This window comes from Bartonella sp. MM73XJBT.G (assembly GCF_028618435.1).
Classification (GTDB): domain Bacteria; phylum Pseudomonadota; class Alphaproteobacteria; order Rhizobiales; family Rhizobiaceae; genus Bartonella.
The window spans coordinates 1-161,817 of record NZ_JAQISW010000005.1; the positions used below are offsets into that span (position 1 = coordinate 1).

122 protein-coding genes, 3 tRNA genes and 7 pseudogenes are annotated in these 161,817 nt (G+C 37.0%); 43 read left to right on the top strand and 89 right to left on the bottom strand.

What is annotated here, in order from left to right:
• The 3 genes from PVV59_RS03990 to PVV59_RS04000 form a co-directional block, all read left to right on the top strand.
• Positions 1 to 329: YqaJ viral recombinase family protein (locus PVV59_RS03990; protein WP_273754725.1), on the top strand; the 329-nt coding region annotated here is incomplete at its 5' end.
• Between the two features lie 109 nt (positions 330 to 438).
• Positions 439 to 690, top strand: a complete 252-nt coding sequence (locus PVV59_RS03995) for a hypothetical protein (protein ID WP_273754726.1) — start codon at positions 439 to 441, stop codon at positions 688 to 690.
• 2 nt (positions 691 to 692) lie between these two features.
• Positions 693 to 1,739, top strand: a complete 1,047-nt coding sequence (locus PVV59_RS04000) for a tyrosine-type recombinase/integrase (RefSeq protein ID WP_273754728.1) — start codon at positions 693 to 695, stop codon at positions 1,737 to 1,739.
• 76 nt (positions 1,740 to 1,815) lie between these two features.
• On the opposite strand, the gene PVV59_RS04005 is transcribed toward PVV59_RS04000, so the two are convergent.
• Positions 1,816 to 1,890, bottom strand: a tRNA-Gln gene (locus PVV59_RS04005).
• A gap of 871 nt (positions 1,891 to 2,761) precedes the next feature.
• On the opposite strand from PVV59_RS04005, the gene PVV59_RS04010 reads away from it, so the two are divergent.
• A complete protein-coding gene (locus PVV59_RS04010) occupies positions 2,762 to 3,364 on the top strand; it encodes a superoxide dismutase (RefSeq protein WP_273754729.1) in 603 nt (200 codons plus the stop codon).
• Between the two features lie 80 nt (positions 3,365 to 3,444).
• Here PVV59_RS04010 and PVV59_RS04015 read toward each other — a convergent pair whose 3' ends face one another.
• Positions 3,445 to 5,538: a S9 family peptidase gene (locus PVV59_RS04015; RefSeq protein WP_273754731.1), complete on the bottom strand. Its 2,094-nt coding sequence runs from the start codon at positions 5,536 to 5,538 to the stop codon at positions 3,445 to 3,447.
• Positions 5,539 to 6,401: 863 nt separating this feature from the next.
• Here PVV59_RS04015 and PVV59_RS04020 point away from each other — a divergent pair.
• Positions 6,402 to 6,839, top strand: coding sequence for a MucR family transcriptional regulator (locus PVV59_RS04020; protein WP_273754732.1), 438 nt, complete (start codon positions 6,402 to 6,404; stop codon positions 6,837 to 6,839).
• Positions 6,840 to 6,947: 108 nt separating this feature from the next.
• Here the strand turns inward: PVV59_RS04020 and PVV59_RS04025 are convergent, their stop codons facing one another.
• Both PVV59_RS04025 and PVV59_RS04030 read right to left on the bottom strand, forming a co-directional pair.
• Positions 6,948 to 7,358 carry a SufE family protein gene (locus PVV59_RS04025; RefSeq protein ID WP_273754733.1) on the bottom strand — a complete coding sequence of 137 codons (411 nt, stop codon included), beginning with the start codon at positions 7,356 to 7,358 and terminating at the stop codon, positions 6,948 to 6,950.
• Between the two features lie 107 nt (positions 7,359 to 7,465).
• Positions 7,466 to 7,840, bottom strand: coding sequence for a DUF5330 domain-containing protein (locus tag PVV59_RS04030; RefSeq protein WP_273754734.1), 375 nt, complete (start codon positions 7,838 to 7,840; stop codon positions 7,466 to 7,468).
• Between the two features lie 1,173 nt (positions 7,841 to 9,013).
• Between PVV59_RS04030 and PVV59_RS04035 the strand changes: the two genes are divergently transcribed.
• Positions 9,014 to 9,856: a peptidoglycan-binding domain-containing protein gene (locus PVV59_RS04035; RefSeq protein ID WP_273754735.1), complete on the top strand. Its 843-nt coding sequence runs from the start codon at positions 9,014 to 9,016 to the stop codon at positions 9,854 to 9,856.
• Between the two features lie 1,752 nt (positions 9,857 to 11,608).
• On the opposite strand, the gene ppdK is transcribed toward PVV59_RS04035, so the two are convergent.
• From ppdK to PVV59_RS04050, 3 genes are all read right to left on the bottom strand, one after another.
• Entirely contained in the window at positions 11,609 to 14,275 is a 2,667-nt protein-coding gene (gene ppdK, locus PVV59_RS04040) for a pyruvate, phosphate dikinase (RefSeq protein ID WP_273754736.1), read from the bottom strand.
• Positions 14,276 to 14,465: 190 nt separating this feature from the next.
• Positions 14,466 to 15,122: a DsbA family protein gene (locus PVV59_RS04045; protein WP_273754737.1), complete on the bottom strand. Its 657-nt coding sequence runs from the start codon at positions 15,120 to 15,122 to the stop codon at positions 14,466 to 14,468.
• Positions 15,123 to 15,205: 83 nt separating this feature from the next.
• The gene (locus tag PVV59_RS04050) at positions 15,206 to 15,706 is read right to left on the bottom strand and encodes a DUF721 domain-containing protein (protein WP_273754738.1); all 501 of its coding nucleotides are present in this window, start codon (positions 15,704 to 15,706) and stop codon (positions 15,206 to 15,208) included.
• A 163-nt stretch (positions 15,707 to 15,869) separates the two neighbouring features.
• On the opposite strand from PVV59_RS04050, the gene mutY reads away from it, so the two are divergent.
• Positions 15,870 to 16,976 carry an A/G-specific adenine glycosylase gene (gene mutY / locus PVV59_RS04055; RefSeq protein ID WP_273754739.1) on the top strand — a complete coding sequence of 369 codons (1,107 nt, stop codon included), beginning with the start codon at positions 15,870 to 15,872 and terminating at the stop codon, positions 16,974 to 16,976.
• Positions 16,977 to 17,764: 788 nt separating this feature from the next.
• Here the strand turns inward: mutY and PVV59_RS04060 are convergent.
• Positions 17,765 to 18,853, bottom strand: coding sequence for a site-specific DNA-methyltransferase (locus PVV59_RS04060; RefSeq protein ID WP_404978353.1), 1,089 nt, complete (start codon positions 18,851 to 18,853; stop codon positions 17,765 to 17,767).
• A gap of 367 nt (positions 18,854 to 19,220) precedes the next feature.
• Between PVV59_RS04060 and PVV59_RS04065 the strand changes: the two genes are divergently transcribed.
• The 7 genes from PVV59_RS04065 to PVV59_RS04095 all read left to right on the top strand — a co-directional run bounded on the left by PVV59_RS04065 (position 19,221) and on the right by PVV59_RS04095 (position 30,035).
• On the top strand, positions 19,221 to 19,916 hold the full coding sequence (locus PVV59_RS04065) for an HAD family phosphatase (RefSeq protein ID WP_273754741.1): 696 nt from the start codon (positions 19,221 to 19,223) through the stop codon (positions 19,914 to 19,916).
• A gap of 1,944 nt (positions 19,917 to 21,860) precedes the next feature.
• A complete protein-coding gene (locus PVV59_RS04070) occupies positions 21,861 to 22,217 on the top strand; it encodes a hypothetical protein (protein WP_273754742.1) in 357 nt (118 codons plus the stop codon).
• 210 nt (positions 22,218 to 22,427) lie between these two features.
• Complete coding sequence (locus PVV59_RS04075; protein WP_342753239.1) at positions 22,428 to 22,757, top strand: hypothetical protein; 330 nt, start codon at positions 22,428 to 22,430, stop codon at positions 22,755 to 22,757.
• A 205-nt stretch (positions 22,758 to 22,962) separates the two neighbouring features.
• Positions 22,963 to 23,325 (top strand): hypothetical protein, encoded by a 363-nt coding sequence (locus PVV59_RS04080; RefSeq protein ID WP_273754880.1) that lies wholly within the window; start codon positions 22,963 to 22,965, stop codon positions 23,323 to 23,325.
• Between the two features lie 662 nt (positions 23,326 to 23,987).
• Positions 23,988 to 25,385: a threonine synthase gene (gene thrC / locus PVV59_RS04085; protein ID WP_273754745.1), complete on the top strand. Its 1,398-nt coding sequence runs from the start codon at positions 23,988 to 23,990 to the stop codon at positions 25,383 to 25,385.
• 84 nt (positions 25,386 to 25,469) lie between these two features.
• Positions 25,470 to 26,744 (top strand): pitrilysin family protein, encoded by a 1,275-nt coding sequence (locus tag PVV59_RS04090; RefSeq protein ID WP_273754747.1) that lies wholly within the window; start codon positions 25,470 to 25,472, stop codon positions 26,742 to 26,744.
• A gap of 405 nt (positions 26,745 to 27,149) precedes the next feature.
• Complete coding sequence (locus PVV59_RS04095) at positions 27,150 to 30,035, top strand: EAL domain-containing protein (protein ID WP_273754749.1); 2,886 nt, start codon at positions 27,150 to 27,152, stop codon at positions 30,033 to 30,035.
• A gap of 408 nt (positions 30,036 to 30,443) precedes the next feature.
• Here the strand turns inward: PVV59_RS04095 and PVV59_RS04100 are convergent, their stop codons facing one another.
• The gene (locus tag PVV59_RS04100) at positions 30,444 to 31,028 is read right to left on the bottom strand and encodes a YqgE/AlgH family protein (RefSeq protein ID WP_273754750.1); all 585 of its coding nucleotides are present in this window, start codon (positions 31,026 to 31,028) and stop codon (positions 30,444 to 30,446) included.
• A gap of 71 nt (positions 31,029 to 31,099) precedes the next feature.
• Between PVV59_RS04100 and PVV59_RS04105 the strand changes: the two genes are divergently transcribed.
• Positions 31,100 to 31,978 (top strand): protein-disulfide reductase DsbD domain-containing protein, encoded by an 879-nt coding sequence (locus PVV59_RS04105; protein WP_273754751.1) that lies wholly within the window; start codon positions 31,100 to 31,102, stop codon positions 31,976 to 31,978.
• Positions 31,979 to 32,007: 29 nt separating this feature from the next.
• Here the strand turns inward: PVV59_RS04105 and rnhA are convergent, their stop codons facing one another.
• The 4 genes from rnhA to cyoE all read right to left on the bottom strand — a co-directional run bounded on the left by rnhA (position 32,008) and on the right by cyoE (position 35,614).
• Positions 32,008 to 32,475 carry a ribonuclease HI gene (rnhA, locus tag PVV59_RS04110; protein ID WP_273754753.1) on the bottom strand — a complete coding sequence of 156 codons (468 nt, stop codon included), beginning with the start codon at positions 32,473 to 32,475 and terminating at the stop codon, positions 32,008 to 32,010.
• Between the two features lie 5 nt (positions 32,476 to 32,480).
• Positions 32,481 to 33,440 (bottom strand): homoserine kinase, encoded by a 960-nt coding sequence (locus tag PVV59_RS04115; protein WP_273754754.1) that lies wholly within the window; start codon positions 33,438 to 33,440, stop codon positions 32,481 to 32,483.
• Positions 33,440 to 34,495 carry a 4-hydroxy-3-methylbut-2-enyl diphosphate reductase gene (gene ispH / locus PVV59_RS04120; protein WP_273754756.1) on the bottom strand — a complete coding sequence of 352 codons (1,056 nt, stop codon included), beginning with the start codon at positions 34,493 to 34,495 and terminating at the stop codon, positions 33,440 to 33,442. Before ispH ends, PVV59_RS04115 begins: the two co-directional genes overlap by 1 nt.
• Positions 34,496 to 34,696: 201 nt before the next feature.
• On the bottom strand, positions 34,697 to 35,614 hold the full coding sequence (gene cyoE, locus PVV59_RS04125) for a heme o synthase (RefSeq protein ID WP_273754882.1): 918 nt from the start codon (positions 35,612 to 35,614) through the stop codon (positions 34,697 to 34,699).
• A gap of 396 nt (positions 35,615 to 36,010) precedes the next feature.
• Here cyoE and PVV59_RS04130 point away from each other — a divergent pair, with 396 nt between their 5' ends.
• Positions 36,011 to 36,592 carry an invasion associated locus B family protein gene (locus PVV59_RS04130; RefSeq protein ID WP_273754757.1) on the top strand — a complete coding sequence of 194 codons (582 nt, stop codon included), beginning with the start codon at positions 36,011 to 36,013 and terminating at the stop codon, positions 36,590 to 36,592.
• Between the two features lie 127 nt (positions 36,593 to 36,719).
• Complete coding sequence (tldD, locus tag PVV59_RS04135; RefSeq protein ID WP_273754758.1) at positions 36,720 to 38,144, top strand: metalloprotease TldD; 1,425 nt, start codon at positions 36,720 to 36,722, stop codon at positions 38,142 to 38,144.
• A 480-nt stretch (positions 38,145 to 38,624) separates the two neighbouring features.
• Here tldD and PVV59_RS04140 read toward each other — a convergent pair whose 3' ends face one another.
• The 8 genes from PVV59_RS04140 to PVV59_RS04175 all read right to left on the bottom strand — a co-directional run bounded on the left by PVV59_RS04140 (position 38,625) and on the right by PVV59_RS04175 (position 47,245).
• Positions 38,625 to 39,878 (bottom strand): class I SAM-dependent RNA methyltransferase, encoded by a 1,254-nt coding sequence (locus PVV59_RS04140; RefSeq protein ID WP_273754759.1) that lies wholly within the window; start codon positions 39,876 to 39,878, stop codon positions 38,625 to 38,627.
• Positions 39,875 to 40,618, bottom strand: a complete 744-nt coding sequence (locus PVV59_RS04145; RefSeq protein ID WP_273754761.1) for a TlyA family RNA methyltransferase — start codon at positions 40,616 to 40,618, stop codon at positions 39,875 to 39,877. The genes PVV59_RS04140 and PVV59_RS04145 overlap by 4 nt, the downstream gene beginning before the upstream one ends.
• Before the next feature lie 15 nt (positions 40,619 to 40,633).
• Entirely contained in the window at positions 40,634 to 42,541 is a 1,908-nt protein-coding gene (gene dxs / locus PVV59_RS04150) for a 1-deoxy-D-xylulose-5-phosphate synthase (protein WP_273754762.1), read from the bottom strand.
• A gap of 244 nt (positions 42,542 to 42,785) precedes the next feature.
• Complete coding sequence (locus tag PVV59_RS04155) at positions 42,786 to 43,040, bottom strand: exodeoxyribonuclease VII small subunit (protein WP_120121844.1); 255 nt, start codon at positions 43,038 to 43,040, stop codon at positions 42,786 to 42,788.
• 7 nt (positions 43,041 to 43,047) lie between these two features.
• On the bottom strand, positions 43,048 to 44,151 hold the full coding sequence (gene ribB, locus PVV59_RS04160; protein WP_273754765.1) for a 3,4-dihydroxy-2-butanone-4-phosphate synthase: 1,104 nt from the start codon (positions 44,149 to 44,151) through the stop codon (positions 43,048 to 43,050).
• Between the two features lie 15 nt (positions 44,152 to 44,166).
• On the bottom strand, positions 44,167 to 45,255 hold the full coding sequence (gene aroC / locus PVV59_RS04165) for a chorismate synthase (RefSeq protein ID WP_273754767.1): 1,089 nt from the start codon (positions 45,253 to 45,255) through the stop codon (positions 44,167 to 44,169).
• A gap of 134 nt (positions 45,256 to 45,389) precedes the next feature.
• Entirely contained in the window at positions 45,390 to 46,208 is an 819-nt protein-coding gene (fabI, locus tag PVV59_RS04170) for an enoyl-ACP reductase FabI (RefSeq protein ID WP_273754768.1), read from the bottom strand.
• 128 nt (positions 46,209 to 46,336) lie between these two features.
• Positions 46,337 to 47,245: a J domain-containing protein gene (locus PVV59_RS04175; RefSeq protein WP_273754770.1), complete on the bottom strand. Its 909-nt coding sequence runs from the start codon at positions 47,243 to 47,245 to the stop codon at positions 46,337 to 46,339.
• Positions 47,246 to 47,576: 331 nt separating this feature from the next.
• On the opposite strand from PVV59_RS04175, the gene pdxH reads away from it, so the two are divergent.
• Positions 47,577 to 48,200 (top strand): pyridoxamine 5'-phosphate oxidase, encoded by a 624-nt coding sequence (gene pdxH, locus PVV59_RS04180; RefSeq protein WP_120121839.1) that lies wholly within the window; start codon positions 47,577 to 47,579, stop codon positions 48,198 to 48,200.
• 532 nt (positions 48,201 to 48,732) lie between these two features.
• Here pdxH and ubiA read toward each other — a convergent pair.
• Entirely contained in the window at positions 48,733 to 49,737 is a 1,005-nt protein-coding gene (gene ubiA / locus PVV59_RS04185) for a 4-hydroxybenzoate octaprenyltransferase (protein WP_273754772.1), read from the bottom strand.
• Between the two features lie 90 nt (positions 49,738 to 49,827).
• Between ubiA and purD the strand changes: the two genes are divergently transcribed.
• Positions 49,828 to 51,102 (top strand): phosphoribosylamine--glycine ligase, encoded by a 1,275-nt coding sequence (purD, locus tag PVV59_RS04190; RefSeq protein WP_273754774.1) that lies wholly within the window; start codon positions 49,828 to 49,830, stop codon positions 51,100 to 51,102.
• A gap of 933 nt (positions 51,103 to 52,035) precedes the next feature.
• Here purD and PVV59_RS04195 read toward each other — a convergent pair.
• The 7 genes from PVV59_RS04195 to PVV59_RS04225 all read right to left on the bottom strand — a co-directional run bounded on the left by PVV59_RS04195 (position 52,036) and on the right by PVV59_RS04225 (position 58,978).
• Positions 52,036 to 52,560 (bottom strand): DUF6101 family protein, encoded by a 525-nt coding sequence (locus tag PVV59_RS04195; RefSeq protein WP_273754776.1) that lies wholly within the window; start codon positions 52,558 to 52,560, stop codon positions 52,036 to 52,038.
• A 143-nt stretch (positions 52,561 to 52,703) separates the two neighbouring features.
• Entirely contained in the window at positions 52,704 to 54,113 is a 1,410-nt protein-coding gene (locus tag PVV59_RS04200; protein WP_273754777.1) for an FAD-binding oxidoreductase, read from the bottom strand.
• Positions 54,114 to 54,115: 2 nt separating this feature from the next.
• The gene (locus PVV59_RS04205) at positions 54,116 to 55,078 is read right to left on the bottom strand and encodes an L-threonylcarbamoyladenylate synthase (RefSeq protein ID WP_273754779.1); all 963 of its coding nucleotides are present in this window, start codon (positions 55,076 to 55,078) and stop codon (positions 54,116 to 54,118) included.
• Positions 55,075 to 55,749, bottom strand: a complete 675-nt coding sequence (locus PVV59_RS04210; RefSeq protein ID WP_273754781.1) for a ribonuclease HII — start codon at positions 55,747 to 55,749, stop codon at positions 55,075 to 55,077. Before PVV59_RS04210 ends, PVV59_RS04205 begins: the two co-directional genes overlap by 4 nt.
• A gap of 247 nt (positions 55,750 to 55,996) precedes the next feature.
• Positions 55,997 to 56,905 carry a 4-(cytidine 5'-diphospho)-2-C-methyl-D-erythritol kinase gene (locus tag PVV59_RS04215; protein ID WP_273754782.1) on the bottom strand — a complete coding sequence of 303 codons (909 nt, stop codon included), beginning with the start codon at positions 56,903 to 56,905 and terminating at the stop codon, positions 55,997 to 55,999.
• A 244-nt stretch (positions 56,906 to 57,149) separates the two neighbouring features.
• Positions 57,150 to 57,995: a S49 family peptidase gene (locus tag PVV59_RS04220; protein WP_273754784.1), complete on the bottom strand. Its 846-nt coding sequence runs from the start codon at positions 57,993 to 57,995 to the stop codon at positions 57,150 to 57,152.
• A 191-nt stretch (positions 57,996 to 58,186) separates the two neighbouring features.
• Positions 58,187 to 58,978, bottom strand: a complete 792-nt coding sequence (locus PVV59_RS04225) for a tRNA1(Val) (adenine(37)-N6)-methyltransferase (RefSeq protein WP_273754785.1) — start codon at positions 58,976 to 58,978, stop codon at positions 58,187 to 58,189.
• A gap of 255 nt (positions 58,979 to 59,233) precedes the next feature.
• On the opposite strand from PVV59_RS04225, the gene PVV59_RS04230 reads away from it, so the two are divergent.
• The 4 genes from PVV59_RS04230 (at position 59,234) to glyS (ending at position 65,323) form a co-directional block, all read left to right on the top strand.
• Positions 59,234 to 60,250 carry a polyprenyl synthetase family protein gene (locus PVV59_RS04230; protein WP_273754786.1) on the top strand — a complete coding sequence of 339 codons (1,017 nt, stop codon included), beginning with the start codon at positions 59,234 to 59,236 and terminating at the stop codon, positions 60,248 to 60,250.
• 94 nt (positions 60,251 to 60,344) lie between these two features.
• On the top strand, positions 60,345 to 62,039 hold the full coding sequence (locus PVV59_RS04235; protein WP_273754787.1) for a tetratricopeptide repeat protein: 1,695 nt from the start codon (positions 60,345 to 60,347) through the stop codon (positions 62,037 to 62,039).
• Positions 62,040 to 62,159: 120 nt separating this feature from the next.
• Positions 62,160 to 63,101 carry a glycine--tRNA ligase subunit alpha gene (locus PVV59_RS04240; protein ID WP_273754789.1) on the top strand — a complete coding sequence of 314 codons (942 nt, stop codon included), beginning with the start codon at positions 62,160 to 62,162 and terminating at the stop codon, positions 63,099 to 63,101.
• Positions 63,101 to 65,323, top strand: coding sequence for a glycine--tRNA ligase subunit beta (gene glyS, locus PVV59_RS04245; protein WP_273754790.1), 2,223 nt, complete (start codon positions 63,101 to 63,103; stop codon positions 65,321 to 65,323). Before PVV59_RS04240 ends, glyS begins: the two co-directional genes overlap by 1 nt.
• Before the next feature lie 473 nt (positions 65,324 to 65,796).
• Here the strand turns inward: glyS and PVV59_RS04250 are convergent.
• From PVV59_RS04250 to PVV59_RS04265, 4 genes and pseudogenes are all read right to left on the bottom strand, one after another.
• Positions 65,797 to 66,212, bottom strand: a pseudogene (locus tag PVV59_RS04250) (helix-turn-helix domain-containing protein).
• A gap of 70 nt (positions 66,213 to 66,282) precedes the next feature.
• Positions 66,283 to 66,474 carry a hypothetical protein gene (locus PVV59_RS04255; protein WP_273754792.1) on the bottom strand — a complete coding sequence of 64 codons (192 nt, stop codon included), beginning with the start codon at positions 66,472 to 66,474 and terminating at the stop codon, positions 66,283 to 66,285.
• Positions 66,475 to 66,602: 128 nt separating this feature from the next.
• A complete protein-coding gene (locus PVV59_RS04260; RefSeq protein ID WP_004856846.1) occupies positions 66,603 to 66,803 on the bottom strand; it encodes an AlpA family transcriptional regulator in 201 nt (66 codons plus the stop codon).
• 209 nt (positions 66,804 to 67,012) lie between these two features.
• Positions 67,013 to 68,105 (bottom strand): annotated as a pseudogene (locus PVV59_RS04265) (tyrosine-type recombinase/integrase).
• 261 nt (positions 68,106 to 68,366) lie between these two features.
• On the opposite strand from PVV59_RS04265, the pseudogene PVV59_RS04270 reads away from it, so the two are divergent.
• Positions 68,367 to 68,670 (top strand): annotated as a pseudogene (locus PVV59_RS04270) (homoserine dehydrogenase); the annotation flags it as partial.
• A gap of 212 nt (positions 68,671 to 68,882) precedes the next feature.
• On the opposite strand, the gene PVV59_RS04275 reads toward PVV59_RS04270, so the two are convergent.
• The gene (locus PVV59_RS04275; protein ID WP_273754793.1) at positions 68,883 to 69,380 is read right to left on the bottom strand and encodes a hypothetical protein; all 498 of its coding nucleotides are present in this window, start codon (positions 69,378 to 69,380) and stop codon (positions 68,883 to 68,885) included.
• 1,442 nt (positions 69,381 to 70,822) lie between these two features.
• On the opposite strand from PVV59_RS04275, the gene PVV59_RS04280 reads away from it, so the two are divergent.
• Entirely contained in the window at positions 70,823 to 71,371 is a 549-nt protein-coding gene (locus PVV59_RS04280) for a creatininase family protein (RefSeq protein ID WP_273754795.1), read from the top strand.
• A gap of 213 nt (positions 71,372 to 71,584) precedes the next feature.
• On the opposite strand, the gene PVV59_RS04285 is transcribed toward PVV59_RS04280, so the two are convergent.
• The 3 genes from PVV59_RS04285 to PVV59_RS04295 are packed head-to-tail and all read right to left on the bottom strand — an operon-like array spanning position 71,585 to position 75,649.
• On the bottom strand, positions 71,585 to 73,420 hold the full coding sequence (locus tag PVV59_RS04285) for an FAD/NAD(P)-binding protein (protein ID WP_273754797.1): 1,836 nt from the start codon (positions 73,418 to 73,420) through the stop codon (positions 71,585 to 71,587).
• Entirely contained in the window at positions 73,392 to 74,555 is a 1,164-nt protein-coding gene (locus PVV59_RS04290; protein WP_273754798.1) for a YbfB/YjiJ family MFS transporter, read from the bottom strand. Before PVV59_RS04290 ends, PVV59_RS04285 begins: the two co-directional genes overlap by 29 nt.
• 29 nt (positions 74,556 to 74,584) lie before the next feature.
• On the bottom strand, positions 74,585 to 75,649 hold the full coding sequence (locus PVV59_RS04295; protein ID WP_273754800.1) for a nitronate monooxygenase: 1,065 nt from the start codon (positions 75,647 to 75,649) through the stop codon (positions 74,585 to 74,587).
• Between the two features lie 609 nt (positions 75,650 to 76,258).
• Between PVV59_RS04295 and PVV59_RS04300 the strand changes: the two are divergent.
• Positions 76,259 to 77,864: pseudogene (locus tag PVV59_RS04300) on the top strand (DEAD/DEAH box helicase family protein); the annotation flags it as partial.
• Between the two features lie 346 nt (positions 77,865 to 78,210).
• Here PVV59_RS04300 and PVV59_RS04305 read toward each other — a convergent pair.
• Positions 78,211 to 78,761: pseudogene (locus PVV59_RS04305) on the bottom strand (SMI1/KNR4 family protein).
• Here PVV59_RS04305 and PVV59_RS04310 point away from each other — a divergent pair.
• The 4 genes and pseudogenes from PVV59_RS04310 to PVV59_RS04325 form a co-directional block, all read left to right on the top strand.
• Positions 78,743 to 79,135 (top strand): annotated as a pseudogene (locus tag PVV59_RS04310) (recombinase); the annotation flags it as partial. The pseudogenes PVV59_RS04305 and PVV59_RS04310 overlap by 19 nt on opposite strands.
• A gap of 1 nt (position 79,136) precedes the next feature.
• On the top strand, positions 79,137 to 79,718 hold the full coding sequence (locus PVV59_RS04315; RefSeq protein ID WP_273754802.1) for a lambda exonuclease family protein: 582 nt from the start codon (positions 79,137 to 79,139) through the stop codon (positions 79,716 to 79,718).
• Positions 79,719 to 79,836: 118 nt separating this feature from the next.
• Positions 79,837 to 80,043 (top strand): hypothetical protein, encoded by a 207-nt coding sequence (locus PVV59_RS04320; protein ID WP_273754803.1) that lies wholly within the window; start codon positions 79,837 to 79,839, stop codon positions 80,041 to 80,043.
• 9 nt (positions 80,044 to 80,052) lie between these two features.
• Positions 80,053 to 81,089 (top strand): annotated as a pseudogene (locus PVV59_RS04325) (tyrosine-type recombinase/integrase).
• Positions 81,090 to 81,269: 180 nt separating this feature from the next.
• Here the strand turns inward: PVV59_RS04325 and PVV59_RS04330 are convergent.
• The 8 genes from PVV59_RS04330 to PVV59_RS04365 all read right to left on the bottom strand — a co-directional run bounded on the left by PVV59_RS04330 (position 81,270) and on the right by PVV59_RS04365 (position 90,070).
• Complete coding sequence (locus PVV59_RS04330) at positions 81,270 to 81,764, bottom strand: F0F1 ATP synthase subunit B (RefSeq protein ID WP_273754804.1); 495 nt, start codon at positions 81,762 to 81,764, stop codon at positions 81,270 to 81,272.
• Positions 81,765 to 81,775: 11 nt separating this feature from the next.
• Positions 81,776 to 82,342, bottom strand: a complete 567-nt coding sequence (locus PVV59_RS04335; protein ID WP_273754805.1) for a F0F1 ATP synthase subunit B — start codon at positions 82,340 to 82,342, stop codon at positions 81,776 to 81,778.
• 128 nt (positions 82,343 to 82,470) lie between these two features.
• Positions 82,471 to 82,701, bottom strand: a complete 231-nt coding sequence (locus tag PVV59_RS04340) for a F0F1 ATP synthase subunit C (protein WP_005773968.1) — start codon at positions 82,699 to 82,701, stop codon at positions 82,471 to 82,473.
• A 53-nt stretch (positions 82,702 to 82,754) separates the two neighbouring features.
• Entirely contained in the window at positions 82,755 to 83,513 is a 759-nt protein-coding gene (locus PVV59_RS04345; protein WP_254493181.1) for a F0F1 ATP synthase subunit A, read from the bottom strand.
• A 7-nt stretch (positions 83,514 to 83,520) separates the two neighbouring features.
• A complete protein-coding gene (locus tag PVV59_RS04350) occupies positions 83,521 to 83,955 on the bottom strand; it encodes an AtpZ/AtpI family protein (RefSeq protein WP_273754806.1) in 435 nt (144 codons plus the stop codon).
• Positions 83,956 to 85,626: 1,671 nt separating this feature from the next.
• A complete protein-coding gene (der, locus tag PVV59_RS04355; protein ID WP_273754807.1) occupies positions 85,627 to 87,051 on the bottom strand; it encodes a ribosome biogenesis GTPase Der in 1,425 nt (474 codons plus the stop codon).
• A gap of 4 nt (positions 87,052 to 87,055) precedes the next feature.
• Entirely contained in the window at positions 87,056 to 87,727 is a 672-nt protein-coding gene (locus PVV59_RS04360; protein ID WP_273754809.1) for a tetratricopeptide repeat protein, read from the bottom strand.
• 570 nt (positions 87,728 to 88,297) lie between these two features.
• Positions 88,298 to 90,070, bottom strand: a complete 1,773-nt coding sequence (locus PVV59_RS04365) for an SLC13 family permease (RefSeq protein WP_273754810.1) — start codon at positions 90,068 to 90,070, stop codon at positions 88,298 to 88,300.
• Positions 90,071 to 90,426: 356 nt separating this feature from the next.
• On the opposite strand from PVV59_RS04365, the gene PVV59_RS04370 reads away from it, so the two are divergent.
• Positions 90,427 to 92,133: a hypothetical protein gene (locus tag PVV59_RS04370; protein ID WP_273754811.1), complete on the top strand. Its 1,707-nt coding sequence runs from the start codon at positions 90,427 to 90,429 to the stop codon at positions 92,131 to 92,133.
• 149 nt (positions 92,134 to 92,282) lie between these two features.
• Positions 92,283 to 93,644: a Na+/H+ antiporter NhaA gene (gene nhaA, locus PVV59_RS04375; protein ID WP_273754812.1), complete on the top strand. Its 1,362-nt coding sequence runs from the start codon at positions 92,283 to 92,285 to the stop codon at positions 93,642 to 93,644.
• A gap of 565 nt (positions 93,645 to 94,209) precedes the next feature.
• Here the strand turns inward: nhaA and tmk are convergent.
• Both tmk and PVV59_RS04385 read right to left on the bottom strand, forming a co-directional pair.
• Positions 94,210 to 94,869 carry a dTMP kinase gene (tmk, locus tag PVV59_RS04380; protein ID WP_273754813.1) on the bottom strand — a complete coding sequence of 220 codons (660 nt, stop codon included), beginning with the start codon at positions 94,867 to 94,869 and terminating at the stop codon, positions 94,210 to 94,212.
• 549 nt (positions 94,870 to 95,418) lie between these two features.
• Positions 95,419 to 96,675 carry an aspartate kinase gene (locus PVV59_RS04385; protein ID WP_273754814.1) on the bottom strand — a complete coding sequence of 419 codons (1,257 nt, stop codon included), beginning with the start codon at positions 96,673 to 96,675 and terminating at the stop codon, positions 95,419 to 95,421.
• 189 nt (positions 96,676 to 96,864) lie between these two features.
• On the opposite strand from PVV59_RS04385, the gene ubiG reads away from it, so the two are divergent.
• On the top strand, positions 96,865 to 97,608 hold the full coding sequence (gene ubiG, locus PVV59_RS04390) for a bifunctional 2-polyprenyl-6-hydroxyphenol methylase/3-demethylubiquinol 3-O-methyltransferase UbiG (protein WP_273754815.1): 744 nt from the start codon (positions 96,865 to 96,867) through the stop codon (positions 97,606 to 97,608).
• A 38-nt stretch (positions 97,609 to 97,646) separates the two neighbouring features.
• On the opposite strand, the gene grxC is transcribed toward ubiG, so the two are convergent.
• Both grxC and PVV59_RS04400 read right to left on the bottom strand, forming a co-directional pair.
• Entirely contained in the window at positions 97,647 to 97,901 is a 255-nt protein-coding gene (gene grxC / locus PVV59_RS04395; protein ID WP_273754816.1) for a glutaredoxin 3, read from the bottom strand.
• A 45-nt stretch (positions 97,902 to 97,946) separates the two neighbouring features.
• Entirely contained in the window at positions 97,947 to 98,735 is a 789-nt protein-coding gene (locus tag PVV59_RS04400; RefSeq protein WP_273754817.1) for a ComF family protein, read from the bottom strand.
• Positions 98,736 to 98,932: 197 nt separating this feature from the next.
• On the opposite strand from PVV59_RS04400, the gene PVV59_RS04405 reads away from it, so the two are divergent.
• Positions 98,933 to 99,811, top strand: a complete 879-nt coding sequence (locus PVV59_RS04405) for a methyltransferase domain-containing protein (RefSeq protein ID WP_273754818.1) — start codon at positions 98,933 to 98,935, stop codon at positions 99,809 to 99,811.
• A 7-nt stretch (positions 99,812 to 99,818) separates the two neighbouring features.
• Here the strand turns inward: PVV59_RS04405 and PVV59_RS04410 are convergent, their stop codons facing one another.
• From PVV59_RS04410 to PVV59_RS04420, 3 genes are all read right to left on the bottom strand, one after another.
• Positions 99,819 to 101,174 carry an L-cystine transporter gene (locus PVV59_RS04410; RefSeq protein WP_273754819.1) on the bottom strand — a complete coding sequence of 452 codons (1,356 nt, stop codon included), beginning with the start codon at positions 101,172 to 101,174 and terminating at the stop codon, positions 99,819 to 99,821.
• A 1,874-nt stretch (positions 101,175 to 103,048) separates the two neighbouring features.
• On the bottom strand, positions 103,049 to 104,422 hold the full coding sequence (locus tag PVV59_RS04415) for a glutamate--cysteine ligase (protein ID WP_273754820.1): 1,374 nt from the start codon (positions 104,420 to 104,422) through the stop codon (positions 103,049 to 103,051).
• Between the two features lie 68 nt (positions 104,423 to 104,490).
• Entirely contained in the window at positions 104,491 to 105,234 is a 744-nt protein-coding gene (locus PVV59_RS04420) for a 16S rRNA (uracil(1498)-N(3))-methyltransferase (protein WP_273754821.1), read from the bottom strand.
• Positions 105,235 to 105,467: 233 nt separating this feature from the next.
• On the opposite strand from PVV59_RS04420, the gene PVV59_RS04425 reads away from it, so the two are divergent.
• Entirely contained in the window at positions 105,468 to 105,611 is a 144-nt protein-coding gene (locus tag PVV59_RS04425; RefSeq protein ID WP_273754822.1) for a hypothetical protein, read from the top strand.
• Between the two features lie 321 nt (positions 105,612 to 105,932).
• Here the strand turns inward: PVV59_RS04425 and PVV59_RS04430 are convergent, their stop codons facing one another.
• Positions 105,933 to 107,816: an AsmA family protein gene (locus PVV59_RS04430; protein ID WP_273754823.1), complete on the bottom strand. Its 1,884-nt coding sequence runs from the start codon at positions 107,814 to 107,816 to the stop codon at positions 105,933 to 105,935.
• Between the two features lie 319 nt (positions 107,817 to 108,135).
• On the opposite strand from PVV59_RS04430, the gene folD reads away from it, so the two are divergent.
• A complete protein-coding gene (gene folD / locus PVV59_RS04435) occupies positions 108,136 to 109,035 on the top strand; it encodes a bifunctional methylenetetrahydrofolate dehydrogenase/methenyltetrahydrofolate cyclohydrolase FolD (protein WP_273754824.1) in 900 nt (299 codons plus the stop codon).
• Between the two features lie 64 nt (positions 109,036 to 109,099).
• Here folD and edd read toward each other — a convergent pair whose 3' ends face one another.
• The 18 genes from edd to PVV59_RS09910 form a co-directional block, all read right to left on the bottom strand.
• Positions 109,100 to 110,923, bottom strand: coding sequence for a phosphogluconate dehydratase (edd, locus tag PVV59_RS04440; RefSeq protein ID WP_273754826.1), 1,824 nt, complete (start codon positions 110,921 to 110,923; stop codon positions 109,100 to 109,102).
• A 58-nt stretch (positions 110,924 to 110,981) separates the two neighbouring features.
• On the bottom strand, positions 110,982 to 111,734 hold the full coding sequence (gene pgl / locus PVV59_RS04445) for a 6-phosphogluconolactonase (RefSeq protein ID WP_273754827.1): 753 nt from the start codon (positions 111,732 to 111,734) through the stop codon (positions 110,982 to 110,984).
• A 17-nt stretch (positions 111,735 to 111,751) separates the two neighbouring features.
• Complete coding sequence (gene zwf, locus PVV59_RS04450) at positions 111,752 to 113,224, bottom strand: glucose-6-phosphate dehydrogenase (protein WP_273754828.1); 1,473 nt, start codon at positions 113,222 to 113,224, stop codon at positions 111,752 to 111,754.
• A 136-nt stretch (positions 113,225 to 113,360) separates the two neighbouring features.
• Positions 113,361 to 114,644 carry an FAD-binding oxidoreductase gene (locus PVV59_RS04455; RefSeq protein WP_273754829.1) on the bottom strand — a complete coding sequence of 428 codons (1,284 nt, stop codon included), beginning with the start codon at positions 114,642 to 114,644 and terminating at the stop codon, positions 113,361 to 113,363.
• A gap of 11 nt (positions 114,645 to 114,655) precedes the next feature.
• Positions 114,656 to 116,083, bottom strand: coding sequence for a glutamine synthetase family protein (locus PVV59_RS04460; protein WP_273754830.1), 1,428 nt, complete (start codon positions 116,081 to 116,083; stop codon positions 114,656 to 114,658).
• 657 nt (positions 116,084 to 116,740) lie between these two features.
• The gene (rimL, locus tag PVV59_RS04465; protein ID WP_273754831.1) at positions 116,741 to 118,510 is read right to left on the bottom strand and encodes a 50S ribosomal protein L7/L12-serine acetyltransferase; all 1,770 of its coding nucleotides are present in this window, start codon (positions 118,508 to 118,510) and stop codon (positions 116,741 to 116,743) included.
• Positions 118,495 to 118,806 carry a hypothetical protein gene (locus tag PVV59_RS04470; RefSeq protein WP_273754833.1) on the bottom strand — a complete coding sequence of 104 codons (312 nt, stop codon included), beginning with the start codon at positions 118,804 to 118,806 and terminating at the stop codon, positions 118,495 to 118,497. The genes rimL and PVV59_RS04470 overlap by 16 nt, the downstream gene beginning before the upstream one ends.
• 59 nt (positions 118,807 to 118,865) lie before the next feature.
• A complete protein-coding gene (locus PVV59_RS04475) occupies positions 118,866 to 119,255 on the bottom strand; it encodes a class I SAM-dependent methyltransferase (RefSeq protein ID WP_273754834.1) in 390 nt (129 codons plus the stop codon).
• A gap of 115 nt (positions 119,256 to 119,370) precedes the next feature.
• Positions 119,371 to 119,436: a hypothetical protein gene (locus PVV59_RS09905; RefSeq protein WP_273721516.1), complete on the bottom strand. Its 66-nt coding sequence runs from the start codon at positions 119,434 to 119,436 to the stop codon at positions 119,371 to 119,373.
• A 523-nt stretch (positions 119,437 to 119,959) separates the two neighbouring features.
• On the bottom strand, positions 119,960 to 120,316 hold the full coding sequence (locus tag PVV59_RS04485) for a hypothetical protein (protein ID WP_273754835.1): 357 nt from the start codon (positions 120,314 to 120,316) through the stop codon (positions 119,960 to 119,962).
• Between the two features lie 151 nt (positions 120,317 to 120,467).
• Positions 120,468 to 121,124 (bottom strand): hypothetical protein, encoded by a 657-nt coding sequence (locus tag PVV59_RS04490; protein WP_273754836.1) that lies wholly within the window; start codon positions 121,122 to 121,124, stop codon positions 120,468 to 120,470.
• Between the two features lie 409 nt (positions 121,125 to 121,533).
• Complete coding sequence (locus PVV59_RS04495; RefSeq protein ID WP_273754837.1) at positions 121,534 to 124,731, bottom strand: DEAD/DEAH box helicase family protein; 3,198 nt, start codon at positions 124,729 to 124,731, stop codon at positions 121,534 to 121,536.
• 28 nt (positions 124,732 to 124,759) lie between these two features.
• Positions 124,760 to 126,676, bottom strand: coding sequence for a site-specific DNA-methyltransferase (locus PVV59_RS04500; protein WP_273754838.1), 1,917 nt, complete (start codon positions 126,674 to 126,676; stop codon positions 124,760 to 124,762).
• A 639-nt stretch (positions 126,677 to 127,315) separates the two neighbouring features.
• The gene (locus PVV59_RS04505; protein ID WP_273754839.1) at positions 127,316 to 128,659 is read right to left on the bottom strand and encodes an MATE family efflux transporter; all 1,344 of its coding nucleotides are present in this window, start codon (positions 128,657 to 128,659) and stop codon (positions 127,316 to 127,318) included.
• Positions 128,660 to 129,796: 1,137 nt separating this feature from the next.
• Positions 129,797 to 130,933 (bottom strand): MFS transporter, encoded by a 1,137-nt coding sequence (locus PVV59_RS04510; protein WP_273754840.1) that lies wholly within the window; start codon positions 130,931 to 130,933, stop codon positions 129,797 to 129,799.
• Between the two features lie 14 nt (positions 130,934 to 130,947).
• The gene (locus PVV59_RS04515) at positions 130,948 to 131,121 is read right to left on the bottom strand and encodes a hypothetical protein (protein WP_273754841.1); all 174 of its coding nucleotides are present in this window, start codon (positions 131,119 to 131,121) and stop codon (positions 130,948 to 130,950) included.
• A gap of 985 nt (positions 131,122 to 132,106) precedes the next feature.
• Positions 132,107 to 132,553 carry a hypothetical protein gene (locus PVV59_RS04520; RefSeq protein WP_273754842.1) on the bottom strand — a complete coding sequence of 149 codons (447 nt, stop codon included), beginning with the start codon at positions 132,551 to 132,553 and terminating at the stop codon, positions 132,107 to 132,109.
• Positions 132,554 to 132,643: 90 nt separating this feature from the next.
• Positions 132,644 to 132,961, bottom strand: a complete 318-nt coding sequence (locus PVV59_RS09910; RefSeq protein WP_404978354.1) for a hypothetical protein — start codon at positions 132,959 to 132,961, stop codon at positions 132,644 to 132,646.
• 414 nt (positions 132,962 to 133,375) lie between these two features.
• Here PVV59_RS09910 and PVV59_RS04525 point away from each other — a divergent pair, with 414 nt between their 5' ends.
• Together PVV59_RS04525 and PVV59_RS04530 are read left to right on the top strand one after the other, a co-directional pair.
• Complete coding sequence (locus tag PVV59_RS04525) at positions 133,376 to 134,830, top strand: coproporphyrinogen-III oxidase family protein (RefSeq protein ID WP_273754843.1); 1,455 nt, start codon at positions 133,376 to 133,378, stop codon at positions 134,828 to 134,830.
• A complete protein-coding gene (locus PVV59_RS04530) occupies positions 134,808 to 136,028 on the top strand; it encodes an MFS transporter (RefSeq protein ID WP_273754844.1) in 1,221 nt (406 codons plus the stop codon). Before PVV59_RS04525 ends, PVV59_RS04530 begins: the two co-directional genes overlap by 23 nt.
• A 329-nt stretch (positions 136,029 to 136,357) precedes the next feature.
• Here the strand turns inward: PVV59_RS04530 and PVV59_RS04535 are convergent, their stop codons facing one another.
• From PVV59_RS04535 to PVV59_RS04590, 12 genes are all read right to left on the bottom strand, one after another.
• Positions 136,358 to 136,552, bottom strand: a complete 195-nt coding sequence (locus tag PVV59_RS04535) for a hypothetical protein (protein WP_273754845.1) — start codon at positions 136,550 to 136,552, stop codon at positions 136,358 to 136,360.
• Positions 136,553 to 137,453: 901 nt separating this feature from the next.
• Positions 137,454 to 137,693, bottom strand: a complete 240-nt coding sequence (locus PVV59_RS04540) for a hypothetical protein (protein WP_273754846.1) — start codon at positions 137,691 to 137,693, stop codon at positions 137,454 to 137,456.
• Between the two features lie 196 nt (positions 137,694 to 137,889).
• Positions 137,890 to 138,393, bottom strand: a complete 504-nt coding sequence (locus PVV59_RS04545; RefSeq protein ID WP_273754847.1) for a DUF6622 family protein — start codon at positions 138,391 to 138,393, stop codon at positions 137,890 to 137,892.
• A 17-nt stretch (positions 138,394 to 138,410) separates the two neighbouring features.
• The gene (locus tag PVV59_RS04550; protein WP_273754848.1) at positions 138,411 to 138,806 is read right to left on the bottom strand and encodes a hypothetical protein; all 396 of its coding nucleotides are present in this window, start codon (positions 138,804 to 138,806) and stop codon (positions 138,411 to 138,413) included.
• A gap of 455 nt (positions 138,807 to 139,261) precedes the next feature.
• Positions 139,262 to 140,176 carry a hypothetical protein gene (locus PVV59_RS04555; protein WP_273754849.1) on the bottom strand — a complete coding sequence of 305 codons (915 nt, stop codon included), beginning with the start codon at positions 140,174 to 140,176 and terminating at the stop codon, positions 139,262 to 139,264.
• A gap of 2 nt (positions 140,177 to 140,178) precedes the next feature.
• The gene (locus PVV59_RS04560; protein WP_273754851.1) at positions 140,179 to 141,066 is read right to left on the bottom strand and encodes a hypothetical protein; all 888 of its coding nucleotides are present in this window, start codon (positions 141,064 to 141,066) and stop codon (positions 140,179 to 140,181) included.
• Positions 141,059 to 141,892, bottom strand: coding sequence for a hypothetical protein (locus PVV59_RS04565; RefSeq protein WP_273754853.1), 834 nt, complete (start codon positions 141,890 to 141,892; stop codon positions 141,059 to 141,061). The genes PVV59_RS04560 and PVV59_RS04565 overlap by 8 nt, the downstream gene beginning before the upstream one ends.
• Before the next feature lie 138 nt (positions 141,893 to 142,030).
• Positions 142,031 to 142,186: a hypothetical protein gene (locus PVV59_RS04570; RefSeq protein WP_273754855.1), complete on the bottom strand. Its 156-nt coding sequence runs from the start codon at positions 142,184 to 142,186 to the stop codon at positions 142,031 to 142,033.
• The gene (locus PVV59_RS04575; RefSeq protein WP_273754857.1) at positions 142,183 to 143,079 is read right to left on the bottom strand and encodes a hypothetical protein; all 897 of its coding nucleotides are present in this window, start codon (positions 143,077 to 143,079) and stop codon (positions 142,183 to 142,185) included. Before PVV59_RS04575 ends, PVV59_RS04570 begins: the two co-directional genes overlap by 4 nt.
• 99 nt (positions 143,080 to 143,178) lie before the next feature.
• Positions 143,179 to 143,481 (bottom strand): hypothetical protein, encoded by a 303-nt coding sequence (locus PVV59_RS04580; protein ID WP_273754859.1) that lies wholly within the window; start codon positions 143,479 to 143,481, stop codon positions 143,179 to 143,181.
• A gap of 544 nt (positions 143,482 to 144,025) precedes the next feature.
• Positions 144,026 to 144,102 (bottom strand) — tRNA-His (locus PVV59_RS04585).
• Between the two features lie 152 nt (positions 144,103 to 144,254).
• On the bottom strand, positions 144,255 to 145,337 hold the full coding sequence (locus PVV59_RS04590) for a quinone-dependent dihydroorotate dehydrogenase (protein WP_273754861.1): 1,083 nt from the start codon (positions 145,335 to 145,337) through the stop codon (positions 144,255 to 144,257).
• A gap of 1,593 nt (positions 145,338 to 146,930) precedes the next feature.
• Between PVV59_RS04590 and mscL the strand changes: the two genes are divergently transcribed.
• A complete protein-coding gene (gene mscL / locus PVV59_RS04595) occupies positions 146,931 to 147,341 on the top strand; it encodes a large conductance mechanosensitive channel protein MscL (RefSeq protein WP_273754863.1) in 411 nt (136 codons plus the stop codon).
• An 18-nt stretch (positions 147,342 to 147,359) separates the two neighbouring features.
• Here mscL and PVV59_RS04600 read toward each other — a convergent pair whose 3' ends face one another.
• Both PVV59_RS04600 and PVV59_RS04605 read right to left on the bottom strand, forming a co-directional pair.
• Positions 147,360 to 149,060, bottom strand: a complete 1,701-nt coding sequence (locus tag PVV59_RS04600; RefSeq protein WP_273754865.1) for a PAS domain-containing sensor histidine kinase — start codon at positions 149,058 to 149,060, stop codon at positions 147,360 to 147,362.
• A 909-nt stretch (positions 149,061 to 149,969) separates the two neighbouring features.
• A complete protein-coding gene (locus tag PVV59_RS04605; protein WP_273754867.1) occupies positions 149,970 to 152,555 on the bottom strand; it encodes a DNA translocase FtsK in 2,586 nt (861 codons plus the stop codon).
• 464 nt (positions 152,556 to 153,019) lie between these two features.
• On the opposite strand from PVV59_RS04605, the gene PVV59_RS04610 reads away from it, so the two are divergent.
• The 3 genes from PVV59_RS04610 to rpoH all read left to right on the top strand — a co-directional run bounded on the left by PVV59_RS04610 (position 153,020) and on the right by rpoH (position 156,517).
• Positions 153,020 to 154,450: an aldehyde dehydrogenase family protein gene (locus PVV59_RS04610; RefSeq protein WP_273754869.1), complete on the top strand. Its 1,431-nt coding sequence runs from the start codon at positions 153,020 to 153,022 to the stop codon at positions 154,448 to 154,450.
• A 29-nt stretch (positions 154,451 to 154,479) separates the two neighbouring features.
• A complete protein-coding gene (locus tag PVV59_RS04615; protein ID WP_273754871.1) occupies positions 154,480 to 155,484 on the top strand; it encodes an RluA family pseudouridine synthase in 1,005 nt (334 codons plus the stop codon).
• Between the two features lie 148 nt (positions 155,485 to 155,632).
• Positions 155,633 to 156,517, top strand: coding sequence for an RNA polymerase sigma factor RpoH (gene rpoH, locus PVV59_RS04620; protein WP_273754873.1), 885 nt, complete (start codon positions 155,633 to 155,635; stop codon positions 156,515 to 156,517).
• A gap of 191 nt (positions 156,518 to 156,708) precedes the next feature.
• Here the strand turns inward: rpoH and PVV59_RS04625 are convergent, their stop codons facing one another.
• The 3 genes from PVV59_RS04625 to PVV59_RS04635 all read right to left on the bottom strand — a co-directional run bounded on the left by PVV59_RS04625 (position 156,709) and on the right by PVV59_RS04635 (position 161,200).
• On the bottom strand, positions 156,709 to 158,130 hold the full coding sequence (locus PVV59_RS04625; protein ID WP_273754874.1) for a hypothetical protein: 1,422 nt from the start codon (positions 158,128 to 158,130) through the stop codon (positions 156,709 to 156,711).
• A 237-nt stretch (positions 158,131 to 158,367) separates the two neighbouring features.
• Entirely contained in the window at positions 158,368 to 159,657 is a 1,290-nt protein-coding gene (locus tag PVV59_RS04630) for an adenylosuccinate synthase (RefSeq protein ID WP_273754876.1), read from the bottom strand.
• Positions 159,658 to 160,036: 379 nt separating this feature from the next.
• A complete protein-coding gene (locus tag PVV59_RS04635) occupies positions 160,037 to 161,200 on the bottom strand; it encodes a phosphoserine transaminase (RefSeq protein ID WP_273754878.1) in 1,164 nt (387 codons plus the stop codon).
• A gap of 402 nt (positions 161,201 to 161,602) precedes the next feature.
• Here PVV59_RS04635 and PVV59_RS04640 point away from each other — a divergent pair.
• Positions 161,603 to 161,678 (top strand) — tRNA-Phe (locus PVV59_RS04640).
• The last annotated feature ends 139 nt before the right edge of the window (positions 161,679 to 161,817 follow it).

Genomic DNA, 161,817 nt, shown 5'->3' on the forward strand with positions numbered 1-161,817 from the left:
GTGCTAGTCCTGATGGGCTTATTGGTGAGGACGGTTTAATTGAGATTAAATGCCTACAATCATTAAACCATTTACGCTTTTTTATAGATGACACTATCAAGCCTGAATATATCGCACAAATGCAATTTCAAATGGCTTGCACGGGACGTAAATGGTGTCATTTCATGAGCTATAATCCAAACTTTGTAGGCAAATCTACTAGTTTGAGAATGAAGATCAAACGCATCAATCGTGATGAAGAACAAATCGAACAAATCAATCAAGCGGTTGAAATCTTTTTAGCAGAAATAGAGCAAGAGATGCAAAAGATTTTGGCAAAAGCTGCTTAAACCTATGGGGGTGCTCTCTCCTCCCAGCACCCCCACCCTTTCATAATAATTTTAATCAATACGTGATTCACAACACGGGTGAATTGCACCTAAATCAAGGGGAATAGACATGGCACACCGCCCACCTACCATAACACAACCAGCCATTGCACGCGCTTTAAGAGAAGCAAAAAAACAAGGCGCAGAGGTTGTAGAAATAAAACCTACTGGAGAGTTATTCATTCATATCAATAAAACTATAACATCACCAACAACAAGGAATAATGCTTATAGTATTGAAGATTTTCCACCTCTTGAAAACGAACAAGAAGAATGTAGTACAAATCCATTCTGCCCCTCTGTTGACGGCATAGAATTCTAACCATGCCAAAGCGTCGTCCACCCTATCTTGTTCGTGAACGTACACGCCATGGTAAAGTCATATGGTATGTCCGTATTGGTCATGGACCACGGTTTCGCATTGAAGGAACTTACGGAACACAAGAATTTGTTGACAATTATACACTTGCCCTTAAGCACGTGCAAAATGGCTCTTCTAAGATAATGAAACGCACTAAGCTTACAGAAGGGTCTTTTGACTGGTTATTGCATCAGTATTTACAAAGCATGCAATGGCATAATCAATCAGAGTCAACGAAAAAAGTTAAATATCGAATTCTGAATAATGTTTCTAAACATATTGGTAATCGCGCCTATAAAAGTATAGAAAAACAACATATTCTTGATGCTGTAGACAGAAGGCGTGATACTCCCGCAGCAGCAAAACACTTTTTAACGGCTTTAAATGGTCTTTTTAATTGGGCGGTTGATAATGCTCTTTTAAACAGAAATCCTGCTTTTAACATAAAACCACCAAAATCTTTTAACGTAGAAGGTTTCACCCCATGGTTAGAAGAAGACATAGATAAATATTATCATCATTGGTCTGTTGGTACACATGAACGCGTATGGATCGATGTTCTTCTTTATACCGGCTTGCGTCGTGGTGATGCCGTTCGTATCGGCTGGAAAGATGTCACAACAGATAATATTATCCACCTCAAAACAGAAAAGAGCCAATTTAAAACAGATGTTTTTCTTCCTATTTTACCGGAACTTGCAGAAACCCTTAAAATTGGTCCCGTAGGTGATGAAACATTTATTTGTGGAAAAGAAGGTAAAAAACTGACTAAAGAAAGTTTTGGCAATCTATTTCGTAAAGCTTGTAATGCAGCAGGTATTAAAAAATCAGCGCATGGATTGCGAAAATTAGCGGCCACCCGCGCAGCTAATGCCGGTGCTACGGTTTCACAAATGAAAGCGCTTTTTGGCTGGACAGAAGATAACATGGCATCTCTTTACACAAAAAGCGCAGATCGCAAACGTCTCGCAATAGAAGCAATTAAAAAACTTCAAAAAGGTTCGGGATAGACAGAAAATAAGTTAAAGGAATCAACGGAAATAAAATTCCCGTACTTTCTGATAAATCATTGATTTCATTAAAGTATGGCTGGGGTACCTGGATTCGAACCAGGGAATGCCGGTACCAAAAACCGGTGCCTTACCGCTTGGCTATACCCCAAAAAAATATGCTTTACAGCCGTTTTTTGCACCTTATAGCGATTCCTATGAAGAGACGCAATATCTGAAAATAAAAGATCTTACTTTTTTATTATTAAAGTCTCTACACCTTGTACGATACGCAACGATACAAATTCCCAATAGAAACGAATAGACAGTTATTCTTTTAGCACAAGTCACAACCATTTATCCATCAATTATTTTGTCTTATTTTGCTCTTTTATTAATTTCTTAAAAATAGAAAATGAAAATCTTATCATTTATGTCTCTAATAAATTAACATATGCTTTGCTTTTTTTGATATATTCAAATCTCATCTTTCTCAATTAAAAAATTTTTGCTACATTGGAAGTTAGCAAAGTGTATGATATCCTGCTATACTCTTTCATTAAACGTAAAGATGATAATATCCAATGATTTTATATGCTAGATTTATGAATAGCGCTATGAAATGAAATTAAGCGCATTGAAAAATCTTTTTTAAAAATATGACTTAATATGCTATTGTAAACACCATAACACACTAATAAGCTGAGAGTTTTTACAAAAATTAAAAGTATTTTATATCGTATTTGGAAAAATAGAGAGAAAAAACAAGGGTTGATAGCTATCTCCCTTTACTTTTTATTCAAAAAATCATGCTATTTTTATCCATTCATAATTGTAAAAAATCTTTAGAAGCACTATTTATTATAGACTCGTGTCCCTTTTGATTGGTTTAAATACATTTCCTAAGAGCTCTTTTTACAAAAAGAGAGACATTAAAATTAATTAACATATATAAAAGCATCCAACATTTGCTTTTAGATGCTGCAAATGGCAAATTAGATTTTTGGAGTGAGCTTAACAATTAGAATCGAGGAGATTTTTAAATGGCTTTTGAATTGGCTGCATTGCCTTATGATTACGATGCTCTTTCGCCTTATATGTCACGCGAGACGCTTGAATATCATCATGATAAGCATCACCTCGCTTATCTTACCAATACCAACAACCTTATAAAAGACTCAGGCTTGGAAAATGAAAGCCTTGAAGAGATTGTAAAAAAAAGTTTTGGAAAAAATACTGGTTTGTTTAATAATGCAGCGCAATATTACAATCATAACCATTTTTGGCATTGGATGAAAAAAGATGGTGGTGGTCAAAAACTACCTGAAAAACTAGCAAAAGCTATTGAATCTGATCTAGGTGGCTATGACAAGTTCCGTGCTGATTTTATTGCTACTGCTGGTGCCCAATTTGGCTCTGGATGGGCATGGGTTGCTGTTAAAGATGGTAAGCTTGAAATTATGAAAATGTCTAATGCTGAGAATCCTTTGATTCATGATGCTCAACCTATTCTAGGTGTGGATGTGTGGGAACATTCCTATTACATTGACTACCGCAATGCTCGTCCGAAATATCTCGAATCTTTTGTGGATCATTTGATCAATTGGGATTATGTTTTAAAACTTTATGAAGATTGCGGATTGTAAACTGTTTCGATAATTTCTAGTGTCTATAAGTCCCTATAATCTTATAAATTATAGGGACTGACAAACAAAGATATTATAGATTAGCAACGATCTTTTCCTGCTATCTTTAGAATATATGCGTAGATATAAGCAACTTCTTCTAACTTTGAAAAACGTCCAGCCGCCCCAGCATGGCCTGAATCCATGTTAATACGCAATAAAATTGCATTATCATCTGTTTTTAACTCACGCAATTTTGCTACCCATTTTGCAGGTTCCCAGTAAGTTACACGAGGATCTGTTAATCCTGCGATTACAAGCATAGGAGGATATTTTTGCGCTTTGACGTTATCATAGGGAGAATAAGAAGCGATAAGATTATAATCTTCTTGTGATTCAAGAGGATTTCCCCATTCGGGCCATTCAGGGGGCGTTAGGGGTAAGGAAGCATCAAGCATCGTTGTTAAAACATCAACAAAAGGTACATTGGCTATAATCCCAGCAAAATCCTGTGGTGCTATATTGGCAATCGCTCCCATCAACATGCCTCCTGCCGAACCACCATGTGCAATAAGCCGATCATGGGCTGTGAATTTATTGTTTACAAGATAGCGCCCACAAGCAATAAAATCAGTAAATGTGTTATATTTAAAAAGATGTTTTCCTTTCTCATACCATTCAACCCCTTTTTCTTTTCCTCCGCGAATATGGGCAATAGCATAAATAAAACCTCTGTTTACGAGAGAGAGGGCATTACTATTGAAACTGGCTGGTATAGAGATCCCATAAGCACCATAACCGTAAAGCAAACAAGGTGCACAACCGTTAAGGGATGTATTTTTATGATAAAGAAGTGAGATGGGAATTTTTTCACCATCCTCTGCGATGGCCATAACACGTCGCGTTATATATTCATCTTTATTATGGCCAGAGGGGATTATTTGCGTCTTTAGCAATATCCGTTTGCGACTTTTTACCTCATAATCAAATACTTGATCAGGCGTTGTCATCGATGAGTAAGAAAAGCGAATGGACTGACTATTATATTCCGCTGCGCCTTGCAGACCTAAAGAATAAGCCTCTTCATCAAAAGAAATGGAATGGATTTGTTTCGTTGTACGCTCCATAATTTTTATACGAGGAAGCCCTTCAAAGCGTTCAAGCCAAATAAGAAAGTCTTGATACGCATCATAGGATAGGATTAAACGTCCAAGCTGATGGGACACAAGCTCTGACCAATTTTCTGATTGCGGAGCCGAATACGGTGCGACCATAATTTTAAAGTCTTTTGCATTATCTAAATTCGTAAGAATATAAAATACATCACCACCTTCTGTAAGTGAATATTCAATACCTTTTTGCCGTTTTCGTACACATTGAGGAACGCTAAGAGGCGCTTTAGCAGGAATTAACCAGATCTCTGAGGTTTCATGATCATGAATATTAATATAAATAACATCATGAAGCTTAGAACCGCTTACATTTAAGAAAAAACCTGGATTATCTTCACGAAAAATAAGATTATCTTGTGATTGATCCGTGTTTAGGCGATGATAATAGAGCTCTGAGGGACGGTGATTTTCATCCACCTTTGTATAGAAAAAGCCTTCAGATTGAGCATCCCACACAATTTGTCCGGATGTGTCAATTATGGTGTCCGTAAAATCAGATAATGTCTCTAAATTACGAATTTTAGCTGTATAAAATTCTGATCCTTTATCATCATAGGTCCATACAACATACCTATGATCAGGAGATTCTCGGACTGAACCAAAATTGAAATATTCTTTATCTTCAGCCAAAATATCACCATTAAGATAAACATGTCTTTCTTCACCATTTCTTGATGTTCGAAAATAATGTGGTTGTTGCCCTCCGGTAACATAAGAAAATCCGTAAGCAAAAGGTCCATTTTTTATAGGAATGGAACTATCATTCTCTTGGATCCTGCTTTTCATTTCGGTAAAAAGCAAATCTCTTAATGGCTTTGTATCAGCCATTTGAGCCGCTTGATAAGCATTTTCTTTTTCGAGATGATCTCGAATATTGGGATCAAGACAGTTAGGATTTTTAAAAACATCTTGCCAATTAGATGCACGTAACCAATGATAGGAATCATCACGAAAAATACCATGATGTATTTCCTTATGAGTGATTCTAGATGCTTTGGGAGGAATTGTAAAAGTGCGGGTCATACACAATCCTATATTTAAATATGTTAATAGCTTCGTTTATATGTTAGAATCACAATTATTGGTGCAAGTATAAAAATATAATTTCTACACACTTGCAAAAATAGCATCGCGATCATTTATACAATTAATATCCTTCTATTCATTAGCTATCATATATTCATTAGCTATCATAGCTATTGTTTTTGAGGGAGAAAACACCACTTTTATAATGGAAGTGACGGTAAGACAATTAAGTCAAGAAAGAATTGATTTTTTTGATACAGTATAAATGTATAATTTTACATAATATAATAAATATATCTAAATTATTATCATTTTATTATAAAAAATAAAAAAATATTATTTACATTTTAAGGAATATATGTATATTATAAGTAGTGATATTTTTTTATATTTATGATATGTATTTTTTATATTATTAACTTTATAAATATAAATCATAAAAAGAAAATTAGATTTTACAAAAAAACATATTTAATAAATTATAAATATTTAAAATAAAATTAATATTTTATACCTTATATTTTTATAATTCTTAATTTTATTTTTACCTTTTCAAAAAAAATAAATAAATTTTATCTTATATTTTTTTATATTTGTGATATATCATATATTACGTATGATATGTTATAGAATAAAACTATCTTTAATATGTAAGAATTTTGTTTTTCTTATTGTATATTATGACAAAAAAGAGGTATTTATTTGATTTTTTTGTGTTTTGGCAATTTTATAGAATAATTGAATTGACAAAAAAGATTTTTGTACAATATGAAACTTATGTGCATCGGATCTTTATATTATGAGTATATGCACTATATCTCGACTTTGAATTACTCGATTTTGAATTAAAGGAAACAAGAATGGAACATCGTGCAGTCTTAGAGACTGAAAGCAATTTAGTTATTACATTGGTTGCTGATATTGTTGCTGCCTACGTGAGTAATAATTCTATTCGACCGACTGAAGTGCCAAGTTTGATTGCTGATGTCCATGCTGCTTTTCGTAAAGCAGGGAATCTAGAGTTAGCTGAAGTTGAAGCTGAAAAACAAAGGCCTGCCGTTAATCCAAAACGTTCAGTATTTCCTGATTATCTCATTTGCCTTGAAGATGGAAAGAAATTTAAATCTCTCAAGCGTCATCTCATGACACATTATGGAATGTTACCAGAGGAATACCGTGAAAAATGGCAGTTAGATAGTTCCTATCCTATGGTGGCGCCTAATTATGCGAAAACACGATCAGCTTTAGCCAAAGAGATGGGACTTGGACGCAAAAGCAAACGGAAAAAAGCTAAATAGTTATATTTTTCGAAAAAATAATTCCTATATAGATTTATATAAAGTTGCTTTTTAGAGTGCACGTTTTCTGTAAAGCTTTTGTGTGTATAGCAATTTGTAGAAAGGGAACTATATAGAGCTTTCGTTATGGATTCGTTTGATCATTGATTTCAGACCATTGGATCGTTGTGGTGTAAGATTTTCGTTTAAACCAAGTTTCTCAAAGAGATTTTGAGCATCAGAGTTGCGAATTTCAGAAGCTTTTTTTCCTGAATAATAAGCCAAAAGAATATAAATGAGTCCACGCACAATATGGGCATCGGAATCACCTTGAAACGTTACTATTGGATCTTCTGAATTATTACGTGATGATAAAAGCCACACTTGGCTAACACAACCAGGAACTTTGTGGGCATCGTTTCGAGCACTTTCTGGAAAAGGTGGCAATTCATGGCCAAGCTCAATGACATAACGATAACGATCTTCCCAATTATCTAAAAGCGAAAAGTTTTCTATAATATTGTCGATTGTTTCCGCCATTATCTTAGTCCTGTTTCCTTTTAATAATCATGTTGAATATATTTATTGGTAGATAAATATTTATTTTCCTAATATAATGAATATGAAAGACGTTAAAGATTCTTATTTTAAGATAACATTGTATGATTTTGTAAGAGTTCTTTTATTTCCATTTTGTGAGAAACATTAGGAGAAATCTCTATATTATTTTTGTTCCCTAATATATGCCCTAAATATTCATAAACAGCTTTTGCACCGTAATATGCGCGTTCGCCAAGTAAACTTAAAAAGGACTTTCCTACTTTACAAGTTTCTTTATTACGATCACAAAATGTTCCTAAGTCATTTAAAGCTTCCTTAAACGCAATAATTACATCACTTGTTGTTGTCTCATTATTTTTTGAATTAGAAGAATGGTTACTGCTTGGATTTGCTACAAAAAATGAAATAATGACAAAAACAAAAAACAAAAAAAATGATAATTTGATTAAAAAACGTATCATGAGCAATTAATGTACCGCAGTGGTAAAGGCAATAAAAGAGGTATTTTACACACTGTACCTTTATAAAAAATTTATAAAACGAGTTTTTTATAAAGTTGAGTATTCATTTATTGGACCTATATCGTTAGCTTTTTTATAAATATGATACAATGTCGCTGTATAAAAATGGGATATATTGTCTATTCGGCAAAAAATAACACCAAAGTTATACGAAATATCATACAGTTAGAGGATTCTTATATATAATATTAATATAAGAATCTATGATAAAAAATAAGAGACATAATCATGATCGTATATAAGGGATAAGAAGTGTACACCCCATAATTGTCACTTTTTATTCCACAAGAAAGTGTAGAGATAAGACAAGGATTAAATACAGAATCCAATTTCTTTTCCCTATTGTGTATATACTTATTTTTAATAATAACTCATCATTTTAAGTTTAGTTGAAAGGGCTAGGCTAAAGAGAGAGAAACTCTGTTATTTTGACTCTCTTATCGATAAAATATTTATATTGTCTATAAAAATTTTACTGACACACCATAAATATGATCAACATGTCGATGAAATATAAAAAACAGAGGCATCTCTTATGATTTCATCTCAAGCTAAGATTTCTTATAATACTGTAAACATCAATTTAATTGATACTTATGAAAATAAGTGAATATGAATAGGAGGAGTTTATGCCAAAATATAATATCACCAAGAGGAAATTGCTCTTACCAAATCGTTTACGGATAAGTAACTCTCTATATGTAAGTTATAAAGAATGATAATGACTATCACCATTCTAGCATTATAGGAAAATATTCCCAACTTGATTTTAAAGAATAGGCAAACATATGTGCCAAAAATGAAGAATAACGTAGCATTATTGTTTAGATGCTTAAATGTGATAACGCTCGTTTGAAAACACTATAGAGTCTTGAGTGTTAATCATTTGATGCTCTCTTATACAGATTAAAAATTTGTAAAATATGAAATTAATAAATGTTGATAAGAACTCTTGTTGATTTATCAACTTATAAATGGATATAATGAACCTGCTTATTCTAGGAATCTAAAAGGAAAAAACACTAATATCACTGCACTTCTTCCTAGCTTGAAATAAGAAATCATTTACATTCGTTTTTTGTGAAAAATAAACGCAACTGAAAATCAAAACTAATGACAACAAAGCGAAAGACATCCCGAAAAAAAGCTATAAAACATCGTAAATACCATAGTAGTTTTATTATTACTCTTCTTCTTATAATTTTTCAGTTTATTTTTTGGATAACAAAAACTCTTTATTTCTATACACGAAAAAATACTTTATTTTTTGTTGGCTCTATTATTTTTAGCATTAGTTTTTTATTTGTTTCAGTTAATGCTTTATTTTTGCAAATGACACCACATAAAAATATTTTCAATCAAATAAAGTTTTCTTCTACTCACAATATAGGAAAAAGCTCTAATCTATCTGAAAAAGAATCAAAATCACAAGAATCCTCTCGTGTAACTTCATTAAATTCTTCGAGTCATCACAACACAAATCCACCTTTCCTCCCTCAATCAGCAAGCATGCTGGAAAAGCAAAAAGAACTTGCAGAATTAGGACTTTATGATGGACCTTTAGATGGACTAGAAGGACCTAAAACGCGTCGTGCCATCGCTTTATGGAAACAACAAGCGACTCAAAAAAAGAAAATTGACGTTTTACCCAACGCCAAAACAGATGAAATTGCAGTATTAATTAAGCAGAGCGAAATAGAAATGGCAAATGATACAACAACAAGAAATATAACAAATTCAGAAGAAGCTATTTTAGATCCTTCTGTTGAAGATATTTTACAGGTGCAAAAAGCTTTACGTAATTTTGGTCATGAGGAAATTCTTGTCACAGGAATAGAAGATCAAAAAACCATAGAAGCCTTAAAACAGTTTCAAAAAATGTTTGACCTTCCTATCACGGGAAAAATTAATTCCACAATTTTAATGAAAATGCGTGAAATTGGTTTATTAAATTAAAGCTAATCGTCTATATCATAAAAACAATCTCTTAATTTATAATGATAATTGATCATTTTCTTGTTTAATGTATTCGAATACAAAAATATTTCTTTACCGTAAACCCTTCTATATTAAATAATCAGAATAGTTTTCTTACATATTCCATATTGAGCCATACAATTGGCTAGCAAGGGGATCACAACCGATTGCAGAAAAAAGAAATCATTGTAAAGAAAGCAAAGGCACTTACTCTAAAATTTTTATTGCTTCTGATGGTCACGGGACACGAAATTCTGTTGTCGTATCACACCTTCCCTTCATATTTTCGAGCCAGAAATGATCCATAATTACTGTCAATTTGATTTTGTGAATATAACGCAAAAATATGTCCGAACACCTGTAAGAATAATGAGATGAAAAGCCGGTTGTGTTATGGCTGTTCTTTTGCAAAGTATTTTAAAAAGGCCGGCACATTTCTCTAATTCATAATTGGAAAGTTTTGTATTTTATAACGTTGTTTTCTAAAAAAGCCTGTGCTTTTGTTGTTGCTTGTCAATCAACATTTAAGTCCTCATTCAATCGCATATTTGAGATAAAGACTAAGGCGCTTTCTCTACTGTTGTCGCTTTTGTATACCAAAGGGGTGCACGCGCGTATATCTGCTGTTTGTGTAATCTTTCGAAAACAGGAAGACAGCTTAATGTGGGCCGAACATAAAAGTTTTAAGAGTAGAAAACATTTGCCATTTTGGTCATTTTCTTTTCATTTAACTTTACGGCTTTCAAAGACATATAAAGCCGTATCTTCTTTTAAATAATGGAGAGTATTGCCTCACGCTTTTATTTATCACGTGTCTTTTTGGAATATTTCCTAACGTAAAATAAAACATCCCAAATGGAATATACTTTGCCATTCACGGGGCTTTCTTTGAAATAAACACTCTCAAAGTACCCAAACCCATTTTGCAATAATGCCCGCGAATAATATAATAGCAATTCCGCTGTGCACTATCATCTTTATGCTTGTAAAGAAGAAAGCTGGCATCATTACACACTGTCCCTACTTTCAATATTGTAACAACTCTTGAAACTTGAGACGATTTATAAAAAAGCATATCTTCGCTTTAATTTTTTATCTACATAGTTCTCTCCACCTATAAAAGCAAAAAATATAGTTTTCATTGATTCAATTATAAAAGAAGCTGAAATGAGAAAATGTTATGATATTCGGGAGAATATTCAATATGATAAATATATAAATTATATTTATAATCAATGCCTTATATAACTTTTATATTTCTTCATAAACATAAAGTTGGTAGCGCACAGGGAGTTTTATAAACTCTGAGGAAATTTTATAATTACAAGAAGTTTTACATAATCCCATTCTACGAATAATAATTTGAAATGGATTAGGAGGCATTTCTTCAAAACAGCCTATCAATGTACAAAATAAATGCGTTTGTTTGAAGCATTCTGTTTTGTGTGAGGCGTTCATCCTGTTAAAAGGCAAACGCATGAATTAATTGCACAATAGCATCCCACTCTCTATCAAGTAACCCGTCCATACGTGAAAGCCTATTAATAATAACCCTTTGTTTTATCTTGCCTCATACTTTCTTTCATGCCCCTCTCAAAAATACACTTTCTCACATGCTATAAATTATAGAGGATTCTAGAAATGCTTTGTATTTTCTTTAAGGAATAAAATAAAAGAACGTACATAAAAATTTATTTCACTGGTAACGATACAATAAAAAATATTAACCCGTTATATTTTTTTTGCTATCGCAGCTTGCGCTGCCGCTAAACGGGCAATTGGAACTCTAAAAGGAGAACATGAAACATAATCTAGGTTATTTTCTTCACATAAAGCAATAGAAGCAGGATCACCTCCATGTTCACCACAAATTCCCAATTTTATTTTTGCACGCTTTGAGCGTCCACGCTGTGCAGCAATAGCAATCAGTTCTCCTACACCATCACGATCAATAGATACGAAAGGATCTTGTTCTAAAAGACCTTTTTGAAAATAAGTTGCCAAAAAAGGAGCAGCATCATCACGGGAAATTCCAAAAGTGGTTTGTGTCAAATCGTTTGTTCCAAATGAAAAAAATTCTGCTGTTTCAGCAATTTCATCGGCTCGAAGCGCTGCTCTTGGAAGCTCAATCATCGTCCCAACCATATACTGAATAGAACTTCCCTTTTCTTTCATCACTTCCTCAGCAACCTGATCAATACGCGCTTTGACAAAATCAAGTTCAGATTTAAGCGCAATAAGTGGCACCATAATTTCAAGCATAACAGGAGATCCAGATTTTTGGGCGGCTTCTGCTGCCGCTTCAAAAATCGCCCGCGCTTGCATTTCAGCGATTTCAGGATAAGTAATGGCTAAACGACATCCTCGTAATCCAAGCATAGGGTTAAATTCGTGCAACTGCTGTGCGCGTTCAGCAAGCGCTTCCACAGAAACCCCCATAGCTTTTGCAACTTCAAGAATTTCTGCATCGGTTTTTGGTAGAAATTCATGGAGTGGCGGATCGAGCAAGCGAATGGTCACAGGCAAACCACACATAATTTCAAATAATTCACTAAAATCTGAACGCTGCATTGGCAAAAGCTTATCTAACGCTTTGCGACGTCCACTTTCATCATGACTTAAAATCATTTCACGCATGGCAACAATACGTTCACCAGAAAAAAACATATGCTCCGTACGGCAAAGACCAATACCTTCAGCCCCAAAAGAACGCCCCATACGGGCATCAGATGGTGTCTCAGCATTGGCGCGAACTCTTATACGTCGCATCCCATCAGCCCATTCCATCAACTTTGCAAAGTCTCCGCAAAGTTCGGGCTGCAACATCGCAACCTTCCCTTTGAAAATTTCCCCACTTCCACCATCAATTGTGATAATATCACCCTTTTTAAAGCTTTCTCCTGAAGCAAGCAGCGTATTTGTGTTATAATCAATCCGTACACTACCAGCACCGGAAATACATGGCTTTCCCATCCCCCGCGCTACAACAGCAGCATGGCTTGTCATGCCACCACGCGTTGTTAAAATTCCTTCAGCTGCATGCATCCCATGAATATCTTCTGGGCTTGTTTCTACACGGACTAAAATAACTTTGCGCCCTTCTGCCGATGCTGTTTCCGCCTCTTCTGACGTAAAAACAATTTCACCCGTTGCGGCTCCAGGAGACGCCGGTAAACCACGTCCTATAACAAAACGTTCTGCTTTGGGATCTAGTGTTGGGTGTAAAAGTTGGTCAAGTGACTTTGCATCAATACGCATGACAGCCTCTTCACGACTTATTAAACCCTCTTCAACCATTTCAATTGCCATCTTGAGAGCTGCACGAGCCGTGCGCTTTCCTGAACGAGTCTGCAACATCCATAATTTACCCTTTTCAATGGTAAATTCGAGATCCTGCATATCTCGATAATGCTGCTCAAGCTTCTGCGCGATCTGACATAACTTAAAAAAAGCTTCAGGCATGATTTTTTCTAAAGACGGATTATTTGAACCAGCAACAATACGTGCATTTTCTGTAATATTTTGAGGCGTTCGAATCCCCGCCACAACATCCTCCCCCTGCGCATTAACTAAAAATTCACCATAAAGTTCTTTTTGTCCTGTCGATGGATTGCGTGTAAAAGCCACACCTGTTGCCGAATCTTCCCCCATGTTACCAAAAACCATAGCTTGCACATTCACGGCCGTTCCCCAGCTTTCAGGAATGCCATGTAAACGGCGATAAGTAACTGCACGTGCTGTCATCCAACTTGAAAAAACAGCTCCAATCGCCCCCCATAACTGTTGTTCATGATCTTGTGGAAAAGGCTTTCCTAATTGTTTTTCAACATAGGCTTTATAAGAAATAATGACATTTTTCCAATCATCTGCTGTCATTTCTGTATCAACAGTGTAACCATTGTGTGCTTTTACTTCATCAAGAATCTCTTCAAAATACGAATGGTCTAACCCCAAAACAACGTTAGAATACATTTGGATAAAACGCCGATAACTATCATAAGCAAAACGTTCATTATTGGCTTGTAAAGCAATCGCTTTGACAGTTTCATCATTCATGCCAAGATTTAGCACTGTATCCATCATCCCTGGCATAGAAGCTCGCGCCCCTGAACGAACAGAAAGCAAAAGGGGTCTTTGTTCATTCCCAAATTCACGTCCGGTTTGTTCAGCAACGCGTCTTAGCGCTTTCTTAACAGATTCCTGTAGCTCTTCTGGATATGATTTGTCATGGGCATAATAAAAATTACAAACTTCTGTTGTCAGAGTAAAGCCGGGCGGTACCGGCAAACCCAGATTACTCATTTCTGCCAAATTAGCGCCTTTACCTCCCAGAAGATTACGCTCGCTTGCGCTTCCTTCTGCGCTACCATCTCCAAAACTATAAACCCATTTTTTCATTATACAAATCCTCCCATATCAGCATCAAAATATCATTCAACCTAAGCTCATTTAAATGCAATGATTTGATTTTAAAACCGGCAAAACAAAAAATATCGTTTCATAATCACTTCATAAATGCATAATAACAATCATTCCAAAAGAGAAATGACCACATATCTCACTTATCCACCTTTTGGAGGATTAAAACTCAGTTTTTAAGATAACTATCAATCACCGAAAAAAAGTCTTCTACTTTCATGGCACCTTCATATTTATCACCATTGATAAAGAAAGTAGGCGTTGCTGTGACACCAAGTTCTTTACCACGCTCAAAAGATGCATTCACTTCATCTAAAATGGCCTGATTTTTCAAACACGCAGTAAAACTCTCATCTGTAAAACCCGCCATTAAGCTAATTTTTTTCAACGGCGTTAGAGCATCTTTTACCCAAACCCACTCATTTTGTTTTTGAAATAAAACTTCTATCAAAGGAAAATAGCGATCTTCTGGTGCACATCGTGCTAACATAAAACCTGCTGTTGCCCGAGGATCAAAAGCATAATCGCGAAAAATCATTTTTACTTTACCTGTTTTGATATATTTTTTACGAATTTGAGGAAGGATATCATTATAAAAATGCGCACAATGCGTACATGTCAACGAAGCATACTCAACAATGATGACTGGAGCATCTGCCTCTCCTTCAAAGCGATCCTTTACTCTACCCGATTGAAGAAGCTCAGCCATATCTACCGTTGCAACAGGTTTGGGGCCATGCGCTAAAGCAACTGTTACACTGTTTTGTACAATCGTTATGAAGAGAAAAATTATTCCGAGAGATAAAAAAGAACGATATTTTACCATAAATAATACTTTTCTGTTGTTATTAAACTAATAGGAATCCAATGCTTTTGCATATATTAAAGAAAAATATCTAAAATATCTTGCTATTTATTATTTTTTTCCGAGAAAATGCAACTGCCAAGTTTATAAAGTGATTGGCGTAAGCTTTTATCTTCAATCCCTTCGAGCATTTTTTCCAAGCATTTTTTATCTATTTCACTCAAAGTTGGCTTTAGAGGCACATGATTCATAAAAATCGACAGACTTCTTTGCTCAATCTTGATACGATCAATAGCAATATAACCAAAAAATCCATTAATTCTATGAAGCAATTCTTCTGTTTCATGCATCAATTTTAACGCAGCAAATCCTTCACATGCAATAACAAGTGTTGCGGGCTTAAAAACTTCATCTTGATCTGCCCGACGTTTCCAAATAATTTTAAGGGGTATTGTATGTTTACTGATATCATAGCCCGCAATTTGTGGCCAATGCTCTATAAGCGCAACATTAAGCCCTGTCCGTTTACGTAAAACTGGATCAAGTATTTTCAAAACCGTCCTCGAAAGAGAATAAAAAGCATGCTTTTTTAGTTGTTTTCTCATTTTTAGATCATTGTTCAATCATTTACTCAATTACAATCATTTGTTTCATCTAAAAATTATTACCTTTCCAATTTATATAATATCAACAAAATAGACATTCTCTCTTCAGCAAAAATCTCGAAAATAAAAATACAAGAGCAAAAAAACATAGATGAACCAATAAATGCTTTTTTCTTTTGCATTTTACATCTCCCTATGCTTGAAAACAATCATGTATGAAATTTCTTCGCACCTCCTTTCTTGGTACGATCAAAATCACCGACATCTCCCATGGCGGATTACTCCTGAAGAACAAAAACAAGGTATCCGTCCTGATCCTTATCACGTTTGGCTTTCTGAAATCATGCTTCAACAAACGACCGTTGAAACGGTTAAGCCTTATTTTAAAAAATTTCTGAAACTTTGGCCTGATCTTTCTTCTTTAGCAAAAGCCTCACAAGATGACATTATGAAAGCATGGGCTGGACTTGGTTATTATTCACGCGCACGTAATCTTAAAAAATGTTCAAGACAGCTTGTTGAAAACTACGCAGGACAATTTCCACAATCTGTAAAAACCTTACGAACTCTTGCGGGGATTGGAGATTATACAGCCTCAGCCATTGCCGCAATCGCTTTTAACCACCCTGTAGCAGTGGTTGATGGTAATGTCGAACGTGTGGTAGCTCGCCTTTTTGCTATCACTTCAATATTACCAAAAGCAAAAACTGAAATTAAAGAACAAACACAAAAAATTATTGCTTTAAATCGTCCTGGCGACTTTGCTCAAGCAATGATGGATTTGGGAGCAACAATTTGTACTCCACGCAAACCATCTTGTTCTATCTGCCCTCTTCAAAGTTTATGCAAAGCGGAAAAGATACAACAAACAGAAGCTTTTCCAGTCAAAACTCCTAAAAAAGAACGCCCTTTAAAAACAGGTGTTGCTTTTGTGATCCTTAATAAAAAGAGACAAATTTATTTAGAAAAAAGACAGACACAAAAACTCCTTGGCGGAATGACCCAAATTCCTAATAATATTGGCATAAACAACGAAAATGGACTTCAAAATGCACCCTTTACTGCTAATTGGAAATTCAAAGGACAAATTACCCATGTTTTCACTCACTTTTCTCTAAAACTCGATGTTTACTATACTGACGATCTTCATGAAACGAATTGTGAAAATGGTTGGTGGTGCAATATTCAACACCTTGCCGAAGAAGCGCTCCCTACTGTTATGAAAAAAGCTATCTCCATAGCACTTCCCAATTCGTTCAGATTTAAATGACCGTCCCTATTGATAAAAATGTTTGTTAACGGAGACTTTGATATCCCTAGTGACCATTTCTTCCTCTGTAAAAGAAAATTTAAGAACGTGAAATAACCAATTTTTCTTACAAATAAAAATTAAGCAAAAATAAAAAAAGCTTAGAAAGCTTATAGTTAAATTTCAGGATTTATCTTTTTTCACTTACGCAAAAGCAAGCCGATACAATCACACACTTTATCAACTTCCAATGTTGTCTACAGCCCACAACTCTTGAGAGGGTTCATAAGAAGTACTTTTAGTCCTTTCTTTAGAAATTTTAGCCCTATATTAGCTCCGCTTATGAGGTGCAAAAAAGTGATTTTTATTGACTCAATATAAAACAGCTTTGAAATAAAAAAATATGACGATATTTGAGACGCTAATTCAAAAGATGAATAATGCTGAATTATCGTTATAAGTTAATATATTGCTATACTGCACGCACATCCATAAATGTACATACTCCCTCCTTAAAAGAACTTAATTTTTTTGAACTTCTAAATGAATCTTTTTAATTCTGTTATTTGATTTTCATAAAATTATATCGATTGATAATTTGACTATTTTTATACTTAAATAAAAGTATAGAATGAAGATTCTTCACCTTAATTTTTTCTACAAGAAATATAAGAAAACACTCACTTTCCACTTTGCAAGCAAAACGAGCATATAAATAACGCTTTTAAAAGCATAAAATGCCCTTATGTCTCTCTTAATTAAGGGCACCTACACATTGGTGGTCAATAGAATGAAGTGATCTTCTTCGTTTATAAAACACCTGTTTTTAACATTTGTGAGCGTATGATCATTCTTAAATGATCTATGGATTTCAATCGTCCATTTTCCTCATAATACCAAAAGGTCCAACCGTTACAACTCTGCGAATCTTGAGCCTTTCTCCCCATTGCATGAATTGAGCCGGCTTCACCACCATGCATAATCGTACCATCAGCTCTTACAATAGCAGATACTTGCTTCTTGCGATCATAAAGAACTTCCCCAGGATAGAGTAAACCTGCTTCAAGCAAACTATTGAATGCTACACGTGGTTCTGCTTTTTTTCTATCCAAAATTGCTAGTTCTGGTTGCGCTAAAGGTTTAATCGCCGCAATTCTCTCACATGCTGCGTCAATGTAATCTTGCTCGCGTTCAATCCCAACAAAATCACGCCCTAAAAGCTTGGCAACAGCACCTGTTGTTCCCGAACCAAAAAACGGATCAAGAATAACATCACCAGGCTTACTAGAAGCCATAATAATACGTGCTAATAACGCTTGTGGTTTTTGTGTTGGATGTAATTTACGCCCTGAATCATCCTTTAAACGTTCAGCTCCAGTACAAAGAGGAAAAAGCCAATCTGAACGCATTTGTAAATCTTCATTTGCTGCTTTTAAAGCATCATAATTAAATGTGTACTTTTTGTCTTTTTGATCTCGCACAGCCCAAATCAGCGTCTCATGGGCATTTTGAAAGCGGCGCCCTCGGAAATTAGGCATCGGATTATTTTTACGCCAAATAATATCATTAAGCATCCAAAAACCTAAATCTTGTAATGCCGTACCAACTCGAAAAATATTATGGTAAGATCCGATAACCCAAAGCGTTCCGTTGGGTTTTAACACACGACGACACGCAAGCAACCATGCTCGAGTAAAAGCATCATAAGCAGCAAAACTCTCAAACTGGTCCCATGCATCATCAACCGCATCAACAAGCGAATGATCTGGGCGGTATAAAGCACCATCCAATTGCAAATTATAAGGAGGATCCGCAAAAATCATATCAACGGAATGTTTTGGCAATTTTTCTAAAACGGCAACACAATCTCCTTTAAAAATTTTATTGCGCCATGGCATCTGTGAGGAAGTACGAATGAAATCTTTTTGAAGCTGAATAACTGTCATGAAAAACCCAACGAAATGAAATGAATTTGCCCTATAATCAATCAAAATAGTTTATAGGCCCGCATTACCCATCCATATTTACAAAATAGAGTAAACGTATCGTTAAAGTTCTACAAAATTGATATTCGTTTTTATTTTTTTTAAGTCAAAAAACTTTCATAAGAATGAAGCCTTATTTTTCTTTTTTTATGTACTATTCTTATAGCTTTTATTTTGTAAAAGAATTAAAAATCGTTTTCAAAGCATATTTTTATAAAATAAGGTCATCTTAATATTGTTTTCATGAAAATTGTCCATCTCGTATGTAAAGGAATATCTTATGCCTCAGATAGATCTTATTATTTTTGATTGTGACGGAGTTCTCGTCGACTCTGAATATCTTGCAGCAAAAATTGGATCTCAATTGCTCAAACAAACAGGATATGAAATATCAGCGGAAGAATTGAGTGAGCGTTTTGCAGGGCTTATCTTTCGCGATATTCTTAAACACGTTGAACAGGAAACAGAAAAACCAGTTTCTGCTCATCTCATAGATCAGATGACCAATATTTTTCGTACACAAATAAAAACTGAATTACGAGCTATTGATGATGTAAGAGAAACTGTAGAAATGATTCAAACGCGCTATCCCTACTGTATCTGCTCTAATGCAAAAAGCGTAGATATAAAAGAAATGCTCACCACTGTTGATCTCTATGACCTTTTTGAAGGTAAAATATTTTCAGCCCCTGAAGTTGGAACAAAAAAAACGAAACCAGCCCCTGATGTTTTCCTTTTTGCCGCACAACAATTACAGGTAGAGCCTCAAAACACAATCGTTATAGAAGATTCACTTCATGGTGTTCATGCCGCTATAGCAGCAGGCATGCGTGTCATCGGCTTTACGGGAGGTTCCCATAGCTATCTTGGCCACTCTAATGCACTTGCAGAAGCTGGTGCGGAAACGGTTATCGCAAAACATGCTCATTTAGGAGAAGTTTTAGAAGCAATGGCTGTATGGCGCGATTTATTATAAAAAAATTCTTGAAGACATCAGTTTGTAAATTCTTGTAAGAGGATATTTTATCCAAATATCCTCCCCTTCTTGCTTCTCTTCTTTTCTAATAACTTTAATCAATACGTGATTTTCAACATAGGGCGATTACATCTTAATAATGTGAAGAAGAAGAAAAAATATGGGACTTGCCCAGAAACCATAAGTCTAACCATTACATGCTGGAGCCCAAAAGTAAGGATACAAACGCATAGGAATCCACTCTTCTGGGAAAGCAATCCTACCGGTAAACTGCCTATTTTTCTCAAATCCAATATCCTCGTTCCAACATCAGCAGCCCATCCTGATAAATGACTAGATTTGTCAAAGAAAAGAATATTATAACTCCTTGCTCAATAAGATGTGAAAATTGCTATGTCAAAATCATCACCCTCCGCTTATTAAATCATTACCCAACATGGTAAAATTGTATGCTCTGTTCGTATTGACCACAGGCGAATACTTTAAAATTCGCGGAATCTGTAAAACACAAAAGTTTATTGAAAATGACAAAAGCATCCTTTCCAAGTTATAAGGGCTTATATTTTCTCAATCCAAATCTCATAAACTTGTTGAAGGTTTATTGATATTGCTGCGTAAAAAATCTTTTGACAACATCAATTGCCATAACCTCTCTAAAGTTATATAAAGACTAAGAAAATATGTCTTTATAAAGATATGCGGTTTTATAGGAAATATTTTTATCAAGAAAATGATGAGCAATACATTGATTTATAATGATAACCTAACGTTATTCAGATTAAACAAAAATGAATATCGTAAAAATCTTTCATTTCAAATCTGGATATATTAAGTTAATTAAAAAAATAAATAAAAACACCCCTTCATGAAGCACCTCAAGAGCCGAGGGTTATAGGAACATTAGGAACGAGCCTAGCGTATGATCCATACCGTCTTAATCCTTTATAAAAATAAAGATGGCGGTGACTTATGAACTTAGAGTTTTATCATTATACTACTCACACGTATCCTTGTAAAATAAGCTAAACGTTTTTTTAAACAAATATTTCAATATGAAACATATAATAGCCGAGGTTGAATACCGTCAAGAGATACTAGTAGCAGCTTAAAATTTTCTCAAAGCACTTAATAAACTTTTTTAAATAAGTAATGAAATTTGATTTTTTCAAAAATAATCCAACTTTAATAAAAACGCCCTTTCTAAAAAAAGTAGTTTTTCAGTTTGGGCAGAAGAAAATTTTTTAAATATTATCCAATGTTAATTTTTGGGGTACACGCACAAATATATCTCTATCGATGTTCTTCTGAACACTGTCTGCGGTCGTGCTATTCATATTGATGAAAAGATCATAGTATTCATCTTTATTCAATCCGTACTCTACTTCACTATCAAAAACTGTATATTTTTTATTATCTATAAATTAAAATGAAATATAAACTTTTAAGAAGATATTTATAGTATCTAAATAGTATATATTTTTAATAACAGATATCCATAAAAACAAATATATTTGATAAAATTCTAGCGATGTCCTTTATATTCACTGTTGAGAGTTTTTTCGTATAAATTATAATTTTCATATTTTTTATTATATATTCTATAATAAAGATCATTTTTATATATTTAATACGTAAAAAATTAAAATCAATGTTATTATATCTAAGTGTATTAAAAAATATGATATAAAATATATCTTGATAGGATCATCATAATTATAAAAATATATTAACGTATAAATAAACGATTTAAAAATATTTTTTGTAATTATTACTGTCACTTTTTTACAATAATGTTTATAAAAATTATAACTATATTTTAAATTATGTATTTCAAATATTGACTAAAAATACATAATGAAATATGTGTTTTTATATAAAGTAAGTTTTGCATACATATTGTATATTTACTTACACATATAATTTAAAATTATTTGAGGTAAAGTTATGGTAAAATTATTTAAAAATTATGTCTTAAGTGTTTTTATAGCGAGCACTTTTTTTCTTTCACAAACCATAAATGTTAATGCAAACTATTTAGAAAACACTCCCCCAAAAGAGGAATTGTCTATTCCTCTAATAGCACAAGTAAAGAACGCAAAATCTGATGCGGTTTCTACAACTGCTTTCTATGCTCCATCTGTAAGTTATCAAACACAAAATGGAACAGTCGGTGAAGGAAAAGTTGAAAAAGTCCTTGAACCCATGACTGTAGGAATGGGACTATTATTTGCTGGATATGCTATGAGTTTTATAGGTTCGATCATAAGTTGGATAAAAGATATCGTATTGATGTTCAAATAATTCAACACATTGTATAACGCTAGAATAATTGCTTCATTATGTATTATTATTTTATTATAATTCATTACATAATGAAGCTCCTCTTACTAAAATATAAATGACGTAGATTAAATCCAAATATCCAAAATATAAATTTACGCATATATATTGAATAGTATAAAGTATTTGAGGTAAATTATGATTAAATTGTTTAAAAGTGATATATTAATTATGTTCATGATGTTTGCCTTTTCTCTTTCACAGGTTGTAAGCGTAAATGCAAAGTATTTGCAAAAGAGTACTCATCGTGAGAATAGTTTTGTTTCAGCAATAGAACAGAAAAGAAAAGATGTCATCCATTCTGTTTCTCTCTATACACAAAATCTAAATCATGGTGTGGGGGATGAAACGACCATTGAGGGAAAATTTGAAAAGGTCTTTGAGCCTCTTACACTGGGGACTTTTGGTATTGGGGTGGCAATTGGATATGCTGCAAGTACAGCAGGCATGTTTTTAGGATGGATAATAAGCAAAATAATATCGTATTTTAAATCTCGTTAAAATTGAAATTTCAGAAGAATAAAATCTTCTCGTATGAAACATAAACTATAGATGCATTCTGTTTTTATTCATTGTTGATGATAAAGAAACAAAGAATTATCCCATTAAGTATGAAAAGTAAATACTTATATTTCTCTTAATGTACACTTATTCTATCAATGCATCTATTCAATTTTGATTAAAATAAAAGTATTGGTGATAAATGATGCTTCAAGTATTGAAAACTTATGTATTAAATATTTTAATAGTGATTGCTTTTTTATTTTCACAAGTTATAAATGTTCATGCCAATTATTTGAAAAATGATGCTCAATGGGAAACTATTTCTCTCATGGAACAAGGAAAGAAAAAAGCTATCAGTCTCGCTACTTTTTATGTTCCAAATTTTACTCATGGCGCAAAAAGTGAATCCGCCATTGAAGGAAAATTTGAGAAAGTGTTTGAACCCATTACTATAGGTATTTTTTCTACAGTAGGTTCTTTGGGTTTTGGATTCTTTACAGGGTCTATCATGGCTATATTTAGCGGAATAATCGGATGGGCAATCGGAAAAATTAAAGGCAAATAATTCAAAGATATTCAATTATTTTCTCTCTTTAAAATAGGAACATTTTACAGCCTGCTTTCCATTATTTGGCAGGCTGTTTTTATGCTTTCTATGGATAAGCTTTAGGTTATCATACTGTATGACACAAATATAATACTTATTTATAATACCTATTCGTACATAAGCTGATAAATTAAGCTAAACGAAGATTATTCAAAATATAGATTTTCGCACGAAATGCCATAAAATTACCTTATAGGTTTTCCAGTGTTAATTCTAAGGTTTATCATTTCAAGATTCATTTTAGCGAATTTAATTGTTACAAAATAGAAGAGCATAAAATAGCTCTGGATAATTGAGCTTTATAAAAAGGTTCTTCAATAAATACCATTCTATCTATTTGATTTTATTATTCAGGAAGATACGATAAGTGAAGATACGCTTGTAAATTTAACTGAATAAATAATAGAGAGAAAATTTCTAACTGTAACAGGTTTTTTTGTGAACATTTGAGCTTTATATCTCAAAAATAAAAATGTTTAAAATCATTTCTTTCATTTTTCTTTTATTATTGAGTTAAAAGGAAAAAAATAAGCTTCTATCCATTTAATAATTTAAATATTATGAAAAACATGAAATAAATAACTCTATCAATTTGCCAGAAATAAAAAAGGATAAAACTTATGAAATATATCAGCACGAGAGGGCAATCTCCTGCTTTAAGCTTTACGGAAACGATCATGACAGGACTGGCAAGTGATGGTGGACTTTATCTTCCTGATAAATTTCCGCAAATATCATTTGATGCGTTACGCGCACTTCGTGGACAGTCTTATACAACGATTGCTAAAACAGTTCTGTGGCCCTTTGTAAATAATGAGATCGAGTATACAGCTTTTGAGAATATGATTACTGAATCTTATGCAACCTTCCATCATCCAGCAATCTGTCCGTTACAACAAACTGGAACAGATGAGTTTATTCTTGAACTCTTTCATGGGCCTACTTTAGCTTTTAAAGATGTGGCAATGCAGTTTCTTTCTCGACTGATGGATTATATTTTGACTAAAAAAAATAGATGTGCAACAATTATTGCTGCAACATCAGGTGATACAGGGGGAGCTGCGATACAAGCTTTTGCGGAAAAGGAACACTCAGATATTTTTATTTTATTTCCTAAAGGGCGTGTGTCACCTGTTCAACAACGACAAATGACAACCAATCAAAGTACAAATGTTCATGCCATTGCCATTGAAGGAAGTTTTGATGATTGCCAAGCTCTTGTCAAAGCAATGTTTAATGATCATCATTTTCGTAAAAAAAGAGCCCTTTCAGGTGTTAATTCTATAAATTGGGCGCGTATCATGGCGCAAATTGTTTACTATTTTTCATCTGCACTTTCTTTAGGTGCTCCTGATAGAGCTGTTTCATTTACTGTTCCTACTGGAAACTTCGGTGATATTTTTGCAGGTTATGTCGCTGCGCGTATGGGTTTACCCATTGCTCAACTGGTTATTGCAACAAATGAGAATGATATCCTTACACGTACATTGATCAGCGGTACTTACGAAACACAACCAATCGTCTATACCACTTCACCTTCTATGGATATTCAAGTCTCTTCTAATTTTGAACGTTTACTCTTTGAAAGCAGTAATCGTGACCCAATGGGAATTTGCAATGCAATGGAAAACTTGAAAAAAATGGGATCTTTCACCCTTGATGAAAAGCAACTCAAAAATATTCGTTCTCTCTTTTCCGCTGGAAAAAGTAACATGACTGAAACAGCACAAACAATTGATCGTGTCTATAAAGAAAGTGGCTATCTTATCGATCCACATACAGCCATTGCCCTCAAAGTAGCGCGCGAAAATAAAAAACCGCATATTCCAATGATTGTTCTTGGCACGGCTCATCCTGCTAAATTTCCTGATACGATTAAAAATGCTTGCGGACTTCATGCCTCATGGCCATCTCATCTTAGTGATGTCATGGAAGCTGAAGAACACTTCATAAGTCTTGCTAATGATGAAAAAATAGTAAAAGATTATATTTCTTTAAAATCGCGTGCATCTTATTAAAGTTAGCTGCATTAATTTAAATCAAGAATATTCTAATATCCTTAATAATTAGATCTTTAGCTTGTTTAATGGAGTCGTAAATACATGGATGTAGAAGTTTGTCGCCTTAGTAATGGTTTGACGATCGCCACACATACAATGCAACAGATTGATAGTGTCGCACTCGGAATATGGGTTAAAGTGGGCTCACGCAATGAAACCTTCACACAGCATGGTATTGCCCATCTGCTTGAACATATGGCTTTTAAAGGAACTGAAAACCGTACCGCTTTTCAAATTGCAACTGATATTGAAGATGTTGGCGGTGAAATCAATGCCATAACCAGTATTGAAACGACAGCTTACTTTGCACGTGTCCTTAAAAACGATATCCCACTCGCTATCGACATTTTAGCCGATATTTTGATGCATTCAAAATTTGACGAAGACGAACTAGAACGAGAAAAACAAGTTATTTTTCAGGAAATTGGTGCCGCCCATGACACACCTGATGATATTGTTTTTGATCACTTTACAGAAACAGCCTTTCGTCATCAATCCCTTGGTCGTTCTATTTTAGGAACAGCTAAAACTATTCAATCATTCACATCTGCTGATCTTCATGATTTCATCAATCAACAATATAGTGCAGATCGTATGATTGTCGTTGCGGCAGGCGCTGTAAAACATGAAAGCTTTTTAAAAGAAGTTGAAAGTCGTCTTGGCACTTTTCGCCCCCATTCAACCGCCTCGCTTCCTAATCTTGCAAATTATGTTGGTGGCGACTTTCGTGAATATCGGGATTTAATGGACACGCAAGTTGTCCTAGGATTTGAAGGACGTGCTTATCACGCACGTGATTTTTATGCAACCCAAATTCTTTCAATCATTCTTGGTGGAGGAATGTCCTCACGTCTTTTTCAAGAAGTAAGAGAAAAACGTGGATTATGTTATTCTATTTATGCTTTTCATTGGGGATTTTCAGATATTGGACTTTTTGGTGTTCATGCAGCGACTGGACAAGAAGGGCTCAAAAAACTTCTACCTGTGATTCTTGATGAACTTTCCAAAGCAAGCAAAAACATTCACACTAATGAACTCCAACGAGCACAAACGCAATATCGTGCTAATCTAACAATGTCACAGGAAAATCCTTCTAGTCAAGCACATCTCATTGCTCGCCAAATACTTCTTTACGGTCGTCCCATTTCAATATCGGAAACAATTGAACGCCTCAATCTCATCACACCTACAAGATTAACTGATTTAGCGCATCGCCTTTTTACAAATTCCACGCCAACACTTACTGCTGTCGGACCTGTAGGCCCTCTTATGAATTTTGATGACTTAACATCAGCTCTTTCATATAAGCTAAAGTAAAAAACTGTTTTTTTTTAAGAACCATCACAATGAGTATGAATATATTCTATCATAAAATTTACCACTAAAACTCTTTTCATTAAATAAGTTTTGGAAATATTGGGCAAAGAGGCGTACAAAACTATCCAATTCCTCCTTCATGTGATAGAGATTCTAGTAAGTAAAGTTTATATCCATGAAATTTAGAAAATCATGGTATAATTTTATACTTCTAAAATATGAAATCTCATTCACTTCAAATTTCATGGAAGCAAATGGGTATGTGGTCTATTTGTATATAAAATCATATAACTTTAAGAGGAAGTGATCACAATTTATTCTATAAATAAATGATAAAAGGTGGACGTTTTTTCTCAAAAATCTAAATGAAAATTAAACATCCTAAAATATTGAGAGTGGGACATTGTGAAGAGTTTGCGTAAAATAATTGACATCATTTTCATTATCGTCGTTAGTTCTTTTGTCCATCTTACATCAGCACACGCTATTGAACCTGTTAAGATTTCTTCTCAAGATGCTGCTCTTGATCTCTCAAAAGCAATTGAGATTCATCATACAAACAATTCTATTTTTCAAACAAGCACAGCACCAGGACCAGATGGTATTGTATGGCGTATTGAAGTGCAGGCAAAAAGCGAAAAATTTTCCGGAAACTGGGCAGTTTTTTCTCTTGCAAATCCAACAGATGAACAAGTCGATCGTCTCATCGTTGCACCTCATTACCGCATGGCTCGCTCCGGATTTTTTTGGCCAGATCTTGGATCAGAACGGATTCAATCTATAACACCAAGTGAAGGTTTTTCTCTCGATCGTCAGCCGAGTATGAACTCTGATATCTTTCATATTACTCTCAATCCGGGTGCTGTTATTACATTTGTAACCGAACTTAACTCTGAAAATCTACCACAAATCTATTTATGGCAACCTGAAGCTTATAAGGACGCCATTAATTCTTATACACTTTATCACGGTATTCTTCTTGGGATATCAGGTCTCTTAGCGCTTTTGTTAACCGTTCTCTTCGTTGTCCGTGGAACAGGGCTGTTTCCTGCAACAGCTGCTGTCGCTTGGGCTGTGCTTTTTTACATTGGTATTGACTTCAACTTTTTAAATAAATTCTTTGCAGTTACACTCACAACACAACCAATCTGGCGTGCAGGTACAGAAGTAGCACTAGCTGCGACACTCTTCATTTTTCTTTTTACCTATCTCAATCTTAATCGCTGGCATTATCATTTTAGTTATGGTGCTATCGCCTGGATTATTGCCTTTTGCAGTTTAGGAGCCTTTGCTATTTATGATCCAGTCAGAGCAGCAGGAATTGCCCGTCTATCATTTGGCCTTACCACTGTACTGGGTATACTGTTAATCATCTATTTTTCAATCCGAAGTTATGACCGCGCCATTATGCTTATCCCAACATGGTTGCTTATTAGCTTTTGGTGTGTGGGAGCCTATGCCTGCATAGCAGGACATTTAAACAATGATATTATCCAACCAGCATTAGCAGGAGGATTAGTGCTCATTGTTCTTCTCATTAGCTTTACTGTTCTACAACAAACTTTTTCTAATGACGCTTTCCATGAAGGAATATTTTCCGACCTTGAACAGCAAGTTCTCGCAGCAAAAGGAGCTGGAAATATTATTTGGGATTGGAATATTGAGCGTGATCGTATTGTTGTTCATCCAAATATGAAAACCCTTTTTGGTACTGAAATTCAAAACCTTAATGGAACTATGCGCAACTGGATTTCAGCATTGCATTATGATGACCGTGAACGCTTTCAAGCCGTATTGGATATCATTCTTAAAAATAAAAAAGGGCGAATTGATCAAATTTTTCGGCTCTCTTCTGGTGGTGGTTATTATCATTGGTTTTCTCTTCGCGCACGGCCAGCAATGCAAAAAGACGGGAAAATCACACGTGTCATTGGAACCATTGTCAATATTACAAACCATAAAAAATCTGAAGAACGCTTATTGCATGATGCGATCCACGACAGCTTAACTGGTCTTCCTAACCAACAAATTTTCTTTGATAGGCTACAAAATTATACCTCTTTAGCGAAAGCAAATATTAAAATTAGACCGACCGTCTTTATGATTGATTTTGATAATTTTCGCCAAATTAATCGTAAATTAGGCATAGCCGTTGGGGATACTGTACTTCTTATAATCGCCCGTCGTTTAAATCGTCTTATTAACTTTCAAGATACCTTATCGCGCCTTTCAGCAGACCGTTTTGCAATTATTTTACTCAGTGAGACTGAACCACAAAAAATTGCAACGTTTGCGGATAATTTGCACAAAACAATTTCAGCACCTATTTCACTTTCAGAAAACAAAATAATTCTTTCAACGTCTATCGGATTGGTTACATGGAGTGAAAGCCGATCAACGGCTAAAGATATTTTTAATGATAGTGAATTAGCAATGATTCGTGCAAAACAAATGGGGGGAAATCATATTGAACCTTTTCGTCCTAATTTTCGCACTTTGGGTCTCGTGCAGAATATCCTGGAAAAAGATATTCATTATGCCATAAAGCGTCATGAGATGAAAATTCTCTACCATCCTATTCTTAATTTATCAGACGGACATATTATTGGTTTTGAAACAATTGTGGAATGGCATCATCCAACTTATGGAAAATTAAATGTCTCTGATTTCATAAAGATCGTAGAAAACGAACAAATCGTTATGGATTTGTCACAATTTATCATTGATAATGCTATTATCGATCTTATAAATGTAGAAGAAAAATTTTCTCAACAATCTTTCTTTATTTCAATTAATTTGCCAAGCGCAGAGATGATTCATCCTCGCTTTATCAGTCAATTGCGTGCCGCTCTGCTTCGCCATCCGCTCCACAAAGGGCGTTTGATGATTGAAATATCTGAATTTGTCTTAAGAAACAATCCTGAACAATCAGCGCACTTTCTCGAACAAATTAAAACACTTGGAATGAACCTCGCACTCGATAATTTTGGAACAGGTTATTCATCACTGACCTATCTTGTGCGTTATCCATTTGATATGGTTAAACTTGATCGTTCACTTATTTCAATCGACTCTCTCAAGAAGAAGCTCGTTCTCAAATCTATCATTAATATGGCGATAGATCTTAACTTACAAATTATCGCAGAAGGTGTTGAAAATGAAAAAGAAGCAATCTTCCTCCGTCAAGAAGGCTGTAAATATGTTCAAAGCACACTTGTGACGAAACCAATTGCTATAGAAGAATTAATTACTCTCGTTCAAAGCCATTTCCCTTATAAGCCAACATATTGATTTATAATAATAAGTTAGCCTTATTCAACTTGAATTAAAACTCTGAATACCATAAAATTCTCTTATTTCAAAATTGCTCTCATGTTGAATCAATCAAAACTACTCGCTTGACTTATCACAAGTAAGGAGAGCCTAGGTGAAGAAATAACTCTTTAAAAGGGAGAAAATGCCTTTTTATGAATCGTCTTAACTGCCAAGCGCTGTTGCAACATTAAGGACTACAAATATAACGATAGTACCCAGCTTATTGCCTTACAAGCTTAAAGATGGGAGTCTTAGTGGATTTACTGTAAAACCACTCATAAATGCCATCGCGAAATGAGTTTGGGCGTACTGAGGAATATTTCCTTAAAATAAAAACATAAGGGATAGAATAACGTGTAAAGTTAAAAAGCTCAGAAAAAAACTCTACGCGTGTCCCATTTCAGAAGCAAGATAGATTGGATCAATCCCCATGCGTGTTAAACTTTTATCATACTTGCAACTTAAATCACTTTCAAAAAGAAAACTAGGTGATGTCGAACTGATTAACCAACCGTTTGTAGAAATTTCTGCCTCAAGTTGCCCCGCTTTCCATCCAGCATAACCTAATGCTACCAGTGCATGTTGTGGACCTTGTTCACAACTGATCGCTTTTAGTATATCAATTGTCGCCGTAAAACAGACCTTATCTGCAATAAAAACAGTTTCTTCACAAGCATAATCATCTGAATGAAGGACAAAACCACGCGAAGGATCAACAGGACCACCATAGCGAACTGGAAATTGTTTTATTGGTTCAGAAAGCTGTTTTTTTTGCCCACTGTCTATCACACCAAGGTGAAGCAAAAGCTCTGGAAAATCAATATGATGTAATTGATTGAGTATAATGCCCATCGCCCCAGAATCAGAATGCGCACAGATATAAACAACAGAACGAATAAAGCGTTTGTCATTCATCCCAGGCATTGCTATGAGTAATTGTCCACCCAAAAAGCCATTACACTGCTTCATTAATCTGTTATTCTCCATAATTTACATGATAAAAGTTCGTCCATTTAGTACACTAGGAAAATAAAACTCCAATGAAAAAAAGTCACATATTTACAAATTTAAAAAATATCGCAACTTTCTTTTATAAAAAGCTTTTCGTTACTTTAAGTTTAACATTCATAGTTTTAGAATTACTTAACATTTCTGTAAATGCTCAAACAGAAGAAAAACTCAAGCTTTTCTCAACCTCTTGGTATGAAACAGAGGGGGGGCGTATTCGATTAGCAATCACTGAACCTTCTCTTTCTGAAGTGAGAGAAGGCTTTATTGAAATTGTGCTCAAACCAGGATGGAAAACGTACTGGCGTAATCCAGGTAATTCAGGAATGGCACCTTTTTTTAATTTCAACCAACAAGTTTCTTATGAAATTTTTTACCCTACTCCACAGCTTTTTGAAACAGAAAATGATTGGTCATTAGGCTATAAAGATAAAGTGGTATTATCCTTTAATCTATCTTCTTCAAGCAAAAATTTAAGCGGTACTTTCACTCTTGGATTATGCCATAAAATCTGTCTTCCTTTGACTGTTAACTTTGATTTTTTGTCATCTGCTCTTAAAAACAAACCTCTGCCCATCTCCTTGTTAAAAAAAGCTCAAGATTCTTTGCCGCACATGACGCAAAATGCCCTAAAAATAAGTGCCGAAAAAAACAATAATACCCTTCTGATAAAAATACAAAATAACAATAAAACCATGCCTCGCTCTTTCTTTTTAGATGGAGGAGAAATGCAAATTGGAGTAGCAAAAAAAATCAGTGAGAATGCAAAATATACACTCTTTAGCGCTCCACTCTATTTCGTACCAGAAAAAAACAACCATAAAATTTTTTATACAATTTCTTTTAAAGATCACGCCTTAAGTGGAACATTTATATTCCATACGCAATCAAAGCCTCTTGCTATCCCATGATAAAAGAGGAAAGTTCCTTAAACAACTAATTATTCTGGAAAACGCCCATTTTCGCGATATTGCGCAATTGCTTTGCGAGCAAGAGCATCAGCACGTTCATTCTCTGGATGTCCCGCATGACCTTTTACCCAGTGCCATCTGACTGTATGACAAGAACAAGCACCCTCAAGAGCTTGCCATAGCTCCATATTTTTTACAGGACTTTTTGATGCGGTACGCCAATTATTCGTTTTCCAATCTTCAATCCATTTAGATATACCGTTACGCACATAAACTGAGTCTGTATAAAGATCGACCAAACAGGGCTCTTTAAGCGCCTTTAATGCACAAATTGCGGCCATGAGTTCCATTTGATTGTTTGTTGTATGAGCCTTACCGCCATAAAGCTCACGTTCATGACCATTCCAACGTAAAATTGCTCCCCAGCCTCCAACTCCAGGGTTTCCTGAGCAAGCACCATCTGTATAAATTTCAACGATTTTTTGTTGACGAGCCATGAAATTTAAAAGCCTAATTTACTTAGCGAATTTACGTTACTGAAAAAACACAGTTTGTGCCAATACTCCCATGGGTCTTTCTTAATAACCAAGCTACCAAGCGGTGTATTAAACCAATCATAAAGACGTGTGAGTAAAAAACGTAAAGACGCACCGCGAGTCAATAAAATAATCTTGTCCAATTCTAAAGGGATCAAGGGTCTTATTTTTTGATAATTTTCCACTAATTTACGTGCTTTTTTAAGATTATAGGAATGATCAAGTTCAAAGCACCAAGCATTTAAACAAATCGCTAAATCATAAGAAAGAAAGTCATTACAAGCAAAATAGAAGTCTATTATACCAGAAAGACGATGATTCACAAAAAAGACGTTATCATTAAATAAATCTGCATGAATAATGCCTGTTGGTAAATTGAATGGCCAATTTTCTTGTAAAAAAGCCAATTCCGACTCAATTTTTTGTCCAAACTCTTTTAACAATGCATCTTCTGTGATTTGACAACGTTGCCATAAGTCCTGCCAGTCCATAATAGAAAGCGTATTTTTACGACTGAGTGTAAAATCCTGCCCTGCTAAATGCAATTGCGCTAACCCCATACCTACTTCGCCACAATGACCTATATCAGGCTGTCGGACCCACTTTCCTTCCAGAAAAGTAATAATAGCAGCAGGACGTCCTGCTAGTTCACCGATCATCGTTCCATCATTTTGAATAACGGGTTGCGGACAAGAAATTCCACGTTGCCCCAAATGCTGCATCAAGCGACAAAAAAAAGGTAAATCATCTTTTGAAATACGCTTTTCATAAAGTGTTAAAATAAACCGCCCTTGTGTTGTCTCCAGCATAAAATTAGAATTTTCAATCCCTTCCTCTATCCCTTGATAAGACAAAAGTGATCCTATTGCGTAACGTGTTAAAAATGTTTTTAAATCACTTGGATGAATTTCTGTATAAACGGCCATTATTCTGCTTTCGTTGTAGACAGGTCTGTATTTTTATTTTCATTTTTTTCATTATTTGTTTGACCATTCACAAATGCCATATCTTGAGGTGTTAAAATGACGTCACGTAATTCACGACTCACTAAAAATCTTTCCGTTTCTACCACTGTTTCAGCTAATTCTATGGTCACATCATAACGCGCACGAAACGCTGAAATAATTTCATCAATAATAATTTCAGGTGCTGAAGCCCCTGCTGAAAGACTAACAACAGAAAGAGCTTTTAGGTTTTCAAAATTAATTTCATCAGCACGCTGAACTAAAATGGCTTGCCGTGCACCAGACTTTTTGGCAACCTCTACCAAACGTCGTGAATTAGAAGAATTTGGCGCTCCAACAATCAAAAACAAATCACTCCCCTTTGCTGCTGCCTTAACCGCATCTTGTCGATTCGTTGTAGCATAGCAAATTGACTCAGCCGCTGGGGCTACTAATGTAGGAAAACGTTGTTGTAATACATTGAGAATTCCTGCTGTATCTTCAACAGAAAGCGTTGTTTGTGTAACAAATCCTAATTTATCTGGATCACTTGGTTGATAATATAAAGCATCTTCTATCGTTTCAATAAGCGTTACAGCCCCCTCTTCAAGCTGTCCCATTGTCCCTATAACCTCAGGATGACCAGCATGACCAATCAATATTACATGACGACCATGACGTTGATGCCGTATTGCTTGTTTATGAACTTTCGAAACTAATGGACACGTTGCATCGAGATAAAACAAATTATAACGTCGTGCCTCTTCTGAGACAGATTTTGGTACACCATGGGCAGAAAAAACAACCGGTTGACCACGATGTTCCTCTGGAATCTCATCAAGCTCTTCAACAAAAACAGCTCCCCTTTGCTGTAATCCCTCAACCACATAGCGGTTGTGTACAATTTCATGACGAACATATACGGGAGCACTATACTTTTTTAATGCAAGGAGAACTATCTGGATAGCACGATCAACCCCTGCACAAAATCCACGTGGACCACAAAGACGTATCGTTAAAGGGGGAAGTCCAGACATAAATCATCCTTCATCAGCTTTAGTCTCATATTTAAACAAGCTATCATTGTATATGAATAAGCAATATTTAAAAAAACGTGCAATATCATCTTTTGCATAAGAACGCACTCTATAGTGAGTGTGTTCTTACAACATTTTCTTGTAGAAAAGCTTTTTTAAAATTTACTTTTTCACTTTATTTTCCTAAAGGTCAATAAAATGCTAAATAAGAGATTCAATTAAAAGAGCTCCAAAGATCGCAGCCAAATAAAGTAACGAAAAGAAAAACGTCTTTTTGGCCATCAAAATAGTTTCGTCATGGGTATCAGCTTTCCACAAACGATAGGCATAATAAATAAAAATAATGCCTAAAATTGTCGAGAAGATACCATAAAAAACTCCGCTAAGACCGGTAAAATAGGGGAAAGCGGCACATAGTACCATCAAAATAGTATAAAATAAGATTTGTTTTTTTGTTGAGTATTCGCCTCGTACATTAGGCATCATCGGAATACCTGCAGCCTCATAATCAAGAGATGAAAAGAGAGAGAGAGCCCAAAAATGAGGAGGGGTCCACATAAAAATAATTAAAAATAATAAAAAACTATCAAAACTTACTGTCCCTGTTGTTACAGCCCATCCAATCATTGGTGGAAAAGCTCCAGAAGCACCACCAATAACAATATTTTGTGGTGTGATACGCTTTAACCAGATTGTATAGATAACGACATAAAAGAAAATTGTAAACGCAAGAAAAAATGCCGCAAACCAATTAATGAAGCTTCCCATAACCAAAACTGAAAGCAGAGACAAAATCATGCCAAAAATAAATGCCTTTTGGGAGCTGATTTTACCCATAGGGATAGGGCGCTTTTTGGTCCGTTCCATCACGGCATCAATGTCAGCATCATACCACATATTCAGTGCTCCCGCACCGCCGCCGCCAGCAGCAATACATAAAATTGCTAAAAAACCATACCACGGATTAATGGGAAGGGGAGACACCATTAAACCAACCAGCGCCGTAAAGACCACAAGTGACATAACGCGTGGCTTTAATAATGTGATATAATCACCAATACTGGACTTTGGTGGCATTGATTTACCATTCGCAACCGATAACTCTCCTGAAACAAACATTCCACTCAAAACCCTTTTCCATTTTCATCATTCACAAACAAATATTATTTGGCAAATACTATCTTACTATCTAGCGTATGAGAATGACCCCTTAAGACCAATCGTATTTTTGAGAAAAGAAAATATAGCATACCCCTTCTTGTACGCATCCCCTAAAAATAGATAGGATATTTGCAACAAAAATATATTTTTTCAATCAACATTTTCTCTTACATTACAAATTTATCATAAAAATGTATTCTACCAAACATCATAAAACCATGCTAAAATTTATCTCCTATAAAATGCTCTTTCTTCTCATTTTCCTTTATTTCTTGCATAGAGGTGACTATATTTGGTAAATACTAGTTTTGTGTTATAGGTTTTATGTGGGGGATTCATTTTTTATGTAAATCTATGCATGATTGTGTATATGTTGAATCGAATAGGATTTTTTTTGTGATACTTTATAAATTACTCAAAAAAGTTTTTTTTATTGGTGCTGTTCTTCACACACTTTTTAGCAGTTTGATCAATCATGCTTTTGCACAAACGCCCTATGCGCAAAATGTTCCCGCTCCACAAACCTATGGTGCATGGACAAAGGTTTGTGCTCTCCCACCAGGGACACCTAATATGCAGTGTGAAGTTGTACAAAACATCCATACACAGGGGCGTCATGATATTACCTTGCGCGTTACATTTTATAAACTTCCTCAAAAGCAAGGGGCTTTAATGCGTGTTTTTGTTCCGATTCGCGTTGAGTTACGTCCTGGCGTTGGAATTAAAATTGACGGTAAAAATATGGGACGAATGGAATATCGTCGTTGTCTTGGTGATAATTGTGTTGCTGAAGCTTTTCTTAAAGACGATATATTACAACTCTTTTTAAAAGGAAAAATGGCAACCTATTTTGTCTTTACGACCCCTGAACAAGGAATTGGAGGCCTCGTTGACCTACATGGTCTTGGCGATGCCTATGCAACTTTACCCACATGAATGAAATCAATGTATATGGAAAATCAACGCACATGGGATGATTAAAGTTTCCTCATATATTTTGAGAACTTCTTGAATTAGATCAATAAAAATCTTTTAAGCCCCCAATAAAAATAGGATAACTCTTATGAAATCGCTGATTGATCATTTTGATATTGCTGCATCTCAAGTGCAATCGCTTGTACAGGAAGCACTTCATTATGCGGATGATGGCGAACTTTACCTCGAGTATAAAGAAAGCGAAACCCTTTTATTTGATAATGGACAACTTAAAAACGGCTCTTTTCATCAAGATATGGGATTTGGTCTGCGTGTCGTTGCTGGAGAAGCGACTGGATATGCACATTCTAGCGAATTATCAGCTGCTGCACTCAACCGCGCTTGTGAAGCAGCTAAAGCTGTTACCTATAATAATCACGCTGGACCTTATAGCATAGCTCCTCAACAAACAAATAAGAGACTTTATCAACCGCATAATCCCCTTGATGCTCCATCCTTCGAAGAAAAAAGTGCTCTTTTGCAAAAAATTGATGCTTATTTAAGGGCAAAAAGCGATAAATTGCATCAAGTGACTGTTTCTCTTTCTGGCTCACTACAACATGTCGAAATTTTACGTGCAGATGGATACTTGGTTCGCGATATTCGTCCTCTTGTACGGCTTTCTATATCTGTGGTTGCAGCTGAAGGCAATAAACGTGAAAATGGTTTTTATGGATGTGGGGGGCGACAAGCATTTAACCAATTTATTTGTGAAGATAATTGGAAGCAAGCTGCAGATGAAGCCTTACGTATGGCTTTAACAAATTTAGAAGCAGAAGCAGCACCTGCAGGAACATTTGATGTTGTCTTAGCCAATGGATGGCCTGGTGTTATGCTTCATGAAGCCGTAGGTCACGGTTTAGAAGGCGACTTTAACCGCAAAAAAACATCTGCTTTTGCTGGACTTTTAGGACAACAAGTTGCCGCAAAAGGTGTGACAGTTGTTGATGATGGAACAATTCCTCATTGCCGAGGCTCTCTAACTATTGATGATGAGGGGACCCCTTCAGGATATAACGTTCTTATTGAAGATGGAAAACTCGTTGGTTTTATGCAAGATAGGCTTAATGCACGACTTATGGGAAGTAAATCAACTGGAAATGGACGGCGTGAATCCTATGCTTATGCCCCAATGCCACGAATGACCAATACAATCATGCTAGGAGGCGATAAAACACCTGAAGAAATCATTTCTTCCCTTAAAAGTGGTATCTATGCTGTTTCATTTGGGGGAGGACAAGTGGATATTACTTCTGGAAAATTCGTCTTTGAATGTACTGAAGCATACCGAGTAGAAAATGGTAAAATTGGAGCACCAATCAAAGGTGCAACTCTTATTGGAAATGGACCGGATGCTATGAAACGTATTACTATGATTGGAAATGATAGTAAACTGGATAATGGTATTGGTATGTGCGGAAAAGCAGGGCAAAATGTTCCTGTTGGTGTTGGGCAACCTCATCTGCGAATCAATAATATGACAATCGGTGGAACTGCGCTTATAAAAGAATAAGTTTGCTCATTTCTGCATAATATTGTCCTCTTCCCATCTATTCAAACGATTTATGAGAGAGAATACTTTTTGTATGCAATGCGTTGATTTTAAAGATAATCCAAGGTTCTTCAACTTGAATGAGAACCTTTATACTTTAGGATTCTCTTATTTTAGGTCTGTATATCTTGAATCAATCAAAACCATCTCAAATGCTAAAGCCTGTCACAATATTGGGGGATGGCAAATATAATGGTGGTGCCGGCTTGTTTGGATATCCCCTCAAATATACCTTTTTTGTAATATGTTCATCTTTTATGTGGAGTAACACTATCTTTTATAGTTTCATAATAAAAAAAGTCTCAAATAAGCAAGATTCCTATTCAGTGCTCTTAACTCAATGAAAAAAATTATTATTGTAGATAAATTTTGAGGAGATTTTTATAATAATATGAAAATAAGCTTTTTTAGAATCTTCATAGCGTTAAAAAAATTTTTAGGCTAAAGCTTCCAGCCTTTCTTCTTTTTCTTTTTGCTCAAAATAGCAATAATTTCAATATGGGATGACCATAAAAATTGATCAATGGGTGTGATTTTTTCTATTGTATATCCCCCTGAAATAAGAAGAGATAAATCACGCGCAAATGTAGCAGCATTACACGAAATTGCCACGATAAGAGGTATTGTTGCCTTCGCCAGTTCACGGACTTGTTCTTCTGCTCCTGCACGAGGAGGGTCAAAAACGACACTCTCGAAACACTCAAGTTCCTTTACAGAAAGTGGATAGCGAAAAAGATCGCGTTTTTCACAAGTGACTGTTTTTAAACCAGTTGAAAAACGGGCTGCTGAAGCTAAATTTTCTAATGCACTCTCATTATTTTCTACTGCATGAACATTCATCTTTTTTGCCATACGCAAGGTAAATGTTCCTACCCCCGAAAACAAATCAAGAGCATTCTTTGCTTTTTTTAAATGAGTCAAAATAATATTACCCATTATATTTTCGGCTTCGCAGGTTGCTTGAAGAAAACCACCAGAAGGAAATTCAACACGGACATCTCCAAAGTAAATAACTGGTTTTTCTCGTTCAATCAAAATTTCATCGTCAACAGATAAGCGTGTAATCCCATAAGAAAGAGCTGCATTGATCATTTTCTGACGAAGTGATTCATGGTTTACAACGCAACCACTTAAAGCAACATCTACGCCATTTTCAACACATGTTATCGTAACATGAAACCGTTTGACAGAACGGCTTAGAAAAGCACAGAGCTCTCTGATATTATACAACTGAGCAATAAGCTCTGGAAGACTTACTGGACATTTCTCAAGAGCTACAATCTCATGAGAAAGATAACGGTTAAAACCGACTTTTTGACCTTGTGGGGTCATGGATGCCGTTAGGGTTATCCGTCGTCGGCTATAGGGTTTACATTCTATTAAAGGTGCAACAATGCTATTAATTCCATAGCTTTTAAGCGCGTCAACAACCAATTGTCGTTTCCATACGCGATAAGCATCCGCACGCCAATGCTGAAGGGTACAGCCTCCACATTCTCCAAAATGCTGACAAAGAGCATCAATGCGTTCTGGTGATTTTTGTTTTAATGCTATATATGTTGCATATTTTCCATGAACAATAATTTCTGCACACTCTCCTGGCAAAGTAAAAGGAACATCAACTAAGCCGTACGGCGTCTTAGCAGCACCATAACCATTTGCTCCTATATGGTCGATTATGACATTGTCACTCACTGTTGTTTTTCTCCGAATAGTAAATATTCTACATTGCCATCACCACCTGTAATGGGGGAAGGAAGTAAATCTTTTGCACGCCACCCTGCTTGAGTATTTAACCAGACAAAAAGCTCTTCAGCGGTTTCTTTAGCTCTTGATGGATCTAATATTCCTCCCTTACCAAGGTGTTTACGACCAACCTCAAACTGAGGCTTTACCAATAAAACAGCTTGTGTTCCCTTTTTGGCTAAAGACAAAACGGGAGGCAATGCAAGTCTGAGAGAAATAAAGCTAACATCTGAAACAATAAGATCAATTTCCCGCCCGCCTAAATGTTGCTGTTGAAGATCTCTAACATTCAGGCCTTCTAATAAGGTTATAGCGCTATTGCCCAATAAACGTTTATCAAATTGATGATGCCCAACCTCAACAGCAATGACATGTGCTGCTCCACGTTCTAAGAGAACTTGTGTAAAACCACCTGTTGATGCACCAACATCAATGGCCGTCACTTTATCTGTTACGATCGGAAATGCATCAAGTGCTGCAATCAATTTTAATGCTGCCCGTGAAACATAATTCTGTGCTGGATCATAAACGACAATCTCTGCATTATCAAAAAAGGTTTGCCCTGCTTTAAAAATGACTTCACCATTAACTTTAACAGTTTGACGCATGATAGCATCACGTGCGCGGGAACGTGTCGTAAAAAAGTTTTTTTCAACTAAAAGAATATCGAGCCTTTTTTTGAAAGCCATCTCATACTCGAGTTTTTATCTTGTTAAAATCTCGCGCCCCAAAGCTGTCAATACCGTATTGACAATACCTATAGCATCAAGCCCAATCGTTGAGAGAACTTTTTCTCGTGAACCATGATTCAAATATTCATCAGGAAGTTTTAGTGTACGAATTTTTAAACCATGCTCTAAAAGCTCTTCTTGTGCTAAAAATTGTAATAAATGCGCTCCAAATCCACCGATTGCCCCTTCTTCAATGGTCACCAATACTTCATGCTCACGGGCTAAACGACGTATCAAATCCTTATCCAAAGGTTTTGCAAACCGTGCATCTGCAACCGTTGTCGATAACCCTTTAGCTCCCAACATATCAGCAGCTCTCAACACTTCTGACATCCGTGTTCCAAAACACACCAAGGCGATCCTATTTCCTTCACACAGAATACGTCCTTTTCCAATCTCTAATAGCGCACCACGTTGCGGTAAATCTACACCAATACCTTCACCACGTGGATAACGAAAAGAAATGGGCCCCTGATCATAAGCTGCAGCTGTACGCACCATATGCATCAGTTCAAGTTCATCTGAAGGCGCCATAACAACAAACTCAGGAAGTGTCGCTAAAAAAACAATATCAAAACTGCCAGCATGCGTTGCACCATCAGCACCCACAAAACCTGCTCTATCAATGGCAAAACGTACCGGTAACTTTTGAATTGATACATCATGAATAATTTGATCATAAGCACGCTGTAAAAAAGTAGAATAAATTGCAACAAAAGGCTTATACCCTTCACAAGCAAGTCCGGCCGCAAAAGTTACAGCATGTTGCTCAGCAATCCCAACATCAAACATCTTTTTAGGAAATTTTTCGGCAAAAGCATCAAGTCCTGTCCCTGTTGGCATCGCTGCCGTTATGCCAACAATCTTATCATCATGGCAGGCTTCTTCTATTAAAGCTTTAGAAAATACCTTGGTATAGGGTAAAATATTACTTGATGCTTTAACCTGTCTTCCTGTCGTGACATCAAAACGGTTAACACCATGATATTTATCAGACGAGGCTTCTGCAGGTAGATACCCCTTTCCTTTATGGGTTACAACATGCACCAAAACAGGACCATTAGGATATTCACGGACATTTTTTAAAACAGGCAATAAATGCCCAAAATTGTGCCCATCTATGGGGCCTACATAATAAAAGCCAAGCTCATCAAATAACGTTCCTCCAACCAAAAGACCACGCGCAAATTCCTCTGAACGACGCGCTTTATCCAAAAAAAACTTTGGCAATTTTTCACTCAACATCTTTACGCGTTCACGCAGATGACGATAAGAGGGACGAGAGACTAATCGTGCAAGATGCGCACTCATAGCACCTGTAGGCGGTGCTATAGACATATCATTATCATTTAAAACAACAATCAAGCGTGCATCCAAAGCACCAGCGTTATTCATTGCTTCATAAGCCATACCCGCGGACATTGCACCATCCCCAATAACAGCAATGATATTGCGTTTTATCTCTTCTTTCAAAGCACTTGCCACCGCCATGCCAAGCCCCGCCGAAATAGAAGTCGATGAATGCCCTGCTCCAAATGGATCATACACACTTTCTGAACGTTTTGTGAAACCTGATAGTCCCCCCTCTTGACGTAATGTGCGAATTTTTTCTCTACGCCCTGTTAAAATTTTGTGCGGATAGGTTTGATGACTAACATCCCAAATAATCCTATCCTCTGGTGTATTAAAAATATAATGTAAGGCAACCGTAAGCTCAACAACACCAAGTCCCGCTCCAAGATGACCACCTGTTACAGAAACCGCATCAATTGTTTCCCTCCGCAACTCATCAGCCAATTCGACCAGATCAGACTCAGGTAATGCCCGCAAATCTTTCGGAAAACAAACACGGTCAAGCAATGGTGTTAAAACCTGAGACAAAAAAAATCCTTTCTATTATTTTAACTCAAGAGATAAGCAACAATAAAAATATATCTTTTCTACTCTTTTATTGAGCGTTTTACATCTTTTTTACTAAAAAATACTCTTCTCTCTTTGAGATGATTGATGATCTTTCCTATTTTTAACTTATTTTATAAAAAAGAAATCAATAAAATTTGCTCTCTATAAACAAAGATTATTGCATCTTTTAAGCCCCATAATAAATATCCAAAAATATTTAATATTATTGCGCATCAAGCGGCTCTACTCCTTCTGGGGAACCTTCCTGTGAAAGCTGAATTTTTTCAACTTTGGCTTCAGCGACTTTCAAGAGTTTCTCACAATGTTTTTTAAGCGCTTCACCACGTTCATAAATATCAATGGATTGTTCCAAAGGCACATCGCCACGTTCTAAGTTTTCAACGATAACTTCAAGTTGTTTAAGCGCTTGCTCAAAGCTTAAGGCTGTAATATCCCCCTCTTGTATCTCTTTTTTCATATGAACCTCAAAAAATATCTGTTCTAGATATACGAATTCCAAAACCTTCTAAACCTACATAATGATTCTCTTTAGAAGCATAAACAATAACAGAGCCTATTCCTAAATATTTCAAAATTTGTGATCCTAAACCAATTTTGCGCCATTCTTCTTCGCGTTCAATCGCCTGCACATGCTTTTCTAAACTGTCTCTTGCCATGTTTTGGATATCAATCATTGATTGTATAACAGATCCTTCACGCAAATAAACAAATACACCACGTTTTTCTTTTTCCATCATACGCTGCATCATCACCATGATATCTGAGGATTGACAAAAAACGTCATTTATAATGTTTTCATGATGTAAATACACAGGAATACCCTCACCCTCACGGATATCACCAAAAATAATCGCAATATGCTGAACAGCTTCCCAAGGGAGTTGATAACTTTGAATAATAGCGGGACCTACAGGTGTTTCAATCGGCATTTCTCCAACATGCTTGATCAATATTTCTTTACGCTGTCGGTAAGCAATTAAATCTGCAACCGTTATGATGTGCAACCGATGTTCCTGTGCAAATTTTGTAATCTGATCGCCATGTTTAACGCTTCCATCATCATTGACTAACTCACCAATAACACCAACCGGCGGTAAACCAGTCAATTTACATAAATCAACAGCAGCTTCCGTGTGACCTGAACGCATGAGAACTCCCCCTTCATGCGCAATCAAAGGAAAAACGTGCCCTGGACGAACAAAATCATCCGCACTTGCATTCGAATTTGCAAGATTACGCACCGCTAATGTACGGTCATGTGCTGAAATCCCTGTTGTTATGCCGTGTTTAAAATCAATAGTAACAGTAAATTGCGTCCCATGTGCAGAGTTATTATCTTGTACCATAGGCGCAAGATTAAACCGTTGCGCTTCTTCTTTTGGCATGGGAGCACAAACAATACCCGTTGTATGACGAAGAATAAATGTCATCTTTTCTTCTGTACAATGGGCCGCAGCAACCGTTAAATCACCTTCATTTTCACGATCATTATCATCTGTCACCACAACAATTTCACCGCGCTCAAAAGCTTTAAGCGCAGAAACAATTTTTTCTTCATTATACGCCATTATTCACCTTCTCAATCACCCAATTTGACCGCGATGTCTTAAATAATGGTCAGCAAGTGCACAAGCAACCATCGCTTCACCAACAGGAACGGCACGAATCCCAACACATGGATCATGACGTCCCTTCGTTATAACATCTACATCATGACCATCAACATCAATGGAGTGACGAGACTTTAAAATTGATGAAGTAGGCTTTACAGCAAAACGTGCAACAATCGGCTGTCCACTCGATATTCCCCCTAAAATACCACCAGCATGATTGGATAAAAAAAGTGGTTTTCCATCATTTCCCATTCGCATTTCATCGGCATTTTCTTCTCCTCTCAAGCGGGCTGCCGCAAAACCATCACCAATTTCAACCCCTTTGACCGCATTAATTGACATAAGGTATGATGCAATATCTTGATCAAGTTTTGCGTAAATAGGAGCTCCTAAACCTGCTGGAACATTTTCTGCAACAATCTCAATAACAGCACCAACAGATGTACCATCTTTACGGATTTTACGGATATAATCACTAAAAATTTGAACCATCTCTGCATCAGCTGTAAAAAAAGGATTATTCTCAACCTCTGACCAATCCCAACGATCACGATTAATATTATGGGGACCAATTGCGACCACGGCTCCTCGCACAACCAAACGAGGGACAATTTTACGAGCAAATGCACCAGCTGCAACACGCGCTGCTGTCTCGCGTGCTGAAGAACGCCCTCCCCCTCGAAAATCACGAATGCCATATTTAAGATCATAAGTATAATCGGCGTGACCAGGACGATATTGATGAGCAATTTCTCCATAATCTTGAGAGCGTTGATCTGTATTTCGAATCAACAGAGAAATTGGTGTGCCTGTTGTAACTAATGTTATTCCGTCTTCCTGAGCAATCACTCCTGAAAGGATTTCTATTTGATCTTGTTCTCGGCGCTGTGTTGTATATAAGGATTGCCCAGGTCTACGCTTATCAAGATAAGCTTGAATTTCTTCACGCGTAAAAATAATTCCGGGTGGACAACCATCGATGACACAACCAAGAGCAGCACCATGACTTTCACCCCATGTTGTTACACGAAATAAATGACCAAATGTATTATGCGACATGAAAAAAGATCCGTTTCTCTGTCAAATATACGCAATGACAACACCTATTGAGCTCTACACAAAACAGCTCTTTATTCCCAAATATTCTTGGCTACTTTAACACCGCTGTCCAATACAAATCCTATAAACCAAACTTATTCTTTAACAACGGAAATATCTGGTGCATCAACGGCTTTCATACCGATGATATTATAACCTGAATCGACATGATGAACTTCACCGGTAACAGAACGAGACAAATCCGAAAGAAAATAAAGGGCAGAATCACCTACCTCTTCAATTGATACTGTACGACGTAAGGGAGCATTATACTCATTCCATTTTAAAATATAACGGAAATCACCAATACCTGAAGCCGCTAACGTTTTAATTGGTCCAGCAGATATCGCATTAACACGAATATTTTGGGGACCTAAATCTACTGCTAAATATTTCACGCTGGCCTCAAGAGCTGCTTTGGCAACCCCCATGACATTATAATTGGGAACAACTTTTTCCGCACCATAATAGGTTAGTGTTAAGATAGACCCACCATCTACCATTAACTTTTCTGCACGCTTTGTTAGAGCTGTTAGAGAATAAACAGAAATATTCATGGTCATCATAAAATTTGATTCGCTGATATCAATATAACGACCACTTAATTCATCTTTATCAGAAAAACCAATAGCATGAACTAAAAAATCAAGTCTGCCCCATTTCTTCTCTATAGCTTTAAAGACCTCATCAATAGAATTCCTGTCAGAAACATCACAATGTCCACAAACAACCCCCTTTAATTCTTCAGCCAAAGGCTCAACCCGCTTTTTCATTGCTTCACCTTGATAGGTAAAAGCAAGCTCTGCTCCTGCAGCACTTGCTGCTTTAGCGATTCCCCAAGCGATGGAGCGATTATTGGCCAACCCTAAAATTAAACCACGCTTACCATACAATAAACCATTACCCTTAGCCATCAGTACTGCCCCATTGTTACTTAAAATTAATATTATTCATCTGCCTATGACACAGGTCAACTTTTTCTTCAAGTAATTGGTTTAAAATCAAACAAAAACTACGCTTTTATATATAAAAATTTTAAAAATTAATCCCTTTTCGTTTGCAAAAACTGTTCTAACGCAGCATTTCCACCTTCCGGCAACATAACACGAACATGTACATAAAGATCATCTCTTGTACCATTTTTTAAACGAAGCCCTTTTCCTTTCAACCGCAAAACGCGATCAGAACTTGACCAAGCAGGTACCGTTAAGACCACACGTCCTTCCAATGTTTCAACTTCTTCTTTTGCTCCCAAAACAGCATGTTTAAGAGAAACTGGTAAATCAAGATGGAGCGCCCTTCCTTCAACCCGAAAACGGGGATGTTTTTGAATCTGAATGGTTATCAACGCATCTCCTGCTTGCCCATGAGGAACCTCTTCTCCCTGACCTTTTAAGCGAATAGTTTGCCCATCTTCAATATAATCTGGAAGTTTAATTTTTAACTTTTTTCCATGAGGAAAGACAGCTTCCACTTTTTCTGCACCAACCATCTGCTCTAATGTTATGGTAAGATTAGCGCGAATATGAGCCCCTTGTTGAGGGCGATTATGATTATAGTGTGTGGAATTCGAAAAGCTACCGCTTCCTCCAAACAGATCGCGAAAAATATCACTCGCATCAAAACCTGCTCCCCCTGAAGAAGAAAAGTCAAATCCTTTTGCTCTTCTTGAAAAGGGATTTTGTTTATTGTTAAAATTTTCACCAGCACCATAGGCTTGATAAAGCGGTTTGCCTTCCATATCAATTTCACCGCGGTCAAATTGTGCTTTTTTATCTTTATCACCTATAATTTCATAAGCTTGATTAATTTCAGCAAATTTCTCTTTAGCCTTTGCATCATCTTTATTGTGGTCTGGGTGATATTTCTTTGCTAATCTTCTAAATGCCGATTTAATCTCTTGCGGTTTTGCGGTACGTGCCACACCCAAAATTGTGTAGGGATCACGCATATTGCCCTCTTTCTATTTTTTTCGTTTTCAAAATATCAACGGATATATTTCTTAATACTCCTCATAACTTCATCAGTCTATTCTAGAAAATAGTTCCTTCTTTTCTTTATATGTCTATCAAAAAACTAAAATACCAGATAAAATGAGATATTTATTTAATATAGCTCATTGTTGTCTATGCTAAAGATAAAAAGAATGAGACCATCATAAAAATACTCCTTAAAAATATATGAAAGCATTGTCTTTTTGAAAATAAGAAAAAATGCTACTGTTCTTCTTGATGAAAAAACAAATGAGAAAATGCCCATGCTCACTGACATTTGGAGACACTATGAGCGATAAAATACCAACAGACGATCATTTTATGAAAATGCAAAAACCTTTTGAGCTTTTTGCAAAGTGGCTTGAAGAGGCAACGATAAGCGAAATAAATGATCCGAATGCTATGGCACTCGCAACAGTTGACGAAACAGGGCTCCCTAATGTTCGAATGGTTCTCCTTAAAGACTATAATCCTCAAGGATTCGTTTTCTATACCAATTATGAAAGCCAAAAAGGAAAAGAAATTTTAAAATCAATGAAAGCATCCTTAGGGTTTCATTGGAAATCGCTTCGTCGTCAGGTCAGAATAAGAGGAATTGTTGAAAAAGTCAGTCAGCAGGAAGCCGATGCTTATTTCCAATCACGCCCCCGTGGGAGTCGAATTGGTGCATGGGCATCAAAACAATCTCAACCTTTAGAAAATCGTTTTGTACTCGAAAAAGCCATTGCCCAATATACTGCGCGTTATCCTCTAGGCAAAATTCCACGACCACCTTACTGGTCTGGGTTTCGTGTTAAGCCCCTTTCTATAGAGTTCTGGTGTGATCGCCCATTTCGTTTACATGATCGCTTACTTTTTACCCGCGATTGTGTTGAACACAACAATTGGAAAAGACAAAAACTCTACCCTTAATCGTTCAAGTTTTATCGTTATAAGGTTTTTCCTCACGGTTAAACGATTATTTTCTATGTGCAAAATTCTAATAAAGAGATAATTTGTTTCATTTAAAGAAGAATTTTATTTTTACAATAAACGTTGGTTGATAATGTTCTCTCCCACTCGAAGAATGGTTAGCGATAAACTTCTTGAAGAGAAAATACTGTCTTCAGAAAAACGATGACTTTACTTTTGAACTTTTGGTAAAAGAAAAAATAATATTCAAAGAAAACCTAGAATAATAAAATCATCATATATATTTTGATTCTGATGAATAAATAGAAAGTGCACTTTCAATTAAAAAAGTTGCTCATTCCTCTTACAAGTCTATTTTTATTTCAATAAAATTTGACGAACTCGTTATTTCAAACCAGAAAAATCTGGAATAAAATATAAACAAACTTTGAAAATTCAAAAGAATCATAAACTTAAAAATCAGTAAAAGTATTTTTGAATTTTCATACCTCTCCCCATTATCACAGAACATATGATTTTATCTAATGTGTTTTTAAACTGCAGGATAAAATATCATCCATAGACCGCCACAGACTAAACCAGCAAAAATCACAAAACCAATAAGCGAATTGGATTTGAAAAGCTTAAGACATTGTGCACTGTCATCTATATCAATGACTTTAATTTGAATAAACATATGGATGCTCGCTAAAAAAATTCCCAAAAAACTCAATAGAGGAACTTTAGCTAAATAAAATGCTAAACTAACGAATACGACAAAACCACCATACAAAAAGACTAAAGCACGCTTGGTTCCTTTGCCAAAGAGTAGTGCCGTAGAACCGATACCAACAGTAGCGTCGTCCTCTTTATCTTGATGTGCGTAGATGGTATCGTATCCTATGGTCCACAAGATTGATCCAACATAAAGTAAAATTGGTGGCCAGCTTAAACTTCCAAATATAACGGCCCACCCCATTAATGCTCCCCAATTAAATGCAATACCTAAAAAAAACTGTGGCCAATAGGTTACGCGTTTCATAAAAGGATAAAATGCAACAGCTATTAAAGACGAAATGCCTAGAAAAAAACTAAACCTATTAAATTGTGATAAAACGCCTAAACCAACCAAACATTGCACAAGTATAAAAGCTTTTGCTTGAAACCGACTCACATGACCTGTCGGTAATGGGCGAGAACGTGTTCTCTCTACCTGAGAATCAATTTTATGGTCTATAAGATCATTCCAAGTACATCCTGCCCCTCGCATAGCGATGGATCCTAGAAAAAAAAGAAAAAGATACCAACCCCAATGAAGAAGAATTGGTAAAAGAGGCTCATAATGCATGTCATAAGAGAGAAAAGCCATTGTTGTTGACCAAAAACAAGGCCACATTAACAATTGCCATCCGATAGGCCGATCCCAACGCGCCAATTGCGCATAAAACCATAAAGAACAGGGAAGAAAATTATAGACCCATTGTTTGGAAGAGGCATCCATAACCCGTCCTTGGCTATCATAGGACTGAACATGAGGAATATTTTTATTTTTTTTCATCAAATGATTTACCTTTAGTCTTGCGATAGAGACATTTCATTCTTATGAGAAGGAGATGAGATTAATCATCTTTTATGAGAGGAGCAAGCAATGAATATTCTTCTTATTGGCTCAGGTGGGCGAGAACATGCTTTAGCATGGAAAATAGCAGCATCACCACTACTCAAAAAGTTATATTGTGCTCCTGGAAACCCTGCAACAACAGAATTTGGTGAAAATATTAATTTAGACATTGATAACCACCCCCTTGTTATTGATTTTTGTAAAGCACATTCTATTGATCTTGTGATTGTAGGACCAGAAGCACCATTGGTTGCAGGTATAACAGACTCTCTTAATAGCGCCAACATCTGTGTATTTGGTCCGACTCAAAAAGCTGCTCGTCTGGAAGGTTCAAAAGCTTTTACAAAAGATTTATGTCGTAAGAATAATATTCCTACAGGAAGTTACCAATGCTTTAATGATGCGGCTAAAGCCAAAGCTTACATTCATCAACAAGGTGTTCCCATTGTCATTAAAACAGATGGCTTAGCAGCTGGAAAAGGTGTCGTGGTTGCCACAACGATAGAAGAGGCATTGAACGCTGTTGATGCCTGCTTCAAAAGTGCCTCCTGCGATGCAGAAAACAAAATTGTTGTAGAATCTTTTCTTGAAGGCGAAGAAGCAAGCTTCTTTTGTCTTTGTGATGGCAAAATTGCTCTTCCCTTTGGATTTGCTCAAGATCATAAACGTGTGGGTGATGGAGATACTGGAGCAAACACCGGTGGTATGGGGGCTTATTCACCAGCGCCCATCATGACCGAAGAAATGGTGAAGCGTACCCTCAAAGAAATTGTTGAACCCACTTTAAAAAGTATGAATGAAATGGGCACACCCTTTAAAGGCATTCTCTTCGTTGGACTGATGATAACGCAAAAAGGCCCCGAACTCATTGAATTTAACGTACGATTTGGTGATCCTGAATGTCAAGTTTTAATGATGCGCCTCAAAGAGGATATTCTGCCGATTTTTCTTGCTGCTGCTCGAGGAAATCTTGAAAATAAACCTCTTCAGTGGTCTGAAAAAGCTGCTCTCACCGTTGTTATGGCTGCGAATGGTTATCCAGGCTCTCCCCAAAAAGGAACTATTATCCGTAACGTTGATAAAGTAAACACGCTTCCCGATGTGAAAGTTTTTCATGCTGGTACCGCATTGTGCAATGGAGAACTTATTGCAAATGGTGGACGTGTCCTCAATATAACAGCAACAGGAAAAACAATTGCGAACGCACAAAAACGTGCTTATGAAGCTGTTGATTCTATTGATTGGCCAGAAGGCTTTGTTCGTCGTGATATCGGATGGCGCGCTATTGCACGAGAAAACTAAATCTTTTGGTATTCTTTTTTTACGATTTGATTCTTTTTTCACTTAACAGCATGATACACAAATTTTCTTATTTGTTTTGTGTTCGCCATAACTTTGGAAAAAAAACGCGTATATTTTCCTTAAAAAAATGAAATACCTAAAAAGAACGCACTTCATGTTATTTGCGCACAAAACAATACCCCTCATGCTCTTTTTCCTATTTCACGATATTAACTGTGGAGAGTATAAATCAATTTCGCCATCTTTATTGAATAAAGACAAAAACCGATACCATCGTTGTGTCCAACACCCAGTGTTACTATAATTCTTGTTGTCTAGAAAATTTATCAGAGAGTTTTTGCTCTTTTTTAATGGTCTTCATCCACATGGGCATCCCCTCCTGGTAACGTGCAAGAAAATAATTTTAACTAGAAGAGAAAAATGAAATGAGCATATTATATGAATCGCTCTCATTCATTATATAAGAATAATGCATTATTTTTTATATAATGAATAACTTAATTTATATAAAAGAAAGTAAAAAAACATTCTCAGCAATCTGTGCATGCTTTAACGATGTAGCAAAAACAAAAATCACATCATCAACAAAAAGCATTGAATATAATTCGATTCCTGCTACTAACATGTGCTGTCAAAAAACTTTTATTTCCAATCCTTGAATTCATCTTTGCCTTAAAAAACGAAGACTCCTGCCAAAATTGATCTCTAAACAGTCAGATTTTTTATCGATTTGATTCCCCTTGTCTTCCCACTCATATGCTTTACTGGTGTAAGGATATATAAACAAACTTAAGAATATTTACCTCATCCGCTAAAAACACCTTATGTGTGCAGCTCGCATGCCTTATATTACCCGCGCTAAAGAATCGCATTTTACGGACCAACAAGATCAATGCTTATTGGTCGCATAAAAATGAATGTATATGAATGTTACTAAAGCGCAATTTTATTCGCAATCACCAAACGCAAACCTAACGGATTGCTATAACGAAGTAAAAAACGCTTTTGTTTAGAATGCGGCGTTGTACAAAAAAATCGATGTAAATCAGAGCGATCTTTTACAACTACAATACGATTATCTTCATTAATCATAAGCATGGGAAGTCCATAAGTATCCGCCCATAATCGCCAATCCAGAAGAACATTATTTAAATCTCTGGAAACCAAAAGTGGAATACAAGATTCTTCATCTGCATGAAGTAACTCTAATGCAACAGCTCTTTCTCCTGAACGTGTTTTTACAGTACGTGCCGCAATTCCTTTGAAATGATAAGGGGGTACTAACTGCGATAAGCTTGAAGGTTTATCTGTTTTAAAAAAAACACCGCGCTCATTTAATGAACAAATGACCTTATTACCTGTTTTGGATGAAAAATATGTCGTCGTTTGTGGCAAATGGCACGGATCCAACCGAAATTCAAGCACCGCTTTTGCCTGATTAAAGCATTGATTAGCCATATACAGTGTCCCAATTTATCTTAAATAACATACACCTTTTAGCAACTTTTCCTCATTGGATTATTAAAAGTTTTAATAAAAAACAACTTGTTTCTTTTTTGGTTATTAAAACCTAAACAAAAATATAGATCAGTATTCTTAAATTATAATACTTTTCCTGGATTCATTATTCCTAAAGGATCGAGTGTTTTTTTTATCCCTCGCATAATATCCAATGCGACAGGCGATTTAAAAGAACGAAGTTCTTCGCGCTTAAGCTGACCAATTCCATGCTCAGCAGAAAATGTACCTTGATAGTCCATCACTAACCTATGAATGCGATGGTTCATTTTTGACCATAATTGCAAGAACGCTGTTGTATCAGCGCCTATAGGTTGTGTAACATTATAATGCAAATTTCCATCTCCCATATGTCCAAAACAAACCACCCTTGCCCCTGGAACGATATCTTCAACAATAAGTGCGGCCTTAGCAATAAAATCAGGAATTGAAGCAAGTGGTACTGCAATATCGTGCTTAATCGATCCTCCCGCTAACTTCTGTGCTGGTGATATAGCTTCGCGCAATTGCCAGAAAAAATCTTGCTGTTTTAAAGATTGTGCAACAATTGCATCTTCTATCACCGCTCTCTTTAAGGCTTTTTCTAAAATAATATTCAACACGGATAATGCTTCATCATTCTCTTGCAACGATGAAATATTCATTAATACATACCATTCATGTTTCTGTTCAAAAGGAGACTTTTCACACATCTTATACTCTAAAGCCATTTGAAAACTGAGATTTCCCATGAGCTCAAAACCTGTCACCATCCCTCCCCCATATTCTTGAGCCAGCGATAAAAACTCTAGAGCCTTTTCTGGACTATGTAATCCTACCAAAGCAATTGCTTTTGCTTTTATTTTTGGAAAAATCTTCAAAACAGCTGCGGTTATAACGCCTAATGTACCTTCTGCACCAATAAAAAGATTTTTCAAATCATAACCGCTATTATCTTTTTTAACAAAGCGCAAATCATCCAAAAGGCGACCATCTGGTAAAACAACTTCTAAACCAAGACAAAGATCACGCATATTGCCATAGGCCAAAACAGCAGTCCCTCCAGCATTCGATGAAAGATTTCCCCCTATTTGGCAAGAGCCTTCAGATGCCAAAGAAAGAGGAAAAAAACGACCTGATTCATCTACTTTTTTTTGTAAATCTTGTAAAATAACACCAGCTTCTACAACAACAAAATTACCCTCAAGATTTAGCGCTCTCATCTTATTTAATCTCTCTACGGATAAAAGAATGCTCTCTCCTCTTTCATCTGGCTGCTGCCCTCCTACAAGCCCTGTGTTTCCACCCTGAGGTACAATTGGTGTGCGTGTTTCGCTTGCTAATCGCATGATCAATGAGATTTCTTGCGGTGAAGATGGACGTAAAAGTAAAGGTGTTCTGCCATGAAAAATCCCTCGCTCTTCAAGCAAATACGGTGCAATCAATGCCTGATCTGTTATAGCATACTTAGCCCCAACAATCTCTCTAAACTTCTCAATTAATTCCTGCTCCATGTTCATTTCTCCCTTGGAGCTGCAGCCCGTATAAGACGATCATTGATAGCCTCCCCTAATCCATATGATGGAATAGGTTCTACGGCAATCCATCTAACTTTCAATGAATCCAATTCCTTCATGTATTGAAATAAATGAGAGGCTGCCTCTTCCAACTTTCCTTCCTCGCTAAGGTTTAAAATAAAAACGGCATTTTCAGCCCCCATAACGCGCTTTGGACCAAATGCTAAAAGCGCTTCGCTATTTTCCACCTTTTCTACATTTAAACGAATCGCGGCATTGGGAGCATAATGTGACTTTAACATCCCTGGAGCTTCAATCACCGCCCTTTGATCTATCCGTTTTAGCGACTTTCCTACAACTTCTTCAATTTTATCAGACGCAAGCCCCCCTGGACGCAAAAGATAAATATCCTCACCACAAATTTTAACAATCGTTGATTCAAGCCCTATTCTAGTTGGTCCACCATCCAATATCAAAGGAACAGATTCCCCCAAAGATGCAAAAACAGCCTCAGCTGAAGTAGGACTAAGACGCCCCGATTGATTTGCACTAGGAGCCGCAAGTGGACGGCCAAAATATTGTACAATTTCCGAAAAACGACTGTCTGGAAAACGAATAGCTAATGTATTTAAACCGGCAGTCGTTAAAGGATGGATATCATGTTGTGCTTTTAAGGGTAAAACCAATGTCAAAGGTCCGGGCCAAAATGCTTCCATGAGTTGGCGTGAAAGAAAATCAATTTCAACATAGCGTTCCGCCATTTCGATACTGTTGACATGCGCAATAAGAGGGTTAAATTGTGGACGCTTTTTTGTAGAAAAAATAGAAGAGAGTGCCCTTCCATTGGTTGCATCGCCCGCCAATCCATAAACAGTTTCCGTTGGTAACGCTACTAACTTTCCTTGTTCAAGAAGCACTATTGCTTCTTTTATCGAAACACTATTGAGTGGTTGAATCGTCATGACACATCATTCCTATAACGCTCTTTGAGTGGCGCAAAACTATAACGATGTAATCCTACAATTGGCCCCTTTTTATCAAGAGCTGTACGATGAGCTAATGTTGCATACCCTACATGCTTCTCTAAACCATACCCTTTATAAACTTGTCCAGCACATTCCATCATCCGATCACGCGTTACTTTCGCAATAATAGATGCCGCTGCAATTGAAACTGAACGTTGATCACCCTTAATCAATGCCGTTGCGGGACAAGGCAGCTGAGAGGGAATATCACGTCCATCAACAAGGATATAATGAACTGGAACAGCTAGCCCTATAATACAGCGACGCATCGCTTCCAAAGTTGCTTTTCTAATATTATATTGATCAACTGTACGAGCGCAAAGACTAGAGACTGAAACCGCTAATGCATTTTGCAAGATTTCATGATAAAGTTTACTGCGTTGAAGGAAAGAAAGCTTTTTTGAATCATTTAACCCATCAGGAATATGATCTTTATCCAAAATAACTGCCGCCGTCACCACAGGTCCAGCAAGAGGTCCTCGTCCGACTTCATCAACCCCCGCTATATGCAAAAAACCCTGGTTTTGCAAACCCAATTCACATAAAAAGTTTGGCTGAAGCGGCAAATTAAACATCTTTGATAAATCACAAATACAACAAACATCCATCTATTTCTGCAATTTGCTTATTTTTTGCAAGCATTACAGTTTGAAATAGCTCTTAAAATATTGCATGAATTCTTGCACAAAAGATAGAAATAAAATGTGAAATTAAAGGGAATCTAATGTCAATTTTTTCTTCTAAAAGATTATTCTAGTATATATTCATTTTATCTAAAAAACAAAAAAATAGATTTCTTTAGTTCCCTCTTCATTATGCATAATAGAATCAGGATAAAATAGAAGTTTTTATTTCTCAAATCCTTCCCAAAGTCATGATCGGTTTTACAAACCAATTTGGGTGCATTGATTTGATCAAAAGAGCTGCCTGTTGTGCTGCTTGTTGATTTTTGAAAATGCCAAAACAAGTTGCCCCCGTTCCAGACATACGAGAAAAAAGAGAGCCACATTCATCTAATATAGATAACACTTTAGCTAACTGAGGAGCTATTTTTAAAGCAGGAGCAAAAAGATCATTACGCGTTTTTTGTAAAGCTTCAATCAATGAATCAACGCTCTTTAAAGCGACTGGATCAATTTTTAAAGAAGGATGATGGCGCTTGTCTAATGCTTTAAAAACAGCTTGTGTTGAAATACCTTGGCCATGATTAACCAATACTATTGCAAGAGAACAAGCTTCTTTTAGTCGTATCATCTCTTGGCCAATCCCCTTAACAAAAAGTGGCTGCTTATATTCCAATGCAAAAAGACACATAGGAATATCAGCACCAAGGACTAAACTCATTTTAGCTAATTTTTCGCAAGAACAATTAAGATTCCACTGTTGACGCAATATGCTGATAACCCCTGCAGCATCACCTGAGCCACCACCAATACCTGAAGCAATAGGGAGTTTTTTTACAAGTTGAAAAAAAGTAGGGCGAGCACTTTCGGGAAAAGTTTTATGCATAAAGTCCCGTGCGCGAACAACAAAATTGTCTGAATGAGATACGAGTTCTTTTGCAAATGGTCCCGTTAAAACAAACTGGTCACTTTCACAAGGTGCATAATGTAGACAATCACCGCTAAGACTAAAATAAACTAAACTTTCTATTAAATGATAACCATCAGCACGTTGTCCTACAACATGCAGAGCTAAATTCAATTTAATGGGTGTAAACACATAAAAATGCCTTTGGAACGAAACTTGTACATCCGATATCATATGACGTAATATTCACTCTTATAGGGCTCTTTTATAATGATCCCCTTTTATTCATACTTTTTTAAAACCGGTCCTATAAACAGTTCGAGATATTCTTTATTTTTCTCTAAACAAACAATAAATCTTTAAGAAGAATTCTCATATACAATTGACAACACGTTCTCATTCATATCATTTCAAGCTTTTTTTCTTCTAACATCTGTTTTTTAGATAAACTCCCCTCTTGCTTGAATGATCCTATCTATCACAAACCGTAACGCTGCCAAAGTGCTCGCTCTTCTGCTGCCATCAATGCACTATCAACGGCTGTATAAACTGTATGAGCACTCACCCCTGAAGGCGTTTTAAACCCTAAAAAACTTTTAGGAGGTGTAATAAGTCGAAGTTTTGCATCACTGCCAAAGCGCTCCTTAATAACAGAACGGATATCATTCAGCCCGTCAATCAGACCAAGTTCAACGCTTTTTTTTCCACTCCAAAACATTCCTGTAAAGAGATTTGAATCATCTGATAATTTTGTAGCACGCCGTTCTTTCACTAAATCAATAAAAGTTTGATGAACTTCAAGTTGGAGAGATTTCAAATGCTCAATATCCGCTTTTTTTTCAGGCTGAAATGGATCTAGTGTAACCTTGTTTTTTCCTGCTGTGTAAACACGCCGTTCTACACCAATTTTTTTCAAAAGTTCCGGAAAGCCGAAGGAAGCTGAAACCACCCCAATGGAACCAACAATCGAAGAAGGATCTGCAAAAATTTCATCCCCCGCACAAGCAATCATATAACCACCAGATGCTGCGACATCTTCAATAAACACAAGAACTTTTTTATTGTTTTCTTCTGCTAAATCGCGAATACGCTTAAAAATAAAACGTGATTGCACTGGAGAACCACCAGGAGAGTTAATAACAATTGCAACAGCCGGTGCTTTTTTGTACGCAAAAGCCTTTTCTAAAAGATTGGCACATCTACCGAGGGAAAGCGTACGAGATATAGACGATGAATCCATAATTGCTCCTTTAAGGCGAACAACAGGAATCTCAAATTTATTGGAAGAAAAACGGTGTGGAATAAGATTTTTTAAAATATCCATCAAAATACAACTTCCTTATAAGCTAGGAGAAAAGACTGGCTAACAAAAAGGGAATAACATAACTGAACACAAAAGTGCCTAAACAAGTCCAAAATATAGTATCACATCCCACTTCAGCCAAAATATAAATCTCCTTTAAAGGGTTAAAGGTTAAGTCTGAATTTAAATAATAACTTGAAAAATACAAGACATCATTTTAGAAGTTCCCAGAAACTTATACATCCATTATTGATTGCATCAATCCGCGGTGAAAAAGCGTGACGACTACCTTCATGCATAACCAATGCTGGCAATATAGACAGGGCTGCTCTGCTCCCCCGTTTTGCGTAAAACAAAAGACGAACTGCCGGTGTTGTTGCGCGTGCATGAATGGGAATGATACAGATACCACCAAAGCGGCCTTCTAAGGCATGTAAGATATCCGCTAGTGACTGTGGACGCGCAATGAGCCCTAAATATCCACCCGGCTTAACGATAGCTGCTGCACTTCGTAACCAATGATCAAACATCGCTTCCGACATAACATGTGCATCAGATTTTTGTTTATCCGGTGTTTTGCGATCAACAGGATTGTTAAAAGGTGGATTCATAATCGCAAAATCAAAAAAATTGTCCACCAATCCTGCTTCTAAACGATTTTTCCCTTTCAAAGTAACATCTGCTTCTAACAAACAAATTCGCTCAGCTAATTTTTCATTCTGTTTGAGCAGAAGCGTTTTTTGTGCGTAAGATACCATAAAAGATGAACGCTCAACCAATGTAACGTGAACTTGCAAACAACGCGAAGCAACGGCTAACCCTGCTGCTCCAGCTCCCGCCCCTAAATCAACAACCTTTCCCTTTAAATTAGTGGGGACCAAGCTGGCTAATAACATAGCATCCATTCCAGAACGATGACCGTGTTTATAGGGTTGAACCAAATAAAATTTCCCGCGATGAAAACTGTCAATTGTTTCACTAATCTGATTCGTTGTTTTATCCATTTAAAAGCCTAATGTTCATTATAAACTGAACTTTTCTTATCAATGACGCCTTAAATAAGGCTGTTGCAATTTTTTTCCTACCTCTCATAGAAACAATATTATACAAGCTTTTAAAATATACTCTTGCACAGATCATCCAAAATCTGCACTTCAAAGCAACATCAAAAGCTTGAGTCAAAACAAAACCCCCTTTATGCTATTTAAGAAAATAGAATTCATAGATGTCCATTGCAATACTCTAGGAGTCAACATATTGTGAGTGTAGCCACAAAATTAGATCAAACACAAAATAACCAAACAGCCCTCCAATCTCTCATTCGTCTTACAAAAGATGATATGAAGCGCGTCAATCAATTTACCCTCTCTATGGCAAAATCAGAGGTTGAGATGATCCCTGAGATTTCCAATTACCTTATTTCATCAGGAGGAAAACGGTTGCGCCCAATGATCACATTAGCTTCTGCTCATATGTTCGGCTATCAATATGACGGGCATATAAGGCTTGCAACAGCCGTTGAGTTTATGCACACAGCAACCTTGTTACATGATGATGTGATTGATGAAAGTGATTTACGGCGTGGAAAATCTACAGCGCGAATGATTTGGGGAAATCAAGCCAGTGTTCTTGTTGGAGACTTCCTTTTAGGACAAGCTTTTAAAATGATGGTCGATGTTGGCTCCATAGAGGCGCTCTCTGTCTTAGCCAATGCTGCTGCAATTATTGCTGAAGGAGAAGTTATGCAACTTTCCGCCGCAAAAAATATCAAAACCAGCCCTTCAGACTATCTAAAAATCATCAATGCAAAAACAGCAGCACTTTTTTCAGCGGCTGCTGAAGTAGGCCCCATTATTGCTGGCTATGGAAATGAAGAACGTTCTGCATTACGTGATTATGGAACATCTTTAGGACTAGCTTTCCAATTGATTGATGATGCTCTTGACTATAGTGGTAGTGCTCAAAACTTGGGAAAAAATATAGGGGACGATTTTAGGGAAGGAAAGATCACAATGCCTGTAATTCTTGCATATGAACGTGGAAATATGGGTGAAAAGGCTTTCTGGAAAGAAGCACTTGAGGATGGCAACAACAATAATGAAGCCTTCGTACACGCGCAACACTTAATGGAGAAATATAATAGTGTCACAGATACCATAGAAAAAGCACGCATCTATGGAAAAAATGCAATTGATTCTCTTATTCCCATGAATGAAAATCCTGCTTATAATGCTCTCGTTGAAGCCGTTGAATTTTGCATTGCACGCGTAAACTGATTCTTTGCAAGAATCACAATATTTTTCAAAAAAGTAATGAGATATGATTTATAAACGATACAATCGATTGATTATCTTGAAAAGGATTAGCTCCATGTGCTCTTCAGTGCTATCCCGATTTTTTACCCTCTTTATCGTGGGTATCATGCTGATGCCATCCGCCACTTACAGTAAAATAAACACTGCGACTCACACAAGCTCATTTGCAGGTGCTTATTTAGCGGGAAGGGTTGCAAATCACGAAAATAAAACAGATCTTGCGATCAATTATTTTAAACAGGCACTCGTTTATCAACCTGATAATATTGAAACACAAAAAGAACTCCTTGAAGCTATGCTCTCTGTGGGAGCCTTTAAAGAGGCTGTGCAACAAGCCAAAAAACTCAAAGAACAAGGTGTTATAACTCCCTTTGTTTCCTTAACATTGTCAATAGAAAGTCTCATTAAAAAAGACTATAAGGATGCCAAGCTTCTTCTACAATTAAAAGAACCTCCCATAGCCAATAACCCAATACCTGAACTCATCGGTGCTTGGGTTACTTTTGGATCTGGACAAAAATCTCAAGCAATTGCTGATCTTAAGAAGCTCAAAGGTCCTGTCTGGTATGAGCTTTTTATATCTTATCATCTAGCACTTATGAGCGATCTTGCAGAACAACCACAGGATGCAAAAAAATATTTTATTAAAGCACTGAATAACAAACAAGGGACTCTTATCGCTCCTAATACCTATGAACGTATTGTAATAGCCTATGCCTCATTCCAACTGCGCCATAATATGCGTAAACAAGCTCTTCAGACAATCCAGCATGGCGAACAAATGTTGTCAGCTCGAGAAGTTTTCAAAAAGTTTCGAGAAAAAATTGAAAAAAATGCTTTCTTAGAAAGGTTGATTAACACACCTCAACAAGGAGCGGCCGAGGTGTTGTATAATTTTGGAACAGCTCTCAACCATAAAAACTCAGGGTCCATAGCACGTATTTTTAAACAATTATCTTTCGCTTTATATCCCCAGAATGACGCAACACTGTTTCAGCTCGCACATATTTCTGCTAAATTGGATGATCCTCATCAAGCCATTAAACTTTATCGCGCATTATCCCCTAAATCTCCTTATTATAAAGATGGACAAATTCATCTTGCATTCCTTCTTGCCAATAACAACAATTACAAAGAAGCAATAAAACTATTAACGTTATTAAATAAAAAATTTCCCAATGATCGTAATATTTTGATAACGCTTGTTGCTTTTTACATGCAGGATCATAAATTTCTCGAAGCTGCTAAAACTCTAGACTATACTATTGCCCAGATAAAGAACTTTCAGCAAGACGATTGGAAACTTTTTTATCAGCGTGGTATTGCTTTTGAGCGTTTAAAACAATGGCCAAAAGCGGAAATTGATTTGCGAAAAGCCCTTGATTTTTTTCCAAACCAACCGCAGGTTCTGAACTATTTAGCCTATTCGCTTGTAGAGCGAGGTGAGAAGCTTAAAGAATCGCTCCATATGTTGCAAAAAGCTTCTGCTTTGCAAGCTCACAACAGTCATATTCTTGATTCTTTAGGGTGGGCTTATTATAAATTAAAAGAATACGACAAAGCCGTCCAAATATTGGAAAATGCTGTCAGATTACAACCTGAAGACCCAACATTGAATGATCATTTAGGCGATGCCTATTGGAAAGTTGGACGTAAACGTGAAGCAATATTTCAATGGAATCACGCAATTGACGGAAAACCAGAAAATTCTAAACAAATTCAAGAAAAATTGAAATTTGGCTTGCAATAAACAACGATGCTTGACCACAAGCACATGAAATAATAGACAATGATAGAGGCAGAAACTCCTTTGGTTGCTGTCTGTTAGTTAAATATTAAAAAGAGTATAACGTATTAAAGAGTATAAAGTGTGAAACTGCCTGAACATCTTAATCCCAAACGTTCTTTTCAGGGACTTATCTTAACTTTGCAAAATTATTGGGCTCATTATGGGTGTGCAATTTTGCAACCTTATGATATGGAGGTTGGAGCTGGAACTTTTCATCCCTCCACCACACTGCGCTCTCTGGGACCACGCCCTTGGAAAGTGGCTTACGTCCAACCTTCTCGACGCCCAACAGATGGGCGATATGGTAAAAATCCAAATCGCTTACAGCACTATTATCAATTTCAAGTCCTTCTCAAACCCTCGCCCTCCAATTTACAAGAGCTTTATATTAAATCGCTACAAGCGATTGGTCTTGATACAAAACTTCATGATATCCGTTTTGTTGAAGACGATTGGGAAAGTCCAACGCTTGGAGCTTGGGGACTGGGATGGGAGTGTTGGTGTGATGGAATGGAAATTTCTCAATTTACTTATTTTCAACAGGTTTGTGGCATTGAATGTGCTCCAGTTTCAGGAGAACTCACCTATGGGCTTGAACGTCTAGCAATGTATATCCAAGGGATTGATAATGTCTATGATCTTAACTTTAATGGTTTAGAGAGAGAAAATAAAATAAGTTATAAAGATATTTTTCTACAGGCAGAACAAGAATATTCATATTATAACTTCGAATTTGCTGATACAAAACTGCTCCATCAGCATTTTATCGATGCCGAACACGAATGCAATGCGCTTCTTGATGCAGGAAAACCTAATAAAGAAAATGCATTCCATCGCTGTGTTTTTCCTGCCTATGATCAATGTATTAAAGCGAGCCATATCTTTAATCTTTTACAAGCACGTGGCGTTATCTCTGTAACTGAACGACAAAATTATATTCTTCGCGTTCGTGATCTCGCACGCCGTTGTGGGGAAGCCTTCTTACTCACAGAAGCTGGACAAATATATACTGGAGAAGCCTAATGTCTGATCTTCTTCTTGAGCTTTTCAGTGAAGAAATCCCTGCACGTATGCAACGAAAAGCTGCTGCTGATCTTAAAAAAGCTGTTACAGATCAACTTGAGAATGCTGGATTGACCTATAAAGCTGCTCGTGAATACTGGACCCCTCGTCGGCTAACATTGGACATACGCGGACTTTCTATACGCTCAAAAGATATCCATGAGGAACGCAAAGGTCCCAGTACAAAATCACCACAGAATGCAATTGATGGTTTTCTCCGTGCAACGGGGCTTAACGATATTTCTGAAGCGCAGATTGGACATGATGATAAAAAAGGTGATTTTTATATTGCTAAAATTGTAAAAAAAGGCAGGGCAGCAGAAGAAATTATTGCCGATATTTTACCAGATATTATCCGCAACTTTCCGTGGCCAAAATCTATGCGTTGGGGAAAAGATTCCACAAAAAGTGGTGCTCTAAGGTGGATTCGGCCTTTACAAAATATTCTTTGCGTCTTCGGACCAGAAATTGGTGAAACGCATGTTATCCCGTTTACTATTGGTTCTCTTGAAAGTAACAATCTCACTTATGGTCATCGTTTTTTAAGTGACGGAAAACCAATCCAAGTTCGCCGCTTTGATGATTATGTGATGCAACTTGAAACCCATAAAGTCATTCTGGATGCCGAAAGACGAAAGAATATTATTTTAGCGGATGCCCAAAATCTTTGTTTTGCAAACGGTTTAGAACTGGTTCAAGATAATCTCCTCTTAGAAGAAGTTACGGGTCTTGTTGAATGGCCTGTTATTCTTATGGGTGATTTTGACAAATCATTCCTTGATATTCCTCCAGAAATTATTCGCTTGACCATTCGAGCCAATCAAAAATGTTTTGTTACCCGCAAACAAGGAGAAAAGGTAAAACTTTCTCATCACTTTATTCTCGTTTCTAATATTCTTGCCAATGATGAAGGTAAAGCAATTTCGAAAGGAAATAGTAAGGTTGTCCGTGCCCGTCTTTCGGATGCCCTCTATTTTTGGCAAACAGATCAGCGTGATTTGCCTGATATTCAATACTTGGAATCTTCTGTAAAAAAATTTGATCTTGATATAAAGAAACCTCTTGATCAAAGAATGGCGCGACTTGATCATTTAAATGTAACTTTCCATGCAAAATTAGGTACGCAAGGTGCAAGAATAGAACGCATCGCTGCACTCGCACAAAAAATTGCTCCTTTGGTGCAAGCTGATCCTTTGTTAGCAAAACGCGCTGCAATCCTTGCAAAAGCTGATTTGCAAACGGAAATTGTCGGAGAATTTCCTGAACTGCAAGGGGTTATGGGGCAAAAATATGCTCTTCTTCAAGGGGAAAATCCTCGCGTAGCTGTCGCAATTGAAGAGCATTATAAACCTCAAGGACCAACAGATCGTCTTCCGCAAGAACCACTTGCTATAACCGTTATGCTCGCTGACAAAATTGACATGCTTGTCGGTTTTTGGCTGATTAATGAAAAACCAACCGGCTCGAAAGATCCCTATGCATTAAGACGAGCAGCTCTAGGAATTATTAGGCTTGTTCTTTCGCGGGACTGGAAAATCAATCTTATGCCACTGTTTCAGTTGGCAACGAATCTTTTCTTACAACAAAACAATAAATACGAGAGCCCTCAAAAAGGAAAACTACAATTGCAGGGTTTTCTTCCAGAAAAAACAGAGTATATTTTATCAGATCTGTTATTCTTTTTTCATGATCGTTTAAAAATCCATCTAAAAGAGGAAGGGGTTCGCTATGATGCCCTTGAAGCTGTCTTAAATAAAGATTCTGATGATTTTTTATTGGTTGCACGTCATGTCGAGTCTCTTATCGCTTTTATCAATACCCATGATGGAATGCAGTTTATAGCCTCTGTAAAACGTACTGCCAATATTATTGAAAATGAACTTCAAAAAAGCATAACAATAGCCAATGAAATTAATCCTGAACTCTTTATTGAGAAAGAAGAAAAGCAACTCTATCATACAATCTGTGAAGTAGAAAGAAAAATTCTTATACCCATCAATACAACAAATTTACCATTTGCACTCGGTATTCTAACACCACTTGGAAAATTGATTGATCTATTTTTTGAAAAGGTATTGGTGAACGATAAAAAAACTGATGTTCGTGCGAACCGTCTTGCTCTTCTCAAACGTACTCACACAATTACACAAGCGGTTGCAGACTTCTCAAAGCTTGTCCTTTAAAACTAAAATATCCTATGAACTGATAAAAATAATAAAGATAAATTTTTTCTTTTTTTATTAATAACTATTTCAAAACACTATAATGATTGATTAAAAAATTGAATAAATCATCAAGAAAAAATATTGATTTATAACCATTAACTTATCGCTTTTCCACATTCAATGAGGATGTAGGATAAAAATCTTTTACTTTACACTCCCCCATCATGAGTCATAACCGTCTTTATAAGAGGGGTTAACATATAGATAAAAAAGATTCTTAAAAAATGAGAAATGCTTTTTTCATAAAACTTCTAAACATAAAAGCAGTTACTCAATACAAAAAGCACCACAATATCTTAACGGATAACACAATAACAGTCTCATCTAGAAAGTACGGCCCTCTAAGCTTAATGCATAACAAAGTTAAGATTAAAATTTAATAAACCTTTTTTAAAGTTATAATTTACTGTATTTACATATATTTTTTACTATTAGGGATTCTCGAATAAAAGTTGAGGAATAGGATTTTGCAATATACCTTTATAGAACGCCTCTTTTTTCACCGAATTTCTCCAAATTTTTTTTAATCTTGCTACATCCTGTTGTAAAAAATTGTCTAAGTTTCTAACAAACATGCCAACAGCTTCACGTCTAAATGAATCAGAAGGTTTGATTGTAAAACTCTTTCGACAAGCATAGCTTCTTTTCTTAACAGTGAAGCAGTAGCTTTATCTAAGCAATAAAGCTCTACGATCTTGTCTTCCATACCAACCAGTACAGATTTCTTGCCAATCTCAATTGAAGACAAAAACGCTACAGATATCCCTAATTTCTTAGCTATATCTAAGAGACGTTCTGAGTGATCAATCCGAAGTTTACGTAAGATTTTACCAAAAGATGTAACCATATAAAAAGTCCTGTTAGAGAAGAAATATTTCTTCTGATTCTAACAAATCTTTTCGAAACTTTCCTTATTACTAAGGCTTGTTTCCCCAGCAAGCCAATTCTTCTAAGCGCTTGTATGATCTCTCTAAAAGAGCAGCCAGCATAACAATAGAGTAAAAGACGCCCATCATGTCCATTGGCAAGAGATAAGCTAGGCAATTGATCATCATGGGCTGGATAACGGGCACTTCCATAACGCCCATACCAAACCCCACGCAAGGCATTTGTGATGCCCCGAGAATTCATAAAACATATTATTTTCCTGTTACTTGCGTCACAGGACGGATTTTGCTATTCATTCTTTGAGTGAAAGTGGAAAGCCTTGTCCGTTCTTACGTGACAAGGTTTTCATTTATGCGACATCGTTATAACGTTGCTGTTTCGCTTGCTCTATGACATTAATCAGATCTGATTGTAACCAACGCGATAAGAAACCAAATTTTAAAGGCTTTGGTAAAGAGCCATTGGTCACATGACGGCGGAATGTTGAAACACTCATATGAAGCAATTTTGCACTTTCACGGTCTGTTAAAAGAATATCGTTTTCTGTCATTATAATTTCCTTTCAGAGTAAAAAATGGGAATAAATCATAAGTATTTATTAACCATATTTTTGAATCATTGGAAAGGTATTTAGTCTATAAAAAACAGTATTTTATAATAGTTTTTCTGATGTGATAATTTATGAATCTAATTGAGAAAGAATGAGAGAAGAGAGAGAGAAAGTTATCCACAGATCATGGGGTATTACACCCCATATCCTTAAGCTTGACCTGTAACATAAGCCGCCCATTTATCCATATAGACACGGCGCTGTTCTAAATAATCAGTACGACGATAGGCACGTTCTACTTTACCCCCCACTGTATGACTTAGAATAGTTTCAGCGACCTCATAGGGGGCATCGGTTGTTTCAGCAAGCCAATCGCGTAAACTAGAGCGAAAACCATGGGGGCAGGCATCAAGTTTATTATCTCTCATATATTGAGCCATACACTTAGCAGCAAGGGGACCCCGACCGGTTGCAGAAAAGAAAAAATCATTACGAGAAAGCAATCGTGCTTGTTTTAAAATTTCTAATGCCTCTGTTGATAAGGGCACGCGAAATTCTTTTGTTGTATCACGCTTTCCTTTCATATTCTCAGCAGGAATTGTCCATATATCCCCCCTCAACTTGATCTTTATGCATATGACACAAGGAATTGGTACGAACGCCTGTAAGGATAAGCAAACGCAAAGCTAGTCGTGTTATGTTTTGTGTTTTACAGAGTGACTGATAAAAAGCCGGCACTTCTTTCCAATCCATGGCTGGTCTATTAGTGACCTTATGACGTTGTTTACCTAAGAGAGCGCGTGCTTTTGTTACTGCTTGTAAATCAACATCCAAACCTAAGGCAGCCGCATGTTTAAGACATATATTAAGACGATTCAGTGTTTTTTTTGCTGTTGCAGCTTTTGTATGCCAAATAGGGGCAAGCGTGTTGCGTATCTCTGTTTGTGTAATCTCTGAAACGGGGAGGCAACCTAATTTAGGGAGAATATGAAGTTGTAAAGGTGAAAACCAATCCCCATTTTTACCCTCTCCTTTTAATTCAGCTTTACGACTTTCAAAAGCATCTAGAGCAATATCTTTTAAATAATGGAGATTGCTTATTGCTTCACGCTTTTGTTTATCGCGTTCTTTAATGGGGTCACGCCCTTCACGTAAAACAGAGCGCCACCCCGTTGCCAATTCACGGGCTTGTTTTAAAGAGATATCTCTTAAAGCACCCAAGCCCATTTCACTGCGGCGCCCGTAAATGGTATAACGATAAAGCCATTGAGCACCGCCATCTTTACGCTTATGAAGTAACAAGCCAGCACCATCACACTATTTACCAGCCCCCAATGTTGCAAAAGCCCTTGCATTAAGACGGTTCATAAGGACCATTTTTACTTCTTTCTTATACAAATTTGATCCACACACTCATCCCGCTTGTTATATGCAAATGAGTGATTTTGATTGATTCAAGATAGACAAGTTTGAAATGAGAGAATCTTACGTTATTCGGGTCTTTAATTCCATATGAATAACGCTAGATTATCATTATAAATCAATATGTTGACTATTTAACACCCCGTAGTAGAAGTCTGTGCTGTTGCTAAAAAAGATTTATATCCAAGCGATCAGTTAGATTTTATCGGTCTTTATAAGTATTGTGCTTGGATCATGAATATTGCAGAAGCACACGCTCGCCAAGCCGTTCCTTATGGTCTTTTAGAAAACGCGATCGTAACAGCTGAAATTAAAAAACGAACTCATTACAGTGCATAATACGAGTATTCATGAAGATCAATGGATTGCTCGTCTTCGTGCCAAACAAGACCTTTACTTCAAAAACTTCCCAGTCATGTATAAATTCCCCCCGCTATTGCTTTAAAATTCATCTTATTGTTATCATTTCTCTTACTGCATGAGAGCCCTGAGTACAGGGATATTTTTTATTTTATCCCTTGTTATGCAATATTTCTGAATAACCTTCATATCAGAGCACGCAAATAATCTTAAAAAAACTAATAAAGCGAGGTAAAAATGCTCGTCTTATAACGATGAAATAACCATAAGCTATTAAAAAAACAGCCCTCAGGTGCATCAACCTAAATAGTTTACAATTGAGCCTACAATTCCCATAAAAGATGCAGCAGCACCTATTACATCGCCGACACATAAAGAAACAACTAATGCAAAAGAACATGCCCCAGCCCACAGGACATTAAAGCCCTTCATCATGTCAAAATTAAACCCAGAAAAGAAATTACATTTGCGTTTGCTTTGGTCTTTACATGGATCTTTATCTTGGTCTTTATCTTGGTCTTTATCTTGGTCTTTATCTTGGTCTTTACCCATTATACCTTTCACAAAAGACAATCCATTTTGTCCTTCAACTTCATGGATAACAGCCTTATTTACTGCTTCAGTAACGACTTTTTTTTCCAGTGTTGTAACAATTTTTTCTAGTGTTGCATTAATTCCCACCTCTTGAAATTGATTTTGCACAAAATTTGTACTCCCCTCCACAGTTTGTACAAAAAAAAGAATAAATACTGTAAAAATAAATGAATACACACGATTTTCAAATATTTTAAACATGGCTTTCTTTGCTCCTATTTTTATTTACTAAAAAGTAAATTAATAAAAGTAAAATAATATTTCAAAACATAATAAAAATAAAAATTATATATATTTTTTAAAATTTAATAATAATGAAATATTATATATCATGTATTATCATATTATATATTATATGTAAATAAATAAAAAATTATTAAATTTAACTATAAAATATTATATATATAATTTTTATAGATAATTAATTAAAATTATAATATTTATTACTTTATATTTTATAATATAACTTATTAATAATATTAATAAAGTTTATTGTAAATAAAAATATAAATAAATATATAATTATTAAATGAGAATTTAAACAAGATAATATTTTGAAAAAATCATTATAAATTGCAAAAAGAAGCCATAAAGATCCTTATCTTTATTTTCAAATAAAAAACATTAACGAAATAATTCTTAAGTTTTACCGATATATAAAAACATTTCGCAGTATTTTAAAAAAGGAAAAAACCCATTAAAAAGTTTTTAACCTTAATAATGCGAACAAAAATACATTTATTATTAAAAAAATAATTTATATCTCCAATACAGAATAAACTATTTGAAACTGAGTGTAAAAAATAATCTAAAAATAGCTAGAACTGTACCAATGAAATCCCCAACGGATAAAGAAGCAAGAACTGATACAACACCTATCCCCTCAAAAGCTACCCTTGAAAATACAGCAGCTTTTTCAACTTTCCCAAAAGCAAATCCATTCTGTTCTTCAATACCATGAATAACAGCCTTATCTACCGCTTTAGTAATGACTCTTTTTTCCAGTGTTGCACCAATTCTTACTTCTTGAAATCGATTTTGTACAAAAGTCGCATTCCCTTTTACAGTTTTTACAGCAAAAAGAATAAATTAAAACATATGATTTTTAAATATTTTAAACACAGCTTTTTTCTCCTCTTTTTTTCACTGAAAAAAATAAAAGAATATTCATATATATATATAAAGCAAAAATTATATTTAATAAATTATACACAAAACTATCTATTATAGAGATAAAACATTATATATTATATGTAAATATATAATTTTAAATTATACAATATATTAACAATATAAAATAACATTTATAATATATTTACTTAAGAAAATTTATTAAAAACGAATATAAATATAATTGATTATTGTCTCACATGACGCCAAAATCTATCAAATTAAACTTTGTCTCTATCCCCTATTACACAACAACGAACCTCTATTCCATTAAAAGCGACGTTGACTTTTTTCAATTAAAGCTTCACTTTTTAAACTAAAGTCCTCATTGTTATAGAATCCTATTTATAGCTTCATATATATGATATAAAAATAAGTCTGTTTGCGTTTCTCGTATAGATAGATTAAATAGTGGCTCTAACGCCTTTCTTTATCACTTTGTCTCTGTTAACTTCTTTTTTTGGCAATAATTTATGGTATCTAACACGCTTTTTCTCACTCTTTTACCTTTAGATGCTTACGAATATCATGGAGATCACCTTCCCTTTGAAACCGACTGGATTATTGCTGAAGCCTTTGCAAAAGCGCTCATTTTACAAACAAAAGAACAATTTTGTATCGTACTTTTACCAGTTGAAAAAAATTGGTTATTCTGTAAAACACATGGATGTTACAGAAACACAAGTCTCACTTTTTCTGAGGCTATTAAGCGATGGATAAATATTGGTAAAAATTCCTATCATAAAGGGATCAACAGTTTTCTTCTTCTCAATGCTCATGGAGGCAATTCACCTTTAATGAGTATTGTCATCACCAAGTTACAGAGGCGCTTTTCAATACTCGCTATTGCAACCAGCTGGAGTCGTTTTGATCTACCACAAGGTCTCGCAGAGCCTTCTCAACAGCATTTTGATACCTATGGAGGTTTTATTAAAACCTCTCTTGAGCTGTGTTCGTTTAACCAACGTTCAGTGCGCCTCTCACATGTGCTTTTACTTCAAGAATCGCTCCCATATCCATAAAGATAAATACAGTAGCAAAACTTCTATCCTTTTCGCAACAATCCGATATCCCCAAACTATTACCCGTTCTTGTAAAGGTTTCTTAAATTTATCGAAAATTTACTTCTTTTCACCAATCATCAACATGAGAGTTACCCAAAACACACTACCGAATATCCCTACCACGCTTAACTGTTTACTTAGCGCCTCCAAACACTTTTTAAGGAATTTAATTTACCTAGATGTGACATAATTCACTTCTATTTCATTAAACATCTGCTGGATACATTTATCCGAATCCAATAGAAAGCGAGAATTCACACCTGGTCGTGGTAGAACAAAGGTAAAAAAACAAGGACCTTCAACCGGATTCCCTAAAGACCACACATTTTTTCTCACACCTCCATTGAGATCAATAATGTTATAATTTCTATCAATATTCAAACCACCAGTATGATAGTCTCCATTTACATATTCTGTGAGAACCCCCTTATTAAAGAGGTTTCTGATTAATGGTGAGCACTCAAGATTTATGTCAAATGGATCTATCCTTGCTTGGATAACAACATCTGCAACCTGAGTTGTTATTTCTTCTGAGAAAGTACTAACAATACGGAAAACAGAATTTTTCTCGTCAATTTCTAAAATAGGTGAAGGACCAAGATCTATGCGAAGTAAACCACTATCAATTAAAGCGAGTAACTGCCTGTTCCGCACTAAAGGCGGACCGACAGCTATACGATTCATAATAGGAACAAAGTCGCTTACAAAACGAGCATGCGATTCTGGTGTCAAACCACCCCATTCAACGCAATAGCGCATGGTATCACGCACATCTCTCAAGACATCGGCTGCTGCTTTGACACTTCCAGAAACATTCCCTGCGTAAGCATTTTTGAGATCGTCTTCCAAAAATTCATAGATATAGCGTTTGTAATCAACAGCATTTTTGAATACAACACCTTGTAAGGGATATAATATTTCGTCAATTTTCCTAAAATCTTCATAATCAATGCATGCAGTCTTACCTACAGCATGATAGTATGCCCTCAACATTTCCTTTTTCAAGACTGGAAGAACATCTTCAAAAAAATCAAATTTCTTTTTTTCCTGTCGCAGAGATTTGAAATAATCTAATGTAAAGAATTCAGCTGTATAGGCCTCAGAGGTGCCTTTCTCATTTATGGCTCTAGAAGAAAATGGAAGTCCTTGTCTTGAGAAGAGACTGATGACAGGCTCTCTCCCTGATGGTATATATTCCAAGCGGCCTCTGTTCTCTTTATATCGGCCTCCTCTTCCAACAGTTAGCTCAGCGATAACATCATGCGCCGTTAGTCCCATACCCTGCACCAGCACTCGAGCATCAGGGCTAACACTTTCTATCATGGATAAAGGATAGGGAGATCTTATAAATCCTAAGTTGGGATTTATATGCTTATTTGAAGAAACAAAATCTGTTTTTTGTTGCTCATTTTCTGTAAGTATATTAGTACCATGCCCCGTAGTCATAAATATAAAGTCAAAGGACTGCTTGTAATCCCCATCTACCACAACAATAAATTCACGCTCTGATAATGGCTTAATATCAATCACATGAGATCTGATAATGGACACATCTACATTACGCGGTCTATTTGCTGTCAATAGATCTACGACAAATTGTAAATAATTCCCTAATTCAGCACGTGATAGATAGTCATTATCGTCTATAGGTGCTCCAACATATGAGTCTTCAGCCATATGATAGAAGTTAGAACCTATTTTACGGATACCTGTATCTTTAGCCCATTGAGCAAATGATGGTCCGTTGGTATATGGGCCAGAAACTTCACAAGTTTTATCTAAGAACATAGTCATTTGCGATGCAACTGTATTGACTAATAGATAATCTGCTTGTCTTGGCGAATGAGATCCACAACCATGTTCATTGGGATCAAATATTGTCAGGTTTATATGCACACTACTTATATAACGACGAGCATAGGCATTTATCCTCTCATAAAAACTAATGCCACGAGCCCCAAAACCGATAATAGCACAATTAATGGTTTTTTTTCTGTTTATAGCCATAGTATCTTTCCTGTATAAACCCCACGCATAGAATAAAAAGAAGAAATGACGAAATAGAGAATATTAGGATATGATTCTCTATTATATAGAAAAGCCAAGTAAACATATACGCAGCTATTGCTTGTGATAAGGCGAATGCTGACACTGCTCTGCTCCAGATAATCTGCTGAATTTGTGGATCAGATGAAGACAATTCTCCTATTAAACCAAGATATAAAGGCACAATGCCAGGGGTAGCGGCACCCATAATAAGAGCTGGTAGTAACAACGCGATCTTCAAATCAGGGAACAATAGCAATAGAAACGAGGCAAATAATTGCACAAAATTCATCAAAAAGATCACCGAGCGATACGATGTTTTCTTGGCTGCTATGCTCAATATTATGGCCCCTAAAAAGGCACCAAAGGCATAAACTAGCCAAATGATAGAAGCAAAATAGGTTGATGATATTGTGCGAAGCAAAACAAAATTCACAAGAAACAATATATATGGCATAAACGCTGCAGCGTTTATGCTATATGTTAGATATATGAAATAATCTATTCGCTTAGACTTATACGACTTTTTAATATGCTCAAAATTTGTGTTGGGTATAAACTGATAAGTTATTATAAAAAATATAAGAGTGATTAAAAAAAGTGCCCCCCAATAATAATATATTTTAATACTTGCTATCATAGATGTAAACAAAGCAGACAATAGCAGGCCTAACCCCACTCCTGAGAACATTATGCCACCAGAGCGAGCACGATCCTTTGGATCTATAGCCGATAACAAAGTTGGAGCAGCCACCGCTGTTAAGACCCCTCCCGACAAGCCTACAATAAAACGCCATATCATGAACCATAAGCTTCCATATGGATAACAACAGCATAAAAAAGACAGCCCACTCATGAAGAATGCTAATCTCAATGCATATCTTGGAGAAGTGAGGCATAAAATATAAGGGGATGAAAAAGCACCGATGAAGTAACCTAAAAAGTTTGCAGAACCTACCCCAAAAATATGATTTTCATCAAACCAACCTTGGCTTATAAGATAAGGTGTTGCAGGCGCATAAGCAAAGCGTGATAAACCTATGCCAACCAAGGATGCCGCAAATCCACTCAATACGTACTTGACCGTTTTATTCATTGTCACATCAGCTTCAGATTCACTTTTTCTTAGCCCTGTATAGAGTGAGCATACTCGTTTTCTAACTCTGCGATAATTTGTGCTGCCGGAATAAAACGCGCCAAGAAAGCACTTTGCCCCGCCCAAAAAGGACCTATATCAAGATCTCCTTGTAAGAGCATACTTTTTTGCAGCTGCTTGAAGGCATCATAACCGTAAGGATACTCCGGAATGTCCTTATCAGTAATACTCATCGCCCATTGGACAAACGACGTCATTATTGACCGCGCAGGACGCCCAGAAATGGCTCGCGTCAAAACGGTTGGTATGGATTTATCAGACTTCAAAAGATTTTTATGACAATGACTCGCACCGCTTTCGCTACAACCTATAAAAACACTCCCTAATTGCACTCCCTGAGCACCCATGAGCATAACGCTCGCTATATCAGCCCCAGTCATTATACCGCCCGCAGCAATTATAGGAAGTGGCAAATGCTGGGCCAAAAGCCGAGTCAAGACGTGCGTTGATAACTTCTCATCGAATTGTGAAAGATCAAATTGTCCTCGGTGTCCTCCTGCTTCAAAGCCTTGAGCAATTATTGCATCCAACCCCTTGACTGCAATTTCTTTCCCCTCCTCAAGACAAGTTGCAGTCGCCATAAGTTTAGCACCGGTCTGTCGAAAGATGTCAATGATATCATCATCAGGAACACCAAAATGAAAGCTAATAATCTCAGGGGATTGTGCAGCTACAGCGATAGCTAAAGCCTTATTATTTTTAATAGAGGCGTATATATTCTTAAGAGGATTATTTAGAATCGTTTCCCCACCTAAAAAATGATCGTTTAGCTTAGTTCGCCAATGAGAATCTTTTGCTGTATCCACACGCAAAAAAGGATCATGACAGAAAAAATTAATATTAAACGGCCGATCAGTTAGTGCTTTCGTTTTTTGAATTAACAAAACTGCTTCATCCGGCCCCAATCCGCCAATAGCTATCGAACCAACCGCACCAGAATTAGATACGGCAGCCGCCATCTCAGGCGTCGATACACCAGCCATAGGCGCTTGTATTATTAAAGAACGTATATCTTTAGGTAATGTAGCTAACACAGTAGCCCTCAAAATTGATGGTTTGGAAATTTATCACCTATAATGCTTTTGAAACTATAGATGGGAAGTACGAATAACGACACCGCTTACTCTTGCTCCACTTAGAATTAAGTTAGTAGCAAGAAAATTAAAGCCTCGTTCATTTTCATATCCAGCGGCGATATATATAAAAAAATGTACGATTGCAACAATCCATTATCCTGATAAATTGTGATATATACAGTTTTTCTATAACCTTAAATCTAGTTCATTAGGCTTGTCGTTATATATCTTATTCGTTCAGTACAGTAGGTGGGAAAACTATGAGCTGTTTTTTTGATGAAAGTATTATAATTTCAGTAAAAACAAAGAGAGACAAGAAATCAAAGAGATACTTGAAACTTTAGACAAGTCAGAAAAGAAAAAACAAACTCATAAAGCGCTCAAAAAAGGAAATCTTGAAACATCCCGTACTCCTTTGTTTGAAACTCTCTCTAATGACAATATCCATGATGATAGCTCTCGTTTTATTATCAATGATGTCACGGTCGAAAAGCTTATGAAATTGTTAAAAGAAGACCCCATGATCTCTTAATGATTCGTAATGAGTTATCTAGTCTTTTATCCAATTTGCAATGGGCTAAGGAGCATGATGAAGATGGACGTGATATCGGTATTGATCTCGTTGCTACAATCCGTGATGAAGGAGGTTACGCGGCTATTCAATGTAAATGCTATGATGCTTCTCACATCATTAAAAAGAAGATATTGATAGCTTTATCGCTGCCTCTGGTAAGAAAATATTCACCCGTCGTATTTTGGTTGATAGTACCGAAAGCAATTGGAGTGATAATGCTCACAACACTTGTGATGGTCAAGAGGTTCGTATTCAACAGATTAATCTGTTTGATTTTGATTTAGAAAACAGTCAAATTGATTGGGGCGCTTATAAAGAACAAGGGCAAGCCGTCCTTAAAGAACAACCGAAAAAAAAGCTTTTAGATCATCAGATAGAAGCCATCAAGAAGTCTGTGAAGGCTTAAAAGAAGCAGACCGTGGCAAGCTGATTATGGCATGTGGAACGGGTAAAAAAATCACCAGTCTTAAGAGTGCAGAAACCATAGCAGGAAAAGGCAAGCGTGTTTTGTTTTTAGTCCCTTCTCTTGCTTTAGTCTCACAAACAATCCGTGAATGGACAGCCGATGCACAATTCCCCTTGCGTTCCTTTGCCGTGTGTTCTGATACAAAAGTTGGCAAGCGTCGTAAAAACCAAGATGATATTGTTGGCTTGGAAACATCAGATCTTGTGCTCCCTGCTACAACGGATGCCAAAGCACTTGCCAAAGAAGCTTGTGAAAACTTCACAGATGCAATGACAGTCATCTTTTCAACTTACCATTCCATTCAAGTGATTTCGGATGCACAAAAAGACTATGGTTTATCCGAATTTGATATGATTATTTGTGATGAAGCCCATAGAACCACTGGAGCTTCATTGGGAAGTGAAGACAATGAATCTGAATTTATCAAGGTTCATGATAACAGCATCATTCGCGGTAAAAAACGTCTGTACATGACAGCAACGCCTCGTATCTTTAGTGAGACTGCCAAAAGACGGGCTGATGAGATCAATGCTGTTTTGGCATCTATGGATTATGAAGCGCTTTTTGGAAAACAGCTCCACCATTATACCTTCGCAGAAGCTGTCGATAATGAGCTTTTAACCCCTTACAAGATTGTGGTCTTAGGCATTGATGAAACCTATATCACACCAGCCATACAGAAGATTCTTGCCAATGAAAACCGTGAAATTGATTTAGATGATGCGGCAAAAATTATTGGCTGTTATAGAGCTTTGACTAAAATAGATAAGGAAGCAGCTGTTGATGATGATGATGATACAGAGCCCATGCGTAAAGCTTTAGCTTTTTGCAAAGATATCAACACCTCTCAATATGTTACAAAGCTCTTCAATAAAATTATCAAATCTCATATCAATGATTTTCTTCAAACGGTTCCCTTTTTGAACTGTGAAGTAATACATATTGACGGAAAACAAAGTGTCAAAAAACGCAATGAAGAATTGGATTGGCTTAAACAAGATGCGGGTCACAATGCTTGTCGGATCTTAAGCAATGTAAGGTGTCTTTCAGAAGGGATTGATGTCCCTGCTCTTGATGCGATCATGTTTTTACACCCGTGCAATAGCCAAGTGGATGTGATACAGGCCGGTGGGGCGTTTGACGCTTGTGCCAATAGCAGCTTTGATCAGGTTCTTTTCTGCTTCACGCGTGATACGATCGACAAAAGCAGCCGTTTTTGGCAAAGATTGACCAACTCCAGCCATCTCTGTGAATTGGCTGGTTTAGTAAATTTAGTGGGTTTGCCTTTTAACCAATTCTTTTTTCTTTAGCAGCAAGTTTGGTTAGTTCTTTCTTCGCTTCAAGCTTGGTCAGATCTCCCTGAGCGGCAAGTTCTGCTAAATTTTTCTTAGAAGCGAATTAAGAGATCGCAAATAATACCACTACTAGGAATATCTGCTGTATATCCCTTATAAACGTTACGTATTTCCTCCCCCCATATCATCTCCTCCGTAATTTTTTCCAAAAACGCTTGTAAAAAAGGATAGGTTGTGGAGTGGGAAGGATCTCAGGCTTTTCAATTGGTTGATCACCTTCAGGTATCTCAGCTCCCACGCTTTCTTTAATTCTTTTACAAAGGAATTCATAAAAATTGCTCGCGTAATATTCACAATCTTCAGATGGAAGCATGACATAGAGTGGACATTCACCATCCCGAAACTGCGTATAATCAAAATAAAATGTCTCACCAAAATCTGTTCTGCTCACGAAAAGCTGTTCTGGTGTCACAAAACCTTTTTTTCTATTGAGTAAGTTTCGCTAAACAATATCACCAGCAGGAATACCTTCCCCACAATCTCCATAAATGCTAAAAATTTCATCACCACCAATTTCTCTCCTCCATATTTTTTTTAAAAAACTTTGTAAGACGATGTGAATTTCAAACCCAAAGCTTTCTCCGCCTTTTCAATCTGTAAATCATCTGTTTCATTCTCTTCATCATCTTAACTACCAAAAGTGATAATATCATCATCATAAAGCAACGATACAATGCGCTCGTTATGCTTTCGGGTTTTCTGGCATTTATGAAGAAGATGAAGCGACTCGTATTAATGAAGCAAACCGTAATACACAAGTAAATTTGGTTTCTCATGCCATGCTTGAACAAATCAAACAGTTAATTAAAGAAACTGAAACAAATGAAGATAATCTTCTCTCTTACGCAAAGGTAGAAAATCTAACAGATCTATCTTATGAAAAAGCACAAGAGGTTTTAGAGCTGTTGGAAAAAAAGCAAAATATTCAAAAAGAAAGAGCTCTACAATCTCTCCCACAACAAGAGCAAACAGACACACCTACACAAGATGCAGAATATATTCATATCCAAGATATTGAATATGCTCCAACTCAACAAACGGCGGTGTGAAATGGAACAAAGAACAGCAGAATGGTTTCAAGCACGGTTAGGGAAAGTCACCGCTTCAAATATTTACAACGTTATTAGTAAAACAGCAAAGGGAACCCCTACAAGCAAATATGAAGACTACAAAATCAAACTCATTACAGAACGTCTAACGGGTCAAACAAGCCCCTATTATGAAACAGAAGATATGAGATGGGGCATTGAAAATGAAGAAGATGCCTTGAGAGAATATGCATTCATTTATGATACACAAATCACTCAATGCGGCTTCATACAACACCCTACAATTCAAATGGCGGGGGCTAGCCCTGATAGTCTGATTGATGAAGATGGGTTAATCGAAATCAAATGCCCTAGATCTACTAATCATATGCGTTTCATTATCGATAATGAGATCAAACCGGAATATCTTGCACAAATGCAATTCCAAATGGCTTGTACGAGGCGCAAATGGTGTGATTTTATCAGTTATGACCCACGTTTTACGAGAGATGCATCTCATTTACGTATGAAAATCAAACGTATCCACCGTAATGACAAACAAATAGAACAAGAGATCCAAAGAATCTCAACAAAAGCCGCCTAATCGCTTATGGGGGTGCTTTTCTTATGCCTCCTAGCACCCCCACCCTTGCCTAACAATTTTCAATCAATTCGTTATTCACGACACGGGTGAATTGCATCTTAAATGTAAGGAGAAATATATGGCGCCTCGTCCAGCTACCATAACACAACCAGCCATTGCACGCGCTTTAAGAGAAGCTAAAAAGCAAGGGTGCGAACTCATAGAAATCAAACCTACTGGGGAATTACTTATCTATCTTAAATCCGATATCCCATTGCCAAATGCAACTAATCATTCTGACAAATCATGGAATTTGTCACCTGATGATTATGATATCGTCTTATAGGCGGTCACCATGCCAAAACCACGCCCCCCTCATCTTGTTAAACAAATTACACAACATGGTAAAATTGTATGGTATGTCCGTATTGGTCATGGAAAACGTATTAGAATACGCGGAACCTATGGAACACAAGAATTTGTTGACAATTACAAAAATGCGCTTGCCGAATTACAAGGGCTTATACTTCCTAAATCCAAAACCGGTAAACTTGTTGAAGGTTCATTCGCATGGCTGCTTAAACAGTATCTAAACAGCTCTAATTGGCATAGCCTTGCTAAAGTTACCAAAAAAATAGAGAACGCATCCTTATGAAGGTATGCGATACAATAGGAAACATTCCATACCAAGTAATTGAAAAAAAACATATTATAGCTGGTGTTGAACGGCGTAAAGAAACGCCAGGAATGGCTAGAGAATTTCTGAAAATACTTAATGGGCTTTTTAATTGGGCGGTTGAACAAGGTCTTTTGGAAACTAATCCAACTTTAGGCGTCAAAAGACCAGCTCTTAGCAATAAAGATGGATTTGCTGCTTGGACAAAAGAAGATGTTGAGAAATATTATCAAAAATGGCATCATGGTACCCATGAACGTGTCTGGATTGATGTCCTCTTATATACGGGTTTGCGTCGTGGTGATGCCCTTCGCATTGGCTGGAAAGATGTAAAAAATAATATTATTCATCTCAAAACAGAGAAAAGTAAATTCCAAACAGATGTTTTTCTGCCTATTTTACCAGAATTAGCCAAAACACTTGAAGCTGGTCCTATTGGAGAAGAAACATTTATTTGTGGTAAACATGGAAGAAAAATAGCTAAAACTAGTTTTGGAGGTGTATTTTATAAAGCATGTACACAAGCTGGTATTAACAAATCAGCATACGGTTTGCGAAAATTAGCAGCAACACGCGCCGCTAATTCGGGGGCAACAGTACCACAATTGAAAGCACTGTTTGGCTGGACAGAAGACCAAATGGCATCTCTTTACACAAAGAGCGCAAATCGCAAAAGACTAGCAATAGAAGCGATAAAAAAGCTCCAAAAAAGTTAGGGATAGAAGCAAAAAAACATAATAAAATCAAGACACAACTATTCCCTTATTTATATAATAACTCATTGATTTTTATGTTTTTTATTCAGTAAAACTAGCATCACCATATAATAGATAAAGGATTTGATATAGAAAAAATCATGCACCTAAAAAAGCAGTTTTTTATCTCTAAAATTGCCATTAATTAAGATATGTCTTCATTTTGTTCAATGATTCCTTAGAAAGAGCTTCTTTAAGGAGTTCATTTGCCCTATTAGAATCTAATTCCTTTGCAATAAGAATACGTGCTGTAGAAATTGCCAAATCGATAGCCGATGAAGAAACCATGCGGACTGCATCCGCTTCTGCCTGAGCAATTTTTTGCTCAGCCAATTTATTGCGGTTTTTTACATATTCTTCCGCTTTTGCACGAGCCTCAGCAATAACGGATTCAACTTCATGCTTTGCTGCTGCAATAATTTCCTGCGCATCTTTTTCTGCTTCCGCGTGCTTGCGTTGATATTCAGCTAATATTTCCTGTGCCTCTTCACGAAGACGCAGAGCCTCATCTAGCTCATCTTTGATACGCTTCGCGCGTGCATCGAGATGATGTAAAACTTTCTGTGGAATCTCGAAATAAACTAAAAGAGCTAAAAAAAGAACTAACCCAACTAAAGCCCAAAAAGTATCATTCATCTTTGTCTTCCTCAATAATCCGCAGTTTTAACAACTGAACGAACAGCCTCTTTGCTGATATCAACATCAATTAATTTTTTTACAATTTCAAGGCCGACTTCTTCAGCGATAGAACCAACATTTTGCATCGCTTTATCACGAATTTTTGCTATCTGTTTTTCAGCATCTGCAAGCTTTTTCTCTAAACGCTCTTCAACTTCTTTCCGTTCAAGCTCCGCCTTTTGTTTTAATTCTTCACCAGCAGCTTGTGCTATGGTATGAGCTTTCAAACGCGCTTCTGCTAATTCACGCTCATAAGTTTCAACAACAGTATCTGCTTCCTGCTTCATGCGCATTGCCTGATCTAAATCAGATGCAATTCGATCTCGACGTGTTTCAATAACACCGCCAATACGCGGCGCAATCACACGAGAGATAAACAGATAAAAAAGTCCGAAAGAAATTGCCAACCAGAAAAAATGCGAACTAAAATGAACAAAATCAAAAGGTGGAAACACACGATTTGCATGCTCTGCCACTTTCTTGATATGTTCTATCGACGTTTCAGTGTTCTGTGCATAAGCGCTGGCAACAAACATCTTCTTTCATCCTCTAAACAGCTTAAACCCTCTCCAACCAATGATAATTGACAAAAAATTCTCTGATTGAGAGCTAAAAGGGTAAATCTTTTCTCATAGTGAGAACAAATATACCCTTTTGATAATGATTAAACCCCAAAAAGAAGTAATAAAGCAATGAGCAATGAAAAAATACCCAAAGCTTCTGTCACAGCAAAACCAAAGACGAGACGTCCAAACTGACTATCCGCGGCTGATGGATTACGTAATGCACCAGAAAGATAGCTTCCAAAAATATTACCAAGCCCTAAAGCTGTTCCAGCCATACCAAAGCAAGCAAGACCAGCGCCAATATATTTTGCTGCAAGCACCATTTCCATATTATTCTCCTTTAAAGCGAAATTGCACTATTCGACGGAAAACCGCCAGTTTACTAATGTCCTGGATGAATTGCATCATTAAGATACATACATGTTAAAACTGTAAAGACGTAAGCTTGAAGAAATGCAACCAAAAACTCAAGAGCCGTAATCGCTACAGTCATAATAAGGGGCAAAACTGAACCACCAACGCCTACAATCCCTACCCCAATCATTGAAACAACAAACCCTGAAAACACTTTGAGCGTAATATGACCAGCAAGCATATTCGCAAAAAGACGAAGCGAAAGGCTGATGGGGCGGGAGAGAAAAGAAATAATCTCAATCATTGTCACGAGCGGCAAAACGACGACAGGAACCCCACTGGGAACAAATAGTTTCAAAAAACTAACTCCATGCTTATAAAAACCATAACCAATCACCGTCAAAATAACCACCATTGCCAACGAAAACGTGATCATGATCTGTGAAGTCACCGTATAAAAATAGGGGAAAAGACCAATAAAGTTAGCAACCAAAATAAAAGTAAACAGAGAAAAAACTAAAGGGAAAAATTGCATTCCCTGCACACCAGATGATTCTCGCAGAGTCGACGCTACAAACTCATAGGCCATTTCTGAAAGAGATTGCATCCGCGTTGGAACCAATCCACGGCTTGATGATGAAATAAAGAGAAAAACAGAGGTTATAACAACCGTAATGACAGTAAACAATGATACATTTGTAAATGATAAATCCATATTTCCTATGGAAATCTTAATCAGTCGTGAAATCTCAAACTGATGAATAGGATCTGGAGCGTGTGCTGTCACTTCAACCTCATTTATCGGACCTCTCACTGGCCTCTTTATTGTGTTCATCTTGGCGCAATACGCCTTTTTGTTCCAATCGACTGGAGGAAACATACCCCACAGAACGAAGAATACTCAATACACCAGCAGCAAATCCAAGAAAGAGAAAAAACACCAATCCCCACGGCCATGAACCTGCTAACTTATCAAACCCTACCCCCAAAACAATACCGACAACAACACTTGCCAGAAATTCACTGGAAAGCTTAATTGCATCCGCCATCCGTCCTTGTGATTTGTCCCGTCTATCCTTATGCTCACGCGTCCTTAATGCTTGCTTGCGCACTAAAGCTACGCCTAAGTTCTTACTACGACATTCCAAGTCCTCTGAATGAAAACACTCTCTTTGCTTTTTCTCTTCAGCCTCCTTGCGACTTATAACGGGTTTCTCGCCCATCGCCATCATTGGCTCCTTCATCAAAAAGCAAAGTAAAAATGCATCTCATAAAACCGTGTGCATCATATTGTTCCCGAATTTATTCGTCAAGACACTAAAAGAAATCTATCACCAATTATCGTATAAATTTTATCGCCTAAATAACATATTTTTCAATTCACATGCTTTTTTTAAGACATTTCTTAAAATCCCCAAACCAATTTCATAATATCTCCTAAGAATACATACAAGCTTCTGTAAATAATATAATAAAACTCATAAGTCCACTATCTTTATGCTGAAGCGACAAAACAGCACCATTATACACTTTTATGTTGCAACAGCCCGAATCTTTTAAAAAGCATAAAAGACATTTGTTTTTTTAAAATCATTTTTATTCACACATCAAATCTGCTTATGATGGTAAGAACATTATTTTAATTAATTCAATATGAACATGTTTGAAATTTAAAGAATCTTATAATTTTTGCCGTTCTTAAATAAATATAAAAAGTGATGAATTGTTATGATAAATCAACAGATTATAAAATCTTATAACACTCAACATTAACACACTAGTGTATCATTATTCTAGCTTGCAAACAAATGAAATGCTGTCTTGTTTTCTACCAAAATCATATTTTTTCCTCATATCCTGTAACTAATAGCAAAAACATAACTGATCTCTTATTTGTGGTAAAATAATAGATTAAATACATATTTATTTTTATTGAATGTGAATCAATTGCGTAGACTTTATCCATCATATGTTGAGGAAAATCGACGCTAATGGAACTCTTGCATCTTTTAAGCAAAACATATTGATTTATAGGGATGTTTATAATTTTTGACTTGAATAAGACCCCTGATAAGATACTTCATGTATTCATGTTGAAATAATCAAAACTGTTTTTGTATATCACAAGAAGGATTGATGTGTACTTAAAAAATTACCTTTTATGCTCTCTTTCAAAGCGATGATTGGTAAAAATAAAATTGATATACCATTGAAAGCTGAACATAATATGAAAGCATTCGCTTATGCTTTTTTCAAGTAAACTTGCATTTTTGTTTAAATAAAAATGTTCAACGGATTGTGTATGACTCCATTCTATAGATATGTTATACCTAATTTACAGGCACTCTTATGAAATGATATTAGAAGCATAAAGAGATTTTTCTTTAAGTCCACGATATAATGAATTACAAATTTCAATAGGATACAATAAAACTTGAATACGATTGCTATACCGTTTTATACAATCTTAATCCACTTTTTGAATTCCATACTTTAAAAGTCAATATTGTTAGATTTAGCAGATATTTTTACTTTTTATTAAAAAATCTCTAGAAAAAGTGCTTGTGAATATCCTTTAGTTTTATAAAAAGATAACTTAATGCTTCTTTACAAATAAGCATAACTACTATTATTTCCTTCTGATTGCCTCTATTTTTACATAAATATACTAGAGTCTTTATCAAGAGATAATTAAAACGAGAAAGCTCTATAGCACGCAATGATAAATGACCATTGATTTATCAATACATTAAAATAAAGATTTTTTTCTTTTATGAAAAGAAGATATTTGTCTGTTGAAATTATTATTTCACTTTCGATATTTAGAACACTATAAATTATGAAAAGGCTTATTTTTAAGGTTGTATAGACTTCATTCACTTTAAAAAAATAAAGAGCTATCATTTCTTTTTAGAACGTGTCGCAAAAGGATTATCAGAGGCTCTTAATGATAGGCGCATTGGTATACCAGGCATATCAAATGCTTCACGTAATCCATTGACAAGATAACGCAAATACGACTGGGGTATGACTTGAGGCCGTGAGCAAGAAATCATAAATCCGGGAGGACGTGTTTTCACCTGTGTGATATATTTAATCTTAAGCCGACGTCCTGAAACCGCCGGTGGTGGATGATGTGCTACGACAGTTTCAAGCCATTGATTCAATTTAGCTGTAGAAATGCGACGATTCCATACACAGTGCATCATCATGACATTTTCCATGAGTTTATCAATTCCTTGACTATATTGTCCTGATAAAGGAACAGCTCTCAAACCGCGAACTTGAGGAAGAAATCGCGCACATTTTTCATGCAAATCAATCAATGTAGCCTGACTATCTTCAATAAGGTCCCACTTATTGAAAGCAATAACTGGAACACGCCCTTCACGAATCACAAGATCAGCAATTTGTAAATCCTGCTTCTCAAAAGGTATCGTTGCATCAAAAACAATGACCACCACTTCTGCAAAACGAATAGCACGTAAAGTATCAGCGACCGATAGTTTTTCTAATTTTTCTTGAATTTTCGATTTTCGACGTAAACCTGCAGTATCAAAAAGTTTAATATGACGACCACCCCATTCCCAATCGACAGAAATAGAATCGCGGGTCAACCCTGCTTCTGGTCCTGTTAACAACCGATCTTGCTTCAACATACTATTGATAAGGGTGGATTTTCCTGTATTAGGACGCCCCGCAATGGCAATCCGAATAGGCTTGCTTTCATCGTAAATAAGCCCCTCTTCTTCCGAATTGTTTATATCATCACCAGCAGAGGCTGGCTGTATCCTCATATCTTCTTCTTTGTTGTTGCTAAAAGCGCGCTCTGCCCCAACAGCGTCTATAATGGCATCACGAAGATCGCTAAGTCCTAAACCATGTTCAGCTGATATGAGACACGGCTCTCCCAAACCTAATGACCACGCCTCATACTCTCCCCCTGTTGCCGCTTTTGACTCAGACTTATTGGCAACGAGCACAATCGGTTTTCCTGACTTGCGAACCAGTGAAGCAAAATTTAAATCACTCGGTGTTATTCCGCTCTTTGCATCAAATACGAATAAAATAAGATTTGCTTCATCAATCGCAGCTTTTGTATGAGAACGCATACGCCCCTCAAGGGTATGATCCCCTGCTTCTTCCAGCCCAGCCGTATCAATTACATCAAAATGTAGATCTTGAAGTTTTGCCGCATGAATACGCCGATCACGTGTTACACCCGGCTTATCATCAACCAAAGCCAATTTTTGCCCAACCAAACGATTAAAAAGTGTTGATTTCCCAACATTGGGGCGACCAACGATAGCAATGGTAAGGCTCATCGATTTATTCCTTATTTGCCTTGCCCTTAGCTTGCATAAGCTCAAGCATCATTCGAGCCCGATCTGTTATTTTTGATCTCAGCATACCTTCCGCAGAAATTTTCTGAAAATAGTCAACGGCCTCATCAATCTTCCCTGCTTTATAAGCAGCTAAGCCTAAAGCCTCTCGTGCGGACATACGCATAGGATCAATATCACTTGTCATATCTTTAACGCGCTTTTCGACATCCTCCAAGGTCCCTGTATCAACTAAAACATAGGCCGCTCGAATTTTTGCAACTTTCCGTAAAATCTGCGGTGCTTTCTCATCCGCTGCAACAGAATCAAAAATCTCCACCGACTTGATAAGATCACCTTGCTCCATGCGTAAAGAAGCCTCCCGCAAACGGGCAAGAAAAGGATACCCTCCAAAATTAGAGTCTTTAATATCCTTCAATTGCTTTATCGCCTTATCAAAATGACGTGTATCCGCAAAATTAAGGCTTCTTACAAATGCATCACCAATATGGCTGGCTTTCTTTATTTGCGCATGATGATAAATTTGATAAACAATTATCATGAGGATGAAAAGAAGAGCGGCCCCAATAATTAAAAAACCATACCGTCTCCAAAAAGCAAGCGCCTTTTCCTGACGAAACTCTGCATTAACTTCAGCAATAAAACTATCATACGACATATAACATACCTTGTAAAACAATTTACTTTCTACACTTTTACGCATAAATAAACAAAGATGGTAGCCCTCATTCACGAAAAACCTTTAAATTGCCCCGTTTATTCATTTCAAAGCAATATGTATTCCAATCAATTAGCTTTTTTCAACTGTATCAATTAAAAATGTTGTAAATATCCTTTTGTTTCATATGACAATTTTTATATAACTTGAATTTATAAAAAAGATCATAACCGTAATGTCATGCATGCTTGTCGATAATGTTAACCATTCTTTTTTAATTCAATGTATACCAAATACAATCTTTTAAAGTTCTTTAAAACAACCAATTCCTTGTCTTCGGTTATAGAATGGCATTAAACATGCAAACTCTTTACAAAAAACTACAGCTAAATCTCCCTCTCTAAATCAAGTAAACAAATTTTGACTCAGGAGAAAAAATACTGGAGCATTATTAAAAGTACGCTCCCCAAGCTTCAAGTAAAAATTTTTATACAAAATATATCCCTTCAACTTATCTTCATACGATTAATAATCCTTTGGAATCGATCCTTAAAGCTTTCAAAAAATATCCTATTGTAATGGCCAAACCCACATAAGCATGGGAACGGCAACAATAATGATCAACACCGCTAAGGGAGCCCCCAAACGTGGATAATCACTAAAACGATATCCTCCTGGCGCCATAACGAGCATATTGCTTTGATGTCCAATAGGAGTAAGAAATTCACACCCCGCACCAATGGCAACAGCCATCAAAAAAGCTTCAGGTTTATAATGAAGAGAATGAGCAAAACTTGACGCGATGGGTGCAACCATCATAACCGTTGCGGCATTATTCAAAAATGGCGTGACCAACATGGCTGTCACCAACATCAGTGCTAAAGCACCAGATGGCGGAAAAAATATTGCTAGTTGACTCAACCATTGACCAATGAGATCTGTACATCCCGTTCTCTCTAACGCTTCACTCACTGGAATAAGAGCCGCTAATAGGACTAATATTGGACCATCTAATGCCTGATAGAGATCACGCGCGGGTAAAATGCGAAAAATAATCATTGCAGCAGCAGCAGAAAAAAACGAAAAAGCAACTGGAACAATATGAAAAGCTGTAAAAATAATGGCTATAAATAAAATGGCTAAAGATATAAAACCATGCCGTAAATTTCCAAACACAATATTTCGTTTTGCTAAGGGCAAGCATTTCAATCCCCTTAATAAATTTGGAATAACCGCATCTTGTCCTTGTAAAACAATCACATCTCCAAGATGAAAGATAATATCATCAAGTCTTGCCCGCACCCTTTCATGTTGACGACTTAAAGCAAGCAAATTGACATTATAGTGATCAAAGAGTGAAAACTCTTTCGCACTAATGCCAATAAGAGGCGAGTTATGCGTGATGACCGCTTCAATAATATCAATGTCACTATCCTTATCTCCTGTAGAAAGAGTTCGCTCCTTAGAAAACTCTAAACGCGCAGAGTTCATCACACTATCTATTCCTGTATGCGATCCTTCCAACAAAACAATATCGTTTTCAGACAAAACAAAATCTGGTAGTGGTGAAATAGATATTTTATTTCTGATGATTTGAATCACCATAACATCACCACTTGATGGCTTAACCAAATCGACAATACTTTTTCCCACAATGGGTGAATTTATTGGAATATGCACTTCTACAACATAATTACGAATATCAATGGCATCATCAAACGATCCACCTGAACGCACACGCACTGGCAAAAGCCAATAAAAACAGACCAAGTATAAGACACCAACCGTCGCAATAACCGCACCAACTGGTGTAAAATCAAACATCGTAAAAGGTGTTCCTGTTAAACGTTCTTGCATCGCTGAAATAACAACATTGGGAGATGTTCCTATCTGTGTCATAAGCCCCCCCAATAAAGAACCAAATGCCATGGGCATCAAAAAGACAGAAGGAGAAACTTGAGAACGACGAGCAAACTGAAAAGCGATCGGAAGCATGATAGCTAAAGCACCAATGTTTTTTACAAACATTGATAAAACGACAACAGAAAAAACCAAAAAAGCTAATTGAAAGCGCACCGATTTCACATCTGGCCATATCCGTTGAATAATAAATTCCATTATACCAGATCGTGATACAGCCGTACTGACAACAAACACACTTCCCACAATAATAACAATATCATTACTAAAACCGCTAAAAGCTTCCTTTGGACTGACAAGACCAAGAGCACACGCTATTAATAATGTACAAATAGCGACAAGATCATAACGAAATCGATCCCAAATAAAAACAACCATCATCAAACCAATAATTGAAAAGGCCATTATTTGATTTTCTGTCATAACACTCACCTCTCCCCATTAAATTATAATGAACAAAAACATAACATTATATGTTTTAAATATTCCTATAAACAGCCGTAAGATAAAAACAGACATAGGAATATTTTATGATAATTTAAAGTGATTAAAAATATGATGCGCATAAACTTACCTCTCCTTGCATTATGCGTGCTTTTCTATAACGTACTCAATACAAAGAAAATCGATAAAAATTGATAAAGCGATATTGCAAAAAAGATGAGAATAACTCTAATATAGAGGGTAGATGACTGTTGAAACTGGTACACGCTATATTTTAACCTTTGTCATTGCTTAAAAGAGTTTATCTTCACTCTCAATTCTAAAGAGTGATAAAAATGAAAGAAAAAAGAATGGTCAAGCTTAATAGTGGGTACCAAAGTAACCTGAGATATTGGCTCACTTGCATTATTGGATTTGTTGCTATCTTGGTAATTATAGTTGTTGGTGGATTTTATATCGCAAAACCCTATCTTGATAGTTTTGTAAAACAAGAGATAGCCCGTCGTTCCATAAAAGCAGAAACATCTGAAGTCAGCATTCTAGGTAAAGTTAATTTGAAAAATGTTACACTTCCCGTTCCAGCCGGTACATCACTGAAAATTGGTGCCATTTCTGCCCGCCCTCCTCTTTCCTTTATTCCTGGAACTTTTACATTTTATAATGTTGATTTAAAGCATAATAATATTCATGTAAAAATACCCCAAATTTCTCTTAAAAATGTCTCCTTAAAAGATAAAGACAGAACAATCACATCACATCTTTTACAATCAATGATGCGTATTGATCTTGCCTCCATAAGTGCCCCGAATATACAGCTTTCTATAGAAAATGAAAATAAACGCACAGAAATAGTTGAAGTTAAGAATTTCCAGCTTTCTGACTTTAAAAACGGCCATATCCGTTCCGTTAGTATTAAAAATATGGATCTTAAAACGGTCGCAGTCAATGGCGATAAACAGATGCAACTGATGGCTAAAAGTGATACAATAAAGGCTGATGATATCGACATCAATTACGCCTATTCTATAATTTTCGGAAAAAATAACGCTCTCAATCAAGGAAAAACCGTTACTGGCCCTATTTCTCTGAACAATATAAGTGTCGATATTTTTGGAGAAGCAGAAAAAAATAGCTCTTTCTTCCTCGGCCAATTTAAAACATCTGGTCTAAAGATGAAATCGCTTGAACAAACGCCTGAAAAACTGATCAAAGCTTATTTTAATGCAAGAAAAAAGAATGATAAAGTCGCAGAAAAAAGAGCACAAAATGGTCTCCTTCTAAACATACTGCTCGCCATTACCTCAGCAGATGCCAAAGTTTATAATGTCACCGTTGATATCCCACCATTGAAAGCAACGCTTGAATCATTTCAACTTAAACCAAGCTTGTGGAAACATCCTATCCCCAAAAAGCTTTTTCTTTCTCTCAATAACTTTTCCGTTTTACCTAAAAAAATGAATGAAAAAGATTTAGAACTTTTGAAAAAGATGGGATTTGAACAAATTGATTTTTCAGGAAAACTTGATATTTCTTACGATGAAAAAAAACATATACTCTTTCTTGATACGATGTCTTTCAATATGAAAAACGTTGGATCTGGGAACATATCGGCTAAGATTATTGATGTTGATGAAAAGCTTTTTTCTGGTCAACAAAATGTCATGATTGCTACCTCTCAAAACCTTGGTATCAATGAAATTGATATACAATATCGGGATGCTGGTTTCATTGATAAGCTTTTTTCTTATCTTGCAAAAAACCTTGATGATGGCCAACATGATCTTAAAAATGAACTCTATGACGACTTCTATTTAATGATGACGCAAACCCCAAAAATGTTGCTAAAAAATCAAAACGAAGCAGAAAAAATTTCAAAATCCTTAGGTGAATTTGCTAAAAATCCACAAACATTGATCGTTAAGATAAAAGCAAAAGATAATAAAGGACTCACAATGGTTGATCTCGAATCCGCTCTACAAAATGATCTATCCAAGGTTTTAAGCAAAGTAGATCTCACTATTAAAAATGAAGCATCGCCTTAAACATATCGGCTTTAGAGATAAGGGGCTTGTTTATAAATCGAGAACTTTATTCCTCTTTTTGCTTTTATATGATACAGAAAGCATCATTATAGATTCACTATACATAGAGAATATAGAAATATAAAATTGTCGATAGTTTGGAGCTGTTCATGTCTGATTTATCTTCAAATCGTTTGCCTAATCGCGCTTCTCGTGTAACCAATCAAGCGCTTTCTGCTATCGAGCGTTTTCTTCATATTGAAGCTCTTAGTGGTATTGTTCTTTTACTCGCTGCTGCTTCTGCACTGATTTTTGCTAATTCTCAATATGCTGCTTTCTATGAATCTTTTTGGCATACACCTCTTGGCTTTAATTTAGGGCATTTCACTCTTTCATGGGATTTACATTTCTGGGTTAATGATGCCCTTATGACTATTTTTTTTCTTGTAGCAGGAATGGAAATTCGACGCGAAATTCATGAAGGTGCCCTTGCCGATTTTAAACAAGCGATTTTACCAATTGTTGCTGCAATAGGCGGCGTTTGTGTCCCTGCAATCATTTATTTCATCTTCAACTCTAACGGTGGACATATCTACGGTTGGGCTGTGCCAACAGCAACAGATATCGCTTTTGCTTTAGGTATTCTGGCTCTTCTTGGAAAAAAAATTCCTTCTAATCTTCATATCATTCTTCTATCATTAGCGATTATTGATGATATTATCGCTGTTCTTATTATTGCTTTTTTCTACTCAACAAATATTGATCCGAGCGGTTTAATAATTGCAGGAGCAGGTATTGCTCTGGTACTCTTTTTTCAATGGATCGGGCTTGCATCAGCATGGCTGTACATTTTACCTGGTGCAATTATCTGGTGGGGTTTATTGGTAACAGGCGTTCATCCATCACTTGCTGGTGTAATCTTGGGTATGATGACTCCCGTTTTTCCTACCCGTACTCTTGTAGCACCACACACCATGCTCAGCAACGCTATGCAAATTCTCCAAGAAAAAAACGTAAAAACAGATTTCCATCATATTTCAACTGCATTGAAAAAAATGCGCAAAGGACAACGGGCCATGATTGCCCCAGTAACACGTGTTCAAAAAGCACTGCATCCATGGGTTGCATACGGTATCATGCCAATTTTCGCCTTTGCAAATGCAGGCGTAAGTTTTGCAAACTTTGACCTTTCTTCTGACAAATCATTCTTAATTGTTCTTGGTATTGTCATTGGTCTTTTCGTTGGGAAGCCCCTTGGTATTATCACGGCTAGTTATCTAGCCGTAAAATCAGGATTATGTCGTCTTCCTCCTCAAATGACATGGTCTGGTATTTTACTTATTGGTTTTTTAGCAGGAATTGGCTTTACAATGTCTATCTTTGTTTCAATGCTTGCCTTTAAAGATATTATCCTGCTTGATGCTGCAAAAATTGGTGTCCTTTGTGGCTCTGGTTTATCTGCTCTTATTGGTCTGGGATATGGCTTTATTTATATTAAGCGCAATAAAGACATCTCTCATAGTTTCGAATAAAACCAAAAAATCATCTGCTTTGTTGAAATGATTTTTTAGCATAACCAAGATTTTTCCTACAGTCCTTAAAATGGATGTATCTTCTTGCTAAGATACTTTTATCTTACGTTCTTGCTGGTTAAATAAGCAATTTTAAAAACTCCATAAAAACGTTAAAATTGCTTTTTGTTGTTTCATTTATAAGAGATAAGAATATTAAAGTCTAAAAAAGTTGCTGTTATTATTCCTCTGCCCTTAGCTTATTCGCTGCCCTCAAACATGCTTGGAATATATCTCTACAGGTTGTTCTTATATCGCTATATTCGTCTCTAAGAGAATAAAAATATCATGATCACAACAGAGATTAATAATCTTTTGGGAAGAGCTTTCCTCTTTCAAACTTTTAAAAAAAAGTGGGTTACAATTTAATGATTACCAATCGTCTCAATTAAAATATTAAGATATATAATATTTTTTTCAGTACTCTTAAATTATCGTGAGAAACCCTTTAAAACTCTAGATCCCACATAGAAACTAGATCATAAAGAAGAATAGATTACAGATAAATTTTTAAAATGGATATATTTTATTTATTGTCAAAACAAGTCTTGTCTATGTGATGTCGTATTTGATTATGGATTAAAGAAATAGAGGCAGTGCCATCAATGACGATAAATCGTTCGTCTATTTTTGATAAAAGTTGATATCCTTCATAAACTTTTTCAATAAATGAGCGTTTTTCTTCATATTTTAAAGCTAAACCATCTCTTTTTTGCAATCGTTCGATAAGAGCAGCAGGAGGCAAATGAAGGTAAAATGTGATCTGAGGTCTTGGAATAGCTTGATTTAATTGAATCACACCGTCAAGAGAAAGACCTCGAGCGTAGAAATAAACAAGACTAGAATAAACATATCGATCACTGATTAATAAATTTTGCGATGAAGTTAAAGAAGGTTCGATAATTTCAAGCGTATGTTTGCGTCTATCTGTTGCGGCTAAAAGAGCTAAAAGCAATGGATCAATCTGTTTTCCACTCTCTAAATAATCTCTAACCTCTGGTTTATTTCTATACCAATTACTAGGCTGAAAAGTTTGTATGATATGTTTTTCTTGTGAGTAATGATGAGAAATTTCTTTTGTTTGAGTTGTCTTTCCACTCCCATCGAATCCACATAAAGCAATAAAAGAGCCAGAATATTTTTTTAGAGACCACATGGAATTATAAATATCTTTATTAAGATACATTTTCTCTCCATCCATATAATTTACATCATTTTACATCCAAAATCTTTTTATTTAGAAATAAGGATTTTATCTCTTAATATCAGCAGTATAATATTAAGAGCATCCTCCCCTTCAATGGAAGAGCTTGAAATTTTTATAAATTATTGACTTCTAGGATAATATTTTTAATTTTGAACCAACTAAAAAGAAAATTCTGTAAGTTCTATACTATTAATTATGAAATAAAATCTCCTTTCATAACACACAGGTGCATTCTTCTTCTCTTCAAAACACTTACTTGTAAACAGTTCTCCTTTTTCCTTTATCTTATATCTAGATAATTTATAAGAAGTATTTTATGGTGTCTCTTAAATTATTTTTATTCCTATGTTAATCTTGTTTATAATATGCACAAAAACAGTTTTTTCTTCATCATAAGAAAGTTCTCAATGAAAGAATTTCACTGTATTCATTATTCTTATTAAATTAAAAATATAAATTATGCTTATAAAGCAAATCATTAATACATATGAAAACTTTATGTTCTTGAAACTGAGCGTTTAAAAATACTTAACTCTTATCCAGTCCATAAACAGCATGTAATGTTCTCACCGCAAGTTCAGTATAAGCGCTATCAATCAAAACAGAAATCTTAATCTCAGAAGTCGTGATTGCTTGAATATTAATGCCCTTTTCAGCTAAAGCCTTGAAAGCTGTCGCCGCAACACCTGCATGGCTGCGCATTCCAATACCAATCACAGATATTTTGGCAAGATCACTTTCAAATTGTAGAACATCAAATCCAATTTCTTTCTGATTTTTCTCAAGAAGTGCAACAGCTTTTTCTACATCAGCTGATGGGACTGTAAAAGTCATATCGGTTTTTGAGCCATCTTCAGAAGTATTTTGCACAATCATATCAACATTAATGCACTCTTCAGCCAAGGGACCAAAAATTGCTGCCGAAATCCCTGGACGATCGGCAAGCCGACGCAGCGAAATTTGTGCTTCATCTTTAGCAAAAGCAATACCAGTAACATTTTGTTGTTCCACGATTTCATCCTCATCGCAAATAAGTGTTCCAGAAGAACTCATTGGATCCCCCATGCCTAATGCATCAGGATCCTCAAAACTTGAACGTACAAAAGTACGAACCTTATGAACCATGGCCAATTCAACAGAACGAACCTGTAAAACTTTTGCCCCAAGAGAAGCCATTTCCAGCATTTCTTCAAAAGCTACTTTTGGTAAACAGCGCGCCTTTGGTTCTATACGTGGATCTGTTGTATAAACACCATCCACATCTGTATAAATATCACAGCGATCAGCTTGTACAGCTGCTGCTATAGCAACAGCACTTGTATCTGATCCCCCACGCCCTAAGGTAGAAATTCGATTATCCGGCGCCATCCCCTGAAAACCAGCAATAACAGCAACCTGCCCCTCTTGAAAACGTTCTATTAAAAAAGAGCCATCAATATCAGTAATACGCGCACGACCATGTGCATTGTCTGTATGAATAGGGATCTGCCAACCAAGCCAGGACCGTGCATTGATCCCCATCGCTTGAAGTGTTAAAGCCAGCAAGCCTGAAGTGACCTGTTCTCCAGAAGCAACCACAACATCATATTCACGAGCATCTCTATGGACGGGCGCAGCATCACACGTCCACTGCACAAGCTCATTGGTTTTACCCGCCATCGCAGAGACTACAACAGCAACTTCATTGCCTGCATCAACCTCTCTTTTAACATGCCGTGCAACATTATGAATACGTTCAATGTTTGCGACAGACGTTCCACCAAATTTCATGACAATGCGCGCCATTAATAACACTCTTACCTTTACATCTTTTATCTCAAGCAATAATGAGAATAAGACACTGTATCAACTATCCATTTTCTCGACATAACGAATATCTATCATTTGTGCAAGTTTCATTATGATTATATTAATTTTTCTTGACTTTTTATAAAATCTTCTGGACTTGATCATTAAAAATAAAAGGAAGGCTCTATGATAGAGGAAAGACAAACAACTGTTGATCAAAGTGAAATTGATCACTTCTCACGGATTGCTAAAGAATGGTGGAATCCACAAGGAAAATTTCGACCTCTTCATCAATTTAATCCAACACGTCTTGCTTACATCAGAGAAAAAATCTGTTTAGAGTTTAATCGTGACCCTGTTTCACTGACGCCTTTTGATAATTTGAAAATTCTTGATATTGGCTGTGGAGGAGGATTGTTATGTGAACCCATGGCACGTCTTGGCGCTATCGTTTTAGGCGTTGACGCCGCACAAACGAATATTGAAGTTGCAAAAATCCATGCAGCACAAAATAACCTTTCAATTGATTATCGTACGACAACAGCAGAAGCACTCGCCAATGAAGGAGAGAAATTTGACATTATCCTTAATATGGAAGTTGTTGAACATGTCGCTGATGTTAATCTCTTCATAAAAGCGACAGCAAAAATGCTAAAACCACAAGGCTTGATGTTTGTTGCAACACTCAACCGCACGTGGAAAGCATGGGGGCTTGCTATTGTAGGCGCTGAATATATCCTCCGTTGGCTCCCTAAAGGAACCCATGATTATAAAAAATTCCTAAAACCTCGAGAGCTTAAAAATTTTTTATCAAAAAACGCTCTGTCTGTCATTGATGAGATAGGTATCACTTATAATCCATTAAACGACAGCTGGAATCGCTCAAAAGACATGGATGTTAACTATCTCCTTCTCGCAAAACGGTCTTAAAGAATGTAATCGTCTTAAAGGTATGTTATTTATAGTGATTATACATCTTGCAATAAAGAATTGAGTTTTCCCTCAGCTTCTAAAGCATAAAGGTCATCACAACCACCAACGTGATAATCACCTATAAAAATTTGTGGAAATGTATTACGTCCATTTGCGCGCTGTACCATTTCTTGACGAAGGGATGTGGAGGCATCAATATCTGTATATTTTATGCCTTTTTTATCAAGCAAATCACGTGCTTTTGTGCAATAAGGACAATTAGGACGTGTATAAATGATTATCTCTTTCATAAGTATTAATCTCCTAGTGTTTTTTATAATATCCACTTTAAGTTCCTATTGAAAAGAAGGAAAAATAGAATCTTCTTTAAGAACACGTGAAAATGTTAGCACGTCAACCCGTCGTGCACCTGCATATTTTAGTGCAGCAGCTGCTGCTGTAACTGTTGCACCCGTTGTAAATACATCATCAATCAGTAAAATAGAACATCCTTTGAGGTATTTTTTTACTTTATGCGAAACCTTAAAAGCATTTTTTACGTTACGTTTTCTTTCTCTTGAAGAAAGACTAACCTGCGGGCGCGTATGTCGAGAACGAACAAGCCAACCGGGTTTTAAAAGCTTTTTTTGTGATGCTGCAATATAACGGGCAAGCTCAGCAGATTGATTATAACGCCTCTTCCAAAAACGACGAAAATGCAATGGAATGGGAATAATAACATCACATTCATCAATAACCTCACGTCCAGCAGACATCATCCAATTGGCCATAAATGGTGCCAATTCTATATGATCACCGTATTTTAAGCGCGTTACCAAAGTGCGTGCAAGTCCTTTATGAACAATGACTGAGCGAACACGTGAAAAAGGGTAAGAATTACGGAGTGCTTCACCACTAAGAAAACCATCCCCCATATCACAAACAAAAGGCGTCCCCATAACAGGACAATAAGGTTTCGTAATAAATTGGAGGTCTTTCCAACATTTAGAGCAAATCGTGCCGTAAGTAGAAACATTTTGCTTACATCCAGGACAAATTGGTGGATAAAGCATCGTTTTAAAACGCTCAATGAATTGACTGAGTATATCCCCGCTATTTAAAGCCGCTTCTCGAAAGTAAAACATTATAAATTTAGGCTTTTACAAGTTCCCCGTAGAACAAAAGTTCCTTTGTATTTCCTCAATTTATAAATTTAATTTCTTTAAAAACTCTTAAGCTCCTATAAACTTATTTTTATTTCACATTATAAACTTGACAGAGCGTGCACAAACATGAACCTTTTCAAAATATATTCTTTCATAAATCAAAAGTGTTCCACAATATGTCCCATCCTTTAATTTTTGATCATAATCTTATTGAACAATTCCGCAAACGCGCCTTCCAAAAAGCAAAAAAAGGATATGATTTTTTACTCTCTCTCATGGCAGAAGATCTCTATCAACGTCTTAGCACTGTTGATCGCCTCTTTACATTAGCGCTTGATTTACACAGCCATACAGATCTTGCCGCGCAAGCTCTCATAAAATCTGGAAAGGTTTGTTCTATAGAACGTATTGAAACCGATACGCTTTATAAAAGCTATGATAAAAAATTTCATTTACGTCATCGAGAGTTTCTTGATTTACCTCAAAATTACTGCGATCTTATTGTTTCACTTCTTTCATTACAATTGACGAATGATACCCCTGGTGTTCTAAGCCAGATAAAAAACACTCTTAAACCAGATGGCTTATTGCTGGCTGTTATGACAGGAGCTGGTACTCTCAAAGAATTACGTGAATGTCTCTTACAGGCTGAAATTGAAATTTACGGTGGAGCAAGCCCTAGAATCTACCCTTTTGTCGACATTCGTGATGCAGGCGCTCTTTTACAGCGTGTTGGTTTTGCTCTCCCTGTAACCGATGTTGAAGAGATTACAATACGTTATAATACAATGTTTGACCTTATGCACGATCTTAAAGCGATGGGAATGCAAAATGCCCTCATCAATCGCTCACGGCGCCCTGTCTCTAAACGCTTTTTTCTCCGCGCTGCTGAAATCTATGCACAAAAATTTAGCGATCCTGATGGACGTATTCGTGCCCATTTTTCTTTCATCTGGCTCTCTGGTTGGGCTCCTCATCCCAATCAACAAAAACCTCTACACCCTGGTTCTGGGCAAATATCTCTTACAGATGTTTTAAAACCCAAAAAAATATAACCCAAAATCATTTTTCAAAAATACTTTTATCCGTTGTTCGTAATATTTGACTGGTGATCGTTCCTGCTATCATTGAATCACTCACGTTTAGAGCGGTACGTCCCATATCGATCAGCGGCTCAATAGAGATAAGGACAGCGACCAAAGTAACAGGAAGCCCCATGATTGGTAACACAATCAATGCTGCAAAAATAGCCCCTCCCCCCACACCAGCAACACCAATGGAACTCAATGTTACAATCCCAACAAGCGTCGCAATCCAAGTAGGATCAAGAGGATTAATCCCCGCGGTCGGTGCAATCATGGTCGCGAGCATTGCTGGATAAAGACCTGCACACCCATTTTGTCCAATTGTTGCCCCAAAAGAAGCTGCAAAACTCGCAATGGATTGTGGTACACCTATCCACTGTGTTTGCGCTTCAATATTCAAAGGAATACTTGCAGCACTTGAACGACTACTAAAAGCAAATGTCAAAACCGGCAAAACCTTTTTAAAAAAACGGAAGGGATTAATACCAAAAATGCCGAGCAACACACCGTGAAAGCCAAAAATTAAAATAATACCAACATAAGAAGCAATGATAAAAACGAGTAAATTTAAAATATCTGAAACATGAGAAGATGCTCCTACTTTCGTCATAAGTGCAAAAATACCATAAGGCGTCAAAGCAATCACAAGACGAACTAACCGCATAATCCAAGCTTGTGCCACTTGAATAAATAAAAGTGCTTTTTCCCCTTTTTCTGGCTCATCTTTCTTTAAGAGAAGAACTGCAGCCCCTAAAAATGACGCAAAAATAACAACACCGATAATTGATGTACGCTTGGAACCACTTAACTCAGCAAAGGGATTTTTAGGAATCAAGGATAAAATCATCTTTGGAATATTCATATCTCCAAGTTGAGAAATACGATCCCCAAGAACAGTAGAAACATTTTGCCCTTCATGTACCAAACCATTTGCGGTTAAACCAAAGGCATTCACGACTAAAACGCCAACCAACGCTGAAAGAGCCGTTGTAAAGAGCAATATTGAAATGGTCATTATACTCATTTTTCCAACAGCATAAACAGAATGCAAATGAGCAACCGCTGAGACGATAGAGATAAAAACCAATGGCATAACAATCATTTGGAGCAATAAGATATAACCACTCCCAACAATGTTAAACCATTCAACGGATTTCAGCAAAATGACTTCACCTTCTCCATAAATAACCTGCAAAACACCACCAAAAATCAAGCCAAGGATAAGCCCCAGCATGACACGGCGTGAAAGGCTCCATTGCATTCTCTTACTTTGGGCAATCCACAATAAAAAAATAATAAATAGAAATAAATTGATGAAAAAATTAAACGTCATTGTCTATGCCCAGTCTCTATCCACTATTGTTATAATTTATGGTGAATAATATGCATAATTCAAAATCAATGCATAATATTTAAAATTAATGTATAAAGCTTACAAGGTTTTTAAAAAGTCATTATTTTTTTAATTTATAGATTAAAAGAGAATTTTTTATCTATGAATAACTGTTTAAAGAAAATAAATAAATTTATTTCTCTACTCTAAAATTAAAGAGCTTATAAAATAGTTTAAAAAGAGAAATATAAACACCCTTCATTGCATTTTTATACTGAATAATCCCAACCGTTCTTATTCTATCAAAGTCCTTATCACTCTCTTTTGCCTTTTGAATTAAGGAAAGCTTTCTTTAAAAATGATTCATTAACAAACAGACATTCATGAGTTTTCTGAACAATAAACCATCAAGCTCCTCTTACCAACTTTATGGACTGCTCTCCCAAAAGCTTTTAGAGAAGAAACTTTTTTGTTTTTCGAAATTCTCTTATAGGCATAAAAATATGCCCTCTTAATAACGAAAAATCGCAAATATGAAGGATTTAAAAATCATAATGCCTATTGAAAAGGTAATGCAATTATTAATGCATATTACTATTTAATACAACCTAAAACATAATACCAACAAAAATACCCTATATCTTATCGATATAACTAAACTAAGTGATATCAACCGTTATAATAGCCGTATTCAATATCAGTCTATTTATCAAAGATAAGGAGTTAAATCACTCATGAAACGTACCGTAACATTTATTGTTTTATCTTCTCTATTGATACTTTTGTTCGCTGTATTAATATCACTTGGATATACGAAAGTGAACAATCTGAATCTGTACGATGAACTTTATCAGTCATATCTCAATAAAAACTGTAAAAGCTCGGGATATCGCGAAAAAGAAGAAATAGCAAAAGAATATATAAAAATATTTAAGAGTAAGGTAGAACCCGTCACATCTACAGAATAAAATAAGGAATTATTTTAAAAATATTGAATAAAACAACAAGTTAATTTTCATAATTAGATATTTTAAAATATTACCCAAAGCTACTCTTTTTTTGTGGATGCTTTACTATTTTAGGTAAGGAATCCTAATATGAAAGTCTGCTAAATAATAAGAGAAGATGCTTTTTATTTTTTTATTTATTGAAAAAAGACGTTTTTCTCGCAAAACTTGAAGTAGACTTTTAGTAATCCGATGTTTGAATACGTAAAAAAATTCTAGATTCTCCAACGGATATTAACAAAAAAAATAAATTATCCCTATAGAGAAAATGGTTCCCTGTAATTTTTCCATCCATTAAAAAATCCAGCTATTGCATTTATAATGGCTGTATAACAATATCGTATAATGTCACTAAAGGCATACAAATCCCCATGCAATCTTGCTATTAAAAAGCAGAAGCAATAGGCAGTTAGAAGCGTACCATACGTTTTTAAATAGTAAAAGAAGTGTTTGTGGCTTAACAACATAAAAAAACTAAGGTTTTGTATTTTTACTCTACAAAATAAACACTTTGTATTTTTTTAAGTATAACGTTGAACCTATTGAATACAAATAATATTTTTTATTCCTATTTAAAAGTAATAAATTTATTTTCTACTCTCCTTCATAATATGAACGAGTCAAGCAGATCAAAAATGTTTGATAAAGAGTTAAATAGAACAAATCATCACGAGCACAACGATATAACATAGAGGTTACGGAAATATCATAATCATAGTAATCTTCAGTATGCTCGAGATCTTTGTATTGTATCCCTTATGAGCAAGGTTGAAAGAAAGAGGGATATTCTCTCTAAAACAAATGAATAAATGAACTACTATGATAATATACAGTTTTAAAAAAGTACAAAGTTTCTTTGCCTTCAATTTAATAGGCACATTCTAAAAATATAGGTTCGACAGACTCATTCCAAATAGAAGAGTAATGAAACAAAAGTTTTTCAGCATCTGTTTGTCCTGTTGCTACAACCTCTTCTAAAGGATTAAGAAAATTTGTTTCATCAAAACCATTTGCATCATACTGTTTACGATTTTTTAAGCCCTTGCGTGCAATCGCAATAGCTTGACGAGCTAATTCTAAAAGAATAGTTTGACGAAAAGGGGTTTTTAATCCTTCTTTGGGAACGCGCTGGCGCATCTCCAAAACTTCTTCAAAACACCAATCTTTGGTCAAAGCCTCTGCCTCGTTAAGCGCTTCTCTATCATAAAGAAGCCCAACCCAAAAAGCCGACAATGCACAGATGCGCTTCCAAGAACCGCAATCAGCGCCTCTCATTTCTAAAAATCTTTTTAATCGAACTTCAGGAAATAACGTTGATAAGTGATTAATCCAATCACCCATGTTCGGAATTGAATTTGCAACCTGTCCTCTTAATGCCCCATTCATAAACTGACGAAACGTTATATGTGTACAATCATAATAACGGCCATCACGTACAACAAAGTACATAGGAACATCAAGAGCCCATTCAACGTAATCTGCAAAACCAAAATGCTCAGAAAATATAAAGGGAAGAACACCTGTCCTGTGATTATCCGTATCACGCCAAATTTCAGAACGCCATGACAAAAAGCCATTTGGGCGTCCTTCTGTAAAAGGTGAACTTGCAAATAAGGCGGTCGCAATGGACTGTAATTTCATGGATACTTGCATTTTTCGCCGCATATCACTTTCAGATGAAAAATCAAGATTCACCTGAACCGTTGATGTACGATACATCATATTAAGACCATTATGCCCAACTTTCGGCATATAATCAGACATAATCTGATAACGTGATTTAGGCATTTTCGGCGTTTCAGCTAACGTCCACTTTGGGCTCGCTCCCATCCCCAAAAAGCCAATACCCAATGGTTTTGCAATTTTTTTGAGAAGAGTTAAATGTTCCATCAACTCATGATACGTCTGACCTATTGTTTTTAGTGGTGCCCCAGATAATTCAAACTGTCCTCCAGGTTCCAAAGAAATAGCCCCCTGATCAACTGATCCTACAAGCCCAATAATATTCCCTTCATCTAAAATAGGTTTCCATCCTAAAGCGCTTTGCATCCTCTCTAACAGCGCTCGAATCCCCCTCTCTCCGTCATAAGGAACAGGACGAAAACCATCTCTATAAAACGGAAACTTTTCATGTTCTGTGCCAATACGCCAATCTTCTTCTTCTTTATACCCCCCTTGGAAATAGCTAACCAAGGAATCTAAGTTATAAACTTCACTTTCATCCATTACATCAAGCGCCATAACTTATCGTATCCTATCATTGGTATTATCATCTTAAATGAATTGTTTAGAATGATTTTACAGACATCTCAATCCATTGACCAATCCCCCACGGTAGCATTCAGAAGAGCCAAAGCCGCAACAGCGGCAGTATCAGCGCGTAAAATGCGTGGACCTAATGATATTGAAACCACAAAAGGATGCTTTTTTAAAAAGCTCCGCTCTTCTCGACTAAATCCACCTTCTGGTCCAATGAGAATACCAGGTGCTGTAACGTCACACTTTTTAAAAGAAGATAATGGATTATACGATTGATACTCTTCATCACAAAAGAATAAAGGCTGTGTCTCATCCCAACGTGCTAAAAGCTCTGCTAATGATAGAGCTGATACACATTTAGGGAGAGACAAAATACCACATTGTTCAGAAGCTTCAATGACATTGGCTTCCATACGCGCCATATTGATACGCGTAACCTGTGTATGATGCGTTATAACAGGCTGCAAAATTGATACCCCCATTTCAACAGCTTTCTGCACCATATAATCCAACCGCGCGTTTTTGAGTGGAGCAAAGCAGTAAATAAGACTGGAATGCGTCGTTTGTAATCTTTCTTGATGAATAAGCTGAACCAAAACAAATTTTTTCTTAATAATAATAAGTTTAGCAAGCCACTCACCATCCTGTCCATTAAAAAGTAGAATTTCTGCTCCTTCTTTCATCCGCAAAACATGCACAAGATAAAAAGCTTGTGCTCCTTCTATCTTTATTTCTTCATTCAAAGCCAATGTCTGTCGGATAAATAATCTTTTAAGTTTATAGTTTATGCGCATAAAATCTTGCCAATGCTCACTATCGTCATCAAGAAATGAAGAAAAATATATAACAAAAAGAAAAAATTATATCTATAGAGCTATAATATATTAAAGAATTATAGAGTTTTTTTAACTTTATGAGATAATGATAGGAACTAATAGATCGTTAAGTGATTCTGCTTTCATATAAGTTTAAATAATACACCATTCATCTTTGCACTCAATCATTGATGGATCAGTGGAGGAAAGATATGTCTGCTAAAAAAGCTACCATTATTACCATTACAACCCTCTTAGCCTTTATTTTGATTACAGTGGGTATTGGTTCTGTTGGAGCAGATGGAAAGCATACAGTTATCAAAGATGGTTACGGTATTTCTTCTCAGATTCAATAAGTGCTGACTAGATATGCCCTTAACGTTTTAAGACAACAAAATATTTTTTAGCAATTTTCTAAGATTTGCACTCGTATTGTGCCCCTCCTATATTTTAAAGATTCCAGAGAGAGGCGTTTTTATTCCTCTCTTAAATTGTTTATTTACATAACACCTGCATTTATGTGACAAAGAGAAAGGTTTTTGGTTTATCACGAATAGATTAAAATGAGAGAATCTTATGATCGTGAAATCTCTTATTTAAATTTAAAAACGACTCTAAATTACAGATGGACGAATTATTATTATAGAGTAGACTGTTATACAGATGAAAAACAATGCTCAATCTGTATCAATGTCTTTTGTAACCCAAAAATTACCATGATCTTGTCCTTTAGATCTCAGAGAAAATGTAAAAGGCCATACAAGGCTTTTAGCAAGGCATTGGACATCTTTACATAAAGTTTCTGATCTATGATTTTTACGTAATTGTGCCTGTAGTATCAATTCATTCTGCTGTCCTTGAGCAAAAGCAATCGTAACAGCCCCCTGTATGGATAAACTAAAGTCTGCTGTACACATCAATGACTCTGTCACCTTCATCATGCCCTCTAAAAAGTTTGTCTGAATATCCCAGTGATCAAAACTTGTGGAGATAGAATCATTATTTTTTAAAAGAAATTGTTGTTTGCTTGAAAGTTTTGTTTGTAATTCATTCAAATCATACCCTAAGAGCCGACCAGAAGACATTTTTAGTGTTAATCCACCCTGCATTTTTGTAAAAACTTCCATCCAAGAACCCGCAAGTGTTTGTATTGTTGCGGTAAAATTTGTTTTGCTCTGTACAAATGGCATAAGTCCTAAAGCTTCTAAAGCCTCCCGTGTATCAATAGAAGATCCTGAAATATTTCCTCCAATACGTATTTTCTCTCCAGCTGGCGTAACTTCAATATTACTTTGAACGGATCCACCCCAAATATTTGCATGTCCAAGATCAAAAATCCCATACCCATTTTTTATTTGTATCGTAGCAGCTAAATCTGTGAGTAAAATATTTTCTATTTTGGCTTGAGACGCAGAAAGTCGTATATCCACTCCAATACGATCAAAAATTTCCCTATTAAGAAGTAGATTGTTCTTGTTAACAGGCGAAAATACTGATCCCAAGAGGTTAAAATCGAGGTTATCAAATGCTAAAGATCCCATTATAATTGGTACATAGTCCTGAAACTCAACTTCTAAAGCTCCACGCGCATTTGCTGTTCCTATGCTAAATGTAACATTATTCATTTGGATGTTCTTTGGCTGTGCTAAAAAATGAGATTCCCACACAATGGGTATTTTTAATTTATGTCCCCAAATTTGATTCCTTCCAAACCAAGACACAGTCTGATTCCATCCAGGAGAACGCATCGACACTTTTCCGTCAAAAATATAATATTCAGATAACTGCGCCTGTCCTGTAAAAGTTATTCCCCCACGTACAGAATTGAGACTTGCTTTAATCTGGCTTTTTCCTCCTGCCAGAAGCGACAATGCTTGAGCAGCATCAATTGATAATTTTGTAAATTCTCCGCGCCAACGAGCATCTGCACGCAACCGTATTTCTTGAGTCGATTCTGACCAATCTAAAGTCGCATTTAATCCTGTGATTTTTTCCGCTACTTCTGAAAGACTATCTTGATACACAAGAGCACCATTTTCAATGACAACCCGCCCAAAAGGTTGTTTTAAAAGGTGTTCTATCTCTTCTGGATGATCAGGTTTTTGTTTTAATATTTCACGCGCCTTGCGTATGGCTAATCCTAAGGCTCCTTGTGAGCGTGAAAATCGATCAAAAAAATCTGCTATTGTTTTAACGGGCTTTTCCATAACAAATTGAGGACGAACAATTCGCGTCTCCGAAAAAGAAATATGCCCCCGCAGCAAATCTATTAAAGAAAGATCAACTTCTATGGATTCAGCTTCCATCAACGGTACAACATGATCCATTTTTGCTGTTAAAGTAACACCGGAAAGCAACGCTTTAGGGTAAGGAAAAAGATTTAAACGCGGTGGATCACGCAATTGCACATTATAACCTGTCCATGTACTCAACTCTTGCGCTAAACGAACACGAATCGCATCTGTAGAGACAAGATAAGGTAAAACGAGAATCCCCACCCCAAATAAAAAGATAATTATAATAAAAATTCCGCTCAAAAATTTTATTATTCTGATGCGCACAATATCCCTCTATACGTATTCTCCTAATAACAGATTAAACACAAACTCAAATAATCGTTAAAAGACTTTTTATAACCCTGTAATTCACCATATCTGCTTTGTATTTTCATTATTTTTGTTCTTTATCCAAAGTTTATTCAAACAGCAATATTGCTACTTCTTTATAAAGCAATTATCTAAAAGTCTTCTAAAAATACAAATCCACAACGTTATTAAACCATTCTTACTATTTCCCTATGAATATTGCTATAAAACTCTATCGTATTATTAGAAAATGCTTTACAAAAAAACAAACAGCCTTACCGAAAGGATCTTTCTCATGAATAATATTATTGACGGAAAAAAACTTGCTGAAGAGATTATTGAGAAAGTTAAGGCTGAAACAACAAAACTCCGTAATAACTATAATATACAACCTAGCATCGCTGTCATTATCGTTGGAGACGATCCTGCAAGTCAAGTTTATGTCTCCTCAAAAAATAAAAAAGCTGAAGAATGTGGATTTCTTTCAATCAAACATGCCATTTCTAAAGAAACCCAAGAAAAAGAGCTCCTTCAACTTATTGCAACGTTAAATTCTGATCCAAAAATTCATGGTATTTTGGTACAGCTGCCTCTGCCTGCCCATGTCAATACAAACCACATAACACAAGCCGTTGCTTTCCAAAAAGATGTTGATGGTTTCCATTATGTCAATGTAGGAAAACTCGCAGCAAATGCACTTGACGATGCTATTATTCCCTGCACACCAGCTGGTGCTATGATGATGATTGAACAACACTGTGGGCGAGATTTATCTGGACTGGATGCTGTTGTTGTTGGACGTTCTAATATTGTTGGAAAACCTATGGCTGCCCTTTTAACAGCAGCTAATGCTACTGTGACAATTGCCCATAGTCGTACCCGTGACCTTGATGATGTATGTCGGAGCGCCGATATTCTCGTAGCGGCTATAGGCCGTCCTCAAATGATTAAAAAAGACTGGGTGAAAAATGGTGCAATTGTTATTGATGTTGGTATTAACCGCATTGCCACACCAGAAAAAGGTGTAGGAAAAACGCGTCTTGTTGGGGATGTCGATTTTGAAAATGTAAAAGAAAAAGCCGCCGCAATTACCCCTGTTCCAGGAGGTGTTGGACCAATGACAATTGCTATGCTTATGGTTAATACACTTAAAGCTGCTGCCCGATTACACAATCTTCCTATACCAAAATTCTAAAAATTTTAACAATCATTGTACATGATTTCATTGCATATGGTTCACCTTGTTTTTTTTGCATTTCTCACGTCATAAAAACAGATGCTCCTTGATCTGCACGATTAACCGATTGACGGAACACACGAAAGAGTTCGCGTCCAACACCTTGTTCATTTTTTGAAAGATCAGGAGGTATGATTGTTCGCGCATTAAATTTTGCTAAATCCTCTAAAAGAGTTAATTTACCCCTATGAACATCGAGGAAAACAATGTCACCATCTTGCAACCGCGCAATGGGGCCATTATCCAAAGCTTCTGGTGTCACATGTATGGCAGCGGGAATTTTTCCTGATGCTCCGGACATACGGCCATCCGTTATCAATGCTATCCTTTGACCACGATCTTGTAAAACACTTAAAATTGTTGTTAATTTATGAAGCTCTGGCATCCCATTGGCTTTTGGTCCTTGGTAGCGAATAACAGCGATGAAATCTTTATCATGCAATGCTCCAGATTGAAAAGATTTTTGGAGCTCCTCTTGATCATTAAAGACAAGGGCTGGTGCTTTAATCTGCCAATATTCTGGTTTAACGGATGAAACTTTTATAATAGCTGTTCCCAAATCTCCCGATAAAACACGAAGACCACCGTCAGGCTGAAATGGTTTTTTCCACCCTGCTAATATTTTATGATGAGCACTTTCATTCACAGCGGGTTCACGCACCACACAACCATCAGCAGAAAGCTTTGCTTCAATTGCATAAGCATTGAGATCTTTACCACAAACTGTAGAAACATCTTCATGCACTAAACCGGCCTCTATAAGCTCGCGAATGACAAATCCCATACCACCAGCTGCGTGAAAATGATTGATATCAGCTAAACCATTGGGGTAAATCCGTGCTAAAAGAGGAACAACTGACGAAATTTCTGCAATATCATGCCATGTCAATCGAATACCGCAAGCAGCAGCCATGGCAATTAAATGAATCGCATGATTGGTAGATCCTCCCGTCGCATTTAAACCTACAATAGCATTCACGAAAGAGCGCTCATCTACTATCATACCAAGTGGACTATAATCATTGCTAAGGGCTGTCATTTCAAGTACACGCTTTGTTGCTTCCTTTGTTAAAGCATCACGCAACGGTGTATTCGCATTGATAAAAGCGCTACCTGGCATCTGTAGCCCCATCATCTCCAATATCATCTGATTTGAATTAGCAGTCCCATAAAATGTACAGGTTCCTGGCCCGTGGTAAGAGCGTGCTTCTGATTCCAATAATGTTTGACGATCCACCTTATTTTCTGCGTAAAGCTGGCGTATTCTCGCTTTTTCATTATTGCCTTGACCACTTGTCATGGGACCAGCAGACACAAAAATTCCTGGTAGATGACCAAATGTTAGTGCACCAATCATTAAACCAGGTATAATTTTATCACAAACTCCAAGATACAGTGCAGCATCAAACATATTGTGTGATAAGCCTATAGCGGTAGCCATTGCAATCACTTCACGCGAAAAAAGGGAAAGCTCCATCCCCGCATTCCCTTGTGTTACACCGTCACACATCGCGGGAACACCACCTGCGACTTGTGCGACACCACCCACTCTGCGGGCAGCCTCTTTAATTAAGCGAGGAAAAGACTCAAAAGGTTGATGTGCTGAAAGTATATCATTATAGGCCGTGATAATGCCAATATTTCCAACGATATTTCCCTTCAAATGCTCTTTGTCTATTGCTCCACAAGCAGCAAAACCATGAGCCTGATTGGCGCAGCCTAAAAAACTTCGCTTGGGACGGTGGTTTTGTGCGTTCGCGATGCGCTCTAAATAAATTTCTCGTGTAGGTAGAGAGCGTTCATAAATCCTTCGTGTAACTGTGGCAATTATCTTGGAAAGTGTCATATTTACTTCCCCCCTTTCATTGTTTCTCTCCCTTATTCATTAAAGAGAGATTGCATTTCTATTCCCCTTGTCTCTCACATTCTGATTCACTTATTTCATTTTCTGCAGGTGACCAATAAACCTGCACAAGATGAGGGGAATTACGCAAAATTGCCCGAATCGGCATTTCTATTTCAGATCCATCTTGACAAGCCTCTTCAAAGCAATCGCGTTTCTGAAAACCTTCAAAATGGAGAATAATACAACGAGATTGCATAATAACTGGCAAAGTTAGTGAGAGTCTTGGCTCAAAAGCACTCTTGGCATGAAGTGGTAAAACAAGTGCTTGTGTTCGAAGATCAAGTGCTTGCTTTAAACGATCAGCATCAGGAAAAAAAGAAGCCGTATGTCCATCATTCCCCATTCCTAAAACAACAACATCAAAGGGTTTAGGTAAAGTATTAACACGACTTGCTGCTGAAAAAGCCGCAAGCTCAACGGTGCGGGCCTTATGATAAAGCCCTACAAAATGCGCTTTAGCTGCAAAATTTTGTAATAAATGATGCCGTACCATATGTTCATTGGAACGCTCATGGTGAGCAGGTACAAAGCGCTCATCGACCAAAGTAATGATAATATTTTGCCAGTCAATGTCAGCCTTTGATAAATAATGGAAAAACAATTCTGGTGTTTTTCCACCAGAAACCGCCAAAATTGCACGTTTTCTCTCAAGTACAGCTATACTAAGCTCTGCTGCAACACGGTCAGCCAACGCTAAAGCAAGAGTCGTGGGTGTTTCAAAATTTAAACGGTCAATATTCATTCCATGCATACTTATTGTTTATCGCTCTAAACTAAATTGTTCCACATACGTCCATCACGTTCCATTAAAATTATCGAAGCAGGCGGTCCCCATGAACCAGCGCTATAACCATGAACAGGCTGTTTTATTGCTTGCCATCCCTCAATAATAGGATCAATCCAATGCCAAGCCGCTTCAACTTCGTCACGACGCATAAAGAGTGTTTGATCTCCGCGAATAACATCCATCAATAAGCGTTCATAAGCATCAGGATTACGTTGAGAAAATGCAGAAGCAAAACTCATATCCAGGGGGATATGACGAAATCGCATACCACCAGAACCTGGATCCTTAATCATCAACCATTGTTTGACGCCTTCATCAGGCTGGAGGCGAATAACAAGCCGATTAGAAAAAATCTCATTCGAATCCACATTAAAAATATTATGTGGAATGGATTTGAAAACAACCACAATTTCAGACATTCGCGTAGGCATACGCTTACCAGTTCGTAAATAAAAAGGTGTATCTGCCCAACGCCAATTATTAACCTTAACCTTCAACGCTACAAATGTTTCGCTCTTACTTTCTCTTCCCAAGTCTTCAAGATAAGATCCCACAGGATCACCCTTCAAGACACCAGAAAGATACTGCCCACGTACAGTATGGTGCTCTACATTATGAACATCAAGAGGTGTTAAAGAATGTAAAACTTTCAGTTTTTCATCACGTACAGCATTTGCTCTATTCGTAAATGGTATTTCCATCGCCACCAAACAGAGCAATTGCAGCATATGATTTTGCACCATATCGCGTAGTGCACCTGCACTTTCATAATATTCTGCACGCCCTTCCAAACCTAAAGATTCAGCAACCGTTATTTGAACATGATCAATATAATTGGAATTCCATAACGGCTCATAAAGTGTATTAACAAATCGCAATGCCATCAGATTTTGAACAGTTTCCTTGCCAAGATAATGATCAATGCGAAAGATTTGATCTTCATTACAAACACTTGCAAATGCATCGTTAAGCGAAACAGCTGTTTTTACATCACGACCAATAGGTTTTTCAATGATAATTCGTGTTTGTGGCGTCACCAAATTGCTTTTCCCCAACTTCATCGCAATATCAGAAAAAAGTGACGAACCAACAGCCAAATAAAAAGCCCGAATATCTGTTGAAACTTGTGACAATACCAGCGCAAGATCTTGCCACCCTTGGTTTGAGGAAACATCAACAGAAACGTAAGTCAAACGTGCAAGAAAGCGATGAAGTTCAGTTGAATTGAGATCTTTTGGATGAATATGTGCTTCTAAAGAAGCCCGAACAAAATTTTGATATTCTTCATTACTCCATGCAGAACGAGCAACCCCAATAATACGCGTGGGCTCATTAAATTGCCCAACACACTGACAATGATAGAGAGCAGGCATAAGTTTGCGCGCTGCTAAGTCACCATTACCACCAAAAACAATACAATCAAAGGGAGAAACTGGAATAATTTTACTTACCATGAACTTATTTATTTTTCTATTCGATTATTCAATCCTATATTACTTATAACCTATATTACTTATAACAGCTTTCATCATTAAAGCAGGCAGAACCTAAACAAGCCATTAATTTTCTAAATTTCAATCAATGTTTCTGTTAAAAATGATCCATTAAAGAAAACCAACGCATTGCTAAAAATATAAGCGGATAACGCAAAATTCTTCCTCCCGGAAAAGATGAAATCTTTAAGTCTTGAAAAGAGGCAAAACGTTCATGATTCCCAGTTAACCATTCTGCGTATAATTTTCCCATAAAAGGAGCAAGTATAACGCCATGCCCTGAATAACCACCACAATAAGTAATTCTTGAGAAAAGTTGTCGAACATAAGGCATTCGTTCAACCGTGATGGCGACCGTTGCACCCCAATGATGGGTTAGATTAACAGAGTGTAGCTGAGGATAAATTTCAGTAATCTGGCGTTTTATACGTTTTTCTAAATTTGCAGGATATTGATTATCGTAGCTTTCTACTCCACCAAATAATAAGTGATTATCCACGCTTTTGCGAAAATAGCGAACCATAAAACGAGAATCATCAACCGATTCGCCCCCTTGAAGAATCGGGCTGTCTTTCTCTAACGGTTTTGTTGCTCCAATATAAGAGCGAAGAGAAAAAATCTTTTTCTCAACAAATCCTTGAAGTCCAAGTTTATACGCATTGGTCGCAAGTAAAACATGCTCCGCTCTTATATTTCCCCGTTTTGTTATCACCCTCCAATGGTTACCATTGCGTTCCACTCCTGTTGCTTGGGTTTTCTCATAAAGCTTAGCACCAACATTTTTCGCATTTTTTGCTAACCCAACAATAAGCTTTAAGGGATTAATATGACCCGTATCGGCATCATAAATACCACCATGATAAAAAGAGGAACCAAGCCGTTTTACTGTTTCATCCCTATCCATAAAAGTAAGACCGTAATAACCATAACGCTGCATCGTTTCTATATGCCGTTGATAAGATGCTCGTTCACGTTTTTTATGGGTAACAGAAAGCTGTCCTCGCATAAAATCGCATTGACAATTGGGCATTGCACACCAAGATAAGATATCTCTTTTGGCTTCTTCAGCTAAATCAAACAAAGCCTTGCTTCGCTCAAAACCATATTTTTTCTCTAGTGTTTCTACCCATTGCCGTTGCCCCGTTCCTAATTGCCCACCATTGCGCCCTGAAGCACCATCACCAAAACGCGAAGCTTCACACAAAACAACATGCACTCCAGACTTCGCTAAATGGTAAGCAGCCGAAAGTCCGGTAAATCCACCTCCAATAATAATCACATCACACTGTATATTTTCATTTAAAAACGGATAAGAGGGGCGTTCTTCTAAAGTGTCCTCATACCAAGAAATTCCTGGAGAAATCGGATTATAATCAATCATCGTGATAAACCTCAAACATTAAGCAAGAGATATTCGCGCTCCCACGGGCTAATCACTTCCATAAAAGTTTCAAATTCCTGTCGTTTGATTGCAGCATAAGTACTGACAAACACATCCCCTAAAATAGCACGTATCGCTCTATCTTGTTCAAATAAATTGACCGCTTCAATGAGACCACGCGGTAATTCAATGCTATCAGCATTCACATTACTTGTTGTTGGCTCATCGGGTTCAAGCTTTTGCTGTAGCCCAATGAGACCGCAAGCCAAAGAAGCCGCAAGCGCTAAATAAGGATTAGAATCTGACGAGGGAAGCCTATTTTCAACACGCCGTGCTTGAGGAGCAGAACGAGGTACACGAAATGCTGTGGTACGGTTATCATATCCCCATCGTAAATTAACCGGTGCTGAAATATCAGGCATAAGACGTCGATAGGAATTTACATAAGGAGCAAGCATTACAAGTGATCCTGCCATATGTCTTTGTAATCCACCAATAAAATGACGAAAACAAACACTTTCTTCACCATCCTTTTGTGTAAAAATGTTCATACCTGTCTTCTTATCAACAACGGATTGATGAATATGCATCGCAGAACCTGGCTGCCCTTGAATAGGCTTGGCCATAAAAGTAGCATACATATTATGCTTTAGTGCTGCTTCACGAATTGTTCGTTTAAACATAAAAACTTGATCGGCTAATTCGATGGGATCACCATGGCGTAAATTGATTTCAAATTGCCCTGCCCCTTCCTCATGAATGAGGGTATCAATCTCCAACCCTTGCGCTTCCGAAAAATGATAAATATCATCAATGAACTCATCAAATTCATTCACACCGGCAATCGAATACCCTTGTCCCCCACCAATTGAACGTCCAGAACGCCCAACTGGAGGAACTAAAGGATAATCAGGATCAGGATTTTTCTGTACTAAATAAAACTCAATTTCTGGTGAAACAACCGGCATTAGATCCATTTGTGTATAAAAATCAACGACTTTTCGCAAAACATTTCGTGGTGTGTAATCGACAACATGTCCATTTTGATACACAAGATCACAAATCACTTGTGCTGTGGGAGCATCTTCCCATGGTACAATGCTTAATGTAGACAAATCAGGCTCAAGGCGTAGATCACCATCAGTTTTGGGATATTCAAAACCATGACCATCTTCAGGATAATCTCCTGAGATTGTTGCGACAAAAACCGCTGAAGGTAATGCCAATGATGTTTCCGAGGTAAATTTTTTAGAAAGCATCATTTTGCCACGGGGTACCCCCGCTTGATCAGGAGTAATACATTCAATATCTTCTACATTACGGAAAGCTAGCCACTGCGAAACTTGCTGCCAATTGCTTACACCTCGTAATTTTTTAAGAAAACCAGAAACAGGCTTAGAGCCTTTTTTTTTCATTTGTTTACCATTTTTCACAACCATAACACACCAATTTTAAAAACAATCAAAGCCCGCTATTATGGTATCATTTCATGTTTAAGCGTTACTAAAAATCCTTATCAACTTAATTTTTAGAGAATATGCAACTCCCATCAAGGCAAAAGAGTCCTTGTTATTATTATAAGCTGCTTATCATATTAAACATAGTGAAAAATGACACTGCATGTGATACATCTGTGCTAACGTTCTGTTTATAAAAAACAAAAGTCCTAAAGCTATTCTGGCAAGCAATAACCATATAAAATCTTATAGTGGAAGATCAACGTAATTATGATAGCTCTACTTTTAATGTCCACAAAGAAGCGATACGCATCGCCACTTCTGCTTCCTAAATCTATACAACAAAATACCCAATCATAGCTTCTCATTAACTGCGCCTTACCGCAACTGCGATAAATGCTTGAGACAACGAGAAGCGCTCAGCATTCGTGGACAGCTGAACGAAAGGCGAATTTCCTATTCTGCTAACAAATCTAGCTTGATTGAGAACACCACCCTCCTCAATGATTTTCTTGCCCCTCTCCAAACGCTATACATATGACTTCTGACTTCTTATTTGCCCAGCTGAATCTTATTCAGCATTGACAATTTACCTCATCGGTACAAACTGACACAGTATATCAAGAAATACTTTTTTAGCTAATCATACATTATAAAGCTATAAATATTCTGATCATGAAAAACTCCGTTTAACAATTCAGCTTTTTTCAATCTTCCCTCAAGCTCAAAGCCACAGCGCTGTGCTACTGCGTTGCTTTTTTGGTTGTCTACTGAGCATGTTATGACAAATCTTTTTATTTCGCCAGATTTCAAATAAGACTGTATCAAGGCCTCCACAGACTTAGTGATAATCCCTTTTCCTTGAAGTTTTAAATCAAGCCAATAGCCGATATAAGCGGTCTTATTACCACTATCAATCCTATTGAAAGAAAGTAATCCCACTGGAACTTCATCAAACAAAATAGCATATGTTTTTCCATCATTCTTCTGATGTTGTAAAAAGCAAACGTCAAGAAAAATAGCTTCATCATATTCATTCGTAACATAACGTGGCCAAGCCATATATTGACTGAATTCCTTTCTATTACGATCTATAATATTAAAAAGTTCGGAAGCATATCTCGAGGACGCGGGTGCGAGTTGAATATTTTTATCCACACTAATAGCTTCCTCTCTATACAATAAATCTACTCGCCCAGCTGGTAAGGCATTTTCTGCAAGCCTAGCTGTTACGATTTCTTTTTTGTATAAAGCGTATACGGGAGGTTTAAAACGCGTCCATTCATGAGCAGTTTGTAAATCATAAGAACCGCAACCGCGAATAATAAACAACTGATCTTTGCCCAAACCATAATCTGCCTTGGGAAAAAGGCAGTCATTTTCAAAACAGTTAAAACCTACTAATATCTGACCATGTTTACCACAAGCGTTTTTTTTCTCTTCTAACGGCACAAGCGAATGATGCCAAACACGGACAGAAGGTATCCAGTTAATGCCAAGATTTGTCTGTATGATATCGACCTGATCGCGCTTTTTAATACTCACAGTTCTTCCTACAGCATAACCATGATCTTCGCTGATATACCTACCAAGCTCAAAAATCAATTTCCATCTAGCAGGTAAAGTGAGATCTTGTTCAGATAAAACATTAAAAATTTCTTGGAAAAACTCCCGTGGTTTTGTAGCCGTAACTCCAGCATCTGCTGAAAAGGAGTCTGCTGGAAATCCGCCCCCCATATCAAGATACCCTCCCTTAGGCATATTTTTTAAAAGGAAGGGAAGCCAATCACGCAAGTTCTCAATAATTCGTGCCGAACTTTCCAGATTCGCATCTATATGAAGATGAAAGCCCTTAAGATAAACATTCTTGCAAGATTGCAGCAAGGGAACGATTTCTTCCTCAAACTCTTCCACTGTCACTCCAAAACGAGAACGCTGGCTATCTTTGTAAAAATGCGCCAATCTTAAGCCCAGACCCACTACGCGGTCAGTATCAGAAACCAGATCAATTATGGCCTTGAGTTCGTGCGGGCTGTCGACATGAATGAGTGCCTTTTCAGCAATCCCTTGAGAAAGATCTTTGAGAGATTTATAAGGTCCATCCAATACAATCCTATCGCCAGTAAAACCCGCCTTTAAAGCTAGCTGAAGCTCATCTGCCGTGCATACTTCTGCACTGAGTCCGTGCTCAGCGATTAGTCGCAACAACAAACCTAACGAGCATGACTTAACCGAAACAGCAATAACTGCGTCCAGAAAATATTGCTGACAGACCGCTTGCAGATGCAGAACCCGTTCCAGCGCAGAATCAACATCGAATATAAAAAATGGCTCGTCGCTATAAGGCTGGCGTTCACGTAGTCGTTTAGCTGCCATGATGATATTTTGAGCTACTATTTTTTGCGCCATAACTGTATGGTAACTCCCTGATAATCTCGTTGAGCATTAAGAGGAGCACGGATAGCAAGATATCGCTCATAAAATGCATCCTGTATATTTTCCTCAAGCGAACAAATGAACTTATTTTCAATTCTAATATATCTACGAAGATTGTCTTTAAGCTCATCATAGGATCGAGACGATAATTCATAATCTTTTTCTTGATCCAGTTCCAATCCTGCTTTGCCCAAAAAGTCATGCCAATAATGCAGCGTCGAAGCAGGATCAGGTTTGAACCCTATAGCGCTATAAACGTCAGTAATCATTTTATCGCTAAGCGCCCTTCTATAGTAAAAATTTGAAGTACAAAGAATACCCTCTACTTTCAAAACACGACTGACCTCAGACAGCGGTTGTTCTCTTGCTTGAAAAAATGCAAAATCACATCCACCAAGTACATGAACGTTTCTGCATAAAAAGGAAGGCTGCAGGCGTCAGAAGCTTGATAGCGTAAACGACTATCCGCAGCAAGCTTAGCGGCCAACTCACGAGCAATAATGATTGCTACTTCAGATATATCAATGCCCTCTGCAGAAGATCCAGTTTTTTCAAAACAATAACGCGAACTGTAACCGGTAGAGCCAGCAAGATCTAACAACACAGAATCGCGATGAATGCCTGCATGCTCGATCTCATAATCAACAGTATAATTACCACTGAGCAGCGTATTATCCTGTTTCATCAGCGCTACAAAATCAAGATACTCATCGAACAAATGTCTTCAAACTTCGCAAATGTATCACTAAGCTCCATCATATAATTTTCTCCTTATAGGCTTTCTTTAAAACAGCTCTCCAGCGCAAAGTAAAGCCTTTGTTCTCCCTCTCGCTTTAAAAATACCGCAAATCCGGCGTGTAAGAGCCTAAGAGCGTCACGATTTTAAACCTCCTTGGCAATTTAGAAAATAATTTTACTTCGGAGCATTATCATTGATGTTACGCAAATTCTTTCTCAATATTACTCTTATAAACCACATGATCATACACGCTTTTCTCACTCGTCCCAGCGGTCCGTTCTAAATTCGCCAAAAATCTCTCCTTGCAAAACATTCTTGCAACGCTATAGTCTTGGTCAGTTCGTTTTAAATATCTAATACCATCAATAGTAAGATTGACATGCGCTTTATTAAGGGTTTCCTCTGCGCACTCTAAAAAGCTTGTGATTTCTTTGCAAAATCTAATATATACCCACTCTTTAGAAAAACATCAATATTATAAGCTTCTTGATCTGTTCGCTCCGATACTTCTGGCTCATAGCAGCACAATCATTTGGCGTATTCAAATCGGTCAGCATCTCTACTAAAAACGATGTACAGCTATTCATTTCGATGAAATCCATATAAGATGACCCACACACTATTTTTTTTCTATGTCTTTATGTAAGTAATAGGCAAAATCCTATTCAACTGTATCTTCACCCTCAAAACTGCCCATCTTTTATTAACTTTTTATCAGTATAAAACCAAGCCAAATTAAGCGGGATAATTAAACATATACAAAGCAAGGCGAAACAAAAAGCTGCTTCTATACAAACATTATTCGCCAACCAACCTATCAGCACAAGCGCTAAAATACCCAAAATACGTGCAAGGAAACTAACAATGGATAAAACCGTATTCGCATTCTTTTGTTGAATATGTTTTAAAAATTCTGCTTCAAACTGCGTTAGGGGGACAGAAAAAAACTGTGAAATACGGTGAATAAAATAAGGGGAGCCCAACTGTTTGCAACGAGAAGCAAAGCAAGCATAACAATAGCACTCAAGACCAGTGAACATAAAGTTATCGCCATAGGAGCATATTTTTTTATAAGATATTTAATGACAAAGCAATTAAATAAGTATTCCATGAGAGTATAAGACACAAAGCACAAACCAAGAATAAGAATTCTAGTCTTTTCTGTTGCATTGTCTAATGCTCCTGCTTGTCCTAAAATAAAAGGTTGCCAAAATGAAATATTGGCTGCAATGCAGCAACAATAAAACCACATATCAATATATAATATAACCTGATTTTTGAGGTAACTAAATAAATAAAAGCTTCTGCTGCATGCAACAAAGAACCCGAGTCCCTTGGCTGACGTCCCGAAACGGATGCAATACCTATCCCCCTCACCCGACTAAACCAGAATACAAGCACGAGAAACCCGAAAGAACAAAAATAATATGCCGACTGATAATTATCCATACACAAAACAATAAGAACACCTAGCGCACCAGCAACCGTATTCATGAATGCTGTCAGTTCCCGCTTATAGGCATTTACTTGGTGGTAGATCAAACTACCCTTGTCACCACCACCATCGATTAAGCCTTTAATCCATGCGCTATCCGTGCCAGAACATAAAGCAAAGCCTAAAGCATAAATAATTTCTGCCAGAATTAAGACAGAAAGATTAGCCCCGTGAGTACATAAAAAGAAGAAGAGCGCAAAAAAAAAACATGATAGGATAACATTTTGTTTAACGCCGAGTTTATCTCCTAAAATCCCACAAGGCACTTCAAAAATACAAATAGCCACGCTAAACACAATTTGCAATAAAGCTAACTGTGTTATACTAATGCCCATAGACAATAAAAAAAGCATGGAAGGAACCGGTAATCAAACGAACACCACTCATTGCCGCACAGCCATAGAGCAATTTTTAAACTTCATAATCTATCGTCATGAATATATCCAAAAGCCATAAAGCTAGCAGCTTTTTTTGCCGCCAACTTTATAGTTTCTAACACCTCAATTCGTGAGAGCACCTCGAGCAGCTATTTTCTGCTCACTTGCTTGGGCTTTAAGTGCAGCAACATCAACCCGCTTCATTTAAATTTTTTTCAGTGGTTTATACATATCTTTAGTTTTCATAACTTTACCTCCTGTATTAAATGAAAACAATCCAATTTAACATGAAGTATGCAGTATAGCTATCTTTTGTCACTTTATTATCTTGATATAAAAAGCTTTTCTCTTCTCCCGTGCCCACGTTAAGTATTTCATACACCAATCATTCTGCAACAACTACCGCAGCACTTGGAAACTCATGCTCTCCTTCGAGCAAAGTACGCTTATATTCACGCCAATCTGTCACCGGCTGATCGTTAAACGCAACGCTCGTTTGCAGTGCAGCAAAATGCGCTTTGCCGCATTTAATCTTCAGCATTTCTTTAAGACGCAAATCAAACTCGCTGTTTGCCCCTTTTGTCTCCAGCACAAAGTAAAGCTTTTGTTCGCCATCCCGCTCTAAAAAGACCGCCCAATCAGGCGTATAAGAACCAATGGGAGTGGCTATTTTAAAACTTCTTGGCAATTTAAAAAACAATCTGACTTCAGGATCATTTTCAAGACTTTGTGCAAACTCTTTCTCCACACTGCTTTCATAAACTACATGATCATACACACTTTTCTCACTCACAACAGCTGTGCGCTCTAAATTTGCCACAAGCTCTTCGCTGGTAAAAAACTCTTGCACACTATATTCTTGCCCTACCAGCTTTAAATATTTAATGCCATCAATTGTCAAATTAACATGGGTTTTATTGAGTATTTCTTCTATACGCTCTAAAAAAGCTTGTGGATTTTTCACAAACTCATGCTCACGACCACTCTTTATCAAAATACTAATAATCGTCTTTGCAGTTAATTTCAGCTTTAAGGTCAAATAATTTACAATGTTCGGCAGTGCACACGAACTATAATCAAGTGTACTCTGCTTTAATAACTTCTCTTCATAGGTCACACCAGTACTATCCAGTTCTATCTCTGCTGTCTGATAAACCAAATGCGCAGGCGCAACTGGCGGCATTTTTTCCACTGCATCCACTGCTTTGACGACAAACTCTGTGCAATCAAGCTTTGCACGATAAGTGGTCTTTTTATTGATCTTCTCCCATAATGCCAGAAACTCAGGCGAAGCGACTGTTTGTTTTTTAAGCTTAACCCGCACCTCGCGCGTAGCATTACGAATAATCGGCATGGCTTGGCTCGCTTCTAGCGCCTGCAGCACAGCTTGCTTTTGCCCTTTACTAAAACGTTCACTTAAATCCAACGTCCCAGCTGCCCATTGCATTTTTAATGTATCTGTGATTTTCCCTGCTGATGTAAGCAAGGCTTTTTCACGCAACTCAACCAATATATCAGCAGCCTCTTGCGAAGACAGACTCTTTGTTTCCGTTACCACTGTCGTATAAGTCAGATCTTGCAGCGTCTCAACATTAATAAGTGTGCCCGCATCAATTTTTTTCATAATTTCTTGACGTAACTCGCGTGGTATTTCCGACGTTCCTATAACTTCAAATTCATTCGCCACTAAATCTTGGTCTACTTTAACGACACCCGCCTCATCAATCAAATCTTTTGCAACAAGCATTTTAACAATTTTTTGTGCTTGAGGCACTTCCACTTTAGCGACCACATATTTCACATCTTCATAAATACAGCCAACCAACTGCTCCATCTGCAATGTACCAAGTTTATAACCAATATCCGCCTCTAATTCTTTTTGCAATGTACTCACAAACTCAGAAAAGCTTTCATTCACCATAACATGCAGCACATTTATATCTTTATCTTCCACCTGCTCACCTTGTTGGTTTACGCACAAGCGCAAACCGCGACCAATCTTTTGCCGTGCGGTAAAATTCGATTTTTGCTCAATTAACATGCAAACTTGAAACACATTCGGATTATCCCAGCCTTCTCTCAATGCCGAATGCGAAAAGATAAAACGTAAGGGACATGCAAAAGATAATAACCACTCCTTATCACGCATAATCGTGTTATAAGTGTCATCATCGACTTGGCTGTCGCCTTTTGTATCCTTATACACACCCTTCTTGTCTTGCGAGAAATAACCGCCGTGCACGTTTCGAACATTTTGCGCAAACTTAGTTCGCAATGGTGCATACTTCTCTTTCGCCAACAGCTCTTCATAACATTCTTCAAACATACACTCATAAAGCGCTGGCTCTTCATCATTGCTACGATATTTAGCTACCTCATCAATAAAAAACAACGATAAAACTTTGATCCCTAAAGGCACAAGCCGCAATTCCTTATCTAAATGTGTTTCTATAGTGCGATAAATTTGCGCGCGTCTAAGCTCTATTGTATTCACATCACCAAGCGCATGACCAAATTTGACGATTTCAGTATTAGAAAATTCAACGGCTTCATCCTCCGCCATGCAATTGATACCCGAAACAATATAGCCTTTATAAAGCTCACGCCCGCCCGTAATGAGATACAGATCATCGCCTTGCCTCACTGTAACCATTTTGCGGCTAACAGTGCCATTCTTTCCCACAACATCCAACTCTAAGCGCGCCTTAAAGCCATGTTCGTGTGATACGCCTTTTAAGGCAACATAGGGACGATTAAAATCTTTCTCTATCTGATTAGAAGAGACACAAATTTGCTTTACCAATCCTTTTTTATAAGCATCAACAGGTGTTAGACGATATAAAAGATTAATCTCCTCTTTATGCGTGGCACTATAGCGGAAAACACAAAGCGGGTTAAGGCTCGCAATAGCCTCCTTCGCTTTTGCTGTATTATCCACCGATTGCGGTTCATCTATGATCACAATCGGATTTGTGTCTTGGATATAGCGCATAGCACTTTCGCCATTCAGTTTATCCTGCGGAAGATTGATAATATTTTCTGCTTTTTTAAATGCATCAATATTGATAATCATAATTTCAATATTGGTCGAGTTTGCAAATTGGCGAATTTGCGAAAGATCTTTTGAATTATAAATAAAATAACGATAGGGCAGATTATCAAACTCTGCTTGAAAATGCTCCCTCGTTACCTGCAGTGATTTATATACCCCTTCGCGAATAGCAACACTTGGTACGACAATAATAAATTTGGTAAAGCCATAGCGTTGATTTAACTCAAAAATCGTTTTGGTATAGACATAGGTTTTGCCTGTCCCCGTTTCCATCTCAATAGAAAATTGCTTTTGCTCTAGCGTCTTACTCGCCAAGAGTTTATTGTTCTGTTGCACCTCTCGTAAATTTGCTAATATGTTTTCATCACTAATCAATAATTGATTACCATAACCAAATTCATTTAACGCTAATTGTCCTTGTTCTAAACGCAAGGAAAAAGAAGAAGCTCTTTGCGGTTGTCCTTTAAATAAATCAGTGACGCTTTTAACCACATAATTTTGAAATTCTTGTTGTTTAAATTTAAGTTTCATATAGACGCCCCAATCGTCTTTCTATAATTTAAATTTTATCAAAACTTACTTCATTGTCTTTAAAGATAAAGTCGCAATTAATAAGCGCCTCATCACCTTCAAAAGCCGCATTAAGCGCTACGATTTTTACGGGCAAGTACTTTATCATCTCCTCCGCATCTTCAGGTTCAAAAGGCGGATCTATGGCTATAATCACCAAGACATCGCCTTCGCTCTCGCCTATATAATAGAATTTTTTTCCATTGATTGGTAAAGGATAAATTTTTAAATCCAGTGGCCAACCATATTTAAGCATGATCTCGAAAATAACATCTTGATGAGAGCGTTCGGGATTTACCCCTCGCAGAATATGATCAAAGCGCATTTTCAATTGTTCCTTAACATTAAGTGCATTCGGATCAATCGGGCTATCGTCCCATATGGGAAAGTTAGAACTATCCAGCTCTAGCAGACGAAATCCAATGTCTAGAGGCTGCTCACGTATAAGTTCTGCTTCATGCTTTTGCTTGATTTGTGCACCAGCGCGTCGAATACGTTCAATTCCTATGTCGCATATATTCTTATAACCTGCCTTGTAAGCTTCGCTCTTCTCATCACACAATTCAGGCAATTGCACCATAATGAATTTGCGATTACCACCATCTTCGGCATTCAAAGCCATCACTGCATGCGCCGTTGTACTAGAGCCCGCAAAAAAATCGAGGATGATGTCGTCTTTGTTCGTGCCGATTTGCATGAGCAATTTTATAAGTTTGGTAGGTTTAATATACTCAAACAGTCCTTGAACATTCATTAATTGATCAATTTCACGTTTGGAAAAAGCGGTATCACCTGAAAACTCTCGTTTAAAAATTCCTGCAAATTCCTCATCAAAATTAGCACCGATTTCCTTGCCGAAAAAAGTCGTAGGAACCAACCCATCTTGAGTCTCACTTAAAAACCTTTTAATCATAGGGTAGGATTCCCCTTCACCCCATATGATCTCATTATTAGCAATTTTCTCTTTCAAAACTTTTTCGCTAAAAGCCCAGTAACGGCCTTGCGGCCTTTTCAGAACCACCCCATTAGGCTTCGTAATTGTATAATTTGCCGCATAAGGCTTATGCGCAGTAATAGGGTCTGCTTTCCAAGGACCCTTTGGGTGATTATCTGGATTCTTATATGCAGAGCTATCCTGCCGCGGTAGTAAATTTCTCTTGAAATTTTCCTTATACTTTGCGTAGCATATAATATATTCATGGCTGACAGAAAAATATTTCGCTGAATTCTTGCGCGTGTGAACCTTCTCCCACACCAATTGAGCAACAAAATTCTCTTCGCCAAACACCTCATCGCACACTTTGCGCAAATTATGCACTTCATGATCATCTATTGAGATAAAGATCACCCCATCATCACGCAATAAAGTTTGCGCCAAGCGTAACCGCGGATAAATCATATTGAGCCACGCCGTGTGAAACCGCCCCATTGTCTCAGGATTTGATTTTGTCGTTTGGCTTGTTACTTCCTTATAGCGCGCTAACGGGTCTTTAAAATCATCACCATAGATAAAATCATTCCCCGTATTATAAGGTGGGTCTATATAGATCATCTTCACTTGGCCAAAATAAGCCCGCTGGATAAGTTTTAACACTTCAAGATTATCGCCCTTAATATAAAGATTATGCGTATTATCAAAGTTTACGCTCTCCTCGCGCTTCGGACGCAATGTCCCAAGTGAAGGCTTTTGCGCAAGCTTTAAACTCGCTCCTTTACCCTTCCATTCAAATTTGAATTTCTCAAAATCATTATCGATATATTCGCCGCATAGATTAAGAAGCTGATCTATATCTAGCTTTCCCTCAGCAAAACATTGCGGAAAGGCTGCTTTTAACTTTTCTATGTCTGGATTAACTGGGCTTTGACTCATGCCCTCTATTTTATCTTCACCCGCTATTATACTCATCTTTGCGCTTCTCCGTTACGCTTAGTATAAAATATGTCTATGAATATTTCTTTTGTACGTCGCAATTCCTTTTATCCTATTTATTTCTGTATCCTCTGCAAATTTACTTTCATGCAAAGTGTCGTATAAGCTGTTCTCTTTATCTTTCAAAGTTTCTTGTGCTTGTTTTATCTTTTTTCGCTTACGCAAATCAGCTAGATCAATTCGCATTACCACATTTTGACATTTTGCTTTTTTTGCCTTACTTTGCAAGAGCAATAATTTCGCACTCTAAGTTGGCGCGCTGTTTCGCATAATAAAGACAGCGATTTTCTCTTTCTTCTTGTGCGTTATTATGGCACTTACAAACATTATCAATAAGCTTATCAATTGGTACAAGCCCATCCCAAATATGGCTATATTCTAGTGCCCGCTACATTTCTGACAAATAAAAACACTGAATCGCCAATTTGACGATGTCACCATAACGCATATTATTTTCAAAACTCAACAGATCATATTGAGGCTCAATCAAAGGTACTTCTTTTCAAGATTAAGCAAGTTTTATAACCTCTCTTGTTATCTCCACAGAAGGAAATAGCCTCTATGGACGGTGAGTGGTTAGCCTTCACCTCTAGTGCTTACAGCACTTTATAACACTCACCCCGTACCAAACAGAGGATTGCGTTTTATTAAATAACCCACGCGCATATAATTAAAGACAGAAACGATTAAGCTTGCGCCAATCATGCCAAACCAATAACCCATAAAGCCATATTCAAAAAAATGTGCCATGAGCGCGCCCCCAAATAAGCCTAGCCCCCAATAGCTTATTGTGACAACAATGGTTGACCAAAACGTATCAAGCAAACCCACAAGTATGCCATTGAGCATAGCCCCTAAAATGCCAAAAGCAAAAGACAATAAGACAAACGGAAGCAACTCCCAAGAGAGAATAACAACGTGGAGTGAAGAAATATCAAAAATGGTTGTAAGAATGAATTCATAAGAGAAATAAACAAACCCTGATAAAAACAAAACATAAGAGACAGCAAAAACTGTGATACTCATACGCAACTGTTTTAGAGCCATATGATTCCGATCAGCTTGATACCACGCTGCTATGGTCGTAGCTGCACTGGAAATCCCCAAAGCGACCACAGAAATCAGCATATCGATACGCATTCCAATCGTATGCGCAGCCAAAGATTCGACCCCAAAAGCTGTAATCATGAAGGCAATGACAGAAGGAAAGCCTTCCGCAATAAGAATACGGATACCAATGGGAAGTCCTATGAACAGTAATTGTATTATTCGTGCAATTTCTAACTTTGGTCTTAAATAATTAAAGTGAAAGGAACTAAAAGTAGAATTGCGGGACAGAATTATTGCTACTGCCATAACAATCAAAATACGGATCAAACTACTTGCAATTCCAGCACCAAAGACACCAAATCCGCTTGCAGGACCTATACCAAAAATAAGCAGCCAAGAGATGAGAAAATTTATAGGGATAGCTGCAAGCATAATCCAAGTTAAGGGCTTGGGATTACCAATTGCTGACAGTAATCCACGGCTATTGACATAAAGATAAAAAAACACCACCCCTATAGCAGCGCCACTATTATATTCCTGCGCTATATTGGCAATTGCCTCATCTTGGCCAAGAAGACATAAAATATTCCTCGTATTGAATAAAATGATTACACTCATCATTCCAATCAAAAGGGAAAGCCATATTCCTTGATCAAACCATGCCTTCAGTGCATATCTATCTTGTCTGCGAAAACTTTCCGCAAGTTTTGGTGCAACCGCGGTAATAATTCCCAGCCCCAACAACATAACAAAACTAAACATACTCAGAGCCAACATTGTACCACTCAAGGCTTGAACGCCTAAATGCGCCACAAGTGCTGCATCTGTGAAAGAAATCATCATTTGAGAGATAAACCCTATAGCCATTGGCATACCAAGAGAGAGCAATTTCTTCATCACAACAAACATTGTGAAACACCCCTCCATATTGAAGGGCATATTAAGCTCAGATATTTTAAACAAAACACATTGATTTTTTTCGTAAAGTCTTTCCATCGCAAGTTTTGCCTAAAGGATGCATAATGAGAACTCATTAAGCTAAGAGGAGATGCCCAGTTCTTAAAGGAGAAACGCAATGCGCCTTTATTGATTTTTTGGACTTCATGCCATGCGTTTTTTTGTACAACATTACGCGCCAAAACAGCTACAATCGTTGATAAAATATCCTCAGCAAGTATTTGTTCATCTTGCACATCCATTTGCAGTATTTTCAATAAAATTTGGGGGAAAATTTCTTGGTACAAGACTTGATATGCTCCCCCCTAAAAACGAATTCTTGGCAATAAAGAACTGTTGAAAAACATAAAAAATAAACGAGAAACTCGTCATCCTGTTTGGAGATTTTGTACAACGCAATCACTTCAAAATCAAGATGCAGTTCGAAATGATCTGAATATCAAACGCCGTCTTTTAACTGGAGAGAGCATATACCCCTCCTTCAACGAATAGCCCAAAGAGATCTGTGGCGGTGGACATGAAATTTTTCCATAAAGCTTATGATTTTAGCTGACGAGCATTATGAGTTACTAAAGCATCGTCATTTAATGATAAATTAGAATCAATGTCTACAGAAATGCCATTGGACAGCATAATATGCTACCCATAGAATGTGTTTAGTAACGCAAAACTGGACAATTTTATCCCATTGAAAATAAATAATAAATCGAGAAAAGACCTTTTTAGATAAGAACTCTGCTCATTGAGACAATTCGACTCTTTTGAGCAAAAAATCACGAAAGAAAGGTCTTTGCTCTATTATCATTCATATGCAAAAAAAGTCCGAGAAGCACAGGTTCCTTAAGGAAAAAACAAGAGAAATGAGAATAGTTGCACAAAGCTAAATGGTACTGCATGCGTTACATCGGTTCGAACGTTCTCATTTTTTCAGAAGTAAAATGCGCGCAAACCAACAGGAAATATTAATGTTCTCAGAAAGTGCTGCAAACCGCCCTGAGATCACTGCTAACTTTGAAGGCCCGCCAAGCGCCGCTTAAATTGGTCAGCCATTACAGCTAAACAGCGAGACACGCTTAGCATCACCGCGGCTCATAACTCTAGGCACCTTGTTAACATAATCTTTAGTAAAAAAGCCACAATAAGAATAAGGGTAGCGAATAAAGGTATATAGCTGTACGATAAAAACGATCCAACCACCCCCCCCAGTAAGGCGCCTAATGCACTTCCAAGATAATTACAAGAACCATTAAGCGCTAATACAGCATTACTATGTTGTGGTTGATAGGATAACAAACTATGCTGTTGCGGTGCCAAAGAAGCCCACCCTGTCATCCCCCAAACAAACAACGGGAAAAATAAAATGCTGTGCAAATATTGCGCGAAATACAACGAAAAAATCGCCATGGCCATGAGTGAAAGAAGCGCTAATAATAACAAAGGTGTACCTTTCGTTTTATCAATTAAATAACCGATAGAAAAACTCCCAATAACGCCACCCGCACCCCAAACCCAAAAAGCAGCAACCATGTCGAGATTAGGAACAGATCTTGCAATAATAGGGATCATATAAGTATATGCGCCTAAGCTCGCAACCGCTGTTAGAAGAGTAATAAAAACTGTAATAAAAACTCTTTTATCTGCTAAGACCCGTATTCTCTCTTTTACAGACGCTGGCGCAGCAATTGCAAGCCGTGGCAACCCCCGCCAAAGCCCAGCAAAAGCTATCATTGAAAATAAAACCACCAACCCAAAGCTGGAACGCCAGCTAAAATAATCGCTAATCAGCAAACCAAGCGGCACGCCTAACACTGTCCCACAACTCATACCACCAAGTGTCATGCCTAATGCGCGCCCTTTCTTCTCAGCACATACGAGATGCGTAGCAGCGACCATAGCTATAGGAGAAAACAAACCAGCCCCAAAGCCAGCAATAGCACGAGAGACAAGCAGCATCGGATAGTTGACAGAACACGCGCTTACACCATTAGCAACAAGGAAAACGAACAGTGCATAAAGCAGAGTTTTTCTTGCCTCTTTCATTGCAAAAAGCAGAGTAAAAAAAGGGGCAGAAAGCGCGTAACAGAATGTAAAAATTGTCACAGCTTGCCCTACCGCGGCTTCACTCAAATCAAAGCTGACGGCAATTTTGGGAAGAAGACCGGCAACAACATAAGCATCCAAACCTAATGCAAACATAGCCAGCGAGATAAAAAGAATTTTAAACATGGCAACCTTCTGACCTAAGAATTATGGTAATCAACAACCCTTTTTTGTCCCTTCACTGAAAAAATAGGCGCCCTGTAACGACCTGAATGACTATTTATGTCATTGAGCATTTTTTGTACAATATGATGCCCACAAGCAGTTACAATCGTTGATAAAATATCCTCAGCAAGTATTTGTTCATCTTGCACATCCATTTGCATTATTTTTAATAAAATTTTTTGGAAAATTTCTTGGTACAAGACTTGATACGCTGCCCCCCCCCCCAAAAAAAACAAATTCTTGGCAATAAAGAACTGTTGAAAAACATAAAAAATAAACGAGGAACTCGTCATCCTGTTTGGAGATTTTGTACAACGCAATCACTTCAAAATCAAGATGCAGTTCGAAATGATCTGAATATCAAACGCCGTCTTTTAACTGGAGAGAACGTACACTTCTCCTTCAACGGATAGCCCAAAGAGATCTTTGGCGGTGGATATGAAATTTTTCCATAAAGCTTGTGATTTTAGCTGACGATCTTTATGAGTTACTAAGGCATCGTCATTTAATGACAAATTAGAATCAATGTTTACAGAAATGCCATTGGACAATATATACATGCTACCCATAGAATGTGTTTACTAACGTAAAACTGGACAATTTTATCCAATTGAAAATAAATAATAAATCGAGAAAAGATCTTTTTAGATAAGAATTCTTCTCATTGAGATAGTTCGGCTCTTTTGAGCAAAAAAATCACGAAAGAAAGGTCTTTGCTCTATTATCATTCATACGCAAAAAGGTCCGAGAAGCACAGGTTTCTTAAGCAAAAAACAAGAGAAATGAGAATGAGAACAGTTGTAAAAATGAAAATAGTACTGCACATGATACATCGGTGCTCACTTTCTACTCGTACAAAAGATCGACGAATCAAATTAAATATGTTTTGCAAATAAGCACGAACATTTTGCACCGCACTAGGTTTTATACAACTGCAGAAAATCTCCTTTATTCGACAGCAACTATCGCAGTCTCCCTAAAATGACCACGCTTTGGAATAACCACCTACCAAGCTATCCACTCGCAACTAAAGATTCACCATCAACCAGAAAGCACTTTATGACTAGACATGCTCCAACAAAGCACAATACCTAATAAGCAAAGCGATAAGCGCCATACGAATCGTCATTTTCTTCAAAAAATGATAATTTGAGACCGCGTTTGAATCCAATCTGACGCATTCATTATATCATAGCTCCCACATGCCGGCAGCATAAATTTGTCATCTAAGGATAAATCTAATGGGATAGACATATTTCTTACAAGAATACTATGCTCATAACAATTTGAACCAACGGCATCCGTTAAACTCAATTCACCGCTCATATCTCGAAAAGACAAAATTTGCGGCACTCTATTCTCGTAATACTGTGCAGATCGAGCACACGTCCCCAGAGCCAAGATTGTTATTAAGTCCGTACCCTTCCACTCTTTTATAGAGCTCATATTTGAAAATAAATAACCATAATCTTCAGATATAACACGCCTAGGTTCAATAATTACCGTAAGCTTATGTAAATCACAACGCAATTGTGACAACGCCTCATAAACTTTACGAGGGTATTCGTCATTGACCCTCACGGCATTGCAGAACGCTGTGGAAGTCAGATATCCCCGCCTAGACCGATAAAACTTATCTGATCCTTCAATGCGTAAATATCCTTTCCAGCCTTAGTTAAGGTGGATACTCTTAAACTCAGTCGAATTCAAATTAGAGCCCACATGCAAATGCACCCCATTAAACCTACTCCTATTGGATTCTAGCGAAGATAATGCGGCATGTAACTCCACCGCAGTCATACCAAAATGCAATCTCTCCTCGTTTGCCAGTACATGGCACAATCTCAATGAGATTTTAGGCAATATGTCAAAATGGCAGGCAAGAGCGATAATGTCATGTAATTCGATAATATTATCACACTGGACATTTATATGTTTTCTAATAGATAATTCTATCTCTTCTCGAAGTTTTATAGGAATATTAAAAATATATCTTTACCTTTAAAAACATCTTTTTGCGCTAATGATATTTCATGATCAGACGCAAATCCCAAGTCCCAGCAACATAACAATGATGCCCCGCACATCCATTAAAAGACCCTGCTTTTTCTCGCTCTAGGCATTCATAGCCTGACCACGTAAAACAGGGTACCAATTACAATATCAGACCATAAGATTGCAAGAGAACGTTCTTTTATAAAGAGACATTTTTTTATCTTACATTGCCTCTTAAACAAGCTAGCCTGTTCATATAATAAGTTATATGTATAATACATATATAATTTCTACAAAAGGAGGATTCATTATGTTCCGTGAAAATCTTTGGTAATACACTCGGGTGATTGGATCACCAGTCGCCCGTCAATAGTACAGTGCAAGTTAAGAAATTGGGGGAGGTAGGTTATGCAACTCGTGGATCATCCTTTTGTGAAATTCGATCAACTCAAGCCGATTTACAACTTCACATATCCGTTATTTCGCACTATTTCAAATGAATTTTACGATTACCTAGACTTTAATAAACTAGCGCAAAGTAAGCAGATTCCACAAGCACGTACCATTTCTCTTTATTTGCATATTCCCTTTTGCACAACCATCTGTTCCTTCTGTCCCTTTCAGAAAGGAGCCTACAAGCACGTTAAGCAAATCGAAGCTTATATGTCCGCGCTTACTACAGAGATCAGAACCAAAGGAAATTTCATTCGCTCGCTTAGAGGTCCCATCCGTAGCATCTATATAGGGGGCGGCACATCCTCGCTCTTGTCCGCAGATAATATCCGACACATCGGAAAAGTATTGCATGACGAATTTGAGCTCTCTTCCTTAGCCGAGTTTACACTGGAAAGCGAACCGAAAAGCGTCACACGTGATAAACTTTATGCTGCCCGTGAGATCGGCGTTAACCGGATCAGCTTCGGTGTACAGAGTTTCATTGAGCGTTTCCGATCATTGTTTAACCTCACCTCAACACGTGAACAAATCAAAAATACCGTGGCTTGGTCACAAGAGATAATTGGACATGTCGGTTTCGACATACTATATGGTATGCACAGCCAGCGAGCCGAAGAACTATTATACGATTTGAAGCAAGCCAGCGAGCTTCACCCTGAAACCATCAACCTCTATGCAATCAACAATCTGGCTATCACGTCGCAACTGCATAAGTCTTACGCACAAAAAGGGCTAAAGCCATCCAGCCTACAACATAGACAGATGCTTCGCTTATTTAGCGACATCGTTATGCGCAGCTGCGGCTATGCGCCGTGTAATGGGCATTCCTATATCAAAATTGCCAATAACACTCCTCTAACGCTCGCTAAAACGAGTTCAGCTAATTATTTCCGCTATCACAAATATTTGCATGGTTATCATGACGATTATGTGGTTGGCTTCGGGGCGTCAGCAATGTCGATTCTCGGCTCACTCGTCACACGAGCCAATCCCAGTCGAAGCGGATACATTACCGACATACAACTTAAAGGCAAATCCAAACTATACTACAATTGGGTATCAGCGGAGCAACAAGCCTCCAAGGCTTTGTGTATGCGGCTACCTTATAACGGCTATGCCAACAAAGAAAGAATTGACTGGACCGCACTCCCCTCTTTTGTATACAATAACCTACAACAGCTCATAGACGCAGGTCTCATCGCAGAAAGTGATAACGATCTCCAGCTGACTCAGCTTGGTTGGCAATGGTATTCCAACCTCATGTATTTTCTTCTACCTCAAGCAGATAGGAATATCTTGGACGGCTATGTCGCAAACATGCTGAATACAACCGCCGTACTTGATGGACCAGCGGAAACCTGTGTGGCATCTCAAGGAGAAAAGAATGTTCACGCTTTTTGCCAATAGGAACATACGCTATTTTTGCCTAACCGTTAGTCTACTCGCCTTACTCAGCGGTGCTTTGCGCACTGCCATCCCGCTATTAGCAAGACAATCTGGATATGGCGTAGTCGGAGTAAGTTGGGCGCAAGGCCTCTTCTCATTAGCGTGGCCAATTTTCGGCATCCTTGCAGGCGTTTTACTTGATTGCTGCGACAAAATAAAACTTGCCACCTCGGCTCTCCTCATCTTCATGCTACTGCATATTATCCTGTTCGTACTGCTTATGATACAGATTGCTCCAGCCGAACAAATTTTCTTCTATGCAACCATTGCTGGATTCATCGTCGTTTCTGCCGAAGCTTACATCATGACAATTCCACCACTTATCATGGAAGGAGAACGATTGATGACCTTCTACTCAATTGTCTTGTTTTTAGATTTCGGTGTCTCCTATTTTCTTGCCCCAATCATAACAAGTAGTATTTTAGCGCATAGCACATTGCTATTTTTCGGCCTGTTAATCGTGCTTTTTATCACGTTGATTTTTACCGCTCGCCGTGCTGTTCCGACATCGCCAGCACTTGATAAAGAAAACATCTCTTTCCGTTATATCATTGCCGGCTTTCGTTTCATTTTTTCAAATCGGCATATCAGCTCCCTTACATTACTCACATTCTTTCTATCGGTGGTATTTGGAGCATTCCTAACCTCGTTCATCTTCTTCATTACCGACGGTCGGTATTTGGGCCTACATAGCAGCCAATATGGCGTGATGTTTGCAGCCTACGCGCTTGGTACAATGGCAGGTGCCCTCTTTGCGCCGCGTATACGCTATGCACCGGTACGCCTAGCTGTTCTCACTGACAGCTTAGGAACGGTTGCCTTGCTGCTGATTCCTGCCTTTTCAAAAAGTGTTCTCGTCGTATGGGGCGTTACCTTTATCGCTGGCGTTGGAGCAAGCTTATGGTTTATTGGTGTTACCGCCTTCAGGCAGCGTCTCACACCAAAGCAACTTCTCGGGCGAGCTAATTCTGCTTTTCGGGTGATAGGCTATGCTGGAATGCCGGTCGGAAGCTTTTTGGTTGGCGTCCTTGGTTCTTTTATATCATTGCAATTTGCTGCAGCCTTTATCGCTGGTCTCTTATTGGTGGCTATCGCGATAACGCTTCCATTTCTTTGGCAGGCTGATTATATAGACACACCCAACCCTGCCACAAGGTAACAGCTGCTTTTTAAAAAAGACAGGGTCGGAAAAGGCACACATACCCTATTACGCAATCAATTGATCTGTTCTTTGGACGAGGAAATCATCACCATAATGGCTGATAGAGCTAAGGAGCACTATGGAAGCAGTGAAACAAGCACTAAAGGCAAAATAGCCCCTTTACGTTGATTGGGCGATGATCTCAACGCCCCTAATGAAGGCTGCAGAGAGCTTATAGCATACGGAGCGCAATTCTTAACTAAAAACTCCGCCCTAGCAATGCCCACTTATACCCCAGTTAATCCATCATCCACTATTATACTCATCGTTGTGCTTCTCCGTTACGCTTAGTATAAAATATGTCTATGAATATTTCTTTTGTATGTCGCAATTCCTTTTATCTCATTTATTTCTGTATCCTCTGCAAATTTACTTTCATGCAAAGTGTCGTATAAGCTGTTCTCTTTATTGTTTAAAGTTTCTTGTGCTTGTTTTATCTCTTTTCGCTTACGCAAATCAGCTAGATCAATTCGCATTACCACATTTTGACATTTTGCTTTTTTTGCCTTGCTTTACAAGAGCAATAATTTCGCGCTCTAAATTGGCGCGCTGTTTCGCATAATTAAAGACGGCGATTTTCTCTTTCTTCTTGTGCGTTATTATGGCACTTACAAACATTATCAATAAGCTTATCAATTGGCACAAGCCCATCCCAAATATGGCTATATTCTGGTTCCTTTCACATTTCTAACAAATAAAAGCACTGAATCGCCAATTTGACGATGTCACCATGGGTAATTTTAAAATTGCTTCACATGCAGCATAGCCAAACAGAATTTAGAAAAAACTCAATAATGACGGTGTCTGCCAACTATATGCCTAAGCTTGTTGTTACTATAAACCTACTGCACACCCAAGCTTACGGATTTGCATCTTATGTCTCATCATAAGGTGCACTTGCACACTCAAAAGCAGAAATTCTCTATTCCATTGAAAATAAAGCAATAAATCTAAAAAATACCTTTTTAGGCAAGATTTCTGCTCATTAAGACGCTTTGGCTTTTTTGAACAAAAAAAGGAAAAACACGAGAGAAAGGCTTTTTGTTCTGTTACCACTCACACGTAAAAAAAGGCCAAGAAGCGCGGAGTTCTTAAGGGCAATAAACAAAAGAAATGAGAATAGTCGCACAAAGCTAAATGCCACTGCACATGATACATCGGTGTTAACGTTCTCTTTAAAACACACAGATCATTACAATCAGCTTCAAAAAACAGCCTTACCAATGAAATACTAGCGAGAGGGTTGCGTGCACAACGCAATAATGACACACTGATCCCGCAAGCGTGCTTCACATATTGTACGCACAGCCTATACGGAGTCTGCCGCTCCTAAAGACTCAGACGGAATGCTACTTACGTCGTACAATGACCGCAGTTGTACCCTTAAACACCGGTTCCTACCCCCCTATCACAATTGCTTGCCAAAAGCATCATGCCATCATAGCAACCGCTAGGACTTCCACAACATCGTCCTCCAAACTGTTGACGCATTGCCAAGCTTAAGAGTTTTCTTGGCCCACCTACGCCCATGAGACTATCACTCTCCTCTTTTTGAATCGTAAAACAAAATGATTCACCATGAGCGATAAACCATCTGCTCAAGTCCAGCGAGCTTAAACTCATAGCATTCTAAACCTTTAGGCTTGCTCTGCCCCCAAGGGGGGATAGTCAGATATATTACTTCCGTCACGTATTCACGCGCTGGGACAAGAATCTGAAACTATGAGGCAACGCTGCATTTGTCTGCAGCGTTGTTGTTAGGTATAAGCTTCTATTGAAATAGTTCTAATGAGAAGCCCCACAGCTAATGATATAGGGATTAATTTGGCTTCTTTCGAAATGTTATATATAAATTTAATGTGCCTCCCCAAAACACACCATCAGTGAACCCATTTAAAAGACCAAAAAGAAGGTTAAAATCAAATGCATGTTTCAAATCAGGTTTAACATTGAGAAAAACAATCAATGTGAATTTGATGACAAAAGCGATAAGAATAAATATCAGCGTCAACGGCGTACCAGGCCGAATAATTAAATCCGTTCCCTCTTTGATCTTTAAACGCGGAGTGGCACGCCAGAGCAACCAGCCAACGCCAATGCCGATCATCAGCCCCGCTAACATTGAGATTGCTCCCCAGAGCGGGAACGCCAGCTTGTTAATCACATCGCTTCCGCCCAAAAAAAGAAAGACTAACGGCAAGAGAAAAAGGCGGTAAACCCCCATTTCCCTATCTTTCAATGCGATTATTCCCCACGCAATGAGAAAAATAAGCAACCCCCAGACCCATAAAGGGGTTCCGGTCAGAATGTTAAACAATGACATATTATGCTCCATGATGTTTATGCTCCATGATGTTTGACGCGATAAAAATATTGCATGATGTTAGGAAGATATTTAGAAAAAAGCATACCAGCACAAATTAAGCCCATAGTGCCCCACCAAAGCTTGGGGGGCCATGCAAAAAAAGCCACGAGAAGACCATTAGCAAAAAAGATGATAACCCACCATGTAATATATTTATTGATGAGATAAAAGAGGATATGTTTGCGTTTTTCTTCAGAAACACCAGCAGGCGCATAAAAAATGGTAAAGGGTTTCTTTACCAGCAAGCTCATCAATGAAACCAGAGCAAGTGACAAATCGCAAAAAACTGTGGGGTAGTTCAGTAAAAGTGTAGACCATCCAGCGAAATAATTAACAAACAGGACAATAATTGTCAGAATGTTCGTAATCATCACGGGCTCCCCCTGTTGGACAATTTTAATATTCACAGCAATAATGGACAATAAAATCACAGTCAAGATGAGAAAGCGTTCGACCAGAGTTAAAATGTTTCTATTGATAACTCAGGTAAATACTCCACGGAATAAAAGAGATTATTATGTTAACATAGTGCATCCTCCTTGCAATAATGTGTTACCACCGCCTCAGATTTCCGGCTTCAGTCTCATAGAGGATAATAGAAAGGAGGACACTAGAAAGTTTTATGATAGCATATTTGCAGGCTCCCATATGCGCGGGGCCAGTGGTACACCCTCTCCCCAATTAGTGCAGAAATGACGTCGCTCTTGGTACTGGACGCGTTACGTCGGTGCTAGCCTTCTCTATTTTTTTTGCAGAACAGAAAGCGCGTATCAGGCTTTCTAGCCCTACTTAGAGTACGCAAAGTTATTCATCACTCTACAACACCTTAAGCGCGCAATTTTATGTTTTGTATTAAAGGATTTTTGCTTTCAAAATATACGAACAACATCACACAAAGTAGAATAAACAAGCTGCCTCCAACATTAAACCAAACCTTGTCTGTAACCAGCACTGTTGCACCGAAACAGTTAACAATAGCGTGGACAAAAAAAGGCGCACACGCATAAAATTTAGAGCGCGTAACAACACTACGATACGCCAAGCATGTATTGAAAATATGCATGAGTATGACGCTCATTAAAGCACACAAAAAAATACTCGCTTGCGTCCAGGAATAAAAAATTACATATTCACTGGCTAATAAGCTAGATCGAATAATCCAGCCATTATAAACAAGGAAAGGCCCTAGCGCCTTATAAACTAATTCGCATAAACCCCAGCCTATGCCAATATTCAGCGGCAAACGCCACAACAAACTAGGCGAGCACCGATAAAACTTAGTAACTAACCAACGACGCATGGCTTCTTCTGCTACAACAAAAAAAACCGTAAATGTTAAAAATAAAAAAACAAGCGCCAGCCCCTGCTCTGCACGACTCTTGGTTTCAACAATACTCATCATATAAAGCGTTTTTACTACAGATTGCTCCAAAAAAGCAACAAGCCCGCCAGCAATGCAGGTAGCAACAAACCATCCCACAGCACCAGCGACAACCAATTTGAACTTCAGAAAATGATGAAACACACATAGAAGAAAAACAACGCCAAGCACTTGCAGTAAACGTAAGGCATCAAGTTTATGTTCTGTTTCCGAGTAACGCCATACTAACAGAACAATCATCCCAAAAACTATGCCGCTCAACAGCACATTTATCCAACTAAATGTAGAGCGAAAAAATTTATAAATGACAGCGCCATAAATCAAGCCTGCGAGAAGCGAAGCAATAAATAAAACCAACATTATTATGCCCCCTCATTTACTACAGCGTAACTGCTATTTTTCTTCATGGATAATCTGTCTTGCACAAAATCATAAATTTGCCGCATAAGAGCAAAGATAAGAATAGTAGCGATTGTATAATGCCCAATTGCAAGAAGTTCTGGCTCAGCGGCCCGCCATGAAAAGCGCGCCCAAGCCGCCAAGCATTGTAAAAGCAGGATAAGAACAAAAAAACGCCATTTCTTGTCAAGGCAAACCACAAGCATTAAAAAAGTTGATAAAAGACTCAGACCTATAATAAACGCATAATATATTACCGTCTCAAGTAAAGAAAGTAAGGCGTCCCTATCAAGACTAAAGGCCCCTTTTAGGATTTTCACAGCTTCTGGTAGAGATGTAAGCAGTGCAAGCCCTATAGCAGCTCCCCAAATCCCCATTCCCACGCCCAGTGCTGCCTCTACACCATTGCCATTATCTTCTGCCACCCAATGAGAGAGCAAAAAAAACTGCATAATCGCCATGCCTATAGGGAATAGACTAACAGCAAAAACAATATTAGGCGTACTATAAGCAGAAAAATCTAAAATCAAACTGCCTATCATACGCATAAACTCGTATAGAAAAAAAACCAAAAGCACATAACAACCAGCGCTTGACCCAATAATCGCCTTCGTACCTTTAAACGCTTTAACCAAAGAGAGTAACCAGCGGTACCCCAATATAAGCGAAAGCGCCAAAACATAATAAGGAAAATAACTCGCAGCGCCATAAACATAAAGAAAAACAAGACACAAAACAACGAGCAAGAAAACCAAACGTTCAACAAATGTTTTTTTCTTTATCAAAGGAAAAATAATCAGCACCAGACAAAAAACGGCGCCGATAACAGATAATGTCAATTTGTCAAGCATTATTGTAAGCCTCAGAAATAGAATTTATTAATATTGCATAGCCTGAAGAAATGCCAAACATAGACAAAAGACCAACCGCAAAATGAATTACAAAAGGCAGATAGAAATAGGCCTTGCGCTTATCTTGGAAACCAAGATACATAAAGCGCGTATTTACAACATGCATCAATACAATCATGCCCGCGGCAATAAGATCGCTGATCGCTTGTGAACAAGATTCAAATGCGACATAGCCCGCCATTTGTGGTGCCCTATCAACACGGTAATTCAAGTAAAGAAAAAGAGCTGGGAGGGTCTTATAGCATAAGTCTAGAACACCCCAGCCCACCCCGAAATAAAGGACCTCACGCGCAGCTAATTCTGGCTTATATACGCGAAGCAACCACAAACGCAAAAGCTCCGCAGTTAAAACTGATATCAAAAGGATAAAAAAGGGATAGCTTGCAGCAACCAAACTCATGTAATGCACCACCTGCTGCTGGCTATTATTAGCAACAAACAAAGCAGGCAATGGCAACAAAGAACTCAAATATATAAAATCTGCCCCAATACACAAGGTAGCAACTGCACCACAGAACCCAAGAACTAAATATTTATATAAGTAGTGCTCGTGCAGAATTAAAAGCATGCCAAGATAACATACCAAAAGCAAAGATAAGTCTGGAAGCCTACTTTCACTATGTGGATAAGCGAAGATGATAGCGCAGGAAAGTCCAGCTAGCCCCCCCAAAATGACGCGCTCGCCCAACAAGCCATTGTTTTTAAGGACACGAGGGCTGGAACTTATCCCAAAACTAAGCAGCATTCCAAAAATTAAGTCAGACATATAATTTCCTTAAAGCGCATTGCCCTCCCAAGCATATCAAGATGTTATTGCGGGAGAGAAACTCCCTGCTAAGAGGCTGATAGCGTACCCCTTAGCAAGGCCTTTACCTTGTTAAAAAAGCCAGGTCAAACAACAATTTCACCACTTAGAGCGAACACAATCCCAACCAACTTTAGCAATACCCGCGGCTGCTCCACGGACCCCGCCTACTATTGCGCCAGAAACTGCCCCTATTGGAGTGGCAGCTCTAGGCTTTAGGATAACCCAAAGAACTATAGTCTCCTGTCTTCTCACTCAGTTTTCCTTTTAAACGGGTTAATCACGCTAAGCTTCACATTCTTTGATTTAATGTGACGCGCGTACACATAAACAACAAACATCAAACAAATCCAACTTCTAACCATTCCATAGTCATCATCTGTATGAACAAACGCTACATAATAAGAAACAAAGAGGCTAAAAAACAGCTCTGCAAGAACATCAAGGACCAACCAATAATATTTCTTTGTAGTAACAAAGAGAACCATCAAAAATGTCAAAAAAACTTGGCCCGTTAGAATAGCGAAACCAAACACTGCATAATCAAACATTTTTTTCACTGCCTCCCTGTTTGCAAAACCTATCTGTTGATAGATTTCTCGAAGGTCTGATAAAAGCAGTGATGACACAAAAAAGACACCTATGGCAAACCCACAGCCAATACAAATGCTTAAATCTAGCACTGACATAGATTTTTCCTTCAAAGCTTTAGCAATTAGGACATAGCGAGCCACCCCTATCATCAACGGAATAATGAAAAGCAGATAAATATAGCTCGAAAGCTGCAGATCAAAAAAATCTAACAGAACGCCATCACTCATAACAATAAAACCAGCTGCCATGAAAAAAATGAGGCAACTTGCAATAATGGCCAAACTAAAGCATTTTATATTGTTTACTATATTGGGTATAAATTCAATGCAAAAAGAAAGAAAGAACATGATTATAGGAACAGGAGGAGATGTTATCGGCACACCGACTATATACTCAAAGGCATACATGAGGGGAGGGGTAACCAATGCCGCCACTATGAATGCAACCATGCTCCTGTATAACATGCTTTTTCCATTAATAGCAATAGTTTTGAAGAATAGATACACGCCAAACCACAGACAAAAATAAACGAGCACTAAACAAAACGCGTCCATAGCTCCTCCTGTGCAATATTCCAAACATAAAGGTGGCACCTTTTACAGCACCACCATTCTAAGCTTTAAGATAACCCAAAGAACTACATCAAAAGTGCATCAACATCCCACACCTGAATGAGCAATAGATCGACCCAAAGACTGTATGCCACACTGGGCAGCAGCCACACCATAACCAACATAACCGCCTATGGTGCCTCCGAAATAACTGCCTAGACCTCCCCCCAAGCTTGCTGCGACCATTGCAGCATAAGGATTACGCCCTACCGCTGCTCCTAAGACAAAACCACCCAGAAAGCCAACCTTACCACCATACTGGCTACCAAACGCAAAACCAGAGTTATATTTGCTACTAAAATTATCGGCACCGCAATAATCGTGCGAACCACTTGAACTTCCCATTTATTTTCTCCAATTTAGTGTATAAATAAATCCTCCCAAGGTTACTTATACCCCGCGCCCGAACGGTTTCCTATAATCAGCCACCGAAACATCTCTGGAGATATGAATGCACTTTCATGCAAGTTCATATTTATAATATAGAGTTACAAAGTCAAGGATAATATGTCAAAAATATGGCATATTTTAGTAAATTTATGCTTACTTATTTTATGTATTTAAACTTAATAGTTTATATTATGAATAATAATAATGAAAGGCAAATAAGGTTCTCTTGGTTTACAAAATATACTAAAAGTATATAAATATAATGATAGAGATATTTATTGTTACAATTGCAATCAGAATCATAGATTTAGTTAACCCATTTATATTTCAAGCGATTATTGATCGTATCATTCCGTTTTTGGCAAAATTTGAGAAAAATCATCCGCGCAAGGTCTCTGCTCCGTGACGGCTCACACGCAAAAAAAGCCCGCCAAGCACGGCTTTTAACCGCCTCACAAAACGCCAACAATAAGAATTAGAAAAGTTGTAACAAGATAAATGGTACGGTTGGTGGGATTTGAACCTACGACCTCTGGTGCCACAAACCAGCGCTCTAACCAACTGAGCTACAACCGCATAAAAAGCAAGTCTATCATAACTGCTCACGATTTTGTAAACATTTATTCTCTGCTTATGTGACATAAGGAAGATAAACAAAGTTTGCAAGCCCTTTAAAAAAAATCTCGCAATTTTTTGTGAAGAAAAAATGTTTTTTACAAAGGAAATTTTTACAAGGCAAATTTTGCCCAATCTTCAACACTCTGATCACGATAGCTTTGTATGTTATCAATACCATCTTGCTGCATAAACTGCAAAATTTCTTTGAGAATATTTACAACAAGACTTGGTCCCTCATAAACCATCCCAGTATACAATTGTACCAAATCTGCGCCTGCTTTTACTTTTTCCAAAGCGGTTTCAGCATTCTTTACACCACCAACACCAATAATTGCAATGTCCTTCCCTAACTTTTGACGCATTTTTGCAAGCACAATAGTAGAAAGCTCAAAAAGTGGACGACCAGAAAGTCCCCCCTCTTCAGTACTTAAAAGGTTATTTTTAAGTCCTTGGCGTGAAAGAGTCGTATTGGAAACAACAAGACCATCAAAATCAGAATGCTTTATTTCTTCAGCAATATCATCCAATTCTTTTTCTGATAAATCTGGTGCAATTTTTAAAAAAAGTGGAACAGAAAATCCATGCTTTTTCTCTTGCTCCTTTCGCGCTTGTGAAATGGCATTCAACAAAAGATGCAAACTATCACGAGCCTGTAAATCACGTAAACCCGGTGTATTAGGAGAAGAAATATTAACCGTAAAATAATTCGCAACATCATAAAAATGAGCAATGCCAGCAGTATAATCGTCAATTTTGTTGATCGTATTCTTATTGGCTCCAATATTGATCCCTACAATACCAGTTTTTTGACATATCCGCAGTCTATCGTAAACAACTTGATGCCCGTCATTATTAAAACCCATTCTATTAATAATTGCTTCATCTTCTTTTAAACGAAAAAGCCGTGGTTTAGGATTGCCAATCTGAGGCTTTGGTGTCACTGTTCCAATTTCAGTAAAAGCAAATCCTAAACGAAAAATTTCATCCACAACCTCTGCATTTTTATCAAATCCCGCCGCAAGACCGGTAAAATTTTCAAACTCAAGCCCTGCAATATTTACACACAATCGCTTATCAACAACCTTTTGACAACCATTTAATCCACTCTTCAGTCCGACAATCGCTAAACGGTGCGCATGCTCTGGATCTAACATAAATAAAGCAGAACGGCCAATACAACGAAAAAAACTCATCAATCCTTCTCCACAACATAAAAATGATCCATCGCACCTCATATACACCTTTTAACATAAAAGATCGCTAAGAGAGCATATTATTCAAATAATATCCCACCCTTTCATAAGAAAACTTATCACATCATCGGCTTGCACACGAATTTTTACGGAACCTGAATAGAAAAATTTTTCTCTTTTTCACAATTGTTAGTAATTAAATATGTTTGTAAATCCTAAATCTTATAAAATGCAAAATACCCGTATGACGTATAAATTGAAACATCAGTGGCTCTTCAGCAAACCATGGTCTTATCTCTTACAAGCAAGCTCATAATCCCTTTATAAAGAAAATGATCTCTATTCCCTAAACTCCTTTGTATAATATCATTTTCAACAGAAATAAAAGTTGCTCCATAAAGCTGTTTTTCTCCTAGCATTGAGAGTCCACAGTTCGTAAAATCATTCTTACATTCATACCATTGTTACGCCATTTAGCAGCGTGGTATTCAACCGTTTGTAATATATTAATAAAACTTTGAAGAATCCGCGTTGTTACCATTACTGGTGCACAAAATACAGTTTTGCATCTATAGATGCTTGATCTAACATACAGTCTAAGTAATGACAGTTGATCATTAAACGCACACTTATCGTACTAGCGCTTTACAAACGAAAATGATCTTGTAAAACCTATATCTTTCATATCTATAAACTGATAAAATGTGACTCCAATGGGAGGCAAACCCTTCATATAAAGCAGAACGCCATTGGGTTTCTCATTCTTTCTTTAAAGAAATATTTCTTAATGCTCTTCAACCCATTTCACGACAGCATCCGTGAATGGATATAACGATAAAGCCCCAATAAAATATATAAAACTTATAGAGTACAACTATCTTTACATTTATGGTACAATAAGCCAGCACTATCACATATTTTTCTCATTCTAAATGTTTCTACAACTCTTAGCACTTGAGATGATTGATAAGAGGCATTTTTATTTCTTTCTTTCGTGCTTTTTACCAACACACCAGCCCTGTTTATGACATTCAAGCATGTGATTTTATTTGATTCAATGAGAGAGAGACTGTAATGAGAAAATCTTACGATATTCGACGTTATGATTTAAGTTAAAAGGGATGATTTATCATCATAAATCAATGTGTTATCTTCTGTTAAAATTATGATCATTGTCAACCTATGCAATAAAATACAAATAGCTTTTAGATAAGCTTACGCTCCTCATTTCTCTAGCACTTGCTGAGTTAAGAGGAGGTAAACTATAAGTTTTATGTCCGCTTCATCAATCCATTTTCTCATCAGAGCTGAAATATAATTTTTTTATTCTCAATTCTCTTTTTACACCAATATATAATACTGACATTCACGAATCTTCCTGAAAGAAGATACAGTTTTTATCAAAAAAGCTCCTCTATGAGAGATATGTATATTCAAATAGAATCCATCGAGCTCTTTATTAAGCCTCATAAAGTTATTGGAAAATAATATGAATGTTGTAGTATAATCCTAAAGATAAAATCTGCCCTTTCCTTTTTCATCAAAAGCGGTAAGTAAATTACCGTATATCACTTACATAAAGGGGAAACCGCAATGCTTAAAGAATTCAAAGAATTTGCCCTAAAAGGTAATATGATTGATCTTGCTATTGGTGTGATTATCGGGGGCGCTTTTGGTAGCTTGGTCAATTCAGTGGTCAATGATATTTTTATGCCAATCATTGGGCTTGTTACAGGTGGAATTGATTTTTCTAATATGTTTATTCAACTTGCTGGCGAAAAACAAGCGACTTTGAGTGCCGCCAAAGCAGCGGGAGCAACTATTAGCTATGGGCACTTTATAACTTTATTGATCAATTTTCTCATTATTGCTTGGGTTCTTTTTTTCTTCGTTAAAGCTATGAATAAAATCCGTAGAAAAGAAGAAGGAGAAAAAACCCAAAAAACCTCTTCAGAAGAACAACTTTTAACAGAAATTAGAGACCTTCTAGCTAAGAAAAAGTAAATTTATACAAGATTTATATCATGGAACGTGAGGAAAAAACATTTCCACAGTCGTTCCATGATTGGGTTTTGAAAACAATAAAAATTCTCCCCCACTTTCTTCCACCATTGCCTTACACATGGGAAGTCCTAAGCCTGTACCCATAAAAGCACTGTCACCAGATCGACCATCTTTGCGCTCTACTTGACCATAAGGTTGTAGGGCTTGTACAATCTCTTCTTCGCTCATTCCTATACCATTATCACTCACTGAAATTTTTACGCGTTCTTTTCTATAAGAAACATGAATAACAATCTGACCACCCAGGGGAGTAAAACGAATAGCATTGGAAAGAAGATTCCATATAATCTGGCGAAACATTTGTTGTGATACAGGAATAAATGGAACATGTGGTGGAGCAACAATGCGCATGATAATGCCATTATGATTGGCTTGAGTTTCAAGAAAAGCTATCGTCGCACGTAAACAGGATATTACATCAAATGTTTCAGAAATAAGGGAAGAATTACTCTGGCTATTGGAACCAGAGTAATTGATCTTTGAACATTCTAGTAATTGGTTAATGAGTGATAATATATGTTTTCCAGAGGAGATAATATCACGTAAATATCCATGATAACGCTCATTTTCTATAGAACCAAAACGCCCCTCTCTCATAATTTCTGCAAAACCAATAAGAGCATTCAAAGGTGTCCGTATTTCATGAACAACTCCAACGATTTTATTCTCTTCTGCTTTTTTTTCTTCTGATAGAACTTTTTTTGTTATGTCACGTAACATAACAGCATAATTGCCTTGCTGTGCCAAAAATACAATCGTTATAAAAACAGTTCTATTTTTATGACTTTTCGTCATTAAATCAGCTGTTTCACTGCATTTTAAAACCTGGTTTTTTTTCTTCATACGAATTAATTTAAAATATTTTTCAACCAAAAATCGGCTTGGCAAAGTAAAGAGTGAAGAGAGTGATTGTCCTCGTAGTTCATTTATTTCATAACCCATTAACGCTAAAGCAGCCTTACTTGCTGATTGAATAAAGCCCTGTTCATCTAACCATAAAACACCATCTGTTGCTGTATCCAACAATGATAAAACTGCAGCGGGTTCTTTTATGGGCACTCGTTCGATAGCATTTACTGGCAATGTTTGTGGATGTGGTAACTGAATGGCCGTTTCTTCAACAAAATTTTCTCCTTTTACTGATGGATTCAATTCATCACGTAATTGCTCTGCAATCTCACGAAAAGCTGAGCGCTCTATCTCCGTAAGGTGCGGCATTTCCGTCGCTAGCTTTCCACTTCTTTTTTCTTGAACTTTTTCTTGTATTTTTAAAATACCAAAACCACGAAATCCCTTAAGTTGCTTTTTAACATCAAAAATTGGCAAAGCCGACAATTCAACATCAAGCCATTTTGAGCAACCATCAACGGGCCATTGAACAATCTCTTTACTCCACGGCATAGCTGCTTCAATAAAACGACTGAGAACCTGATATCGATCATCATTAAATTGATGAGCAAGCTCATGAAAACTAAATCCTAGAATAGAGGAAGAGAGAGGACCAACAACTTCAGCTAACTCTTTTGAAACTTCACAAAATAAACCATTGTGATCGATTTTCCACGTAAAAGGCCTAGGCAAAAGCTCTGGTGTAAAACAAAAAGCTTCTTGCTTACATTCTAATCCTCTTTTACTTAACTCATCTGCTTTTAATGACATAACTAAAACTAGAAAGTGTTGGATTAACTCTCAAATGAATAATGCTAATTTATTTAAAAATACCTGCTCTCGTTAAAAACTTGGTATCCCATTATCAATTATCTGTAGCAAAATTTTGACTGTTTCACCAACAAAACAAGAGTAAAAAAATCTTCCAACACTGTTACTTATTCCCCTATTATTGAATAAAGCTTGTTACAAAGAAAAATTCCCTCACATAAAATAGTAACTCCCAAAAGAATGTACTTATTTCGTGCATTCATAAGCCTGTCTTAAAGAAATAACTTGTTCAAAGATTATTTTATGACGGAATCAGCAAATGTTGTAATGTAAAGACCTCATAAAGGATATCGCAGCATTATGATTTACCTTTTTATCTTTCTAAAAGAGATCGCTCGCACTATTACTATACTCGTCCAGTGCATAATATAGCCATAGCTCTTGTGTTTGAAAATATTCATAAAAGGTATTTTGGTTCCTTTTAAATATTTTTTATCCTCCACCGCTTCTACTATGATGTACAAAAAACGATTTTGATTGTTTCAATATAAACAGACTTGAGACGAGAAAAGTTTACGATACTTGAAACTTTTACTTAATAGGAATAAAGATAATTTATTTTTATAATTCAATATATTGTATTATCCACTACCTGAAACTAACAAATTTTTTAAATAAAGTTTCCTGTCACAACACCTTATCTTGCGCCAAAATATCAAATAATCATAAACTCAGCGTAATGTTTTAAAGCATCCCAGCTCTTTAGGGACTCTTCTTATGATGTTTTCCAGAATACTTCAAAGACTCTTTTTTCATCAAAACCACTATAGAAAAAAATAAAACACGCATTCGCTCTTTAAATAATGACTATCTAACATTTAAAAGTCGCATATTTTTAAATATGTTCGTTTATTTTCCTTCATTGAGTAAAATTTCACGCTTTCCAACGTGATTGGCGGCCCCCACAATGCCTTTTTCTTCCATACGCTCAACAAGAGAAGCTGCTTTATTATAACCGATTGAAAGACGGCGCTGAATATAAGATGTTGAACATTTTTTATCACGCATAACAATCTTTACAGCTTGGTTATAGAGTCTCTCACTCTCTTCATCAAAATTTTCTTCCTCAAGAGTTTCAGCCGTTGAATCAGTAGAAATATCCTTATTGCTTTCGTCTTCATTATCTGTGACCGTTGCTAAATAATCAGGTTTTCCTTGCATTTTAAGATGAGCAACAATCGATTCAACTTCTTCATCACAGACAAAAGGTCCATGAACGCGTACAATGCGCCCCCCACCTGCCATATGAAGCATATCTCCTTGACCTAAAAGCGTTTCAGCCCCTTGTTCGCCTAAAATCGTACGACTATCAATTTTTGATGTAACCTGAAAAGAAATGCGGGTAGGAAAGTTTGCTTTAATTGTCCCCGTGATAACGTCAACAGAAGGACGCTGCGTTGCCATAATCAGATGGATACCCGCCGCACGCGCCATTTGTGCTAAACGCTGAATGGCATTCTCAATTTCTTTTCCTGCCACCATCATAAGATCAGCCATCTCATCAACAATCACGACAATATAAGGAAGCTGTGTAAGATCCATGGCTTCTTCATGATAAAGCATTTCCCCTGTTTCTTTATCAAAACCCGACTGTACAGTACACATGATCGTTTCGCCTTTTTGAGCCGCAAGTGCAACGCGTGCATTAAAACCATCAATATTACGCACACCTAATTTCGCCATTTTGCGATAACGCTCTTCCATTTCTCGAACCGCCCATTTTAAAGCGGTGACCGCTTTTTTAGGATCTGTTACAACAGGTGTTAAAAGATGTGGAATGCCATCATAAACAGAAAGCTCTAACATTTTAGGATCAACCATGATCAAACGACACTGCTGGGGCGTCATCCGATAAAGAATCGACAAAATCATTGTATTAATTGCAACAGATTTTCCTGATCCAGTTGTTCCTGCAACCAATAAATGAGGCATTTTTGCTAATTCTGCAATAACAGGCTCACCATTAATCCCTTTCCCCAAAGCAAGAGCAAGCTTAAATTCACTTTCACGAAAAGAACGCGTTTGGATTAATTCCCGTAAATAAACAGTTTCACGAACCGCATTAGGCAACTCAATCCCAATAACATTCCGTCCAGGAATGACAGCAACGCGTGTGGAAATAGCAGACATAGAACGTGCAATATCATCAGAAAGATTAATAACACGCGATGACTTTACACCCGCAGCAGGCTCAAATTCATACATTGTTACAACTGGCCCCGGATGAACATGGATAACTTCACCCTTAATGCCAAAATCTTCCAAAACACTTTCCAAAAGTCCAGCACCACGTTCTAATGTTTCCTGAGAAATCACCGTCCCTTCATGGAAAACAGGTTTCTGTAGTAAACTAATCGGAGGAAACTCATAAACATCACAGTCAATAGATTGAATATTTTTCATAAAAGAAGAATTATGATTGCCTAAGGGCGCGCGGGTAGATTGCAATGTTTTCGTTTTGTCGCTTGCTTGCATAACAGACAACTCTTTTGAATTCTTTATGACATCTTTTGTTTGGCAATCGATAGCATTATGGGCAACAGTATTATGGGGTCCCTCCGTCTCTATAGTATCCCCAGTGTTACTTAATACCTCAGTATCATTTAACATATGAGTGGAATCTTCAACAGAAAGCTTAGAATGATACTCTTTAGGTTCCTTTATAGGATCATTACTCGTATTCATTAAATCAGAAATTTGCTCAACGCCTTTCATCCTTTCCGTTGGAGATTCTGATGTAATTGAATCATAGAGTTGCGGAAAGCGGTATTCAAGAACACGGTAAAGAGCCGTTATTGAGTCATCAAAGGTAGAAGGGATATCAAGTGTATCAGGTGTCATTTCATTTGTTATATCAACCGGTGTATCATCCTCTTTTGAAGTTTGAGTATCCACAGGTTCAAATATCAAAGGCCCACACTCAAAAAATGCATCATCAGAAAGGTGTAGAGAAGGCTTTATTTTTTGTAGCTCATTTTTCACGTATAATTCATACTCTGGTTTATCTTCTTCAAGGAAAATATTGGCTGATTGTATGCTAATAGCTTGCTGTGACAACTGCTTTAAAACTGTTGAATGACAAACTGAGGTTTTATTCTCTATCGATTGGGGATTAATGACTTTTTTTGTCGATGTAATATTTGTTGTTTTCTTGTTAGAATGCATAATCTCTGTAGTTTTTTTTCGATTTTGATTCGTAAAAGTTTTAAACTGTTTTGCAAAAACTGGATCTGCTTCTATACGACGACGTAAAATCTCAACTTCTGGGGTTCGTGTAAAACGGACATTTTTTCCGAGGGTAAACGCCTTTTTCCACACTTCCGGATAAGGAAATATCTCTGTAATTTTAATAGATAAATCTTCTCTTGATGCACCTTTCGTACCATCATCAGACCAAGAAGATGTAGAAATAGATTTTGTTTTCGAATTATGCATGGGCACCCAACAAATTTATAGCAATGAAAAAAAATGACCTTTTCAAAAAGAATTTATAGAAGCTATCATATGAAGGTTAATAACCTTTTGCTGATGGTTCCTTTTTAATGAAAAAAATAAGGCCAAAATGCATAATATTTTTTTAAAGTTTATGACAGAAATTGCTAAGGTTTATGGTGTCTTAATCGCACATACTCCATTTATTTTGAAGAAAACTTCATGATAAAAAGCGTCAAGAAAATTGTCTACACCTCTCTTCCCTTTCCCTTTTATAAAAACGATGAATCCCAATAATACAAACAGTTATAGAAGCATTTCTCTATTTAACGCTCCATATTTGATGATCATAACACAATCTCATTTCTCGCGTTTTCATAAGATTATCCTTGTTATCTTCGTTTAAAAAGGCTTAGACTAAGATAATCATAATTACATAAACACAAATAGAAAAAAGGGAGTAAATTATGTTCAATAAACGGAAATTTTATATCAATGGTCTATGGGATAATCCAAGTACGCCCCACGATTTTGACGTCATTAATCCATCAACAGAAGAAGCTTGTGCTATCATTAGCCTTGGAAGCACAAAAGATGCCGATAAAGCAATTAATGCAGCAAAAGAAGCGTTTCCAAAATGGAAAACAACTTCACCAAGCGAACGTCTTGGATTCGTTGAAAAAATTTTAGAGATTTACGAAAAACGTTCCAAAGACATGGCTAAAACCATTTCAATGGAAATGGGAGCACCGATTGATATGGCGTTTAATGCGCAAACTGCAGCCGGCGGTTCCCATATTCGCGATTTTATCGAAGCTTATAAAGAGTTTTCGTTCCAAGAAACTTTAATAAAGGGAAATGAACACGCAATCCTTCACTACGATCCTATAGGCGTCGTAGGATTAATTACGCCATGGAATTGGCCCATGAATCAAGTAACTCTTAAAGTTATCCCAGCTCTGTTGGCGGGCTGTACCATGGTGTTAAAACCCTCTGAAATTGCGCCTCTTTCTGCTATGCTTTTTGCTGATTTTTTAGATGAAGCCGCACTTCCTGCCGGTGTTTTTAATTTAATCAATGGTGATGGTGCAACTGTCGGCTCTTACCTTTCAGCACATCCAGATCTAGAAATGATCAGCTTTACTGGTTCAACCAGAGCAGGAAAAGATATTTCTAAAAATGCCAGTGCTACTTTAAAAAGAGTCTGTCTGGAACTTGGAGGAAAAGGTGCAAATATCATCTTTGCTGATGCCGACTCAGATGCTATACAGCGTGGTGTAAGACATTGCTTTTATAATAGTGGACAAAGTTGTAATGCACCGACTCGCATGCTTGTGGAACAAAACATCTATGACAAAGCCGTAACAATAGCCAAAGATATTGCAGAAACGACAAAAGTAGGACCAAACTGGCAAGAAGGTAATCATATTGGACCTGTCGTTTCAAAAAAACAATATGACAAAATTCAAGATCTTATTCAATCGGGAATTGATGAAGGGGCAGCTCTTGTTGCAGGGGGAACTGGTTTACCTATAGAGATGGAACGCGGTTATTATGTCCGTCCAACAGTCTTTGCTGATGTAAAACCTCATATGCGTATTTTCAAAGAAGAGATCTTTGGTCCAGTTCTCTCGATTCTTGCCTTTAGTACAGAAGAAGAAGCCATCGCTTTAGCAAATAATACTGAGTATGGTCTTACAAACTATATTCAATCACAAGATCGCAACAAATGTCGTCGTATTGCGGCACAAGTACGATCCGGTATGGTGGAAGTTAACGGACATGGATTACCTGATGGAAGCTACTTTGGAGGTGTAAAATTCTCTGGGCGCGCTCGTGAAGGGGGGCATTGGGGAATTAAAGAATTTCTCGATAGCAAAGCAATTTCGTACTGGTAAAATCTTATTAAAGATTTAATAGGAATCGTATGGTCATACAGAAAATAACGGATGAAGGTGCTCTTGGGCAACGTCTTGATCAGTGGCTTGCAAAACAATATCATAATGCGCTCTCACGTTCACGTTTGCAAACCCTCATCCGTGAAGGCTGTCTTAAAATTGATGGTCAATTCATAAAGGAACCAAAAACAAAATTAAAACCTAACCAAATAATTGAATTGGTGGTGCCTGACCTTCGTGATGCAGGACCTAGCGCTGAAGCCATTGCATTGGACATTCTTTTTGAAGATGATCATGTCATTGTTATTAATAAACCAGCCGGTCTTGTTGTTCATCCTGGCAATGGTAATTGGACTGGTACGTTGGTTAATGCCCTTATTCACCACTGTGGAAATAGTTTATCTGGTATCGGTGGTATTAAACGTCCTGGCATTGTCCATCGCCTTGATAAAAATACAAGCGGTGTTATGGTTGTTGCAAAAAATGATCTGGCTCACAAAAGTCTCAGTGTTCAATTTTCTGATCATGGACGGACCTGTGCATTAGATCGACGCTATCATGCCTTGATTTGGGGGATACCTCACCGCAACATCTGCACAATTGATGCGTCACTTGGCCGTTCACCCCATAACCGAACAAAACAAACTGTCGTCCATAACCAAAATCCTCATGCTCGTCATGCTGTTACACATTTTTCACTGCTTGAAAAATATGCTAGTCATGCGGACTCGACTCCTTTTGCTAGTCTTCTGGAATGTCGTCTGGAAACTGGACGTACCCATCAAATTCGTGTTCATATGGCGCATATTGGACATCCACTCGTAGGTGATACGGTTTATGGAAATGCCTTTAAAACAAAATCAAACACTCTTAATCCCACTCTTAAAAATGCAATCGATCAATTCAACCGACAAGCACTCCATGCCGCAAATATTACTTTTGAACATCCTTCTACCGGTAAAGTTATGTCGTTTTCTGCACCAATGCCTCAAGATATGACTAAACTTATTAAGCACTTAAAAAAAATGAATTGAAACTTTTCTCCATCTCAAGATTTCACAATAAAATATCTTTTTTTGAACAAAATTAAAAAATATGCTAGAGTGAAGTTAGAAGGATAGTTGGCTATCTTAAACATGGAATTTGCCTTATTAGGGAATTCAGATAAAAGGAGGGTGCTATATGGCCCATATGAATTTATTATCAGTAATCACAGGTGATGGCGGATTAAACCGTTACTTAGAGGAAGTGCGTCGTTTTCCAATGCTTGAGCCAAAAGAGGAATATATGCTCGCTCAACGTTATCGTGAGCATAATGATTTAAAAGCTGCACATAGGTTGGTTACCAGTCATTTGCGTCTCGTCGCTAAGATTGCGATGGGATATCGCGGTTATGGACTGCCCATTGGAGAAGTCATTTCAGAAGGCAATATTGGACTCATGCAGGCTGTTAAGCGTTTTGAACCAGAGCGTGGTTTTCGTCTGGCGACCTATGCAATCTGGTGGATTAAAGCATCAATCCAGGAGTATGTATTGCGATCTTGGAGTTTGGTGAAAATGGGGACAACAGCCAATCAAAAGCGTTTGTTTTTCAACCTTCGTAAGTTAAAAAATAAACTTCAAGCACTTGATGGTGGCGATCTTAATACAGAGCAAGTAAAAGAAATTGCAACCCAGTTGAATGTCACAGAAGATGAAGTTGTATCGATGAATCGCCGACTTGGTGGTGATACTTCACTCAATGCGTCCCTTCGTACAAAAGAAGGAGAAAACAGCGAGTTGCAAGATTGGTTGGTGGATGAGTCTAACAATCAAGAACAAATTTTAATTGAAAAAAGTGAATTGGAAAATCGTCGTTCCATGCTTAGCAGTGCTATAGAAAATCTCAATGAACGTGAAAAACGCATATTCAAAGCACGTCGTTTAAACGATATACCATTAACTCTAGAAGAACTTTCTGGTGAATTTAACATTAGTCGAGAACGAGTACGACAGATTGAAATGCGTGCATTTGAAAAAGTGCAAAACTCTATCAGAGATTCTGCTTTATCTCAAAGTCCAGTATAAGACTTTAAAATTAGGTATAAAGCCAATGGCTTGCACATTCTTAAATTGGGAATGAAAAAGGTATCTATTGGCTTTGTGCTTTTAAATGAATCTCTCAAACTCTTTAGGTTATTGATGCGTGCGCTTTAGTGAGTACGTTTAAGTACGAATAAAAATGGATAGTAAGAAACAATCTTTTATCTTATTTGCATCTATGTTTTATTCTTTTGTCCGAGAGCTGTTAGTTTATCTTGTTGTGAAAGCCATTTTCCAATAACTTCATTAAAAATGAACTCACCTGTGGGGCCTTTTGAAAAGGTTAATTCATTTATGCGTCCGTTTTTATCCGTTAACACCAACCGCATCCAATTTAATTTTCGCATCAATTGTAAATTTCGATCGAGAAATGGATGATTTCTACTCAATGCAACAAGAAAAAAATCATCGTTAATCTTTGCAGAAATAGTTCTTGTTAAAGCCTGTCCAATGGATTGTTCACTTGCTTTAAAAGTTAATGCTTGAACATTGCTTATAGCTTTTCCTGAAAATTTATCAGAAAGAATAAAAATAAGGTCCATAATATATGCAGCAGGAAATGACCGATCGGTATTACGACGTAAAATTAACCGTAATGATAACCCTTCATCGGGAATTTTTATATCACCTTGTATAGCCATTTCTTCTGGAGCCCCCTTTACATGAGATTCCCTTATAAGCGTCCAGTGAACGCTTCCCGTTGCTACCTTTTCTTCATCATAATTTGTACGTGCTTGATAAAAAACAGCTTCACCTGATTGTTCAAGCGATTGCAAATTGCTGGCAACAACTGTTGAGATTCCTTCTTCATCGGAAGAATCTGTCGCTTGTTTTAAACCAACATCAACTTCACTCCCATCTTCTAATAAGCGTTGTGTTAACTTTCTCTTAACCGAAAGTTTCTTCGGTACCCCGTGAGAAGCTTGAAGATTTTCTCCTAACAATTGATGATCATTTGATACAAATACACGCTCCCCAATAAAAAAAACACCAACCGTTAAAACAACAAAACTCACAACAGCAACAGCACTTATCACAATACGCCTTTGCACCAATGATTTATTAGCACGACGTAAAGCTTGAGAAAAAATATGAGAAACAATATGCGGATTATCTTCTTGTGAAGGAGAAACCTTTAATGCATAGTGATTAACATGCTCAGATGACACACAAGCTTTCATATTAACAGGCTCCGCCTCTGGCATATCCGATACACAAGGATCATCAACGACTTTGTTACCCTTTGAATCTGTGACAAAATCCTGCTTGCTTTTTGTATTTATCTCTGAAAATTCATTATTCTTTGGTAATATGGTTTCTTTTATATATTTTTTATCTTCATTTATATTTGTGGGATTCCACCCAATAACTGAAGTAAGCAATTTCTTTTCAACTGCTAAATATTCTTCTTCAACAGTTTCAATAGCACTTTGGAGAATCTTTCTTTGCTCATCTGCTATTGCTTGCGGCATTTTTGCTGTTAAAAATTGATGTTCTAACGTTTCGATAGCCCGTTTATAAATCCGCTTACGCACTTGTGGTGTAACATTATTTCGCGCATTAATTGCCTTTTTTAAGATTCCAACGAAATCTACCATTTCCTCTATAATCTCTCTTAAACTGAGAAAAGAAACCCCAGCCCTAAAGCCAAAAAACTTTTTAGCCTCATAAATTAATTGTCATTTATATTGGTGCAACTATCGTAATAGTGTAAAATGAATATGAAAAATAAACAATGTTATTTTACACCTTTCTCTTACGCGCTCTTAAACAAGCTCTTTCTTAAAATCCACAGAGATGAACAAAGAATCTATATAAAAACCTAAAAACAATCATCAATTTGCAAAGGGATCTGTAATAAGAATAGTATCTTCACGTTCTGGGCTCGTGGATAATAAAGCTACTTTTGTATTAATCAGCTCTTCGATATAGCGTATATATTTAACAGCCTGCACTGGTAAATCTTCCCACCTTAATACATGAGCTGTTTTTTCCTTCCAACCTTCTAATGTTTCATAGATAGGCCTTACACGGGCTTGAGCTCCCATGGAAGAAGGTAAATAATCAATTTTTCTACCATCAAGCTCATAACCAATACAAATTTTTATTTCATCCAAACCATCCAGAACATCAAGTTTTGTCAATGCTATACCTTGCACACCACAAATTGTTACCATCTGACGCACTAAAACTGCATCAAACCAACCACATCGACGCTTTCGACCCGTTACAACACCAAATTCATGTCCATGTGTCCCAAGAAATTCACCAATATCATTTATCTGCTCTGTCGGAAATGGCCCCTCTCCAACACGTGTAGTATAAGCTTTTGCAATACCCAAAATATACTGAATGACTCTAGGTCCCATCCCAGATCCTGTACATGCCTGCCCAGCAACTGTATTCGATGATGTTACATAAGGATAAGTTCCAAAATCATTATCGAGTAAAGCACCTTGTGCCCCTTCAAAAAGAATGTGCTTTCCCTCCCGATAGCCCTCATCTAAAAGATGCCACGTACAATCCATAAAGGGCAGAATTTCATCTGCAACTTGCATTAATTCATCATAAAGTGCTTGAGAATCAATCTCTGCAACACCCATCCCACGACGCAAAGCATTATGATGCCTCAAAAGTCGCTCAATCTTAGCCATAAGCGTGTCTTTTTCTGCTAAATCCATCACTCGGATAGCACGACGTCCCACCTTATCTTCATAAGCCGGTCCAATCCCACGCTTTGTTGTCCCAATTTTTAAACCTGATAAACCGCTTTCTCGAATTGCATCAAGATCACGATGCAAAGAAAGAATTAAGGGAGCATTTTCAGCAATCCGTAAAATTTCTGGTGTAATTTTTATTCCCTGATCACATAGTTTTTTTAATTCTGCAACAAAATGATGAGGATCAACAACGACACCATTACCAATGATTGATAATTTTCCACGAACTAAACCAGACGGTAAAAGTGATAATTTATAACTCACCCCATCAATAACCAATGTGTGGCCAGCATTATGCCCCCCCTGATATCTCACCACGATATCTGCGCGCTCAGACAACCAATCTACAATTTTACCTTTGCCTTCATCTCCCCATTGTGTACCCACAACAACTACATTGGCCATAACTTTCTCCGTCGTGTTTGGTCAAAAAAACCGTATCCAAAAACAAATACTTTCCTTATAACGAAACCTTAGAGTAAGTGCGACTCCTCATTTCAGATTTTTCTCAATCTTCAAGAAATTAAATTTTTACATTTATGATAATAAAGATGAGCAAATACAAAAACATTCTAAATCTGTCATTTTTGTTAGAAAAAGTAAAAAATTAGAAATTTCAATTTATGCTTTTCTCCCCTGACAAAACATTCATTTTCCCTCTTAATCTATTACAATTCATGTAAATGATTCAGAAGTCGTTCTAATATAAGAATACGAAAGATCATTATAATCTCTCGTATCCTTTTTCTGTTTCAAAACGCGTTGTGAAAATCACCTGTCTTATTTAAAGCTGTGCCTTTTCAAATTGGAACGCCCATTCAAGCCATTGTGTTAAAATTTCAAGGTCGGAAGCCTCAATTGTTATACCCGCCCAAATTCGAAGCCCAGGAGGAGCATCACGATATGAACCGATATCATAAGCAACACCTTCCTCAGCAAGACGATTCACAACCGCTTTTATAAAAGATACTCGCTTTTCAGTGTCTAAAGCTGTAATTACTGGATCCACAATATCTAAACAAATAGATGTGTTAGAACGCACCTCAGGATCTTTTGCTAAATATTCTAACCATGGTGTTTTACGAACAAAGGCATCGAGTACAGAAGAGTTTTTCTCAACCCGTGCTCTTAATGCCGCAGCCCCTCCTAGAGACTTTGCCCACTTCAACCCATCAAGAAAATCCTCAACACAAAGCATAGAAGGTGTATTGATTATCTTTCCTTTAAAAATATCTTCGTTTAATTTTCCATTTTTTGTCATACAGAAAAGTTGAGGCATAGGCCAAACTGGAACATGGTTCTCAAGCCTCTCAACAGCACGAGGACTTAAAATGACCATACCATGTGCTGCTTCACCTCCCAAAACTTTTTGCCATGAAAACGTAACAACATCTAATTTTGAAAAATCAAGATATTGTGCAAAAGCTGCAGATGTTGCATCACAAATGGTCAATCCTGCTCGCTTATTCGGAATGAAATCCGCATTCGGAATACGTACACCAGAAGTTGTCCCATTCCATGTAAAAACAACATCACGATCAAAATCAAGTTGTGTTAAGTCTGGGATTTCACCATATGGGGCTTCAAAACGACGCACATCAGAAAGCTTTAATTGCTCAACAACATCTTTATTCCACCCAAATCCAAAACTTTCCCACGCCGCCATATCAATGCCACGCTCACCTAATAAAGACCATAGAGAGGCTTCAACAGCACCGGTATCTGAACCTGGCATAATTCCTATACGATGATCAGAAGGAACCTCAAGAATCTCACGGGTTAAATTAACAACTTCAGCAAGTTTTAATTCTGCTTCTCTTGATCTATGCGAACGCCCAACTAATGCATTTTTAAGAACATCAAAAGTCCAACCAGGTCGTTTGCTACAAGGACCTGAAGAAAAATTAGTATTATTGGGACGACTGCTTGGTTTTTGTAACATTATCATTATTTCTCCCCTTTTTATATGTTTTTCTTCCTTTATAAAGAAAAACAAATTGTTATAAAGACTAATCAAGCGTCTTTTTAGAAAAAAATCAAAAATGTTTTCTATTATTTCGTAGGCTTAAAATTCACGGAAACTTTGTAAAAAAATCTTTCTTAATCATGCCTCTAAATTGATTCTTTTAATTTTTTTCGTATCATCACCACGATAAGATAGCATTCTGATAACAACACCCTACTCTATCACAACATACCTATCAAGTTTATTTTATGATAAAGATTCATTAATAACTTTCTAGAATAGGGAGATAAATTTATTAAAAAATCAATTATTTTTCTTTTGATGACTGGACAGAGAAAATTTTAATGTTATAACCGCACACGCTCTATATTTTTTATGAAGCATGCCCAGATAGCTCAGTAGGTAGAGCAGCGGACTGAAAATCCGCGTGTCCGTGGTTCGAATCCGCGTCTGGGCACCACTTTTTGTGTTTAACATATTGAAATATATAGATTTTCTCTTTAATTGTCTTTTTTAAGACCACCTTTTAGACCACCCTTTACGGTTTATACAACTTTATCTAATTTACTCCTATTTGCTCCTTATTTTTCTCTGGAGTA

Excerpts from the sequence above, each read along its gene's own strand:
- PVV59_RS03995 (WP_273754726.1), top strand. The coding sequence starts at position 439 with ATGGCACACCGCCCACCTACCATAACACAACCAGCCATTGCACGCGCT.
- PVV59_RS04000 (WP_273754728.1), top strand. The coding sequence starts at position 693 with ATGCCAAAGCGTCGTCCACCCTATCTTGTTCGTGAACGTACACGCCAT.
- PVV59_RS04010 (WP_273754729.1), top strand. The coding sequence starts at position 2,762 with ATGGCTTTTGAATTGGCTGCATTGCCTTATGATTACGATGCTCTTTCG.
- PVV59_RS04015 (WP_273754731.1), bottom strand. The coding sequence starts at position 5,538 with ATGACCCGCACTTTTACAATTCCTCCCAAAGCATCTAGAATCACTCAT.
- PVV59_RS04020 (WP_273754732.1), top strand. The coding sequence starts at position 6,402 with ATGGAACATCGTGCAGTCTTAGAGACTGAAAGCAATTTAGTTATTACA.
- PVV59_RS04025 (WP_273754733.1), bottom strand. The coding sequence starts at position 7,358 with ATGGCGGAAACAATCGACAATATTATAGAAAACTTTTCGCTTTTAGAT.
- PVV59_RS04030 (WP_273754734.1), bottom strand. The coding sequence starts at position 7,840 with ATGATACGTTTTTTAATCAAATTATCATTTTTTTTGTTTTTTGTTTTT.
- PVV59_RS04035 (WP_273754735.1), top strand. The coding sequence starts at position 9,014 with ATGACAACAAAGCGAAAGACATCCCGAAAAAAAGCTATAAAACATCGT.
- ppdK (WP_273754736.1), bottom strand. The coding sequence starts at position 14,275 with ATGAAAAAATGGGTTTATAGTTTTGGAGATGGTAGCGCAGAAGGAAGC.
- PVV59_RS04045 (WP_273754737.1), bottom strand. The coding sequence starts at position 15,122 with ATGGTAAAATATCGTTCTTTTTTATCTCTCGGAATAATTTTTCTCTTC.
- PVV59_RS04050 (WP_273754738.1), bottom strand. The coding sequence starts at position 15,706 with ATGAGAAAACAACTAAAAAAGCATGCTTTTTATTCTCTTTCGAGGACG.
- mutY (WP_273754739.1), top strand. The coding sequence starts at position 15,870 with ATGCTTTTTTCTTTTGCATTTTACATCTCCCTATGCTTGAAAACAATC.
- PVV59_RS04060 (WP_404978353.1), bottom strand. The coding sequence starts at position 18,853 with ATGCCATGGCGCAATAAAATTTTTAAAGGAGATTGTGTTGCCGTTTTA.
- PVV59_RS04065 (WP_273754741.1), top strand. The coding sequence starts at position 19,221 with ATGCCTCAGATAGATCTTATTATTTTTGATTGTGACGGAGTTCTCGTC.
- PVV59_RS04070 (WP_273754742.1), top strand. The coding sequence starts at position 21,861 with ATGGTAAAATTATTTAAAAATTATGTCTTAAGTGTTTTTATAGCGAGC.
- PVV59_RS04075 (WP_342753239.1), top strand. The coding sequence starts at position 22,428 with ATGTTCATGATGTTTGCCTTTTCTCTTTCACAGGTTGTAAGCGTAAAT.
- PVV59_RS04080 (WP_273754880.1), top strand. The coding sequence starts at position 22,963 with ATGCTTCAAGTATTGAAAACTTATGTATTAAATATTTTAATAGTGATT.
- thrC (WP_273754745.1), top strand. The coding sequence starts at position 23,988 with ATGAAATATATCAGCACGAGAGGGCAATCTCCTGCTTTAAGCTTTACG.
- PVV59_RS04090 (WP_273754747.1), top strand. The coding sequence starts at position 25,470 with ATGGATGTAGAAGTTTGTCGCCTTAGTAATGGTTTGACGATCGCCACA.
- PVV59_RS04100 (WP_273754750.1), bottom strand. The coding sequence starts at position 31,028 with ATGAAGCAGTGTAATGGCTTTTTGGGTGGACAATTACTCATAGCAATG.
- PVV59_RS04105 (WP_273754751.1), top strand. The coding sequence starts at position 31,100 with ATGAAAAAAAGTCACATATTTACAAATTTAAAAAATATCGCAACTTTC.
- rnhA (WP_273754753.1), bottom strand. The coding sequence starts at position 32,475 with ATGGCTCGTCAACAAAAAATCGTTGAAATTTATACAGATGGTGCTTGC.
- PVV59_RS04115 (WP_273754754.1), bottom strand. The coding sequence starts at position 33,440 with ATGGCCGTTTATACAGAAATTCATCCAAGTGATTTAAAAACATTTTTA.
- ispH (WP_273754756.1), bottom strand. The coding sequence starts at position 34,495 with ATGTCTGGACTTCCCCCTTTAACGATACGTCTTTGTGGTCCACGTGGA.
- cyoE (WP_273754882.1), bottom strand. The coding sequence starts at position 35,614 with ATGTTTGTTTCAGGAGAGTTATCGGTTGCGAATGGTAAATCAATGCCA.
- PVV59_RS04130 (WP_273754757.1), top strand. The coding sequence starts at position 36,011 with ATGCATGATTGTGTATATGTTGAATCGAATAGGATTTTTTTTGTGATA.
- tldD (WP_273754758.1), top strand. The coding sequence starts at position 36,720 with ATGAAATCGCTGATTGATCATTTTGATATTGCTGCATCTCAAGTGCAA.
- PVV59_RS04145 (WP_273754761.1), bottom strand. The coding sequence starts at position 40,618 with ATGGCTTTCAAAAAAAGGCTCGATATTCTTTTAGTTGAAAAAAACTTT.
- PVV59_RS04155 (WP_120121844.1), bottom strand. The coding sequence starts at position 43,040 with ATGAAAAAAGAGATACAAGAGGGGGATATTACAGCCTTAAGCTTTGAG.
- ribB (WP_273754765.1), bottom strand. The coding sequence starts at position 44,151 with ATGGCGTATAATGAAGAAAAAATTGTTTCTGCGCTTAAAGCTTTTGAG.
- aroC (WP_273754767.1), bottom strand. The coding sequence starts at position 45,255 with ATGTCGCATAATACATTTGGTCATTTATTTCGTGTAACAACATGGGGT.
- fabI (WP_273754768.1), bottom strand. The coding sequence starts at position 46,208 with ATGGCTAAGGGTAATGGTTTATTGTATGGTAAGCGTGGTTTAATTTTA.
- PVV59_RS04175 (WP_273754770.1), bottom strand. The coding sequence starts at position 47,245 with ATGCGTGATCCCTACACAATTTTGGGTGTGGCACGTACCGCAAAACCG.
- pdxH (WP_120121839.1), top strand. The coding sequence starts at position 47,577 with ATGAGCGATAAAATACCAACAGACGATCATTTTATGAAAATGCAAAAA.
- ubiA (WP_273754772.1), bottom strand. The coding sequence starts at position 49,737 with ATGAAAAAAAATAAAAATATTCCTCATGTTCAGTCCTATGATAGCCAA.
- purD (WP_273754774.1), top strand. The coding sequence starts at position 49,828 with ATGAATATTCTTCTTATTGGCTCAGGTGGGCGAGAACATGCTTTAGCA.
- PVV59_RS04195 (WP_273754776.1), bottom strand. The coding sequence starts at position 52,560 with ATGGCTAATCAATGCTTTAATCAGGCAAAAGCGGTGCTTGAATTTCGG.
- PVV59_RS04200 (WP_273754777.1), bottom strand. The coding sequence starts at position 54,113 with ATGGAGCAGGAATTAATTGAGAAGTTTAGAGAGATTGTTGGGGCTAAG.
- PVV59_RS04205 (WP_273754779.1), bottom strand. The coding sequence starts at position 55,078 with ATGACGATTCAACCACTCAATAGTGTTTCGATAAAAGAAGCAATAGTG.
- PVV59_RS04210 (WP_273754781.1), bottom strand. The coding sequence starts at position 55,749 with ATGGATGTTTGTTGTATTTGTGATTTATCAAAGATGTTTAATTTGCCG.
- PVV59_RS04215 (WP_273754782.1), bottom strand. The coding sequence starts at position 56,905 with ATGATATCGGATGTACAAGTTTCGTTCCAAAGGCATTTTTATGTGTTT.
- PVV59_RS04220 (WP_273754784.1), bottom strand. The coding sequence starts at position 57,995 with ATGGATATTTTAAAAAATCTTATTCCACACCGTTTTTCTTCCAATAAA.
- PVV59_RS04225 (WP_273754785.1), bottom strand. The coding sequence starts at position 58,978 with ATGGATAAAACAACGAATCAGATTAGTGAAACAATTGACAGTTTTCAT.
- PVV59_RS04235 (WP_273754787.1), top strand. The coding sequence starts at position 60,345 with ATGTGCTCTTCAGTGCTATCCCGATTTTTTACCCTCTTTATCGTGGGT.
- glyS (WP_273754790.1), top strand. The coding sequence starts at position 63,101 with ATGTCTGATCTTCTTCTTGAGCTTTTCAGTGAAGAAATCCCTGCACGT.
- PVV59_RS04255 (WP_273754792.1), bottom strand. The coding sequence starts at position 66,474 with ATGCCTTGCGTGGGGTTTGGTATGGGCGTTATGGAAGTGCCCGTTATC.
- PVV59_RS04260 (WP_004856846.1), bottom strand. The coding sequence starts at position 66,803 with ATGACAGAAAACGATATTCTTTTAACAGACCGTGAAAGTGCAAAATTG.
- PVV59_RS04275 (WP_273754793.1), bottom strand. The coding sequence starts at position 69,380 with ATGTTTAAAATATTTGAAAATCGTGTGTATTCATTTATTTTTACAGTA.
- PVV59_RS04280 (WP_273754795.1), top strand. The coding sequence starts at position 70,823 with ATGGTATCTAACACGCTTTTTCTCACTCTTTTACCTTTAGATGCTTAC.
- PVV59_RS04285 (WP_273754797.1), bottom strand. The coding sequence starts at position 73,420 with ATGGCTATAAACAGAAAAAAAACCATTAATTGTGCTATTATCGGTTTT.
- PVV59_RS04290 (WP_273754798.1), bottom strand. The coding sequence starts at position 74,555 with ATGAATAAAACGGTCAAGTACGTATTGAGTGGATTTGCGGCATCCTTG.
- PVV59_RS04315 (WP_273754802.1), top strand. The coding sequence starts at position 79,137 with ATGGAACAAAGAACAGCAGAATGGTTTCAAGCACGGTTAGGGAAAGTC.
- PVV59_RS04320 (WP_273754803.1), top strand. The coding sequence starts at position 79,837 with ATGGCGCCTCGTCCAGCTACCATAACACAACCAGCCATTGCACGCGCT.
- PVV59_RS04330 (WP_273754804.1), bottom strand. The coding sequence starts at position 81,764 with ATGAATGATACTTTTTGGGCTTTAGTTGGGTTAGTTCTTTTTTTAGCT.
- PVV59_RS04335 (WP_273754805.1), bottom strand. The coding sequence starts at position 82,342 with ATGTTTGTTGCCAGCGCTTATGCACAGAACACTGAAACGTCGATAGAA.
- PVV59_RS04340 (WP_005773968.1), bottom strand. The coding sequence starts at position 82,701 with ATGGAAATGGTGCTTGCAGCAAAATATATTGGCGCTGGTCTTGCTTGC.
- PVV59_RS04350 (WP_273754806.1), bottom strand. The coding sequence starts at position 83,955 with ATGGCGATGGGCGAGAAACCCGTTATAAGTCGCAAGGAGGCTGAAGAG.
- der (WP_273754807.1), bottom strand. The coding sequence starts at position 87,051 with ATGAGCCTTACCATTGCTATCGTTGGTCGCCCCAATGTTGGGAAATCA.
- PVV59_RS04360 (WP_273754809.1), bottom strand. The coding sequence starts at position 87,727 with ATGTCGTATGATAGTTTTATTGCTGAAGTTAATGCAGAGTTTCGTCAG.
- PVV59_RS04365 (WP_273754810.1), bottom strand. The coding sequence starts at position 90,070 with ATGACAGAAAATCAAATAATGGCCTTTTCAATTATTGGTTTGATGATG.
- PVV59_RS04370 (WP_273754811.1), top strand. The coding sequence starts at position 90,427 with ATGAAAGAAAAAAGAATGGTCAAGCTTAATAGTGGGTACCAAAGTAAC.
- nhaA (WP_273754812.1), top strand. The coding sequence starts at position 92,283 with ATGTCTGATTTATCTTCAAATCGTTTGCCTAATCGCGCTTCTCGTGTA.
- tmk (WP_273754813.1), bottom strand. The coding sequence starts at position 94,869 with ATGTATCTTAATAAAGATATTTATAATTCCATGTGGTCTCTAAAAAAA.
- PVV59_RS04385 (WP_273754814.1), bottom strand. The coding sequence starts at position 96,675 with ATGGCGCGCATTGTCATGAAATTTGGTGGAACGTCTGTCGCAAACATT.
- ubiG (WP_273754815.1), top strand. The coding sequence starts at position 96,865 with ATGATAGAGGAAAGACAAACAACTGTTGATCAAAGTGAAATTGATCAC.
- grxC (WP_273754816.1), bottom strand. The coding sequence starts at position 97,901 with ATGAAAGAGATAATCATTTATACACGTCCTAATTGTCCTTATTGCACA.
- PVV59_RS04400 (WP_273754817.1), bottom strand. The coding sequence starts at position 98,735 with ATGTTTTACTTTCGAGAAGCGGCTTTAAATAGCGGGGATATACTCAGT.
- PVV59_RS04405 (WP_273754818.1), top strand. The coding sequence starts at position 98,933 with ATGTCCCATCCTTTAATTTTTGATCATAATCTTATTGAACAATTCCGC.
- PVV59_RS04410 (WP_273754819.1), bottom strand. The coding sequence starts at position 101,174 with ATGACGTTTAATTTTTTCATCAATTTATTTCTATTTATTATTTTTTTA.
- PVV59_RS04415 (WP_273754820.1), bottom strand. The coding sequence starts at position 104,422 with ATGGCGCTTGATGTAATGGATGAAAGTGAAGTTTATAACTTAGATTCC.
- PVV59_RS04420 (WP_273754821.1), bottom strand. The coding sequence starts at position 105,234 with ATGCGCATAAACTATAAACTTAAAAGATTATTTATCCGACAGACATTG.
- PVV59_RS04425 (WP_273754822.1), top strand. The coding sequence starts at position 105,468 with ATGTCTGCTAAAAAAGCTACCATTATTACCATTACAACCCTCTTAGCC.
- folD (WP_273754824.1), top strand. The coding sequence starts at position 108,136 with ATGAATAATATTATTGACGGAAAAAAACTTGCTGAAGAGATTATTGAG.
- edd (WP_273754826.1), bottom strand. The coding sequence starts at position 110,923 with ATGACACTTTCCAAGATAATTGCCACAGTTACACGAAGGATTTATGAA.
- pgl (WP_273754827.1), bottom strand. The coding sequence starts at position 111,734 with ATGCATGGAATGAATATTGACCGTTTAAATTTTGAAACACCCACGACT.
- zwf (WP_273754828.1), bottom strand. The coding sequence starts at position 113,224 with ATGGTAAGTAAAATTATTCCAGTTTCTCCCTTTGATTGTATTGTTTTT.
- PVV59_RS04455 (WP_273754829.1), bottom strand. The coding sequence starts at position 114,644 with ATGATTGATTATAATCCGATTTCTCCAGGAATTTCTTGGTATGAGGAC.
- PVV59_RS04460 (WP_273754830.1), bottom strand. The coding sequence starts at position 116,083 with ATGGTTGTGAAAAATGGTAAACAAATGAAAAAAAAAGGCTCTAAGCCT.
- rimL (WP_273754831.1), bottom strand. The coding sequence starts at position 118,510 with ATGGCGCAAAAAATAGTAGCTCAAAATATCATCATGGCAGCTAAACGA.
- PVV59_RS04470 (WP_273754833.1), bottom strand. The coding sequence starts at position 118,806 with ATGATTACTGACGTTTATAGCGCTATAGGGTTCAAACCTGATCCTGCT.
- PVV59_RS04485 (WP_273754835.1), bottom strand. The coding sequence starts at position 120,316 with ATGTTCACTGGTCTTGAGTGCTATTGTTATGCTTGCTTTGCTTCTCGT.
- PVV59_RS04490 (WP_273754836.1), bottom strand. The coding sequence starts at position 121,124 with ATGCTTTTTTTATTGTCTATGGGCATTAGTATAACACAGTTAGCTTTA.
- PVV59_RS04495 (WP_273754837.1), bottom strand. The coding sequence starts at position 124,731 with ATGAAACTTAAATTTAAACAACAAGAATTTCAAAATTATGTGGTTAAA.
- PVV59_RS04500 (WP_273754838.1), bottom strand. The coding sequence starts at position 126,676 with ATGAGTATAATAGCGGGTGAAGATAAAATAGAGGGCATGAGTCAAAGC.
- PVV59_RS04505 (WP_273754839.1), bottom strand. The coding sequence starts at position 128,659 with ATGTTTGTTGTGATGAAGAAATTGCTCTCTCTTGGTATGCCAATGGCT.
- PVV59_RS04510 (WP_273754840.1), bottom strand. The coding sequence starts at position 130,933 with ATGTTTAAAATTCTTTTTATCTCGCTGGCTATGTTTGCATTAGGTTTG.
- PVV59_RS04525 (WP_273754843.1), top strand. The coding sequence starts at position 133,376 with ATGCAACTCGTGGATCATCCTTTTGTGAAATTCGATCAACTCAAGCCG.
- PVV59_RS04530 (WP_273754844.1), top strand. The coding sequence starts at position 134,808 with ATGTTCACGCTTTTTGCCAATAGGAACATACGCTATTTTTGCCTAACC.
- PVV59_RS04540 (WP_273754846.1), bottom strand. The coding sequence starts at position 137,693 with ATGAGTTTAAGCTCGCTGGACTTGAGCAGATGGTTTATCGCTCATGGT.
- PVV59_RS04545 (WP_273754847.1), bottom strand. The coding sequence starts at position 138,393 with ATGTCATTGTTTAACATTCTGACCGGAACCCCTTTATGGGTCTGGGGG.
- PVV59_RS04550 (WP_273754848.1), bottom strand. The coding sequence starts at position 138,806 with ATGATTACGAACATTCTGACAATTATTGTCCTGTTTGTTAATTATTTC.
- PVV59_RS04555 (WP_273754849.1), bottom strand. The coding sequence starts at position 140,176 with ATGTTGGTTTTATTTATTGCTTCGCTTCTCGCAGGCTTGATTTATGGC.
- PVV59_RS04560 (WP_273754851.1), bottom strand. The coding sequence starts at position 141,066 with ATGCTTGACAAATTGACATTATCTGTTATCGGCGCCGTTTTTTGTCTG.
- PVV59_RS04565 (WP_273754853.1), bottom strand. The coding sequence starts at position 141,892 with ATGTCTGACTTAATTTTTGGAATGCTGCTTAGTTTTGGGATAAGTTCC.
- PVV59_RS04575 (WP_273754857.1), bottom strand. The coding sequence starts at position 143,079 with ATGGACGCGTTTTGTTTAGTGCTCGTTTATTTTTGTCTGTGGTTTGGC.
- PVV59_RS04580 (WP_273754859.1), bottom strand. The coding sequence starts at position 143,481 with ATGGGAAGTTCAAGTGGTTCGCACGATTATTGCGGTGCCGATAATTTT.
- PVV59_RS04590 (WP_273754861.1), bottom strand. The coding sequence starts at position 145,337 with ATGAGTTTTTTTCGTTGTATTGGCCGTTCTGCTTTATTTATGTTAGAT.
- mscL (WP_273754863.1), top strand. The coding sequence starts at position 146,931 with ATGCTTAAAGAATTCAAAGAATTTGCCCTAAAAGGTAATATGATTGAT.
- PVV59_RS04600 (WP_273754865.1), bottom strand. The coding sequence starts at position 149,060 with ATGTCATTAAAAGCAGATGAGTTAAGTAAAAGAGGATTAGAATGTAAG.
- PVV59_RS04605 (WP_273754867.1), bottom strand. The coding sequence starts at position 152,555 with ATGCATAATTCGAAAACAAAATCTATTTCTACATCTTCTTGGTCTGAT.
- PVV59_RS04610 (WP_273754869.1), top strand. The coding sequence starts at position 153,020 with ATGTTCAATAAACGGAAATTTTATATCAATGGTCTATGGGATAATCCA.
- PVV59_RS04615 (WP_273754871.1), top strand. The coding sequence starts at position 154,480 with ATGGTCATACAGAAAATAACGGATGAAGGTGCTCTTGGGCAACGTCTT.
- rpoH (WP_273754873.1), top strand. The coding sequence starts at position 155,633 with ATGGCCCATATGAATTTATTATCAGTAATCACAGGTGATGGCGGATTA.
- PVV59_RS04625 (WP_273754874.1), bottom strand. The coding sequence starts at position 158,130 with ATGGTAGATTTCGTTGGAATCTTAAAAAAGGCAATTAATGCGCGAAAT.
- PVV59_RS04630 (WP_273754876.1), bottom strand. The coding sequence starts at position 159,657 with ATGGCCAATGTAGTTGTTGTGGGTACACAATGGGGAGATGAAGGCAAA.
- PVV59_RS04635 (WP_273754878.1), bottom strand. The coding sequence starts at position 161,200 with ATGATAATGTTACAAAAACCAAGCAGTCGTCCCAATAATACTAATTTT.